The organism is Brevibacillus schisleri, from assembly GCF_055685845.1.
Genome location: NZ_JBVNDM010000001.1, coordinates 2,827,922 through 3,058,607, shown reverse-complemented (window position 1 = coordinate 3,058,607; position 230,686 = coordinate 2,827,922). Strand labels below are relative to the sequence as shown.

The 230,686-nt window shown below is 47.0% G+C and carries 196 protein-coding genes, 4 pseudogenes and 1 other annotated feature (1 of these 201 only partly in view); of the genes and pseudogenes, 50 read left to right on the top strand and 150 right to left on the bottom strand.

The genetic code is table 11. From position 1 onward, the window contains the following. The 4 genes from tycB to ACUUHJ_RS15100 all read right to left on the bottom strand — a co-directional run. Positions 1-10,463, bottom strand: the 5' portion of a protein-coding gene (gene tycB, locus ACUUHJ_RS15115; RefSeq protein ID WP_472299222.1) for a tyrocidine non-ribosomal peptide synthetase TycB. 307 nt of this gene lie to the left of the window's left edge; only the first 10,463 of its 10,770 coding nucleotides appear in the window; the start codon lies at positions 10,461-10,463; its stop codon lies beyond the left edge, outside the window. A gap of 94 nt (positions 10,464-10,557) precedes the next feature. Next, positions 10,558-13,836, bottom strand: a complete 3,279-nt coding sequence (gene tycA / locus ACUUHJ_RS15110) for a tyrocidine non-ribosomal peptide synthetase TycA (RefSeq protein WP_472299221.1) — start codon at positions 13,834-13,836, stop codon at positions 10,558-10,560. A gap of 587 nt (positions 13,837-14,423) precedes the next feature. Next, positions 14,424-15,614 carry an MFS transporter gene (locus ACUUHJ_RS15105; RefSeq protein ID WP_472299220.1) on the bottom strand — a complete coding sequence of 397 codons (1,191 nt, stop codon included), beginning with the start codon at positions 15,612-15,614 and terminating at the stop codon, positions 14,424-14,426. Positions 15,615-15,720: 106 nt separating this feature from the next. After that, positions 15,721-15,894, bottom strand: coding sequence for a hypothetical protein (locus ACUUHJ_RS15100; protein ID WP_472299219.1), 174 nt, complete (start codon positions 15,892-15,894; stop codon positions 15,721-15,723). A 37-nt stretch (positions 15,895-15,931) separates the two neighbouring features. On the opposite strand from ACUUHJ_RS15100, the gene ACUUHJ_RS15095 reads away from it, so the two are divergent. Next, a complete protein-coding gene (locus tag ACUUHJ_RS15095) occupies positions 15,932-18,046 on the top strand; it encodes a hypothetical protein (RefSeq protein WP_472299218.1) in 2,115 nt (704 codons plus the stop codon). A gap of 64 nt (positions 18,047-18,110) precedes the next feature. Here the strand turns inward: ACUUHJ_RS15095 and tyrS are convergent, their stop codons facing one another. From tyrS to ACUUHJ_RS15050, 9 genes are all read right to left on the bottom strand, one after another. Beyond that, positions 18,111-19,373: a tyrosine--tRNA ligase gene (gene tyrS / locus ACUUHJ_RS15090; RefSeq protein ID WP_041749844.1), complete on the bottom strand. Its 1,263-nt coding sequence runs from the start codon at positions 19,371-19,373 to the stop codon at positions 18,111-18,113. A gap of 63 nt (positions 19,374-19,436) precedes the next feature. After that, positions 19,437-19,666: a binding site (T-box leader), on the bottom strand. A gap of 75 nt (positions 19,667-19,741) precedes the next feature. Beyond that, positions 19,742-20,935, bottom strand: coding sequence for an ATP-binding cassette domain-containing protein (locus ACUUHJ_RS15085; RefSeq protein WP_472301197.1), 1,194 nt, complete (start codon positions 20,933-20,935; stop codon positions 19,742-19,744). Further along, entirely contained in the window at positions 20,910-21,095 is a 186-nt protein-coding gene (locus ACUUHJ_RS15080) for a hypothetical protein (RefSeq protein ID WP_289677923.1), read from the bottom strand. Before ACUUHJ_RS15080 ends, ACUUHJ_RS15085 begins: the two co-directional genes overlap by 26 nt. A gap of 313 nt (positions 21,096-21,408) precedes the next feature. After that, positions 21,409-23,073 (bottom strand): DUF6138 family protein, encoded by a 1,665-nt coding sequence (locus ACUUHJ_RS15075; RefSeq protein ID WP_472299217.1) that lies wholly within the window; start codon positions 23,071-23,073, stop codon positions 21,409-21,411. A gap of 29 nt (positions 23,074-23,102) precedes the next feature. Then, on the bottom strand, positions 23,103-24,164 hold the full coding sequence (locus tag ACUUHJ_RS15070; RefSeq protein WP_472301195.1) for a suppressor of fused domain protein: 1,062 nt from the start codon (positions 24,162-24,164) through the stop codon (positions 23,103-23,105). Between the two features lie 147 nt (positions 24,165-24,311). Further along, entirely contained in the window at positions 24,312-24,950 is a 639-nt protein-coding gene (locus tag ACUUHJ_RS15065; protein WP_289677921.1) for an RNA ligase family protein, read from the bottom strand. 14 nt (positions 24,951-24,964) lie between these two features. Then, the gene (locus tag ACUUHJ_RS15060; protein ID WP_289677920.1) at positions 24,965-25,927 is read right to left on the bottom strand and encodes an AAA family ATPase; all 963 of its coding nucleotides are present in this window, start codon (positions 25,925-25,927) and stop codon (positions 24,965-24,967) included. A gap of 110 nt (positions 25,928-26,037) precedes the next feature. Continuing rightward, positions 26,038-26,856, bottom strand: coding sequence for a hypothetical protein (locus ACUUHJ_RS15055; RefSeq protein ID WP_289677919.1), 819 nt, complete (start codon positions 26,854-26,856; stop codon positions 26,038-26,040). A 106-nt stretch (positions 26,857-26,962) separates the two neighbouring features. After that, complete coding sequence (locus ACUUHJ_RS15050) at positions 26,963-28,438, bottom strand: protein adenylyltransferase SelO (RefSeq protein ID WP_472299216.1); 1,476 nt, start codon at positions 28,436-28,438, stop codon at positions 26,963-26,965. Positions 28,439-28,683: 245 nt separating this feature from the next. On the opposite strand from ACUUHJ_RS15050, the gene ACUUHJ_RS15045 reads away from it, so the two are divergent. Both ACUUHJ_RS15045 and ACUUHJ_RS15040 read left to right on the top strand, forming a co-directional pair. Beyond that, positions 28,684-29,118, top strand: a complete 435-nt coding sequence (locus ACUUHJ_RS15045) for an SRPBCC family protein (RefSeq protein ID WP_289677917.1) — start codon at positions 28,684-28,686, stop codon at positions 29,116-29,118. Then, positions 29,119-29,490 (top strand): ArsR/SmtB family transcription factor, encoded by a 372-nt coding sequence (locus tag ACUUHJ_RS15040; RefSeq protein ID WP_251250857.1) that lies wholly within the window; start codon positions 29,119-29,121, stop codon positions 29,488-29,490. A 114-nt stretch (positions 29,491-29,604) separates the two neighbouring features. Here ACUUHJ_RS15040 and ACUUHJ_RS15035 read toward each other — a convergent pair whose 3' ends face one another. Then, positions 29,605-30,180, bottom strand: coding sequence for a hypothetical protein (locus ACUUHJ_RS15035; protein WP_472299215.1), 576 nt, complete (start codon positions 30,178-30,180; stop codon positions 29,605-29,607). A gap of 221 nt (positions 30,181-30,401) precedes the next feature. Between ACUUHJ_RS15035 and ACUUHJ_RS15030 the strand changes: the two genes are divergently transcribed. Continuing rightward, positions 30,402-31,367: a DHH family phosphoesterase gene (locus tag ACUUHJ_RS15030; RefSeq protein WP_472299214.1), complete on the top strand. Its 966-nt coding sequence runs from the start codon at positions 30,402-30,404 to the stop codon at positions 31,365-31,367. Between the two features lie 64 nt (positions 31,368-31,431). On the opposite strand, the gene ACUUHJ_RS15025 is transcribed toward ACUUHJ_RS15030, so the two are convergent. Next, positions 31,432-32,910, bottom strand: a complete 1,479-nt coding sequence (locus tag ACUUHJ_RS15025) for an Lsa family ABC-F type ribosomal protection protein (protein ID WP_289677913.1) — start codon at positions 32,908-32,910, stop codon at positions 31,432-31,434. 468 nt (positions 32,911-33,378) lie between these two features. Here ACUUHJ_RS15025 and ACUUHJ_RS15020 point away from each other — a divergent pair, with 468 nt between their 5' ends. The 4 genes from ACUUHJ_RS15020 to ACUUHJ_RS15005 all read left to right on the top strand — a co-directional run bounded on the left by ACUUHJ_RS15020 (position 33,379) and on the right by ACUUHJ_RS15005 (position 37,404). Continuing rightward, positions 33,379-34,008: a hypothetical protein gene (locus ACUUHJ_RS15020; RefSeq protein ID WP_289677912.1), complete on the top strand. Its 630-nt coding sequence runs from the start codon at positions 33,379-33,381 to the stop codon at positions 34,006-34,008. Positions 34,009-34,227: 219 nt separating this feature from the next. After that, on the top strand, positions 34,228-35,412 hold the full coding sequence (locus ACUUHJ_RS15015) for an MFS transporter (protein ID WP_472299213.1): 1,185 nt from the start codon (positions 34,228-34,230) through the stop codon (positions 35,410-35,412). 1 nt (position 35,413) lies between these two features. Next, entirely contained in the window at positions 35,414-36,805 is a 1,392-nt protein-coding gene (locus ACUUHJ_RS15010; RefSeq protein WP_289677910.1) for a M14 family zinc carboxypeptidase, read from the top strand. 134 nt (positions 36,806-36,939) lie between these two features. Then, on the top strand, positions 36,940-37,404 hold the full coding sequence (locus tag ACUUHJ_RS15005) for a GbsR/MarR family transcriptional regulator (RefSeq protein WP_289677909.1): 465 nt from the start codon (positions 36,940-36,942) through the stop codon (positions 37,402-37,404). Positions 37,405-37,496: 92 nt separating this feature from the next. Here the strand turns inward: ACUUHJ_RS15005 and ACUUHJ_RS15000 are convergent, their stop codons facing one another. Then, positions 37,497-37,991 (bottom strand): YdhK family protein, encoded by a 495-nt coding sequence (locus ACUUHJ_RS15000; RefSeq protein WP_289677908.1) that lies wholly within the window; start codon positions 37,989-37,991, stop codon positions 37,497-37,499. 159 nt (positions 37,992-38,150) lie between these two features. Between ACUUHJ_RS15000 and ACUUHJ_RS14995 the strand changes: the two genes are divergently transcribed. Next, positions 38,151-38,387, top strand: coding sequence for a hypothetical protein (locus ACUUHJ_RS14995; RefSeq protein ID WP_289677907.1), 237 nt, complete (start codon positions 38,151-38,153; stop codon positions 38,385-38,387). 222 nt (positions 38,388-38,609) lie between these two features. Here the strand turns inward: ACUUHJ_RS14995 and ACUUHJ_RS14990 are convergent, their stop codons facing one another. Beyond that, positions 38,610-38,948 (bottom strand): winged helix-turn-helix transcriptional regulator, encoded by a 339-nt coding sequence (locus tag ACUUHJ_RS14990; protein WP_289677906.1) that lies wholly within the window; start codon positions 38,946-38,948, stop codon positions 38,610-38,612. Between the two features lie 200 nt (positions 38,949-39,148). On the opposite strand from ACUUHJ_RS14990, the gene ACUUHJ_RS14985 reads away from it, so the two are divergent. Further along, positions 39,149-39,814, top strand: coding sequence for an NAD(P)H oxidoreductase (locus ACUUHJ_RS14985; protein WP_472299212.1), 666 nt, complete (start codon positions 39,149-39,151; stop codon positions 39,812-39,814). A gap of 64 nt (positions 39,815-39,878) precedes the next feature. Here ACUUHJ_RS14985 and ACUUHJ_RS14980 read toward each other — a convergent pair whose 3' ends face one another. From ACUUHJ_RS14980 to pdhA, 5 genes are all read right to left on the bottom strand, one after another. Further along, positions 39,879-40,229, bottom strand: a complete 351-nt coding sequence (locus tag ACUUHJ_RS14980) for a VOC family protein (RefSeq protein WP_015891057.1) — start codon at positions 40,227-40,229, stop codon at positions 39,879-39,881. A 131-nt stretch (positions 40,230-40,360) separates the two neighbouring features. Next, on the bottom strand, positions 40,361-41,806 hold the full coding sequence (gene lpdA, locus ACUUHJ_RS14975; RefSeq protein ID WP_472299211.1) for a dihydrolipoyl dehydrogenase: 1,446 nt from the start codon (positions 41,804-41,806) through the stop codon (positions 40,361-40,363). Beyond that, entirely contained in the window at positions 41,807-43,111 is a 1,305-nt protein-coding gene (locus ACUUHJ_RS14970; protein WP_472299210.1) for a dihydrolipoamide acetyltransferase family protein, read from the bottom strand. Positions 43,112-43,128: 17 nt separating this feature from the next. Further along, positions 43,129-44,112: an alpha-ketoacid dehydrogenase subunit beta gene (locus ACUUHJ_RS14965; protein ID WP_472299209.1), complete on the bottom strand. Its 984-nt coding sequence runs from the start codon at positions 44,110-44,112 to the stop codon at positions 43,129-43,131. Next, entirely contained in the window at positions 44,109-45,176 is a 1,068-nt protein-coding gene (gene pdhA, locus ACUUHJ_RS14960; protein ID WP_472299208.1) for a pyruvate dehydrogenase (acetyl-transferring) E1 component subunit alpha, read from the bottom strand. The genes ACUUHJ_RS14965 and pdhA overlap by 4 nt, the downstream gene beginning before the upstream one ends. 232 nt (positions 45,177-45,408) lie before the next feature. Between pdhA and ACUUHJ_RS14955 the strand changes: the two genes are divergently transcribed. After that, the gene (locus ACUUHJ_RS14955) at positions 45,409-46,818 is read left to right on the top strand and encodes a sigma-54 interaction domain-containing protein (protein ID WP_289677901.1); all 1,410 of its coding nucleotides are present in this window, start codon (positions 45,409-45,411) and stop codon (positions 46,816-46,818) included. A 78-nt stretch (positions 46,819-46,896) separates the two neighbouring features. Here the strand turns inward: ACUUHJ_RS14955 and ACUUHJ_RS14950 are convergent, their stop codons facing one another. From ACUUHJ_RS14950 to ACUUHJ_RS14920, 7 genes are all read right to left on the bottom strand, one after another. Next, positions 46,897-47,388: an SRPBCC family protein gene (locus tag ACUUHJ_RS14950; protein WP_472299207.1), complete on the bottom strand. Its 492-nt coding sequence runs from the start codon at positions 47,386-47,388 to the stop codon at positions 46,897-46,899. A 19-nt stretch (positions 47,389-47,407) separates the two neighbouring features. After that, positions 47,408-48,235 (bottom strand): carbohydrate ABC transporter permease, encoded by an 828-nt coding sequence (locus ACUUHJ_RS14945; RefSeq protein ID WP_289677899.1) that lies wholly within the window; start codon positions 48,233-48,235, stop codon positions 47,408-47,410. Positions 48,236-48,247: 12 nt separating this feature from the next. Next, positions 48,248-49,558: a carbohydrate ABC transporter permease gene (locus ACUUHJ_RS14940; protein WP_289677898.1), complete on the bottom strand. Its 1,311-nt coding sequence runs from the start codon at positions 49,556-49,558 to the stop codon at positions 48,248-48,250. A gap of 108 nt (positions 49,559-49,666) precedes the next feature. After that, positions 49,667-51,004: an ABC transporter substrate-binding protein gene (locus ACUUHJ_RS14935; RefSeq protein ID WP_472299206.1), complete on the bottom strand. Its 1,338-nt coding sequence runs from the start codon at positions 51,002-51,004 to the stop codon at positions 49,667-49,669. Between the two features lie 23 nt (positions 51,005-51,027). Further along, positions 51,028-52,086, bottom strand: a complete 1,059-nt coding sequence (locus ACUUHJ_RS14930; protein ID WP_472299205.1) for a Gfo/Idh/MocA family protein — start codon at positions 52,084-52,086, stop codon at positions 51,028-51,030. 11 nt (positions 52,087-52,097) lie between these two features. After that, positions 52,098-53,066: a sugar phosphate isomerase/epimerase family protein gene (locus ACUUHJ_RS14925; RefSeq protein WP_173625835.1), complete on the bottom strand. Its 969-nt coding sequence runs from the start codon at positions 53,064-53,066 to the stop codon at positions 52,098-52,100. A gap of 64 nt (positions 53,067-53,130) precedes the next feature. Then, positions 53,131-54,117: a substrate-binding domain-containing protein gene (locus ACUUHJ_RS14920; RefSeq protein WP_472301194.1), complete on the bottom strand. Its 987-nt coding sequence runs from the start codon at positions 54,115-54,117 to the stop codon at positions 53,131-53,133. Between the two features lie 202 nt (positions 54,118-54,319). Between ACUUHJ_RS14920 and ACUUHJ_RS14915 the strand changes: the two genes are divergently transcribed. Continuing rightward, the gene (locus tag ACUUHJ_RS14915; protein WP_289677895.1) at positions 54,320-55,216 is read left to right on the top strand and encodes an NAD-dependent epimerase/dehydratase family protein; all 897 of its coding nucleotides are present in this window, start codon (positions 54,320-54,322) and stop codon (positions 55,214-55,216) included. Positions 55,217-55,228: 12 nt separating this feature from the next. On the opposite strand, the gene ACUUHJ_RS14910 is transcribed toward ACUUHJ_RS14915, so the two are convergent. The 7 genes from ACUUHJ_RS14910 to ACUUHJ_RS14880 all read right to left on the bottom strand — a co-directional run bounded on the left by ACUUHJ_RS14910 (position 55,229) and on the right by ACUUHJ_RS14880 (position 61,714). Continuing rightward, positions 55,229-55,717, bottom strand: coding sequence for a MarR family winged helix-turn-helix transcriptional regulator (locus ACUUHJ_RS14910; protein WP_289677894.1), 489 nt, complete (start codon positions 55,715-55,717; stop codon positions 55,229-55,231). Between the two features lie 146 nt (positions 55,718-55,863). Further along, positions 55,864-57,201 (bottom strand): serine hydroxymethyltransferase, encoded by a 1,338-nt coding sequence (locus ACUUHJ_RS14905; RefSeq protein ID WP_472299204.1) that lies wholly within the window; start codon positions 57,199-57,201, stop codon positions 55,864-55,866. Between the two features lie 11 nt (positions 57,202-57,212). Then, a complete protein-coding gene (locus ACUUHJ_RS14900; RefSeq protein ID WP_289677892.1) occupies positions 57,213-57,875 on the bottom strand; it encodes a GntR family transcriptional regulator in 663 nt (220 codons plus the stop codon). Between the two features lie 129 nt (positions 57,876-58,004). Further along, the gene (locus ACUUHJ_RS14895) at positions 58,005-58,601 is read right to left on the bottom strand and encodes a TetR/AcrR family transcriptional regulator (protein ID WP_289677891.1); all 597 of its coding nucleotides are present in this window, start codon (positions 58,599-58,601) and stop codon (positions 58,005-58,007) included. 7 nt (positions 58,602-58,608) lie between these two features. Beyond that, complete coding sequence (locus ACUUHJ_RS14890) at positions 58,609-59,361, bottom strand: alpha/beta fold hydrolase (RefSeq protein WP_472299203.1); 753 nt, start codon at positions 59,359-59,361, stop codon at positions 58,609-58,611. Positions 59,362-59,517: 156 nt separating this feature from the next. After that, complete coding sequence (locus ACUUHJ_RS14885) at positions 59,518-60,450, bottom strand: response regulator (protein WP_289677889.1); 933 nt, start codon at positions 60,448-60,450, stop codon at positions 59,518-59,520. A gap of 4 nt (positions 60,451-60,454) precedes the next feature. Beyond that, on the bottom strand, positions 60,455-61,714 hold the full coding sequence (locus tag ACUUHJ_RS14880) for an ATP-binding protein (RefSeq protein WP_472301192.1): 1,260 nt from the start codon (positions 61,712-61,714) through the stop codon (positions 60,455-60,457). Between the two features lie 265 nt (positions 61,715-61,979). Here ACUUHJ_RS14880 and ACUUHJ_RS14875 point away from each other — a divergent pair, with 265 nt between their 5' ends. Both ACUUHJ_RS14875 and ACUUHJ_RS14870 read left to right on the top strand, forming a co-directional pair. Further along, the gene (locus ACUUHJ_RS14875) at positions 61,980-62,957 is read left to right on the top strand and encodes a glutaminase (RefSeq protein ID WP_289677888.1); all 978 of its coding nucleotides are present in this window, start codon (positions 61,980-61,982) and stop codon (positions 62,955-62,957) included. A 43-nt stretch (positions 62,958-63,000) separates the two neighbouring features. Continuing rightward, positions 63,001-64,413 carry an alanine/glycine:cation symporter family protein gene (locus ACUUHJ_RS14870; RefSeq protein WP_289677887.1) on the top strand — a complete coding sequence of 471 codons (1,413 nt, stop codon included), beginning with the start codon at positions 63,001-63,003 and terminating at the stop codon, positions 64,411-64,413. A gap of 54 nt (positions 64,414-64,467) precedes the next feature. Here ACUUHJ_RS14870 and ACUUHJ_RS14865 read toward each other — a convergent pair whose 3' ends face one another. Both ACUUHJ_RS14865 and ACUUHJ_RS14860 read right to left on the bottom strand, forming a co-directional pair. Further along, positions 64,468-67,053: a metallophosphoesterase gene (locus ACUUHJ_RS14865; RefSeq protein ID WP_289677886.1), complete on the bottom strand. Its 2,586-nt coding sequence runs from the start codon at positions 67,051-67,053 to the stop codon at positions 64,468-64,470. A 2-nt stretch (positions 67,054-67,055) separates the two neighbouring features. Next, positions 67,056-68,321 (bottom strand): class I SAM-dependent methyltransferase, encoded by a 1,266-nt coding sequence (locus tag ACUUHJ_RS14860; protein WP_289677885.1) that lies wholly within the window; start codon positions 68,319-68,321, stop codon positions 67,056-67,058. Between the two features lie 179 nt (positions 68,322-68,500). On the opposite strand from ACUUHJ_RS14860, the gene ACUUHJ_RS14855 reads away from it, so the two are divergent. Then, positions 68,501-69,205 carry a MerR family transcriptional regulator gene (locus ACUUHJ_RS14855; RefSeq protein ID WP_289677884.1) on the top strand — a complete coding sequence of 235 codons (705 nt, stop codon included), beginning with the start codon at positions 68,501-68,503 and terminating at the stop codon, positions 69,203-69,205. 69 nt (positions 69,206-69,274) lie between these two features. On the opposite strand, the gene gnd is transcribed toward ACUUHJ_RS14855, so the two are convergent. Then, a complete protein-coding gene (gene gnd / locus ACUUHJ_RS14850) occupies positions 69,275-70,171 on the bottom strand; it encodes a phosphogluconate dehydrogenase (NAD(+)-dependent, decarboxylating) (RefSeq protein ID WP_188068211.1) in 897 nt (298 codons plus the stop codon). 171 nt (positions 70,172-70,342) lie between these two features. Between gnd and ACUUHJ_RS14845 the strand changes: the two genes are divergently transcribed. From ACUUHJ_RS14845 to ACUUHJ_RS14835, 3 genes are all read left to right on the top strand, one after another. Continuing rightward, complete coding sequence (locus tag ACUUHJ_RS14845; RefSeq protein WP_289677882.1) at positions 70,343-71,209, top strand: MurR/RpiR family transcriptional regulator; 867 nt, start codon at positions 70,343-70,345, stop codon at positions 71,207-71,209. A gap of 195 nt (positions 71,210-71,404) precedes the next feature. Further along, positions 71,405-72,946: a gluconokinase gene (gntK, locus tag ACUUHJ_RS14840; protein WP_289677881.1), complete on the top strand. Its 1,542-nt coding sequence runs from the start codon at positions 71,405-71,407 to the stop codon at positions 72,944-72,946. Between the two features lie 25 nt (positions 72,947-72,971). Next, a complete protein-coding gene (locus ACUUHJ_RS14835) occupies positions 72,972-74,300 on the top strand; it encodes a GntP family permease (RefSeq protein ID WP_289677880.1) in 1,329 nt (442 codons plus the stop codon). A gap of 75 nt (positions 74,301-74,375) precedes the next feature. On the opposite strand, the gene ACUUHJ_RS14830 is transcribed toward ACUUHJ_RS14835, so the two are convergent. Further along, positions 74,376-74,798: a VOC family protein gene (locus ACUUHJ_RS14830; protein WP_289677879.1), complete on the bottom strand. Its 423-nt coding sequence runs from the start codon at positions 74,796-74,798 to the stop codon at positions 74,376-74,378. Between the two features lie 118 nt (positions 74,799-74,916). Between ACUUHJ_RS14830 and ACUUHJ_RS14825 the strand changes: the two genes are divergently transcribed. Beyond that, complete coding sequence (locus ACUUHJ_RS14825) at positions 74,917-75,195, top strand: glycine zipper domain-containing protein (protein ID WP_015891026.1); 279 nt, start codon at positions 74,917-74,919, stop codon at positions 75,193-75,195. A 60-nt stretch (positions 75,196-75,255) separates the two neighbouring features. Here ACUUHJ_RS14825 and ACUUHJ_RS14820 read toward each other — a convergent pair whose 3' ends face one another. The 3 genes from ACUUHJ_RS14820 to gltB form a co-directional block, all read right to left on the bottom strand. Beyond that, positions 75,256-75,732, bottom strand: a complete 477-nt coding sequence (locus ACUUHJ_RS14820) for a YfbM family protein (protein WP_472299202.1) — start codon at positions 75,730-75,732, stop codon at positions 75,256-75,258. 14 nt (positions 75,733-75,746) lie between these two features. Beyond that, on the bottom strand, positions 75,747-77,681 hold the full coding sequence (locus ACUUHJ_RS14815) for a hypothetical protein (protein WP_289677877.1): 1,935 nt from the start codon (positions 77,679-77,681) through the stop codon (positions 75,747-75,749). A gap of 135 nt (positions 77,682-77,816) precedes the next feature. After that, a complete protein-coding gene (gltB, locus tag ACUUHJ_RS14810; protein WP_472299201.1) occupies positions 77,817-82,430 on the bottom strand; it encodes a glutamate synthase large subunit in 4,614 nt (1,537 codons plus the stop codon). Positions 82,431-82,554: 124 nt separating this feature from the next. On the opposite strand from gltB, the gene ACUUHJ_RS14805 reads away from it, so the two are divergent. Then, on the top strand, positions 82,555-83,457 hold the full coding sequence (locus tag ACUUHJ_RS14805) for a LysR family transcriptional regulator (RefSeq protein WP_064199579.1): 903 nt from the start codon (positions 82,555-82,557) through the stop codon (positions 83,455-83,457). 215 nt (positions 83,458-83,672) lie between these two features. Here the strand turns inward: ACUUHJ_RS14805 and ACUUHJ_RS14800 are convergent, their stop codons facing one another. Together ACUUHJ_RS14800 and ACUUHJ_RS14795 are read right to left on the bottom strand one after the other, a co-directional pair. Next, entirely contained in the window at positions 83,673-84,464 is a 792-nt protein-coding gene (locus ACUUHJ_RS14800) for an SDR family NAD(P)-dependent oxidoreductase (protein ID WP_472299200.1), read from the bottom strand. A gap of 188 nt (positions 84,465-84,652) precedes the next feature. Then, positions 84,653-85,678: an AraC family transcriptional regulator ligand-binding domain-containing protein gene (locus ACUUHJ_RS14795; RefSeq protein WP_472299199.1), complete on the bottom strand. Its 1,026-nt coding sequence runs from the start codon at positions 85,676-85,678 to the stop codon at positions 84,653-84,655. Positions 85,679-85,858: 180 nt separating this feature from the next. Between ACUUHJ_RS14795 and ACUUHJ_RS14790 the strand changes: the two genes are divergently transcribed. Continuing rightward, on the top strand, positions 85,859-86,683 hold the full coding sequence (locus ACUUHJ_RS14790) for a hypothetical protein (protein WP_472299198.1): 825 nt from the start codon (positions 85,859-85,861) through the stop codon (positions 86,681-86,683). 39 nt (positions 86,684-86,722) lie between these two features. Here the strand turns inward: ACUUHJ_RS14790 and ybaK are convergent, their stop codons facing one another. The 14 genes from ybaK to ACUUHJ_RS14720 all read right to left on the bottom strand — a co-directional run bounded on the left by ybaK (position 86,723) and on the right by ACUUHJ_RS14720 (position 105,530). Next, on the bottom strand, positions 86,723-87,202 hold the full coding sequence (ybaK, locus tag ACUUHJ_RS14785; RefSeq protein ID WP_472299197.1) for a Cys-tRNA(Pro) deacylase: 480 nt from the start codon (positions 87,200-87,202) through the stop codon (positions 86,723-86,725). Positions 87,203-87,317: 115 nt separating this feature from the next. Beyond that, positions 87,318-88,895 carry a glutathione ABC transporter substrate-binding protein gene (locus ACUUHJ_RS14780; RefSeq protein WP_472299196.1) on the bottom strand — a complete coding sequence of 526 codons (1,578 nt, stop codon included), beginning with the start codon at positions 88,893-88,895 and terminating at the stop codon, positions 87,318-87,320. A gap of 178 nt (positions 88,896-89,073) precedes the next feature. Further along, positions 89,074-89,364 carry a hypothetical protein gene (locus tag ACUUHJ_RS14775; protein WP_472299195.1) on the bottom strand — a complete coding sequence of 97 codons (291 nt, stop codon included), beginning with the start codon at positions 89,362-89,364 and terminating at the stop codon, positions 89,074-89,076. A 24-nt stretch (positions 89,365-89,388) separates the two neighbouring features. Next, positions 89,389-91,047 carry a hypothetical protein gene (locus ACUUHJ_RS14770; protein ID WP_472299194.1) on the bottom strand — a complete coding sequence of 553 codons (1,659 nt, stop codon included), beginning with the start codon at positions 91,045-91,047 and terminating at the stop codon, positions 89,389-89,391. 2 nt (positions 91,048-91,049) lie between these two features. Further along, entirely contained in the window at positions 91,050-94,517 is a 3,468-nt protein-coding gene (locus tag ACUUHJ_RS14765) for a DUF4132 domain-containing protein (RefSeq protein ID WP_472299193.1), read from the bottom strand. 19 nt (positions 94,518-94,536) lie between these two features. After that, complete coding sequence (locus ACUUHJ_RS14760; protein ID WP_472299192.1) at positions 94,537-95,676, bottom strand: VWA domain-containing protein; 1,140 nt, start codon at positions 95,674-95,676, stop codon at positions 94,537-94,539. Continuing rightward, entirely contained in the window at positions 95,661-98,063 is a 2,403-nt protein-coding gene (locus tag ACUUHJ_RS14755; protein ID WP_472299191.1) for a DUF5682 family protein, read from the bottom strand. Before ACUUHJ_RS14755 ends, ACUUHJ_RS14760 begins: the two co-directional genes overlap by 16 nt. Beyond that, complete coding sequence (locus ACUUHJ_RS14750) at positions 98,024-99,124, bottom strand: ATP-binding protein (RefSeq protein WP_172138325.1); 1,101 nt, start codon at positions 99,122-99,124, stop codon at positions 98,024-98,026. The genes ACUUHJ_RS14755 and ACUUHJ_RS14750 overlap by 40 nt, the downstream gene beginning before the upstream one ends. A 200-nt stretch (positions 99,125-99,324) precedes the next feature. Further along, entirely contained in the window at positions 99,325-100,185 is an 861-nt protein-coding gene (gene kynA / locus ACUUHJ_RS14745) for a tryptophan 2,3-dioxygenase (protein ID WP_472299190.1), read from the bottom strand. A gap of 79 nt (positions 100,186-100,264) precedes the next feature. Continuing rightward, positions 100,265-101,260: an aliphatic sulfonate ABC transporter substrate-binding protein gene (locus ACUUHJ_RS14740; RefSeq protein ID WP_289677864.1), complete on the bottom strand. Its 996-nt coding sequence runs from the start codon at positions 101,258-101,260 to the stop codon at positions 100,265-100,267. 30 nt (positions 101,261-101,290) lie between these two features. Continuing rightward, complete coding sequence (locus tag ACUUHJ_RS14735) at positions 101,291-102,046, bottom strand: ABC transporter permease (protein ID WP_020372021.1); 756 nt, start codon at positions 102,044-102,046, stop codon at positions 101,291-101,293. Further along, positions 101,979-102,821 carry an ABC transporter ATP-binding protein gene (locus ACUUHJ_RS14730; RefSeq protein ID WP_289677862.1) on the bottom strand — a complete coding sequence of 281 codons (843 nt, stop codon included), beginning with the start codon at positions 102,819-102,821 and terminating at the stop codon, positions 101,979-101,981. Before ACUUHJ_RS14730 ends, ACUUHJ_RS14735 begins: the two co-directional genes overlap by 68 nt. Before the next feature lie 431 nt (positions 102,822-103,252). Further along, positions 103,253-104,734, bottom strand: a complete 1,482-nt coding sequence (locus ACUUHJ_RS14725; protein WP_472299189.1) for an amidohydrolase family protein — start codon at positions 104,732-104,734, stop codon at positions 103,253-103,255. Positions 104,735-104,918: 184 nt separating this feature from the next. Further along, a complete protein-coding gene (locus ACUUHJ_RS14720) occupies positions 104,919-105,530 on the bottom strand; it encodes a DedA family protein (protein ID WP_087347449.1) in 612 nt (203 codons plus the stop codon). A 213-nt stretch (positions 105,531-105,743) separates the two neighbouring features. Between ACUUHJ_RS14720 and ACUUHJ_RS14715 the strand changes: the two genes are divergently transcribed. Continuing rightward, on the top strand, positions 105,744-106,406 hold the full coding sequence (locus ACUUHJ_RS14715; RefSeq protein WP_472299188.1) for a DUF1308 domain-containing protein: 663 nt from the start codon (positions 105,744-105,746) through the stop codon (positions 106,404-106,406). 67 nt (positions 106,407-106,473) lie between these two features. Here ACUUHJ_RS14715 and ACUUHJ_RS14710 read toward each other — a convergent pair whose 3' ends face one another. After that, a complete protein-coding gene (locus tag ACUUHJ_RS14710; RefSeq protein WP_289677859.1) occupies positions 106,474-106,986 on the bottom strand; it encodes a GNAT family N-acetyltransferase in 513 nt (170 codons plus the stop codon). 189 nt (positions 106,987-107,175) lie between these two features. Here ACUUHJ_RS14710 and ACUUHJ_RS14705 point away from each other — a divergent pair, with 189 nt between their 5' ends. Next, on the top strand, positions 107,176-107,739 hold the full coding sequence (locus tag ACUUHJ_RS14705) for a GNAT family N-acetyltransferase (protein ID WP_472299187.1): 564 nt from the start codon (positions 107,176-107,178) through the stop codon (positions 107,737-107,739). 152 nt (positions 107,740-107,891) lie between these two features. On the opposite strand, the gene ACUUHJ_RS14700 is transcribed toward ACUUHJ_RS14705, so the two are convergent. The 5 genes from ACUUHJ_RS14700 to cyoE all read right to left on the bottom strand — a co-directional run bounded on the left by ACUUHJ_RS14700 (position 107,892) and on the right by cyoE (position 114,934). After that, positions 107,892-109,505, bottom strand: a complete 1,614-nt coding sequence (locus ACUUHJ_RS14700; protein WP_472299186.1) for a SagB family peptide dehydrogenase — start codon at positions 109,503-109,505, stop codon at positions 107,892-107,894. A gap of 22 nt (positions 109,506-109,527) precedes the next feature. Further along, entirely contained in the window at positions 109,528-111,468 is a 1,941-nt protein-coding gene (locus tag ACUUHJ_RS14695; RefSeq protein ID WP_472299185.1) for a TOMM precursor leader peptide-binding protein, read from the bottom strand. Further along, on the bottom strand, positions 111,458-113,407 hold the full coding sequence (locus tag ACUUHJ_RS14690) for a putative thiazole-containing bacteriocin maturation protein (protein ID WP_472299184.1): 1,950 nt from the start codon (positions 113,405-113,407) through the stop codon (positions 111,458-111,460). Before ACUUHJ_RS14690 ends, ACUUHJ_RS14695 begins: the two co-directional genes overlap by 11 nt. 150 nt (positions 113,408-113,557) lie before the next feature. Beyond that, positions 113,558-113,776 carry a heterocycloanthracin/sonorensin family bacteriocin gene (locus ACUUHJ_RS14685; RefSeq protein WP_354142442.1) on the bottom strand — a complete coding sequence of 73 codons (219 nt, stop codon included), beginning with the start codon at positions 113,774-113,776 and terminating at the stop codon, positions 113,558-113,560. Between the two features lie 240 nt (positions 113,777-114,016). Beyond that, entirely contained in the window at positions 114,017-114,934 is a 918-nt protein-coding gene (cyoE, locus tag ACUUHJ_RS14680) for a heme o synthase (protein WP_015890997.1), read from the bottom strand. Positions 114,935-115,117: 183 nt separating this feature from the next. On the opposite strand from cyoE, the gene ACUUHJ_RS14675 reads away from it, so the two are divergent. Then, on the top strand, positions 115,118-115,717 hold the full coding sequence (locus ACUUHJ_RS14675; protein WP_289677853.1) for a TetR/AcrR family transcriptional regulator: 600 nt from the start codon (positions 115,118-115,120) through the stop codon (positions 115,715-115,717). A gap of 13 nt (positions 115,718-115,730) precedes the next feature. On the opposite strand, the gene ACUUHJ_RS14670 is transcribed toward ACUUHJ_RS14675, so the two are convergent. Genes ACUUHJ_RS14670 through ACUUHJ_RS14655 form a run of 4 tightly spaced genes read right to left on the bottom strand, consistent with a single transcriptional unit; the run spans position 115,731 to position 118,226 of the window. Next, positions 115,731-116,927, bottom strand: a complete 1,197-nt coding sequence (locus ACUUHJ_RS14670) for an MFS transporter (protein WP_472299183.1) — start codon at positions 116,925-116,927, stop codon at positions 115,731-115,733. A gap of 25 nt (positions 116,928-116,952) precedes the next feature. Beyond that, the gene (locus ACUUHJ_RS14665) at positions 116,953-117,327 is read right to left on the bottom strand and encodes a hypothetical protein (RefSeq protein ID WP_472299182.1); all 375 of its coding nucleotides are present in this window, start codon (positions 117,325-117,327) and stop codon (positions 116,953-116,955) included. 5 nt (positions 117,328-117,332) lie between these two features. Further along, a complete protein-coding gene (locus ACUUHJ_RS14660) occupies positions 117,333-117,860 on the bottom strand; it encodes a DUF4274 domain-containing protein (RefSeq protein WP_472299181.1) in 528 nt (175 codons plus the stop codon). A gap of 30 nt (positions 117,861-117,890) precedes the next feature. Continuing rightward, positions 117,891-118,226: a hypothetical protein gene (locus ACUUHJ_RS14655; RefSeq protein WP_087347471.1), complete on the bottom strand. Its 336-nt coding sequence runs from the start codon at positions 118,224-118,226 to the stop codon at positions 117,891-117,893. 211 nt (positions 118,227-118,437) lie between these two features. Here ACUUHJ_RS14655 and ACUUHJ_RS14650 point away from each other — a divergent pair, with 211 nt between their 5' ends. Beyond that, a complete protein-coding gene (locus tag ACUUHJ_RS14650; protein WP_472299180.1) occupies positions 118,438-119,256 on the top strand; it encodes an alpha/beta fold hydrolase in 819 nt (272 codons plus the stop codon). A gap of 168 nt (positions 119,257-119,424) precedes the next feature. Here ACUUHJ_RS14650 and ACUUHJ_RS14645 read toward each other — a convergent pair whose 3' ends face one another. From ACUUHJ_RS14645 to ACUUHJ_RS14550, 20 genes are all read right to left on the bottom strand, one after another. Continuing rightward, positions 119,425-120,204 (bottom strand): TrmB family transcriptional regulator, encoded by a 780-nt coding sequence (locus ACUUHJ_RS14645; protein ID WP_472299179.1) that lies wholly within the window; start codon positions 120,202-120,204, stop codon positions 119,425-119,427. Positions 120,205-120,305: 101 nt separating this feature from the next. After that, entirely contained in the window at positions 120,306-121,652 is a 1,347-nt protein-coding gene (accC, locus tag ACUUHJ_RS14640) for an acetyl-CoA carboxylase biotin carboxylase subunit (RefSeq protein WP_289677844.1), read from the bottom strand. Positions 121,653-121,666: 14 nt separating this feature from the next. Further along, positions 121,667-122,122: an acetyl-CoA carboxylase biotin carboxyl carrier protein gene (locus tag ACUUHJ_RS14635; protein ID WP_472299178.1), complete on the bottom strand. Its 456-nt coding sequence runs from the start codon at positions 122,120-122,122 to the stop codon at positions 121,667-121,669. Between the two features lie 20 nt (positions 122,123-122,142). Further along, complete coding sequence (locus tag ACUUHJ_RS14630; protein WP_472299177.1) at positions 122,143-123,696, bottom strand: acyl-CoA carboxylase subunit beta; 1,554 nt, start codon at positions 123,694-123,696, stop codon at positions 122,143-122,145. Positions 123,697-123,711: 15 nt separating this feature from the next. After that, positions 123,712-124,764: a methylmalonyl Co-A mutase-associated GTPase MeaB gene (gene meaB, locus ACUUHJ_RS14625; protein WP_472299176.1), complete on the bottom strand. Its 1,053-nt coding sequence runs from the start codon at positions 124,762-124,764 to the stop codon at positions 123,712-123,714. Beyond that, positions 124,761-126,932 (bottom strand): methylmalonyl-CoA mutase, encoded by a 2,172-nt coding sequence (scpA, locus tag ACUUHJ_RS14620; protein WP_142496391.1) that lies wholly within the window; start codon positions 126,930-126,932, stop codon positions 124,761-124,763. Before scpA ends, meaB begins: the two co-directional genes overlap by 4 nt. After that, positions 126,932-129,055: a methylmalonyl-CoA mutase family protein gene (locus ACUUHJ_RS14615; protein ID WP_472299175.1), complete on the bottom strand. Its 2,124-nt coding sequence runs from the start codon at positions 129,053-129,055 to the stop codon at positions 126,932-126,934. The genes scpA and ACUUHJ_RS14615 overlap by 1 nt, the downstream gene beginning before the upstream one ends. A 31-nt stretch (positions 129,056-129,086) precedes the next feature. After that, positions 129,087-129,602, bottom strand: coding sequence for an acetyl-CoA carboxylase biotin carboxyl carrier protein (gene accB / locus ACUUHJ_RS14610; protein ID WP_289677839.1), 516 nt, complete (start codon positions 129,600-129,602; stop codon positions 129,087-129,089). A 233-nt stretch (positions 129,603-129,835) separates the two neighbouring features. Then, positions 129,836-130,480 carry a TetR/AcrR family transcriptional regulator gene (locus ACUUHJ_RS14605; RefSeq protein WP_173603779.1) on the bottom strand — a complete coding sequence of 215 codons (645 nt, stop codon included), beginning with the start codon at positions 130,478-130,480 and terminating at the stop codon, positions 129,836-129,838. 80 nt (positions 130,481-130,560) lie between these two features. Continuing rightward, positions 130,561-131,463, bottom strand: coding sequence for a M15 family metallopeptidase (locus ACUUHJ_RS14600; protein WP_472299174.1), 903 nt, complete (start codon positions 131,461-131,463; stop codon positions 130,561-130,563). A 95-nt stretch (positions 131,464-131,558) separates the two neighbouring features. Beyond that, positions 131,559-133,136, bottom strand: a complete 1,578-nt coding sequence (locus tag ACUUHJ_RS14595; RefSeq protein WP_472299173.1) for a glutathione ABC transporter substrate-binding protein — start codon at positions 133,134-133,136, stop codon at positions 131,559-131,561. A 94-nt stretch (positions 133,137-133,230) separates the two neighbouring features. Beyond that, a complete protein-coding gene (msrA, locus tag ACUUHJ_RS14590; protein WP_289677836.1) occupies positions 133,231-134,202 on the bottom strand; it encodes a peptide-methionine (S)-S-oxide reductase MsrA in 972 nt (323 codons plus the stop codon). Positions 134,203-134,352: 150 nt separating this feature from the next. After that, positions 134,353-135,732: a M20/M25/M40 family metallo-hydrolase gene (locus tag ACUUHJ_RS14585; RefSeq protein WP_472299172.1), complete on the bottom strand. Its 1,380-nt coding sequence runs from the start codon at positions 135,730-135,732 to the stop codon at positions 134,353-134,355. Between the two features lie 24 nt (positions 135,733-135,756). Next, positions 135,757-137,778: a S9 family peptidase gene (locus ACUUHJ_RS14580; RefSeq protein WP_472299171.1), complete on the bottom strand. Its 2,022-nt coding sequence runs from the start codon at positions 137,776-137,778 to the stop codon at positions 135,757-135,759. Between the two features lie 5 nt (positions 137,779-137,783). Next, on the bottom strand, positions 137,784-139,586 hold the full coding sequence (locus ACUUHJ_RS14575; RefSeq protein ID WP_472299170.1) for a S9 family peptidase: 1,803 nt from the start codon (positions 139,584-139,586) through the stop codon (positions 137,784-137,786). A gap of 81 nt (positions 139,587-139,667) precedes the next feature. After that, complete coding sequence (locus ACUUHJ_RS14570; RefSeq protein WP_472299169.1) at positions 139,668-141,296, bottom strand: peptide ABC transporter substrate-binding protein; 1,629 nt, start codon at positions 141,294-141,296, stop codon at positions 139,668-139,670. A 36-nt stretch (positions 141,297-141,332) separates the two neighbouring features. Beyond that, on the bottom strand, positions 141,333-142,280 hold the full coding sequence (locus ACUUHJ_RS14565) for an ABC transporter ATP-binding protein (RefSeq protein WP_173609347.1): 948 nt from the start codon (positions 142,278-142,280) through the stop codon (positions 141,333-141,335). Further along, positions 142,281-143,300 carry an ABC transporter ATP-binding protein gene (locus ACUUHJ_RS14560; protein ID WP_026134040.1) on the bottom strand — a complete coding sequence of 340 codons (1,020 nt, stop codon included), beginning with the start codon at positions 143,298-143,300 and terminating at the stop codon, positions 142,281-142,283. Positions 143,301-143,328: 28 nt separating this feature from the next. Continuing rightward, positions 143,329-144,273, bottom strand: coding sequence for an ABC transporter permease (locus ACUUHJ_RS14555; protein ID WP_472299168.1), 945 nt, complete (start codon positions 144,271-144,273; stop codon positions 143,329-143,331). A gap of 3 nt (positions 144,274-144,276) precedes the next feature. Beyond that, positions 144,277-145,209 (bottom strand): ABC transporter permease, encoded by a 933-nt coding sequence (locus tag ACUUHJ_RS14550; RefSeq protein WP_016740472.1) that lies wholly within the window; start codon positions 145,207-145,209, stop codon positions 144,277-144,279. Positions 145,210-145,774: 565 nt separating this feature from the next. Between ACUUHJ_RS14550 and ACUUHJ_RS14545 the strand changes: the two genes are divergently transcribed. The 3 genes from ACUUHJ_RS14545 to ACUUHJ_RS14535 all read left to right on the top strand — a co-directional run bounded on the left by ACUUHJ_RS14545 (position 145,775) and on the right by ACUUHJ_RS14535 (position 148,721). After that, on the top strand, positions 145,775-147,085 hold the full coding sequence (locus ACUUHJ_RS14545; protein ID WP_472299167.1) for a helix-turn-helix domain-containing protein: 1,311 nt from the start codon (positions 145,775-145,777) through the stop codon (positions 147,083-147,085). A gap of 115 nt (positions 147,086-147,200) precedes the next feature. Then, entirely contained in the window at positions 147,201-148,139 is a 939-nt protein-coding gene (locus tag ACUUHJ_RS14540; RefSeq protein ID WP_472299166.1) for an alpha/beta hydrolase, read from the top strand. A 54-nt stretch (positions 148,140-148,193) separates the two neighbouring features. Continuing rightward, a complete protein-coding gene (locus ACUUHJ_RS14535) occupies positions 148,194-148,721 on the top strand; it encodes a GNAT family N-acetyltransferase (RefSeq protein ID WP_472299165.1) in 528 nt (175 codons plus the stop codon). Positions 148,722-148,793: 72 nt separating this feature from the next. Here the strand turns inward: ACUUHJ_RS14535 and ACUUHJ_RS14530 are convergent, their stop codons facing one another. The 6 genes from ACUUHJ_RS14530 to ACUUHJ_RS14505 all read right to left on the bottom strand — a co-directional run bounded on the left by ACUUHJ_RS14530 (position 148,794) and on the right by ACUUHJ_RS14505 (position 156,491). Further along, positions 148,794-149,681 (bottom strand): DMT family transporter, encoded by an 888-nt coding sequence (locus ACUUHJ_RS14530; protein ID WP_472299164.1) that lies wholly within the window; start codon positions 149,679-149,681, stop codon positions 148,794-148,796. 101 nt (positions 149,682-149,782) lie between these two features. After that, positions 149,783-150,499 (bottom strand): hypothetical protein, encoded by a 717-nt coding sequence (locus tag ACUUHJ_RS14525; protein WP_472299163.1) that lies wholly within the window; start codon positions 150,497-150,499, stop codon positions 149,783-149,785. Next, positions 150,465-151,736, bottom strand: a complete 1,272-nt coding sequence (locus tag ACUUHJ_RS14520) for a tetratricopeptide repeat protein (RefSeq protein ID WP_472299162.1) — start codon at positions 151,734-151,736, stop codon at positions 150,465-150,467. Before ACUUHJ_RS14520 ends, ACUUHJ_RS14525 begins: the two co-directional genes overlap by 35 nt. A 30-nt stretch (positions 151,737-151,766) precedes the next feature. Further along, positions 151,767-153,038 (bottom strand): AAA family ATPase, encoded by a 1,272-nt coding sequence (locus ACUUHJ_RS14515; protein ID WP_472299161.1) that lies wholly within the window; start codon positions 153,036-153,038, stop codon positions 151,767-151,769. 196 nt (positions 153,039-153,234) lie between these two features. After that, the gene (locus ACUUHJ_RS14510) at positions 153,235-155,316 is read right to left on the bottom strand and encodes an acyltransferase family protein (RefSeq protein ID WP_472299160.1); all 2,082 of its coding nucleotides are present in this window, start codon (positions 155,314-155,316) and stop codon (positions 153,235-153,237) included. Between the two features lie 974 nt (positions 155,317-156,290). After that, complete coding sequence (locus tag ACUUHJ_RS14505) at positions 156,291-156,491, bottom strand: hypothetical protein (protein ID WP_016740466.1); 201 nt, start codon at positions 156,489-156,491, stop codon at positions 156,291-156,293. 190 nt (positions 156,492-156,681) lie between these two features. On the opposite strand from ACUUHJ_RS14505, the gene ACUUHJ_RS14500 reads away from it, so the two are divergent. Continuing rightward, positions 156,682-158,298, top strand: coding sequence for a multicopper oxidase family protein (locus tag ACUUHJ_RS14500; RefSeq protein ID WP_472299159.1), 1,617 nt, complete (start codon positions 156,682-156,684; stop codon positions 158,296-158,298). A gap of 43 nt (positions 158,299-158,341) precedes the next feature. Here the strand turns inward: ACUUHJ_RS14500 and ACUUHJ_RS14495 are convergent, their stop codons facing one another. Further along, positions 158,342-160,306 (bottom strand): ATP-dependent DNA helicase, encoded by a 1,965-nt coding sequence (locus ACUUHJ_RS14495; protein WP_472299158.1) that lies wholly within the window; start codon positions 160,304-160,306, stop codon positions 158,342-158,344. A 167-nt stretch (positions 160,307-160,473) separates the two neighbouring features. Here ACUUHJ_RS14495 and ACUUHJ_RS14490 point away from each other — a divergent pair, with 167 nt between their 5' ends. After that, positions 160,474-160,833, top strand: coding sequence for a Lin0512 family protein (locus tag ACUUHJ_RS14490; protein ID WP_016740463.1), 360 nt, complete (start codon positions 160,474-160,476; stop codon positions 160,831-160,833). Here ACUUHJ_RS14490 and ACUUHJ_RS14485 read toward each other — a convergent pair. Beyond that, positions 160,830-161,159 carry an MGMT family protein gene (locus tag ACUUHJ_RS14485; protein WP_041749839.1) on the bottom strand — a complete coding sequence of 110 codons (330 nt, stop codon included), beginning with the start codon at positions 161,157-161,159 and terminating at the stop codon, positions 160,830-160,832. The genes ACUUHJ_RS14490 and ACUUHJ_RS14485 overlap by 4 nt on opposite strands. Positions 161,160-161,238: 79 nt before the next feature. Further along, entirely contained in the window at positions 161,239-163,038 is a 1,800-nt protein-coding gene (pepF, locus tag ACUUHJ_RS14480) for an oligoendopeptidase F (RefSeq protein ID WP_472299157.1), read from the bottom strand. 247 nt (positions 163,039-163,285) lie between these two features. Between pepF and ACUUHJ_RS14475 the strand changes: the two genes are divergently transcribed. After that, on the top strand, positions 163,286-164,512 hold the full coding sequence (locus tag ACUUHJ_RS14475; RefSeq protein ID WP_472301190.1) for an aminopeptidase: 1,227 nt from the start codon (positions 163,286-163,288) through the stop codon (positions 164,510-164,512). Positions 164,513-164,613: 101 nt separating this feature from the next. On the opposite strand, the gene cdaS is transcribed toward ACUUHJ_RS14475, so the two are convergent. After that, positions 164,614-165,228, bottom strand: a complete 615-nt coding sequence (gene cdaS, locus ACUUHJ_RS14470; protein WP_472299156.1) for a sporulation-specific diadenylate cyclase CdaS — start codon at positions 165,226-165,228, stop codon at positions 164,614-164,616. Between the two features lie 155 nt (positions 165,229-165,383). Here cdaS and ACUUHJ_RS14465 point away from each other — a divergent pair, with 155 nt between their 5' ends. Together ACUUHJ_RS14465 and ACUUHJ_RS14460 are read left to right on the top strand one after the other, a co-directional pair. Further along, positions 165,384-165,752 (top strand): hypothetical protein, encoded by a 369-nt coding sequence (locus ACUUHJ_RS14465; RefSeq protein WP_472299155.1) that lies wholly within the window; start codon positions 165,384-165,386, stop codon positions 165,750-165,752. A 14-nt stretch (positions 165,753-165,766) separates the two neighbouring features. Continuing rightward, positions 165,767-166,180, top strand: a pseudogene (locus ACUUHJ_RS14460) (GerAB/ArcD/ProY family transporter). Positions 166,181-166,430: 250 nt separating this feature from the next. On the opposite strand, the gene ACUUHJ_RS14455 reads toward ACUUHJ_RS14460, so the two are convergent. The 8 genes and pseudogenes from ACUUHJ_RS14455 to ACUUHJ_RS14420 form a co-directional block, all read right to left on the bottom strand. Then, positions 166,431-167,195 carry a LamB/YcsF family protein gene (locus ACUUHJ_RS14455; RefSeq protein ID WP_289677817.1) on the bottom strand — a complete coding sequence of 255 codons (765 nt, stop codon included), beginning with the start codon at positions 167,193-167,195 and terminating at the stop codon, positions 166,431-166,433. Between the two features lie 3 nt (positions 167,196-167,198). Next, positions 167,199-168,206, bottom strand: a complete 1,008-nt coding sequence (locus ACUUHJ_RS14450) for a 5-oxoprolinase subunit C family protein (protein WP_472299154.1) — start codon at positions 168,204-168,206, stop codon at positions 167,199-167,201. After that, positions 168,207-168,956, bottom strand: coding sequence for a 5-oxoprolinase subunit PxpB (gene pxpB / locus ACUUHJ_RS14445; protein ID WP_472301189.1), 750 nt, complete (start codon positions 168,954-168,956; stop codon positions 168,207-168,209). Between the two features lie 31 nt (positions 168,957-168,987). Beyond that, complete coding sequence (gene pcp / locus ACUUHJ_RS14440) at positions 168,988-169,635, bottom strand: pyroglutamyl-peptidase I (RefSeq protein ID WP_472301187.1); 648 nt, start codon at positions 169,633-169,635, stop codon at positions 168,988-168,990. Between the two features lie 826 nt (positions 169,636-170,461). After that, positions 170,462-170,770: pseudogene (locus ACUUHJ_RS14435) on the bottom strand (ATP-binding cassette domain-containing protein); the annotation flags it as partial. Further along, positions 170,770-171,561, bottom strand: a complete 792-nt coding sequence (locus ACUUHJ_RS14430; protein WP_472299153.1) for an IclR family transcriptional regulator — start codon at positions 171,559-171,561, stop codon at positions 170,770-170,772. The gene ACUUHJ_RS14430 and the pseudogene ACUUHJ_RS14435, both read right to left, overlap by 1 nt. Positions 171,562-171,720: 159 nt before the next feature. Beyond that, entirely contained in the window at positions 171,721-172,605 is an 885-nt protein-coding gene (locus ACUUHJ_RS14425) for a YitT family protein (protein ID WP_289677813.1), read from the bottom strand. Positions 172,606-172,706: 101 nt separating this feature from the next. Next, positions 172,707-173,561, bottom strand: coding sequence for a DMT family transporter (locus ACUUHJ_RS14420; RefSeq protein WP_289677812.1), 855 nt, complete (start codon positions 173,559-173,561; stop codon positions 172,707-172,709). Between the two features lie 237 nt (positions 173,562-173,798). On the opposite strand from ACUUHJ_RS14420, the gene ACUUHJ_RS14415 reads away from it, so the two are divergent. Genes ACUUHJ_RS14415 through ACUUHJ_RS14405 form a run of 3 tightly spaced genes read left to right on the top strand, consistent with a single transcriptional unit; the run spans position 173,799 to position 178,403 of the window. Beyond that, entirely contained in the window at positions 173,799-175,403 is a 1,605-nt protein-coding gene (locus ACUUHJ_RS14415; RefSeq protein ID WP_472299152.1) for an SWIM zinc finger family protein, read from the top strand. Continuing rightward, complete coding sequence (locus tag ACUUHJ_RS14410; RefSeq protein ID WP_472299151.1) at positions 175,400-178,258, top strand: DEAD/DEAH box helicase; 2,859 nt, start codon at positions 175,400-175,402, stop codon at positions 178,256-178,258. Before ACUUHJ_RS14415 ends, ACUUHJ_RS14410 begins: the two co-directional genes overlap by 4 nt. A gap of 7 nt (positions 178,259-178,265) precedes the next feature. After that, entirely contained in the window at positions 178,266-178,403 is a 138-nt protein-coding gene (locus ACUUHJ_RS14405; RefSeq protein WP_472299150.1) for a hypothetical protein, read from the top strand. An 87-nt stretch (positions 178,404-178,490) separates the two neighbouring features. Here the strand turns inward: ACUUHJ_RS14405 and ACUUHJ_RS14400 are convergent, their stop codons facing one another. From ACUUHJ_RS14400 to ACUUHJ_RS14365, 8 genes and pseudogenes are all read right to left on the bottom strand, one after another. Then, positions 178,491-179,273 carry a Fe-S oxidoreductase gene (locus tag ACUUHJ_RS14400; RefSeq protein ID WP_472299149.1) on the bottom strand — a complete coding sequence of 261 codons (783 nt, stop codon included), beginning with the start codon at positions 179,271-179,273 and terminating at the stop codon, positions 178,491-178,493. A 24-nt stretch (positions 179,274-179,297) separates the two neighbouring features. Next, positions 179,298-181,043 carry an ABC transporter ATP-binding protein gene (locus ACUUHJ_RS14395; RefSeq protein ID WP_472299148.1) on the bottom strand — a complete coding sequence of 582 codons (1,746 nt, stop codon included), beginning with the start codon at positions 181,041-181,043 and terminating at the stop codon, positions 179,298-179,300. A gap of 197 nt (positions 181,044-181,240) precedes the next feature. Next, positions 181,241-181,717 (bottom strand): annotated as a pseudogene (locus ACUUHJ_RS14390) (P1 family peptidase); the annotation flags it as partial. Positions 181,718-181,926: 209 nt separating this feature from the next. After that, a complete protein-coding gene (gene istB, locus ACUUHJ_RS14385) occupies positions 181,927-182,646 on the bottom strand; it encodes an IS21-like element helper ATPase IstB (RefSeq protein WP_092272886.1) in 720 nt (239 codons plus the stop codon). Further along, positions 182,643-184,145: an IS21 family transposase gene (gene istA, locus ACUUHJ_RS14380; protein ID WP_472298126.1), complete on the bottom strand. Its 1,503-nt coding sequence runs from the start codon at positions 184,143-184,145 to the stop codon at positions 182,643-182,645. Before istA ends, istB begins: the two co-directional genes overlap by 4 nt. 236 nt (positions 184,146-184,381) lie before the next feature. Next, complete coding sequence (locus tag ACUUHJ_RS14375) at positions 184,382-184,948, bottom strand: hypothetical protein (protein ID WP_472299147.1); 567 nt, start codon at positions 184,946-184,948, stop codon at positions 184,382-184,384. Positions 184,949-184,993: 45 nt separating this feature from the next. Beyond that, positions 184,994-185,593, bottom strand: a complete 600-nt coding sequence (locus tag ACUUHJ_RS14370) for a S1 family peptidase (RefSeq protein WP_472301186.1) — start codon at positions 185,591-185,593, stop codon at positions 184,994-184,996. Positions 185,594-185,606: 13 nt separating this feature from the next. Then, positions 185,607-185,858, bottom strand: a complete 252-nt coding sequence (locus ACUUHJ_RS14365; RefSeq protein WP_472299146.1) for a hypothetical protein — start codon at positions 185,856-185,858, stop codon at positions 185,607-185,609. 197 nt (positions 185,859-186,055) lie between these two features. On the opposite strand from ACUUHJ_RS14365, the pseudogene ACUUHJ_RS14360 reads away from it, so the two are divergent. The 3 genes and pseudogenes from ACUUHJ_RS14360 to ACUUHJ_RS14350 all read left to right on the top strand — a co-directional run bounded on the left by ACUUHJ_RS14360 (position 186,056) and on the right by ACUUHJ_RS14350 (position 189,309). Next, a pseudogene (locus ACUUHJ_RS14360) lies at positions 186,056-187,459 on the top strand (SulP family inorganic anion transporter). A gap of 213 nt (positions 187,460-187,672) precedes the next feature. Further along, a complete protein-coding gene (locus tag ACUUHJ_RS14355) occupies positions 187,673-188,902 on the top strand; it encodes an MFS transporter (protein WP_472299145.1) in 1,230 nt (409 codons plus the stop codon). Between the two features lie 251 nt (positions 188,903-189,153). After that, positions 189,154-189,309, top strand: coding sequence for a hypothetical protein (locus ACUUHJ_RS14350; protein ID WP_015890926.1), 156 nt, complete (start codon positions 189,154-189,156; stop codon positions 189,307-189,309). 821 nt (positions 189,310-190,130) lie between these two features. Here ACUUHJ_RS14350 and ACUUHJ_RS14345 read toward each other — a convergent pair. The 7 genes from ACUUHJ_RS14345 to ACUUHJ_RS14315 all read right to left on the bottom strand — a co-directional run bounded on the left by ACUUHJ_RS14345 (position 190,131) and on the right by ACUUHJ_RS14315 (position 195,881). Beyond that, complete coding sequence (locus ACUUHJ_RS14345) at positions 190,131-190,670, bottom strand: GNAT family N-acetyltransferase (protein ID WP_289677802.1); 540 nt, start codon at positions 190,668-190,670, stop codon at positions 190,131-190,133. A gap of 464 nt (positions 190,671-191,134) precedes the next feature. Beyond that, positions 191,135-192,037, bottom strand: coding sequence for an NADP-dependent oxidoreductase (locus ACUUHJ_RS14340; RefSeq protein WP_472299144.1), 903 nt, complete (start codon positions 192,035-192,037; stop codon positions 191,135-191,137). A 65-nt stretch (positions 192,038-192,102) separates the two neighbouring features. Continuing rightward, entirely contained in the window at positions 192,103-192,432 is a 330-nt protein-coding gene (locus ACUUHJ_RS14335; protein WP_472299143.1) for a winged helix-turn-helix transcriptional regulator, read from the bottom strand. Between the two features lie 28 nt (positions 192,433-192,460). Further along, positions 192,461-193,435 (bottom strand): LLM class oxidoreductase, encoded by a 975-nt coding sequence (locus tag ACUUHJ_RS14330; protein WP_289677799.1) that lies wholly within the window; start codon positions 193,433-193,435, stop codon positions 192,461-192,463. A gap of 78 nt (positions 193,436-193,513) precedes the next feature. After that, positions 193,514-194,725, bottom strand: coding sequence for an MFS transporter (locus tag ACUUHJ_RS14325; RefSeq protein WP_472299142.1), 1,212 nt, complete (start codon positions 194,723-194,725; stop codon positions 193,514-193,516). A gap of 216 nt (positions 194,726-194,941) precedes the next feature. Continuing rightward, positions 194,942-195,568, bottom strand: coding sequence for a LysE family translocator (locus ACUUHJ_RS14320; RefSeq protein WP_289677797.1), 627 nt, complete (start codon positions 195,566-195,568; stop codon positions 194,942-194,944). 43 nt (positions 195,569-195,611) lie between these two features. Then, positions 195,612-195,881 (bottom strand): hypothetical protein, encoded by a 270-nt coding sequence (locus tag ACUUHJ_RS14315; RefSeq protein ID WP_289677796.1) that lies wholly within the window; start codon positions 195,879-195,881, stop codon positions 195,612-195,614. Between the two features lie 171 nt (positions 195,882-196,052). On the opposite strand from ACUUHJ_RS14315, the gene ACUUHJ_RS14310 reads away from it, so the two are divergent. The 4 genes from ACUUHJ_RS14310 to ACUUHJ_RS14295 all read left to right on the top strand — a co-directional run bounded on the left by ACUUHJ_RS14310 (position 196,053) and on the right by ACUUHJ_RS14295 (position 199,138). Then, positions 196,053-196,199, top strand: a complete 147-nt coding sequence (locus ACUUHJ_RS14310) for a hypothetical protein (RefSeq protein WP_472299141.1) — start codon at positions 196,053-196,055, stop codon at positions 196,197-196,199. 8 nt (positions 196,200-196,207) lie between these two features. Continuing rightward, positions 196,208-197,182: an ABC transporter substrate-binding protein gene (locus ACUUHJ_RS14305; protein ID WP_472299140.1), complete on the top strand. Its 975-nt coding sequence runs from the start codon at positions 196,208-196,210 to the stop codon at positions 197,180-197,182. Continuing rightward, positions 197,119-197,628 (top strand): ABC transporter substrate-binding protein, encoded by a 510-nt coding sequence (locus ACUUHJ_RS14300; protein WP_472299139.1) that lies wholly within the window; start codon positions 197,119-197,121, stop codon positions 197,626-197,628. Before ACUUHJ_RS14305 ends, ACUUHJ_RS14300 begins: the two co-directional genes overlap by 64 nt. A 127-nt stretch (positions 197,629-197,755) precedes the next feature. After that, complete coding sequence (locus ACUUHJ_RS14295; RefSeq protein ID WP_472299138.1) at positions 197,756-199,138, top strand: M14 family zinc carboxypeptidase; 1,383 nt, start codon at positions 197,756-197,758, stop codon at positions 199,136-199,138. 9 nt (positions 199,139-199,147) lie between these two features. Here ACUUHJ_RS14295 and ACUUHJ_RS14290 read toward each other — a convergent pair whose 3' ends face one another. The 12 genes from ACUUHJ_RS14290 to ACUUHJ_RS14235 all read right to left on the bottom strand — a co-directional run bounded on the left by ACUUHJ_RS14290 (position 199,148) and on the right by ACUUHJ_RS14235 (position 208,194). Beyond that, the gene (locus ACUUHJ_RS14290; protein WP_289677793.1) at positions 199,148-199,270 is read right to left on the bottom strand and encodes a hypothetical protein; all 123 of its coding nucleotides are present in this window, start codon (positions 199,268-199,270) and stop codon (positions 199,148-199,150) included. A gap of 259 nt (positions 199,271-199,529) precedes the next feature. After that, on the bottom strand, positions 199,530-200,876 hold the full coding sequence (locus ACUUHJ_RS14285) for a sensor histidine kinase (protein ID WP_472299137.1): 1,347 nt from the start codon (positions 200,874-200,876) through the stop codon (positions 199,530-199,532). Positions 200,877-200,883: 7 nt separating this feature from the next. Next, positions 200,884-201,573, bottom strand: a complete 690-nt coding sequence (locus ACUUHJ_RS14280; protein WP_472299136.1) for a response regulator transcription factor — start codon at positions 201,571-201,573, stop codon at positions 200,884-200,886. 11 nt (positions 201,574-201,584) lie between these two features. Then, the gene (locus tag ACUUHJ_RS14275) at positions 201,585-202,169 is read right to left on the bottom strand and encodes a TVP38/TMEM64 family protein (protein WP_289677791.1); all 585 of its coding nucleotides are present in this window, start codon (positions 202,167-202,169) and stop codon (positions 201,585-201,587) included. A gap of 126 nt (positions 202,170-202,295) precedes the next feature. After that, entirely contained in the window at positions 202,296-202,790 is a 495-nt protein-coding gene (locus tag ACUUHJ_RS14270; protein WP_472299135.1) for a GyrI-like domain-containing protein, read from the bottom strand. Positions 202,791-202,872: 82 nt separating this feature from the next. Then, positions 202,873-203,802 (bottom strand): helix-turn-helix transcriptional regulator, encoded by a 930-nt coding sequence (locus ACUUHJ_RS14265; protein WP_289677789.1) that lies wholly within the window; start codon positions 203,800-203,802, stop codon positions 202,873-202,875. 381 nt (positions 203,803-204,183) lie between these two features. Continuing rightward, complete coding sequence (locus ACUUHJ_RS14260; protein ID WP_015890910.1) at positions 204,184-204,393, bottom strand: hypothetical protein; 210 nt, start codon at positions 204,391-204,393, stop codon at positions 204,184-204,186. A 76-nt stretch (positions 204,394-204,469) separates the two neighbouring features. Further along, complete coding sequence (gene eutC / locus ACUUHJ_RS14255; protein WP_026134035.1) at positions 204,470-205,303, bottom strand: ethanolamine ammonia-lyase subunit EutC; 834 nt, start codon at positions 205,301-205,303, stop codon at positions 204,470-204,472. Between the two features lie 20 nt (positions 205,304-205,323). Continuing rightward, complete coding sequence (locus ACUUHJ_RS14250) at positions 205,324-206,685, bottom strand: ethanolamine ammonia-lyase subunit EutB (protein WP_142496084.1); 1,362 nt, start codon at positions 206,683-206,685, stop codon at positions 205,324-205,326. Positions 206,686-206,822: 137 nt separating this feature from the next. Beyond that, complete coding sequence (locus tag ACUUHJ_RS14245; RefSeq protein WP_012686288.1) at positions 206,823-207,197, bottom strand: response regulator; 375 nt, start codon at positions 207,195-207,197, stop codon at positions 206,823-206,825. Between the two features lie 200 nt (positions 207,198-207,397). After that, on the bottom strand, positions 207,398-207,781 hold the full coding sequence (locus ACUUHJ_RS14240; RefSeq protein WP_472299134.1) for a MaoC/PaaZ C-terminal domain-containing protein: 384 nt from the start codon (positions 207,779-207,781) through the stop codon (positions 207,398-207,400). 14 nt (positions 207,782-207,795) lie between these two features. After that, on the bottom strand, positions 207,796-208,194 hold the full coding sequence (locus tag ACUUHJ_RS14235) for an FAS1-like dehydratase domain-containing protein (RefSeq protein ID WP_289677787.1): 399 nt from the start codon (positions 208,192-208,194) through the stop codon (positions 207,796-207,798). Between the two features lie 162 nt (positions 208,195-208,356). Between ACUUHJ_RS14235 and ACUUHJ_RS14230 the strand changes: the two genes are divergently transcribed. Continuing rightward, positions 208,357-209,412 carry a bifunctional transcriptional activator/DNA repair enzyme AdaA gene (locus tag ACUUHJ_RS14230; protein WP_472299133.1) on the top strand — a complete coding sequence of 352 codons (1,056 nt, stop codon included), beginning with the start codon at positions 208,357-208,359 and terminating at the stop codon, positions 209,410-209,412. Positions 209,413-209,497: 85 nt separating this feature from the next. Here ACUUHJ_RS14230 and ACUUHJ_RS14225 read toward each other — a convergent pair whose 3' ends face one another. Further along, entirely contained in the window at positions 209,498-209,938 is a 441-nt protein-coding gene (locus tag ACUUHJ_RS14225) for an Rrf2 family transcriptional regulator (RefSeq protein ID WP_289677785.1), read from the bottom strand. Between the two features lie 153 nt (positions 209,939-210,091). Between ACUUHJ_RS14225 and ACUUHJ_RS14220 the strand changes: the two genes are divergently transcribed. Then, positions 210,092-211,270 (top strand): acyl-CoA thioesterase/bile acid-CoA:amino acid N-acyltransferase family protein, encoded by a 1,179-nt coding sequence (locus ACUUHJ_RS14220; protein ID WP_472299132.1) that lies wholly within the window; start codon positions 210,092-210,094, stop codon positions 211,268-211,270. A 73-nt stretch (positions 211,271-211,343) separates the two neighbouring features. Further along, entirely contained in the window at positions 211,344-211,682 is a 339-nt protein-coding gene (locus ACUUHJ_RS14215) for a histidine triad nucleotide-binding protein (RefSeq protein ID WP_007727375.1), read from the top strand. A 19-nt stretch (positions 211,683-211,701) separates the two neighbouring features. Here ACUUHJ_RS14215 and ACUUHJ_RS14210 read toward each other — a convergent pair whose 3' ends face one another. After that, the gene (locus tag ACUUHJ_RS14210) at positions 211,702-212,670 is read right to left on the bottom strand and encodes a YpdA family putative bacillithiol disulfide reductase (protein ID WP_472299131.1); all 969 of its coding nucleotides are present in this window, start codon (positions 212,668-212,670) and stop codon (positions 211,702-211,704) included. Positions 212,671-212,815: 145 nt separating this feature from the next. On the opposite strand from ACUUHJ_RS14210, the gene ACUUHJ_RS14205 reads away from it, so the two are divergent. Further along, on the top strand, positions 212,816-214,420 hold the full coding sequence (locus ACUUHJ_RS14205; RefSeq protein WP_472299130.1) for an S-layer homology domain-containing protein: 1,605 nt from the start codon (positions 212,816-212,818) through the stop codon (positions 214,418-214,420). Between the two features lie 75 nt (positions 214,421-214,495). Here the strand turns inward: ACUUHJ_RS14205 and ACUUHJ_RS14200 are convergent, their stop codons facing one another. Continuing rightward, complete coding sequence (locus ACUUHJ_RS14200) at positions 214,496-214,738, bottom strand: hypothetical protein (protein ID WP_472299129.1); 243 nt, start codon at positions 214,736-214,738, stop codon at positions 214,496-214,498. Positions 214,739-214,790: 52 nt separating this feature from the next. Between ACUUHJ_RS14200 and ACUUHJ_RS14195 the strand changes: the two genes are divergently transcribed. Together ACUUHJ_RS14195 and ACUUHJ_RS14190 are read left to right on the top strand one after the other, a co-directional pair. After that, entirely contained in the window at positions 214,791-215,159 is a 369-nt protein-coding gene (locus ACUUHJ_RS14195) for a hypothetical protein (RefSeq protein ID WP_012686281.1), read from the top strand. A 114-nt stretch (positions 215,160-215,273) separates the two neighbouring features. Continuing rightward, positions 215,274-215,828 (top strand): spore coat protein, encoded by a 555-nt coding sequence (locus tag ACUUHJ_RS14190; RefSeq protein WP_056493088.1) that lies wholly within the window; start codon positions 215,274-215,276, stop codon positions 215,826-215,828. Positions 215,829-216,232: 404 nt separating this feature from the next. On the opposite strand, the gene ACUUHJ_RS14185 is transcribed toward ACUUHJ_RS14190, so the two are convergent. The 3 genes from ACUUHJ_RS14185 to ACUUHJ_RS14175 form a co-directional block, all read right to left on the bottom strand. Further along, positions 216,233-217,195, bottom strand: coding sequence for an L-threonine 3-dehydrogenase (locus tag ACUUHJ_RS14185; protein ID WP_048032750.1), 963 nt, complete (start codon positions 217,193-217,195; stop codon positions 216,233-216,235). Next, positions 217,192-218,385, bottom strand: a complete 1,194-nt coding sequence (locus tag ACUUHJ_RS14180) for a glycine C-acetyltransferase (protein WP_472299128.1) — start codon at positions 218,383-218,385, stop codon at positions 217,192-217,194. Before ACUUHJ_RS14180 ends, ACUUHJ_RS14185 begins: the two co-directional genes overlap by 4 nt. Before the next feature lie 291 nt (positions 218,386-218,676). Then, a complete protein-coding gene (locus ACUUHJ_RS14175) occupies positions 218,677-219,054 on the bottom strand; it encodes a (2Fe-2S) ferredoxin domain-containing protein (RefSeq protein WP_016740414.1) in 378 nt (125 codons plus the stop codon). Positions 219,055-219,199: 145 nt separating this feature from the next. Here ACUUHJ_RS14175 and xerS point away from each other — a divergent pair, with 145 nt between their 5' ends. After that, complete coding sequence (gene xerS, locus ACUUHJ_RS14170; RefSeq protein WP_289677777.1) at positions 219,200-220,312, top strand: tyrosine recombinase XerS; 1,113 nt, start codon at positions 219,200-219,202, stop codon at positions 220,310-220,312. 121 nt (positions 220,313-220,433) lie between these two features. Here xerS and ACUUHJ_RS14165 read toward each other — a convergent pair whose 3' ends face one another. From ACUUHJ_RS14165 to ACUUHJ_RS14120, 10 genes are all read right to left on the bottom strand, one after another. Continuing rightward, positions 220,434-221,246 (bottom strand): transglycosylase domain-containing protein, encoded by an 813-nt coding sequence (locus ACUUHJ_RS14165; protein WP_472299127.1) that lies wholly within the window; start codon positions 221,244-221,246, stop codon positions 220,434-220,436. Between the two features lie 109 nt (positions 221,247-221,355). Then, the gene (locus ACUUHJ_RS14160) at positions 221,356-222,939 is read right to left on the bottom strand and encodes an acyl-CoA synthetase (protein WP_472299126.1); all 1,584 of its coding nucleotides are present in this window, start codon (positions 222,937-222,939) and stop codon (positions 221,356-221,358) included. Positions 222,940-223,075: 136 nt separating this feature from the next. Further along, the gene (locus tag ACUUHJ_RS14155; RefSeq protein WP_289677774.1) at positions 223,076-224,074 is read right to left on the bottom strand and encodes a branched-chain amino acid ABC transporter permease; all 999 of its coding nucleotides are present in this window, start codon (positions 224,072-224,074) and stop codon (positions 223,076-223,078) included. Positions 224,075-224,081: 7 nt separating this feature from the next. Then, a complete protein-coding gene (locus ACUUHJ_RS14150; RefSeq protein ID WP_289677773.1) occupies positions 224,082-224,942 on the bottom strand; it encodes a branched-chain amino acid ABC transporter permease in 861 nt (286 codons plus the stop codon). Between the two features lie 27 nt (positions 224,943-224,969). Beyond that, complete coding sequence (locus ACUUHJ_RS14145; RefSeq protein ID WP_289677772.1) at positions 224,970-225,671, bottom strand: ABC transporter ATP-binding protein; 702 nt, start codon at positions 225,669-225,671, stop codon at positions 224,970-224,972. Continuing rightward, positions 225,655-226,425, bottom strand: coding sequence for an ABC transporter ATP-binding protein (locus ACUUHJ_RS14140; RefSeq protein WP_289677771.1), 771 nt, complete (start codon positions 226,423-226,425; stop codon positions 225,655-225,657). The genes ACUUHJ_RS14145 and ACUUHJ_RS14140 overlap by 17 nt, the downstream gene beginning before the upstream one ends. Before the next feature lie 12 nt (positions 226,426-226,437). Then, positions 226,438-227,607 (bottom strand): substrate-binding domain-containing protein, encoded by a 1,170-nt coding sequence (locus ACUUHJ_RS14135; RefSeq protein WP_472301185.1) that lies wholly within the window; start codon positions 227,605-227,607, stop codon positions 226,438-226,440. Between the two features lie 70 nt (positions 227,608-227,677). Continuing rightward, the gene (locus ACUUHJ_RS14130; protein WP_472299125.1) at positions 227,678-228,721 is read right to left on the bottom strand and encodes a 3-oxoacyl-ACP synthase; all 1,044 of its coding nucleotides are present in this window, start codon (positions 228,719-228,721) and stop codon (positions 227,678-227,680) included. Beyond that, entirely contained in the window at positions 228,718-229,134 is a 417-nt protein-coding gene (locus ACUUHJ_RS14125) for a MaoC family dehydratase (protein ID WP_472299124.1), read from the bottom strand. The genes ACUUHJ_RS14130 and ACUUHJ_RS14125 overlap by 4 nt, the downstream gene beginning before the upstream one ends. Positions 229,135-229,143: 9 nt before the next feature. After that, entirely contained in the window at positions 229,144-230,670 is a 1,527-nt protein-coding gene (locus ACUUHJ_RS14120) for an o-succinylbenzoate--CoA ligase (RefSeq protein WP_472299123.1), read from the bottom strand. Positions 230,671-230,686: the final 16 nt, after the last annotated feature.

The following is a 230,686-nucleotide window of genomic DNA, read 5'->3' as shown; positions in this document are numbered from 1 at the left end:
ACATCCGAATCAAATTGCCCGAGGTAGTTAAAGCTGATTTCCGGTTGCAGGCTAAATTGCAGGGACGGACGCAGTTTATCCGCCGTCAACGTGCGTAAAATCTCGTAGCCAATTCCTTTTTTTGGAATGCGACGCAAGCTCTCTTTGATATGCTTGATTTGGTAGGACAAGTCCTTTGATTTTTCCATATCAAGCACGACAGGAAACTGGGATGTAAACCACCCAATCGTTCTGGTCACGTTCATTTCATTCTGAATATCTTCGCGACCGTGACCTTCCAGGTTGATGACAGCATAGTTGGTATTCGCCCACTCTTTCACGGTTAATCCCAACGCAGTCAGCAATAGGTCATTCATTTCGGTGTGATAAGCATGATGGACGTGACGCAACAGGTTTTCTGTCTCTTGAGCTGTCAGCTCGACCTTCGCTGTACGGGTGTGCTTTTGTTTACGATCTGCTGTAACAAAATCGGTTGGTAACTTTTCGGCCGTGGCCGTGCTCTCGAGGTTGTGCCAGTACGCCGCTTCTCGTAAAAGCTCGTCACTCTCCGCATAGTTTTGCAGTTGAGCCGACCAATCCTTGAATGAATCTGTCTTTTTCGGCAAGACGATCTCCTGATTGTGGAGAGCCTGCGAATAGGCAGAAGAAAAATCTTCAAACAAGATGCGCCATGAGACGCCATCCACGACCAGATGATGAATAGCAATCAATAAATGGTCCCCTTCCATTGTGGAGAAGCGTGCCAAGTGGACGAGTGGTCCCTGTTCCAAATCGATACTGCTTTGGATGTGATTAGACAACTCCCAAATATGAGCTGCGCTATTTGCATGATCTTTTAAGTCATACGAATGGAAGCGGAATCGCTCACCTGTCAACGCTCGATTGATTTGCGTGATTGTCTCATTCTCTTGTTTGTAGATCATGCGTAACGCATCGTGGTGCTCGACGATTTTAAAGAACGCCTGCTGAACAAGTACCGGGTCAAAGCCATCCTCTCGAAACAGCATGACAGCCTGATTCCAGTGGTGGAGGTCAGTGAAATTGCGCTCGAAGAACCACTTCTGGATGGGCGTCAAGCCAATCTCGCCTTCTACTACTCCCTGATCGCTCTCTCTGCTGTTCGGTATGACATAGGTAACAACTTGTTCAATGGTCGGATATTGGAACAGTTCCTTCATCGCCAGCGTCCAGCCTAATGCGTGCAAACGCGTAGATACCTGAATGGCTTTGATGGAATCTCCGCCCAATTCAAAGAAGTTGTCTTTCATTCCCACTTGCCCAATTCCCAATACCTCAGCCCAAGTCGTTGCAAGTAAGTGTTCCAGCTCGTTTTGTGGTGCTTCATATTCTCTGCCCGATTTCTCTTCGTGGCTTGGCTTCGGCAATGCTTTGCGGTCAATTTTGTCATTCGGTGTCAATGGCATCTTATCCAGCTGAACAAAGAAAGAGGGAACCATATAATTTGGCAATTCTTTTCCCATAAATTCTCGCAATTGAGCCGGACTTGCTTCCCCATCAGCTACATAGTATGCGCACAGGTAAGGTTGCCCCAGGTCATCTAAATGTGTAATGGCTACTGCCTCCACAATCGTCTCATACCGCAACAGAACACTCTCGACTTCGCCCAGCTCTACCCGATGACCGCGTACCTTCACTTGATGGTCGATTCTGCCGAGATACTCGATATTTCCGTCCGGAAGCCATTTCGCCAGATCTCCGGTGCGATACATCTTCTCTCCTGGCACAAACGGATTGTCGACGAATTTTTCTGCCGTCAGTTCTGGTCGATTCCAATATCCTCTGGCTAGCGCCACCCCGCTGATGCACAATTCACCTATTTGACCCACAGTCTTCAATTGCATTTGTTCATCCACAATGAACAGCTTCGTATTCTGAATCGGTTTGCCAATCGTAATGGTCTGACCAACTGGTTCATGTGGCAAGGCCTTCCAGGTCGTCGCGCAAATCGTACTCTCTGTGGGGCCGTAGGCATTAATATAGGTCACTTTCTCTTTCCATTGCTCTACCAACGCGGTAGATGCTGCCGATCCAGCAGTAATCAGGATACGCAATGACGGCATACGATCAGGCTCCAGATAAATGGCATACGTCGGCGGCAACGTGAGAATGGTAATTCCGTTTTTGTGGACGTATTCCTCAAATTTGCGGAAATCGTTGATCGTATCACGCGAGATGATATACAAGGTCGCTCCTGTCAATAGAGCCATAAACATATCCCACACCGATGCATCAAAAGAAATACTCGCAAAATGTCCTGGCCGATCTTGTGGGGTTACGCCGAAGTGATTCTTGAACATGGCTTGCAGATTGGCTGCCCCTTTGTGCTCTAGCATGACGCCCTTTGGATTGCCAGTGGTACCGGACGTGTAAATGATATAGGCAAGATCAGACGGCTTGTTGATGCAAAGTAGATTGTCTGTTTGTGCCGAATAGCTTTCCGCATCGTCCAAATCGATAATCTCTGCCTGACTGGACACCTTGTTGATCAGGTGTGAATGCGTAAGTACGAGCTTCGCCTGACTGTCCTCAATCATGTAGCGAATTCTTTCTTCGGGATAGTCGGGATCGACCGGCAAAAAGGCTCCGCCAGCTTTTAAAATGGCGAGCGTGGCAATGACCATTTCCAAGGAACGCTCCACCATCATGACAACGATTTGGGAAGGGCCTAGCCCTTTTTCCCGCAAAACTGCGGCTAGCTGGTTCGCTCTTTCATTGAGCTCTTGGTACGTCATCTGCTTCTCTTCAAATACAATGGCCGTTTGATCAGGCGTTTTTGCTACCAGTTCTTCAAAGAGCTGTTGTATGGTCTGGTCTTCTGTATACTCTCTGTCTGTATGATTGAATTCCACCAGCAACAACTGCTTTTCTTCTGCCGTCAGCATCTCAATCGCTTGAAGCTGCCTATCAGGTTCTGCTGCAACATTGCGTAGAATTTGCATGAAATGACGCGACATTCTATCTACGGTATCTCTTCTGAACAGTTTGGTGCTGTACTCCAGTCGCAGCAACAGGTCTGTTTCCCGTTCAGTCAGGTGAAAAGACAGGTCGAACTTTGAAATGGCAAGCGCGCTCGTCGGTTCATAAGGATGATAGGTTAGTTGACCCTGTGTTTTTTGGTACAATTCGTCGGTTTGCAGAATGAACATGGTATCAAAAAGTGGATTGCGTCCCGGATCACGCTGAATCCCAAGCTTTTCAACCAGACTTTCCAATGGATAATCCTGATGATCATAGGCATCCAGAGCATTCTGCTTGACTTCCATCAGAAACTCCTTGAAAGTCTTCTCTGCTATCGGCTTGTTTCTGAGTGCTAGCGTATTGACGAACATGCCGACAATCGGTTCGAGCTCAGCCCGCGTTTTGCCGGAGATTGGCGTTCCGACAACAATATCATCCTGCCCTGTATACTTCGAAAGCAGCACATTGTAGGCGGCTAGCAACACCATAAACAACGTCGTTTTCGTTTCTGCAGCCAACGCGTGTAAAGCTTCCAGCAGAGGTCTATCGGTAGCAAGTACGATTTGATCACCCTCAAAGCTTTTCACAGCTGGTCGCGGAAAATCTGTCGGGATCTCCAAGACGCTGTTGTGGCCCTCAAACGCATGGCGCCAATGCTCTTCCTGCTTCTTGAAGTCATCTGACTCGGTAAAGCGTTTTTGCCAGACAGAAAAATCTTTGTATTGGATCCGCAGCTCCGGTAATTGTCTGCCTTGGTACAATTCCGCCAGTTCATTGAAAATAAGCGGGACGGACGAGGCATCCGCAGCAATATGATGCATGTCATACAAGAGAACATGACGTTCATCCGAGATTTGCACGAGACCCATGCGCAACAGTGGCGGAACAGCCAGATCAAATGGACGGACAAACGCTTGGAAAATCTCATCGATCTGATGTTCCTCTGCACTCCGATACGTCATTTCCACTTCCACGTGGTCATGAATTTTTTGGACCAGCTGATCTCCTACCATCTCAAAGGAGGTTCTCCATATCTCATGACGATCTACCAATGCTTGCAGCGCATGCACCAGTTGATCGCGATCTAGTTGACCCTCTAGCATGATCATCCCAGGCGTATTGTAGCTGATGCCCGCTCCTTCCAACTGATGGAGTACGTACATCCGCTGCTGGGCAGAGGATACCGGGTAGTACTCTTGTCGTTCCGCTGGTTGAATCGATGCATCTGACGCATTCTCACTGTTTGCTATCAACCTGGACAAGGCCCGAACGGTAGGCTGTTCAAAGAAATGCTTCAAAGGAAGATCAATTTGAAACTCCCGATGCACATGCGCAACTACCGTCATAGCTTTCAAAGAATGTCCACCCAGCTCAAAAAAGTCATCCATCACGCCGATGCCGGAGATGCCAAGGACGTTTTCCCAAATCTTTGCTAGTGTTGCCTCTACTTCATTGGCAGGCGCGGCATACTCCACACCTGTTGTAGGCTTTCCTTCTGGCTTCGGCAGCGCTTTGCGATCGATCTTGCCATTTGGCGTGAGCGGGAAAGTGTCCAGTTGAACCAGATAAGTTGGAACCATATACGCTGGCAGTTCTTGAGATAGATGTGTTCGCAGCGCCACTTCCGAGATCTTTTCTTTACCAGTGAAATAGGCAGCCAGATACGCGTCCCCGCTTCCATCCTGATAAGCAACGACAATCGCTTCATTCGTCATTTCATAGCTGAGAAGAACCGATTCTATCTCCCCGATCTCAATCCGGTATCCTCTCACTTTTACTTGTTCATCTATGCGTCCAGCGAATTCAATCGTACCGTCCGGGAGCCATCTGCCAAGGTCACCCGTCTTGTACATGCGTTCACCAGGCGCAAATGGATTGGAAACAAACTTCTCCTCGGTAAGCTCTGGTTTGTTCCAATATCCGCGTGCCAAACCGAGTCCGCCAATGCATATTTCTCCCACTACACCGATTGGTAGCAGCTGGTGCGAATGATCCACGATGTATATGCTTGTGTTTGCAATTGGACGCCCAATGGTGATCGGAGCATCCGGGAGCGCATCGCACAGATAGGTGGCGATAACGCTACTTTCTGTCGGGCCATACGCATTGACCGTAATCATCTGCGGATTCATCTCTTTGCACATCTCAACCAGCTTTGGCGATAGCTTTTCTCCCCCGAGCATGACCATTTTCAGAGGGTTGATCTCTTCGGTGGTGCTGCATTCCAAAATCGCTTGGAACATACTTGGCACGCACACCGTGTAGCTGCAACTCCATGATGAGATCAGGTTTTTGAGCGCGATTGGATCTTTGGCTTCTTCATCCTTCGTTAAGACAACCGTTGAACCGGATATAATTAACGCAAAGAAGGTAAGGGCAAAAGCATCGAAGGCAAAGGATAGGGGCAACAAACCTCTGTCATGAACGGATAAGGCCAACTCTTGTTTGTTCCACGTCACACTATTGACAATACCTCGATGCTCCCCCATGACCCCTTTAGGCTTGCCTGTCGTACCCGATGTGTAAATGATATAAGCCAAATTGGTAGCCGTATGAATCGGGTCAAGGTTTGTGGTGATACGAGAATAGTTACTCTTATCCTCGAGATACAGGCATTCCACTCCAGCAGCAACCTTTGCACCGAGATACTCTTGGGTAAGCACCAGACGGGCCTCGCAATCTTCCAACATATAAGCAATGCGATCATTTGGATATTCTGGATCGATCGGCACGTATGCTCCGCCAGACTTGAGAATGGCAAGGATACCAATGACCATTTCCATGGAACGATTGGCCATAATCCCTACTCGTTGGTCAGCCTTTACTCCCTTTTTCCGTAATGTACGAGCAAGCTGATTGGCTTTCTTATTGAGCTCCTGATAGGTCAACTTTTTGTCCCCGCAAACCAGTGCGATTTGATCAGGGGTTTTCCCTACTTGTTCTTCAAATAGCTGGGGAAGTGTGCTTTCCAGCTGAACAGGCTTAGATGTGTCATTGAAATGGACAAGTAGTTCCTGCTTTTCTTGCTCGGTGAGCATCTCTATCTCATAGAGAGCCAAGTCCGTGTTCTGAGTGACCTCTTGCAAGATTTGCATGTAATGACGCGACATGCGTTCGATGGTCTCCTGCTTGAACAGCTTGGTGCGAAATTCGAAGCAGAATAGGAGACCTGCATGGTTTTGAGTTGCTTCGAGCGACAATTCGAATTTCGCCATTTTGCCCTCTGGCACGTAAGGCGTCACTGTCATGCCCTCGATCTTGACCGGATCGGCATCCATATTTTGCAAAATGAACAACGTGTCAAACAATGGATTGCGGCTTCGATTCCGATTAACGGCCAGCTTTTCGACGAGTTCCTCAAACGGGTACGCCCCATGCTCAAAAGCAGCCAGTGTGTTGTCCTTCACTTCTAGCAAAAATCGCTTAAAGCTTTTGGTCGCAACCGGCTGATTTCTCATTGCGAGCGTGTTAACGAACATACCCGTGATGCTTTCCGTGTCAGGGTGCGTTCTTCCAGCTGTCACGGTTCCGACTACCATGTCTTCTTGCCCGGAATATTTCGCGAGCAAAACATGGTAAGCTGCCATGAGCACCATGTAGATCGTAGTACCAGTTTCCGCCGCCACTCGTTGCAAAACATCCAACAATTGTTTTTCTGAACGAAATAGATAACGTTCGCCCTCAGAGCTTTGAACAGACGGTCGAGAGTAGTCCAAAGGCAGGTTCAAGACAGGAATTTCACCAGCGAATCGCTGAGTCCAATACGCTTCCTGCTTTCTGTACTCGTCTGTCTGTGCCAGACCTTTTTCCCAAACTGCGAAGTCTTTATATTGAATGCGCTGCTCTGGCAAGGATTTGTCTTGATAGAGCTGTGCAAGATCATTCAGGATGATTTGCGATGACAAGCCATCCGAGATGATATGGTGCATATCGATGATCATGACATGGCGCCGCTCTCCCAGTTTGACTAGGCCAACCCGACTTAATGGTGCCTCTTCCAAATCAAACGGATGCATGAAATCCGTGATGACTTGATTCAAACGCTCCTCTGTCGCTTCCATGTAGGCGATTGGTAGTTTGCATTCCGAATGGATACGTTGAACCAGCTCGCCATTGATGGTATGAAAGGAGGTTCGTAGCGATTCATGACGACTCACAAGACCCGAAATGGCATTCTCCATCTGCGGTACATTCAATTCCCCGTCGAGTACCGTTACAACGGGCAAATTGTACACCGTACTAGCCGGGTCAAGCTGGTTTAAAATCAGCATGCGTTTTTGCGCAGAGGATACGGGATAATGCTCTTGCATGGCGACCTGTGGAATAGCAAGATACGTTCCTGCCTCTACACCTTCTACATACTTGGCGATTTCTTGAATGGTTGGTCTATCAAACAAGACGCGAAGCGGAACATCTGTCTGGCAGTCTTTTTGCATCCGGGAAATGAGATGAATCGCCTTGAGCGAATGCCCGCCCAGCGCGAAAAAATTATCCTGAATACCAATCGGGGACACGCCGAGTACACTTTCCCAAATCGCCGCCATTTTCAGTTCCAGCTCGGTTGTCGGAGCGAGGTAATCCGCTCCCGTAAATGTATTCCCCTCAGGGATGGGCAAGGCTCTTCTGTCTGTTTTTCCGTTAGGTGTGACCGGAATCCGCTCCAGCTTCATAAAGAAGGAAGGGATCATATACTCCGGCAGCGTTCGTGATAAGTACGCTCGCAGCTCCTTGTTGCTGACTTCCTCTGCCAAAACGACATAGGCGCACAAATACTTTCCGCCTGTCTCATCCGTTCTATCGATGACTACGGCTTCCTTAATCAAGGCGTGGTTGAGCAGGTGCGATTCGATCTCTCCCAGCTCGATTCGATGACCCCTGATTTTTACCTGATGGTCGATTCGCCCTAAAAACTCAATATTGCCATCTGGCATCCAACGAGCGAGGTCTCCCGTCCGATACATTCTTTCTCCGGATTGATACGGATTCTCGAGAAACTTCTCCGCAGTCAGCTCCGGATTGTGCAAATACCCTCTTCCCACGTTCGCGCCAGAGATATACAACTCCCCTACAATGCCCTCAGGTTTCATCTGCAGCTTTTCATCCAGGATGTAAATGCCTGTGTTACTGATGGGTTTTCCGATTGGAGGCAGCTCTGGTATATCCATGCTAGGGTCCATCGTGTAGGTGGTTACCACATGTGTCTCCGACGGTCCGTAATGATTGTGTAAAAATACGTGATGGTTCCGCAGATATTTTTGTAGCTCATGAGTGACGACGAGCTGTTCTCCAGCTGTGATAATGTGCTTGACGCAACGCGGGAAGCTTTGTGCATAATCTTTTTCGTTAAAGATAAATTTCAAGAAGGATACTGGGAGGGACAAGATGCTGATCTGGTTTTCCTGGATAAACGCAAACAGTTTTTCTACATGACGTCTCATCTCATTCGTGATGAGATAGAGCTGTCCCCCGGAAAGCAGCGTGGAGAAAATCTCCTGGTAGCAAACATCAAAGCTGCATGTGGTATACTGCAATACTTTTTCATGAAAATCGATGTTGGTCTTGGCAAACGTAAAGTGTATCAGATTTGCCATGTTTTTATGCTCAAGCATGACGCCTTTTGGTTTCCCTGTTGTTCCTGAAGTATAGATGATATAAAATAAGTCCTCTGGTTGATTGATCATTTCTACAGACGCACTACTCTCTTCCCAGATGGCTGGTGTGCTGATATCTATTGTTTCAGTAGTGGCCGAGACCTTCTCTAATAGATGCTGCTGGGTCACTACCCATTGAATTCCACTATGCTCGAGCATGTAGGCAATTCGTTCTTCTGGCAGCTCTGGATCAATTGGTACAAATGCACCACCGGCTTTCAAAACCCCAAGAATTCCGAGTATCATCTCGATGGATCGATCCATCATCGTACCAACCAGACTGTCTGCTGCAATCCCTTTTCCTCTCAAAAACCTGGCGAGCTGATTGGACTTTTCATCTAGCTCCCGATACGTCAGATGCTGTTCTCCGAATACGACCGCAACGTGATCAGGTGTCCTTTCCACCTGTTCCATAAAGAGCTCGTGTATGGTTTTCGTTGGATAAGCTGCGGAAGTATCAAGGTTTCTAGCCAATAGCTGTTGTTTTTCAGTTTCTGTCAGCAAGGTAACCTGTTGAAGGGTGACCCTCGGATTGTTTGCCACCCAAGCCGCAATCTGCTTGAGGTGCCCAGCCATTTTTTGGATAAAGACATCGTCGAAAACAGCCGCATTATAATCAAACCGCATCGCAATCTCTTCTTTGGGCATTACCATAACGGTCATGTCATAACTGGTAGGCTCAAACATCTCGACATTGACAATGGCAAAGCCGACTTGCTGTGTCGCCGCCTTTTTCTGCAAGGCCTCAACTAATGGATAGTTTTCGATGACCATCAGGTGGTCGATCAAGTCTTGCTTCAATACGGAATCGTTTTGAATATCGTACAAAGGCACATGCTCATATGGCTGGGATTGCCGTGTTCTTTGGTGCACATCCTGTATCAAGTCGACAAAGGTTTGATCGTTCTTCGCTTGAATGCGGAATGGAATGGTATTGATAAACAACCCAACCATTTTGTCGATTCCAGCGATTTCAGTTGGTCGCCCTGATACAACAGAGCCGAAGAGCACATCATTCGTAGTGTTATAGGATTGGAGCAGAATCCCCCATAAGGTTTGAATCACGGTTGGCAAAGTCACTCGATTTTGACTTGCGATCGCAGAAAGCTGTTGCGTCACCATGCGGTCCAGCACAAAACGATATTGCGCTGGTAGAAAGGCATTGCTAGAAGACTTCCCAAATTTCGGCAAAGAAGTTTGCTGTTCAAACTGTTCCAGATAGTCTCTCCAATAAGCGAGAGCAGCCTCTTTATCTTGCTTTTCCAGCCAGCGAATAAATTGGCTGTAAGGCTGCACTGGATCAAGAGAAATCGGAGCCCCGTTTTTTAAGGATAAATAGACGGAAAGCAAGTCATCAAAAATAATGCTAAAGCACCAACCGTCCATGAGTATGTGATGAAAACTCCAGATGATTTCATATTCGCTCTCCGTCATTTGGAAAATAGCTACTCTCATCAACGAATCTTTCGCCAGATGAAAGGTTTTCTCTTGGTCATTCCTTTTGTACTGCGTGTAGCGCTGCTGTTTTTCTTGCTCGTCGTAAGCAGTTAGATCGCAAAATAGGATGGGAATGGGCCGTTCCTTCAAGACAACCTGCAAAGGCTGCTTTAATTTTTCATAGAGAAACAGCGTGCGAAATACCTCATATCTCTCTACCAGCACATGTAAGCTATTGGTATACAAACCAACATCAAGATTGCCCTCGATCGAAACGGACATTTGCACAAGATGAGAGTTATGTTCTTCGTTTAGCAAGGCGTGAAATAACATTCCCTCTTGCATGGGCGTCAATAGATACATATCTTGTACTTGTTCTTTGCTAAAAACACTCATTCCGGCACCTCGATATCGACATTATTCGTCATATTTGTAATAAAATGTAAACAAAAGGCGTATTTTACCCCATGAAATTTTAGCAAGTGCTTCTCTAGTTAAGCGTATTGGCAAGTACTTCGAAGATGTCGTCCATTTCTTCCATTTGAAGTCCTTTTAGACTAAAGTCACTGGGAGTCCGTTCGACTTCTTTTTTCCGCGAGCAATGCGTAATGATCGACCGGAGATGTTTTTGATAGCTCTTACTCAATTGATGGATGGACTCTTCTCTAAACTGCTCCTCGCTGTAAGTAAACGTGATGAGAAGCTCCCCACCTTCCATTCTTCCTGTAATATTCAAGGCAGTGTAAATCTCCGAATCCGGACTCAGATTGTTCTTCCCATCCGCACCGAGCGAGTTGCCAGCACTATAAGGAGAACGGGTGAACATATCACTGGTAAGGCCTGAGTCAAACTGACCCAAGTAGTTAAACGTTACTTCGGGTTGCAAGGAAAAGGACAAGGCACGTCGTTTTTCCGGTTCTGTCATATATTTTAAAATTTCATAGCCAATGCCTTTATTGGGGATCTTCCTTAGGTTTTCTTTCGTGCATTTGATATGGTCAGGTAAGTGATTGATTTGACTCAAATCTAGTAAAACTGGATATTGGGACGTAAACCATCCGATAGTTCTTGTCACGTTAGCGTGTTCGATCACATCCTCGCGTCCGTGCCCTTCGAGATTAATAACGATTTGGTCAATCCTGCTCCACTCTGCAACGGCCAGCCCCAACGCTGCCAGTAACAAATCATTGATCTCTGTTTGATAAGCAGAATTTGCCTGTTTCAACAATTGTTCGGTTTCCTCTGCTAGCAATCCGACCTGTATGTTGCGGATACTCTTCTGTTTGCTGCCCACCGTTTCATAGTCTTTAGGAAGGGAAGCATTCTTAGCTGTAGATTCAACATTCTCCCAATACGGGATTTCTCTCGTCAATGCATCACTATTTGCGTATTCGTTAAGCCATACTGCCCAATTTTTAAAAGAATCCGTTTTTTCTGGGAGAACGATATCTTTGCCTGCTAGTACTTGACTGTATGCAGTTGCTAGATCCTCAAACAGAATGCGCCAGGAAATTCCATCCATGACTAAATGATGGATAGCCAAAAACAAATGATCGCCTTGGAGCGTATGGAACAAGGCTGCCTTTACCAACTGCCCCTCTTGTAAATTCATGTTGCCATGCAAGCGTTTCGTCTCTTCTTCGATTGCTTGCTGGACATCCGAATGCGAGGTCAGATCATATAGAAGGAACTCGTATAATTCGCCACCCAATCCACGATTCTGTTGAACGATGCTCCCATTCTCGTTCCGATAGACCATGCGTAGCGCGTCATGATGCGAAAGGATTTTATCCAAGGCCTTTCGGATCGCTTCAGGATCAAATCCCTGCTCACGATACAACACATACGATTGGTTCCAATGGAACATATTCGTAAAGTTCTTTTCAAAGAACCACTGTTGAATGGGTGTTAAGGTAACAGGGCCTTCGATAATTCCCTGCTCGCTTCTCCTCGTCGTACTTTTGACATAGAGAGCAACCTGCGAAATTGTCGGGTAATTCAGCAAATCTTTCGTGTCTAGCTTTCGTTGATAGGCATGCAAACGAGCAGCCACCTGGATCGCTTGAATGGAATCCCCACCGAGTGCGTAAAAATTATCGCGAATTCCAATTTTCTCGATTCCCAATACCTCTTGCCATACAGTTGCGAGAATCGATTCTGTCTGATTTCTAGGAGGTTCGTACACAAGATTTGTCTCAGCAGTAACATCAGGTTCTGGCAATGCTTTTCGATCAATTTTGTCATTCGGCGTGAGCGGCATTTTATCCAGCTTCACGAAATAAGAAGGAAGCATGTACGCAGGAAGCTTTTGAGCGGCATATTCTCTCATCTGCGAAGGAGTTACTTCCCGTTGCGAAATAAAATAAGCGCACAAATAAGGTTGAGCGTGTTGGTCTTCTCTAGCGATTACCACTGCCTCTTTTATTTGTTCATGTTTCAGCAAAACGGACTCGATTTCTCCCAACTCAATCCGATGACCTCTGATTTTTACCTGATGGTCGATTCTGCCGAGAAACTCAATTTCTCCATTCGGCAGCCATTTGGCCAGGTCTCCTGTCCTGTACATCTTCTCTCCTGGTACGAACGGATTATCCACAAATTTTTCGGCGGTCAAGTCTGGGCGATTCCAGTATCCTCTGGCTAAGCCTACTCCACCTATGCATAATTCTCCTTCACTGCCAATTGGCTGCAATTGTAGCTCTTCATTGACAATATAAGCGGATGTATTTTGAATCGGTTTGCCGATTGGGATCGTTTGGTTGACGAGCACATTGGAAGGTGCCTCCCAAATCGTCGCGCAAATGCTTGTTTCCGTAGGTCCGTAAGCATTCACGTACCTGACTTTGTTTTTCCATTTATTCACTAAAGGGAAGTTGGCAGCTGAACCTGCCGTAATCATGATGCGAAGGGGAGTAATATGATCTGGGTTGAGGTGAGTCAAATAAGTGGGTGGCAACGTGATGATGGTCAATTCATTTTCATTCACATAGTTTTCAAAACGGATGAAATCATGAATCGTCTGTTTAGAAAGGATATAGAGGCTGGCACCGGTTAATAAAGCCATGAACATTTCCCATACCGATGCGTCAAATGACATGCTGGCAAACTGTCCAACCCTGTCTGCAGGTGTTACACCAAACGTATTTTGAAAGAATGATTGCAAATTCGCGATCCCTTTATGCTCCAGCATGGTTCCTTTCGGATTGCCGGTTGTGCCTGACGTATAGATGACATACGCTATGTCAGTAGGTTTGCTTGGCAAGTGAAGATTGGAATCTGAGTGAGTATCCAGTTGTTCTTCCTCGAGCACGACTACAGAACCACGGTATCCGACGTCGTAAACAAGTTGCCTGACGTTTTTCTGGGTGATGACGATCTTGGTTTGACTGTCTTGCAGGATATATTGAATCCGATCTTGGGGATATTCGATATCGATGGGAACATACGCTCCGCCTGCCTTAAGGATGGCCAAAATAGCTGTCACATTTTCAATGGATTTCTCCATCATCACACCGACAATGCTGTCTGTTGTAATCCCTTTTTCGATCAGTGCTCTCGCTAATTGGTTGGCCTTCCTGTTAAGCTCCTGGTAAGTTAAGCGCTCATTTTCATAAACGATGGCAACTCGGTGTGGCACAGCTTCTACCTGTTCCTCGAACAACTGATGGATCGACTTATCCTGTGGATACTCGGCCTTTGTATCATTAAACACGGCAACCTGTTCTTTTTTCCACTCCAAGTCAATGAGATTGGCCTGATTTGCTAACATATGTCCCCTCCGATAATTGGCAAACTTTAGTCTATCGTGTGCCAATACAATGCGATGACCAAACAAGTGAACGCAACTGAAAGGAAATGGTCTGCGAAATCTGAAGATGAAGTCTCAGTGACCAATGGCTCACACTGGAAACTCCATCATCAACACCATTTAATATAATGGCCGAATGTAATAAAGTGTCTGGGTTTTTGTGTCTATTTTGTAAATATTACCCACATTCATATTACTATCGTCATGAACCAATTTTCATCTACAAATTTTCCACCATTTTACACCGGTTCACAATGGGAAAAATTCCCTGTTTCCTCAAAGCAGTTTTCAGGACAAAAGTCACTTTCCAATTTTTATCCAAAAACAAATGTTCTGGCCTTCACACCTCCTTAGAATCCAGCAGAATAGCGTATTCATATGCACCTGCTTGAGAAACTGTTATTCATTATAACAGAGAGCGTTTTAGAAATCAGTTAAAAAATAGTAATTTTCTGTAAAATGAGCAACTTTTTACCTAAGTCAATCTTCATTTCCTCCAAAAAAAGCTCATACTTTCTGGTTTCATTCGAAAGTGTGAGCCTTTTGAGTTAGGTAACACGCATCAATTCCCTATCTCGTTTCCCGTGTAACCAGTAATAAAGCGGGATACTGAAAAGAATAAAGGCAACCATCCCGCCGAAAATCGTACGATATCCTGTATGCGGTACGATAAATCCGAGTAAATAGGGCCCGATTCCTAATCCTAGATCATACATCATGTAGTAAGTAGAGGTTGCTAGTCCAAAGCGATGCGGAACTGTCACCTTCACAGCTACGGTTTGGGCAATGGAGTTAAAGTTTCCGAAGCCTACTCCAATCAACGCAGCAGATAGCAGCAGCATCCAGGAAGTCGAGGCTTGACTGAATAGAAGCATCCCGACAGCAAAGATCACCAGGCTGGGGTATGTCACGATGTTCGCCCCTCTTGCGTCCATGAGCTTTCCTGAAAATGGTCGCGAGAGGATAATGACAATCGCATACACCAAAAAGAAATAACTCGCAGTTGAGGAGAGATTAATTTCTTCCGCATAAAACGATAGAAATGACAAGACACCCGAATAGCTGAAGCCAATTAATAAGGCAATAAATGAAATCGGTAAGGCTTTCGGCTCGATGAATTTCGAAAGCAATGAACCTGTTTCTTCCTCTTTTACATTCGCGAAAGGAAGCGGAACATTGATTTTTGCCATGGCGTAAAACATCAAACAAATCAGGGAAAACACGACATTCATCGTAAAAATCCAGGTGAAACCATTTTCAAGCCGCAATAAGATCATGCCGAGAAAAGGACCAATGGCAGTGGCTAAAATCGCACTTAAACTGTAGTAGCCTATCCCCTCACCCTTGCGAGACGCTGGCAAGATTTGAGCAATAATGGTACCTGTTGCAGTACTGGCAATACCAACAGCAATCCCTTGCAGCAAACGATTTACCAGTAAAAAGCTGATATGGACAGCAAATAAGTAAAACAACGAGGTGACAGCAAAAAATCCCAACCCAATCCATAGCGTTTTTTTCGTACCAAGATAACTAATGGCTCTTCCCGTAAGTAATCGGCCAATTAAAGCACCAATGATAAAGATACTGGAAACCAATCCGGCTAAACTGGTTGAAGCGTGAAATTCTGTTTTGGCGTACGAAGCAATCGTAACCATTAGTAAGAAATACATCAGTGTCAAAAGGAAATTAATGAAAGAAACAATGACGAACTCTTTTGTCCAAAGCCTACCCTGATTCACTGCTTACCCTCTTCTCTTTAGGTTCATGATTAGTTTTTCCAGTACTGTGGCTACTGCGTCTCTTTCTTCTTGTGAGATGCTTTCCATTACTTCTTCCAAGAATGGATCAGTCGCTTGCATAATCGTTTTGCCAATAATCGGCGACATCGCTAAAGGTAGCAGGACCGTTATCTTTGAGATAACGGATCAACGCCCATTGTGTGACCGATATATCTCTTTCCTTGCTGTTTGAGAAGATCAAAATCAAGAGCGGTTTCCGTGTGGCTTTTTCAGCGCACATTCGTCTAACCTATATCATCATACAAAAGGAGAAAATCATGCTGGAAAAAAGGGTTTTCGCCATTCACTTTCTATTATTGCTTTTCTTCGTACTTTCTTTTCCAATACCTACGCTCGCGAAGGAATCCACCATTCAAAATCCGTATTACGTATTTAGCTGGGATGAGAAAGGCAATGTCCGCATTACCGATTTGGCAAAAAACGAAATCCTCTCTTCCATTCAATACCAAGCCGAATATGGTACCATTTATAATGCGATGACTCCTTCTCTTCCGAAAGGATCCAAACAAATAACGTTGGATCAAAGTCCACCATTTCAACCGGGCGCAGCCATCGAAATTCGATCCGAATCATTTGGGGGCAGAATGAATGCTCCGCTTGTTCATCAGGCGAAAGTGACTTCCGTCCGTGGAAATGAATTGTATTTCTCTCCACCAACAACGAAAGTGATCGACCGGAACATTTTTATCAAACGGGGTAGCCACTGGGTTCGTAAATGGGATGATGTAAAGGTGGAACACCGGGAGTCTGCCACTGGTAACACAGTCATCGTCACTGGTCATACCCCGATTGCAGTGGTTTCAACCCAATATGCATTGCAAAAAAATAGCCCAGCCATCGATGTTACCGTAAAAACGACCTACAAGCGAGAAGCAAAGGTTTTTCGTGAAACGTTCGCCCTGCAATTCAAGCCAAATGTAACAGAGGTATATCGCAAGAATCGGAAAGTCGACACACAAAAATTCCAAGCTTCTTACTGGCTGGATCACCAAGGTGCGAAATTTGGTCAAGGGAAGCAAGCAGCTTTTTTGTACCATGCCCCCAACGTGTCTTCACTTGAATTGAATACAACGCAAAAACAGCTTATCGTGAATCTGGATCACATGAACGATCACAGATACGTACAGCAAACCTCCACGAATCAGGTCGGAAAAGTCCGCCACGCTTCCGAATATCGCGCAAACGATGTACGAACGAATTCCTTCTCGCTAGTAGTTGGGTATCAACCGAAGCTCATGCCGCGATTTATGAGTCAGCCTTCAGGTTTTTTGGCGACACATGTATGGACAGAGCATGCTGATGAGCAGACGCTGCAAACAAATCGGGCTGTTTATTTCGGTTCCGAGAAGATTTCATCGTCGGCTCAAGCGACAGGCGGTTTTGTCAAACACCGAATTCCGGTTACGAAAAGCGTGTTTTACTCGAATCCTTATTTTCAAGCGAAATCGCCTTTCAATGTCGCCATTGCGCAAAGTCCTGAATTTTTGCAGTTTCTGGATGATCTGAATCGGAACGGCGATGATATTGGTCTACATACCCTCTATCCTTACGAAATCAGACACTATCAAAAGACTACGGAAGATGCGTTGCAAATAATGAAAGATCACTTCCAAAGCCGCACATGGATTGACCATGGGTATTTGAAGTCTAGCTTTGCCTTTAACGCACTTGACATCCAAACTGCGAATTACTTGGCGCATCAGTGGAAAAAATACGGCACATCCTATTTTTGGCACTACAGCTCAGAAGATATCGCCAATCCCAATAATGGTCTTGATCTGTACCAATCCCAAAAAGGCGACTCCCTGCGCACTCCTCTCTATTGGTCGCATCCGACAGTGACTGGCCCGTTTTATTCATGGTCGGCAGCCACCATTCCAGAGTATTCACTAAACCTGTATCGGGAGCAAAATCTCCAGCAGCTCATTCAAAATCGTGGGGTTTTTATCAACCATACCTACTTGGCGAGATTCCCATCCAAAGAGCAAGGCGGGAAATTTATCATTCGAGATGCCCAAGGAAACTGGATCATCCATCCCGATTTTGACCGCTTGCTGAAGCGAATGGAAACGCTGCGCGATCAAGGCCAATTGCATTTGACAACCGTACGTGAGATCATGGATTATTGGCTCGCCCTCTCTCAAGTCAGAATGGACTATGCACCAAACGGCTCTATCGTTCTGCACAATCGTGGCGAGCACAAGATTTCTGGTCTTTCCATGGCGACAAAAGCTTCGGAAGTCTATGTGAACGGGATGAAGCCGTCACAAAAGAAAGCGGATGGCGATCTTATCTTTTGGTTCGATCTGGAGCCGAATACAGTTGCTATCATTGCTGCAAACAAATTGGATAGCATTGCATTCCCGAAATAAAAGGAAAACAAATACAAAAAGAAGCTTCCCTTCATTTTTCCAGGGAAGCTTCTTATTCCTTTATCTATTGAGACAATTTTACCAAGCTGTAGTTTTTCTTGCCTTTGCGGATAATAATGAAGCGGCCGCCGATAGCAAGACTTGGTGTTACTTCCAGTTCCAAATCGGTTACGCGCTCGCCATTCATGGAGATAGCACCTTTTGTAATATCCTCACGTGCTTGACGTTTGGATGGCTCAATGCCGATCTCAACGAGCCAGTCGACAATGTTCTTCGTTTCGAGGGTAGATTCGAATGTCGGCATTTCTTTGAAGCCTTGCTCGATTTCATCTGCCGACAGCGATTTAATATCTCCAGTAAACAAAGCTGCTGTAATGCGCTTCGCCTGCTCCAGCAATTCCTCGCCGTGGACAAATCTCGTCATTTCCTCAGCCAGCGCTTTTTGCGCCTCGCGTTTATGTGGCTCAGACTGTACTTTTTCCGCCAGCTCTTCAATTTGCTCTTTGGAGAGGAACGTAAAGTATTTCAAGTATTTCACAACATCGCGGTCATCGGTATTCGCCCAGAATTGGTAGAATTCAAATGGTGTTGTTTTGTTTGGATCGAGCCAGATGGCTCCTCCTGCTGTCTTCCCGAATTTCGTACCATCTGCTTTCAGCATCAGAGGAATCGTGAGACCGAATGCTTTGGCTTCTGATCCTTCTTTTTTGCGGATCAGATCGAGACCGCTTGTGATGTTGCCCCATTGGTCGGAACCGCCGATTTGAAGCTGAACATCTTCATGTTTGTACAGATGCAGGTAATCCAGCGATTGCAGAATTTGATAGGAAAACTCCGTAAACGAAATGCCGCTTTCCAGTCTGCTCGACACAACATCCTTGGCAAGCATCGTATTGATGCTAAAGTTTTTCCCGTAATCCCGCAAAAATTCAATAACATTAATTTTGTGCGTCCAGTCGTAGTTGTTTACCAAACGGATTTGGTTGTCGCCTTCTGTAATGAACAGCTTTTTCATCTGTGCGGTGAGTTTGTCGACGTTCTCCTGAATTTGTTCCAGTGTTTGCAAAGAACGCTCGGATTGACGGCCGCTCGGATCGCCAATCGTACCTGTTGCACCACCGATCAAAATGACCGGGCGATGACCAGCAAGCTGGAAGCGTTTCAGTACCATGAAAGGAATCAAGTGACCGATATGCATGCTGTCACCTGTTGGATCGACACCACAATATAACGAGACTGCTTTTTCATTCGTTAATTCTCGCAGCCCTTCTGCATCTGTTTGCTGATTGACGGCTTCGCGCCATTCGAGTTCGTCGATAATATTCACTGCTATACACTCCTTCAATCTCCTATGGTAAAAAACAAAAAATCGCCCCTTGTCTATTGTAGACATAGGGACGATTGAATAACCGTGTTACCACCCATCTTGCACCAATGGACCCAAGCGCTTGCGCAGGCCATTCATGCCACTCGTAGCGAGTTATCGTTCGCGATTCCGCTCGGCATTACCCGAGATACTCCAGAGTGTATTTCGCTCGCTTATTGTGTACCGGGTTCCATCAACCCCCGGCTTTCTAGGACAGGGAACAAGCTGCTACTGGGCTCTTTCAACGTATGTTTCATATGAAATTAAAGTCAGTATATTGAATTCAAATAGCAATGTCAACCATGTAGCAAGGATTCCGCTACGATCCCTTATTTTATTTTCGTGAGACCGTCGGAAGTCAGTTCATAAACAGTTGTGACGACTTCATGTAAATACCGCCGATCATGAGAAATACTGATAATCACCCCGTCAAAAGCCGTTAACGCGCGGCAGAGAACAGGAGTCGTCAAAGGGCTGAAGTTTCGGGTCGGTTCATCCAGTATCAAGATTTCGCACTGATCCAAAATCATTTTTAACAAGAGCAATTTCGCTTTCTGTCCCCCAGACAAGTTTTGAATGGGTTGATGCATCTCCTCTTTTGTAAATTTCATACTTCCTAAGTGTGTATACGCTTTTGTAATTGCCTCTTTCATTCCCGTTGTTTCCAAGTATTCAATCGGTGTTTTTGTTGAATCCAGCCGTTCTTCATAGTTTTGGGGCATATAACCGATCTTGAACGACGACTGCTGGACGAGCTCATCCATGATTTTTTTCAACAACGTGGTTTTTCCGACCCCATTTTCTCCAATAATCGCAACTTTTTCTGGCCCCTTGATCGATAAATGAATCTGTTTTGATAGCTGTTTGTTCGCTATTTGCAATCCTTCCAATGAAAAGTCGAGGATTTGTTTACTACCTGGCACCTGTACCTGATGCTCTGCCTTATTCCAAACGTCATGCCATTTCTCCATTTGCTTTCGATGATCAGAAGCTTGCTTTCTGGCGATCTGTTCTTGTTTGTTCAAGTGGCTCGTGCGATTCGCGATGTAATTCTCATAGGGTTCTCTTGAAAACGTATATTTGGGTACTTGTTTGCGCCTCGTCAGTTCCATATGAAGGATACCGTTTGCTGTATTCGCAATAAATGTTTCATCATGCGATACATATAGAACAGGAATAGTCGTCTGTTGAATAAATCCTTCCAGCCACTCTATCGTTTGAATATCCAAATCATTCGTGGGTTCGTCCAGCAATAGTACATCAGGCTTCTGTGCTAACAGACTTAAAAAGCGGTATTTGAAACGCTCACCCCCTGACAGAACCCCCATCCTTTTATCTGAATCCAATGCATGAATGCCGAGGTCATCCATCGCTCTCACCAATTCTTTGGTCCATTGATTTTCCGTAAAAAAGTCAGCGATGGACCTTTGTTTTTCTTCGTCTGATAGCTCCTGGGAGAGAAATCCCATGGAACATTCGTTTCTCAACACGTTACCTTCATATATGCAATACTCGGCGATCATTTGGTCCGCGTATATCAATTTTAATAAGCTGCTTTTTCCATTTCCCTCTTCCCCAAATGATGGCAATCTTTTCACCGGTTTGCAGGGTCAGATGCAAGTTTTGAATGAGAGTCCTGTCGTCTTTTTTGGTGGTAATCGTGATATTGTGCAGTTCAACCATGTGGATTCCCCATTTCGTTTTTACGTTTCTCGTCATTTACTCTTTGTTCATCTGTATCACCCCCTTTTTTTGACAACAAAAAAGATGCTCCTGTCCAATAAACAGAAGCATCTTGCTCTCGTACTAGAAATCGCTATATGAAAAATAGATCATACAGGAATTCAAACTATACATTTGCAGGTGAATTTGGCTTCTTGTTTATTTATTATGGAATTGGCTTTTCCAATAAATAAACAATGGCGCAAATGATTCACCCTCCGTTCCAATTAGTTGCCTTCAATATAGCATGGTCTTCTAAATATTGTCAATGAAGCTATTCGACCAAGTCTAGCAATTGTGCAAGCTTGTCTTTGATGGGGGAAGGTTCCTTTTTTACTGCCTGTGCGAGCTTTTTGTTCCCGCCGAAAAGACGATAAATAACGCTTTCCCGCTGGTAATCCTCCATCACTGCAAGCTCCCCTATGAGTGCATCCACCAGTTCGGCACGATTGATTGTGACATTTTTCAAAGGCTTCGCCGAGTCGCTACTGCCAAGCACCAGAGAGACGAGTACGGGGATATTCTCTACGGTTACACCATGCGCCTCCATAAAAGCTAGGGCAAAATCGTCCTGCGCAGACTGATGCTCCGTGTCGACCAGCTCCATATAGCGGCGAAAGAGTGGAAAATAATCGCTGCTAGACAACCCGAGAGCCAATACCGCATAGGTGCCAGGCATGACGGATTTCTCACTAGGCTCTACATCCCCATACCATGCGAACTCTTCCATCGCAAGCTCAGCATATTCTGCGATTTTCGGATATAAGGCAGGATAACGGGACGCATTGGCAAAAAACTGGTGGAGACCTGACTTCGCCAGCTTTTTTACGGGCAGGTAGTGCTTTTCGCTACTCTTCAGCTTGAGCTTGTACCCTTTCGGAAAACCTTCACGCAAGAGTCCGTTGATAAAATCGATGGCTTCACCGTAGGCGGCTTCTTCCTCAGTCACGATACGGATGTCGATCGCTTGTAAAACGTCATTGGCTTTTGCTTGAATCAGACTGCTTTTATACTCGTTTTCAAAGCGACCGCTGCCACGTTTTACATAGTCCGTAGCCCGCTTGGAGCCAAGCTGAACAGCGAGGTCCAAAAACTTCTTGCGGGTGTCAGGTTCCTTGTTGCCTATTGCGAGAGCGACGTATAGGAAAAAGTCCAGCTCCTCTGCTTTTGGTTCCTGACGCTCCTGCTCGGGTTTCAAAACCCAGTCCAATCCATAATGCCCGGTACGATCAAAAAATTTGACTAAAAAACGCTCATCAGCCCAGCCTTTTAAAGCTAACGTAGAGTGGTACGTCCACGAATCACTGCGTTCTTTATTAGAGCGCAGCTTTTCGCTAAGACGCTGGATAAGAGGTTCGATAAGCTCCTGCTTTTGTTCCATCAAGTCGGGATTGACGAGACAATGAGCGAAGAAGAAATCGTCTCTTTCTTTCGGACGTACAGGAAGCTCCGCTTTAATTTTTGTCTCGATAAATTGATCCAGTACTTGTTTTAGACTCTCGCGTTTTCGCTCGTTTATGAAATGGCGAGAATGGCATTGCACCGATTGTTTCCACTCGAATTCGAAGACGAGCTCGAAGCGGTAATTAAAAAAGTGATAATCATAGTCGGTGGAATGGAACAGGGATTCCATTCGATCACACAGTGCGGGAAAAAACTCTTGCATGAGCATTTCCTCTGTAAGCTCCTCGATATAAGAGCCCGCATCGTATTTGTACGAGTCGTCACTCCAGCTGAATGGTTCATGGACATCGATGTGGATTTTACCATTGGCCCAATTGAGCTTTCCTTTTCTCCACGCCACTCTCAGGTAGTCTTTGACCCCCGCCTGCAGTAGACTCCAGTCTTTGACCTCGCTGATCCGTTGGTTCTCTTTTTGGTAAATTTCTAGGATGGAAGTCCATACTTCGTTTAGAAATGCTTCTGCTGCCTGATTCATTGGCTGACTCTCCTCCTTGCCAAAACATCTTAACCGATGACTTTGACGACATTGCCCTCGCTATCGGTAATATTGGTTTTCACAATATGAATGGCAATTCCTTTCAGGGAAGGAATCTCAAAGCTGCTTTCCTTAGGAAGCAACTGCTTGGTAAGCGCAAGCGTTGTCGCATCATCGAGAACAAATCGAATGACGTCCTCTCCTGGAATACACGCAGCCTTCTCTCCTGCCTCAAATACAACGCGGACATCAGGTCCCACAAGGCTCAGGCTTTCCCCTTTTCGCATACGTCCGCGGAGAATTTTTCCGATGACTTCCGCTTGCTTAGCTCCCAGCCTCAAAGTCGAAGGCGTTTTTTTCAAGAAGCCATTTTTTCCTGGCTCCCATCCAAGCTGGCTGACGAACAAATAAGCCGTGCTGGAGCCTTCTTGTTCCATTCCTTTTTGAACAGCATCAGAAACCGTAGAATGGCGAAGGAGAGAATCCCGCTCGAGATCAGTTATGTAGAAAGGCATATACGGCAAGCCAGATTGGAGTACGCCACGAGTATTCCAAGCCATCATCGCATCGAGTTCATCACCTGTGATCCCAACCATTTGCAAGAATTGCACCCGCCCATTCGGCGTATCCATTTCGGCAAGCTGAGGGTCTGTCACAAAAGCGAGCGCAGTCAGTTGGGTATCGGCGCCCAAGCATATCGGACCGTTTGCATCCAAGTGATCACCTGCTTGAAACACATTGCCCGTGTTGAATACGTAACGCCCCATATTTTGAAGCAGATTCAGCGCCCAGGCAGGCGGTTCTTCCTCGTCGTCCTTTCGTGCTAATCGAAACGTCAATTCAAAGCCAAAACCGCTTTCCTCTTCATTCTCAGACTCTTTTTCATACAACTCGGTGAATCCATACGTGACAAAATGCCAATGCGGGTTAGGCTCGTCCGATATATAGGCGCTTATTCCATCCAATGGATCGTTTCCACCCAGCGCATACGAGATAAGTGTGCCGTAATGCTTAGGCTCCTGCTCTCCATAAATCTTTCTCATCTCCTGGTCAATAGCATCCCAGCCCGCTGACATCATTTCATCGTTCATTTCATCGTTCATTTCTTTGCTCATCCCTCTTGCCTCCCATGTCATGACTGTCTTAACAATAGCCAAAATGAAATTTGGATACTCTAGTAGACGGTCAATACCACTTAGCAAATTACATCGTTCTCATTCCCTTCCATTCAAAAATCTTTAATAGGTTTGTGCTATCCCATTCGGAACGACTGGCTTCGATAACCAGTGCTGGTCGGTTTGCACATGATTCTTGCGCACAAACTTGGCGGCAGAGTGTTTAAAATCTTCGTACGGAAACCTCTCCGTTACTCGTACCACGTACCCCTCTTGTTCCCCGCCGAAGACAGATTGCTTGGTGTAGCAACTTTTTATGGTCTCTTCCTTCCAAATCCCTCTGTACAAGACAGGTGCTGTTTCCAAACCAAGTAGTTCGGCCCATTCTACCGTTTCATCCCACGACAAGCATTCATTGTTTTCATTCCAGATCGAGAACACGTAGAAATAGCTCGTTAGATGTCCGTAATAGATGGAGTGCAGCGCATATACATTTTCCCCACAAACTCGCCAGCCTTCCGGGATATGAAACGAAATCGTCCCGTGCAGCATCTTTACCCAATGTCTAGATGCGTGATCTTTGCTATCCAGTGACCGTGCATGGATATGGTTTCGGTACAGCGTGGTATTTTCTCCATCCAGCTTTTCTGTCACGACTACTTCTTTTCCCTCGAAATGACTAACCGTTCGCAAGATTTTATCATCATCGGTTCTACTTCTTGACCAGGGTAAATGAAAGGTTCTCGGATATTTTTTCAACATCGTTATTCACCTCCTTATTTGGCATAGGCATCTCCTTCCTTGAAGAAGTACAGCTTCCACAGGTACTCTTCGCCCAACAAATGATAAATCTCGGAAATATCTTGCTGCGTTCCGTAGTTAATCTTCATGTGCATTTGAATCAAGTTGACGACTTCGAAAATAAAATCATCGTCGAATCCTAATTCTTTTAAGAAATGGCAAGCAATTTGTGCAGATACATGCTCATGTCCGAAGTAGGAGTAATGGCCTTTCATCGGCTTGTAGGTTTTGCAAAATGGTTTTCCTGTATCGTGAAACAAGGCGACCACTTGCATGAGAAATTTGTCATCTTCCGTGTAAAAGGCGTTTACATAATCGAAAACATGATAGGTATGCTTGCACAAAGGGTACTGATGATAAGGATTTTCCTGATTAAATTGATACATCTCTTTGAAGATCGGAATGGCATTCAGCCTATCGAACAGCTCTTCATAGGAGGGTTCGTTTTGAAGCAACTGAACGAACTCTTCTTTTTCAATGGCATAAGGAACTGGTTCGTGCAAGAGATGAATGTGATCCCAGCCTTCATTTTTGATGGGAAAATGGAAGTTCTTCCGCATCTTCGCCAAGATGTATTCGTCCACGGTTCTCTTTCGGGATTTATTGCGCTCTAGGCAAACGGAATAGGGAACATCGACGTAATAGCATTCCTTCAGAACATCGGGAAATTTAGCTAGGACCTTCATTCTCTTCTCTCTGTCAATATTGGTTGCGTCTAAGATGACATTCCTTCCATTCATCAGCTCCGTTGCGATTTTCGAATAAACCTCAAAAAATACTTGCGCTGACTTTTTTTGTTTCCGCTCATCACCGAATAAGTTCTGGCGTATTTCATCCGTTGACACGATGATTGCCCGTTCCTTTTTGGCAATTTCTTGCGCCCACTTGCTTTTGCCACTGCCCGCAATGCCTGACAGGACGATTAATTTCTTTTTCACTTATATCTCACCTCCTTTCAATGAAAACTAATTTTTCGACATGCTTTTCCAATATTATACACACTTCGCGTATGGATGACACCCTTCTTTGTTCCTAGATTTTCCGTTCTTTACAGCCACGGACCAAAGAAATTCTGGACAGCTTGCTCGGAATAGCTATCTTCCCCCCGCCAGTTCACGACGGCAAAAAAGTCATTCTTCCCGCCACGTCCTGGTCTGTCCTTGCTTGGAGCCAGGATCCCAGCGGATGCAAGAATTTCCATGAAGACATCCCGTTCGTTCTTGCTAGATGGAAAGACACCCTGGAGCCGCTTCTCCAGTTGACGAGCGGCATCGGTTGGTTCACTGCTGGCGATGATGGCTAGCACCTGATGGAGGATGGCTACATCTTCTTCCTGCACCGTAAGATTGTCTTCTTTGCTTAGTAGCTCCAGATCAAGCATGAGGTACGGTAGATAGTTCAGGCGAATGCCGCCCCACTTGATTCTTTCAAAATTCAGGACATTCAAATCTTCGTCGGTATATAGCTCTCGCCCAGCGATATAGTAACGGTCGCATTTATGGCAGTCCCCGTACATTGCAAAATAGGTACCGTTTTCTGGATTTGTATACTTCCCTGCATTACTTTCAAACGTATGAGCCGTCAAATGCTCCGTCAAAGCCCAGCTAGACAAGGCGCTGCGCAGATACACCTTTCGCGTCGAGAGACTGTGTAAAAAGGCTGTGGCGACTTGCTCTTTTGTCACTTTTTCATGCAAAGCAATGATTCTGTCTATGCACTCCTCGTGACTGATCGTTAGCGGGTCAAACATGAGACCTTTGCTTTTTGCGTATTCAAAATCTGCTCCCGAAAAATCGTATGGGCGACTCTTCCAGCCGTTGCTACTCCAAAATGTCTTCATCAAAATTTGCTTTGCTTTTTTATCCATAAGACGATTTCTCCTTATTCTTAGCTTTCCATATTTTAGCGCTAATCGGACGTGTAAAAAAAGAGTCCAACCCATGAAAGATCGCTGGACTCTGATTCCGTTTCTATTACGTACCGCAAAACGTTTGATAAGGACGTGCTGATTCCGCTGGTAAAGTCGTGTATTCTACCTGTTCAGGCGTGTACGCATAGGGATCAGAAAGGACTGTCAGGAGCCGTTCCATCACCGTGTAGTCGCCCTCTTTCCATGCTGCTTCCAATGCTTCTTCTACCCGATGGTTCCGCGGAATGACTGCCGGGTTGTTCTTTTTCATTCCCTGTTGTACCGCGTCGGTGTCTTCTGGCTGTCTCGTTAGTCGTGCTTTCCACTGCTCATGCCATTCCGTGAATTCGCTCGTGCCAAACAGCCCAGTCTCTTCTGGTTGATTAAGCGTGAGAGCACGGAATGTATTCGTATAATCTGCACGCTGCTCCTTCATCATGTTGAGCAAACCCTCGATCAACGCTTCGTCTTGCTCCTCTTCGTTAAACATACCGAGCTTTGCCCGCATTCCTGTGAGCCAATTGCTCTGATACAGCTTGCTAAATTCGGCAAGGGCATCTTCGGCTATTTTCACTGCCTGCGCTTCATTTTCATGCAACAACGGCAATAAGCTTTCCGCAAAACGGGAAAGATTCCACACAGCAATGTATGGCTGATTTCCGTAAGCATAGCGGCCCTGAACGTCAATAGAGCTAAATACCGTTGCAGGATCATAGGTGTCCATGAAGGCGCAAGGGCCGTAATCAATGGTTTCGCCACTGATCGCCATGTTGTCGGTATTCATGACCCCGTGGATAAAGCCCACAAGTTGCCACTTGGCAATCAACGCTGCCTGACGCTGGATGACCCCTTTTAGTAGGAGGAGATAGCGGTTTTCTTCTGCCTCGATCTCTGGAAAATGTCTTTGCAATGTGTAATCAGCTAACGCGCGGAGATCTTCTATGGAACAAAATCTTGATGCGAATTGGAACGTGCCTACTCTGATATGACTGGCTGCGATACGCGTCAAAATGGCACCAGGCAGCTCGGATTCGCGATAGATAGACTCGCCGGTTGTCACTACTGCAAGGCTCCGAGTCGTAGGAATCCCGAGTCCATGCATGGCCTCGCTAATGATGTATTCGCGCAGCATCGGGCCAAGGGCTGCTCTGCCATCGCCGCCACGTGAATAAGGTGTTCTGCCTGAACCTTTTAATTGGATATCGAAGCGCTCGCCTGTAGGCGTAATCTGCTCACCAAGCAGGAGAGCACGACCGTCGCCTAACATGGTAAAATGGCCAAACTGATGCCCCGCATATGCTTGAGCGAGAGGCATTGCGCCTTCCGGGGTTTTATTTCCCGCGAGCATAGCTATGACTTCTTCGCTTTGCAGAGCTTCGACATTCAGCCCTAGTGATTTTGCCAAACGTTCATTGAGAATGGCAAGCTTCGGCGATCGTACAGGCGGTGGATTGAGCCTAGAAAAAAACGATTTTGGCAGCGTTGTATAGCTGTTCTCGAAGTTCCATCCCGGTTCGATTGTTGGTTTTTTGTCAGTCATTGTATCTCCTTTTATCGATTGACGTTATTTGCATGGAGGTAATTGTACGCATGATACATTTTGTCAATTTATTATACCCTTTTCATGCAGGATAGGAGCACACTCGCACATTTTTAGCGTACTCCTCGCCGAATATCTTTCATGAGTTGGGGGGAAAATACCATTTACATAAAACCAAAAGGTGTTATATCATCATAAAAGCAAAAGGTGTTATATTTTTCACTACGAAACGGAGAGATTTTATCGTGGGACAGAACAATCAACAAGCCGTAGAAGATATTAAGCAAACCATCGTTTTCGACGCCCCTATTCAAAAGGTATGGGAGAAAGTATCCACTGCGGAAGCCATCTCAGCTTGGTTTATGCCAAATGATTTTCAGCCTGTAGTTGGTCATGAGTTTCATATCCAATCCCCTTTTGGCCCTTCTCCATGCAAAGTGCTGGAAGTAGAAGCACCACATCGCCTTTCTTTTGCTTGGGATACAGACGGTTGGGTTGTCTCTTTTCTTTTAAAAGACCTGGGAGATAAAACAGAGTTTACCCTCATTCATGGTGGATGGAAAGCGGCAGATGAGATCATCGAAAAAGCAAACGCGAAGAGCGCAATGATTCGTGAGAAGATGAATCAAGGTTGGGTTGGGATTGTTCATGAGCGTCTGAAAAAGGTTGTGGAAGGCTAAATGTCTGCCTCAGCAGAAAAGGTTGATGTATTTCAAGCGATCGCTGACCCTACTCGTCGAGAAGTGCTTCGCTTGCTAGCTGAAAAAGAATTGCCGATCTCAGCAATTACCTCTCATTTCCCCATAAGCCGAACGGCTGTGGTCAAGCATCTTCATATACTTGCTGACGCAGATTTGGTTACGGGACATAAGGTTGGTCGCGAGAAAATCTATCGTTTGCATCCCGGTCCCCTGACAGAAGTAAAGCAGTGGCTTTCCTTTTATGAGCAGTTTTGGAATAATAAGCTATCTATGCTTAAGCACCTTGTGGAGACCGATGGAGATACGACGTTAACTGTCGTCCAGTCGGAACCGGATCAAAAAAGGATATAGTTTGTCATGCCTTCCCTCTTGATCGTTTGAACAAAGATCAAGAGGGGTGTTCTTTGATCAGGCAGTATGGATAGCAAAAAGACTGCCGGTTGCTCGACAGTCTGGGTAGTTTGCTTACTTATTCAACAGCTCGGTCAGTTCAGTGGATTCGGTCAAATGCAGCGGTGCCGTTCCATAAGCTTTGCCATCTTCTGAATCAAACATATGGTTTTTGTTGTCTCCGCTCAATACGAAGAACAGTGTCTTCGCCTTTACTTCTGTTTTGTTATCTGTATGAACAGTCGCTGGCAAAGTGTTTGTCGTTACTTCAGCGTAGTTGAATTCAACTGCCAAAGCCTCTTTCTTGTCCTTTTCCACCGCTTGGGTGCTCTCGTCAAAACGCATTTGGTCCGCAGGTGTTTCAAAACGTTTGTTCATGAGCGCAAGAATTTCCTTGAACTTGTCATCTTCCGGCTTCAGGGATGTTTTTTCCCCTTGCTTGTACACTACGATTTCTTGTGGAGCAGCGATCACCTGTTGCTCTTCTTTTTTCGCTTCTTCAGGTTTTTGCGTAGTTGCTTCACCCGCTGGCTGTTGGGTGCCTATTGTCGATTGATTTTGATTTGTTGGTTGCTCTGTCGGCTGCGTGTTGCCGCAAGCAGTAAGGACTGCTAGCAGGAGTGCAGCTGGGATCAAGGCTGACTTTTTCATGTTGAGGACCACCTTTTACATATTCTCTCCACTGTTATACGACACGCCCGTGTGGTTGAACGAGATGTGGAGTGCTTTTGACCAAAGCATTCTATTACAATAAAATTAACCTTGCAAATAATCACCAATTGTTGTCTTCGTGCAAGCAAGCCATCCTGAATGGGAAAGATGAGAGAAGGCAGTACCATTTGGACGACGGACTCATTTTAAGGAGATACTTCATGACTCATCAAAAAATCATTCATTTCAGTGATAAGGACCTGGATGGCGTATCTTGTGCAATCCTGAGTCAAATTGCTTTTTCCAATCAAGAAGTCGATTACCGCGGAGTGACTCCTTACACTGTCAATCAAGAAGTTCAAAAATTTATCGAAGAAGAGCTTACCCCCGATATGAATGTCGTGATTACCGATGTAAGCGTCAATAACGAGGTCGGAACGCTCATTCAGAAAAAGGTCGATCAGGGACATGTATTTGTCTTGATCGATCATCACCCAACTGCCTTGCCGTTGGCTTCCACGTACGAATGGGCAAAGGTTATTACCGAAGAATCAGGGAAAAAAACTTCGGCAACGAGCCTTTATTATGATTATCTGGTAAATCAGGGATATCTGACTCCTACAGGCGTTCTCGCTGACTATGTGGAGCTGGTTCGTGCCTTTGATACGTGGGACTGGGATGCAACTGGTACAGTACAAGCCAATCAACTGAACATTTTATTCTATATGGTCGAGCGAGACAGGTTTATCCAGAATGTGCTGGGACGCTTGCGCGGTGAAGGTACTCATACGGATCAGTTCGTATTTGACGAAGTAGAATCGATCCTCATCTATACAGAAGAAAAGCGTATCGATGAATTTGAGCATAAAAAGCTGAAGCAAATGAAGCTAATTCCGGTAGAAATTGATTTAGACGAGCCAAAAACGTATCAAGTGGGCGTGGTTTTCCTCGAACAATATCACTCCACGACAGGCAATTTCTTATGTAAGAATGCAGAAATGATTGATTTCGTTGCGATGCTCGATCCCGGAAAAGGCAGAATCAGCTTTCGAACGATTCGAGAAGATGTGGACCTGTCTGTGATCGCCCAGCATTACGGTGGTGGCGGTCATCCAAAGGCTTCCGGATGTTCCTTTACAGGCGTTACGTTAAAGGCTTTCGTGTACCCTGCTTTACGAACGAATTAGAAAGGTGAGGAAACCTAAACGGTTTTCCCCACCTTCTTCTTTTTTTTAGAGACTTTTTATCCAACTACAATTCAACGATTTTTGTAGCGATGTTATTGCAAAACTCCCTGTCATGCTCCACAAAAAGAATCGTTGGCGAGTGTTCAAGGAGCAGCTCTTCAATTTGCATGCGAGAAATGACGTCAATAAAGTTTAATGGCTCATCCCAAATATGAAGATGGGCTTTCTCGCAAAGACTTTTCGCAATGAGTACTTTCTTCTTCTGCCCGCCACTAAAAGCAGAGATATCCTTCTCAAATTGCACACGGGAAAAGTCCAGCTTGCGCAAAATCGATTTAAACAGGCTTTCCTCAATCCCATTGTCTCGGGCAAAGTCAGTGAGATTGCCCTTTAGATGGGAAGTGTCTTGAGAAACATACGAGATTTTCAGTTGACTTCCCTTTCTGAATGTCCCCGTATGTTGAATGTTCTCCCCGCAAATGAGCTTGAGAATGCTTGATTTTCCTGAACCATTCTTTCCTGACAGCGCTATACGCTCTCCTTGCTCAATCGTAAAGCTGACATCTGCACAGACAAGCTTCTCTCCGTATGAAATCGAGACCTTCTCCAGTTCGACCAGTTGATTTTTATGATAAGCAAGCTGTGCAATCTTTAAGCTTTCCTGGTTTTCAATGTTTTTCAGCAGCTTCGATTTTTCATCAATAGCGGATTGCTGTCTTTGCTCCATCGATTTGGAGCGTTTCATCATTTTCGCAGCCTTGTGGCCAACATACCCTTTGTCTAATTTGGAACCGGAATTCAATGTTCCATTCTTCGTCTTTTCCACAGCGTCTGACCAGTTGCTTGTGCGTTTGGCTGCGTCTGACAAGCGTTTAATGTCTTTTTTGAGCTTCTCATTCTCAGCGAGCTCATAGTTATCCTGTCTCTGTTTATTTTCCCACCAATCGGAGAAGCTCCCTTTTTGCACCTCAATGTTCGTCTTGTTGATGGACAGGATATGGTCGACACAGTTGTCTAGAAATGCGCGGTCGTGGGACACCAGAATATAACCGCTTTTGGAATGGAGATAATCACTGACGAGCTCCCTTGCATGCATGTCGAGGTGATTGGTTGGCTCATCAATTAACAAAAAACTGTTTTCCTTTAGAAATAAGGCGGCTAACATCACTTTCGTTTGCTCCCCGTTAGACAAAGATTCAAAAGGACGATATAGAACATCGTCTGAAACCTTTAAGAGGGAGAACTCGCGCATTAATTCCCATAGCTGATAGTCCGGGACAATGTCTTGAACGATATCAAGGGTAAGATATTCTTTGTTCTCGACTTGGAAAGGAAAGTATTCAAAGCTGACTTGAGCACTAATCTTTCCACTGTATTCATACTTACCAAGCAACAGGTTGAGAAAAGTTGTCTTCCCCCTCCCGTTTCTTCCCGTAAAGCCCAATTTCCAATCCGTATCGATTTGGAAGCTCACATTTTCAAAAATGTTATCAAAACTGCCTTCATAGGCAAACGTCAAGTTATTTACACTGATTAATGACATACAATCATCCCCCTGTACGCAAAAAAAATAGAAAAGCTACAAGAAAGTTACTCTCTTGTAGCTCAAATAAATACAGCAAATCCAACTCAAAAAAATGGAGTTAGATAAGGATATATTGTTTGAGTGAAGAGATATAAGTAACTTTCTTGCACATAAAGAATAAAACACGCGAAAGATATCGCTGTTTGTTTTATTTTTTAAGCAAGAAAATTATCCATTATACTCTTCAGCTCCAGTCATTAAGTTAACAGCATCATATCATATTCATTTGTGCGGTTCAACAAGTAATCTTTCCGTTTTTTTACTGTAGCTTCTAGTGAAAACTCGTGTTCCTTGGAACAATCCTCTCCCTCGACAATTTTCGGACAAGAATTTTTTTCCGTAAAAAGAAGGAAATTTAAAATTGAATGAGAATTCCCATTATTGAAATTATTTTTACCTATTGCAATTATATGGAGGGGTTAAACTATGAAAAAAGTAGTAAGAGGCTTGGGTATTCTCGTATTGGCATCATCATTCCTGTTCGTCCCGACTCAAGCAGCAGATGCGGTAGGAAAAGGAAATGAATCTAACGCCCGTCCACAAAAATATATCTTTGATGGAAACTGGAAGTACGGTGATACGTTAGTAGTGGCATACGATACGTTCTTTCCGAATGGATGGATATCGATTGAAAAAGAGCCACATCGTGGAACACAGCTTGGATATGAAGTAGCGAAATATATTAATGGCGCGAATTATGGGCAAGTGGAAAGAAGCTTGAGCTTTAACATCCCTTCTGGTTGGGTAGAAATCGGTCGAGGTTATAACAGCAAGAGACAGGCTTATATCGATATCAGAAATGAGAATAAAAAACGGTACCAACCTCAAGAGTTGGAGAATAAATGGGTCGGTACCGGGGTGCCTGTACCATATGGCTGGGTCGTGGTAAATGTAAGTCTCTATGAAAAACAAATCGTAAATATCACCAGTATCCCTACTGAATCCAGCATTGAAGCGGTCAAACACCCCTCGCCAGCCTTTGCTTATGAAATCCCAAGAGGCTGGGAAATCACTGTAGATGGAGAGTATTCTCGAATTCTCACAAGAAAGTACTGATCATAACAGATACGATCAGTTACGAAATGTGATCATGAAACGACCTGTAGGTAGCACGATGGAAAACCATCCGCGCAACCCACAGGTCGTTTTCGTTATTCGATAGGAAAGCTATCCTGCGTTTTCCAAACAGAACTAAATTCAGTAATTTCAGTATTGACTAAAATAACTGAATTTAATTAAGATAATACACATAACATCTTTTAGGAAGTGATGCACATGAAAAAATCTGCTTTGATTAGTGCTGCGCTCTTGTTTATCACTATACTCGTAGGGGTTCTTGGCACGTACAGCATCATTATTGCACTACCACTTATTGGAGAGGAATTTCATTTGAATCCAGTGGAGCAAGGTGCGATCATGAGTGTATATTTTTTAGGCTTCGCTATTTTTACCATTCCGGGAGGGATCATTGCTGATAAACGAGGATCGAAGCAAATTATTGTAATCAGCTTGGTATTGTGGGCAATATTGACTGCGCTTACAGGAGCGGTCACAAGTTTTGCAGCCTTACTCGTTGTCCGTTTTTTGATGGGGTTTATCGATGCCCCACTAATGCCTGCTATGTTAAAAGCGATTGCCGAACGAACACCTGCAAACATCCGCACGACCACATTATCCGTCGTTTCATCAGCGGAACCAATTGGGTCTGGACTTGCCCCTTTTCTCGTAGCACCATTGATTGCGGTACTGGGATGGCAGGAAGCTACTTTTATTACAGCATCAGTTGGCCTGCTCTTGGCCCCCATTCTCTTGATATTCCTTCCCCGTCCTTTCGTAATGGAGCAATCTTCAAGCTCAGCATCAAAATCGAAACCTATCCCTTTCCTATCTCTTTTGCGTAACAGGTATTTGTGGAAACTAACAGGTATGCTCTGCGGAATTAATATCGTGATGATTGGATGCATGACATGGGTACCTACCTACTTAACAACTGAAAAACATCTTGCTATTACCGAATCGGGCTTATATGCATCGCTTCCTCTTCTCATTTCCTTGCTTGGCTATTTGGCAGGTGGATGGTTATTTGACCGTTATTTTCATCAAAAGTTTCGAACGATGGTCGTTCCGTCCATTCTGGTCTCAACGATTTTCCTCACGCTTATGATCCTATCTGACGATGTCAACCTGTTTATGCTGTTTGAGTCTCTTTCCTTGTTTTTTCTTTCCCTTACCACTCAACCTATTCTTGGACTTACCATGCGTCTCATTCCCTCAGATGCTTTGGGCACTGCTAGTGGAATTCTGTTAACCGGAGGAAAGCTGGCAAGTATTTTTACACCAATCGCGATGGGCGCATTCATTCAAGCGTATTCCTTTCAAGCCGGTTTTTCCCTGTTGCTAGTAGGTGCTGGAATCTCATTTGTTTCCTCCATTCTTATCCATCTCAAAAGGAGTGAGTAGCTTGACTGATTTCATTCAAAAAATGCTGCAAGAAATGCCCGATTTCTCATATTTTCTAACTATTGAAGAATTGGACGCCTCTTCCCGTGAATTAGCAGCTGCCTATCCACATCTTGTTACCCTCAGTACCATCGGTCACTCAACAGAAGGACACCCCATCCTTATGCTGCGAATTGGAAATGGCCAGCATCGCGCGCTGTTTGTCGGTTGTCCGCATCCAAATGAACCGATTGGAGCTCTATCGTTAGAGTATCTCAGCAAAAAGCTATGTGAGGATTCTGCCCTATTAGAGCAAATGGATTATACCTTCTATATCATCAAAGAAATCGATGTAGATGGTTGCCGACTGAATGAGGGTTGGTACCGCGGCCCATTCTCTCCAGATCGTTACATCCGCAGCTACTATCGTCCCAGTATGCTCGAGCAAGTTGAATGGACATTCCCGTATGCCTATAAAACGTTGAGCTTCAACGAGCCCATTCCTGAAACCGTAGCATTTATGCGGGCGATTGATGAAGCCAAGCCGCATTTCCTCAACAGCTTGCACAGCTCCGATCAAACGGGAACGTTTTATTATGTATCGACTCCTCTTCCCGACGCATTGTGCCAAGAGATCGTAAAACTGACCCATGATCATCAATTACCGCTGATGATCGGCGAACCAGAGGCACCATTCATGCCCCCTATCCAACCCGGTTTTTATCAGCTACCTGAGCTGTCTGCTATGTACGATTACTACCAAAGCATCCTGCCTACTGGAGAAGACCCTGCGAAAGCAATCCTCATGGGGGGCTCATCCCGCGATTATGCTGGGACACGTTACCGTACCTTTTGCCTTGTTTCGGAAATATCGTTGTTTACGGATCCAAGGATGGGAGATGAATCTGAAACCACTCATAGCTACAAGGATGCTACGCTGGACATAGCCAAACTGGAAGGTGAACAGATTGCTTTTTTATCCAAACAGTACCAAAGCGCACAGGCATTCATAACGATGCCAACCAGATTCCAGCGATCTGTAGAGGATTTTCTGATTGGTATGGAGGAAGTTCGATCCCATCATTTACAATCAGCTGAAAGTGATGCAGCTTTAGCACGCTTCGCAACAGTAGCTGAAATGTTTGACTTGAAATTACGCACTTTATGGAGTTCTCTATGCTGCTGCAGCATGCTGATCCGCATACTGGATGCCCAGCCCGACAACATCACCCTTTCAGAGATTCGAGCAGAATTAGAAAAATGGCTGGATCAAGGCTTACAAGAGCTACTCTCCTTTTTTAATTGGTCGATGCGTCCACTGCGCGAATTGTGCGGTGTCCAGCTAGGTTCTGCCTTGATGATAATGGAGCATCTTCGTCAAACCAATGATAGCACTGCTACGCCACTAAAATAAGGAATGATGTGAGCGCCTGTCAGCAGACCAGGCGCATTTTCTTTTGTTATTTTCTGAAGAAAGCAATGACTATTGATAGTATAATAGACAAAAGCATGGATATCGGGCAAAACGAGGAAAAAGGAGTCTTGAAGTTGGACAAATTAACGGCGGAAACGATGCAATTGATTGAAGAAATGGCTCTCCATCACGAAAATCAAGGATTATCCAGAATTGCTGGCCGGATTATAGGACTGTTGATGGTCTCGCAGGAACCCCTTTCATCCGAACAAATAGCCACTACATTGCAAGTCAGTCTAGGAAGTGTATCTACCAATATGCGCATTCTTTTAAAAAGTGGACTCGCGGAAAAAAAGAGTGTGACAGGCGACCGTGTGAGTTATTACATCGTGGCACCAGACGCAATTGAGGAAGAGTTTATACAGGGTTTAGAGCGAATATTATCATTAAAGAATGTCATAGAAAAAGGAATGCAAATTGAAAATTTGAAGGAAAGCGAGCTAGTTATGCAGCGATTCCATGAGATGCTGGAAGCAATTGAGCTATACAAGGAATCTCTCAATCAAATGCTCGCTAAGTGGAAGTCTCGTCGCATGTAACCTCAAACAGCTCCTATTAATGGAAAAGCAGAAAGGCAGCTTTGGCGATGAAAAAGCCACGGCTGCCTTTTTTCATAAGAGGATGGCATCGATCATTTGACTGGTGATATCTCATCTTCCGTTACCCATTTGTAGTTCTTAACTTCTCCTCCCCCTGTCGTGGGAGTGTAATCGATCATATAGACAGTCGTTGTATTTGCCGTATCAAGCTTGCCTGATGCATCGAGCATCCCTTTCACATGATCCGCCTTCAAGACGACTTCCGTTCCCGGATTATATGGTTGCTTGATATGGTTCTTGATTTCTTCTTGAATGATCCATTTATACCCCTTCACAGGAGGCTCACCGGTTGTAGGCGTATAGGTCACTGAATAGGCGGTTGTGTCGTAAGCCCCCACAATTTTCGCTTTCGCCCCTTGCATCCCCGGTTGGTGACTTGCTTTCAAGATGACTTCACTCCCTACTGTAAATGTAGGTTTCGGTACAATCTCTACTTGCTCTAGTACATCCGGTGCAGCAGCACCGCCACATCCACTTAACCCCATCGCGGTAATCAGCATGAGCAATAACAGTTTCCATTTTTTCATTCTAAACACCCCGAATTCTTTGTTGTCTGTCAAAGGTATTATGGGTACACAAGACCTTCCTTATCCACTTATATCCTGCTTGATGCTTTATTTGAATGCATCCTTGGACGGGATTGACAAATCCTTGTTTTCAATCAACTGTAAAAGCAAAGCGTAGAATTGCTTCCGCTGCTCACTTGGCAAACTCTCGAGTACACTCTCGGCAATATCAGTTTGCAGCGCCAAAAAGTGATCACGGCAACGATGAAGCTCAATCCGCTGGCAAATCCGGCAGCAGCTGTGTACAGCAACATCTTCCTCCTGCTAGCCATTCTCATCATGGGAGTTTGGATTCTGTATCGCCTGCAATTCCGTGCCAGTAAAACTCTTGTCCATACAGACGAACCATCCATGTAAAATGTTTCTGTAAATAGGAAAACCAGTTCGAAGGACCTGCTCGTGTCCTGAACTGGTTTTCGTTCTATTCCGCTGTACGAATCTTCGATATCCAAAGGCTGAAAGCGATGCTTTTTGGCAAAATCGTATGTGCTCATTCCTGTTGCTTTTTGCAGGGTCTGCAAATGGAAACAAGGGTGAATGCACGTAATTGTTCCTCCTTCGACCGATCTATATTTACGACTATTTGCCCGGTATTTCCCCCCGAAGGTAACGTTCGCCCCATTCACACATGAGATCCATGATTGGTTTGAGCGAATCTCCCAATTCACTCAATTCATACTCGACCCTTGGCGGTACTTGGCTGTACACGGTCCTGATGACAATTCCATCCTCTTCTAACTCGCGGAGCTGCTGAGTCAGGATTTTTTGGCTAATGTCCGGCATTTGTTTCTTCAATTCGCTCGTTCGTTTGGGGCCGTAGTATAACTGACATAAAATCAAGGTTTTCCATTTGCCACCTAAAACATCTAGTGTTGCTTCAGAAGGAATTTGGTATGTATGTTTGAGCTTTGGTCTCATCGATTGGCTATCCTCCCCTATTACTTACGATTTTTACAGGAACCTTTTTGTTCCTGTGTTACTTTTTGGTATCAATAGCACAAAAAAGTGCGTACTTTTCACTTTCCATTATATGGTGCATGATTCGGATATAACAGCACCTTAGAAGATGGACGCCCATCTGACATACAAATGACTACAAAGATAGAGGGTGTTTAAAAATGAAAGTACTGACAGTTGTTACTCATCCACGAACCAATTCCTTGACCTTTGCCGTTGCAGAACGTTTCGTTCAAGGCCTAAAAGATGCAGGACATGAGGTTGAAGTTTTGGATTTGCATCGCAGTGGTTTTCACCCTGTTTTATGGGAGGAAGATGAGCCAGATTGGAACAATGGAGATAAAAAATATTCCGAAGAGGTCGAGATTGAAATGGAGCGCATGAGAAAACACGACGCGTTAGCCTTTATTTTTCCGATCTGGTGGTTCAGCATGCCCGCCATGTTGAAAGGATATATTGATCGCGTCTGGAACAACGGGTTTGCCTATGGCTCACGTAAACTGCCTCATAAACATGCATTGTGGATCGGTCTCGCAGCTGCTCCTGAAGATCATTTTCAAAAAAGAAATTACGACCAAATGATGGCGCACCACCTCAATGTCGGAATCTCCAGTTACGTCGGAATCGACGATTCGAGAGTTGAGTTCCTTTACGACACCTTGGCGCAAAATCCAGCGCATATCGAGCAGTTGTTGAACCGTGCTTATCACCTGGGATTCCATTATGGGAAGAAAGGGAGCCTAAAGTATAAAATATCTCTTTCTATCGAAGCCAACGGTGGGCGTTGCAACTTTATCGCCCACCCTTCTGATTTACCGGCTGTTTAAACAAGAAAAAAGAAAGCCCCTTTTCCTATGAGAAAAAGAAGGCTTTCGACTATGTGTATACGCGTTACGCAAGTACCTCAACGGTAAATCCTCCAGGAGCTTTCACATAAAACGTCCAACCATGCGATCTTACTGGCGGTGCAACTTTGTAACCATCTTCTTTTAAGCGTTGATTGATTTCATTTACTTTCTCTTCGCTCTCTTGGATGAAGCCGATATGAAATGTCTTGGGATATTGGACTTCGGCACCCTTCATCAAGGTAAACACCAGGCCATTATCGTCAAATAGAACCCTAAAATTATCGCCACGAGCATCCTCCGACGTATCTAACTTTTTTAGGCCAAAATATTTCTCCAAGAAACCCGCAGCAGCTGGAACATCCGTAACGGTAAGATTGACGTGATTCAATTTCATAATGACCACACATCCTTTGCACGAGATTAATTCAAGCGTAGCACATTCATGCAAATGCCAATCTTGATAGGCTCCGAGGCAGATCATTGTCATGAAGACCCGTCACATATCTTTAAGGTTTCACGATCATTCTATTTATTCACCGCTACTTTTGATTTGTTTACGATATGAATAGCATGGCCTAACACCGCTTCGGCAGCCTCCAGCCATACCTCGCTTAAAGTGGGATGCGGATGCATGGTTAACGCCACATCTTCTACACGCGCAGCAAGCTCAAGTGCCAGTATACCTTCCCCGATCAGGTTCGATGCATCAGCACCTACAATGTGCATTCCCAACAATAAATGACTTTCTTGATCCACTATCACCTCAGCAAAACCTTCTCCTTCATCTATGGCGAGTGCTCTGCCATTCGCCCGATAAGGGAACGTCGCTGCCTTGACCTTGTACCCTTGAAGCTCTGCCTCATCGCGTGTCATCCCCACACCAGCTATTTGTGGCTCAGTAAAAATCACATAAGGTATAAAAGGGGAATCTACGCTGCTAGGCAGCCCTGCGATCACCTCGGCTGCCACAATCCCTTGCTTCGCCGCACGATGGGCTAACGCAGGGCCAGGTGTTACATCGCCGATGGCATAAATATGCGCCTTGTTCGTACTGCCAGTCGATGTCACGGGAATATAGCCGCGCTCGTCCATTTCTACTCCCGCCTGCGCAAGTCCGAGTTCACCGGTGTTCGGCACTCGCCCTATAGTGACGAGTGTTTTATGTGCAGTGATACTTTCGGAACCGTTCTTTTCCGAAGTGCATACGAGTGTGACTCTTCCGTTCGCTACCTTAGCCTTCTCTACTTTTGTCGCGATCTTTACCGTCATCCCGAGCTGTTTTGCCTGCTTGAGCACTTCCTGAGAAAGATGGGCAGCTGTTTGCGGCAAAATGCGCTCACTTGCTTCAATGATGGTCACCTGCGATCCAAGCTTGGCGAACGCCATCCCGAGCTCCATACCAATATAGCCTCCGCCGATTATAGACAGTGTTTCCGGTACGTCATCCAATGCCAGCATATCAGTAGAATCCAGAATATATTCTCCATCTGTTTTCAAAAACGATGGAATGAACGGACGGGATCCTGTCGCAATGATCGCTTGTTTACATTTGTACGTTTCAAAATCGCCACCCGTCTCTACGCCAATCCGATCACTCGAGAGAAATGTCGCAATCCCCTTCACGACTGTAACCCCGTTGGACTGACAGAGATAATCGACCCCTTTGTTCAATTGAGCAACGACAGAAGTCTTCCACGTCTGCCAGCTCGGCATATGGAACGTCGTTTTCCCTGTCGGAAGCTGGATTCCAAGCTTATTCAGGCTATTTAGCTTGTGGTATTCGCCTGCTGTATGAATCAAGGCTTTCGACGGGATGCATCCGCGATTCAAGCAAACCCCACCCAGTACTTCCTTTTCAATAAGAACAACCGATTTCCCCAGCTGTCCGAGACGAATAGCGGCTGCATAACCTCCTGGCCCACCACCGATGACAACCACATCTGTTTCGACTGCTACTTCGCCGACTACCATCTATACCATCTCCGCAAACAATAGATTCGGATCTTCCAGCAGCTCCTTGATCCGGTTGGTAAAACGTACTGCCGTCACACCATCGATTAGGCGATGATCAAACGAAAGTGACAGGTTCATCATCCAGCGAATAACGCCTTCATCCTCACGCACGACCCAGCGCTTCTCCATTTTGTGCAAACTGATAATCGCTACTTCCGGGTGATTAATGATTGGCGTTGCTTGCAGTCCCCCGATTGATCCTACATTGCTGATCGTGAAGGTGCCACCTGTTATGTGTTCCATAGTCAATTTGCCATCGCGAGCCAAGCGTGCCAGTTGATCGATTTCTTCCGCGAGTTGAAAAATCGATTTGTGGTCTGCATCCTTGATGACTGGTACAATCAAGCCCTCAGGCGTATCGGTTGCAATGCCGATATGGTAAAAGCGCTTGAGCAAAATTTCATTTGTACGTTCGTCAATCGATGCGTTTAGCGTCGAGAACTCCTTCAGTGCAATGACCAGCGCTTTGATAAAGAACGGGAGGAAGGTCAGCTTAATATTCCGTTTTTCCGCATGTGGCTTTAGCTTTTCGCGCAAAGTACGCAACTGATCCATCTCCAGCTCATCGACAGAAGTCACATGCGGGATGATTGTCACTGATTTCACCATATGCTCGGCTATCTTTTTTCGGATGCCTTTTAACGGTAGCCGTTCGATACCTCCCTGCGACGAGGTGACTGCACGAGTAGCGGTTCCTGTTTTCGGCTGAACAACCGGTTCCGTCTCAACCGGTACTGTACTTGCCTCCAACAGACGCTCATTGCCAGGAGCTGTCGTCGGAAACTTTGCTGGTGCTGATTTTTGCAATCGATTGGCGAATTGGCGCAAATCCTCTTCCGTCACACGTCCCGCTGCTCCTGTACCTGTGACCAACTCGATATCCAGCTTCATTTCCCGCGCCAACTGCCGAACGTACGGCGTGGCCAATGATCGGCGGTGATCAGCACGAGCTGGAGTAAAATTGACTGTCTTATCTGGGTTTACGACCTTTTCTGGATGCTTTGTCTCCGTCTTTACTTCCACTTCCGTACCTGCATCGATCACGAGAAGGGTTGTGCCGACCTCTACTGTTTCCCCTTCTGCTATGAAAATGTCACGAATGATGCCAGTCACTGGCGCAGACAACTCGGCATTCACCTTGTCTGTTTGCACCTCCAGTAGTGGCTGATCCTGTTGAACGGATTCGCCAGTGCGAACCAGTACTTTTACGATTTCTCCTTCATGCATACCTTCTCCCACATCAGGAAGCTTGAACTCAACCATATGACTCGCTCCTTCTCTTAAAACGTAGCCGTTTCCATAATTCCGTCCTTCACGCGTTCAGCCGTTGGCAAATAGTCATCCTCGATGCTAAATTGTGGGACGGGCACGTCAAATCCGGTAATCCGTTTCACGGGAGCCTTCATGTATATCAAAGCTTCATCATTGATGATGGAAATGATCTCTGCACCCAACCCAGCAGTTTTATGGGCTTCATGTACGACAACTGCGCGTCCAGTCTTTTTGACCGAGGCTATGATGGCATCCCGATCCAACGGATAAAGCGTGCGCAGATCAATGACTTCGCAGCTCAAGCCGTTTTCGCGCTCGATCTGTTTCGCCGCATCCTCTGCGACACGAAGCATCGCTCCCCAAGCAAAAATAGATACATCCGAGCCTTCCTGGACGACCTTCGCTTTTCCGATGGGCACGCGGTACATTTCTTCCGGAACCTCCTGTTTAAATGCGCGATAGAGCTTGGTCGGCTCCAAAAAAATAACCGGATCAGGATCTTCCATTGCTGCAATCAGCAAGCCTTTTGCATCATAAGGTGTGCTTGGTGCCACAACCTTTAAGCCCGGTACATGAGCAAAAAACGTTTCGACACTCTCCGAATGCAACTCCGGACCGCGAATCCCTGCCCCGTACGGCGTGCGTATGACCATCGGGACATGGTACTGTCCGCGAGTACGATAGCGCATGCGTGCAGCATGAGAAACAATTTGCTCAAAGCCTGGGTAAATAAAGGCAAGGAATTGAATCTCGACCACAGGAATTTTCCCGTTCATGGCAAGACCGATCGCTGCCCCGATGATTCCCGCCTCCGCTAGCGGCGTGTCCACTACACGATCCGGACCGTATTTGTGAACCAAATCTTCCGTCGCCCGGAACACACCACCATTCACGCCAATATCCTCGCCGAGCAGCATGATGCGTGAATCATCTGCCAATTTTTGATCCATGGCCTCCGTGATCGCTTGAATCATCGTCAGTTTGCGTTTCATGCTGGGATTCCCTCCTGCTTCGATGGCTTGACGAGCTCGTTCTCCTGTTCCGTTGCCATCCACGATGGTTCAGCGTAGACGTGCTTGAACATGTCTTCCGGTTTGGACTTCGGATAGCTCTCTGCTTCCACAAGAGCTGCATCGATTTGTTCATTCACGCGTGCCATCAGCTCATCTTCCCTCGTCTCATTCCACAACCCTTGATTCTCCAGATACACTCGCAGACGTTGGAGTGGGTCGCGGTCTTGACGCCATTCCTCGGACATATTCTCTTGATCCCGGTATTTCTTCGGATCATCTGCGGTTGTGTGTGCGCCATAGCGGAATGTCACCGCTTCGATCAACGTCGGTCCCCTCCCTTCAAACGCACGTTGCATAGCTTCTTTCATGGTCAGCCAAACAGCGAAGATATCATTGCCGTCTATCCGAACCCCTGGGATATCATAAGCGGCCGAACGCTGTGCAATCGTTTTCGATGCAGACTGCTGTGAAAACGGAACGCTGATCGCGAAGCCGTTGTTTTGGCAGAAGAAAATGGTCGGCGTCTGAAATACGCCTGCAAAATTCAATGCCTCATGGAAATCTCCCTCTGAGCTTGCTCCGTCACCAAAGTAGGCAATGCTAACATGCTGTTCGTTTTGCAGCTTGCTCGCCCAAGCAGTCCCTACTGCATGAACCATTTGAGTCGCAATCGGTACACATGGCGGCATGATGTGCAAATGTTTCGGGCTGATACTCCCTTCCATGTGGCCCATCCAATAGAGGAACACTCTTGCCATGGATTGTCCATGGACAATCGCTGCCGCATGGTCTCGGTAGGTTGGGAAAAGCCAATCTCCAGGTGTTAATGCCATCGCGCTGCCTACTTGCGAAGCTTCCTGCCCTTCAAAGGGAGCATACGTCCCCATTCTTCCTTGTCGTTGCAGGTTAATCGACTTGCGGTCAAACTGCCGAACCAGCACCATATTTTCATACATCTTGATCATCGTCGCTTCGTCTAATAGCCCCTTAAGATCGCTTACCAGCTCACCCGCTGGACTCAATACCTGATATAATGAAGACATGGAAACATCCCTCGCTTTTTCGATGAAAAACACCACGGTGTCTTTCGATCATGTGATATTGATTCGTCTTGCCTCTGCTTTCGTCCCTATAGAAGAGCAAGTAGCATGCCAAACATTTGAAAGCGATTTCACAACAACACGATTCGAAAATGATCATTTTTACATATGCAAACTTGCGCACCGATGATTATTTCTGATTATTCCGTTTACAAGCCTACTGAGGAGGACTTCAATGTATCAAACCAAGTATTTTCAGGCCAGTGACAATCATGAACTCGCAAAATTACTGACGACCATCTTCAGTACGTCCCACGACGGATTGGCGATCTGTGACCGTAACGGCTACGTCCTGCTTTACAATGAGGCGTACTTGAACATCACGGGAGTTCCCGCCGACATTTTGAATAATTTCAGCTTCATGGAGCAAAAAGAAATGCATCTGGTTCCTGACTCTTCTGCTGTACGTACGATTTTGACGAAACAAACCCATAGTGTTGTCATCGATTATGCAAACGGTCGGCAAGCGATCAATACAGCTACCCCGCTGCTCGATTCAAACAAGGAATTATTGTTTGTAGTGGGAAATGTGCGCGACGTCACTGAGCTGAATCAGCTTCAGAAGGAGCTTGCGGAAACACGTCAAATCAGTTCGGCGTATCAAAGGGCTCTCGAACATATCCAAACCGATGGTGACTTTGACGAGCAGATTATTTATCGCAGTGGGCTCATGCATCGAATTGCTTCACTTTCCAAGCGCTTCGCGACGAACGACTCTCCTATCCTTTTACTAGGCGAGTCTGGTGTCGGTAAAGATGTCATGGCGAACTACATTCACGCTCAAAGCGGGCGAACTGGCGAATTTATCAAGATTAACTGTGGGGCCATTCCCGAGCATTTGCTCGAGTCAGAATTATTTGGCTATGAGAAAGGCGCCTTTACGGGGGCAAGTCAGTCAAAGGAAGGATTGTTCGAGCTGGCGGATCGGGGAACCATTTTTCTCGATGAGATTGGAGACCTCCCATTTCCTTTACAGGTAAAGCTCTTAAATGTATTGCAGGATGGGCGGATTCGCAGACTCGGTGGGAAAACATCACGTCAGGTTAACATGCGTATCATCGCTGCTACCAACAGCGATTTGGAAGCGATGGTCGAACAAAAGCGTTTTCGGCAGGATTTGTTCTACCGGCTAAACGTACTAACCCTCACCATACCACCCTTGCGTGAACGCCGCGAGGATATTCCGGCTCTTATTTTCTACTATTTGAAAAAGCTCGAATGGAAGTACCAGCAAGAAATGCGCATCGAAACAGATGCGTTGGAGGCGCTGATGGATTATGATTGGCCAGGGAATATACGCGAGCTGAAAAATGTGGTGGAACGTTCTTTTCACATGTGTGAAAATGGGCGAATTACCTTTGATCAGTTACCGGCGTCGATTCGCAATACACAACAGACAGCCCTGCCGCTCCAACTCGCCAAAATGGATGAGCTGTTGCCGCTAAAAGAAGCGATCGAACGATTTGAACGAGCGTATATCCAACGCCTCTTGAAGGAGACAGACACCATGCAGCAGTGTGCGGATAAGCTGCAAGTGAACATCTCCACGCTCGTGCGTAAAAAACGTAGCCTCGGCATTAAATAAGGCAAAAGGAAAAGCCCGATACACGTTGGTTCGGGCTTTTTCGTTCTTTCAGAGTATGGTCTCTCAAACAACCGGGGACTATCTCACAAGCCCTTCTCTTAATGTGTTGATCCCGTGCTCCAAATACTCCTTCAAACAGCTTAAGACGTATACCCAGCCTTCTTTATTGTCGATCATTTTTTGCAGGAGCGCAGGATCATTTTCTTGAAAACCTTCTTCGTTCACTTCAATGATCGTCGTGGCTTTATCTAACTCGTTTAACGTAATCGATACGGTATTTTCTTCTCCCGCCCACTGGAAAACGATTCGTTTGTTCACTTCGATTTCGTGAACGGTAATCCCTACTTCTGCGTTGTAAATATCGTAGAATAACGTAATGCTCTTCCCTTCTTCCCACCTTGCCGAGCTGGAAGAGAACCAGAAGTTGCCGATTTTCTCAGGGTCCACGAATGCTTCGAACACTTCTTGTGCAGGTCTGTTAATCTGAAATTTTGTAAGATTATTCATGCGTCCGTCAACTCTCTTTCTGAATGCTGACTCCACCGTATCACAATCACATTTGCGAGACAAATGATCGAATGACTCCCTTTTATTCTTTTACTGCCCCGGAAGTCAATCCTGAGATAATCCGCCTCTGGAAAATCAGCACCATCACTACTAGCGGGATCGTCACAATGATGGAGGCAGCAGATATTTCTCCCCACGGGATTGTAAACATTCCTTGAAACATCACGATTCCCACAGGCACAGTCTTCATCGCTTCCTGCGTATTCAATGTCAAGGCGAACAAAAATTCATTCCACGCTGCAATAAAAACGAGGATGGCGGTCGTAAAAACCCCAGGCATGGCGAGTGGGAAAAACACTTTCGTCATCGTTTGCCAAATGCTCGCACCGTCTACTTTGGCTGCTTCGCCCAAATCACTCGGTATTTTTCGGAAAAAGATGGTCAGATTCCAGATAGCGAGCGGCAGCGCGAAGGTTGTATAAGGAATGATCAGGCCAATGTAGCTGTTCGTTAAGCCCATCGATTGCATGAACATAAAAATAGGAGAAATGGTAGCGATCTGCGGAAACATGGACACAGCCAGTACGACACCCAAAATAACCGTTTTCCCCCGAAAGGACAGCCAGGCAATTGCATATGCAGCAAAGGAAGCGATCGTTATGGAGTAGAGTGTGGTTAACGTCGCCACGACAGTTGAATTCCACAAGTAACGGGCAAACGGTCTTTCCGTGAAGACGCGGACAAAGTTGTCAAACGAAGGATTTTGGATGATAAAATGAAAGGCACTCTCTCCAAACAGCTCCGCTGGTGGCTTCAATGCTGCGAGGAGAATCCATAAAAACGGGAACATCACAAGAAAAACGAAGAGCAGTAGACCCACGTAAAACAAGGGACCCGTATGTTTACGCATCCAATCACCTCCTTATTTGCCACTGCCATCATTCAGCAGATCAGCTCCCAATATTTTCACATAGCCGATGGAGATCAACGCCACACACAAAAACACAATGACGGCGAGCGCCGAGCCTTCCCCAAAGCTCATTTGAGCAAACATCGTTTTGTACGCGTAAATGGAAATGGTCTCAGTTGAGTTCCCGGGTGCCCCACCTGTCAGCGTGTAAATCAGGTCAAATACGCGGAACGCATCTAGTGTGCGGAACAATAGCGCCACCAGAATGGTTGATTTCAGCATTGGAAGCGTAATTCGAAAAAATTGCTGGGCGCGGGTGGCACCGTCGACAGAGGCTGCTTCATACAAGCTTTGCGGGATCGTTTGCAGGCCAGCGAAAATGAGTAAGGCCATGAATGGGGTCGTCTTCCACACATCCGCCAAAATGACGGAGAACATGGCTCCAGCCTTGGTCGTAAGAAGCATCCCCATATCTGAGATCAACCCTGCCTGCTCAAAAAGGTAGGCGACGATGCCATTTTGCCCGTCGTACAAAAATTTCCATATCATCGCGGAGATGACAGTCGGAATCGCCCACGGAATTAACACGGTTGCCCGTACAAGACTCCTTCCACGAAAAGGTCGATTGATCAAAAGCGCGATCAATATGCCGAGCACCAGTTCAATTGCAACGGAAATAACGGTGAAAAACGCCGTATTGTACAGAGCTCCCCACATCCGAACGTCCATTAAAAACTTCTTGTAGTAGGCAAGGCCAACAAAGTTGGGCTCGATAATCGAAGCTTCAATGCCTTGGATCACGCCAAGAGCACCCTCTGGCTTCGAAAGCTGCTTTTGTTCACTCATTTGCAAAAGGACTTCTCTGGCTTTTGCCAAGTTGGTTTTGATAGACTCTGTTTGTTCGTTCGAGAGGCTCACATATTTGAGCTCGGTCGGGACTGGTTTAAAATCCAGCAATAGCTGGTCGATCATTTGGTATCGGCTCGCGATCTCGCCTGTTTGGTTGAGGGAAGTGTTCAATTGCTCGATTTGCGCTTGAAGCGCGTTCAATTTTTCCTTTGATGACCCTTCTGCGGAGTCCGCCTCCCTCTTTACATACCGGAGCAGATTGGGTAACGTGCTGACATAGCGCTCCATATCTAATCCGTATGAAAAGTGAATCTCTGATTTCGTCGGGTCGTTCAACCGGATGTCGTGCAGACTGATCCAAAAGGATCGCATGACAGGCCAAATCGCGATAACAAGTATAATGAGCAGTGCAGGAAAAATCAGTAAATACCCCATCTGTTTTTCTGAGAGAGTCCTTTTCGTTGATCGATTCATCCGTTCACCACCTTCCTTCCCGCTAGAAGCTTGCTTGTGCTTGCCAGATTGTTGTACAACCTCCAAGGAAGCCGGTTTGACTCCCTTGGAAGCCCCACGTGGTGCTACTTATTTTTTCATCAGATCGTTCATTTGCGTTTCCATGTTTTGCACCGCCTGCTCGGCTGTTTGCTGCCCTGCGAGCGCTTTGGACACCTCGATCTGGATAACTTCCGAAATTTTCGGATAAATCGGAGTCGTTGGACGAGATACAGCAGCGCTTACGCCATCGACGAAATCTTTGTTGGCGAACAACGGACTGGCTTTTTGAACATCGGCTTCCTCGTAGGCTGGCAGGTAGGTTGGTGCGAGCCCACCCTCTATCGCGGATATTTTCTGACCCTCTGGACCTGTCATGAATTTGAGGAATTCCCATGCTTCTTTCGGATGCTTCGAGAACTTGTTGATTCCTCCCATCCAACCGCCGAGTGCTGCTGCGGAGCCTGCATCGCCTGCTGGCAGTGGAGCGATCGCGACTTGATCGACGATTTTGGACTGGGCCTGATCCTGCGCCAACGCGAACTGATACGGCCAGTTGCGGATAAACGCTGCCTGCCCCTCAAGGAAGGCCGTATGGGATTCTGGTTCCATAAATGTGGTGATATTGGTTGGGACGAAATCAGATTTGACGACTTCGATCATTTTTTTCAATCCTTTGATCGTAGCCGGATTGTTGACTGCCACTTTTCCTTGCTCATCCAAAATTTTTCCACCGTACGATGCACTGAACTCGACAAAGTTGCAAACCAATCCTTCATATTGCTTGGCTTGCATCAAATAGCCGAACTTCGTGCCGCCCTTGCCCTTCGTTGCTTTTGCTTGGGCAATAAGGTCATCCCACGTCTTTGGTGCTTCGGATACGAGATCTTTGCGGTAGAACAAGAGTCCCGCGTCGATAAACTTAGGCATGGTCCATTGCTGGCCGCCAAAGTTCCCGGCATCCATGGCCCCTTTGATATATTTTCCGGTCTCGATTTCATCTTGCTCCATTAGGCGGTCGAGCGGCAGAAGATAACCTGCTTGGGCGAATTCAGCCGGCCAGATGACGTCCAGGTCAAACACGTCGATTTCAGACGATTGCGCGCTGAACATGGTGACGTATTGATCATGACTCTGCCCGGAATCAGCAGGCATCTCACGGATTTCTACTTCGATATTTTGATGGGCTTTTTGGAAAGCTTCTACGAGCTTTTTGGTGGAATCCGTCGCGTCTTTTCCGCGTGCGTAGACAAGCTTGATTTTTTCGGCTGTGGGCTGTGATGGCTCTGTTTTGGGTGCGGATGGTGTTGAAGGCTGTGATGGTGTTGTATCTGAAGAAGCTTGCTGAGGTGTGGAAGAACATGCTGCCAATGAGAAGGCCATTAATAAGGTAAGCCCAACGGATGTAAGTCTTTTTGCAACTTTCATCTAAGTAACCCCCTATGCTCTTGTTAGAAACGGACTGCTTCCCCTTTTTGTGCGGATGTGTAGATGGCTTCGATCAATCTGTTGATATACAAGGCCTGTTCCGGTGTGCAGAGCACCTCTGCCTTCCCTTCGATGGCGTCGATGAAATTACGGAATAAGAGTACGCGTTCTTTTTGAGGCTTTGGTGTTAATTCTGTCGAGGCAGTTACGCCGTTCCACTCGTGAAAAAGCGTGAACTGGTTCTCCAATAAACGAAGGGATGCCCCGCCCTCTTGTCCATATAGTTGAAGGAAAACGTTTTCCTCTTCGATGTGAGAAGCCCAGCTTGCATCGAGCGTAAGCGACAATCCGTTCTCAAAGGTGATCATCGCCACTGCCATATCTTCCACGTCAAACTTCCCGTTATCGTTGATTGTTCCCCACTCTGACAAGCCGCGTTTGTGAGGCCCGAATTGCGCGTACGTTTGCCCTAGGACGGATACAGGCTTTGGATGATCCAAGAGCCATAGGGTCAAATCGAGCATATGCACGCCGATATCAATCAACGGACCGCCGCCTGCCGATTCTTTTTGCGTAAACCAGCTTCCCCATCCGGGAATTCCATTTCGTCTGACCCAACCGGTTTTGGCGTGATAAATGTTCCCCAGCTTTCCTTCCTTCAGCCATGTTTTGACTTGCAGGGAATCGCTTCGGAATCGGTTGTTTTGTGCGACCATGAGGATTTTGTCTGCTTTTTTCGCGGCTTCGATCATTTCTTCTGCTTCCTGGGCATTCATCGCCATCGGTTTTTCGCACAGCAAGTGTTTGCCTGCTGCAAGCGCACGTTTGGTTGCTTCTGCATGCAAGTAATTCGGGACACAAACAATGATCGCATCTGCATCAGACTCTTGTAGCATCGTCTCGTAGTCCGTGAAAACCTGTGGAATGTCATACCGTTTCGCACGATAGGAAGCCATTTCTGCGGAAATATCGGCAATGGCAACAACCTCTGCTCGCGGTTCTTCCTTGATCGCCTCCAAGTGTGCTTCTGTAATTCCCCCTGCACCGATGATTCCGATTTTCCATTTGCGTCGATTCGTCATTTTCTCCCCTCCTACACCCACCATAAATTTTGGACTGGTTCTCGCAAAATGACTTGCTGTAGGTTTTGAACAGCGCGCTGGAATCCTTCCTCAATCGACATGATGGCATCCTCGTGCTCGATGCTCACCACGTAATCGTAACCATTCATGCGCAGTGCACTCATCATATCCGCCCACGTCTGCTGCGAATGCCCATAGCCTACGGTTCGGAAATACCACGCACGTTCATGTAGATTGGCGTAGGAATTCATATCCGTCAGCCCGTACATGTTCACTTTTTCCTGATCCATATACGTGTCTTTGGCATGGAAATGATAGATGGCTTTTTCTTTGCCCAAGATTTTGATCGCAGCTACCGGATCAATCCCTTGCCACCACATGTGACTTGGATCGAAGTTTGCCCCAATCCCTTCGCCTACCTGTTCCCGTAGCTTTAGCAATGTCCCTGGCGTGTGGACGAGAAAGCCGCCATGCAATTCCAGCGCAACCTTGACATGATGCTCAGTCGCATAAGCAGTCCATTCGCGCCAGTACGGGATGAGCTTCTCGTTCCATTGCCAATGGAGCACGTCGCGATACTCATTGGGCCAAGGAGCAACGGGCCAGCTCGGGTACTTCGCTCCTTCGTGGTCGCCTGCCGTTCCAGAAAAGCAATTGACCACTGGCACCTCCAGCAGCTCGGCTAGCTGTACCGTTTTCACAAACGTATCGTGGGATTGCTGGGCAAAGCTTTTCTCTGGTGTCAACGGGTTGCCGTGACAACTAAGCGCGCTGATTATCAAGCCCCGATCCTCTACTGCCTTTTTGTACGCTCGTCTTTTTTCCGGACTTTCCAAGAGCTCATCCAGATTGCAGTGCGCATTGCCCGGATAGCAGCCTGTGCCGATTTCCACCGCCTCTAAACCTGCTGCCTGCACATGATCCAGCATTTCCTCGAACGACTTCTCGCTAAAAAGAACGGTAAATACGCCAAGCTTCATATCTCTTCACCCCTTTTGAATGCGTAAACTCGTATGCTTCTTCTATATGGTCAGTCTTGTTGCCTCACTTAAGTAGAGCGCTTACAGTTTGGCGAACCACGAGATGGTGTGGCACGGTGCTCATTCTCTCTACTGGCTCATTGCGGATTTGTCTGAGTAGCTGCTCTGCTGCGGCTTTTCCGTACATGAACGGGTCATTGTGCACGGTTGTGAGCATGGGGCGGGAAAGGGAGGCGAGCTCCAAATTGTCGAAGCCCATGACGGAGATGTCTTCTGGTACACGAATGCCATGGTCGTACAAGTAATTGAGGACGCCAACCGCCATCAGGTCTGTTGCGACAAAAACGGCTGTCGGACGGATTTTTTCCTCACAAATACGACGCATGGCTTCGTAACCGCTCTTGGCTGTGAATTCCCCTTCCACAACGAATCCGTCATGGATGGGCAAGTCATGTGCCCGCATGGCTTTTCGGTAACCGCCCATGCGATCCAGACCGCACGGCGGGTCCCACAATGGACCAGATATACAAGCAATCTTGGTATGGCCTTGCGAGATGAGATAGGCGGTAGCATCATAGGAGGCTTGCACATTGTTGACATTGACAGTCGGAATCTGATAGCCGGGCAAATCGTGTCCGGTAACCACAAGAGGAACCTGAATCTCTTGCAATGTCTGGATATTGCCCTCCAGGAAGTGAATACTCGCGATAATGACACCATCGATTTGTTTTTCTTTGAAAAGTCGCAAGTACTTCAGCTCTTTGTCCACCACTTCATCGGATATCGCCAAAAACATGCTGTAGTCGTACTCACTAATGACGCTATCAATTCCGTAAATGAGATTGGAGTAAAAATTGTTGGAGATATCGGGAATCATTACCCCGATGATGCGGGTTTCCTTGCTGACCAAGCTCCTGGCAATCGCATTCGGCTGAAAGCCCGTCTCTTGCACGATTTTCAAAACTCTTTCCCGCAGCTCTGGACGGACTGGCTTGGAATTGTTTAGCACGCGCGAAACAGTCGCGATGGAAACGTTGGCGAGTTGTGCGATGTCTTTAATGGTTACAGTAATGGTTCTTCACTCACTTTCTATGTAACGGGTAAACGTTTTCCTAATGTGAAAATAACACTCAATTATTGTTTTGTCAATATTCGGTTAATTATAAATCTTATTGACATGACGAGGGTCTCGTTAAATAATTTATCATATAATTTAGTTACTAAATTAATTGTGCGCAAAGGAGGGTTTTGTCATGAATGTTTTCCTTACAGGAATAACAGGTTATGTCGGGTCCGTAGTCGCCGAGCATTTTCAGTCCCAAGGGTATCAGGTTACTGGACTTGTGCGATCGGAAGAAAAAGCGGAGCTGTTGCTCGCACAAGGGTTCACCCCTATTGTTGGCGATCTTGCGGATACCACCCTGTTAACAGAAAGTGTTAAAAAATTCGATGGGGTCATCCATACGGCGATCTCGCACACACCTGATATGGAAAAACTCGATGTAGCAGCGGTTACGGCAATGCTCGATGGTTTGGAAGGCACAGGGAAACCATTCATTTATACGAGTGGAACGCTGATCTATAACGATACGTACGACAATGTCGTGGATGAGAACTCCCCTCTCAACCCCTTGCCATTTCTGCAATGGAAAGCGAATCAGGAGCAGGAAGTGTTAGGAGCTGCCAAGTGCAATATTCGAACGATCGTCATACGTCCTACACTTGTGTACGGTCGTGGCGGTGGACTCGTCCAAGCAACGATTCAAAGGGCGAAACTCTCTCAGTCAGCCAATTATATCGATGACGGGCAAACGGCATGGTCTACTATCGATGTTGATGATTTGGCAAGGCTTTACGAATGCGCTTTTTTACGCGCAGAGCCAGGCTCATTATTCAATGCAACTTCCAAGGAAATGATCACGACGAAAGAGCTCATGACTTCGATTGCCAAAATAGCAGGGATAGAAAAAGTCGGATCCTGGAGCTATGAGGACGCGTCCAAAGAATTAGGACCCGCCGCTTGGGGGGCGAGCATCAACCAGAGGATATCTGGATTACGCGCGGAGCAACAGCTGCAATGGAGTCCCTCTCCAAACTCGCTCCGCAAAGAGTTGGAGCAAGGCTCTTATCAAAACAATAAAAAACCATAGTCCATCATCGAACTATGGTTGTGATTCAACACTATCCTGATAGGTATGCAGGAATCTGATTGATTTCGTTAGTATCCGTATGAGTGCCTGTGCATCATCCGTACCAAGATGCTCATGTAGCTGCTGAAAACGAGTAAACAGCTCTTGCTCTCTCGCTGCCACAAAATCAAAGCCCTCTTTCGTAGGGGCTACGAGTATGGAGCGTCGATCCTTAGGTCCCACAGTGCGGGTAATAAGCCCAAGCTGTTCGAGTGATTGAATGACATGCGTCACAGCTGCTGACGTTATTTTCAACTGCTTGCCTAGCTCGGAAACTCTGATGCCGTTCGAGCCTGGTGGACTTACGTAGGTCAAGTGAACAAGCAAATTCAGTTCGCTCTGACGGAGGTCTTTCGAAGGACTGAAAACATGTCCGATCCGCTTTAACTGACCAAATACGAGAGCCAGCTCTTTCGTTGTCTGATCAATGGTAACATCCGAGTTTGTATGGTCTGTACTCATCCGTTTAGACTCCCATTCTTTGATGGTATCAATCGATTATTTACGAAATGAAATGAGATTGTCAAGAATGAGTGTCCACTTCGCACTCGAAAAAGCACCGTACGCCAAGCTCTGAACTTTGGCATACGGTGTTTATCCTACCTTCTCTATTCTGGGAAGCAGTACTGCATCTTGCTAAACGATCTGCGCAACTCGATCACCTTCGCCTGGACAGCCTCGGGCTTTTCCCTGCCTGACAACATGCTTACAATCAGGTCGGCAATCGTGTCCATCTCTTTTTCCTTCATGCCAAACCGAGTGACTTCTGTCGTCCCGATACGCAAGCCGCTTGGAAAGTCCCAATCCTCTGGTCCGTCGCCTGGAATCAAATTTTTGTTCGTAATGATGTTCGCTTCTGCCAATCTCTTGCCTACCTCGTACCCACCGCCAAACTCTTTTACGTCCAGAATGACTTGGTGGGTACGTGTATATCCTTTGTGCGCGCAAAGCACCCGAATTCCCCGTTCATCGAATGCTTTCCCCAGTGCTTGTGCATTCGTCACAATTTGCGCCATGTATTCCTTGCCAAACGCCAAAAACTCTGCCGCCGCCGCTGCCAATGCCGCTACCCGGTTGACTTGATGTGTCGCGGCAAGGGCTGGGAAAATGGCATCTGTAATCGGTACCGAAAGTTCCGGGTCATTCCAGACGATGATGCCGCTTTGTGGGCCACTAAACGTTTTCCCAGCAGAGCCAGTCATCACACAAGCCCCTTCTCGCAACGGGTCCTGAAATTGACCGCCACCGATCAAACCCAGTTGATGTGCGCCATCAAAATAAATGCGACCGCCCCATTCTTTCACGATCTCTGCCATTTCCTTCAGCGGGAATGGAAATAATGTCATCGACGCGCCCAGGGTAACGAGCTTTGGTCTAACTTGTCGTGCGACTTTCGCGAATTCATCCAGATCAACAGTAAGCTCAACGGGGTCCATGGGCACATCGACAATTTGCAAACCGCGAATGCCAGCAGGCCCGTCCACCCGATTGCTGGAATGCCCTCCAAACGGTTGCGCGATCGTCATAATCGTATCGCCCGGTTGCGTTAATGCCGCGTAGACCGTCATGTTTCCGATCATGCTCGCTACCAATCGATGGTCAGCAAAATTGGCGTGGAATACTTTTTTCAACAGCTCCACACATAGCGCTTCGATCTCATCGATATATTTCGTGCCAGCGAACCATCTCTGTGTGCTCCCGATATGTCCTTCCGCAGCGCGAGTCCCAACCTCAGAAGCAAGCAATTGACGTACGATAGGCGTGGTAGGTGCTTCTGGTGCGAGCAAATTCAAACATTCCTCGCCTCGCCATATCGCATTGCGGTTGACAGCATTCACGATCTCTTGCTGAATCAGACGGTGGGACGGACTCTCTTCGATAATGGATCGTGCCCATTGCAAAACACGCGAATCATGTACTTCCCCCTTCATTTCAACCGTACTCATGCCATTACCCCCTATTCATCTTTGGAATGGTCCGTAAGCAATCTGCCGAGGTTGATCCAGTTTTCTTCCATCAAAGAAGAGGCAAGCTGACTGTTGTTGTCCCGAATCGCTTCGATGATTCTGCGGTGCTGTTCTACTGATTCCACCCCTTCCAAGGAACCGAACCGAGCAAATTCCAAACGCCGAATTTTCGGTACAACTCGCTCAAGTGCCAGGTAGATTTCACGATTCCCCGCAGCCTCGAGGATCACGTCGTGAAAGCCGTCATCTGCTTCAATCGCTTTGATCACATCTTGCTGTTCGAGTGCGACCCCGAGCTTTTCATTCCACTGCTCCAGACTACGGATGACCTCTAATTCAAATGGCATCGCCAGTCGTGCTGCCAACCCGTGCAAGGCCGCAACAACAGGAAAAGCGTGCTTCGCCTCCTTTTCCAATAAGGGTGTTACCCGTGTGAGAGAGCCCGGAACGGATTCAATAAGCCCTTCGTCCTCCAACCGTTTGAGCGCTTCTCTCACAGGTGTTCGACTCACGCCAAATAAAGCCGCCAGTTCGTTGTCGTTGACTCGTTGTCCTGGCTTTAGCTCCAGCATGATGATCGCTTTCTTCAAGCCTTGGTATACTTGTTCGCGTAATGTGGGGCGTTCGATTTGTTTGATTAGATTCGTGTCCATAAAACCAATATATTGGTTTTATTATTATCTGTCAATTTTAAATATTTAGATATATGAAAATAGCGGAGGCTACCCCCACCAGTATCATTTACGAATGGGATAGCCTCTTCATTATTGAACGTAACTCTATCATTCTGTCGGAGGGCTACAATACTCCCGTATCAGCTGCTCCTTCATCTCTTCAACCGGAAACCCTTCCGAATAAGTCGTCATCATCAGCATTGCGCCTTGGAGCGCCGATGAAAAATAGAGCGATCTCAATCTGGGCTGCTTTACGCCTAACTGTTTGAAAATCTGGCACTGGACTTCAAACTGCCTGCGTGACTCCTCATTTAATTGCTCTCTGTAAGAAGCAAGTACACGATCATCTTCGGGCTGCGTCTGCAAATTCAAGTAAAAACGATAGACATCCGGTCGCTGGTAGACGTTATCAAGAGCACCGTCGATAATATGGCGCAGCTGTTCGTGCGGCGTTGCAAGCTGAGTCGCAGTCTCCATCACTTCTTTTATCTCCTCGATCCGTACCTGGACCATCGCGGCGAGAAGTTCTTCTTTTCCTTTGTAATAATTGTAAAGCAGCCCCTTCGATATCTGGGCCTGTTTGGCTACATCGTCGATTGAGGTCGCGTGGTAGCCTTTTTTTATGAAGAGCGTCATCGCGGCTGCATGGATCTTATCTTTTGCAGCTTGGCGAATGCGCTCATTTTCAGCTGGGGTACGGGGCACGGCTCAGTCAATCCTCCAAAAATTCAGTGATAGCGCGAGCGATTTCTTCTGGATGCGTCAACGTTGGCTTATGATCGGCACCCGTAATCTCGATAACCCTATGCTCCGGCAAAACTTGTTGAAAATGTTCGGCGATACGGTGTAGATCAGGCGCATCTTCCTTGCCAAGGAGAAACAATGTCTTATCAGCCAAATCTCCCAGACGCTCAATCGCAGGTGGCTGCGGCCATATGGACTCCCAGGTGGCCCAATCGAACATTTTCGCAATATTATGTTTCGTCATCTCTACCATGAGGTCCTTCTGGGGACTTGCCATCACGACGCGGTACGAGCAGGAGGACAGAGAAAGCTCCAACATGCGGTCAGCATCCGGGGCTGCCGCTTGAATTGTCTGCATCCATTCTGTAAAAGGCTTGCTGAACGTATAGCCTGACAAATCCGGAGCGATCAACACGAGCTTGCTCACTCTCTGCGGATATGCCAAGGCAAACTCGGTTGCAATTCGTCCGCCTATCGAATGTCCTACGAGCGTGGCTTCATCCAGCTGGAAGTGGTCCATGACCGAAAGCAAGTCATCGACGTAGTTCGCTGTCTCTGTTGGAGACGGAGATTTCCCGCATCCGCGTCCGTCGAAAGCGATGACCTGATAATGCTTCGCCAAAATCGGCGCGACAAATGTCCAATCTCGTAAATCAGCACCGCCACTGTGCAATAGAACGACTGGTTTTCCTTCCCCTGAAACCTCATAGTACAAATCCATCGGTGATCCCTCCGTGACATGTAGATTTGGTATATGATCCCAGTTTATTATTGAATGAACGTTTAGTCAATAAAAAAACAAATGCATTCCCCTACAAAAAGAAAAAGTCCTAATCATCATGATCAGGACTTCTCTCTACAAGTCAACACAGAACAACTACGCCTCCGACTGAATGCGCTTCGCCTCTGCATACAGCACTTGAATAAACTTTTTCATATTGATCCGAATATCTGAGCCTGGCGATGCGGCATTGCTCTTTAACTCCGCCATCTTCTTCCACACATACGTAAAATCAAAAAACTGCGAAGCGTAATTCTCGAACTTCCAATTCGAGAGGTCCGCAAGCCCAAGAGACGCCAAATGATTCAGCGACTGATAAATCGCTCGGCGGACTCTCTGCTCAGAAGCTTTGACAACCTTGGCGACTTGTTGATCGTCCACCGCGACTCCGAGCCTGTCCTGTGCTACCGCCACAAAGATTTCTTTTAGGGCAGGAAATCCATTTTTAAACGTATGTGTCTGTTCGTATCCATGCAAGAAGTCCAAAATATCTAGCAAATCATTGCTACCATTGTCTCCCGCGATGCCCAACTCAGTTAAGAGAAATTGACCCGCCTCGCGAAGTGGTTTGCCCTGTGACGGACGATTTTGTCCGGAAGGCGGCTGGTCCACTTGCATGACGGCATTCAGCGATTTGTGAATGTCCCGTATCGAACGCTCGAGGCGAATTTTCTCGATCACTTTTTGGAGAATCGTTACCACTTCGATTTTGTTTACAGGCTTGATAATGTAGTATTCACTTCCAAGGGCGTAAGCTTGGGCAATCAAATCTTTCGTTTCTGCCTGAGAGATCATAACGATTTTTCCAGTGAATGTCGGCTTCACTTGGCGAATCGTTTCGATCCCATCCCGGTCGGGCATGAACAGATCGATCAGCAAAATATCTACGTTGCGTGCGGTTAAAGTATGGCCGTCTACCATCGAGCCGTCAGATGCTTCCCCCACGACTTCGCCCAGATTCTCGTCTTCTATAATTTCCGTCAGCATGAGGCGAACAGCATCGTCGTCATCTACTAAATAAAACAGCATCTTCTCACTCTTTCTTCGTTATCGGATCAATTGGTAATCGCATGAGAAAAGTTGTCCCCTTCCCATCCACTCCATCCTGTAGGGAGATTTCCCCTTGCCATTGCTCCACCAATTGTTGTACATAAGACAGTCCGATCCCTGTAGAGGGGTTGCCGGTTCGATCGTATTTCGTCGTAAAGCCTGGCTTGAACAGCAAGCCCTTTCTCCGTGGAAGTACTCCCGGTCCGTCATCGTTGATTTTGATTTCCACAAGATCGCCTATCCGATCAATTTCAATGGAAATGGCTCCTGTTTGCTGGATGGCTTCCACTGCATTTGCCACCAGATTATTGATCAGGGAAAGCATCATAAATACATGGTAGAGCGGATGTGTTCCCGTAATGGAAGCTGTGATTTGTATGTCCTTCTCCAACAAAGTTGCATACTTCATATTGCTTCGTCTGATAATGTCCACGAGCTGATGAATGTCCATGTAATCCGTGATGCTTTCATCCGATATCAGCTTGTGCAGCCCTGCAAAAATGCGTTGATTATCCTTTTTAATCTCGTGAACCTCGCCTGCGACAACCAATGCTTTCTTGGAAAAGCTTTCTACATTCGTGGTCACCTGTTCCTTATGAAGCTCCTGCAAGCCTTGGTATAACTCGAAAGACTTCATACTAATACTCTCTGCATTTTGCAGCGTTTTTTTCAGATGAATGGATTCCTCATATAAGGTGGAAATCAGCATCAGGATGTGTTCGTTCTGTTTTCTTGTCTGTTGCTCTCGCGACTGTGCTTCGTACAGCTTCATCATGTTGAGAAAACTAATCACGATAAAGCTGTGGGACAGCGCAATCACGAGCATTTCTTGCACCGCTCCCCATGTGAAGACGTTATTCAGCAGGACATGTTGCGAGAGAAACTCAATGAGGTCCGCCAATACCTCGATGACCATTCCCATTAATCCAACCAATATCGTCTTATTGTGAATATGGCGTACCCCTGTTACATAAAACAGAACACAATAAGCGAAATAAAAGAAAAAGCTAGAATAATGCGCTTGGAGAGCAGCCTCCCATGCTGTATGATTCCCGGCGATAAGGTCAATCACAATCCGGAAGCATACGACCGTAATCCCCGTCAAAAAGCCGGCGAAAACAGATGGAATTCGTTGAAACAGTAATAAAAAGAAGAAAAAGGTAGGAGCTCCAAAGCTAATTCGAAATGTCTCATTGACGGGATAAAATTTCAACTCCCCTGCCAATGGCACCGTAATAAGCATGAGAACCAATATATACCAATCTCGTTTTCCTTGTGTCTGAACACGCACGCCTTTCACTTCCCACGTTGTTTCTTGGTGCCCCTATCTATTTTTACCGAGGATCCGTTTGTAGGACAAGTAAAAAAAAATCTGAAACTCACATGAATCAATCTGTGAGTTTTTGTTTTATTTTGTAGGGTGGTTGTAAAGTGATCATTATATGTATTTTCGTGAAGCATGGAAGCGCTTTCTCTTCCACTTCGCGTAAGAGCAGTGTATTCGATTTTTGGGGGGACAGGCGTTGATTCAGCAGGTTTTACTCGTGGATGAATTAGAACAATGGGTGGAACAATATCGTTCCAAGGCATCTGAAGGAAAATGTGCCAGTTATATCCCTGCTTTGTACAGAACAGATCCGAATCAGTTAGGTATTTGTATCATCGAGCCTACTGGAAAAATGCACACCGCGGGTGACTGGGAAGCTCCTTTTACGATGCAAAGTATTTCCAAAGTAATCAGCTTTATTGCTGTTTGCTGCTACCATGGCATCCCTTACGTGTTGGAGCGGGTAGATGTAGAACCAACTGGTGATGCATTCAACTCCATTATCCGACTGGAAATGAACAAGCCAGGTAAGCCTTTTAATCCGATGATCAATGCGGGAGCGATTACGACATCCTCACTCCTCCCTGGTCAAACACCGGATCATAAGCTGCGTTACTTGAATGCATTTTTCAGTAAAATCACAGGTGTGACGCCAATGGTGAACGAGGAAGTGTTTCTTTCCGAATGGGAAAACTCTCACAGAAACAGGGCACTCGCCCATTATTTAAAGGATACGGGCTATCTGGCCTGCGAAGTAGAAGAGGCTTTGGAGGTTTATCTAACGCAATGCTCGATTGAAGTAACCACCGAGCAAATCGCTTTGATCGGTCTCCTGTTGGCACTCGACGGCTTCCATCCGCTGCGCAACGAACAAGTTCTCCCGAAAGATGTCGTCCGTTTAGCCAAAGCTCTGATGCTCACCTGCGGCATGTACGATGCATCAGGCAAATTCGCCGCGAATGTTGGCTTGCCAGCAAAAAGTGGCGTCTCAGGCGGAATCATGACGCTGGTTCCTCCTAACCGCAAACAACATTCACCGTTTCAAGATGGCTGTGGAATCGGTATTTTTGGACCTTCCATTGACGGTTGTGGAAACAGTGTAGCGGGCGTTTCTTTGTTAAAACATATTGCTCAGGAATGGGATGTAACGATTTTTTAGAGAATACTAAGGAAACATTCATAACAAAATCCGAGGTGACACAATGCAACAATTTCTACTCGACGTAACAGCTTCCATAAACGATTTTTTGTGGTCCTATATTATCATTGTCATGCTAATCGCGTTAGGCTTGTTCTTTACCTTCCGGGGCAAATTTTTGCAAGTACGCATGTTGCCGGAAATGATCCGTTCCATTAAAGAAGGAAGAGCGAAAGACGATGGTGGCATCTCCCCTTTTCAAGCTTTCGCTATTAGTATGGCCGCACGTGTCGGCACAGGGAACATTACGGGAATTGCCATTGCCATTGCATTAGGTGGTCCTGGCGCCGTATTCTGGATGTGGGTCATTGCCATTATCGGTTCTGCTTCCAGTTTTGTTGAGAGTACGCTCGCTCAGATTTATAAAATAAAGGATAAGAGCGGTTTTCGTGGCGGTCCGGCTTATTACATGGAAAAAGGGCTGAACAAACGCTGGATGGGCGCCCTGTTTGCTGTCCTCATCACTCTTTCGTTTGGTCTTGTATTTAACGCCGTGCAATCCAACACGATCACGATTGCTTTTGAAAATTCGTTTGGGACAGATCGTTTGATACTAGGTATCATCATGACGATCGCATTCGCAGCTATCATTTTCGGCGGTGTGAAACGCATTGCGAAAATGTCTGAGTACATCGTCATTGTATTGGCTGTATTGTACATCGGGATGGCACTCTTCATTGTGATCATGAACATCTCCGAGATGCCTGCAATGATCGCGTTGATTGTGAAAAACGCGTTCGGCTTCGAACAAATCGCAGGCGGTTCTCTCGGTGCAGCGCTCATGCACGGTATCAAGCGAGGATTGTTCTCGAACGAAGCTGGTATGGGTAGTGCGCCGAATGCTGCGGCAACGGCAACGACAAGCCATCCAGTAAAGCAAGGTCTGATTCAAGCATTCGGTGTTCTATTCGATACTCTCGTGATCTGTACAAGCACAGCTTTTATCATTTTGCTGTCCGGCGCGTACACGCAACAAGGACTGAGTGGCATTGAGCTGTCCCAAGCAGCACTGAGTATTCATATCGGTTCTTGGGCTTCTGGCTTCCTTGCCATTATGGTATTCCTATTCGCCTTCAGTACATTGATCGGTAACTACTATTACGGCGAGACTAACATCGAGTTTTTAAAGACAAGCAAAGCATGGCTAATGTTATATCGTTTAAGCGTACTCGCCGTGGTGTTGTTCGGATCAGTGGCAAAGGTACAGCTCGTATGGGATTTGGCCGATTTGTTCATGGGCTTGATGGTCATTGTCAACCTGATTGCGATCGCCATGTTGTCAAAAGTCGCCTTTGCTGCGCTACATGATTATTTGGAACAGAAAAAAGCAGGAAAAAATCCTGTGTTCTACAAGGACAGTATTGAAGGCGTCGATAATATCGAAGCATGGGATGCTGCTCCATCCCCCAACAAATAATTCTGCAAACCAAAAACGAGAAGCTTGCTCAGATAGCAGCTTCTCGTTTTTCATTTACAATCGCGGATCGATCTCCTTTTCCTTCGCCACTTCAAAGAGCATCGTTGCGACTACTTTTTGATACTCCGTATTTTCTGGAGAAATGTCGTCAAATGTAAAACCAAGCATCCGCTCACCCAGCCTGTGTTCCTGCATCGAAGTCTTGAGCTTTTGCGTAATGTTTTTCTGATTGAAAAGCTTGCGGTACTTGTGTGGGAATCGGTAGTCGTAGCCATAAATAATCGACAAGTACTCCGGATTGCGTACCTTCATGGCAGGAACGACCTTCTGATTGATGAACTCTGGCTTGATCACGATGCCTTCCATTTTGTTTTCCAGTGTAATCGTGGAAAAATAACGTGTCGCTTCTTCATACGCATTCAGCTCGGACAAATCGATCGTGAGGAAATGATCGTCATTGACGAAACGATACATATCGGATGTTTTCCAGTCAGGCAATTGCTCGTCCCCATTCAAATAGACGGTCTTTAGAATCGTAAAAGGCTTGTAGGCCAGCTCCCCTTCTCCTGCATAGAGCTCCAACTGTTTTTGGTAAATGTGATAGGCCTCCAAATGCTTGTCTACAGGAACGTAGCTCTCTTTGATTTCTCTTACATACTTATAGTTTTGATACAAGCTCGAACCGAATTTTTCCGTGAGCGCACTCTTGGATAGGTGGAACTGGTCTTTTTCGAATCCGCTTTCGTCATAGTTGTGAATGAGTTGGTGCAGCGCCTCTTCAAAGCCGTTTTCTTGCAAAAATGCAAATTCACTCCGCAACGCGGATTCGATCGGTTTGAACTGCTTTTCGATCAGGCCCTTCCCTATTGCACTCCACGGCAACAATTCGCCATCCAGGATGATCATCGCAATTTCATTTTGCTCCATGTATGCTCGGAACCTTGCATGCAGCTTGTCATAAATTGGTGTCAAATCAACCTGATGGATGGCATAACCGTTTCTGCTGATTGCAAAGCATTTGTCGCGATCAAGATGGAGATAGAGATTGCATCGCGAGCCCATGTATTTCGGCTGCAACACGACTTGATGAACGCCTCGATTCGCGAAATAATCCAGCCCCGCCTTCAACGACTCCAATTCCTGTGTCGCCGTATCCTTATCCGCCGGAGGCATTGTTCCGGAAATAAAATTGACCTTATTTTGCGAGCAGTAATGGAGTCGACGGAGTTCCTCCTCTTCCAAGTCTCCCATGGATACTTGTTTTTCTGCATGGAACAAGATCGGCAGCTCCTCAGTCATCACCCGATGCTCAGACTGAAACGATTTGAAAAACGGCTTGTGCGCGATCACGACTGACGTTAAAGCATTTCCGTGCACACATCCGGTATCGAGATGGAGCTTGTTTTTCAGGCGAAACGTTTTTTGTGCCGCGATATGACCAAAAATATGGTACGGATGGTTACTGACCGCTTCAACTGTCAAAAATGCGAGCTGCTCTTCCAATGATGCTGTTCGGTCTATCCGATAATTGCGTTGGCGCCGCATCGAATTCGCATCAAGCTTTCCGATATATTTCCTTTTGCAGGGAGCATGTGTGACATAATAGGACGGCCCAGTTAATGCGTTCGATCGATAAAACGGCTGAGCCTGCGTATACAGGTGATTGAACTTCTCTGTTAATTCGGCGTCGTTTTCCAAAACGTGCGTGGAATCAAAATACGTATCCAGTAGCTGTGGGTCTACCCCTTTTAGTTCCTTTCGCAGGTACTTGTAGACAAAATTTTCGTGGTTCCCGAGAACGAACAAGAAATGCTCTTGATTCGTATATAGAAACTCGATGATCTCCCTCGTTTGCGCTCCTTTGTCGATCCAGTCCCCTGCTACGATGATTTTGGTATGCTGCACCTTGTCCGTCGAGATGAGACGATTGTCCTCGAGCTTGAATCCGTAGGTTTGCAGGAGACCTTTTAATTCGTGGACGCATTCGTGAATGTCTCCAATGATGATGTATGTTTGATCTTTAGGAAGGATCGTAGCCAGATAGGCATCTTTATTTTCGATCACGACCTCATAACGAGGATTTGCCACCTTATCTACCAGTGTGTAAAAATCTTTGTGCCGTATCCGGTGAATGTTGTGGTACCCTTCTTTGGATAATGCCCGGAGTACCTCTTGCTTCAACCGGAGAATATGGTTGGTAATCAGTTTTTTCGACCGTTCGGATGCATAGTAATCTTCCCGATTGCGATAATCAAAGAGGATCACTTCCAATCGGTAATTGTTCTCTGCTGCAATGTCACGGACTTTCGAGCGGAAGTCTTCTGCTAGTCCTGTTGTATCGACAACCACGAATTCGGCGTTGATCGGAAACGAGGTCACCAAGCGAAGCTTTTCATACAGGAGCTGAAATGCCTGCTCGCTGGCCTCCAGCATCACCTGATCATACTTGTCGTAATCATAGCCTAGCAGTTCTTGGCGAATGCTGTCCGAGGAAATGTATTGGACATTTGCTTTTACGTTTTTTTGTTCATCTTCAAATGAAAGCCTCGGCATGAGTACTTCCTTGGCAAAAGTCGTTTTCCCGCATTCGGTGGGACCGACGAGCATAAAAATCGTGTGAACCTGAGTCTGTAACAGCATCGTTACGCCCCCTTTCTCTGGACAATGACGCCTTGTGTGGTGTGAATGTCGTTCACGCCGTCACCAATGGACACAAATTGCCCCTGCACCCCAGCTTCTTCCATGATCTCGGTCATCCATGCCTGGAACTCTTCTTGTCCCATTTCCCATTTATGATCGTCGTGGCGATAGCCTTCCAGCTCATAGAACTGATTAAAGTCTGAATTGGGTGTTGTAATGATAAGCTGGTCAAAATCCAATCGACTGCAGATTTGCTGGATGAGCGATCTCGCTTCCTCTTTGCTCATATGCTCAATGACCTCAGTCAAAATGACATCTACCTGCTCACCGTTGTAATCCTGTAAAAACTGATCGAGCGAGGGGAACAAAATGAGATTCGAGATTTCTTTTTCCCAGGCCCTGCGTCTAACTAATTCCAGCGATTGTTCATCGATATCGATGGCATAGTAATACTGCGGCAGCTTGGAAGCAAACGGGATCGCATAAAAGCCTTCACCACAACCGATATCTACAATGGATTTGGTAAAAGGAAGCTTACTCGCGATGTAGTTCCTTCTTTGCAAACCGGTACTGCCATACTCCAATTGAATGGGGTAGCGACTTGTCTTCTCAATCTCGGACTTGTACTTGCGATAGCGCTCTCTGGTTGTCAGGAAGTTTCGTGTGAACAGGCTACGTATGTAAAAAGGTGCGTCGATGACATGGATGCTTTTGATGTATTTATCCAGGATGTTATCGGATATATCGATGTACTCTTTTCCAAACATACTCAAGAATAGACAAAGCACACTTACGACGTGGAGAAGCTGATGCAGACTCGTTCTCGTTGTGATAGTCAAAGCGTAACTTTTATCGGCGTGATGCTTGAGCTCAAAGGTGAAGTCCTTCAGGTGCTTCTCAAAAAAAGTCAAATACAGCAGTCGTTCGATGTGAATCATGTTGATGAAAAACACATGTTCATACCCTTCTGCATCCTGCTCGTTGTGTTGCTTCATCGGTGCGGAAAAAAATTCATTGATCGCATTTAACGGGAACAAGGGTGTATTGTAGCGGGAGACATTCAAATATTCAAAATGCTCCTGTTCGGACTGTTTGTAGGAAACCTCATTTTCTGCATCTTTAAAGTAAACGTTGTATGTATCCGTATTGGAAAACCATCCGTAAGCGATGCCTTTTCGAATGGATCGTAAACTCATTCCGGAATTCGGATTTTTCTTGATCATGTACGAAAAATCCGGGTTCTCTGATCGTAGCTGAACAATGGCCATACGTTGTCTCACCTCTGGAAATGAAGAATGAATATCTACTGACAATTTTCACCTTTCCTTTCCATGCTGAACAGGGTATAAGTATTACGACCTTCCAAAAATGGTCGGAACATTTGCTTCGAATTGCTGTTCTTGGTATGGTGAAATCCGTGATAACAAACCAGCGGGAGGTGTGTCAGATGCCTTATTACAAGCCGATTGAGATCGCTCGCGAGCTACATATTAGCACGAGTGCTTTGCGTCATTATGAATCATGGGGAGTCGTTCCTGCTCCCGACCGTGCAGACAATGGTTATCGACTCTATACGGAGATCCATCTTGCCTATTTTCGTTGCCTACGCGCCATGTTCCCCGGCTTCGGAGTCGCTATCACCTGTGAAGTCCTTCGATCGATTCAAAAAGCGGATATGGATGCTGCCTTTTGGCTCGTGAATAAAGAACAGGCCAATCTCCAACAAGAGAAGGTCGCCGCAGACCAAACACTCGAACTTTTGGAAAATCTCGACGTCTCCTTGCCCTTAAACAAAAAGTGGCGAAACCGCATGACGATTGGTGAAGTCGCTGCTTACACAGGAGTCACCACGTCTGCGATTCGCCATTGGGAAAAAGAAGGCTTGCTCGTACTGCCACGAGATCCTGAGAATGGCTACCGCCAATTCACTCCCATGGATATACGGAAGATTTTGCTTATCCGCACATTGCGCAATACGGTGTATTTTTTAACGAACATGAAAGAAATCGTACAAGCCGTCGATAATCAAAGTATGGAGCAGGCCAAAAAAGTGACGGCAGATGCGATCAAAAGCATTCATGATCGCAATCGCCATCAGATGTTCGGGGTTAGGCGGTTGGTTGAATTGTGTGAAGTACTGGAGCTCGTGTGATTATCTCCTAATAAAAAGGATGACCCCGGAGCTTCAACCACCGAAGCACCATTACGGTCATCCCCTTTCTTATTTCTTTTCTACAGCATGTCCGCCAAATTCATTTCGCAAGGCTGCAACCACTTTTCCGTGGAACGTATCCTCATCCAACGAACGGTAACGCATCAGCAAGGACATCGCAATCACGGGTGTAGCTGCCTGTAAATCCAGCGCAGTTTCCAGCGTCCATTTTCCTTCCCCGGAAGAATGCATGACCCCACGGATTTCATCAAGCTTGGCGTCTTTTCGAAAAGCTCGCTCTGTCAAGTCCATCAGCCAGCCTCGAATGACGGAACCATTTGCCCACACGCGCGCGACCTCGGCAAAATCGTAGTTATACTGGCTTTTCGCAAGCACCTCAAAGCCTTCACCAATCGCCTGCATCATGCCGTATTCGATCCCGTTATGAATCATTTTCAAGAAGTGGCCGCTGCCCGCTTCCCCAGCATACAAATATCCGTTTTCGACGTTAATGTCGCGAATCATCGGCTCGATATGAGTGAATGCTTCCCGATCTCCACCAATCATCATGCATGCTCCGTGGCGTGCTCCCTCCATGCCTCCGCTCGTTCCTGCATCCATGAAGTGAATGCCTTTTTCTTTCAAGCGTGCATAGCGATCTAGCGATTGCTTGTAATGGGAGTTGCCACCGTCAATGACGATATCTCCTGCAGCAAGCAAGGTAGAGAGCTGATCGACCAATTGATCTACAATCTCTCCTGCCGGTACCATCAGCCATACTACGCGAGGTGTCGGCAGCTTCGCCACGGCATCCTCCACCGAAAATGCTGGAATCGCGCCTTCATGACTCAATTCTTCTGCACGCGTAGAATCTACATCATAGGCTACAACCTCATGCTGATGCGAGAGCAAATTAAGCGTGAGATTGTACCCCATTTTTCCTAATCCGAGGATCGCAAGCTTCATATCGTGTACGTCACTCCTTTTTGGATCATATCCGTTACCACGTATTATAAGACAAAAATTTTCATCTTTCATCAAAAATGAAGAAAATTTTTTCGAACCTATGAAAAGGAGTCTGAATTTCCTTATACTATCAGTACAGATTCACAATGGAACGTTAGGAGGTACCTATTGATGAACGCTTCCACCCCGCATGCTCCTCGTGTGCTCACGCAATTACGCGCCATCTATACACAATTAAGCGGGAAAGAACAACAGATCGCCGACTATATTTTGGAGCATGCCAGCGAAATTATTCACTTCTCGATCACGGAGCTAGCCGATCAATGCCAGTGTGCAGATGCTACCGTATTTCGTCTGTGTCGCAGGCTTGGATTTCGTGGCTACCAAGCATTCAAAATCGCCTTGGCGAGTGAAGTCACGAATCCCAAGCAAACGATTCACCAAGAAATCAATCTCGACGACGATGACGTCAGTGCGATTGCTGAAAAAATTTTCACAGCAAATATCGAGACGATTCGAGATACGCAGCAAATTATCAATAAAGATGAGCTAATGAAGATCATCTCCTGTTTGGAAAACGCAAGCCGGATCGAGTTTTATGGCTCGGGAGGCTCAGCCGTCATCGCACAGGATGCGTACCACAAATTTATGCGGACAGGCATTCCTTGTCTCTATCATTCTGATGCTCACTATCAAGTGATGTCCGCCTCGCTACTTACCAAAGGTGCTGTCGTTGTAGGCATTTCCCATTCTGGGTCCAATAAAGATATTTTGGCAGCCCTTCAGGTTGCCAAGGAAGCCGGAGCAAAAACAATCGGCATCACGAGCTATGGAAAATCTCCGCTTGTGCGCCTGGCAGACATGTGCTTGTACACGACTTCGCGCGAAACGGTATTTCGTACAGAAGCCCTATCGTCCAGGCTTGCTCAGCTCAGCTTAATTGATCTGCTCTATGTAGCCGTATCTTTACGGAGGCAGGATGATACGATCGCCAATATCCAGCACATTCGCGAAGCTATCTCACTCAAACGCCTGTAAATCAGGCGTTTTTTCTTTTGCTTGCCCACTCTTGCAACTTGGAGGAGAAAAATGCAAATCATACAAGCATCGTGTGAAATGTTTAATTATGAAATAATTTTTTTCTTTATGCTTAACAAATGAAAAAAATTTCGATATAATCGCGTTATCTCCATGACAACACGTTGAAAGCGTATTCAATTAGGGGTGACTTCTATGACGCAAACCTACTTTATCGGGCTTGATATCGGGACGACCAGTACCAAAGCAATTGTTTTCACTCCTTCCGGTGCCATCCGCGGTACGGGTAATATCGATTATCAGCTACTCGTTCCCCAGCCGTCTTGGGCCGAGCAAGAGCCGGAGACGATTTTTTCTGCTGTCATTCAGGCTTTAAAGCAAGCACTGGAGCATGCAGACATTGCCAAAAGCGAGATCGGTGGTATTGGCTTCTCTACTGCCATGCACAGTCTGATCGCTGTCGATCCAAGTGGCAATCCCCTGACGAATAGCATTATCTGGGCTGATAATCGGAGCGTGGCACAGGCAGATCGACTGAAAGCCGACGGTGTCGGTCATCAGATTTACTTAGCAACGGGCACGCCCATCCATCCCATGTCTCCACTGCCCAAAATCATGTGGCTACGAGAGAACTTGCCAGATACGTTTCGGCGGGCAGCCAAGTTTATTTCGATCAAAGAGTATGTCATTTATCGGCTGTTTGGTGAGTACATCGTCGATTACTCCATTGCTTCTGCTACGGGGCTGTTTAATCTGAGAAAGCTCGACTGGGATGGGGAGGCACTGCGAGTCGCAGGCATTTCCAAGCAACATCTCAGTGAACCTGTACCAACTACTCATATCCTGCGAGGAATGAAGATCCGTTATGCGGAAGAGATCGGGATCGATCCAGATACCCCTTTTGTTGTCGGTGCGAGCGATGGGGTTTTGGCAAACCTCGGCATCGGAGCCATTGATCACGGACAAGTAGCCATCACGATTGGCACGAGTGGCGCAGTAAGAACGGTTGTTCCAGAGCCGATCACGGATCCAAAAGGACGGACTTTCTGCTACGTGCTGACGGAAAACCATTGGGTGATAGGTGGACCCTCGAACAACGGTGGGATCATGCTTCGCTGGTTCCGTGACGAATTCAGTTGGCCTGAAGTGGAAAAAGCCAAACAGCTCGGCGTTGATCCCTACGATGTCATGATCCAAGCTGCTGAACATGTTCGAGCTGGTGCAGACGGGTTGCTCTTTCTCCCCTTTTTGTCGGGCGAACGAGCTCCGTACTGGAACGCACAAGCAAGAGGCTCCTTCTTCGGTATCGGCCTGCATCATAAGCGCGAGCATTTTATCCGAGCTGTTCTCGAAGGAATCTTGTTTAGCGTCTACAGCATCGGTATCGCCCTGCGCGATCTGGCAGGTGGAGCCAAGGAAATCCGAGCATCGGGTGGTTTCGCCCGCTCGCGGGAATGGCGGCAGATCATGTCCGATATGTTTGGGTATGAAGTGCTGATTCCAGAGAGTCATGAAAGCTCGAGCTTTGGTGCCGCTCTTCTGGCGATGCATGCATTGGGTGCGATGGATCATTTGCAAGATGTGAAAAAAATGATTCACATTTCGCATCGCCATGAGCCTGATTTGGAACGATCTAGTGTCTATTTGGAGCTTTTCTATATATACGAGCGTGTTTATTACAACCTGCTGGAAGAGTACAAGCTGATAGCCGAATTCCAAAAGCGGTTGAACAACTAGAGACAACAACTAGGGAGGGTTCATCATGCCACTCGTCATTACACTGCTGTCCATCGTCTTCCTGCTCGTTCTCATTACCCGCTTTAAACTGAACCCGTTTATCGCACTGTTATTGGCCGCAGGTTTTGTGGGAATCGCATCCGGCATGCCGCTTGTAAAAGTTGTGGACTCCATCAAGGATGGGATGGGTGGCACTCTCGGTTTTATCGCGATCGTGCTAGCCTTGGGAACTATGCTTGGCAAAATGATGGCCGAATCTGGCGGTGCCGAACGCATTGCCCGTACGCTCATCAACCGCTTCGGTGAAAAAAACGTACACTGGGCCATGATGTTCGTGGCGTTTATCGTAGGGGTTCCGGTATTTTTCCAGGTTGGTTTTGTACTCTTGATTCCGCTCGTGTTTACGATTGCTAGACAAACAGGGGTATCCCTTGTCAAAATCGGAATTCCGCTCGTAGCCGGCCTTTCTATCGTTCACGGGATTGTGCCGCCTCACCCTGCTGCTATGGCCGCTGTCGATCTGTTCCACGCAGATGTCGGTAAAACGATTCTGCTCTCCCTCATTGTCGCACTGCCTTCCGCGATCATTGCAGGACCGATCTACGGTAGCTGGATTAGCAAAAGAGTCAAGGCCAGCATCTCTCCAGAGCTCGCTTCTCAGTTGGCGGAGCCAAAATCCGAGCGTGATTTGCCTAGCTTTGGGATCACCGTCTTCACCGTCTTGCTCCCTGTGCTGTTGATGTTGTCTGCAACGGTTGCGGATGTGACTCTGCCAAAAGAACATACGATTCGCCAATGGGCAGATTTTATCGGAAGCCCGATTACGTCTTTGTTGATTGCCGTAATTGTTTCCTTCTGGACACTCGGGTTCAACCGTGGTTTTACCAAAGACGATATTCTCAAATTCACAAACGATTGCTTGGCTCCAACCGCGACAATCTTGCTCGTCATCGGCGCAGGTGGCGCATTTAACAAAGTGCTACTGAACAGCGGCGTGGGTGACTATATTGCCGCGCTTGCTACGGCATCTGCGATCTCCCCTATTTTCCTAGGCTGGCTGATCGCTGCCCTGATCCGTGTGGCAACTGGCTCTGCGACCGTCTCCATGATGACGGCAGCCGGTATCGTAGGTCCTATCGCGCTGCAAATCCCTGGAACAAGCCCAGAGCTTTTGGTACTGGCAACAGGTTCTGGCTCCCTGATCCTGTCTCACGTAAATGATTCCGGCTTCTGGCTAATCAAGGAATACTTCAATATGTCTGTGCAAGATACACTGAAAACGTGGACAGTGATGGAGACCATTCTTTCTGTTGTGGCAATTATTTTGATCATGGGACTGTCCTATATCGTGTAACACAAAATGAAAAACAGGTCTTTCCATCCATATCACTGGAGGTAAGACCTGTTTTTTCTCTGGCTGGGTAACCTGCTACTTCATTCGCTTGGCAATCGGATGGTCTACATTCAGCTGAAGCAAATCCCACAGGTTTCCATATAAATCCTGAAAGACAGCGACCATTCCATACGGCTGTTCTTTTGGCTCTCTCACAAATTGGATTCCTCTTGCAACCATCTCATGATAATCTCTCCAAAAATCGTCTGTGTTTAAAAAGAGAAAAACTCTTCCGCCAGCCTGATTCCCGATAAATGGCTCTTGCTCAGGTTTGGATGCTTTTGCAAGCAAGATCGTAGTGCCAACAGAACCAGGCGGAGATACGACAACCCACCGCTTATCCTGTTCTGGCTGATACGTATCTTCCACTAACGTAAAATGGAGCTTCTTGGTATAAAACTCAATGGCTTCATCATAGTCTTTGACCACGAGCGCGATATGGACGATGGATTGAATCATGATCTTGCGTTCCTCCTGCTTAAAGGTTTTTTTTGGAATGAAAAGATAGGTTTGGGACAAACTATGCCTTGGGGCTGCACGTTTGATATAGCAGAGCTTCCCAACACTAATCGAGGGAGTGACAATCTTGGCTACGAACAACGAACGCAATCACAACGATGCTATCGGCAACGACGAAGCGAACATGACAGGCAGTGGCGCTGGTGAAGCTGTAGGAACAGTTGGCGGTGCGGCAGTAGGTGCTGCTGTAGGTTCTATTTTAGGTCCGCTTGGTACCATTGCAGGTGCCGTTGCCGGGGGTGCAGTTGGCAACAAAATGGGGGAAAATGTGTCGGCTGACGCCAATGACACGTTTGGTGCTACGAATAATGATGCCAATAGAGACCGAACAGAATAAAGCAAGCTTCTTCTATGTTTGACAAGACGGGGTGCAGGGGCAATCCTGCACCTCGTTCCATTAGCTGATATAGAAAATAAGGCCTTTTTCTTGCTCTGCTGCTCGCTTGAAAAAGACTTGAATCGATTGAAAATGATGCAACATGTACGCGAAAAATCCTTCCGCTTCATCTCCCTCGTGAAGTGGGTACACATCATTTTCTACCAAGGTAGAAAAATGGTACTTCACTTTTAGAGCTGACTCGGACATATTGGCAATGGCCCCATACGCTGCTTTTACCTGTTCACTATGTAAATAAAATGCGCCAAACTCCCCGAATTCAACTGCTTGGTCCGTTAATAGAGGTACCACATAGCAAAATGGAGGCTCTCCATCCATTAATTCTCCACACAAAGTATAGGGAATGGCTTGCCACGTTTTATCTATATCCAGCATATCCTCTTCTTTCAGCTCTACCTCATATAAATCGATTGTCCCTGCAATCCATGAATCGATCATCTCGTCATTTGCTATCATGTAATTGCCACACATACCCATTCTTTTTCTCCCCCTTACTTCTTATTTAAATAATCTTCTACTGATTTTCGCAAATACTTGCTTGTAGCTTTTTCGGTCATCTTTTTACATTCTTCTTGTTGTTCCTTATCAGGTTTTCTTTTTTTGCGCTTATCTTCCCTTGCCTCCAATGTTCTTTTCCCATTTCTGTTCGTTTTGTTTTTACTGTCTGTTTTTTTGTCATTATGATAATATTCGATGCCAAAATCATACCCAGTTATCGAATGCACTACTTGTAAGCTACGAAATATTTTCTCTTTATATAGAGGATAGAGCTCATTTACTGTGTCCTTGTATAAATTCCTTCCGATTCGATGGTTTTTTATCCGTGTTAGGGTTAGGGTCTGTGCCTCTAGTATTTTGTTATACTGGGCCATGTTTTGTTGAGTACTCTCTATCTCATCCTCTTTCTTATTGTCTAATTCTTCCACCAACATGGCGAACTCACTTGCTATGGTATCGAAGTCCTCTTTTTCTTTCTCAAAGCTTTCCTCTTCTTCTTGTTGTACATCAAAATATGGGTAATAATCCGCCTCTATTTCCTTAAGTATCTCGTATTCATTTCGAATTTTGTTTTTATCTAATTGATAAATAAATAGACATTTTTTCTCGTCTCGTTCGTCTAACAGGGAAATGCCTTCTGGAATTAATCTCATTTTTTCTGGCTTTTCTACATCACCAATTTCTTCAATCTCATCGATAAGAATTTTGTTTCGTTTCAGTTTGGCTGGTATGATTTCCAAAACATTGGTGGACGAAGCTTGCCCCTTTTTCACCTCACCAAAATGAGCTACTGTATTCGCTTCGTCTCCCTTCCATTCTACCGGTTTTTGATTTTTCAAAAAGTCTGTTGGTAATGATTGATGCATGGAGTAGCGAATCCCTTTCACTTTCTTCGCCTCGAAGTTGTTGGAATCAATGTCATAGAGCTCCTCATTTCCGTCCTTATCGGAAAATGCGAGATTAAATCTTGCTGTGTGGCTTTTTCTCGTAAAATCCAAATTCCCTTCATCCATTGTTTGAGAAAACTGTTCGAAAGAAGATTCTCCCGCTGTTGGACTGGCAAATTTCCATTTCTCTTCATCTTTCTTGCTCATTTCCGCCTTTGCATCCCATTTAAACGGGATCCTGACTGGTAGCTGAATTTCCCATGGCTTCGTTGAATCGACCTGCTTCAAAGCACCTAGCTTAACCAATTGTTCTTGATCCACACGAAAGTTCCATTGATCGTATTTCACCTCAACAGAGTACGTATACTCCGTATATCTTGCCGCTCCACGTAGCATTTTTTCAATCGTATTATTATAAGAATGCTCGTTGTTTTTCACATCCTGCGGGGCTATATTCCACGTTTGGTTCGCTTCGATTCCTCGTACAATCTGATAACCGACCAAGTGCCCCCCATCGCATGCGGTTTTAGCTGCATCATTTTTTCCATCCCGTATCAATCGCTCTTCTGTACCCAGATTGCCAATCGCACTTACAACAGAATCGCCTTTACGATCCTTTCTCGATGTGCCTTTTTTTACGATAGCAGTAACGGAATGAGGACGATCACATGTATCTCCTAATACTTCTGTCTTGGAAAAGAAGTTTTTATTTACGTTGTCCTCCCCATATGTATCTTTCAACACGCCCCAAAAGGTAGGGAGGTCTTTATCTGCTCGAACAGCAGTAAATTGACCTTCGTTTTTTTGATTGTTATCATACTCATCTTTTGTATAATCGGTTGGTTCAATATCCTTAAATTTGCCTTGTATGACCGGTTGGTTATTTCTTTGCTTTTGATGTAATTGGATCATGGCTTTGTTTCCGATTTTTTTGGTGAGCTGTAAGACATGGGGTGCAGCGCTTTTTGGGGTTGGGGATAGCGAAGAATTTTCAGGGGTTTGCCGATAACTTGATTGCGATTCGTGATTTTGGAAAAACATCCCATCACCTGCCATACAATCATTTATAGAATCTAATCTTTTCTTATCATATCAAATTCTGTCTTTTTTCCCAATCTGTTTGAATGAAAACGAAGAAAGGCCGACGACTCACAAAATAAGTCATCGGCCTACTCCTTATTTCCCTACTGAAACAAAGGATTGCTCGGGCGCTTTCTTTTTCGGGGCTTTGGCATCGCCTTTCTTCTGGCTCATTTCAAAAGCTGCCAATATCGCCTCTTGGCGCTTCATACCGGATTTCTCCAACTCCTCCATCGTGGCAACGATTTGCTTGTAATCTTTTGGAATGACTTTGACAAACTGTTGGACGGTTCGTTCCCACTCATCGAGCAAAGCTTGTGCATGACGGCTACCGGTGTAGCTAACGTGGTTTTCCAGCAAGCGTTTGACTCGAGCGATTTCCCGTTGATCTTCCAATGTCTCCAGGAGTACCATCTCCTGATTACACATCGCAGCAAATTTCTCTTTGTCTTCAACCAGAACGTAGGCCGTACCACCTGACATGCCTGCTGCAAAGTTTTTGCCGACGGGGCCGAGAACGACGACGCGTCCTCCAGTCATGTACTCGCAGCCATGGTCGCCTACTCCCTCAACGACTGCCGTCACTCCGCTGTTGCGAACGCAGAAACGCTCACCAGCCATGCCGTTGATATACGCTTCTCCAGAGGTCGCTCCATAGAACGCAACGTTACCGATAATCATGTTGTGCTCGGGAGCGAATTTGCTGTTTTTCGATGGTGCGACCGTTATTTTGCCGCCAGATAACCCTTTTCCTACGTAGTCATTTGCATCTCCTTCGAGATGAAGCGTGATCCCTCGTGGAACAAATGCCCCGAAGCTTTGACCTGCCGAACCCGTAAAATGCAGGCGGATGGTATCCTCCGGCAGACCGTGCTCGCCAAAGCGTTTGGTTACCTCGCTGCCCAAGATCGTACCGACCACGCGATTCGTATTGGTGATGGCGAGCTTTGCCTCTACCTGCTGCTGTTTATTCAATGCTGGCTTGCACAGCTTGAGCAGTTTTTGACGATCCAGTGTTTCCTCGAGCTTATGATCTTGGTTGTGCTGATGGTAGCGGCCCACATCCTCGGAGACATCCGGTTGGAACAAGAGCGCAGACAAATCAATATGCTTCGCTTTCCAATGTTCTTTTGCCTTGTCGCCCATCTTCAGGACATGGCTCTGTCCGATCATCGACTCGATGGAATGATAGCCCAGCTCCGCCATGATCTCACGAACTTCACGGGCAACGAGACGCATGAAATTCACGGCATGCTGCGGATCGCCTTTAAACCGTTTGCGAAGCTCGGGATTTTGTGTGGCCACACCCACTGGGCATGTATCGAGGTGGCATACACGAGCCATGACACAACCAATGGAAACAAGTGGAGCTGTAGCGAAGCCAAATTCCTCCGCTCCGAGTAAAGCTGCCATGACGACATCGCGCCCCGTCATTAGTTTGCCATCGGTTTCCAGAACCACACGGTCGCGCAACCGGTTGAGCAAGAGCGTCTGATGTGTCTCAGCAAGACCGAGTTCCCATGGCAATCCTGCGTGCTTGATGCTTGATTTTGGGGATGCGCCTGTGCCTCCATCGTGTCCACTGACCACAATGACATCTGCAAGACCTTTCGCCACACCAGCCGCAATCGTTCCAACTCCCGCCTTGGATACGAGCTTCACGCTGATTCGTGCTCGCGGATTCGCATTTTTTAAGTCAAAAATCAGCTGTGCCAAATCCTCAATCGAGTAAATATCGTGATGAGGAGGCGGCGAAATGAGTCCAACTCCTGGTGTCGATCCGCGCACTTCGGCAATCCATGGATAGACCTTGCTTCCTGGCAATTGACCGCCTTCGCCCGGCTTTGCCCCCTGTGCCATCTTGATCTGGATCTCAGAAGCATTGACCAAATAATGACTGGATACGCCAAAGCGTCCGGATGCGACCTGCTTGATGGCACTGCGTCGCAAATCTCCGTTTTCATCCATGATGTAACGCGCCGAATCTTCGCCGCCTTCCCCGCTGTTGCTTTTCGCACCCAAACGGTTCATAGCAATTGCTAAGGTCTCATGTGCTTCCTTGCTGAGTGAGCCGTATGACATCGCCCCCGTTTTAAAACGATGAACAATGGAATCAACAGATTCTACCTCACTCAGCGGAATCGGCTGCCGATTGGACTTGAAATCGAGCAAATGCCGCAGGGCTACGAATTGCTGGGTTGTCGCTTGCTCTGCATAGATTTTGTACTGCTCATAGCTACCTTCCCGACAAGCTTTTTGCAGGGCATGAACCGTCTTTGGGTTGAACAAGTGAAACTCACCGTCACGGCGGAACTGAAAATCACTGCCTGCCTCCAATCCTTCCTCGGAATGCTCCGGCAAAAATGCTTTTGCATGGCGTATCAAAGTCTCTTGCGCAATTACATCCAGTCCAATCCCCGAAATCTGTGAAGGGGTACGGCTAAAATAGCGATCGATGACGGAAGAATGAATGCCCACCGCTTCAAAAATTTGTGCGCCGCGGTAGCTCTGAATGGTCGAAATGCCCATCTTGGACATGACTTTTACAACACCTTCTACGGCTGTTTGCAGGTAAACCTCGACTGCTTCGTCGCTCGTAATCTCCTTCAGCTTTGCCGATACAGCCAGATTGCTTACCGTTGAGATGGCGACGTATGGGTTGATCGCATCGGCACCGTACCCAATCAGCATGGCAAACTGGTGTACATCACGCGGTTCACCGGATTCTATGATGATGCTCGCTTTGGTACGTGTCCCTGCGCGGACGAGATGATGGTGAAGTCCACTTCCAGCCAGCAAGGCAGGAATGGCGGCCAACTCTTGATTCATTCCGCGATCAGATAAAATCAGCAAGGTGTAGCCGGCAGCAATCGCTTCATCCGCCGCAGCGGACATTTGATCAAGTGCCAGCTCTAGCCCGTGTTCGCCCCCTTGGGCTGGGAAGAGTATCGACAATGTTTTTGCCCTGAACTCTTGGTATGGGTTCGCGCGAAGCTTCGCCAGCTCTTGATTGGAGATCAACGGATTGGACAAACGAATTCTGCGGCAATTGCTCGCATCTGGTGCAAGCAGGTTTCCTTCCGCGCCAAGTACAGTATGGGTCGATGTGACGCAAGCCTCCCGCAACGCATCAATCGGCGGATTGGTGACTTGGGCGAAAGACTGTTTGAAATAGTGGTACAAGAGCTGTGCGCGATCAGAGAGTACCGCGAGTGGTGTGTCTACGCCCATCGAACCAATGGGGTCTTTCTGCTCAGCCACCATCGGGGCAAGTACCTTATCGACTTCCTCCTGTGTATAGCCAAATGCTTTTTGATGCACAAGCAAGCTGTCTCCTTGCAGCTCCTCCATGCGACCCGCTGCCGGGAAATCCTCGATAGCATGTAAGTTGTTTTTCACCCACTCCTGGTATGGCTGTTCGCTTGCGATTTTTTGCTTGATTTCCTGGTCAGAAACGATTCTGCCTTCCTCGAGATCGACCAGCAACATCCGTCCCGGACTCAGCCGGCCTTTCTGAACAATTGTTTCATCTGGTACTTCGAGAACGCCAACCTCTGATGAGAAAATGATGGTATCATCGGACGTCACATAGTATCTCGCCGGTCGCAAGCCATTTCGGTCGAGAATCGCGCCGATGATTCTGCCATCCGTAAAAGAAATAGCTGTTGGACCATCCCACGGCTCCATGAGGCAGCTGTGATACTCGTAAAAAGCTTTCTTATTTTCGTCGATTTGCTCATCCTGATCCCACGGTTCAGGAATCATCATCATTGCGACATGCGGCAAGGAGCGACCTGCCAGCGAGAAAAACTCCACGCAGTTATCCAAAATCGCCGAATCACTACCCGCCATATCAATGACTGGCACCACTTTTGCCAAATCAGCACCAAACACATCGGACTGGAACATTTTCTCACGAGCCATCATCCAGTTCATGTTTCCTTGCAAGGTGTTGATTTCCCCGTTGTGAATCAAATAACGATTCGGGTGCGCCCTCTCCCAAGTAGGGAATGTGTTCGTACTGAAACGGGAGTGAACGACTGAGAAGGTGGAAGTATAAGAATTATCTTGCAAATCAAGATAAAAAGCATCCAGTTGTCCTGGTGTGAGCAATCCTTTATAAACAATCGTACGCGAAGACATGGAAGCGGCGTAAAAATCAGCACCTGTTGCCCGTTCCACCTGCTTGCGAATGACGTACAGCTTCCGCTCAAATGCCATTTGGTCCTGTATATTCGAGCTGGCTCCGATGAATACTTGACGGACATAAGGCTGACTCGCTACAGCCGTCTTGCCAATTTTCGTCGCATCGACAGGAACGGTTCTCCAGCCGAGCAGTTTTTGTCCCTCTGCTGCAACAATCTCCTCCAGCTGCTCTTCATACTTTTGCCGTTTCGCATCGTCCATCGGAAGAAACAGCATACCTACACCGTATTTGCCTGGCGCCGGCAGCGTGATATTCAGCTCTTTACAGGTCTTTTTGAAAAAAGCGTGTGGAATTTGCGTTAAGATTCCTGCACCGTCTCCCGTTTCCGGATCACTGCCTTGACCGCCGCGGTGTTCCAGTTGGCACAGAATTTTCAGACCCTTCCGGACCATATCATGCGTCGATTTCGATTTCAAATTGGCAATAAAACCAATTCCGCAAGCGTCATGTTCGAAAATCGGATCGTACAGGCCTTGCTTAGCAGGCATTCCTTGTGTCGTCATGGATCTCCACTCTCCTTGCTCTCTCTGGTATGTACATTTTAGATTGAGTGAAACGATACAAACAATATATAATTTATGCAAAATCTATCTCAAATCGAGATAAATGGGTAAGGTGGGGGTATTCATGGAGCTACGACAGATTCAATACTTTATCGAGGTTGCCAAACGGGAGCACTTCACCGAAGCCTCCCATCATTTGCACGTCGCTCAATCTGCCCTCAGTCGGCAAATCGCCAATCTGGAGGAGGAGCTGGGTGTGTCACTGTTCCTCCGCGAAGGTCGCAATATCAAGCTGACAGCAGTCGGAAAAATCTTTTTGCAGCACGTCGAAATGGCGATGAACGAAATCGAGAAAGCGAAAGAAAAGATCGAGGAGTTCCTTGACCCGTCACGGGGCACGATTCGTGTTGGTTTTACGAGCAGCCTTGCCGCCAATCCCCTTCCGACGGTCATCTCCGGTTTTCGCGCGCGGTATCCGGACATCGGCTTTCAATTGAAGCAAGGCTCTTATCAAGGGCTGATCGACTCGGTCATCCATGGTGAAATCGACTTGGCTTTTCTTGGACCTGTTCCCACTCAGGAAAAAAATGTGCGCAGCTACATCTTCTTTGCAGAAAATATCGTCGCATTGCTGCCCGCGAAGCACCCGCTGTCCAAGCAACCAAGCCTGCGTCTCAGTCAGTTGCAGGAAGATACTTTTGTGTTGTTTCCACCCGGTTTCATCCTGCGCAATATCGCTGTCAATGCTTGCTCACAAATGGGCTTTTCTCCTAAAGTTGCTTTTGAAGGAGAAGATATCGATGCCATTAAAGGGTTGGTAGCGGCCGGCTTGGGCGTCACTTTGTTACCAGAGCTTACGTTAACGGATAACGTTCCTCGTGAGACAGTAAAAATCCCGATAAGTGAGCCATTGGTGACGCGAACAGTAGGCATTATCATCCCGAACAACCGTGAGCTTCCCCCTTCTGAAAAGCTTTTTTATCATTTTCTGAAAGAGTTTTTTGATGTGCTGAGTAAGTATAGTTAACGGAAAAAGTTCCAGAATACTGGCAGACAGTTGTTAGTAGACCTCATGGATAGCTCGCCTATGGCTACCTAGAGATTCTCGCTTCGTTCCCATCAGAGTAAGCGAAAAAAAGTCCTGATGAACAGATGCATCAGGACTTTTGTGTATCTTCATTCAGTTACAGGAAATTTCCATATGCTGGCCCTTTGGCTCCTGGTCGCGTCTATCTCGGTATTTTAAAAAATAGTTGGCACCATGCCCCCGTCCATACGGATTGGTGAGCCTTTAAATGCGGTTGCATAAGGACTGGATACAAATGCTACCAGCCTGCCAATTTCAAAAGGCTTGATAAACCGCTGTAATTCGGATTGCGGCAGGTTTGCTGCCATAAATTGATTCTCTTTTTCCGAAAATGCCAGCTCATCAGGAAACAGGCTATCAATGATTTGATAGACATTTTCGGAAAGCGTTGGTCCTGGCATGATTGTATTGGAGGTGACTTCGGTTCCTACCGTTTGTTTTGATAGACTTTTTGACAGAGATAATAGCATCGATTTCGTCATGCAATACTGAGGCATTTGCCCTGAAGGCATGATCGCTTCTTCACTTGCGATAAAGATGATTCGTCCAAAATTGTTCTTCAACATGTTAGGCAAGTAAAATTTTGATAATCCATTCGCGGCAAGGACATTGGTTCGGAAGTATTTTTCCCATACTTCATCGTCAACGTCTTCATAGGACATGATTTCATAAATCCCCATATTGTTAACGAGAATATCAACATTGGGATATTTCTCAAATAAAGCTTCTCTTTGCTGTTGATCCACAATATCGGCCGCAGCATTCTGAGGAGAAGTAGCCGGGAATTCCGCCTTTAATTCATTTACGATTCGCTCTACCTCATCATCATTCCGTCCATTTACAAGAACATTGACGCCTTCCCTGGCAAGCTCAATGGCAATTGCTTTCCCAATCCCTCTCGTCGATCCTGTTACCAAAGCAGTTTTGTTCCGTAGTCCCATATCCATAACACTTGTCTCCTTTGTAGTCATTCACGGCAAGCTGACTAGAAGTTCCTCTTGGAACATCCTTGTGCTCCGGATAGAGATTATCGTACTTTGCCTGGATCGTTCGGTAACTAGCGTACGATGCCAATTTTCTTGCTGAACCCGCCAAATATGAAAACCGGGAAAATGAGCGCCCTGCTTGGAACGGGTTAGGTTAGGAATTCTATGACGGGTGGATTAACCCGAAAGTATTCGGAACGCCAGTTTGAAGGTGTATCGCCTTCCCAAAGGCGAAAGGCCCGGTAGAATGAGTTCTGATCTTCATATCCAAGTAAAAAAGCCACTTCTTTTATATCGAGCTTGGGGTCGGCCAAGTATTCTCGTGCCTGTTCATGCCGAGCCTGTGTCAACAGTTGCTTGAACGTTGTGCATTCATCCGCAAGACGACGCTGCAAGGTACGATCGCTCATGCCCAGCTCGCTGGCAACTGCTCGAATATCTAGGCGACCTCCGGTTAGGCTTCGCTTCAAAATCCATTTGACCCTCTCAGCAATGGAATGACTGCCCTGTTCATCCAATGATCGGTCCAATACAGGTGTTAATATCTCCAACAATTCTTTGTTATACGAAAGAAAGGGTCGGTCCAGATCGCGTCGATAGAGGGTTAATCGGTTATCAGTGGCACCCATTCGTATCGGGCATCCGAAATAAGCCTCAAGTGCAGTTACATCCCCCATCGCGTGAGAAAATTCCACGGACTGAGCAGTTAAACGCTTGCCCGTGCCCCGTCGTCCAAGTTCTAGAAGAAAGGCGAGCGTGGTTCCAATCAGGACTGGTGGTCCGGGCTGCTCGCTGTACATCCATTCCAAGTCGATTGTACAGCGCTCGCCCTCCTCTGTTATTCGCAACCTTTCCGGAGGGCACAGTTGTTTGTACCGGGCCATTCGATGAAGCGCGTCGCGATAGTCACGAGCATGGTAGGTCGCTAAAACAGTCGGTGGATAAAGTGCCGTTTCAAAGCTGGTTGAAAGCTTGATGATTCCCGTAGCAATATCACCAACGAGATCGGAATACACTTGCCAGATTCTGAAATATTGAGCGGTGGTGACTACGGCTGGTTCTGTAAGAATGGTGAGCGGAAGGCACGCTTTCCGAGCTAGGTCGTGTGGGGCAATCCCTAGTCGTTGTAATCCCGCCCAAAATCCCGCCGGAAATTTTATTCGGTCTGATTTCATTACGTTGGATCTCCTTTAATTGCTTACCGATTCGTTCCGCTTATCCCTAAGTATACATGAAGGTAATCGTACCCGTTATTTGACGCCTCCACACTCTGCGATTCAAATATAGCGGAATGCGGAAAGGTTTACTATGATATGGGAATAGTGTCACATTTCAGCAAGAGAGGTGATGTTCTTATGCTAGATTTCGCAAGTCCTGTATGGGGTAAGCTACAAGGCCCTTATGGTTTTTCTGATCGCATCCCTGCGCTCATCCAGCATATTATGCACGACTATTTTTCCGAGGAAAAAGAAGAGTTGTATTGGGAGCTTCTGTATCATCAAAATACGATTTATCCATGTACATATGCTGCTGTCCCCTATTTAGTAGAGATCGCACGAAAAACAGAGAGCCCCTCTATTTTGTTAGACATCTTCATAACCTGCGGCATGTTCGAAGCCAGTAGCGAAAATGCGCCTCATGTGGATGTGCCAGCGGAGTTTTTACGCGATCAGCCACCATTATTGGATCAAGAGACCATCAGAGAAATCAATCGTGAATACCGACATGCCATTCTCTCGTTGACCGCGAAGACAGAATCCATCCTTAACCTAGCACGGATGGAAGAGCATGATGCAGAGAAGCGCTACATACTAGCTGCGGACGCTGCGTTTCGTGGGGACAAAGACATTGCCAACATGCTTCTCACCTTTTCGGCGGGAGACGAATATGTAACGGTGTGTCCGACGTGCGATCAGTCTATCTATATATGGCCAGATGAGGACGAGGATGTCTTGTACGGTTACAAAGAAGACCCCGTTTTTCATGAGAAAGCGAAACGACTTTCAATCATCACCAAAAGACCGGACACGACAAACGACAGCGGACTTCAGAGATTATACCAAAATGCGCTTGCGATTGAGGATAAAACGCTGCTTGCCCACCTTCCTTATCTTGCTGGTGAATTGAATTGCAGCTCATGCGACACCCCTATCCACGTTTGGACGGGACTTTTTCCATAAACAACAAAAGGCCCTAGCTAATGCCGTGGCCTTTTTGCTTTAGATGGCAGATACATCTGCGAAGGAACCTTTCGTTGCTTGTAACAAGCCCTCTACTGACATCTCGATCTGGACGCCAATGTTTCCCCCACTGACGATGATCGTCTCTAACGATTGTGCTCGTTGATCGATCACCGTCGGAAACAATTTCTTCATCCCAACTGGCGAACATCCACCACGAATGTAGCCAGATACTTTAGTGATTTCTTTCACGGGAATCATCTCGATCTTCTTTTCGCCGACTGCTTTCGCCGCTTTTTTGAGATCAAGCTCAGCTTCAACGGGAATGACAAACACATAATACGATTTGCTCGTCCCTTGCGAAATCAATGTTTTATAGACAACGTTCTCTTCGCGACCGATCTTTTGAGCGACAGCGATTCCGTCTATTTTTCCATCATCCGTTGCATACGTCAGCATGGTGTATGCGATTTTTTCTTTATCCAATATCCGCATTGCATTCGTTTTTCCTTGCTTCACGCCGTTCCACCTCCGCTACACGCTGGTCAACAAAATATAATCTATCTTAGGGGATGCCGTTCTACTTTTCAACTAAAAAACGCCACTGACACAAGCATGTCAGCGGCGCCTCGTCTTATTGAATCGTTACTTCGTCAATCTCGATATGGCCTGCTGGGCTAATCCATACACCCTGTACATTCTTTTGAATCGCCGCCAAGGTCTCGGAGAATCGGAACGGAATAAGCGGTGCTTCGTTCATTTCGATTTGTTGTGCTTTTTCATAGAGTTGCTTCCGTTTTTCTGCGTCTGTTTCTCTGCGTCCTTCGTCAATCAGCTTGTCTACTTCCGGATTGTTGTAGAAGGAATGGTTACCAGGTGCGCCATGTGCTTTCGAGTGATATAGGTTTGATTGGTTGTAATCGGCATCGCCCGTAGCATTTCCCCATCCACTCATGACCAGGTCTGTCTCCCCTTTGGAAGCTGCATCGATATAAGCCCCGAATTCCATCACATCCAGTTGCAGGTCAATCCCGATTGGCTTGAGCTGTTGCTGCAAAACCTCGGCAACGCTAATTCGTGCTTTGTTATCATTCAACGCGATTTTTGCTTTGAAGCCGTTTGGATATCCAGCCTCTGCGAGCAATTGCTTCGCTTTCTCGACGTCATACGGAATGTCTTTTACATTCGGGCTGTACCCAACCATCGCTGGTGTAATCGAGGAGTGAGCTGGTGTTCCCACATTGTTGTAAACACCTTCAATAATGGTTTTCTTGTCGATTGCGTGGGCAATGGCTTGGCGGACACGCACATCATCAAACGGCTTTTTCTTTGTATTCAATCCGATGTGATCGACAGAGAAACCAGGGTAACGCCCCAATTGCATGGATGGGGAGTTTTGTACGCGATCGATGTCCGTCACAGGCAGGTTTTCTGCCACTTGAACTTCTCCTGTCTCAACCATGGCAAGGCGAGTTGTGTCTTCCGGTACGGTTTTGAAAACGACTTTATCCAAATTTGGTTTACCGCCATAGTAGCTATCGTTTCTTACGAGAACCACTTCTTGACCCGGCGTCCATTTTTCAAATTTGTACGGGCCCGTCCCGGTTGGATGCTTGCTCAGTTCTTTTCCGTATTGTTCAATGGCTTTCGGGCTGATGATGCTTCCCTCTGCACTCGCCAAAACAGACAAGATCGGTGCGTACGGGTAATTCAAAATAAATTGTACCGTGTACTCATCTACTACCTTCACTTCTTTGATTGCTTCAAACATGTTAATCCGGCTGGAGCCAACGGCAGGGTCTTGAACGCGAGCGATCGTTGCTTTAACCGCTTCCGCATTGAAAGGTGCGCCATCATGGAACGTCACTCCTTGACGTAGCTTGAACTCCCACGTCAAGTCATTGAGTTGCTTCCACTCACTTGCCAGGGATGGGACGTATTTGCTTTCTTTATCCATGCGGACAAGGCCTTCGTATACTTTGTGATGAATGATTGCTGCTGAAGGGATTTGGGACAGGAAATGCGGATCGAGGTTGTTCGCATCGGACAGACGCGCGATGACGAGGGTTCCTCCTGTTTTGCCAGCTTCCGTAGTACCCCCTGCTTGTCCGGCGCTAGTCGCCGTATCCTGCCCTGACGAACACCCAGCCATAGCCGCAGATACCGCGATTGTCATGGCGATCAGCGTGTGATAAAAGCTCTTCTTTTTCATCTGTGTTCCCCCAATTCTTGTTGCAAATGTTTTAGCATTCAAACATGTTTTATTTTAGACAATATTCAGTCATTACATTTTCACTTTGTTTACCTTTATTTTCAGTTTCTTTACAACTTGATAAATAAACAAAAAAAGAGAGACTCCTCAAGAATCTCTCTTTCTTCACTGGACTCTATTACAATGATCGCGTCAAAGGCTTTTTCATCATATTGATGTACTGCACCACATACAAATACTGCTGCGTTAGCAACTCCGCATCCGCTTTTACTTCCTGCAAATAGCGATTGCCCTCCACATGCAGGTCTTCGATCAATGAGCCAAGAAAGCTCATATCGTATTCGGTCGCGAGCTCTTGCAGTTTTTTCAGCTCTTGCAAATCTTGCCTGTCAAGTTTATGGATTCCTTTGAGTAACAAGCGTTCCTGCCAATCCGTCAGCTTTTCGGTAAAGGAATATAACTCCTCCATGATTTTACGTCCACTCCCTCACCGTTATAGGTCTAACTTAAAGCTCGTCAGCGATTTGCCCTGCATGATGCTGATCGGATAAAGCCCATCTCCTAGTTCTTGCACAAGCAAATACACATCGCGCAACTCTAGCAGCCGTTTGTTTTGTTCGAGATGACGTATATTGCGGGCGAATTCCCCCTGATAAGAGATGCTCAATTGGAGAGAATGACTTTGCTCGTCTTCGATTGTCAGAATCAACTGCTGCGTCTTCTGATCAAAATCGACCTGGTTGAACCTGTTCGCTTTCAATAGAAAAACCGAGTCCAACGCAGTCTCAAACATATCGCCTGCTGCGTCCTTCCATCCATTTGACCATTCGCGAACGAGCACCTTGCCGAGATCGACCTCTTCGATATTGTCTCTGGGAACGATCGTTAGCTGCGTCTCTTCACTGGAAGACAAGCGCTGCTCCCGATTCGTCTTCGCCTGTGTCAGGATGACCTGTGAATGAGAGAGCTCCTCCATCGAGATCAACCCGCCCCAGGGTACCTTGCTTTTATAGCTGTCCTTAAAGGAAAAGGATATGCCTTCATAATACACGGGGCGCGCTTCTGTATAGGTGTAGATGCGTTGATCAGAAAGCGAGTAAAAGTAATACGTAATCCCCTTGTACCCTGACCGCGTCTCCCATGGATTTGCTCCCAAAGCATACAGACTTAACTGCGGAACCATATGGTACTTACTTTTGAAGCTGCCGAGTAGCTGCTTTTTCGCTTCGGTGTGATCGGTCTTCTCTAGAGCGAGCAAGCTGAGATACACCCGGGAAAGTCGGTCGAGCAGCGCTTCCGTCGAAAACTTGACATGGCGCTGAAAAAATAAGTTCAACTCCCCATGAATGCCGCGAATGTCCTTTTCCACACGTGGAAGATTGCCGTTATGCGCAGCGATAGCAAGCAGCTCCAGCCGTGTACAAATCGTCTGGGATAGCTTCGCCAAGCCGATGCCAAGAATCTCTGCGATCAGGGCTTTGGCTTCCGTTACGACATCCGTTTCATAGCTGACATCGGTTACAGATGCTTGTAACTGCTCACGATCCTGTAGCTGGTGCATGGCCCGATAGCGCAAAATGACCTCAAGCTTGTGCAAGCAATTGCCTTTTGCCTTGCAGGTGCACATGCTCTTCCCAATCTCCGATTCACTGTCAAAAGATACGGAAATATCTTGGGTGTGCAATGTCATCGTTAAAAAGGATGTTTCAACGACTTCCATCTCCTCGAAATAGTCGAGGCGAAACAGCACTTCTTCCAGCTGCGCTGGGGTAAAAGCCTTACTAATGTGAGACGGCTGCAATTGCAAGAGCCAGCTAAAGTCTGGCTTGTAGGTCTCCTGCTCTTCCTCGGTCTCTGCTCCTGCTTGCAAATGGTTTTGGGCATAGTAGACGATGGCAATGATGACATGCTTGCATATCTTGTCAGATGGACATGAGCAGGAAAAACGCTCAATATCTGCATGAAGTCGGCATACGCTGTCATCTGACAGCGCACACTCGACGTAATCGTCCCCGAACTCGTAGGAAACGGACATTCCTTTTTCCATTTCCTTGATGGAACGGTTGTAAATCCCTTTATTTGCGTATTTGATGAGATACTCTTCGTTGCAAAGCGCGATAAACCGATGAAATTCTGATGTGAAATCTGCCATCGTTATTTTCCTGCTGCACGCATGACATCATAGACAGTTTCGCTGAAAATGCGTGTTGGAATATCCGTGAGCTTCAGCCGATCCACTGGTTTGAAGTAAAAATGCTTGTACTCGGCATCTTTATTCGGGAAGAAAGCCAACGTCTCCAGCTTCACATCCTCCATTCCTTCCCAATACGAAATGCTCGCCCCGCTGATCTTCAACTCAGCCACCATACCGTCATACAGTTTATAGAACTCATAATAATAACCGGCATCGAGCGGCGTTCCTTTGACCCAGCCGAATTTCTCCATCATTTTCGCAAAAGCGGTTGGTGAATACGATTCAACAGGCAGACGGAGCAATTCATTCGCTTTTATTTCTTCTTCCGTAGGCAGGAACGCTTCACGACTTAACTGCTCGAACGGTTGCGTTATTTCGTAATCTTCTAGCTGCGTACGCCAGCCGTTTAACATCTCTTCGTCCAGTTCCAGTGGGTGAATCAAGCCAATGAGCTGCTCATCTGCCAACTCATACTCATCCTCGTCCACGGTGTTAAATGTCCCATCGTCCATATAGCGGAACGTATCTACGAGCTTTCCATCCTCGTATACACCCCAGATGAGACCGATTGCGAATTTTTGCATCAACACGTTTTCCACAAAGAGACGTTTCCAAGCTGCCGTTGACCAATAACGCGATTTGGACAGAGACTCCTCCAGACGAAGAGATTGTACTTTCACCATATTTTTCAGATCTTTTTTCAATTGGGCAAAAGTCAATCGCGCTTGTTCTGCCTTCTCCTGATCGTCTTTCCCGGACGGTGCAGGCAGATTTTTGACCGCTTTTCCTGTGCTGTCGTTCGTGACCTCCAGCTCTAGCTCGTTGCTGACTTTAACCGTGAAGGTGCGGTCGCCGTAGTCAAACACTTGCTTGCCGGACGCATCGAAGCCAAGCGTCGTGACCAGTCGGTCTTCCAGTTCCATCGCGGAAATGTTCTGATTCGCAGCCGCCATGGACAGCGCCTCTTCTGCTGCCGATTTGACTTGTCTGTTTTTGATCGTACGCTTAATCTGGTCGATTAGGCGCAGGGCAGTCAAATCATTTGAGAACGACAGGGCACGCACGCCATCTGCAGCCAAAGCACCGCGGGAATGATCTGTCCACTCTTTAATCCACTGACCAATCGTATCGACAATACGTCGATCTCCAAAAGCAACGCAGAGCGGCATGACCCATTTTTCTTTGGCGACCGCTCCATTATCGAGCCAAGTGCGCAAAACTTCTGTGGTAAAGTCAGCAACAGATGCCGCTTGCAGAGACGGTTTCAAGTCAAGCACCAACTGGTTTGGCGCAGTCGGGAAATCGATTGAGGCGGTTAGCATGTACTCCATTACTTCTTGCCCCAGCTCGTTTCCGTCTTGGTCGCGAAGGGCTGGCATGCGCTCCAGTGGCATCCATTTGATCCTTGTGAGTTTTCGCTTGTCGGTCAGGTTGCCCAAATGAGTCAAGCTCGCATCTGGCCCCTGCTCCTCTGCGTCGATAAATGTTTGCAGCAGCGTTTTAAATTTGCTGCTTTTTTCATTTGTCAGTAGCTCCTGGAAAATCTCCTTGTTATTGTCCAGGGAGCGAATCGCATCCAGCGCCATTTCCTTGACCTTTGCTTTTTTCTCTGTTTGGTAGACGTGCAAATAAAGCTCCTTGTCTTTGGCCTGAAGAAACGCTGCACCAGCAAGGCCGCTCACTTTCTTCGAGCTGTCACCCAATCCGAGTAGAATCACTTGGTTGCGCAAATCCTCTGACAGCGTCTCCTTTGCCGCTAATAGAGTTTGCGCCACAAACACGCGAAGCTCCGTTTCCAGCTTGTCAAATTGAGCCAGACTCATTTCCGGATTCGCTACGACCAACGAACGATACACATCTTCTTTGACGTCTGTGTAATAATAGTGCGACTCCTTGATCGACAAAATCTGATAGAACAGTGTCTGGATATCTACAGCTTCGACTTTCCGGTAATGATCGATGAAGGCGGTCAATCGATCCTGGAACGCATGAGTGAAGCACATATGACCTACTCTGCGATTGGACTTGTCTTTGTACTCGCACATGAACGGAATCAGACGTGCAATAAACGGATGGTCCACAGGCAAGAAGCTCAGGAGGATCATCTGCTGTCTTACGAGTTGTACGTCCTCCAGATGCACATGCTCGAGCACATCCTCTAGGGCAGCTTTTTCATCCAAATAGCTTGCCAGCTTTGTGGAGCCCTTCGCACGTCGCAGCGCGTCTTGAATAATCCCTTCCAAAGATGGCTGGAAATCGGAAAGATCCACGCCTTCTGCCGCCAGCGTTTTGTGTAAGAATCCCTTGACCATCGGGATCGAAGCAAGCTCAAGCGCTCGTCTTGATCTCGTTACGTCTTCCAGCACCAGTTGCTTCACTTGTTCCCAATTGGTCGGCGGGGATAGCAAATGCTCGCGCAGGCCCAGCAGTAGATCGTAAGGCTCATCCATGTGCACGAGGTCAACCAGTCTCTTATCTTGGGACAGGATATCAAGCGGGCACACGCCGAAAAGGATTTGCAAAGTATCGTGCAGCTCCCGATCGATTTCCTCTTCCTTGTTCAGGAACGCACTGATCCCGCCTTTGATGTGAATGCGGTAATACAGCAAGCTGATGACCAGCTCCATATACCGATTCAAATGCTTCTGATTCAAAAGGGAGCCTTCCTTGACCTGCTCTTCTGGATAATACTTTTCTCGCAATGCAGCTTTTTTCTCTTTGACATAGGAAGGGTACAACGACTCGTTGGTCAGTAAATTGTTGCTCGAATACTGCATGGTCACGACTTCTTTGGCAATCGTATGCAGCTCTTTTATATATTCGCGGGTATCACCTGTAATCAGGTGATAATAGATCGGCATCAGCTTTTCTTTTGCTTCTTCCAATAAGCTCGGAGAAATCGAGTACGCATACGAAATGAATAGCAAAAATTCGGCCCGATCAAATGTCGAGGAGTAATCACGGCTGATACTTGCGCGATAATCCTCCGCGGCTTTTGACAAAAATTCGGCAAACAACGTATGACCGAAATGCTCGACCGTTTTTCTCATGGCCTCCAATGCTTTCTGATCTTTTGCTCGGATATCAGCATCACTGATGTCCTTCATACCCTGAAGTTCGATCTGATCCAGGAAGCACTCATCCATCACATTTTTCTTATCATAAAAACGGTTGCTAGCCTTGTAGATCAGCACAGCTGCTCGATAGAAGGCCAGCTCCTCGCCGCGTTTTTTCAGCTTGTCGAATTCGGATCGAACCGTATAGCTGTAAAACCGCGGGTCCTCTGCGATTGCCGGGCATTCGTCTGTGTCACCTGCAACGTAATCAGCGATTTGATCGTACAAATGCTTGTTTCGATCACTTGCACTGATAAACTCCTCCACAAATTTTTTCGTAACCGGATTCAGATCTGTCTTTCGTAATACCATTCCTTACTCCTCCTTCTCTCTATTTGATCACTTTACCAATCCACTGCGCGAGTTCATCAGGCGTGATCGCGGCAACGTTTGCTCCCATATCGCTCAATACCCTGGCAGCATGCTGGTTGTACGTAGCGTTGCCATTGAAATCCAAAGCCGTCAACACTAAAAACTTGCAGCCTGCGTCGATAATCTCCTTGCTTTGGCGATACATTTCCTTGATCGGGTAGCCTTCCTCCAAATCGCTGACGAGGATAAATATCGTTTTCGATGGATTTTCGAGCAGTGTTCTTCCGTATTTAAGCGCCTGTGCAATATGAGTCCCCCCACCAAGCTGCACACTCATCAGCACATCGACCGGATCATCCAGTCTATCGCTCAAATCAACGACCTTCGTATCAAAAATAACCAAATTCGTCTTCAAGGCAGCGAGCTTGTAAAAAATACTTGCCATAACGGAGCTGTAAATCACAGAGTCCATCATACTGCCGCTCTCGTCCACGACAATGACGATGTTCCATTTGTTGTGATGCTGGATATTGCTGTGGAAATACAGCTCATCGATGATAAAACGACTTTTTTTGCGATCGTAGTTCTTCAAATTTTTGCGAATCGTTTTATGGACATCCAGATTTTTCATCGACTTCGTATAACCGCGTTTGTGGCGATTGCGCTTGCCGACGATGCTGGTCTGCACTTCATTTTCAAGCTGACGCCGTATATCGTCTACGACCTTGCGTACAATTTCCTTTGCACTTTTTACGACCTCTCCTTTCATCCTGCCTTTAAATTGGAGGATGTTTTTCAAGAGGGTCATGTTGGGCTCCATGCTTTCCAACACTTTTTTGTCAGTCAACAGCTCTGTCATGTTATAGCGTTCCAGAGCTTGCCGCTCGAGAATTTCTACTGTCTTCTTGGGAAACAGCTTGCGGATTTTGTTCAGCCAGGAGGGAACCGTCAATGCCGATTCTCCTCGGCCGCCTTCTTTTCGATAGCCTTGCTCTTCTCCGTATTCACGGTTGTATAAAAATTCAAGAATCGAGTCTAGTTCCTGATAGGAAAACTCGGATGATTGATAGGCCCCGCTGCCTTCCAATGATTCCTCGGCATGCGAGCCCAATAACAACCGCCAGCGGTTCAAGGCTTCGCGGCTCAAATCAGGTTCCATTTGGCAAACTCCTCCTTGATCGCTTGATCGAGCATGCGGGCATCACGCAAGGTACGCTCATCGATGACTGGATTCGTGACTTGTTCCACCGTCGTTTGGAAGAGAGCTGCCACTTTTTCCGAGAGCATACTAATTTCCATTGGGCTAAAATATGTAAACGCCAATCGCAGTTCAGGCACTACCTGCAAAAAGTCGTCGTAGGCCAAGGATGTAATCATCTGATGCAGATCGCTCAAGATTTCCTCTTGATGAAAGAGGTAGTCACGAGCCACGATAAAAACGCCATGTAAATACGCGGCGGTATGCAGCATTTGCTCAGGCGAGCCGAACATATAGGCACGGGCACGTCTGGAGATTTCTGCGCGGTCGATCACTTCGAGATTGCACAAGATCGCGACCACTACCCCCTCTAGCTTCGCGGGGAGCTTGTCGTTACGCAGCAATTCCCGCAGTTGGTCACTGAAAATCTCTCGGGAATCATCCGCCTGTCTCTTCTCACTCAGCATGTAGAGGAATTTGAACTGATCAGCCAACTCATCCAGTTCGTTGGGGTTCGGGTTTCCCTGCTCGACGATTTTGGTCACAGCCTGGTAATATACTTCTTCCACCAAGTTCTCCAACCGTTCTGTTTCGCTAAGACCGAACAACCGTTTTTGCTCCAAAAGAATGGTGAGTGTCTTTAACGTTTTGCATAGCGAGAGAAAATGTCCATCCTGCCTAACGGACTCTACTACAGATTCAAAGAGTCTTTCCGACAGCTCTTCCAACCCCATAACGACCGCCATCAAAAGCCATTTTGCCAGCTCATAGCTCTGATGCTGCGGCAGTTCTTTTACCATATCGGCTAGCTTATGGGCAGCTGCCTCCTTCACCGTCCCACCGTAGACCGAGCTCTCGATCAGACGGGCTTCTACGAAGGAGGAATAGCTGTAGCGCCATGTTTCTCGGACGAGATTGACATTTCGGTTGTTCATCCAGTCAGGTCCGGCTTCTTTGGTGCAAAATTCTGTGCCCAAGAACTGCATGCAGTGAAAAAACTGGCTGGCTTCGCGGTGCGACTTCTTGGCATATAGCTCTAGCACCTTTTGATTGCGCGCTGTCGTCGTGATCGCGAGCTTTAACGATTTACATCTGTCTTTGCAATCGCGAACGATGGGCACATCCAGTGAATTAGGAGCAACTTCTCCGATTCCGTCTCCGGTCAACAGCTCTCGCAATGTCTCGATCGGCTGAGAGGTTGCAATTGAGCGCTCGCCTTTTGTAAAAGCAGAGAGAACGGAATCGAGCAACTCATAGGCACCGCCCTCAGCCTTTTCCCGCATGACAGCCAAACCGTTCATGAGGCTATATGCTTCGATCGCATCCGCTGTAGACGTCGTTTCTCCCTTGTCACGCAGCCTTTTGAGCAGCTGTGGGAGGTATATCAAGGCGCTTTTCGAGAAGGGAGCACGCTCCTTCTTCTCCAGTGCCTTCCACACACTCGCGTAATAATGGACGTACGGCATCCCGCTTGCGTACCCATTCAACTGATCTGTTTCCTGGTACGTGTACACCATCGGATATATTTTTTCTTCCTGCACCTTTTGTATCTTATAGGAAGTCTTGCGTTCCTCGATGAGTCCGTATGTATGAAAGCCCCCGGTTACCACGAGAATTCTCGCATGCTTTTTCTTTGCCTCTGCAATTTTTTGACGCATGTGCGCCTCGCGAATCAAATCGCCTTCCGCTTCCAAAGTAGCGTCATCATAGCATTTTCGAGACAAGTAGCAGTAGGCAAAGACATCCTTGACGAAATCCTTCGGCTGTTTGCGAATCCCATCAATCTCAAAAACCTTTTCCCACAGCTCATCGAAGTTTCGACATTTCATCGTCTGACACAATCGCTGAATAAACTCCGAGCCTGCCAGCATGCGCTCATCGTGATAGGACAGCTTTTCATTCTTCTTTTTCAAATCATGGCCGTCTTCCAAGCTTTCGAGGCGGCTTCCGTAGCTTAGATCAATGAAAGCAGCGGGAATCTGCCGGCGTTTTGCTTCGACCAAGGCCACATACTCTGGCGAATACAGAAGAAACGGAAAGTAACAAACGTATTTTTGCTCCCCTGAGGCGTACGCATAATAAATGCTTACAGGAGGCTTCGTCCGTTCATCCGTTAAGATCGGAATGATATGATTGCTATGGTCCGGACCTTCAATCAGAATGATTTCCGGTTGATACTCTTCGATCGTTTTTTTCAAATGAAACGCGCATGCAGGACTATGATGACGAACCGGGAAATAGACGACCTGTTTGCTGAGGTTGTAGACCTCTTCTTCGACGAATGATTTTATGAAGCGGTCCTGATCCTTTATTTGATCCATTTCTTCTCGTTGTAATACGTTCCCCATAGACCCTCTTCCTTTGCCCGTTCTTTGACCACTTTGGTAAAGTAGGTTTTCAGGATATTTGCGTCCTTTTGGTTTTCCTTGACGACGGCTCCCAGCATGTTTTGTACCAGTCGATCCATGGAAATTGACCTGCCATCATAGTAATGGGACGTCATTGCACTTTGAACATAGACGGATACGGCTTCGGCTGTACTCATCACGGATTGAGGGGAATCGATTTTGAATCCTTCCTTGGTCTCGCCCATCCGCAGTTCCATGAAGGTCGTCGCCAATATCTCAACCACATCGCGATCGATTTCGATGTTTACACCACTTTGCTCCAGAATCACTTTTGCTTGGGATTCGATAATTTGGGCTTCCATTTTCACATGATTAATCGGCGCGATTGTCTCGAAGTTAAAACGTCGTTTGAGGGCGCTACTCATTTCATTAACGCCTTTGTCCCGCAGGTTCGCTGTTGCAATGATATTAAAACCGGGCTTGGCAAACAGGATTCCGTCTGACAGCTCGGGAATGTTCATCACCTTGTCGCTCAAAATACTAATCAACACGTCTTGAACCTCAAACGGGCAACGGGTAATCTCCTCAAAACGGGTAATGATTCCCTTGCTCATTCCGTTGTATAAAGGAGAAGGAACCAGCGCTTGCAGCGAAGGACCTTTGTCCAGCAGCATCGCGTAGTTCCAGGAGTATTTGATCATATCCTCTGTCGTTCCCGCGGTGCCTTGGATCGTATTCGTGCTCGTACCAGAGATAGCCGCAGACAGCAGCTCAGAGAGCATCGTTTTTGCCGTTCCAGGTTCTCCGACGAGCATTAAGCCGCGATTGCCTGCCAACGTGACGATTGCACGCTCAATAAGCACATCGTCTCCATAGAACTTCTTCGTAATCGGTATACTTTCGCCCTCATAAGAAAGGGGTTCATCCGTTCCTAAAATAAAGTCGCGCACCGCTCTCGGCGACATCAGCCAATTGGGAGGTTTTGTCCCTGTATCCTGGGATCGCAGTGCATTCAGCTGTTTCGCATATAACACTTCCATTGGTGGCTTCATTGTTTCCATCCAAATGCCCACTCCATTTCTGGTTGTACTTGAAAAATAAGGTATACTATAAAAAATGAAAACATATGTTTGTCAGGAAAAGAAGGGTATTTGTACCCATTATTAGGAAAGATATGTGAAAAGATGTGAATGGAGTACTACATGCCAAAAAGCGCCCTGGGTCCCCAAGACGCTTTTCTTGCTGTATTTTGAAGAGTTTTTTACAACTGTGTCCGCAAGCTCCAAAGCTCCGGGAAAAAACGATGATCGAGCGCTCTGCGTAAGTACATGACGCCTGATGACCCACCTGTTCCCGGCTTTTGGCCTATGATACGTTCGACTGTCGTCATATGGTTAAAGCGCCATTGCTGTTGCTGACTGGCGATATCCACCAGCTTTTCTGCCAACTCGTACAAATCCCAATACTGATTCACATTTCGATACACGGTCAGCCAGGCTTGCTCTACACTCTGATTGGGTTGATATGGTTGCGACCAATCGCGATTCAAGCATTCCGGATCAATCGGCAAGCCCCGAACAGCCATCTCCCTGATCGCCGCATCATAAATGCTAGGTTGCTGTAAGGCCACACTCATCTGGGTGTGCAGCTCTGGTTGATGCGCATACACCGCAAGGACATGCTGGTTCTTATATCCTAGCGTAAACTCGATCAGTCGGTTTTGATAGGATTGAAATCCGGACGAATGACCCAGATTGTCACGGAACTGGAGGTAGTCAGCTGGCGTCAATGTAGAAAGGACATCCCACGATTTAATCAATTGCTGCTGGATACGCGAGACTCGCGCGAACATTTTGAAAGCCGGCTCCAGATCGTGGTTGCAGATGCATTCATTTGCTGCTGACAGTTCGTGCAAAATTTGTTTCATCCATAGCTCACTCACCTGATGAATGATAATAAACAGCATTTCATCATGATGGGTTGATTGAAGACGTTGACTCGACAAGATTTGATCGAGCTGTAAATAATCGCCGTACGTCATCTCTTTTTGGAAATCAGTATGAATCTGTGTCTCCAATGAGCTGTCGCTCGGTTGATTATTTCCTTGTTCATGTGGTCTCATCGTGGTATGACCTCCTTTCCCATCTAATTCCTTTTCACCCCTCGTTCCTCCTGCTGAATATTCCTCCCTCTCACCCGATTTATTTCGCGGCTTCTAAATATTTCAAATCGATCAAGCCATCGATTTTATTACTGGAAATATATCCGGCTTCCTTGCTGATATCTGCCATTTCCTGAATGACTTTTTCATTAACCGCTGTTGTCACTTCCAAACGGGAAAAGGCTGCCTGCACTTCTTTTTTGCTCAACTCTTTACCAGTCAGATTTTTCAAATGCTTGATGATCAAGTCTTGGCTTTCTTCGGGATTTTCCTGAATGAATTTAACTGCCTTTTTATGTGCTTGCAGATAGGCAGTTGCCAATCCTTCTCGTTTCAAAAATTCATCGCTGGCTGCTACCACGGTATTGGTTGATTCTTTCCCCCAAGCGAATTGATCCCAGTCCAAAAGCAGTTTTCCTCCTGCCTGATTTTCCAGGACATATCCCCACGGCTCCTGCGTTGCTGCACCGTCAACAGATTTTTGTACGAATAAGGCTGCCGTATCTGCCGGAGCCGCCGCATATAGTTCCACGTCTCCACCATTCGTGGTTGGTTTCAGGCCAACCTCATTCAGTGCTTTTCTAAGCATGACATCCTGTGTGCTGCCGATTACCGGAATCGTGATTCTTTTGCCTTTTAAATCCTTTAGTTCGGTAATATTGGTTGAACCATTCATGACGAGTACAGCTCCGCCATTGACCGCACCTGAAATCAAACGATACCCGGGATGCTTGACATAAAAGTTCAACAACGGTCCAGGTCCGACTGTCCCAACGTCAATCGCCTTTGTTGCCATTGCTTCCATAAACAATCCACCATTGGCGACTGTTTTCGTTTGAATCTTTACATCCGCACCGAAAGCTTCCTTGAAATAGCCTTTCTCCAATGCAATGATCGTTGCGCTATGGGTCAGATTTGGGAAATATCCGATCTTGACTTCCTTCTCTGAGGATTCGGCTCCGCCTGTAGAGCACCCGCTAGCAATCCCCATTAATAATAGGGATGCGACAACGGTACTAAACACTTTTTTTAGCATGTGACGACACACTCCTTAGCCATTTTTCTTTTATGAATGGACTCCCCACTTCATCTGAACGTTGCGTTCGATCCGTGAAAAGACAACATTATCGACGATGGTTCCGATGATCGCAATAATGATCATGACAGATATCACCAAATCCATTTGTCCAAGTGAACGGCCCATCTCGAGTAATTGCCCAAGACCACCGCCACCCCCGAGCAATTCACCAGCCATGAGTGCCCGCCAGGAAAACGCCCAAGCGATTCGAAGCCCAGAGATGATCTGTGGTACGGATGCAGGTAGAATGACTGTTCGAACGAAGTGAAAACCAGTCGAACCGTAAGTCTTGGCTACCCGTTGATATAGCGGTGGGACATTTTTGAAACCGCTGGTCGCGTTTACCGTCATGGTCCAGGTCGCCCCGATCGTCACGATGAACAGAATGGAGAAGTCATTTAAACCAAACCAGATAATCGCAAGCGGGAACCAGACAATGCTTGGGATAGATTGAAGCGCAGTCACGACAAAGCCAAGCGTATCTTCTACGAGTTTGTACCTCCAAATGAAGTAACCCAATATCAGTCCGATGATAATAGCAATGAGAAAGCCCAACAGGATTCGTCCCATGCTTTTTCCAATCGCGGCGGTAATTTGTCCGCTTATCAAGCCATTTACGAGTGTTTCAAAAACCTGGGTCAGGCTGGGAAACATGAACGATGGCAGCCCCGATAATTTAGATGTGACTTCCCATATCGCCGCTATCATAGCGATGAAGATAACCCGTCTTAAAGCTGTAGTCATTGCCCATTTCCTCCTTCAGCACCTTTTCTATCTCTTCCTGGAGAATCGACAGCACCTTCTGCTCGGTGCTTACTGTCACACTGTCCGGCATGACCCCATCGCGCATGGCAGGAACCGCAATGATTTCCTTGATTTTTCCGGGGCGTGTGGCAAAAACGACGATCCTCTCCGCAAGCAAAACGGCCTCCCGGATATTATGGGTAACGAAAAAAATCGTGACCTTGGTCGTCCGCCAAATCTCAAGCAACTCCTTATGAAGAACCATCCGCGTCTGTTCATCCAGCGCCGAGAACGGTTCATCCATCAACAAAATGTCGGGTTCCATGACAAGTGCCCGAGCGATGGCTACGCGTTGCTTCATCCCGCCTGAGAGCTGATGGGGATAGGAATGAACATACTTGCTTAAATGGACCATCTTGAGCACTTCCAGCGCCTTTTCGTTGGCTTTCGCTGTAGACATTTTCTTCAACTTGAGCCCGTATGTAACATTTTCCAAAACGGTCAGCCATGGAAATAACCCTGCTTCTTGAAAAACGACAACCCTGTCAGGTCCGGGCTTATTCACTTTATTGCCAGCAACGTGGATGTTACCGCTGTCCGGTTGATCCAATCCCGCTATCAAGTAGAGCAGCGTCGATTTTCCACAGCCAGAGGGGCCGACAATGGAAACGAAGCTGCCCTTTTCCACTTCCAGATTGATATCATCCAGCACCTTTACTTTTTGTTTCTGCTCATTTGCAAAATGTTTCGTAACATTATCAATAGACAGATACATGAACGCACCTCTTTTTATTCCAACTTAGTCGATGGGGATTATTAGTAAATAATGATTAATCCTATCGTTTTTGTCAACTATAATCCGATAAAAAAAGGGAAGGCGGCGGGCACCTTCTCCTATTCAATGCAAGGGCGACACTTTAGGTGCAGCATTGCACTACGTCCATTTCATCCGATCGGTTGACCCATATGGAACCGTCTGGTTTTATAATGTTATTTTTCTTGAATGCTTCGATTTGTTCGGGAGAGGCGCCTTCCGAAAACTTATAATTGTCGTTTCTAGTTTGAAAAAATAAAAATGTGATAACAGCAATAGATGCATCACAAACCCTGGTCTATTCCTGCGTAAAACTGGAAGAAACGTTACTGAGAGTAAACCCAGTATCGCTTCTATGAATACGAGAATTAGACCTCATTCAATTACTTACCCTAGTTCGTCGGATCAAACCTTCTCTCATCCAAATAAGCTCGCGCATGCCCCCAGAAATACTTGCTCGGCTGCATGTAGACTTTCAGACCTGCCCGCTCAATTGTGCGATTCGCCTCTTCATTCGCTTCCTTGAGGATTTGCTTTTCATCCACAGTCAAAACACGGCGCTCGTCCATAATCAGCTCACCGTTGACAATGACGTGGTTCACATCTCCACCTACTGCCTGATAGACGACACGATGGACGTGCATGTTCTCTGGATTCAAGTGGGCCTGATGCATATTTACGGTAATGACGTCCGCTTTTTTACCAGCCTCAAGAGACCCCAGCTCGTCATCCCAGCCGACACAGCGCGCCGCATCAATTGTTACCATTTCCAGCAGCTTGCCCGGCGGGAGATAATAGTAATCACGCAGCGCCGCTTGTTGCAGCAGCTGCATTCTGCGCATGGCCTGAAACATGTCAAAAGGAGTCATCGGTGAAGTACCGTCTGTCGTGATCGCAACAGTCGCTCCCATCTCCAGCAATTCCGTAATCGGGGTCCGTGCGTTGATTTGACCAAAACCAGGAGAAGCGCTCACATTCGTTCCTGTTTCGGCCAAAATTTTTGCCTCATCAAACGAAATCCCCCGACAATGCTGCAAGTGTACGTCTGGACCGAGCAGCGCGTACTCTTTATCTTGGATCGCGAGGTGAATCATGCCTCCAAAAGCATCAGAATGGATGCGCGTGTCGTACCTTTTTGCAATCTCCCTGATTTTTCGCGCTTGGTACCGGTCGAAATCGGTTAAGCCAAACAATTGGTCAGCTGGTGTCGGATAGGACGGATTGACAGAGGTCACGATGACAAATGGCGTTATGTATGCTCTGGTTTTATCGTTATTCGCGTGATTCAGGGCTTCGATCACGGCTTCTGCTCCAGCGAGAACCTGCTCATAGGTGACTTCCTTCGTTACTTTTTGTCCATCGACCCAGCGGCTAAAGGGATGTGGCCACGGTGGGTTGCATGGACCTGTCGCTACGATTTCGCGGACGCCAACCTCGTTGTACGCTTTGGCGTGATTCAAGGCAAAGATCGGATCATCAGAGCGAGGCATCGAGCCTAAGACGCTAACACCTGTCGTAATCCCGGCTTTAAGCCGCTCCAGTGCTGACAGCCTTCCTTCGTAGTACCAGAAATCGTCCGTCACGTAGTGCTTGTAAGTGTTGGTCATGATTGGCATCCAGTCGTTGATATTGTCCGTTGCAATCGTTTTGAACAAAGAATGTCCGCCATGACCATGTGCGTCAATGAAGCCTGGCAGTATGCAATGATGTGTGCAGTCGACTACCTTTTGCGCGGGATACTTGTCTTTTAGAAGTAGAGTGTCGCCTACCTCCAGAATTCTTCCTTTGTCAATGGCGATTGCCCCGTCCTGTAGTACCCGACGGTCTTTGTCCATGGTAATGACTACGCCGTTTACGAGTAGCAAATCAATCAAGTTGCATCTCTCCCAGCCTCAAGAATGAGGGCGGTGCCCATGTCACCTACTCCCCCTCCCTACACCTTAGCGCAATTACGGCGCTTTGTATTTGCAAGAAAATTACGACTTTTTATAATATGTTTACCTCTTGGTTCCAAATGAAAAAACCACCTTCCCTTGAAAGAAAGATGGTTTTTCGGTTTTAGGCGTCCACTTTTCGTTTACGGAGGAACAAGATGAGAAACACGATCCCCGCAAAGGCGAGTACAACATAAACGACATTGGAATAGAGATCGAAGTAGTACAGAATGTCTTCCCATGACTCCCCCAATAAGTGACCAGCCATCACGAGGATGATGTTCCAAATAAACGTACCAAGTGTTGTAAACAACAAAAACAGCGGGAAATTCATTTTGGTCATACCAGCTGGAATAGAAATCAGGCTTCTGATTAATGGGACCATGCGGCAAAAAAAGACCGTCCAGTACCCGTATCGATCAAACCATTTATTCGCCTTATGGATATCTGCTGTTTTAATGCGCAGAAGATGTCCCCATCGCTCTACGATCTTCTCTATTTTTTTGACGTCCAGATAATAACCGATTCCATAGAGAATGATTGCCCCAATAACCGAACCGATTGTAGCTGACAAGATTACGCCAAAAACCGTTAAGGAGGATTGCGTTGTCATAAATCCACCGAACGTCAAGATCACCTCTGAAGGTATGGGTGGAAAGATGTTTTCCAGTGCCATCATCAGTAAGATACCGAAGTAACTATATTGTTCAATAATTTGGGTCATCCAGTTCTGCATGCTATCCCTCACAATAATTTACCAATGCTTATCTCTCCAGTATAGAGACACGCGTTGCATAGTTCAATGAAAAGCGATCATCTTTTCCTTCCTTTCAATACGAAAGAAGGAAGTCTGGGGTTACCTTTCCTTTGAAAATTTTCATATAAAATTTTCAGGAACAAAAAACATTGCAAGGATAGGTAATACATGGAATATTAAGAAGGTACCTCCATGCACATATACGACTCACCAATGTACCACGTAAATACAATTGTCACGAATACTTCGCGGAAACCAATCACATACACGACTGGTCAGTGCTATGGTGTAACAAATCGACTAGAAGCGTTTGCCTCTGGAGACTCTTGGGAGCTTCCCTACCCTGAAGACGAACCTGCCTGTACCCCGGACATCAAGGAAAAAAACGTAAAGCCCGAGAGAACGATTGAGCAAGATGAATATTTCCGAACAGACGAACTGCCGAGCGATCTAACGCCAGACTATTTTCAGTTAAACTCTTACGTACACATGCTCGTTGGACCTGAAGATAAAGAACGCAAAGAGGAAATCGTAAAGATGCAGACGAAATTTCTTCCAAGGCTTGCCCTCAATCCAGATGAAATTGAGCTTCAGGCTGAATCAAGTGTGCTCCCTAAATCGTATTACGAACTCAGTGTGACAGGGAAAGTCTCGAATAGAGAAATCAAACGCGCATCGCTTCAGGTGTTCAATTCGATTATTACGTTGCGAGTCGACTCGAAGTCTGGGGAGTTTTCCACAAAGAAAAAAGTAAAAGCAAAGGGCCCGTCCCTTCAATCAAGTGTACTCGAGGTAATGTATAAGGACGGTACGAAACATATCTACTACGTTCCCATAGAAAATTCTAGCAACTGATGTTCTCCATGAAAAAAAAGGACGGCCATGTGTTCGTCCTTTTTTCGTGTGAAACTCTTCTAGCGTACTATTCTTTCTGCCTAGACCAGTAAATCATCGTGTCGTCCCTCTTTATTTCTGTAAAGCCCATTTTGACTAATAATTTTGCGGAATCTATGTTATCTAGCAGGCATTTCGCCGTAATCTTTTTCACATCTGGCTGCAATAACGCCCAATTCGCTAAACCTTCTGCCGCCTCATAGGCGTAGCCTTTTTTTCGCTCGGCTTCAATAATTCCATAGCCGATGTCCACTTCTCCCTGCGCATTCGGGACTCCTTTGAATCCTACATCCCCGATGATCTTCATGCCATCTTTTGTAAGGATCATCCACGATTCAAATCCTGTCGGTCCCCCTGTGCGTTCGAGTGCTTGGATGATTTTGGGGATCGTTTCCATCGCATCCTCATCTGGCCAGCCTTTGCCTAATGTAAGCCCCATATCCAATAACTCTTCGTAATTTTCTTGCAAAATATTCGTTGCTATTCTATGTGTAAATGGAATCAATTTGAGCCGTTGTGTATGAATGCTTTTTTCATTCATGGAACAAGTACCCCTTTCTCTTTCCTATATTGTCCGTGGCGATATTTACGTTGGATTTACACTCCATATGTTTTTTAGAAAGGGTCTATTCCTACACCTCAGCTACTCTTTCCATACTCCGATAATAAGAATCACTCGGGCACGACCATTATAGCATGATTTTCCATCCAGTTGATAAGGAGTGAGAAAATGTCCACACCGCTAAACACTGAGCTTGTCCGCATTCAGCCCTGGGCGGATGACGATCTTGCTTTGCTGCGCCTTTTGAATGCACCGGTCATGATGGAGCAGCTCGGAGGCCCCGAAACCGAAGAGCTGCTCGTAGCTCGACACGAGCGATACGTCAATAAGGGTAGACAGCTAACGAGCAGGATGTTTAGCATCGTACTGCTCGCAGATCACACCCCGGTCGGAAGCATCGGCTATTGGGACCGCATTTGGCAAGGAGAAAACGTATACGAAGTAGGCTGGAGCGTCCTCCCACCGTTTCAAGGGAAAGGAATCGCCTCTGCGGCTTTAGCTTTACTGATTACACGCATCAAACAAGAACGAAGACACAAGTTTATTCATGCCTATCCTTCTGTGGACAACCCTGCCTCCAATGCCATTTGCCGTAAACTCGGTTTCACTCTGCAATCAGAATGCGTCTTTGAATACCCTCCAGGAAGTTTTATGCGCTCCAATGATTGGCGATTAGAAGTCGCACCTGTACATTTCCCCATCGAAAAAGTCCGGGAGCAATTCCCAATGTAGGCCTGTGGCTGACTGTTGCTGCTGATCGTGGAATGACCGTTCGATGGTTGAAGGTGGATAAAGAGACACTTACCTCACAACGAGATGAGCTCGATACCCTCCTTACTTCCAGGACAAGACCCGGGTCGTCGCGACTCGGGTCTTCCACTTTTTTATCCATGAAGTCCGGTCTGAAATCTGGCGCGGGGGCGATAGTGACCGACCGGAATTTGAATCAAGCAGGTTTTCTCTTCGGACGCTAGGTTGTAAAGATCATCGCAATTTTCTACGTCAAATCCGAGTAACGGGTGTCCGCCCATTCCACACGTGAACGCTGCTAAGAGCAAGTGATGCACGACAATTCCTGTCTCCATCTGTTGGATGCGATACCCTCTAAACCCTAGTTGATTGATCAGATGATCACGTTTTCCCACTACATGAAAGCAGAGCGGCACTTGATACAGATTCACGTTGTCCAGGGTCATTCCCTCTTGTAGACGTGCTCGTAAATCTCCATAGACAATTGGATAAAGAGCGTGCTCCAGTGGTTCGTAAGCGTATGCCCCATCTTTCATCCCTTCTACCTGATGAATGCTGACAAAGAGAGAAAGCCTTCTCCACGCTGTTTCTTGATTCCCCCCCAAATCATTGCCATACGATAGCGCACTCATCGTCATTTCCATGATACGCGCTACCTGATTCTGGTCTGTTTTCCTCCTGATAAAGTCCATTTCTGGTGAAAAACGCTCCCTGCAATATTCCGCCAAATCATAGCTTGGTTTCTCCAAACGCGGGAGAAGGATTCGCTCCTCGGACCGACGAGGCCGTTTGCTTTCCGCATGATCCGAATATCGTCGAAATGCATGGGTAGATGCCTGCATGACAGCTTCATTCATTTGCAGGAGTGCAGGGTATTGTCTCATTCTTTTTGAGCGTATCACTTGCACATGCTTTTGCTCAGGAAGTTCTCTGGTTAGCTCGCTTGCCAGCACCCCTTTTTCTCGTTCTATCCATTGTGCCGGTGAGTGCGAATGCCTCCCCTCTTCTGTTTGGAGTGATAAAGGGACTACCGCGTAGACACTCTCTTGATCGGCAGACAATCCTAGCAGTGTATTCATCGCTCTATCCAGGAACTGGTAGTGTACCGCAGTCGTAACACCGAGCTGGTTTGCCATTTCCTGCAATTGTCCAAGCAGTACACCAGCATCGAGGCCCTGCAATCGATAGGAAAACTCATCATACTTAAAAAAGTTCTTCCAAAAATAGATGGAGACGAACGCAACTCCAAAGCATGCATGTACTGGACAACTGCCACCAAGTGCTCGGTTAAGGACGTGATCAAAATTCCCTTCGCGCAATTGTACGAGTCTGTGATGAGCCACATCGTAGTGGTATAGACCTGGAGGAATACTCGACAGCTTCAAATACACGTACAGTTCACTTGGATAGAGCCCTCCCCCAGACGGAACCGGCCTTCGCTTCATTACAAGCGGCAAAAACGACTCAGATTCTGCATCTGCCGAAGTCGTGGTTACCAACAACGATTGGCTGATTTGTATCAGTCCGTAGCTATACCATAACCATGCACCCAATTGGGGAAGAGACATCTCTTGTGAAACCGTTTGATCTATGAGCGATAGAGACACGTCTTCAGGCAGTGAAATGACAGGTTGCCCCCTGTATAGCTTGTATGGCAATGGCGCATCCCCCCAATCCACTTCGAGATCACTTGGTCTGGCATTTTCTGTATCAAAATGAAGGCGGTACAAGAAATTCTCGAGATTCATCCGGCTCACTCCCAGATGCATGTTATGGAAACGGATGCGGAAAAGGATTTAACTCGTCTACACGCAGCGGTTGTTTCACATACCCCAGCTTCATAGGGACCTCCAATACTCGTTTCAATCCCGTTATTCGCGTAAGATGATGGCCAAAAGTCATCGGCAGCATGCCAGGAATCAATACACGCACGCAAGATAAGCCGTGGCGCCCTACCTCTGGTGTCGTTTGATCTACCACAATGACATCGAGATCTAACTTTTGGAACACACTGAGCAACTCCCGCAAATCGTCTGTTAGATCATGATTTTGGTTTCTTCTAGGAAAGCGTTCAGCGAAAGAGACCATCGGACGTGAACCATCCATGAGAAAGGATAAGCGCTCCGCTGCTTCTGGCAAGCTGTAAAGCATAGCATGATCGTCCATCTTTTTCACGAGGGACGAATCCTGAAGCATACGTAAGTATTTGTCTCGATTCGCTTCGTACTTGTCTGTCAAAGTCATGAGCATGGCTGCCGTTTCGTAAATGGAGCTTTTCACAGCGCGGATAGGGTCTGGATGCGCACCTGCTGCACAAACGAGGTGCAGGCCTTCCGCTCCGCGGTTTTTCGCAATCGTCCATACAGCGGGAATTCCATTTTCCATAGTCGCATCGAACAAGTACAAATCGTAATTGGTAACAGTCTGCATCCGATCAATGAGAAGAAGCAATTCCCGATCATTGACCGTAGCGGGATCGAGGCGCGTCAATGGCAATTGGGCATACCAGGTCAACAAGAAAGCATCTCGCTCCACCACTTCGAGGATGCCGTAGAAGATCGCCTCCTCCAAACTGCCGCCTAACGCACAGCCATTGGAGGTCTCAAATACAACACCCTCCCCGAATCCCATACTGTAGTAGGCCATGAGCTCAGGTACAAGGATGGGTCGCTCTTCTTTAAAGGAATAACCCCATACCCAGTTCATCTCTCGCTTCGGATCAAATGGCTGAAACGGAAAATTTGGCAGAGCATACTGCTCTTCTGAATGGGTCCCCGCTGTTGTCGGATCAAGGGCATACGGCGCAAGATTTGCATAGCAGTCTCGCACCATCGTCCTCTTACCACGCGGCATAAGCCCGCAATATCTTTCCATTCCTTCCAAAATCGCCGTTATCTCACTATCCGCGTATGAAACAGACCTGCCAGCCGTGCCCTCGTCATGTGAAAATAACGGCAGATTGACACTTACATCTGCGAACACCGAGACAAGATCTCGTACTTTTCCATTCAAAAACCCAGTACGGGAATCCAAATATTCGGTGGAGAGAGCTTTTTTCAAAGAGGCGATAGATTTTGTCCGGTAGCTGTCCGGACTTTGTTTTACAATAGGCTTTAAGCGTATTCTTGCCCGCTCTTCAGAATCCTCAGGCAGCCGACTGCATACCGGACATACAGGATTGGGCAAGAAGAAGTGGCGCGTGCTGATCAATGTTTGCAAATCAATAAACTGGATATGCGCAGATAATTGGGCTTGCCTCCCCTCAACTATACGTTCAACCTCCGCACTGACATGGTATGCCACTTGTAACAACCCCGAGCGAGATGACCATGGATCACGGGGTATGCCGCCTTTCTCCCTCAGCATATTTTGTACCTTCCACATCTCTTTGCGATCGCGTCCCGCCATCAATCGCCGCATATCTGCACACTGGGAGCATCCTGTTTGATCTGGATGAACCAACGGACCTACGATGGCCTCCCCGAATGAAACAAACCCACGCAGCCATGGGATATTTGTTTGGCGAAAATGTTTTTCTGCCTGTACATGCAAAGCAGGATGATACGTATCGTGCAACAGGAGAGCCAAATCTGCTCCACTTGTCGTAGACACCATGTTTTCACTGTTCCAGACGCGATAGTGGTTCTTCAAATGTTCTGAAACCAGCTCTGCCAGAATTCCTTCTCCAATGACAAGAATGTCAGCACTCATCTGAGCACCTCCTCGAGAGCAGCAAGGCAAATACACCACCAAGGTCTTCTTCCAGGAAAGGCTCTATCGCGGCATTCATGATTCGAGGAGAAAGATGATGAAGAGCCAGTACCTCGACAGCTTGTTTCCAGACCTCTTTTTCCGATTCTTCCTGAACGCTACTGCGTGCAAGTTCGATGGCTTCACCCGTCAAGCCGACAGATTGCGCAGTTAGTACATACTTGGACACTTGATTGGTTGGCGTTTGAATCTGTTGCAAGGCATACATCAGTGCTTTTCGCAATGCTTCTCGCTCTAACAAACCAATACTCCCGTACCATCCCGTGCGCGTTTCCACCCAATACACCGGAAATCCGCACACCTCATGACCTTTTGCAATTCTCAGGTTCTCACCTAATGTAGCGAAAGACCGTACATAAAACTGGGACTGTTCATCCACAATCGAGTCAACATGCACAAGTCTAGCCGTTGGTTGTCGTCCTTTCATTTCTGATACATACGTGAGTGTCAAACAATGCTGTAACGCCCGACATAAACCTTCTGCTGCCGTTTCTCCTGCTCCAATTCCGATATTGCTCTCCAGATCAGCTTGATAAGCTGAATTGTGAGCGATTAGGTGGTTCACCATTCTTCCTACATACATCTCGGCCCCAACCAATCCTGCTTCTCTACGCGCCTCGTCATGGGTATATCCTGCGCATATAACTGTTGACAATAGCTCCGCGGGACCATCTGCCACAGGGTCGACTGCTGTCACCCTACACTGTGTCAGTGGTAGCTGCGTAAGCTCTCCCTCATCCCAGCTGTGAAAAATCCCGTTATCAGGGGAGGTCCATGACGGAAACAGAGACAACAGACTTTCTTTCTGTTCTGCCTCATTCGATATCCGCAATTTAAGCTCTCTCTCATCCAATACCTCGATGCTCATCTCTTCTTTTTGCATGGGGTGAGGCATGTAGGACTGCCAGCTTCCTTCCATCGTCTCCAGATTTAACAAATAAATTTTGTTTGGTTCCTCTGCTTCATGGACACCTGAAACGTATTTGAACCATTCAAAAACAGCGATGTTCGCCAGCATAGCTGCTGCGGTCATTGAATATGAATGTTGTTCGGGGTCCGCACACAAAGCCTGCCGATGTAAACGACGCAAAGCCGATTCAAAGCAAGCCTCTGATTGTGGATGAATCAGCGGCCCTACCATTCCTTTTTGCTGGACAAATAACGCCGGAACAAACACCTTCTCCCGCTCTCTGCACGCGAACTGGATCATACTCACTTCGCCCTTGTTTACGTTTGCTGACGTGTACAAAATACCAGTGAAAGGCTCGATGGTCGCTGAGCAGTCGGCTCCCTCCCACGACGTCAGCTTGAGTTCATCCAGCTTCACGTGTGGGTCCTTCCTACGCGAATGTTCTATCATCGCCTCTAGCCGCTCACGATTGGTCGCAGTCTCATTCGTGATCGCGTAATGGAATTGAACGCATCCCGATTCCAGCAATGCATGGATGGCAGAAAGGAGAAAGGAGCCTGCCCCGATCACCAATACTTTTTCCGTTCGATATTTTTGGAACCGATACCCTCCTGATCCGCCTAACTGATCCAAATATTCAATCTGCGCTGCATACCTCGACATGACCTCTGGTGATAATTCATGTGGTTTCTCCAGGCTCACATCTTGAAGAAATCCATTTTCTAAAAGTGTACCGGCCACTTGGAAAATTTGTTGCTGATATTCTTCCGGCAAATCGTCGGTCAATTGCTCCAACGTATGCACACCATTAAACATGGGAAATAACTGATCTACCCACCGATCGATCATGTCGCCCTTCATGCGGAAAGTCCCGATGTTATTGCGAAAATACACGCTTCCATCTGAATCGGGTATATACACTGTATCCCGCTTCACTTTTATGCGCATCGAAGGATTCAGCTTCTCCATTCTCCTCCCCCTAACGTTGTGAAATAAACCAATTTGCGACAAGACATGTCACAACTATTTTATGTATCACTCTTTGTCTCACATTCCAGTTTGAAAAACAAAGCCCCTGCCACGTCACCATTTGGGGCAGGAGCTTCATTCACGTATGGATTAGAAATCGTCAATCACGATAAAGCATGGGAAGAAGCAAGTGCAACTGCAAGTGCAGGAGCAGGAGCAAGCGCAGGAGCAGGAGCAGCTACAGGAGCAAGAGCAACGACCGCAACGACCGCAACTACATCTGCTGCAACCACCACATCTGCCACATCCGCCACACCTACCTCGAACTAGCGTCGCCTCATTCATTTTTTCTTTGTCCCAACGCTGCATTCGATCTCCCTTTATTTCAGAAGCCTTCAATTTTTTTAGCTCTTTTTTGAACTCATCCATTCGTTTTCACCTCCGCCACTTCATGGAACTACTCTAGATTTATGAAGTGACGTTGGGTATTCGTGCAAAGATCATGCGCCCATTTTTGGTTGAACATGAGAAGAAACCGCTATGCGGCAAGGTTTTCTGATAAAAAAAGAAGCCGCCCTCAGAGTGAAGGCAGCTAGGATGATCACGGATTTACAGTTTGAAGATAATCCCCATCAGCGAGTAAATAATCACCGTCGAGAATAGTACCGTCATATGAATCAGCGAATAAATAAACATCGTTTTCGACCATTTCTGTGAATCCATTTTCCGGTATCCAAAAACACTCAGAACCAGCCATAAAACATTCAGGAGCAGAGCCATAAACGTAAGACCAGCGCTTAATGACCAAAATAGAAAACTGCTTGCAATTAAAATGACTAAATACACATTTGTTTGAATGTAGGTACGTCTTGCACCTTTGACCACAGGCAACATCGGAACCCCAGCCGCCTTGTACTCATCATGCTTGCGAATCGCGATCGCATAGAAGTGAGGCATTTGCCAAATGACCATGATGATAAAGAGGCCAAGGATAGCAGGATGCGTTACATCTGGGTGAATGGCGGCCCAACCGATGAGCGGCGGCATTGCACCAGAAATACTCCCTACCTCCGTATTGTAAATCGTTCTTCTTTTCGTCCACATCGTATAAGGCACGACATAAAAAAACAGTCCGAGAAAACCCATAATAGCAGCCAATGGTGATGCCAAGACGAGAGCCGCCAAGCCAAAAATCGTCATCAGAGAGGCAAGCCATAAAACCGTCTTTGTCGATATATCGCCTGTCACCGTAGGTCTGTTTTTCGTCCGCTCCATGACAGAATCGATATCGCGATCATACACGTTATTAAAAGCACCCGCTGCTGCCATGATTAAAATAGAGCCGATTGTAGCAAATAAGATTTCTGGCAACTTATCCATTAGACTGAAGTGATACGTATATAGTGCCAATGTTAATCCGGCAAACATCGGAATCAGGTTCGATTTGATAATTCCCGTCTTAACCGTTTGCGCCAAAATATTGGACATAGGCCGATTCCGCGTTGCAACGCTTTCTTCCCTCTGCATTCGTACACTGTCCCCTCTTACTAGATGATCTATATATCTATCGTACTCCAAAATAGCATGACATAGTAGACGGTTAAATCCTACAAAACTGCCATTTGTATCTTACATACCAGTAAGGATTTAAATACTATATGGAATGTTAATTCTATATGGTATGATTGTCAAGAGAAGGAGTGTGGACGAATGAACAGACGCAGATTAACCCAAGCAGAGCGTAAACAGGAAACACGGCAATTGCTCATTGACGCAGCCATTGAGACCTTTGCTCGGTTAGGCTTCCACGGGGCTTCCGTTGATAAAATCGCAGACCATGCTGGATTTACCAAAGGAGCTGTTTATGCTCATTTTCAGTCCAAAGAAGATCTCTTTCTCGCTATTTTGGAAGGTCAGATGCAATTACATGTGTCGAATATCCATCACGTAATTGATCACCAGCCATCATTATCGCATTTTAAAGAAGCCATGGACGCCTATTTTATGTCCGTTCAGCAACAAAATCGCACGTGGAACATGCTGAACCTGGAATTTTTGCTGTATGCCATGCGTGAAGAGTCTGTTCGAGTGCGATGGTCGAACATGATCATCGAGTCGGTACAGCATCTTTCCAAGGCCATACAGACCTTGATGCCAAAAGAAAGTGACGCTACTCTATCCGCGGATGAAATGGCATGGACGATTCTTGCTCTAGAGAATGGCATGTCGATCTTTTATTATATCAGCGGCGACCAGATGCCCCTGTCTTTATACGGAAAAGCTTTGCAAAACATGCTGTCGTCTAAATAGCGATTGCCACATGCTAGAACGTTTCTGATTGGGTAGCCTGTCGCTTTGTGATTCGATTGACTCTCTCAGAACCATATAGCATGAACGCAATGTAGAAGGCCGTAAAAAACGGTAAAATAGAAACGGTCGTCTGTGTAGCAAGCCACCCTAGCAACGGAGGCAAAAATGTGGCACCCGTGTACGCAACCGCCATCTGATAGCCCATCAGCTTTTTCGTTTGCTCTTTTCCAAAGCGTTCTGGGGTATCATGCAGCATACAGGGATAAATCGGAGCGAAGCCCAACCCGAGCAACAAAAAACCGATTAGCGAGCAGAAGGTCGGTAATGGAAACATCAACAGCGCTGCCCCGGCGAATGCTACGAGAAGTCCACTGCCAATCAGGACGCGGTTGCTCACTTTAAAAGTAACAAAGCCCGTGATAAATCGCCCCACAGTAATGCCACCGTAATACATGGCTACCCACATCGCCGCGACAGACGAAGGTAGCTCTTTTTCATTTACCAAAAAGCTGCTCCCCCATAATCCTACCGATGCTTCAGCCCCGCAATAGAAGAGAAAAGTGAGCAAAGTAAGCTTAACGCCTTTTGTCCGTAACGGCTGTTCGCTCTGCCCACGAGACGGCTGGACCTGTGACTCTTTTACAGCATGCTTCTGTATGTTTTCCATCCGTTTCCACAAAGGAAGTGTGAACGCTAGAAGTATGACTAACGCAAATTGTATAAGAGAAATGGTCAAGTAGCCATTCCGCCATAAATCATGATCGCGAATAAAGCCAGACATAATAATGGGGCCAAGCGTAGCACCCACACCCCAGAAGCAATGCAGCCAGCTCATATGATGGGCTTGATAATGCGTGGCGACATAATGATTCAATGCGGTATCTACACAGCCAGCTCCTAGTCCCAGCGGCAATGCCAATACCATCAACCACATCATTGATGGGGCAAAAGAAAATCCGAGCAAGGCTCCCGCCGTGATCAAACAGCTAATCAGTGTGATCTGCCCTGTCCCCAGTCGTTTTAGTAATGCACCGCTCATCAAGCTAGATACGATCGTTCCAGACGCAATCACAATGTTGATCACACCTGCCATACCAAATGCCGCCCCATATTCTGCTTGCATGACCGGCCAAGCTGCCCCCAGCACCGAATCGGGAAGACCCAAGCTGATAAACGACAAGTAAATCATGATCAAAAAGAAGGTTGCCATGTTCCACCGCCCCCTGCTTCGTTTTTTACATTCTTTTCGTGAGTCTATCCAGCAATTTCTCTCCCTCTGATTTGAACCGCTTATTCATTTCGAGAAAGTCGTTCACTTGATGTAATTCGGCTGGTCGGTAGCCAGGACCATCGCAGCCGCAGGAATGATAGGCAAACCCATGCTGATAGAGGATTTCAACCTTTTTCCACTGTTTTACATCCGTTTGCTTGGGAGCCTTGAAATCATGCCCCATCTCTTTCATTCCCTCACCACATTGCGGACAGCTATGCTTGATCTTGTTCCATTCTTCTTCGGTCAACTCATACTTAGAGGTTTGCTTGAACACTTTTCGGCACGTGAAACACGCGTATATTTGTTTGTATGGACCATACATCCCATATCGACACATGATGATCAACCCCTATCCCATTCATCTGCAAGTTTCTTTTTTAATTGCGTGGCGAGCATTCTCCAGCGTTTTCGTTCCTCCGATTCCGCGATTTCCTCCTCATCCATTTCCAGCCAATAGTCCGCATCCATCCATTCATACATATCCAAAAGAGTGATCGTTGCACAGGCAGGATTCTCAAAAGCAGCAATCATCGACCCCGGTCCGTCATCGTTCCTGGCCGCATTCCAAGCAGTGGCCAAAATGCCATGCTGAGAGTCAAGCTCGGCTCCCTTTTGTAGCAATCGTTTTACGGCTTCGACTTGCTTGAATTTGATGGCTTTTTTCAACGCTGTATCGCCCAGCTTGTCTTCCGCCTCCAGCTCTGCGCCTTTATCTAAAAGCATCTGAATCGCTTCTGGTGGCATTCGGTTTGTGATAAAAAGCATCAGCGGTGTTCGCCCGCGTTGATCCCGTTCGTTGATATCTAATTGATCCACTGCTGCTCGCACGAGCTCTAGATCCTTTGTCTTACTGACGTTTGTCCATTCCATCCGACTTCTTCTCCTCTGCTTCCGATATTGCTATGTATCCCCTTTTTTGACGAGCGTGCTTCCGATGAAGTCAAAGCTCAAAGGCGTCCCTTTTTTGTCAGGCTGCCACCCCAGCTTGATCGCCTCTTCAATGATAGCTGCGACGTCAGCTGGCTTTATCACTCTCATATCCAAATGCTGCACAAGTGGGTACTCCGCCCAAAAGTCATTCACATCTGATTTTACATACACGCGAATCAACTGTCCTATCCCTTCATTGTGCTGGATGGTCAACGCGAGCAGACCTTTCGCTGCTGGGCTGATGACCCAACGATATCGCTGTTCTCCTACCGTTATACCCCTCGTGCCTTTTTTGGGTAATGCCATAGCAACCTCCTCATTGCGAGTAAATGTTTATCAGTTCTTAAACTTGCGCTTCCAGTTGACAGTTATCATCATTTCCAGCAGTCTTTTTGATTTTGGCATGGCATAACTCTCAAATTTTTTATTATGACAATTCCTGTCACGATTAACTGTTAACGTGAAGGAGAAGTCGAGTTGGACATGATGCTGTTTATCCATTAGGAGGAATTACTGTATGCTTCAGCCAGAAGAAAAAGGAACAATGACGAGAAAATTTTTCCAATCAGGTAACATAAAACTATCTTACCTCGATTTTGGAGGGGACAGTCAAGGAGTTTTGCTCCTGCTGCATGGTCATATGAATGATGGACGGACATTTTCAAAGTTTGCTACCAGATTCACAGATTGGCGCGTGATTGGATTGGATCAACGAGGTCACGGCTGGAGTGAGCATGCCCCAGATAAGGATTACTCCCGTGAAGGCTACGTCAACGACATTCTCGCCTTTGTTCAGACCGTTTTGGATGGAGCTCCTGTTACGATCGTTGGGCATTCTTTAGGAGGTGTCAACGCTTATCAATTTGCTGCTCGTTATCCTGAGCTTGTGAACGCCGTCATCGTAGAAGATATCGGGGTAGAAATTAAGGCCGACTTATCCTTTGCAGAAAAACTCCCACACCGCTCCCCTTCTTTACACGATCTAAGGAAATCGCTCGAGGAAGTCGGCGTTCGAGCGGTCGATTATTTTTCGGAAAGCGTGTTTGAGGATGAACAAGGCTGGGGATTCCGTTCTGATTTAAAAGGCATGCCTATCTCTCAGCGATACATTAACGGGGAATGGTGGAACGATTGGCTAGCGTCTTCTTGCCCGATCTTGCTGATCCACGGCAAAAAAAGCTTTGTACTGGATGAAAATCAGGCCGAGCGCATGGTGAGCCAAAGGCCAAACACAAAGCTTGCCAGTTTTGCAGCGTGCGGGCATGATATCCATTCTACTGACCCTGATGGATATTATCAGACTGTAAGAAGCTTTCTTGACGAGTTGAAAGAATAAATAGAGGCTCCTCCATAGCAAACAGCCAACCCTCTAAGGATTGGCTGTCATTTACATGATAGCATTTTGTGTTTAATTCTCTTTTTGGTTGATAACGAGATTCGTCCTCGAACTTGAAGCCACTGTCTTCTTTTTTTGCAAAGATAGGATGAGAATAAATGTCACCCGTTATAAGTATTCCCTGTAAGGTGTGATAATGCGTACATAGTCACTCCCATATTTCTCTTCCAGCACTTGGCTGAAATCCTTCTCGATCTGACCCATGATGATGTCATGGTAGAAGGCGTTTTGCAGCAACTCAATGAGAGATGGGTGGTCCGTCTCCAGTATAGTGGGTTTGATCCCACGCCCAAAGCTGCCCAGCAATGCCGAATGTGCATCGCATAGAATAGAGAACTTTCTGGATTGCACTTGATGCCATTCCGCACTCCTTTTATGTACGACAACATTTTTTAGCTTTGCATGGCATTCACCAATTGATATTAGCGTGACAGCAACCCCTTGTTTTTCTGCTTCTACCAATGGTTCCTCTACCCAATGAACATCTTCGGACCAAATATCGACAACAATGCTTTTGTTTGCATTTGAGACGATTCGTTTTATGGCTGTTTCAATCGCTTTGTCACCCTGCCAATTATAAAAGGAAGGAGACGTTCGGGGAGTGGATTTCAACTGTTCTTGCAGGACACGGGTTGTTTGATCAAATTCCGATTGTAACAAGCGAATCAGTTGCTCGATCGGTACCGCATCATAAAGAACAGGCTCCGATTCGATCATGCGGCACATGCCCTTTTCCGTCAATGCTCGAAGGGCTGCGTATACATTCGTCCGAGAGACGGAAACTTTCTTGGCCACTTCATATCCAGATATTTTCGGTTCCTCGTGAAGCACCAAATAACATCTGGCTTCCAGGTCTGACAATCCGATTTTTCGAAGCTCATCAATCAAGGTGTTACCTCCTTTCTTTTTAGTAGTATAAATGAATACTGCTATAAATGAAAAAAGAACTGTAACAGAGAGGCATTTCTGTCACAGTTCTTTCATGCTCGTTACAAATCCAGCGTATTTTTTTCCAGAAAATTCGTAGCGAAATTCCCTGCGACAAAGTCAGGGTGCTCCAGTAGCTTCTCATGGAAGGGAACCGTCGTATGTACGCCTTCGATGACAAACTCACCTAGCGCCCGCTTCATACGAGCCAATGCTTCGTTGCGATCTGTTCCCCAAACGATCAGCTTGGCGACCATCGAATCATAGAAGGGAGAGATTTCGTAGCCAGGATAAACCGCACTGTCCACGCGCACACCGTAACCGCCTGGCGGCAAGTAATTGACGACCTTCCCTGGTGATGGCATAAAGTTTTTCGCAGGATTCTCCGCGTTGATTCGGCACTCGATTGCCCATCCGTTGATTTTCACATCTTCTTGTGAGAAGGATAACGGATTGCCTATTGCCACAGATATTTGTTCTTTGATCAAGTCAATCCCTGTAATCATCTCTGTCACGGGATGCTCTACCTGAATCCGCGTATTCATTTCCATGAAGTAAAATTGGCCGTGCTTGTCTAGCAAAAATTCAACAGTACCCGCTCCGTGGTACGAAACCGCCTTGGCTGCCGCCACCGCAGCTTGCCCCATTTGCTCGCGCAGCGTTTGGTCCAGCGCCGGAGATGGCGCTTCTTCTACCAGCTTTTGATGACGACGCTGAATGGAGCAATCCCGCTCTCCCAAGTACACAGCGTTGCCATGCTTATCCCCCATGATTTGAATCTCCACATGCCGCGGCTCTTCTACATATTTTTCCAAGTACACGCCAGCGTTGCCGAATGCCGTCTCCGCTTCTTTCTGGGCCTGACGAATCGCCTTGGACAACTCATCGGCGTCAAAAGCGACACGCATTCCTCTGCCGCCGCCGCCAGCCGTTGCTTTTACAATGACAGGATAGCCGATTTTCTCCGCCACCTGCAATGCCTCATCGATGTCATCAATCAAACCGTCTGTGCCCGGAACTAGTGGAACATTCGCTTGACTCATCGTTGCTTTTGCTACGGATTTATCCCCCATTTTGGTGATCGCTTCGGGATCGGGACCGATAAAGGTTATCGAGCAATCCTGGCAAAGCTGGGCAAACGAAGCGTTTTCCGCCAAGAAGCCATAGCCCGGATGGATAGCGTCTGCCTTTGTGTAAAGTGCGACCGTCATAATCCGTGCCATGTTCAAATAACTGTCCTTGGACGCCGTAGGTCCGATACAATACGCTTCATCCGCCAATTCTACGTGCAATGCTTCCCGATCCGCCTCAGAAAAAACAGCGACTGTACGTATCCCTAGTTCCCGACAAGCGCGGATAATGCGGACAGCGATTTCTCCACGATTGGCAATCAATACTTTTGTAAACATGTGCGCACTCCTTCCTACTGAGTTTTGACAACGAGCAAAGCTTTTCCGTAATCGACAAACTGACCATCCGCGACGAGAATTTCCGTGATGATGCCGCTAACAGGCGTCGTAATATCAGCAGATAGCTGAAGAGCATCAGCCGTGCAGCGTCCAACCTTTTCGCCAGCTTGAACGGTTTGCCCTACTGTGACTTCCGCATAGAACAGTCCTACTCCCAGAGACATGACTTGCTGTGTCACTTCCTTAGGTGCCTCAGCCTCAGCAACGACATCAACTGACTCAGCAGTAGCGGCTGCCTCCTGATAACCATGCTCCACTTCGCCCACCTGTACAGGCGCATGGACAGCCATGCCTTCGAATGGTGCACTTTTTTTGATCACGATGCGGGTCTTACCCTTCTCCCATTCCAGCTCCTCAATGGAAGACTGATTCACCAGCTTGATGAATTCACGCAGTTCATGCAGCTTCATAGCACGATCAGAGCTCCTTTCTAAAGTGGGATGTTTCCGTGCTTTTTGTACGGACGATCTTCCTGCTTGTTTCTGAGCATTTCCAAGGCTTGCGCGACCTTTTGACGGGTCTCGCGCGGGTCGATGACATCATCCACCATGCCGAGACTTGCCGCGACATATGGATTGGCGAACTTCTCTCTGTAGAGGGCAATTTTCTCTGCGCGAGTCGCAGCCGAGTCCTCACTTTGTTCGATTTCCTTTGCAAAAATGACGTTGGCTGCCCCCTCGGGGCCCATGACGGCAATCTCTGCATTCGGCCATGCATACACGACATCTGCTCCAATGGATTTGGAGTTGAGCGCCACATAAGCGCCGCCGTAAGCTTTGCGCAGAATCACGGTAATTTTGGGAACCGTTGCTTCTGAGTATGCATACAAGATTTTCGCGCCGTGACGGATAATCCCTCCATGCTCCTGATTGATCCCCGGGAAAAAGCCAGAGACATCTTCAAAGGTCAAGAGCGGAATGTTGAAGCAGTCACAAAAACGAATGAAACGTGCCAGCTTATCCGATGAATGAATGTCCAGTCCGCCTGCCATTACCTTCGGCTGGTTGGCGATAATGCCGACACTGTGTCCATCGATACGCGCCAGACCGATCACGATATTGCGGGCAAAGTTCGGCTGTACTTCCATGAAATCACCGTGATCCACGATTTTTTCGATGACCTTGCGCACATCGTATACTTTCGTGCTTTCAGCAGGTACCAGCTCCAAGAGCTCCTCTTGCCAACCATTATTTTCCTCTGCTTCTATCACTGGTGCGCGATCACGATTGTTTTGTGGAAGGAAGCTGAGCAGCCTGCGTACCCCTTCCAATACTTCCTGTTCGGTTTCTCCTGTAAAATGGGCATTGCCGCTCACCGTCGAATGGACTTTGGCTCCGCCTAGGTCCTCCGCGGATATTTTTTCACCTGTAACAGTTTCAATCACTTTTGGACCTGTGATAAACATTTGGCTCGTCTTCTCTACCATGAACACGAAATCCGTAATCGCTGGAGAGTAGACGGCTCCTCCCGCACACGGACCGAGGATGACAGAGATTTGCGGAATCACACCGGAGTAAATGGCATTGCGGTAAAAAATCGTGCCATAGCCATCCAGTGAGCTTACCCCTTCTTGAATGCGTGCGCCGCCGGAGTCGTTCAGACCGATAAAGGGAGCGCCGTTTTTCGCTGCCAAGTCCATTACCTTGGCGATTTTCATTGCGTGCATCTCTCCCAGCGCACCGCCAAACACCGTGAAATCCTGCGCGAACAAATAGACAGGCCGACCGTTGATTTTTCCGTAGCCCGTTACGACGCCTTCGCCTGGTGCCTCCATCTGGTCGAGACCAAAATGCGTAGCACGGTGCTCAACAAATGGGTTCAGCTCCATAAAGGTGTCTGGGTCAAGCAGGAGCTCGATCCGCTCACGTGCGGTCAACTTGCCGCGGTTATGCTGGGCATCGATACGAGCATCTCCACCACCAAGCTGGATTTTATATTTGCGTTCCATCAATTCATCAATTTTTTCGTACATATTGTTGCTCATAAGGGCACCATCTCTCTATTCCTTTTTCATGATCGCATTCTCATAGATCGCCACTAATTGCTGTACGGCGCTCGTCGGTGAAATCTCGCCACTCGCAACGGCTCCTTCAATCGCGGGAAGCAGCTCGGCTACTTGCTGGTTGCCGAAAAAGGTCGCGCGCAAGTAGTCCTGAGCCATACTGTGCATCCAATCGAGTAGCTGCGCTTTGCGTCTTGCCTCAAAACCGCCTGACTGGATGGTGCTTTCACGAAATTGACCGATGACCTCCCAAATATCTTCAATGCCTTCCCCTGTCAGCGAAGAACACATGTATGCTTTCGTTTCCCAGCCAGTGGTTGCCGGCTGCAAGTAATGCAGAACACGGTTGTATTCCCCTTTGGCGATCAAGGCACGCGTCCGGTTTTCCCCATCTGCTTTATTGATCAGAAGCGCATCTGCAATTTCCATAATGCCTTTTTTGATTCCTTGCAGTTCATCGCCCGCCCCTGTCAGCATCAGAAGTAAAAAGAAATCGACCATAGATCTGACTGTCGTCTCACTCTGTCCGACCCCGACGGTCTCGACCAAAATCACATCATAGCCTGCTGCTTCACAGATTAGCATCGTTTCCCGCGTTTTCCGATTGACTCCACCTAGGGTGCCGCCCGTGGCAGAGGGTCGGATGAACGCCTGTGAATTGCGTGACAAGAGCTCCATCCGCGTCTTGTCGCCGAGAATGCTCCCACGAGTAACCGTACTGCTCGGATCAACAGCCAAAACAGCGACACGATGACCTTTTTCACAAAGCATACTGCCGAATGCTTCAATGAACGTGCTCTTTCCCGCACCTGGCACACCGGATATCCCTATGCGTATGGATTGACCTGTATGAGGAAGCAGTTGTTTGATCACCTCTTGGGCCATATCCATATGAGCGGGAGCATTGCTCTCGACCAACGTGATTGCCTGCGCCAAAACCGTTCGGTTGTTTTCCAGTACGCCTGTGACGTATTGATCCACCGATAAGCGTGGGAGACGTGCTTTGGAGGAAACGTTCAAGAAATTCTTGTCTGCCCTGCCCCCGGTCATTGTCCAGCAGCCTCCAGGCGATACACGATCTCTTGCAGAACGTGCTGGGCTGCTACAGGAATGACTGTTCCTGGCCCAAAGATAGCTGCGGCACCATGCTCTCGCAAAAAGGCGTAATCCTGCGCCGGTATCACACCACCTATGACGACGACAATATCTTCGCGTCCCAGCTTTTTGAGCTCTTCCACCAGTTGTGGCAGCAATGTTTTATGACCTGCCGCAAGCGAGCTGAAGCCGATCACGTGTACGTCATTTTCAATCGCCTGCTTCGCTGTTTCCTCAGGTGTCTGGAACAACGGACCGATGTCAACATCAAAGCCCAAATCGGCAAAAGCGGTGGCAATCACCTTCGCGCCCCTATCATGTCCGTCTTGACCCATTTTCGCGATCATAATACGGGGACGTCTGCCTTCCCACTGCTCGAATTCATCTGCCATCTTACGCACGGCCGCTACCTCTTCGGCATCTGCGTATTCGGAACTGTAGACGCCGCTAATGGAGCGAATGACCGCCTTGTGTCTGCCCACGACCTTTTCATAGGCATCCGATATTTCGCCCAAAGAAGCTCTTGCTCGTGCCGCTTCAATGGCCAGCTCCAACAAATTGCCTTCGCCCGTTTTCGCGCATTCCGTGATGGCCTGTAGCGTTGCTTGCACTCTCGCCTCGTCACGGTTACTGCGCAGCTCCTGCAAACGTCTGATTTGCGCCTCTCGGACCGCTGTATTGTCGACTTCGAGAATTTCCAGCGGATCTTCTTTGTCCAGACGGTATTTGTTCACGCCAATTATGGCTTCCTTCGCCGAATCGATATGTGCCTGACGGCGTGCAGCCGCTTCCTCGATTTTCATTTTCGGCAATCCCGTCTCAATTGCTTTTGCCATACCGCCAAGCGCTTCAATCTCCTCGATGTGCGCCCACGCCTTTTCCACGAGCTGCGCCGTCAAGGACTCGACGTAATAGGAGCCTGCCCATGGATCGACGACCTTGGTTATCTCGGTTTCGTCTTGCAAAAACAACTGCGTATTCCGCGCAATCCGAGCCGAAAAATCGGTCGGTAACGCGATTGCTTCATCCAGTGCGTTCGTATGCAGAGATTGGGTATGACCCAGAGCAGCGGCCATGGCTTCGATGCACGTCCGCACTACGTTGTTATATGGGTCCTGCTCCGTCAAACTCCACCCGGACGTTTGTGAGTGTGTCCGCAGCGCCATCGACTTTTCGTTTTTCGGATGGAACTGTTTGATCAGATTGGCCCAAATCAAGCGACCTGCACGCATTTTCGCCACTTCCATGAAGTAGTTCATGCCAATCGCCCAGAAAAATGACAGCCGTGGCGCAAACGCATCGATGTCAATGCCTGCTGCAAGACCAGTACGAACATATTCCAATCCATCTGCTAGCGTATAGGCCAACTCAATATCCGCAGTCGCCCCCGCTTCTTGCAGGTGGTAGCCTGAAATACTAATGCTGTTGAATTTGGGCATGTGCTTGGAGGTGTAAGCAAAAATATCGGAAATGATCTTCATCGACGCTTCTGGCGGATAAATGTAAGTATTCCGAACCATGTATTCCTTCAAAATGTCATTTTGGATCGTTCCGGTAAGCTCCGCCTGCGATACCCCTTGCTCTTCTGCTGCCACGATATAGAACGCCATAATCGGCAAAACCGCTCCGTTCATCGTCATAGAAACGGACATTTTATCGAGGGGGATGCCGTCGAACAAGATTTTCATATCCAGAATGGAGTCAACTGCCACGCCTGCTTTCCCGACATCACCAACTACCCGGGGGTGGTCGGAGTCATAACCGCGATGCGTCGCGAGGTCGAAGGCGATCGATAGCCCTTTTTGTCCCGCAGCCAAATTCCGTCGGTAAAAAGCGTTGCTCTCTTCCGCCGTAGAAAAGCCGGCATATTGGCGAACCGTCCATGGCTGAGTCACGTACATCGTCGGATACGGGCCGCGCGTATATGGTGGCAAACCAGGCATGTAGCCGAGGTGATCCATCCCCTCCACATCTGCCATTGTGTACAGTGGTTTTACAGGGATCTGCTCTAGCGTCTGCCACATTTGCTCCATTCCTTGTGGATTCGCACCCAGTTGGGGAAACAAATCAGACACATCACGTTTGGACTGATAAGCCATTTGTGAAAAATCAGGTCGCTTCATCATGAGCCCACTCCTATCCGCTCCTGAAGTTCTCGCAGCATCTCGTAGCAATTGGAACGCATGTGGATGCAATCATCTACCCCGGCCGCCTTATAAACAGCCAGCTGCTCCGCCTCTGGCAAGCCAGCCAACAGAACCGTCATCTGAGGTACACGTTGCTTGATTGCATGAGCCAATGGTGGAACCTGCTCCGGATAACTCGCATCGTCCGAGCAAATGACCGTGACCATCGCACGCGATGCCACCGCAGCTTCAGCCGCCTCTACAGTGGTAGAGAATGCTTGCTCGCGCAAAACGTCAAAGCCGCCAACCGCAAAAAACTCTGCTGCGAAGTCTGCCCGGGCCTTATGCTTTGACACAGGACCCATCGTCGCCAAGAACACGGTCGGTCTTTTGCCTGTTGTTTTCAAGAAATCATCTGCCTGCATCCGCAAGGCTTCAAAGCGTTCGGATGCCCGGTGAATACGGAGTGGCTGGATGGTTGTCTCCACTGAATCTTCACGTTTCATGGCTTTGGCGATATCGCCCACAGTCGCTCCATGAAGCACTGCTTTTACTGCTTGTGCCACGAGCTCATCGGTATGTTTTGACAACGCATCTAGCTCTGCTGAAAGAAGAGTCGTGTCCTGTTTCTGCCGAAGGGATCGTGCTTTCTCTGCTCGCTCTTCGTAAATGCTCGGAAGACTCTCGGGCTTGAGTGGCTGCTCAGCCGTATTGGCATACATGTTGGTTCCAACCAAACGTTTTTTACGCGTATCGATGCTCGCTGCTTTTTGATCCGCGCTCTGGGCGATCAAGCCTTGTGGGAAGCCTGCTTCTAACGTGCTCAGCATACCACCCTGCGCTTCTACCTGCTGGAACAGCTCCCATGCCTTTTTCGCTAATGCGTCTGTGAGCCATTCTACGTACCAAGAACCTCCCGCAGGGTCGATCACTTTTGCCAAATGCGCTTCTTCTTGCAAAATGATTTGCGTATTTCTGGCGATCCTTCTCGAAAACTCATTGGCTGGGCGGATCGCTTCGTCAAATGCGGATACATGAAGGCTGTCTGCTCCGCCAATAACGGCTGAGAACGCTTCTGTCGTGGAACGCAGCATGTTGACATACGGATCGTAAATCGTTTTCGTCCAGGCAGAGGTTCTGGCGTGAATTGTCATCTTTTGCGCTTCCGTTGATCCGCCGTAGGTCGCCACGATGTTTGACCAGAGCATTCTTGCCGCACGCAGCTTCGCGATTTCCATGAAGACGTCTGAGCCGATCGAATACGAGAACTGCATTCGTGCTGAGACATCCTCTATGGATAGCCCTCGCTCAAGCATCGCTTGCAAATAGTCCACCCCTGTGGCCAGTGAAAAAGCCAGTTCGGATACAGCGTTTCCGCCGCCGTCCTGATAAGGATTGCTTTGAACCAAGATCGTTTTCAGAGCGGGCGAATGATCTTTTGCCCATTTCGTCATGCTTGCCATCGCGTTATAAGCTGTCTGCAAGGAACAAGGGAGCTTGCCCTCTGTGAGCAGAACCGCTACAGGGTCTTGCCCGATGCATCCGCGAAGTTCGGAAACTTGTTGTCCTGTCGCTTCAACATGTGCCAAAATGAGCGAAAGAACCGGCAAGCCAAGCGCTCCTGTGTTCACGTAAAGAGGGACTTCTGAAAGCTTCACCCCTTGAAATGCCTGCTCGATATCCTCCCGGCAAAAAACAGATACGCCTTTGTTACCAATCGTATCTGGCAATGCTTCGTCAGGGTCAAGTCCAGCCAAAGTCGCTTGATCCACTATCAGATGCAGCATCGTTTGTCCGCGCGCTAAGTCGTCTACGGCTGCCTGATTAAATGTTTTGGCACTCGTTGCGTTGATTTCCTGACAGACTTCCCATTTATGATCCTTTTGCCCGCCAGGCCGCTGATTCCCTCTATGAAATGGCGCCTCTCCTGGCAGCGCTTCCAGATGCGGCAATGTTTTGACATCTTCATACTGATAGATGGGCTGGCGAACAATTCCCTCGTGCGAATGCGTCAGTAGCTTGGCATCAAAAGATGCGCCCTTTAGCGATTTTTCTGCTGCTTCCCGCCATTGGTCGTACGTGGGCACCGAGAATTCCTTGAACCATGTATGTTTGCTCACTCTTCTAGTCCTCCCCTTAAAAGCTGCACCATTACTCTTGCTTCACCAGGAACAACGGCTGTCCATGCTCGACCAACTGACCGTTTTCCACCAAGACTTGGACAATCTCTCCTTTTACTTCTGCTTCAATCTCGTTAAACAGCTTCATGGCTTCGACAATACAGACAATCGTCGTTGGCTCTACACGATCCTTTACGGATACGTATGGTGCTGCGTCAACGGCAGGTGCAGCATAAAAGGTTCCGACCATAGGTGAAGTGATTTTGTACAAGTTTTCTGTCACTTCAGCCGATTTCTGCGATGCTTCCACAGGACTTGTTGTGACCGGGCGCTCAATCGCTTCTTTTTTAGGCAAAAGGACAGCGGGTGACGCCGTCACGATTGGCGCACTTTTGGTTAGTACGGGGGGCTGTTGCACAACTGTAACTGGATTCCCATTTCTTCGTTTGATACGCAAAGAAGAATCTTCGTCATTTACCTCAAAAGATTCTATGTCTGTCTGCTCTAATAGCTTCACAAGTTCTCGTAATTCGTAAATGGTAAGCACGACTATTCCTCCCCTATTCCGAATCTGACTGGAACAACCTCACGAACCGACTGTGATGATTGCGCAAGACCGACCAGTTGGTCTTGTCGATATTATAGCAAATGTCAGAATACTAGTACAGACCAACTAGTTGGTCTGATCGAAGGATTTTATAAGGGACCATCAAGCGACTATGCCCCTGTCTCCTGTCGAAAAGCTTGAGTGTAGCCGCATGATCCTTGTTAGCACCCCTACTATGGATGGAAGGGATTTTCTTGAGATTGCAGGAAAAAACGTTGAAAGGCCGGGTTTTCCATCGATTCTGATTTCAAAACAGAATGAAGAACCATATCTGCATAAATATCCGCAATTTGCTCGATCGAGTACGTCCCTGACTTTTGATACCATTTGTAAATCCAGTTCACCATGCCAAAAATAGCCATGGACACAATCGGCACTGGCAGCTCCGGGCGGAACTCTCCTGATTCGATCCCGTCCGAAATGACGGTGAACATGATTTGTTTATAGCGATCCCGTTTCGTTTCAATATCTGTGTAGTACTCTGGAGCTAAAAACAAGCTTTCCTGATAAAAGATCGTAACCTGCGAGCGGTATAGATCAATCATCATAACGAAGGATTTTACGATGGCTTGCAGACGTTCTGTCGGGGTATCCCACTTCTCGTAAGCTTCCTCCGCTTTTTCCAGCACATACGTAATAAATTGATCATGAATGATGTAGAGGAGTTCATCTTTTGATTTGAAGTTGTGATAAAATCCTCCCTTTGACGTGCCGCTTTCTTTCACAATTTGATCCACAGTCACTTTGTGGTAGCCATTTGCTTCAAACAAGCGCATAGATGTTTCAATAATACGTTCTCTGATTGATTTTTCGACCATTATCTTCACCCGAGAACATTATAGCATAACTACATAGCAAAAACGCCGATTCTCTTCGGTACGAGATCGGCGTTGCTTTTTTAATTCGATGGTGTGGAAACAGGTACGGCACCTGAATATTCTTCGAGCGTAATTCCTTTTTCTCTGATTTCTTGCGCGATCTCGCCACCTACATAACGCAAATGCCACGGCTCATAAATATAGCCCGTAATCGCGTCTTTTCCCTCTGGGTAGCGGATGATAAATCCGAACTTCTCGACGTTTTCATCCAGCCACTTCGCTTCCTTGGTTCCGGCAAAGCAGCTCGTTGCCGCACATTTGCCATCCTTACCAGAGACGTCAATCGCGAGTCCCGTCTCGTGCTCACTCGTACCAGGAACGGCACTGTAAGTCCGTGCTTTCTCCACGCCGTCTTTTTTTACATAGCGATTAAACAGCGCTTTCTGGTAGGCGTGGGAGCGATAGGCAGATACGCCAGCCAACTGGACACCGTCAGCCTGGGCTGCTGCAAATAACTGCTCAAGCGCACCCGCCGCTTCTTTTCGCATTTTGCGTTTCTCGCTCTTTTCCGGGAGCAAGTAAGAAACATTTGGAAACACTAAATCATTTGGCTGATAGTTCTCTGGAAGCTTGCGTTGTTTGTTCACCAGTACAGCAACACTCTCTGGCTCACCCACAACCTCGATGTCCGGAAACGACAGCTCAGGCGGCTGACCAGCTGACGGTTTTTCTGCTGGCTTCGTTTCCGTTGGCTTCGCTTTCTGGGGTGGCTCCGGTTGTTCTTGCTTTGGTGTTTCAGCAGGTGGAGGCGTGGTCTCCTCCTTTGGCTTCTCTGTTTCTTTCTTTGGAGGAGTTGGCGACTCTGTGGATGGTTGTGTTTGTGGTTCTTGTGGAGCAGCTGTACTATTACATCCAGACAACACAAATGTCAATGCCGTTACGAGTACAAGCGGATGCAAAAGTCGGTGTCGAAAACTTCTCATTGTAACGTTCCTTTCGTTTTGGAGCGGATCCAATTATGTCGGTAAAAAAGTACGTAATTATTATGACATAATTGATAGGCTTTTCGTTACATGTTTTATTGAGAAATCACGACCTGATCGAGATTCAAGTAACCCGCTGGACTGATGGAGAAGCCCTGAATATGGTTACTAATCACAGCCAAATTCTCCAGATTGCGAATCGGAACAACCAAAGCATCTTGCAGCTCTACTTCTTGTGCTTTTGCGTAGATAGCGAGTCTTTTCCCAGGATCTGTTTCGACACGGCCAGCCTCAATGAGACGATCCAGCTCGGGGTTGCTGTATTGAAAACTGTTGCCCGCCCCGCCACCTGATGTATGAAACAAATTGTACTGATTATAGTCGGCATCCCCGGTTGCATTTCCCCAGCCACTGACAAAAATCTCATGCTCCTTCGTTTGCTCAATAGTTCGGACGAAGTCATCGTAGCTGACGACTTTTAGCTCCGCGTCGACGCCGATTCCTTTTAATTGCGACCGTATCACTTGGGCAACCAAGATTCGATCCCGTCTGTTGTAGGTAATCATATGAATAGGAAAACCATCTGGATAGCCCGCCTCTGCGAGCAACCGACGCGCTTGGTTGATGTCGTACGGGTAGCTTTTCACAGTTGGGCTGTAACCGAACACTTGCGGGCCAATCGGTGAGTTCGCCTTTGTTCCCACATTGTTATACACCCCTTTAATGATCGCTCCCGTCTCGATCGCCATGCTGATGGCTTTCCTCACACGGATATCATTCAGTGGTGGACGTGCTACATTAAATCCGATAAACTCCGTCCCGAGTGCATCGCTGCGGTACACACGCATCTGGTTGGATAATTGTATTCGATCCATCTCCATGGCAGGGATGGACTCTGCAATATGTGCTTCACCATTCTCCACCATCGCGATGCGAGTCGCATCATCCGGAACAACCTTGAAGACGACATGATCAAGCGTAGCGGCTTCGCCCCAGTAGGACTGATTTTTGCTCAACGTGATTTGACTGCCATGCTCCCATGATTGAAACCGATAAGGGCCAGTACCAACCGGATGCTGCGATAATTCCCGGCCGTATTTATCGATCGCTGTAGGGCTGATGATGCTCCCCTCGTGACTGGCCAAAATAGAGAGCAAGAGTGCAAACGGCTTGTGAAGAATGAATTGCACTTTGTACGGATTGATGACCCGTACCTGCTTTATTTTGTCGAACATGGCTGCTCGAGGAGAAGCCACGGCCGGATCTAATACACGATCAAATGTTTTCTTGACCGCCTGTGCTTGAAAGGGAGTCCCATCGTGAAAAACAACGCCTTGTCGGAGAGTAAACTCCCAAGTAAGATCGTCGATTTGCTTCCAGTTCGTTGCAAGCTGTGGCTGAATGTTCATGTTCCGATCTCGTTTGACGAGCCCTTCATACACTTTTCCTTGGATAACACTCGCCTCATTGATCGTCAAAATAAAATGGGGATCGAGATTTGAGGCATCCGACATACGTACAATGATTAACGTCCCACCCTCGGCAACATTTTGGGGTGTCGGTGCGATTTGATTGTTATGTGGCGGCTCCTGACCGAAAGAACAGCCTGCTAAAACCATGATTGCTGCGAGTAACAGTCCAATTCGTCTGTGTAAGGATGTCTGTGTATACATTGGACCCTCCCTGCATGCTCGTATGTTTCCCTCGTTGTATGTGTAGCAAAAAGACCGCCCTTCTCCCAAGTTTCCCAGAGTGGCGGTCCACACTCTATTCTTTTTCGAATAATCGCTTAAACTCCCCGAATCCTTCTTCCTCCAAGCGATCCTTCGGAATGAAGCGCAATGCGGCTGAATTGATGCAGTAGCGCAATCCATTTTCTCCTGGGCCGTCCTCGAAAACATGGCCGAGATGAGAATCTGCCTCTTTGCTGCGAACCTCTGTCCGAATCATATTATGTGTCAAATCCACATGCTCAGTTACGTTTTCCTCTTGCATGGGCTTGGTAAAGGATGGCCACCCGCAGCCGGAATCGAACTTGTCCAAGGAACTGAACAAAGGCTCGTTGGAGACGATGTCTACGTAGATGCCCTCTTCCTTGTGGTCCCAGAATTCATTCGTAAACGGACGTTCTGTCCCGTTATTTTGCGTCACCTCGTACTGGAGCGGGGTCAAGATTTTTTTCAATTCTTCTTGCTTCGCACGGTCGCGCCATGCTTCCTTGGTGAATTTCGCTCTGCCTGATGCCGCCCGATAGTATTGGTAGCGGACTGGATTTTTCTTATAGTACTCCTGGTGATAATCCTCCGCCGGATAGAACGGCTTGGCTGGCAAAATTAGCGTTGCAATGGGTTTTTGGAAACGACCACTTGCATCCAGCTCTTGTTTCGATTTTTGCGCAAGCCTTTCTTGCTCTTCATTATGATAGAAGATCACTGGCGCATACGATTGACCCCGGTCACCGAATTGACCACCAGCGTCAGTCGGGTCGATTTGTCTCCAAAACATTTGCAGTAATTCCTCGTAGGAGATGAGCGACGGATCATAGGTGATTTGGACCGCTTCATAGTGTCCCGTCGTATCAGAGCATACCTCTTCATAGGTTGGGTTTTCGACATGACCGCCTGTATAGCCGGAGACGACTTTTTGAATGCCTGGCATCTTGTCAAACGGACTGACCATGCACCAAAAGCATCCGCCTGCAAAGGTTGCGATTTCGAATGGATGTGTATCGCTGTTCACGCATTTCGCCTCCTATAGATATATGTACACTTTCCTTTACGATTGTACATGGTTTACAAAAGCAAAGTCCACTCTGGAAGTGCTGCAAGGGAGGCCAAATTGAAAAGGAGACCTTTTTACACGAAAGGTCCCCTTTTCGCTATTTGGTTGCTACTTAGACAGCGCTTTGGCAAATCCAGAGAGCATGACAACCATATGGGCAATTCCTTCCTCGAAGTCTTTCAAGCGGATGGATTCATTCGGCGCATGTACTTTGCAGCCAACCCAGCCAACCCCTGTACTGACAACCGGAAGCTTCAGCTGTTCACCGAAAATAAACATCGGACCTGTGCCTGCGGCGTTTGGCGAAAGCACTGGCTCATGATCGTAAATGACGCGAGCCGTATACAGTACGTGAGCTACAAATGGATGATGAAAATCGGAGCGATACGCTTTTTGTCCGTTGATCATGGTGACGATAATATCCGTAAAACCATGCTTCTCCAAATGATGCTCGATGCAATTCATGATGTGCTGTGGATCTTGCCCTGGGACAAGGCGACAATCCAGCTTGGCCTTCGCACTTTTCGGCAGTACTGTCTTCGCGCCCTCTCCTGTATAGCCGCTATCCAGACCGCAAATGGTCATGGTCGGGTGAAAAACCATGGCTTCTCGTGGGTCCACTTGGCTTGCTACAGTAATCAATGGGCGTTTCAAACCGTATAGCGCTGCTGTCGCCTCTTCACTGAACGGCAATTCGGAAACGACTTTCTTTTCATCCGCTGTCGGTTCCTCGATCCCGTCGAAGAAGCCTTCTACCAAAATCTCGTTTTGCTGATTTTTCATCGTCGCCAATGCCTGTACGAGGCGCCAGGCTGCATTGTCTACATACGCACCGACAGAGGAGTGCATGTCGATCTCTGCTCCAACGCAGGTCAGCTCTAGGTACGCCATTCCTTTGATCCCAGCAACCATGCTGATTCGCTCATTTTCGTCTTTTCCACCAAATTCCCAAATGCAGGCATCCGCCTGAAAAAGCTCCTTGTACGCTCGAAGATATGGCTCGAGATTCGGGCTACCAATCTCTTCTTCTCCTTCGATCAGGAACTTGATGTTGCAAGGCAAACCGCCTGCCTGCTGCTGCAATATCTGAATCGCCGTCAGACGGGCAACGAGGTCACCTTTATTGTCGGCAGCGCCACGCGCATACAGCTTTCCATCGATGATGGTCGGATCGAACGGCTCCGTGTTCCACTCCTGAAACGGTTCAGGTGGTTGAACATCGTAGTGATCGTAAAAGAGGAGCGTTTTGCTGGCATCTCCCTCACTGCCTGCTGCAAAAAACGCATACACGACTGGATTGCCGCCAAGATTGTCGAGTACCTTTGTCTCACCGCCAACCTCATGAATCATTTTGACCACGTATTCAACCGTCTCTGGGATGGCCTTATGCTGTGCGGATACGGTAGGAAAACGCAAATATTGCTTCAGCTTCTCGATTGCAAGCGGCAAATTTTCTTGCACGATACCCATCACTTGTTCTTTGTTCACAATCAGGCACCTCCTATTGGCATTTCATGGCTTTTCGACTTTCTCTTTTTGGTGTGCAACCAAATAGCTGTCAAACCAATCGGTCGTATATTGCAGTCTCAACACGCGTTGCTCGGGATCACCACTGCGGGAAAGCTCATGACTGGCACCCGGGAAACGAACAAACGATACTGGAGCCTTGCCTTGATGCTTCAATGTTACATAGAGCTGCTCGGCCTGTTCGATTGGGCACCGGTAGTCATGTTCGCCATGCATGATCAGCAGAGGCGTCTCGATGTTCTCCACCAAACGAATGGGTGAATGCTGCCACATTTTTTCCGGATTCGTGAATGGATTTGCCTGAATCTCCTCCGCAGTGAAGAAATAACCGATATCACTGACACCGTAAAAGCTAACCCAGTTGCAAATACTCCGATCGGTTACGCCCGCTTTGAATCGATTGGTTTTACCGACGATCCAGTTCGTCATGAAGCCACCGTAGCTACCGCCTGCGACACCCAATCGGTCCTCATCGACAAAATCGAAATGATCGCATGCAAATTGCACGGCCGTCATCAAATCGCGGTAATCGTTCCCTCCATAGTCACCGCAGCATGCCTGAACAAAATGCTCTCCGTAGCCAAAGCTCCCTCTCGGATTCGTATAGAGTACGGCGTAGCCTTTTGCAGCGAGCAGCTGGAACTCGTGGAAAAACGTATTTCCATACATGGAGTGTGGCCCGCCATGAATTTGCAGAACCATCGGGTATTTTTTTCCTTCTTCAAAACCGACAGGCTTGAGCATCCAACCGTGCAGCTTCCAGCCATCCTTTGCGACAAACTCTATTTCTTCTGGAACTGGGAGCTCCATGCCCGCAAATAGCTCTTCGTTCAACGCTGTTAGACGTTTTTCTTCTCCGTCCTTCAAACTTACTTGATACAAGTCGCCTGGCGTTGACGGATCACTGATGGCAGCAACTACCGTTTGTTCGTTTTCATGCAGCGAAAAGCCGTAAATATTCCGATTGCCCGTTACAACAGTCGTGACTTGACCGTCCAGCGTTACGTGATAAATGCCAGAATTTCCTCGTTCGCTGGCGATGAAATACATGCCTCTTCCGTCTGCTGTCCACACAGCACCTGGATTCGGATGACCTGGCGAGCGCATGTCTCCGATGGTGGAATCGCCAACCTGAACGTCCCAATCCGCTGTGATACAAGAATAGTCGCCCTTTTCGAAATCATATACCCAGATGCGCTTCTGTGCTGCGTACAAATGCGTGTCCGATTCACTTCCGATATACGCTAGCTTCTTACCGTCATGTGACCAGGTCGGATAGGCAAAAATCCCTTTGCTGTTGGTCAGCTTTTTCCATTCTCCCCCTTCATAAGGAATGATAAAAACGTCAATACCATGCTGAAAATCAGGGTCTTCTGCCCGGTTCGCCGTTATGGCGAGCCATTTTCCATCCGGCGACCAGGAGCCAATTGTATGATTGTACGGGCCATCGCTGAGTGGAGTAACCTCGCCTGTCTCTACATGAACAATAGCCAGCTGCTTGTTTTTCTCGTAAATGAAGCCAAGATCATCGGATTTGTACTTCATTCTCCCGACATGAATGGCTTTGGCCTTTTCTCTCTCCTCGGCTCCTTCCGGGTCTGCGAATGTTTCCCCCTCATCCAGGATCGACGAGAAGACAATGTATTTGCCGTCAGGTGACCAAGTCGGATTGCTGACGCCGTTTTTGCAACGCGTGAGCTGCCTAGCCTCTCCCCCGTTTGCATCGATCAGCCAAATCTGTGGTTTTCCAGATCGATTCGAGACAAAGCTGATCTTTGAACCATCAGGCGACCAACGCGGGTAGGTATCGCGGGAGCCAGACGTCAAGGGCTGTGGATCATTTGCATCCAATTTTCGTAAATACAAGTGATTTTGATAAGCGTGGGACTCATCGATTTGATTTTCTACATAGGCAAGCGTTTTTCCGTCTGGTGATAGCTGCGGATCACTCGCGTACCGCATTTGATACAAATCTTCAGCCGTTATGCCTCTTTTTGCTTGCGTCATGCTTATCACTCCTCGATTTTATTGGTGGATGCGAGTTGCCCCAAAAAGAACTGGGAAATCTTTTGATTCAACGTGATGTGATTGTCCAGCTTTTCGGTAAAGTGACCTTCATCCTCAAAGATGTGCAAGTCGACTTCTTGTCCCCTGCCTCTCATGTCGGCTACGAGCTGTTCTGCTTCACTGACAGGAACACGCGTATCATTGCGTCCATGGAATACGAGAAGCGGAGCCGTGATCTTCTGCGAATGATTCAAAGGAGCAATTTCTTCAAAAAAGTCATTGTCTTCGCCGAGGAACCCGTACTCCATCTCACGCAATCTCCTTCTCCATTCCCCGGTGTTCTCCAAAAAGGTTTTGAAGTGGGAAATCCCCACAATATCAACACCCGCCGCCCACAGGTCAGGGTAATGCGTAAGCGCAGCCAGTGTCATGAAGCCTCCGTAACTACGGCCCATGATGCCGATCGAATTCGGGTCAACGCTTGGACGGCTGCCTAAATCTTTGACCAACCAAGCCAAATCTGCTACAGAATCCATCCGCTTGCGGCGATCATCGAGCTGGACATATTCCCGACCGTAGCCCATGCTGCCGCGAACATTCGGTGCTACCACCGTAAAGCCTTCGTTCGCCAAAAATTGAAAAACGGGATGATACTCCGGTCGAATTTGGCTCTCTGGCCCGCCATGAACGTAGACGACGACTGCTTTTTTCTCTGCAGGTTCGGATGTTTCTTTGGCATAAAGGAAATACGGCACTTCCAAGCCATCAAACGAATGAAACGTGCACAATTCCGGCTCGATGAGTTTATCCTCCAGAGCATCAGATTGACCAATGTTTGTCACACGCCTGCTGGTTTGCTCCGAAAGGGTGTACGTCCAGATGTCACCTGGAAGTGTAGGACTTTTCAACGTATAGGCGAGCTGATCATCAGTCACCCACGCCAAGGAAGAGATCACGCCACGTGGTGCTTCCTCTACCCGCTTCCAGCTTTGTTCTGTCAAGGAATAGAGGGCAAGAACGGAGTAGCCTCCTTCATTGATCGTGAAGGCAAGAAACTTCTCATCTGGGGATAATTGGGTCGCCTCCATGTCCCATTTCGGGTCGTGCACCAGTTTATCCAGCTCTCCTGTACGGAGTGAAAAGCGGCACAACGCTTTCGTATTTTCATCGCGGTCGGTTACGAGATATCCCGTTTGGCCGTCTTTAGACAGTACCAAGGAATGATAGCGCGCATGTTTGTTGCAGATGGAGAGCTTTTGTGCTTCCTTCGTTTGCAGATTCAACAAATACAGGCTATTGTCAATATTGGTCTCCTGCACGCTGAAAATGAGTCCTCTCCCGTCTGGCAGCCAGCCGATTGGATCGGTGCGCCCGTCGTAACGAAAGACTTCTTCATACGCGCCACTCTCGACATCCTGTACAAAAATATCAAAGCTGCGCGGATTGCGACGATTGCTGGACCACGCGATCTTTTGCCCACAAGGTGACCAACCACCCAAATAGTGAAAATAATCAGGAGCGTCTGTCAGCGGCTTCACAACTGCACCATTTTCCGTTAGCAAAAAGAATTGCTGCCGCTCGTCTCCCTTGTTGTCCATACCGACAATCGTTTTCGTCCCGCACGGGGAATGGTCAACTACTACTACTCGATCAGGTAAAAAGGTCACTTGCTCCGAGCGGTTGGACTCTTCATTCCAGCGCCACAACTGCGCGATACCTGTCAGCTTCGTTAAAAAGGTAATCTCTCTACGCTGCGGTACCACCTTCAATTGATACGCGGATTTCACTTGCAGATAGTCCAAAATCACGAGAAATCATCCTTTCCTGTTTTGCTTACTGTTCGTTGGATTATGTAAAGAGAAAAAAGAGGAGAAGCTCCTCTTTTTTTTCTATTTTTTCGTTGCCCAGCGAGCACTTGGGAACGCGTTGACCGGGAAAGTGAGACCCTCCAGATTCGGTTTCACCAAATAGTTTTGCTGGTAGTGGTAGACTGGCATGAACGGCATTTCATCCATCAAAACAGCTTCTGCCTGATGAAGCAATTCCATACGCTTGTTCGGGTCTTGCTCAACTTTTGCCGCCATATTCAACTGATCATACTCTTTGTTCACCCAACCCGTACGGTTGTTCGGGCTTTCACCCAAATAGTAGTCAAGGTTAAAGGAAGGATCATTGATTTGGCCTACCCAGCCCATACGGCCCATTTGATAGTTCTTTTGCTTGGTAGTATCCAGATACACTTTCCACTCTTGGTTTGTCATTTTTACTTCTACGCCCAAGTTTTTCTTGAGCATTTCTTGGATCGCTTGCGCTATTTTCTTGTGGCTTTCATCGGTGTTGTACATGAGTGTAACTTCTGGCAGCGTGGACCAGCCTTCTTCTTGCATACCTTCAGCCAGCAGCTTCTTCGCTGCTTCGTAATCCTCTTTGAAGTAGTCTCCACCCTCTTCGCGGAAGTCTTTTCCGTTTGGCTGCATCGCTCCACGCGGAACCATGGAGTAAGCTGGCGTCTCTCCACCTTGGCTTACCATTTCGGACAGCGCTTTACGGTCAAGCGACATGGCGAAAGCTTTCCGAACCTTTTTATTCGTAAACGGTTCTTTCGTTACGTTAAACATGTACATGTACGTGCCATAGTATGGAACGGATTTAAAGTCTGGGCTCGATTTTTCTTGTGCGAGGATGTCAGACGGCATTTCTTTGTTGAAGTCGAGCTCGCTACTCTTGTACATCTGATAAGCAGTCGTGGCGTCGTTCACCATTTTCCAGGTGATCTTCTCCATTTTTACGTCCGCTTTGTTCCAATAATGCTCGTTCTTTTCTACCACGAGCTCAGAGTCATGCTTCCAGGAAACGAGCTTGTAAGCGCCGTTGGAGATGTAGCTGTCCGCATTTGCTGCCCATTTTGGATTCGCCTCTGCTTGCTTCTTGTTGATTGGGTGCCAGTAACGGGTAGCGAGCATTTTGTCAAAGTACGAGGTAGGTGCGACCAGCTTGATTTCGAGCGTTTTTGCATCCACTGCCTTGATACCTACATCTTCTGCTTTTCCTGTGCCTTTGTTGTATGCCTCTGCTCCTTTAATGTAATAGAGCAGGTAAGCCGTAGTCGAAGCAGTTGCTGGATCAAGATGCTTCATATACGTGAAAGCAAAATCCTCGGCTGTCACTGGCTCGCCGTTTGTCCATTTCACATCATCGCGCAAAATGAACGTGTACGTTAGCTTGTCATCGGACAGCTTCACTTCCTTGGCTTGTCCCAAGATCGGATTGCCGTCCTTATCCTTGGTGTACAGACCTTCCCCCAAGTGATCCATGATCCAGAAGGACGTCGTATCGGTTGACGTGAGTGGGTTCAAATCTGGCGGCTCGGACTTGGCATTGAACACAACCTCTTGTTTGGCAGCAGCGCCTGGGGCAGTTGTACCTCCAGTCGATGCTGACTCGCCACTACCGCCGCAACCAGCCAGAGCCGGAATGACGAGCGAGAGCGACAGGGCAAAAGCAGCTAATTTCTTCACGTTGTTTCCCCCTATATATTAAGATAGAAAATCGAACTACTGATAGAGATGACAAGCGACCCAATGGTTTGGTGCAGCTTCCTGCCATTCAGGAACCTGTGCCGCGCATTGCTCCATGGCCTTTGGGCATCTTGTTCGGAAAACACAACCGCTTGGAGCGTTGGCAGGACTCGGCAAATCGCCCTGCAAGATGATGCGCTCCCGCTTGATTGTCGGATCAGGAATCGGAATGGAGGACAGTAACGCTTGTGTATATGGATGAAGTGGCTTTGCGTACAGCTCGAAGCTGTTTGCCATTTCTACCATTTTGCCGAGGTACATGACTCCGATTCGAGTGGAAATATGCTTCACCATGGACAGATCGTGGGCGATAAACAAGTAAGTCAGACCCCTGTCCTGCTGCAAGTCTTCCAATAGATTGACGACCTGCGCTTGAATCGACACATCAAGCGCCGAAATCGGTTCATCCGCGATGATAAATTCCGGCTCGACCGCCAGTGCTCGGGCAATCCCGATCCGCTGCCTTTGGCCTCCACTGAATTCATGAGGGAATCGATTCGCATGTTCCTTGGACAGCCCAACCAGCTCCAGCAATTCTTTGACCCGATCCGCTCTTGCACCTCGGGATAAGCCGTGAATATCCAGGCCCTCCGCAATAATGTCCATGACAGTCATGCGCGGATTCAGACTTGCTTGCGGGTCTTGAAAAATCATTTGGACGTCGCGGTGGAACTGCTCTGCCTCTTTTCCTTTTAAGCGATGTGCATTTTTGCCTTTGAACAAAACTTCTCCATCTGTATTTTCATAGAGGCGAATCATCGTTCTGCCCAACGTCGACTTGCCGCAGCCGCTCTCCCCTACTAGTCCGAGCGTCTCGCCGCGATGAATGGTGAAGGTCACGCCGTCAACTGCCTTTAGCGTAATCCCATTGCCGATCTCAAAATGCTTTTTTAGATTTTTGACTTCAACCAACGCTTGGCTCATCTACGTCTGCCTCCCTGCTGCCACCAGTTCTTCCAGCTTCGGTGCCCGTGGATCATGTAGCCAGCATGCAGCTTGGTGACCCTCGGTGAATGTGGAAGCGTCCGGCATTTGCTGCTCGCATATTTCCATCGCAAACTGACAACGTGGAGCGAACGGACACCCTTTTGGCGGGTGGAATAAATCCGGCGGCGTTCCTTCGATCGGTACCAGTCGTTCCTTTTCCACGCCATCGATCCGCGGTAGAGAGCGCATCAAGCCCCATGTGTACGGATGCTTCGGATTTGCGAAAATATCCTCTACCTTGCCTGTTTCCACCACAATTCCTGCGTACATAACCACGGCCCGGTGCGCGATTTCGGCTACGACACCCAAGTCATGTGTAATCATCACAATGGAGAGCTGCTGCTTTTCCTGTAATTCTTTGAGCAAGTCCAAGATTTGTGCTTGAATCGTTACATCCAGTGCTGTCGTCGGTTCATCTGCAATGACGAGCTTTGGATTATTGGCGAGAGCAATCGCGATGACGACACGTTGCCGCATTCCCCCGGAAAACTCATGCGGGTATTGATCCACCCGTTTTTCCGGATCCGGGATACCAACCAACCGCAGCATTTCCATTGCTTTTTTACGTGCCTCTTCTTTGCTGACCTGCTGGGTACGAACAAACCCCTCGACGATTTGGGCGCCGACCCTCATTGTCGGATTCAGTGCCGTCATCGGGTCCTGAAAGACCATCCCGATCTCAGCTCCACGAACCGATAGCAATTCCTTCTTACTCATCCCCGTGATGACTTTTCCGTCAAAACGAATTTGACCATCCACGATTCTTCCCGGCGGATTCGGGATCAAGCCCATGATCGCCTGGGCGGTTACACTCTTTCCACAACCGCTCTCTCCCACTACCGCAAGCGTCTCGCCACGATCAACATGAAAGGTAACTCCCCGTACAGCCTGTACCTCTCCACCGTACGTTTTGAAATGTACGCGGAGGTTTTCTACTTGTAGCAAATGATCCGCCATGTCTGATCCTCCTATCTTCGTGGCGAGGTTACTCGCGAATTCTTGGGTCCAATGCGTCCTGCAAGCCATCACCGAAAACGTTGAAGGCAAACATCGTCAAAGAAATCATCAAGGCCGGGAAGAAAAGTCTCCACCAATCGCCTGTCAAAATGACGCCGAGTGCATCGTTAGTCATCGTGCCCCAGCTAGCGATTGGCGCTTGCACACCCAGTCCTAGAAAGCTGAGGAAAGATTCTGCAAATATCGCCGACGGAATGGTAAACGTCAAGTTCACGATGATGACGCCGATGGTATTCGGAATCAGGTGGCGCAACAAAATGCGAGGGAATTTGGCGCCCAGCACTTGCGCTGCCATGATGAACTCCTGGTTTTTCAATTGCAGGATTTGTCCCCGAACGAGACGAGCCATCCCTACCCAACCGGTTGCGGACAATGCGATGATAATGGTAACAATTCCAGGCTCCATGACAACCATCAGCATGATCACCACAAGCAAGTATGGCAATCCGTATAAGACCTCGATCAATCGCATGATGATGGTATCGATTCGGTCTCCCTTTTTACCTCGACCGGCCATGTATCCGGCAATACCGCCGACGGTCACTCCGATGACCAAGTCAATTAACGCTGCCGATATTCCGATAATCAGTGAAATCCGCGCTCCGTACCATGTTCGTGAAAACATGTCGCGCCCCAGCTCATCTGTTCCGAACCAATGCTCGCCCGAAATTTCCTGATTCGCATTCAAGAGACTCTGATCGGAATAGCTGTACGGAACAAGATGTGGTCCAATGATCGCCATGGCTATCAGCATAACAATCAGGGTCAAACCCACCATGGCCAGCTTGTTTCTAACGAGCTTTCTCGCTACTTGTTGAAAATGAGTCAGGCTCGGTCGCATCTGGGCGATCTGTCCATCTGCTTTTTGAGCTCTAGGTCGAAACAACTCATTAACTGATTGATCTACCGCCATTGGCTACCTCCCCCTGCTCGATAGTTTGATTCGTGGATCGATGAATATATAGGCCAGATCAATCAAGAAGATAATGAGTACCAAGATGGCACTGTAGAATACTGTCGTTCCCAAAATAACAGGATAATCTCGATTGAAAATGCCATCGACGAAGTACTTGCCAATCCCTGGTACCGCAAAAATCTTTTCGACAACAAACGTTCCGGTTAACAACCCCGCAATAAGCGGTCCCATAAACGTGACGATCGGCAAAATCGCGTTGCGGATTCCGTGCTTGATCACTATCAGAAAAGTCGGAATTCCTTTCGCCTCAGCGGTCCGTATGTAATTCTGGTTCATCACGTCGATCATGCTCGTACGCATATAGCGTGTAATGATCGCTAAAGGTCCAAAAGCAAGTGCGAGTGAAGGCAGAACCGAGTGTTTCCAACTGGCAAGCGTAGCTACTGGGAATAACGGCCATTTAATTGCCAAGTAATTAATGAGTAACGGCGCCATGATAAAGCTGGGTACAGCAATTCCTAATACAGCCATGACCATTGCCGCATAATCAATCCAGGTATTTCGGTTTAATGCCGCAATTGTTCCGAATAAAAGTCCGAAAAAAAGGGCAACTGCTATCGCCTGCAAACCAATCATTGCAGATGCTCCGAAGCCATCTTTGATCATATCATTGACACCGCGTGTCTCCGACTTAATAGAAGGTCCTAAATCGAGCATGACCAAGCTTTTTAGATAAAGCAAATACTGCATCGGCAGCGGTTCATCCAAATTGTATTTGGCACGCAGATTGAGCAATATTTGCTCGGGCAACTGATCTGACTCCGACGCGAATGGATCACCAGGGATCATATGCATCAAGCTAAAAGTCAACGTTACAATAATCCACAAGGTGAGTACCATCATCAGAATTCTTTTGAGTAAATAACGCGACATCTATACGCCCCCTAGTCCAGACTTGCAAAAAGATTAAGAAAATTCAACGTACCCTCCTTTTGTTCGAGTTCAAAAAGTTGACTTTTCAGCACCGAGAAGATGGCGAGAACCGAACGAAGGAGGAGCGCAGTGTAGGCCATCTACATGAGCACCGGACTTCAGAGGTGAACGCCATATTCGATGTCGAATTCGCATTCTTGACTACCTCGTGATCAAAAGACAACTTTTTGAACAACCTCTTTAACGGAAATTGACCTAAAACATTCCTTAATTCAACAATATAGTGCCGCAATTATTTAATGTCAATTCTGATTTTTTTATTTTTTACGTCGATTCATAAAGGAATTTGCTGAAAGTTGTCAAATATAGAACAATTAATACGGAAAATTTCCCTAAAACATCCCTATTTAAAGGCTTCGTGGTCGCGACAGCTCGCATACCCATCTGATGGGTTATATCTTATCTATATAAGAAAGACTGGCATACTAAGATGCCGAAGAAAGGATGGAGCTCCTTCCTGGCGAATGATTTATCCCGTAGTTTAACTTTTTTGGAGGATATTTTGATGATAAAAGTTGGCATAGTCGGTCCAAAAGATTCAGTAGATGCAATGCTAGCTGTAGGTCGTGAGTTTTCCGATCACATCCTGCTCACCTCCTTTGTTTATCAAGGAGTGGAACAAGTACCTGCCTATGTAGCCGAAAATGATATGGAAACAGATATCTGGTTCTTCTCTGGAGTCGCCCCCTATTCGATGGCAAAAGCCCATATTGGCAAGAAAAAAGCCTTTTATCCGCAAGTCAATTCTAGTGTCCTGACCAAAGTGTTGCTCGAATTGGTATATCGCGATGGTCTTTCTTTAGATCGCGTGAGCTTCGACACCATTTCAGAAGCGCATTTTCGTGAGACTTTGGAGGAATTGGGCCTGCACTGTGAGAATCCATACCTAAAGCCGTATAAGGAATTCAGAAAGAGAGCTGAATTGGTAGCCTATCATACCCGCCTGATCCAGGAAGGCAAGGTAGACGCTTGTGTCACAGGAACGCTGTACGTCACCGAAGAATTAAAACGACAAGGAATCAGAGTATACCGAATGGGCTTCACGCGCTTTATATTTCGGGAGATTTTCAAGCAAATTCTGCAAGAGGGTGAAACGCTCCACTTCAAGCGCTCCCAAATTGCTGTTCAATTGATTGAGGTATCCGACATGGAAAAGCTCGTGAATGAACCTGCAAACGCATACGAGCTACGGCGCCTCGATTTGAAGCTGCAAGAGCTCGTACTTGATTACACAGAGTCGATTTCCGGTAGCTTCGTCGCGGTCGGCAATTCCAAGTTCATTATTTTTTCCACCCGCGGATCATATGAAGACAATCCAGATTTTCACCCCACGATCCTTTTGGAAAAAATCAAGCTGCTCACCCATTCGCACGCGAATATGGGAATCGGCTTCGGTGTCACAGCATTGTCTGCGGAGCGCAATGCACAGCTTGCTCTCGGTCACGCCAAAAACCATCAGGATGCCGTGATCCTCGTTGACCATGACGGTTCGATTGAAGGTCCGCTGCGTCAGCCGAACAGCATCAGCTACGAATATTGGACACAGGACAAAGAAATCAGCGAAAATCTGAAAAAAGCTGGTGTCAGTATTACGACGTTTAACAAAATCATTTCCGTTCAAAAAGCGCTGGGGCAAAAATATATCAGCGCTTCGATGATCGCGGAATGGATGGGAATGACACCTCGCAATGCGCGAAGAATCTTAAGTGACTTGGCAGAGCACAACATTATCGAACTCATTGGGGAAGAGACACCAACAAACCGGGGGCGACCACGGAAAATTTATCGTATACTCCCCTCGCCACAAACCACTTAATTGTTTCTCTGTGCGAAAGGCCCAAACTTGTGATTTCCAGAAAACTTCTTTTGTGGATCATTGCTGGTCATGCATGTAAGCTATCCAACTATTATGCAATTAGGGGGTCATACACATGCCCGTTCATCCACAGATTCAACAAATATTAGACGTCTTCAACCGCTCACGTCATGATGTTGACTTTAACCAATTGACACCACAGATGATGCGAATGGCGACTGATCTAAATCGAGATTCAGGCGCGGAACGTGAACAGGTAAAAAAGGTAGAGAATCTCTCGCTTCCCGTAGAAGGTCGTTCCATTCCGATTCGCATATACACACCAGAAGGAGATGCCCCCTTCCCTGCACTCGTGTACTATCATGGGGGCGGATTTGTGATTGGCAATCTCGAAACAGCAGACTCGGTATGTCGCAACTTCGCAAATAACGCAAAATGTGTGGTCATTTCTATTAATTATCGGCTCGCTCCTGAACATCCTTTTCCTGCTGGATTGGAAGATGCCTATGATTCTCTTCTTTATATTTCAGCTCATGCTGATCAGTTTGGCATTGATCCATCGCGGATAGCGGTTGGGGGAGATAGTGCCGGAGGGAATTTTGCCACAGTCGTGAGTCTCATGGCGAAAGAACGAAAGGGGCCGCCTATCGTATTTCAATTATTAATCTATCCAGCCGTAGGAATTGTGGACACCACTCCCTACCCATCCATGCAGGAAAATGCGCGTGGCTATTTGATGGATGTGGAATTGCTGAATTGGTTCCTCTCTCATTATCTACCGCCTGCCGATCTGCAAAATCCCTATCTTGATCCGATCCATGGTGCCGATCTCACTGCCCTGCCTCCTGCCATGGTGATTACAGCCGAATATGACCCGTTGCGAGATGGCGGAAAAGCGTATGCTGACAAGCTACGCGATAGCGGTGTCGATGTCGTCTATCGGAATGAACAAGGCTTGATCCATTCCTTCATCGGATTTCATACGACTATCAAGCAAGCACAAGAATCGTTGGATGAGATGTCGGCCCAATTACGAAAAGCTTTCAAAATATAGGTCGTATTGGATAAACAAAGCGTAGGCATCATCATGGTAGGAAGGATGAAATCATTGACTAGACATACAGACGACAAAGTGACCATTCGCTTCGCTCGCATCGAGGATGCGGCAGCCATTTTATCGATACAGCGTGATGTGTTTTGCGAAGGTGAATTTTTTATTGCTGTTTCCGAAGAGTTCAACAAAACCATGGAGCAGCAGCTTGCGTGGATACAAAGCATCATCGACAATGACAGGGACACCATGTTCGTAGCGGAAATAAACGGGGAATTGGCTGGCATGGTCGTGTTCGTTTCTCCGGCTCGGAAGCGTTTGTCTCATACAGGTTCGATCACGATGATGATCCAGAAAGCTCACAGAAATAAGGGCATCGGCAAGGCTTTATTGCAGGAGTTGTTAGCTTGGGCGAAGCAGAATCCGCTCATTGAAAAAGTGAGCTTGGGGGTGTTCTCCAACAATCTGAGAGCGATCGCTTTATACAAAAGCCTTGGATTTGTGGAAGAAGGACGAAAAGTGAAAGAATTCAAGTTGGCTGAGAATGAATACGCAGATGATATCCTGATGTACAAATTCGTATAGCGTCCATTCGTTTTCCTTCCATGCAAAAAAAGGACCTTCTCATCAGGTCCTTTTCTTATGAGCAAGTAAGCTCTATACCGATTTCGATGGCTGAACAGCTTGTTTCTTTTGAACACTGGCAACAATCACACCCACCACAATCAACAAGGAGCCTCCGACTTGAATCGACGTCACCTGCGAACCAAGCAGTAAAAACCCGACCAGCATCGCTACAAAGGGCTGCAAGTTAAGAAAAATAGCTGCTTTGCCCGTCCCTACCACCTTTAATTGCTGATTCCAGACGATTCCACATATTCCTTGCATGAGGATCGCGGTCAAAATGAGCATCGCCCATGCCCACACTTCATGGCTGATCTGCGCCCCAGGCTCGATTGTCAACAGCGCGGCAGGAGTCAAAAACAACGTGCCAACCGTCGTCGAGTAAACAGTGGCAATAAACGGCTGGATGGTTTGCGTTAGTTTGCGAATGATGATCATGGAAGACGAGAATGCGACCATGGCAATCACAATGAGTAAGACGCCCTTGGTAATGGAGAGTCCAGCCCCAATACCGACAACGAAGAATGTTCCCATGAGCGCCAGGCCAGACCCAATCTTCATACGCAAGGTAAACTGCTCCTTCAAAAACAAAGAGGCCAGGACTGCGGTGACGATCGGTGACAAGGAAAGAATCAACGACGCCGTTGTCGCATCTGTCGTCAAGAGCCCGTTGAAATACGCCGTTTGATTCGCCAGCGTCCCGATCAAGCCAAGCAATACAAGAAGCCCTAGCTCACGAGCTGTGATTTTCACGAATTTTTTGGCCAGCCACGCGTAAATGATGAGAAACAGAGATGTGAAAAGCAAGCGTACATCTGCCAAAAACAGCGGAGGAAACTCTTTAACCAGCATGCTTCCGAACACAAAATTACTGCCCCACAACGTCACACAAAAAAGCAATAGCAAGTACGACCGTATCATGATTGTTCCTTCTTTCACCCGATGCATTATTCTTCCGTTAGCTATCGTACAGGAGAGTGCGAAAAAAGTCCATGAGCTGATCTGCTATTGTTTGATGGAAATTATCCTTTATTCATCAATTCAGCAACTTCCTCGACATAAACCCATTCTGACATCCCTGGTTTCCAAACTTGTAACTTCACCGTGTCAACCTGCCCCATTTCAATCACCCAATGAATATCGTTATTCCGCAAAGGATACAGCGGCATCCCATTCTCGACCAACATCCATTTATCATGATACGTCCGGACGGTAGGAATTCGCCCTATGTGATTATAAGATTGATCGTAATGATACATAATTGGGTTATTTGTCACCAATAGCGAAGCCATATAAACATAAAAATCTTCCAGAACCTCTGTGAGGATATTTGACCTTCTGGATTGAAATATATGGTCAGGTCTGAACTGAATGTAGCAAACCTCATCAACTGCCGATGTAGCTTGAGCGTATTGTGACCATGTCAAATACGATGGATCGAGATTCATTTGACCTGATCGCCAATAAATCCCTTTCGAGCTAAGCAAAATCTCCTCCTTTGCCCTATTAAAAATATACCTATTGGAATAGAAAGCAAGAATAGATTCCCCGTCTGCTATGCCATAATATTTATCGATCAACTTTAGATGTTTTGAAGATAATCTTGTACTCGAAATAAAATCAAAATCCTTGCCATAGCGATTGCACAATGCTTCCATGTACGCAATATCGAGATTTACGTTCTCTTCTGATTTTTGAATTTGATTATTTTCTTCCTGTATATTGTAATGATATTTCATCTTTACCTCCTTTCAGGAAATTGCTTACTTTTAAGTAGATAAATTGAATTATCGCAGGACTATTCTTAATAACAAAGCACGGATAAATAATTAGCCAAATAATCAACTTATAAATCGGTTTTATGCCCCAGTAAAGAACATTTATAACAAAACTTCCACTTTCAGATATTCTATCTATCCAATTTTGAATATGCTCATTATCCGGAAAAATGGTATTACATCTCCGAAAATGCTCAAGGGCCTCTTTATACTCCGAATTGTCATAAAGAATCTTCCCATAGCTAAGATTCATTTCAAGATCATTCGGATTTAATTTCAAATAGGCTTTTATTTCTTTTCTAGGTTCATTTTCCCCAAAATGAAATAATATTTTGATCAGCCGAAGGTGATGAACCTGACTTTTCGGATACAACTGCACAATACGTCTGTGAAGACTTTTGATTTGAACAGCATAAATAGCACCATCTTTATCGATTTCACCTTCTTTATCCATATATTGGGCTATTTCTAATGCTGTACTATCTTCGGGATTAATAGTTAGTGCCAAATGTACCAGCTTTTTTGCTTCATCTTTTCTTCCTAAAAAATATTGCAACTTACCGTACGCTACATAATACTTCACAAATTGAGGGTTCAAAGCCAGAGTGGTTTTAAAGGCATCTTCGGCTTCCTCAAACATACACAAACGAAGGTACGTGAAACCTAACAGGCCATGCATTGACGCACTATCTGGCATGAGTTTCATCCCGGTCTGTAATAGTTCAACAATTGTGTCAAGTTCAAGCTTATATTCTTCTAAAATCGTCGGGTGTTTTATCCCCGTAAAAATAAATGAATCACCGTGTTTATCCTGAACTTTGGCATTCAAAGTAGTAGCAAGATCCAAATAATGAAACCCCTTATTTGAATTGATTTCAATTGCTTTTTTCCCATGAAAGATCGCTTCCTCAAATTGATACAGCCCTCGATATAACAGTCCCAATAAACAATGTACTTTATCGTCTTCGGGATACAAGCTAACCAGACGTTTGAGGAGTTGCGCTCCATCTTCATCTTGGCCTAAATAATAATGCGCCCAACCGGCCTGTAATGTCCCATCATAATGATCTGGCACATGACGCATTAATTGACCGTATTCTTCCAGCACATGTTCGTACTTTCGATTTTCATAAAAAAAGTCCATTCTTTTTATGATCTGTTCTACTTGATTGTCCTTTGTCAAATTCTCGGTCGACATTTATCCATCCCCCTGAATTGATGATGCAGACTATATCAACCTACCGAACTGCCTGATATAATGCTCCACATCGTTATACAACCCGCTTTGATTGGAGTATTTCACGTAATTTTTGGCCGTTTGCAACCACTCTATTGTGGTAGGCTTTACCACCTGTAGAGCATTCTCCATATCCTTCATCATGATGGGCCGCTCTACGCCTGAGTCGAGGATTTCTTCAAGAACCGCTTCCGTAGCTCGTTCGATCACATTTTCAATATCTGCTCCTGAGAAAAATTCGGTCGCTTTTGCCAGTGTATAGGTATCGATGTCCTTCGAGAAACGACCCTTTAGTTTTAACTCAAAAATTTGCTTACGCGCTTCCAGGTCAGGTGGTGCTACGAACACTAATCGGTCAAAACGGCCTGGGCGTTTCAACGCATGATCTACGTCCCATGGCATATTCGTGGCTCCGATAATAAGCACTTGATCTGTACTCGTATCAATGCCCTCCATTTCAGTTAAAAACGTATCGATAACACCCCTCATATAACTACTAGAAGACTTGGACCGACTGTAGCCGATCGTATCAATCTCATCAAAAAACATGATACTCGGTTTTTGTGCACGAGCTTTTTCAAACATCGCCTTCAGATTTTGTTCGCTTACGCCGATATATGGGTCTAACACGTCTGTGATATGTACTGGAAAGAAGTTAGCTTTGCATTCTCCAGCAGTCGCGCGAGTAATAAAAGTTTTTCCGCAACCAGGAGGCCCATAGAGAAGTACTCCTCCACCGATCTTCTTCCGAAATTTCGAGAATAGTCCTTGGTTGAAAAACGGGCTAATGATTCTGATTTGGATCGTTTTTTTCAACTCCACCAAACCCGCTACATCTGCAAAAGTTACCTTGTTCAAGCTTGTAATTTCAGTCGGTTCTGGTTTCTGACCCCCATCAATAACTTGAAAGCCTGGATTGTTTTTTATCGAATAGGTATAGGTTTCACTTCCGTCACACGTCTCATCTGAGACCACTTCTTCGTTTTGGTCATTGTTTAACGGGTCTTCTGTATAACGAATGATTGGATCTACGCTTCTTTCGCTTGTGCTTTGTTGTAATTGCTGAGTCGATGTAGTTAATTCTTGCAGAAGGTTATTTCTGAGTTCGTGATCATCGCCGCAATATGTCAGTCCTTTAGAGAATGCACTTATCGCTTCTAGCCAGCGTCTGTTACTCGCTAATTCCTTCCCTAGCCAATAAAAAGTTGTGGCATCCTCTGGTTGTCTTGCGGAAAGCTGTTGAAGCCATTCTATTTTTTCCATGATTAAACTACTCCTTTTGTAACATAAAAATAAAAGCAACCATTCTAACCAGTTATTTACACATAATCTTTTAATCGGTATTTCTGCGTTTTTATACAGGGGTAATAAGACCTAGTTCTTATTGCTTATTCAAAAGTGTAAAAAAGGACAAAAAACAGAGATCCTTTTTCGATCTCATGTCTTTTGTCCTCTTGTTTCAATTCACTATTTCCGTTGAACTAACTTCAGGCCCTTCTGCTTCCAATACTGAATTGTGTGTATCAATCTGCCCTGTCGCTTCTACTTCCGACTCTTTCGCTTTCTCTTCCTCTTTCACTTCCGGCTTCTTCTCTGGCTCCGTCGGCGCGATTGCACTCGCCACGAGTGCCGCGTATTTTTGCGAGCCTTCCTTATTCGGGTGAACACCGTCTTTGTAAAAGTAAGAGCTTTGCCCTTCACTTGCCGTATACCAATCCACTAGAACGACATGTGGTTGGGCTGCAGCCGTTTCCGCCAGCATCTTATTCACGACACTTTCCCACGGTTTAGGTACGCGAGAATTGATGAGAATAATCTGCTCGACGCCATCCAGTGATTGCAGCAGCTTGTCGAGCTGCCCTTTACTAAATGCGCCGTTCGAGCCTAATTCAATCACGACGCGATTTCCTAATTGGCCTTTTGCCTTGAGCTGGGCAATCACCTCAGGAGCTTGCGCCATTTGCCTTCCGATTTTGGCATCCACGACGATTCCTGGCAATAGTTTCTCCATGTATGGAGCCACATCAAGCATGACAGAGTCACCAATCACAGTGATCCCTTTACCAGAGCCTATCGCTTTGATCGGTTCCTGTTTTTGGTCAGGCTGTTTGGAAGCATTCGAATCTTTCTGCTTCTCGGCAGGCTTCTGCTTTTGTCCGTTGTTAGTTGGCTTCTGCTCATTTTTCGGTTTTGTTGGTGGAGTAGCTGGTTTTTGAAGTGTTTCCGGTTTCTTCTCTACGATTGGCACCTCAGGACCGTGGGGCTTGTCGGGAACCTTTGTCTCGGCGACCGTTTGAGTTGGCTGCGTCACATTGCCAGCGGTCGCATCTGACGTGAGCGAAGCGATCCCATAATACGTAACACAAAGAGCGATCGCGCAACCAGTGGCCAAAACACGGTTTAACCGTTTTGTTTTCTGCCCTGCCTTATTGGAGAGGCTCCAGATTTTACCTAATGCACCGTAGCGAATAGGCTCTTCGAGATATTTCCATGACAACGATGCCAGCAAAATGCTGGCGAGGAGCTGCAAAACCGCTCCAGGTATCGCCATCCACTCCCTTTCCGCCAAAAACGGATTGGTCCAAACAATAACAGGGTAATGCCACAAATAAATACCGTAAGATCGAACGCCAATCCAGCGTAGTGGCTTGCAGCCCATCCATTTCGCCAAGCTGCTTGCCGGATGTGCGAGTACGGCGACCAGCACGGCACTAACGACAGACAGAAGGACGAGCCCGCCTTCGTACAAATAGTCATCATATTGATTCGTGTTCCAAATGCTGTACAAAAGAATCCCTAAGCTCAAGAGACCGCTTAGATCAAGCGTCATTCGCGCTTTTTGTGAAATGTTCGTCGTAAGCAAGCGACTCGGCCACATCATGGCGAGTGCGGCACCGATCAACAATCCGAATACTCGTGTGTCCGTTCCGTAATATACACGACTCGGATCAAGACCTGGCTCATACCATACAGCCATGAGGATGGCGGATAGTGCAGCCATCACCAAAGTAATGATCATGATTGGCCCCCTGCGCTTCAGGAAGCGGAGTCCCAGCGCGAGTACCAGTGGCCAAATGACATAGAACTGTTCTTCGACCGCCAATGACCACAGATGGCCTAATGGTGAGGGCGGACCGAATTTTTCAAAATAAGATACGTCATGAAAGACCAGCCACCAGTTGCTCATGTACAGAACGGCTGCTCCTACATCTCCTCGAATGGTTTCCAACTGAGCTGGGGAAAAGATGGCTACCCCTGCCACCACCACAAACAACATGAGGAACAGCGCTGGGAGCAGTCTTCTGGCACGGCGCAACCAAAAGTTTTTCATGTCGAGTCTGCCATTTCGATTCCATTCTGCAATTAATAAGTCTGTAATTAAATATCCCGATAAAACGAAGAAAATACCGACACCCAGCAATCCCCCGGGTGCCCAGTCGTAATTCAAGTGATAAATAATGACTGCGAGTACCGCCAGCGCACGAAGCCCGTCGATCCCAGCCATGTATCGACTGCTGGAGCCTTTGATCGGTTCAGGCATGCTGGTGGCCTCCCATCGTTGCATGTTGGCGAGTGATTAATTCGTTCTGATTATTGTTTCTTTTCGTACCCATCGTCCTTTTCATATTTTTATGGTGATTCTTCGTGCTCGCCATGCAAAACATTTCATTCTCCCCTTTTACCTTCCGTTCTGTTATTGTCCTTTGTTGTTGGGGGCAGTCATTACACATCGGGAATTGCGTGCTATATGAATGCAAAAACCCCTGTTTCTGGAATCGTGCGAAAGCGGGGGTTGGTCTCGTTCATTATCTTTATGGAAAATGAATTCTTCCCATCATCGTTGCCCGTATTCAGGATGTGATGAACTACTCACTATCTTGTTGTTTTTAGTTCGCTTACTCCCTTATATATGCATCACACCTTCCTTATAGTGGATGGTCTCACAAGGAAATTACCCGGTCCTTGTCTTACGTTAGACTCTTGCTGAGTAGTTGTGCGTAACCTGATTATATGACGGTTTCGGGGGATAACTCGTTACAAACTGTTAACATTCTGACCCTATTTTTTCCCGGTAAAAACGCGGAACAAAAAAAGAAGCTGCTGGTATACTTTCCCCATCAGCTTCACGATTGTTGATCATCTCAGACCACCACTGTCAGATGCAAAATGCAACGTGTTTACTTGTCACAAAAGATTTACGGATCAACAGCCTGCATCCGTTCGTAAATTTTGCGAGTTGTATTGACATTCCTGATTGTCATTCGTTGATAAACCTTTGAGCCAATAAGTTTCTGCTTGATGTCATGTCAATTCCAAAAGCTTGTATGTATCATCTCTTCCAACTTGTACCGAATGGTTGTTTTGGAATCGGTATCCCCCGAAGGAAAGCGACATCAACCACGGTCATTCCCCTATCACTACCATTTTCGCCAATCGAAACGGGAAACACAAGACAAAAATAAAATCCCCATCGATTATCAGCACCGACGAGGATTTTCGCTTGATTATCCCAATTTAAATATGATGAGTAAACAAATAATTCAAGAATAAACCACCGCTGACAACCGCAATCACCATACATGCGATGCCACTTTTCACCCGTTCGGAGAGCAATCGCATAAATCCAAGACAGAAAAAGACTCCTGTGACCAAAAAATAAGCGACTCCAACCCAAAAAACATTCCAAGGCAAGCTCGCAAAATCTACGTTACCCACACGTGAACACCATCCCTGTCCGATTCTACTGATTACTTGTATGTACGATACTCCATTATAGCATTTGTTCACGCTTTCTTTCCCATTTTTGCACAATGCGTAACAGAAATGTCATACATCCTGTCTTCATGTTTTCTACACAATCGTTTGGTACGCTTTCTCCAACAGCGTAAAGGAGGAAAAAGTGCACATGAACAAACGAAAAATACGCCCATGGGCTTATCCACTGGTTCTAGGTGGCGTTTTGCTGTTATCGGCATGCTCAACTGCCGCTGACAATACCACGATGGATCATAATGGACACAACATGAATTCTTCACCCGAAACATCCTCACAGGCTCAACCCCAACAGATGGCCGCATCCAGCGACTCGTCGATGGAGGTACTTACAGGCACTACGTTTACCCTCACGGCAAAAGAAAATAGGCTCCACCTCGATGACAAGACCATGAAAAACGCATGGACGTACAATGGAACCGTTCCAGGTCCACAGCTTCGTGTCAAACAAGGGGAAACTATCAGCGTGACGTTGAAAAACGAATTGCCCGAGCCGGTCACCATTCACTGGCATGGCTTACCCGTCCCGAATAACATGGATGGAATCCCTGGGGTTACCCAAAATGCTGTAAAACCAAACGAAAGCTTCACCTACAAATTCAAGGTGGACGTTGCCGGGACATACTGGTACCACTCGCATCAAAACAGCGCCAAGCAGGTAGACAAAGGCTTGTACGGTTCACTTGTGGTGGAACCGGCTACGCCAGAGCCAGCTGATAAGGACTTTACCCTCGTTCTGGATGAATGGATGCAGGACGATAGCATGGCAGAAATGCACGGAAGTGGCATGAGCCACGGCACGAGTTCCCCTTCTTCCGATAGCTCGTCCTCTGGTGGTCACAACATGGCCGGTATGGAGATGCCCATGAGTGACGCTGAGATGATGCCGTTGATGTATACGATCTTTTCCGTAAACGGAAAAACAGGCCCGGCAATCCAGCCGCTACCTGTTAAAGAAGGTGAGAAGGTCAGAATCCGCCTGATCAATGCAGGATACTTGAACCACAAGCTGAACCTGCAAGGTCATGAATTTAAAATCGTAGCAACAGACGGGCAACCGATCAATAACCCGCCGCTTGTAGGCGACCAGCTCCTCAATATCGGGCCAGGAGAACGATATGATCTCGAATTTGTCGCAAACAATCCAGGCAAATGGTTACTAGAGGAGCGCAGCACAAATCCAGGCGCCAAGTCCCTTGTCGTCCCCATCGTCTACGAAGGTTCGGAATCAAAAGCAGCCAAATCCGAAGCTGGCGATATGCCGACGATAGACATTACCAAATACGGTGAGGCGGCAAAAAGCAGCTTTACACTAGAGCAGAAATATGACATCACGTATCAAATGGATCTGAACACGGAAACGGCAGATGGAAAAATGACCTTTACCATCAACGGTAAAACGTTCCCAAATGTCCCTCCGCTCAACGTCAAAAAAGGAAATCTGGTCAAAGTCACGCTGGTGAACAAGTCACCAAAAGATATCCACCCGATGCATTTGCACGGACATTTTTTCCAAGTAGTAAGCAAAAACGGTCAGCCTATCTCAGGCTCCCCTCTGGTCAAAGATACGCTGAACATTTTGCCGGGTGAATCATATGTAGTCGCCTTCGAAGCTGACAATCCAGGAGACTGGATGTTCCACTGCCACGATTTGGGCCACGCTGCGCAAGGAATGGTATCCGAAGTAAAATATGAAGGCTTCAAGCCAGATTTCGTCGTCGATCCTACTGTCGGCAACATGCCGGAATAGCCACAGAAAAAAGCAGGAGCCTTCATGGCTTCCTGCTTTTTCATTACGCCAACACACCGTCCAAAGACGTTTTCCACTCTACGCCACTTGGAAATACATCCTGTACGTGCTGTCTCAGCTTGTCATTTTGGCTTAACTGCGGACTCAAGATTGATACCAGACCGCTATCCTCTCTCGTGCGGATCAAACGCCCGATGCCTTGACGCAGTCTCAGCAGCATGTATGGCATATCTACCTCGTCGAAAGGATTCGCTGCACTTTTTCGTTTTGCTGTAAACACCGGATCATTCGGCGGGAATGGCAGTGACCAAATGATCACATTGGACAGCGAAGGCCCCGGTACATCTAGCCCTTCCCACAGGCTCACCGCACAGAGGCTGCTTTTCTCGTCGTTTTGGAACTGAGAGATCAGATGGCTGATTTCCGCATCTCCTTCGAACAAAAATCGCAGATCCGTACAGGTAGGCTCGTTTTTGATAGCGGCCTTGAATTGCTGTAATTCCTCCATGGAGGAAAACAACAACAGCGCACTACCCGCTGATTTTTGCAGCAATTGGGTAGCCTGTCTCATTTTTTCCGCAAAGGAGTCGGTCGCAGATAGTGTTGGTACGTAAACCTCCATTTGCTTGTCGTACTCGTATGGAGAAGCCACCGAGAACGACAGATATTGCTCAATGCCCAAGCTGTCCGCCACATAGTTGAATGATCCATCGACAGATAGAGTCGCCGACGAAAAGACTATCGGCATCTTTTGTGAGAAGACGCGCTCTTCCAATACTTCCTGCACCTTTTTTGGCATGACGACCAAGGTCGGCCCTGTAATCTCTTCACTCATCCAGGAAATGACGTGATCCGGGTCTTGGAAAAGTCCCAGTGCAAGCTGCATCATTTCCAGATGCTCCTCGACAATTCGCAGCTGGAACTCGTCCAACGTATACAGACCACCCTCTAGCGCCAGCTCTTCCTCAATCCAACTGACGAGACTCGTAAAACGGTGGATGGTTGCAAGGAGTTCTGGATGAAAATGGATTTCTTTGCGGTTGGAGCCCATCACAACCTTACTCTCTTCGTTCAATCGGGAGAACATCTCCTCGCTCTGGGCAATGGCTTCTTCAATGGCAATAGCGAGCTCTTCCCTAATCTCACCCTTCAAAACACGCGTAATCGTTTCTTCAAAGATGGAGTGATTCAGCTTGTACGTCAATGCTTTTTGGGCGGCAGGCTCCAACAGATGACCCTCGTCAAAAATGACTGAGCTATGCGGCGGCAGCAACGGTAGCTGACCTCCGCGCTTGCGGATCTCATAAGTCCACACATGCTCCATATAAAAGTCATGGGAGCAAATGATCAAATCGGCTGACTGACGATAATGATTTCTGGATAGGGTCTGCCCACAGCGGTGCTGTCTGTCGCACACAAAGCAATCCTGAAAAGTATCCCAGTTCATCTGCCCCCATTCTTGGTCATCCAGATCAGGATATGTGCTACGATCCCCGTACGGATAAAAGGACTGCAAGGCCTCATGTGTATGAACAAACGATGGCAGCTCTTGATAAATATGCTGGAAAGCTTCACCTGTCTCATGCTGGAATCTCGCCTCATCCAGCTTGCGCAAACAGACATATTGGTCCGGAGATTTTCCGAGTCTCGCGTCAATCGTCAGGTTGAGATGGCGAGCCAGTTTGGCAATATCGCCTTCCGGTTTTACGAGCTGCTCAATCAGCGACTCGTTCGCACAGGCAATGATGGCGGGCTTTCTGGTATATCGTGCATAGCAGATCGCATACAGCAAGTAAGCCAATGTTTTCCCCGTGCCTACTCCCGCCTCTGCAAAAATCGTTTGCTTTTCTATAAAAGCCCGTTCAAGCTGAAAGGCCATGTAGATTTGCTCATCACGCACCTCGAATCCAGCCTCAGGCAATACTTCATAAAAAACGTCCGCTACCCAATCACTCACCTGAGAGATGAACGGCTGGGACGGATCGTAGTCAAAAGGATAACGTTCCAATTGTGACCTGCCTCCAATAATGTAAAGAATCGTCAAGAATAGATGCTAACATGTTATGATGACATGTCTTGACGATAAACACAATACAGATGAGAGAAAAAACCATTCCTTTTCGTGGTAAGATAAGGATGGTAGAAAAGTAGAATAAAACAGGAGTGAACAAGCCAATGGAAAAAGTAATGTTTATTGAAATTGGAATGGGCATCGACATGCATGGTCAAAACGTCACCAAAGCCGCAGTCCGCGCTGTTCAAAATGCTATCCATCATAATTCGATGCCTGGATTGCGTTCTGTCCTGCCAGGAAACGATATCCATAACATGAAAGTACATGTGAGACTTGCCGTTCCAGCTGACAAGGACAAGCTCGACTTGGAAACGGTTCGTCAAGCACTGCCTTATGGGGAAGTTTCCTTCGAAATCGTCGATGGCGGCATGCTGACAAGCAGCGGGGTCGTGATCGCTGAAAAAGAGGACAAGAACGACCTTGCCTATATCGTCATCGCTTCGGTAGAAGTCGGCTATTAGAATATCGGCTCATCCACTACCTGTGGGTGAAACTGATAACGCTCCAACGCTATTTCTCCTGCTGCTGACACGACTACCCCTTCGCTTTCCAAGGCCATTTTTTGCAGCGTGAACGAATCCAAATCTTGCAATCCGATCTTTCCTTGGGCGTTGATGACTCGATGCCAAGGAAGCTGGTGCTTTTTGGACATGGAATGCAGGATGCGAACGATTTGTCTGGCAGCTCTCGGACTCCCGGCCAACGCTGCAATTTGCCCGTACGTCATGACATGGCCCGCTGGAATCCCGGCAATGATTTTTAATGCGCGCTGCGTAAATTCGGTCATGATGACGACTCCTTCTTGCTTGATCAAATCAAAGGCTTGTGACTCCTCGCGATCACAAGCCTTTTCTTCTTAGTTCAGGTTAAAACAGTCTTTCCAGCTCGTCAACCAGACTGCCGACGTAGGCAACCGCCTCGCGGATTGGCTGCGGATCTGACATATCCACGCCAGCTTTTTTCATCAGCTCCAGCGGCGTCAGCGTCCCTCCGGCTTTGAGCACCTCGATCCAACGATCAACGGCAGGCTGTCCCTCTTGCTTGATGCTCACTGCCATTGCGGTAGAAGCGGTCAAACCAGCTGCGTACGTGTACGGATACAGCCCCATGTAATAGTGCGGTTGGCGCATCCATGTAAGACTAGCTGCATCGTCCAGATCAACTGCATCCCCCCAGAAGTCTGCGAGCACTTGGCCTTTCCATTCGGAGAGCTGTTTAGCAGTCAATGGTACGTCATTTTGCGCTGCTTCGTACACTTTTCGTTGCATTCTCGCTTCTAGCAGATGCGTGACAAAGTTGTGGTAATACGTATTCATCAATTGCAAAATGACCCAGCGCTTCAGACGAGGATCGTCGGATTGCTCCACGATGTGCTGCGCGAGCAAGAGCTCGTTGAGAGTGGAAGGCGCTTCGATAAAGTACAGCGATGGACGAGAGTTCGTAAAGCTTTGCTCTCTTGTCGCCAGCATAAAATGTCCGCAATGCCCCAGCTCATGAGCCAGCGTGAAAGCACTGCGCATATTTCCCGACCACGTAATGAGAATGTAAGAGTGCTTGCTGTATGTCGTTGAACAGAACGCACCTGTCGATTTACCCACGTTGTCTACGTAGTCGATCCAGCGTTCATTCAGTGCTTTTTCCATAATCGCCGTGTACTCTGGCCCCATTACTTGCAAGGATGCCAAAATCTTTTTCCCAGCTTCTTCAATCGTAATCGGCGGGCTGAATTCTGGGTCAAGCGGCGTCTTCAAATCACAAAAGGCAAGTTTTTCGAGGCCAAGCTCTTTTGCTTTCAGCTTCGCATAGCGTCGCATGTGCGGAGCGAGTTCATTCCCGATGATATCCAGAATGTTGTGGTACATTTCCAGAGTAACTTGCTGTGGCTTAAGCAGCATGTCCGTTACGGTTTCATAACCACGCAGGCGAGACATGACGGTTTGTCTCTTCACCTCTGACGCGTATACCGCAGCGAAGGAGTTTTGGTAGGAAGCGAGTGTCTTCGAAAAGGATTCGTACGAAGCACGGCGCAACGTCGTATCGGAAGACATCTCATAATCGGTCTCAAACAGCGCGAAGGATACTGGACGCTCATTTCCCTCGCCATCTTGGACGGGTGCAAATGACATGTCAGACAGCTTTCCGCGCAAGTAAATGTTGTATGGTGCACCGAAAACCTCGCCCATTGCCGCAAACGCTTCCTCGGTCTCAGCCGACAATCGGTACGGCTTTGTTTCCAATAAATCTTTCAAGCTTTTGCGGAATGTTTCGAGTCCTGGTTCTTCTTCCAAGAAGCTCTCGATTTTTCCTTCAGGCAACGCCAAAATCTCGGAAGGTATAAAAGAAAGCGCAGCGTTTAGCTGGGATACGACATCCCCTACCCGTGCAGAGTTTGCTTGGTTTTGTGGGTTCGTCCCGTCTTCAGACGACCGCAGTCTGGCATACGTCGCGGCGACACTCGCCCGAACATTGATCGCCTCATTTGCCTCCAAGCATGCCAACAACGTCTCTCCACTCTTATGCAGCTGACCTTTGAATGCAGTGACGACAGGCAGACTCTGTATAATTTCTGCTAATTCTTGCTCCCACGCTTCCTGGCTCTCAAACAGATCGTTCAGGTTCCACGTATACTCGACAGCAACTTGATCACGTGTCTGTCTTGTCTTCACTCTGACTGCCTCCTTTAACTCTGCCAATAAAATATTTTTTATGTACTAAAATTACCTTTTCATTTGAATTTTCCTACAATTAACCGAAATAAACAAGTGGATAACTCGCTCGAATTAGGCGGTAATCTGTCTTTTTCTGCGCTTTCCTAGGAAATTCTTTCAAATCATAAGCAGGTGATTTCGAAGGGGAAGGTTAAATAGATAGAATGCAAGTAAGCCTTTTGTTCTAAAAAGGAGGAAATGAATGATGTCTTTTGAAACCTTGTTTGACCGTTACGCTGATCTCGCTGTAAAAGTCGGCGTTAACGTGCAGCCTATGCAAACGTTAGTAGTAACAGCTCCGCTATCTACTGCTCCCTTTGTAAGAAAGGTAGCAAAAAAAGCGTACGAAGCGGGTGCCAAGCATGTACATATTGATTGGACCGACGATGAACTCACACGGATGAAATATGATTTGGCCCCTGATGAAGCGTTTCGTGAATACCCGCAATGGAAGGTACAGGGATTAGAGGAAATGGCGGAAAATGGCGCGGCGTTTCTCTACATCTCTGCAGCGAATCCCGATTTGCTGAAGGGTGTAAATCTTGAACGCATTTCTACGGCTAACAAAACAGCTGGTCAAGCCCTCCATAAGTTCCGCAGCTATACCATGTCCGATAAAGTGAGCTGGTGCGTGCTAGCAGTTCCATCACCTGCATGGGCCGCCATGGTCTTCCCACATTTGCCACAAGAGGAACAGGAGCCAGCCCTGTGGGATGCCATCTTCCGCGCCACTCGCGCAGATATGGATGACCCTGTCCAAGCATGGCATGACCATCATGCGACATTGAACAGCAAGGTGGATCAACTCAATGCCAAACAATACCGCTATCTCCATTACGAAGCTCCCGGCACCAATTTGACGATTGAGTTGCCAGCCAACCACATTTGGATTGGTGGCGGTGGCGTAAATAAAGACGGCGTCTCCTTCATGGCCAATATGCCGACAGAAGAAGTATTCACTGCGCCGTTAAAGGAAGGCGTCAACGGAACCGTCCGTAGCACCAAGCCCTTGAGCTATCACGGGAATTTGATCGAGAACTTTACGCTGACTTTTGAAAAAGGAAGAATTGTCTCGGCAACTGCTGAAAAGGGAGAAGAGTCCCTGAAGCAATTAATTGAGACAGATGAAGGCTCGCATTATTTGGGGGAAGTGGCGTTGGTTCCTCACCTATCCCCTATCTCGCAATCAAATATCATTTTCTATAACACGCTCTTTGATGAAAATGCGTCCAACCACTTGGCGATTGGGAACGCTTATAGTGTGAATATTAAAGGTGGCGCTGACATGAGCAATGAGGAACTGGCTAGCCGCGGTATCAATATCAGCCTCACACACGTCGATTTCATGATCGGCTCCGCCGAGATGAACATTGATGGAGAAACAGCTGACGGCAAGCGTGAACCGTTATTCCGCAACGGAAATTGGGCTTAAATCTAACACGAGAATGACATAGCGAGAGGCTGGATTTCATCATCACCATGAAAAATCCAGCCTCTTTTTTCTCGCATACAACCACTTTTCGCAAAGCGCATTCATGAAGGAGAAATAATCGGGTACAAGTGTCCCTGCATGGCAAAGGACGCTTTCCCCGTTTCCTCGGAAACAACGACGATCAACGCATCGCTCTTTTCACTCAAGCCCAACGCAGCACGATGTCTGGTTCCCAGCTTTTTTTCCCCTACCACAACCTGAGATAATGGCAGCACATTGGCAGCGGACACGATATGATTTTCCCGAATCAGGACGGCCCCATCATGCAAAGGGCTGCCGGGATAAAAGATCGATTCCAGTAAGGAATGGCTCATCGTGGCCTCAATCGGTATGCCTGCTTGCAGCAGCAGATCAAGCGGGTCCTCACGCTCAACGACAATCAATGCTCCTTGTCGCCTTTTGGCCAAGTGTTGAACAGCCTTGGATAAATCCAGATATTTTCCTGTATAGGGTGAGAGATAGCATTGTAAATAAAAGGAGGCTGCTACTGTTTCGAGTCGGCTAAACTTCGTCCGTATTTGATCAAACGTCCCGAGCACACATTCATTTTCGTTTTTTAACACATGGATGCTCTCATCCAACGTAACGGATATTCCCCTCAGCTCTTGCAGCAATTCCGCCTTAAGCGATGATGTATCACAGTTAACTTCCAGCATATGAACCCCTCAATTTCCATTTCTCTTCACGCTTTGTTCTTTGTTTGATTGTTCCCCTCCCTATAGGAAATCATTCTATTTCCTAGATGATCATTCCACTGCAAACCGGACATAGTAAAACACAAATGATCAACAGCTTCTGGAGCGAAACCGACATGATAACGGAATGGAATGAGTTTCTTTCCATCGCACAAGACTCGAACGATTTTAAGCATTTCCCCCTACTGAACGAGGAAAGTCCTTTTGTCATTTCGTACTATCAAACCTTGATAAAAACAGAGCTGCTGCAAAAAAATCTCTTGCGTCCCTATCAAGAACGCATAGAAGCAAATGAATCGCACACGGAACTCCGCCATTTTTCCCGCTTCGTCCATGTGGAGGATATTATTTATACAGATGACATACAGACGGTCGTCTCCAAAATCATGACGGGCTACGCTGCTATACAGCCAAAAGACAATTTTCAGTTTTTTGCAATAGTGGTTTTCGTACGGTTACAGGCATCTACTTTTTCGGTGTGGTGATTCCGGCGCTTTTTATGCTTCCTTTGTTTTTATTCCCTTTCGAATACGCTCACCCGAATAACTTGGTCCCGATGTTTTCGCATAACTTTACCGCCTTATTTGCGTCTGCCAAAGACGCTGTGATCAATTATATGGGCTTTGAATTACTGATCATTTACTACCCGTTTATCAAGCAAGCGGCTCACTCGCAAAAATGGGCACACGCTGGCGTCCTTTTTAGCACGCTCCTGTATGTAGCCGTCGCTATTGTAACATTCCTCATGTTTAGCCATGGTGAACTGGATAAGATTATTTGGCCGACCTAGACCATGCTCAAAATCGTCGAAATTCCGATTTTGCAGCGATTGGAGTTCATTGTAATCTCTCTGTGGCTGTTCGTGATTTTGCCCAACATCTGTCTCAATCTATGGGGGGTACCCACGGAATGAAACAGATATTTGGTCTCAGTCAAATCCGCGCCCTTTTGCTTCTCTTACTATCTTTGGCAATGGGTTCCTATCTGCTCGAAGGTACGGCTCCCTTGCTCATAACGCTTGATTTTTATGGGAAAGTAAGCATTGTTTTTATTTATGGCTATATCCCGCTGCTGTTCTTGCTCTTCCTCCTCTGGGGGAAAAAGCGAGGTACCGCACGATACCAGACTCCTTGTGCGGAAACAAAAAAAAGCCCGATAGATATCTATCGAGCAAATCGTGCTGCGATTGTAATGCCAGCACCAGACAAAGCTTCACGGATGCTCTGCGCGAACGCCAACGCATGGGCACCGTCGCCGTGAATACAAATGGAATCGGCCTGAATCGGGATATCTACGCCTTGCTGGGTCAGGACACGTCCGTCGCTTACCATGCGAATGACTTGCTGGAGGGATCGCTGTTGGTCCGAAATGATCGCATTCGGCTGACTGCGCGGTGTCAGCGTACCATCCTGTTGATACGTACGGTCAGCAAAGACTTCGTGCGCCGTGATAAGACCGATTTTTTCCCCTGCACGCGTTAACTCGCTTCCGGCCAAGCCATACAACACCAGTTCCGGATTTACTTTATAGATAGCCAACGCGATAGACTCAGCAAGAGCAGGTCTTGAGGCTGCCATATTGTACAAGGCCCCATGTGGCTTCACATGATGCATGACGCCCCCTTCTGCCCGAACAAACGCTTGCAGGGCGCCGATTTGGTACACGACTAGATCGTACGCCTCTTCAGGGGAAATCTCCATGTTGCGGCGACCGAAGCCGACCAAATCAGCGAATCCGGGATGGGCACCGATTGCCACACCTGCCTCCAAAGCCATTTGCACTGTTTTTCTCATCGTCGCAGGATCGCCAGCGTGGAAACCACATGCCACATTTGCAGAGGTGATATAGGACAAAATTTCTTGATCGTTACCCAATTGATAGGCGCCAAAGCTCTCGCCCATATCACAGTTTAGATCTACTGTTTTCATCTTTTACCTCCATCCCACGGTTACTTCTATACCAAGCTTGATCGCCTTCGTCAATGAATCCCTCTCGATAAGCTCCTTTTGAGCATCGCGCAGAGAAATTTCTTGAAAGTGGATCTTTTCGCCTGGCCGCAACTGGGCGACGATCGGCAAATCTATCGTTGGCACATAGCCTATCTTCGGATAACCGCCAATGGTTTGTCTGTCTGCCATCAGGATAATAGGTTGACCGTTTGGCGGAACCTGTATCGTACCAATGGTGACCGCAGCCGAGATCAGTTCCATTGACTGCGTAAGTTCGAGCGCCGGTCCTGTTAAACGATACCCCATCCTGTCCGATTGAGGAGACACTTGATAGGGTTGTTCGAAAAAGCTTTGACGACTCTCTTCCGAAAAATCTGCGAATTGCTCGCCTTGTATCACCCGTACAACCGCTTCTCCATTTTTTACAAACGTACTTGAAGGAATAAACCAATTCGCTTGGTAGAAGGGAGCTGCTCCTGCCTTTTTTTCAAATTGGTTGGCGAGAAATTGGCTGAATGAACCTGGAGGGCTTTGAAATAGCTTATCTCCTGCCGCAAGCATTCTACCCGCAAAGCCTCCGAAGCCTCCACGGAGATTCGTACTACGACTTCCCATCACAACTGGCACATCCCATCCGCCTGCGACTGCGAGATAGGCGCGACAGCCTTCCTTGGCCAGGCCAAACTTCAAGATGCTTCCACTCCTGATCCAGACTGCTCGATTGGGCAAGACGGATCTATCATTGATCGTGACTTTGAAGTCACCACCACAAATGGCTATGAGCATGTCCTTATGAAACAATAAGCTAGGGCCTCTCATCGTCAGCTCCAGAACCGCATCCGTTTGTTGATTGCCAACTAACATGTTCGCAATCTGTACCGCTTGCTTGTCCATCCCCCCACTGACACTAACCCCAACCTGCTGAAAGCCAAATCTACCTGTATCTTGAACGGTCGTGCAAAGTCCTGGCGTAATCACCTCTATACTCACTTAGTACACCTTCTCCCCGTAATCGTATTCCCGCTCGGAGATAGGACGGAAGCGAACTTTATCACCAGCGCACAAGAGACTTGGAGAACTTTCACCTGCCTGAAATAAGCGCAGTGGTGTTCTTCCGATAATTTGCCATCCACCTGGGCTCTCTATCGAATAAATACCTGTTTGCAATCCTCCGATCCCCACACTCCCCATTGGAATAGATAGTCGTGGTGTGGAACGTCTCGGCGTAGCCAGTCGCTCATCCATTCCACCGAGATACGGAAAGCCGGGAGCAAATCCGATCATGTACACCAGGTACTCTGTTGTCGAATGGATCGAAATCACTTCCTCTATACTCAGACCGTTTTGTTTGGCGACTACCTCCAGATCTGGGCCAAAGCTCCCACCATAACAAACCGGGATTTCTACCAGTCTGTACTCTTTAGAATGAGTGTTGGAGATTTGCTGTGACATTTGCTCAAGAATAGCAACGGCACGATCGTATGGCAAAATATCATCAAGTGGATTGTAAAGAGTAATCGGATCGTAATAGACTGTAACAGTCGTAAAGCCAGGTACAGATTCGATCATCCCGGGGAAAGGATGCTCCTGTAGGTATTCAGAGAATAGGATGACCTTCTCATGGGTCTGTTGATCGATGACCTCTCCTAGTTTGACCATGACACCCGAGTCCCCAAGAGGAGAGAATTCATATATAGGCAACGTTTTTCCCTCCATTTTCAAATATCGGCACTGCCACATGAATGGAAGGGAGGAGGGCTTCTCCTCCTGCTCAGCTAATTTGTCCGCCTTCCATGACAATATCCCGATCATGAGATATGGTCGTCTCGATTGCCAACCGCAAGCCTTTTACAATTGTTTCCAACGCCATACTTGGCTGATCTGCTTGCCTTGCTGCCTGTTCAGGCAAATAAGGGATATGGATAAACCCTCCGCGTACGGATGCTTTTTTCTCCGCAAGGTAATGCATCAATCCATAAAAAAGATGGTTGCACACATAGGTACCCGCCGTCTGCGATATGGAAGCCGGAATTCCTTTTTGTTTTAACTCATGTACAATCGCTTTGATTGGCAATGTAGACCAGTAGCCAGTAGGACCGTTTTCCCTGATCGGTGTATCAATCGGCTGATTTCCTTCATTATCCGGGATTCGAGCGTCATTGACGTTAATCGCTACACGCTCAACCGCAATATCCCCTCTTCCACCTGCTTGACCGATACAAAACACGATGTCCGGTTTCGTTTCTTCTATCGCTGCGTACAGATGTTCGATAGATTTTTCAAAAACGGTAGGAATTTGGCGCAGCTCTACTTTATACAAATCAGACTCGATTTTTCCCAGTTCTTTTACCGATTCCCAAGCAGGGTTAACCATTTCTCCACCAAAAGGATCAAACCCTGTTACTAAAATGGTCTTCATCATTGTCTCCTCCGATCCGCATCGGTCTCATTCGTGAGAGTCGAATATGGTTTTGTCCATACTGTCGCGATACACGCCGTGGGCTGGATGCCACACACTCCATGACAGCACGATTGAAAATCTTATGTGTTTCGATGCAATCTCGCAACGCTCCTCCCGCGACCGTCTCATCAGCCGCTTCCGTTATTAAATCAAGCGTCACCCATTCAGGAAAACGAGAGAGTAAGGAAGGCGAGGTTCTGTTCGGCTTTGTAGGCCAACGATAAAACAAGAAATCTTGATCAGTAGGCAATGGAAAAATGGCGGGCTCCCAGTTATGTCCATACCGAATGTAGCGGTCGATAAAGCGTTTATTTTTGTTCCACAGACGCGGATGATGTCTCAGCCCTTCCTCGGCTGCCTTTTGAATCGTATCAAGAGCGACAGCATGGTGAGGATAGTCAGATCGGTCCATCTCGCGGCCAATTCCGTAAAAGAGTGAGATCGGCATCCAATAAGATACAGGGAATCTCGGCGGGCTATTGTACCCTGCGAATGGTTGTGTCCATTCATGCGAAGGAATTCCGTGATCATCAATGATCACATCCGGTAACCAGCGATAAAACAGGTGGGGAACTACCCGCGATTCGCCAAAAACACTCGGCTGAAAACGGTGATTGGTATACTCTAATCCAACGGCATTATAACGGGCAGCATGATGCTTCCAAAATGGATTATCTTTGACGAGCTCTTGATGAAGTGCGACCCCATCCGGATTGGCAAATGGAATCACGACCAGATTGAAACGGGTAAGCCAATCCCTTTTTTCGGTTATGAGCTCTGCCACCACCGGATTGAGTGAGGTCATCGGTTCTTGAAAAATCATCGCGATCTCTTTTCCCCGTACCTTCCTCATCTGATCCTTGGAAAAGGCAACCAGATTTTCACCGTTGTACAGGATCTCACCAACCGTAATTCGCGCGGTTCTCGGCAGAAGCCCCATGATGGATAGTTAGGTGACACTTTTCCCACAACCCGACTCCCCTACTACTCCAATCGTCTCACCTTTGTTGATTTGAAAACTAACGCCATCCAAAACGGTAATTTCGCCATTATCGGTTCGGAATCTCGTCTGAAGATTTTTGATTTCCAGCATCAAAGTCCCGCCTTTGCATCTGAATAGCCCAGCTTGCTCATGATTTTGTTCGCTACCGCTTTTGTCTCCTGTACCAAATATTCCAATCGATCTGGCTGAAAGCGTGATGTAGCTCCAGCCAAGCTCAAGCCAGCTATTACTTGTCCCGTAAAATCTCGAATAGGTACAGCAATTGCTGCGGAATCCGGCTCCAATTCACCGTAGCTTACTGTGTAGCCGTTTTCACGTGCATCGAGAATCCATTTCCATAGCAGATCTTTGTCTGTATTTGTGTCAGGTGAGATTTTCTTCATGTCTACCCGGTTCAACAATTCTTCGATCTCATGATCCGGCAGAAATGAGAGTAAAATGCGCGGGCATGCCCCTGCGTACAACGGTGATTTTCTACCTACCTGCGTATATACACGAACATACTGGCGGGTATCGACTTTTTCGATGTAAACCCCTTCGTCTTGATCACGAATAATCAGGTTGACTGCCTCATCCACCGTATCTCGTAGCTGCAGCATATATGGGAGCGCGATTTTCCTGATCTCCAGCCGTTGGGCAACAATGTTCCCAAACTCCAGCAGCTTCAATCCCAATTGGTATTTAGGCGGATTATGAGTGGTCGTTTTGGAAACGAAGCCGCGCATTTCGAGCGTCTGAAGAATTCGAAATACTGTACTCTTTGGCATATCTGACAACTCGACAAGCTCAGCCAGGCTTAATTCACTGTTTTGGATAAAATATTCGAGAAACTCTAGCGTTTTTAACACACTTCGGTTTGCCGTTTTTTCTGTTTTGTCCATTTTCATCACCATTCAGATGTCCCAAAATACGGAACATTATTTTGTATTTTGGCATGACACAATATTAAATAAATTCTGTTATTTCCGTCAATACATTTTTACCCCTTCGCAATCAGGTCGTTTTACCTACTGGCTCAGGGGTATTTTGTACGTAAGGTTTTAGTGAATATTCTTTTTCTTAAACCGTCCACCAGAAACATCATGAATATGACCGATTGCCAAAAATGCAGAGGAATCGATTTCCTCCACGATGGATTTTAGCTTCGCTTCTTCCAATCGGGTGATGACACAGAAGATGACTTTTTTGACGTCTCCGGAGTAGCCACCTTCCCCATTCAAATAGGTAATTCCTCGCCCCAGTCTCGCCGTTAACGCATCGCCAATTTCGGCTGGATAATCACTGATGATCCATACTGATCTGGATTGTTCGAGTCCGACCATCGTAATATCGATCATTTTATAAGCGATGTAGTACGCAATTAACGAGTACATGGCCCGGTCCCACCCAAAAATGAAGCCGGCACTGCCTAAAATAAAAATGTTAAAAAACATGACCATTTCGCCGACCGAAAACGGACTTTTCCTCGTCATCAGGATCGCAACAATTTCCGTTCCATCCAAGGACCCGCCCGCGCGAATGACAAGTCCCACACCGATTCCGATGATGATCCCACCAAAAACAGCAGAGAGAAGCAAATCGTCCGTCAAGCTAGGAACATGATGGAGGTAGCTCGTCCCCACCGACATCACGACGACACCGAATAGCGTAGAGACGGCAAAGGTCTTGCCAATTTGTTTGTAGCCAATAAGTAAAAAGGGCAGGTTCAGCAGGAATAAAAATAAGCCGAGTGGGCCTCCCGTCAGCTTTGAGACCATAATGGAAACGCCGGTAACACCACCGTCAATGATGTTGTTTGGAACCAGAAAGATTTCCAGTCCGACTGCCACCAACAAGGCTCCAATGATGATTCCGAGAGTTCTTACTGCGACCCTTCTTTTTTTCTTCCGCTTATGAGTGATCGGAGCAATTGCTTTTGCATCCATTTTGATCATCCTTAGCCGTTATTTTCTTACCCCTTCATCTTTCCCAGGTAGTAAAAAAAATAGCCAGCCAGGAATTCTCCCAACCGACTCTGTATCATCCTCTACCCCCAAAGGGCAATGGAAATAATGCCAATCGTGATCATCAGCGACATAGACAGACGCCATATGCGTTGTCGCTCCTTTAACAAGAAGACCCCGAGCAGCGTACCAAAAACCGTACTTACCTCACGAATGGGCGCAATAGCTGCCAGCGGTGCCAATGTCATGGCAAACAAAAACAATAAATACGAACCTGGCGACAGGATGGCACCGAGTACAATCGTTCGCCAGTTTTTTTGCCACTCACGGCGGATGAGTCCCTTCTTCCAAACGAAGCCCCCAGCGACAATCAGACAGGCAAAGTTCGTTATTTCCAATAAAGCGAATGGAGATAATTGTTGGACGATTTGCTTGTCGGTTAACGTGTACCCTGTAATACATAGTCCAACAGCGACAGCGTATCGCAGAGCGAGCGGATTCACTGGTTGTGCCTGACGATTTGGCCCAATCATCCCGCTTATGGCGAAGACTCCGATCACGATGCAAATGACCCCCAGCCATCCTGGTACGGATAAATACTCTTGAAAGAAAATGGTGCTAAAAAACGGAATGAGAAGCGTACCCGTTCCCCTCATGATGGGGTAAACCTGTGAGATATCCCCGTATGTATACGCCTTTGAAATCAATAAGGTATAGCATCCTTGAAAGAAAAAGGACATAGACAGAAAAAGAACCAAAGACCATGTCAGTTGTATGTTCATCAATTCCCAAAGGAGAACAGGCAAGAGGATCACGGTTGTTGGCAAGGTAATCAACCAAAGAAACGCCATTTTGTTCTCACTTTTTTTCGTGAACAGGTTCCAGATTGCGTGCGCAAGACCTGACGATAATACGAGCAGAATCGAAATCGATAGCATGTGTGCCCCTTCTCTCTCCCGTTGTATAAACACAACTAAAGACAATCAAACACATTGCGTTTAGTTGTTTTTCATTCGACGTGTACAGTATACACCCAGTCCCCGGAAAAATTAAGCATTGTTTCTGCTAATAGCCCAAACCATTTTATTGCCCCTGTGAACACACGCATCTTTTTCCATTCTCCGCATTTTGGGTTATAATGGAGGGATGACACTTCGTTCGGAGGATCTGACTACATGTTGCAAAGAGAGTTGACTCGGGAACAAGCGATACAGGTAGGCGAGCAAATCCTAATTGCCGTCGAAGGACACATTATTGAACGGGGCTATACGTACTTTTCTGATGGCGTCGTCTTCAATACACGCGTAGAACAAGGCCAATATTTGACGAGTGATGTTCAAGGTTCCGAGGTGTATCATGTTCGCCTCGATTTGGAGTCGGTTCAAAACAGTACGTGTACCTGCCCTTATTCGCGCATTTGCAAGCACATCGCTGCCACTTTTTTTCAGATGTACAGTGTGTTCGAGAATCCTCGTACATTTTTGACCCGCTCCCAACAACCAAGGCGAGCTACTTTTTCTCCTCATCTGCTGATTCCTACTTATAAATACAGCCATACCGCTCCTGCTCAGCAGGATACAGCGTCTATTTCCTCTCCGCTTACCGCGAACAGCTCCGTCAAAGAATGGTGGGCATTTTTTGAGAGCTGGACACGCAACCTGTTTGCGGCCATGGAATCGTATCGAGCTTCCTCTGAGTTATTATCGAGCTACCAAAATGTGCTGAGTGTTGCTGGCTCGTGGCCGAAGGATCGGGCACAGCTCTTTGTCATTCATGCCAATCTATTCCATCTCATGAAGCTTACACAATACGTCAAAACGTACCGCCAATCATACTGGTTCCTCGATTTGGTTCAGACTGCCGAGCGGTTATTGGATCAATTAGAAGGGACATTGTACTTCGCGGATATTCCAGCTCTCTTGACTCACCATCAGGATGCTATCGTCGATACTCTTCAACTCACAAAGGAATTGAAAGAAAACGAAGCCACCTCTCTCTACTGGATATTCGCCTATCAAATGTTATGGTGGATGCTCTTGAAGAACCCTGAGTGGGTGCAAGAGGAGATCCATGTGCTAGATCAGCTTATTAACGATGAAAACAGTTCTGCCGCCGAAAAGGAGAAAGGACTGCTGCTCCGTGCCCACTTTCATGTGATGGAAAAGGAGGACGAAGCTGCTCTGCAAATCTGGAAAAGAATGAGCCGCTTGAACCTCTCCTTCTATCTGTCCTATATGAAATCATTCGCTCGCAATGGCGAATGGCAACGATTTCTCGATTGGACTGCTTCTTTGACGTCCTTAATCGGTCAAGCCGAGGCACAGCAATACCGTCTCGTTATCGCCATTTGGCAGGAAGCGATGCAGCAAGTGGGACGATCAGCCGAGTGTGGCGCCAAGCTGAAGCAGTTCTTACCGAGTAGTTATCACGAATATGCCGCTTATTTATATGAAGAACGACAGTTTCAGCAATGGATTGATTTGCAAATGTCGTTTCAAGTGCCCATGGCAGACATCTCGATCGTGCAGGTGAAAGAAATCGAGGAAACCGAACCGACTCTGCTCTTCCCTTTTTATTTGCGTGAGGTGAACAGACTCATAGCGGAACGTAATCGAACGGCCTACAAAGAAGCGATCAAGCTCATGAAAAAAGTAAGGACGATTTACAACAGAGCCAACCAAGATGCGCGCTGGGAACGATACGTGGAACAATTATCTGCCAAACATAATCGGTTACGTGCTTTTCAAGAAGAGCTAAGGAGAGGAAATTTCAACTTATGAATACCGTCACTACATTGGTTCTAGATGGAGAGCTTTTGGCAGACGGACAATTCTTGATTACTGGCAAAGACACACAAGGAGCAGTCGTCGATCCAGAAGAATTGGCAGGAACACTGTTTGCGTGGGATGAGTCATCCTATTACGGAACCTTCCTGGACAAAAACGAGCAAGGTGTCTTGCTTAGTCCTGCTAAGGCCCTCTCCTTTTTCGTCTCCCCCCAGTGGCTTTTGCATCGGACCTATTCATCCAGCACGCCATTTGAACAATTTACGCAGATAGCGGGAATGATCCGTGATACGCTCGCACAAGGCTCCCTTGCCCCTGATTTTTCTTCCTGGAAAAAAGGACAAATCGGCTGGAGAGCCCTGCATACTCCTGTTGATTTTCCGGAGTACGGACATAGGTGGCTTTCGCTCGTCCTGGAGGAATCCTTGCAAGGCACGGGTGAGATTGGACGAAAGTGGGAGCAGCTATTGACGCATTACCCGGCTCTCTACGTCATGGGCGCCGAGCTTTCTCCACACCTTCAGGAACAGGAATGGTTGCAATCCATAGGCTGGCTGCCAGATACGACACCGTTTCGCACATGCTTGCAAATCATCGAGGCCGAGGAGCATCCCAATGACTGGCAACTCCATGTGTATTTGCAGAATCGTGAAGAGCCAGATCAGTTATTTCTCATTGAGCCACACCAGTTGACGGCTGAGGGAGTAGCTACCGCTCGCATCCCTGTTGACTGGCGTGAGCACTGGAATCGTTTTCTTACGGACCTAGCCAAATGCAAAGAGATTCTCCCTTGGCAAAAAGACACCCAGGAGAATCAAAGCCGTTTTCTCACCCGACTGACGAACGAGCAAGCATGGATCTTTTTGACATCGAGCAGTTTGCAGTTAGTGCAAGCTGGTATTCACGTCTTTTTGCCAGCATGGTGGGAACAAGTGCGTCGGGTAAAACCGAAGCTAAAAGCCAAGATTACAACCTCTGTCGGGGCTAGCAGACAGTCGTTCCTGGGTGTCTCCCAGCTCATGGATTTTGAATGGAAGCTCGCCTTGGGACCTGTAGAGCTCAGCGAACAGGAATTTGAGGAGCTCATTAAACAAAAGCAGCGCCTGTTGAAAATTCGCGGGCATTGGGTGCAATTGACTCCCGATCTATTCTTGCAGCTGCAAGAAGCGCTCAAGAAAAACCAAGCGAAAAACGGCATGTCCCTTCGCGATGTCATGAGAATGCACCTCGCCCCCACTGTAGAGGTTGAGGAGCTACCCGATGATGAGCTCGATTTCGACACTTCTCTAACGGTTGAAGTTCAGCTAAACCAGCATTTGCGAGAACTGTTGAATCAATTGCAAGAAACAAAGCGCATCCCGATCATGGAGCAGCCCTCTACTTTTCACGGAACGTTGCGCCATTATCAGCTGGAGGGCAGTTCTTGGCTGTTCTTTTTACGTCGCTTTGGGTTGGGAGCTTGTCTGGCTGATGACATGGGATTGGGAAAAACGGTTCAATTTATTACGTATTTGCTTCATGTCAAACAACATGGCCCAGCCAATGCTCCCTCTCTCTTAATCTGCCCGACCTCCGTCATAGGCAACTGGCAAAAAGAGCTGAAGCGCTTCGCTCCCTCTCTTCACGTGATGATTCATTATGGTAATGATCGCCAAAAGAAGGAGGCCTTTTTGCCAGCGATCAAGGGAGCGGATCTGGTGATTACCTCCTACGCCCTGTCCCATTTGGATGAGCAGGAGCTAGGAATGGTTACGTGGGATACGATTTGTCTCGATGAGGCGCAAAATATTAAAAACGCTTATACAAAGCAAGCATCTGCTGTGCGCGATTTGAAAGCATGGCACCGGATCGCTCTCACAGGCACTCCGATCGAAAATCGTCTGAGTGAGCTCTGGTCCATCTTTGATTTCTTGAATCCTGGCTACTTGGGAAGTCTCGGGGAATTTACCCAGCGCTTTGTCCATCCCATCGAACGCGACCAAGACCAGCAGCTCATCAATCAAGTGCAACGACTCATTCAGCCTTTCCTGCTCCGTCGCGTGAAAACCGATCCGAACATTCAGCTCGACCTGCCGGACAAGAATGAGAGCAAGGAATACGTACCGCTGACTACTGAACAAGGCGCACTTTATGAGACAGCGATTCAAGATATGTTTGATCGAATGGAAAAAGCCTCCCCTATGGAACGGCGCGGTCTGATTCTAACGACACTGACACGTCTCAAACAATTGTGTGACCATCCTGCGCTCATTTTGAATGAAATCGCAACAACAGATGAAGCCAGTCGCTCGCACAAATTGGAAAGATTGCTGGAATTGGTGGAGGATATTCGCCAAAAGAAAGAGCGTTGCCTGATTTTTACCCAATACATCCAAATGGGCAATATGCTTCAACGGGTGCTGACGCGAGAAGGCTATGGACCTGTCTACTTCCTAAATGGAGCCACGAAAAAAGAAAAACGCGATGAGATGATCGCTCGTTTTCAAGACCCGACACTTCCGGACGATGAACGCGGGGCCATCTTCATTCTTTCGTTGCGCGCGGGTGGAACTGGCTTGAACCTGACGGAAGCCAACCACGTCATTCACGTAGATCGCTGGTGGAATCCTGCGGTAGAAAATCAGGCCACTGACCGTGCTCATCGCATAGGACAGCAGCGCAATGTTCAGGTCTACAAATTCATTTCACTCGGGACAATTGAGGAACGCATCGATGAAATGATGGAGAGAAAGCTATCGTTGAGCCAGCAAATTGTTGGGACGGGCGAAAGCTGGATCACAGAGCTAACAACGGAAGAGCTGCGAGACTTGTTCACGCTTCGCCACGATTGGCTAGATACGAAAGGATAGGTGGAGAATGGAGCGAGTGAAACAAAACGAAGGCAATTCCACTTTGCGCCGCCCTACAGAAGAGCCCAAGCTGCCCGAGGCATGGCTGCGTTTTTTGGAAGCTGTTCAACAGCAATTTTCCGATAACCAAACAAAGAAAGAGTAAGTGTGAAAAACCCAAGGCCTGATCCCGTTATGGACCCTAGCCTTGGGTTTGATTTTGTTAGCAAACCCTCCGCAAAGGGAGGGTCAGCTACGCACGAATTCTCATCAGAGCGCGCTCTTCTTCTTTTATCCGCGGGCAGGTATAGCAATACTTTTGCTCCCCCGTCTTATAGTACAAGCAGCATTGATTCTTGATCCGAACTTTTTCTTGGGGATCACGCATGTCCTCAATCCAGCGTACTTTCACACGAAATGGATTTTTTTGCAATCCAAAGCTCTCGCCTTCCAGTTGATTACAGAGGACATCGTAATCAGCCTTCACTTGCTCCTTGATGCTATCCTGTTCTACCAATGCCACAAAAGCATCCATATAGTAATTAAACCTGGTTGGGAACTGTCCCCAAAGCATCGCTTCGGGGTTTCCTGTTACCTTTGCAAGCGTCGTAAGCAACGGGTGCAGGAAGTCTTGGAAATACGCACGATAGCATTCCTTCAGCCAGATTGCCCGCTCTGCTTCGCTGGTTGGCGCTTCTACGATCTCATATGCCGGGATCACAAAGGCGAATTGCGGATAGTCATCCTCATAAAACAATTCAATTGTCATATGATCCAGCGTCATGATAAGTGCACGATTCCAGACAGAGCTCATGTACGAAAGGCCGAGAGAAGGGCTCGTGAGCCAACTGCTGATGTAAGTACCAGCAGCAGTCAGCTCGTGTGCCTTGATTAGCGGAGCATAGATTTGAACAAGCTCATTCATATGTGTCGGGTCTACCAAATCTCTTGCCTTCATCGAAAATAAGGCATTGGGTCTCGATTTTGAAGTAATGTTAAACCGTTGTGCAATAAAATCGTCATCCCATTCTAGCATCACGATCTCCCTCTCTATTCATGATCAAGAAAAAACGCTGTTTGACTGGTCGAGGTACGTGCCGAACTGTGCTTGATACAGTCTGCTATAGATGCCTTCGCGAGCCAAGAGCTGATCATGACTTCCTTGCTCTGTGATGCCTTGTTCCGTTACAACGATGATGCGATCTGCATTTTTAATAGTAGCCAGTCTGTGGGCGATCACCAATGTCGTACGGCCTTTGGACAATTCCTGCAAGGACTGCTGGATCGCCGCCTCGGTTTCGGTATCGAGTGCAGAGGTAGCTTCATCCAAAATCAGGATTGGCGGGTTTTTCAAGAACATGCGCGCAATCGCCAGTCTCTGTTTTTGACCACCAGACAATTTGACTCCGCGTTCACCAATGATCGTCTCCAGACCAGCAGGCTGAGAACGGATAAACTCTTCCAGCTTAGCCAGACGTGCTGCTTCCCAGATCTCTTCCTCCGAAGCATTCAGTTTTCCATACACGATATTTTCACGAATCGTCCCTGAAAAGAGGAACACATCTTGCTGAACGATTCCGATTTGGCTGCGCAATGACGCCAACGTGATTTCGCGAATATCCATTCCATCGATGGAGATGCTGCCCCCGTCGATCTCATAAAATCTCGGCAAGAGGCTGCACAACGTGGTTTTTCCTGCTCCAGAAGGGCCTACAAACGCAATGGTCTCGCCCGCCCGGATATTTAAATCAATGTTTTGCAAAACAGAAGACTCTTGGTCATAGCTAAATGAAACATTCTTGTACGAGATATCGCCCTTCAACGACTCTACCTGGATCGCATCCGGAGCATCCGCAATATCTGGTGCTATGTCCATGATTTCGATGTAGCGCTTAAAGCCGGCAATCCCTTTTGGATAGCTCTCGATAATCGCATTAATTTTCTCCAACGGACGGAAAAATACATTCGTTAACAGCAAGAAAGCGATAAATTCACCGTAGGTCAATTCACCTTGAATCACAAACCAGCTGCCGCAAATCAGGACGAACAAATTGACTAAACGCATCAGCACGTAACTGACGGAAATATTTTGGGCCATGATTTTGTAGGACAACAGCTTCGTGATCCGAAAACGCTGGTTGTTCTCTGCGAATCTTTTGTTTTCAAATTTCTCATTGGCAAACGCTTGTACGACACGCATTCCGCCTACGTTGTCCTCAACACGTGCGTTGAAATCTGCCATGTCACCGTACAGACGGTGGAACGCTCCTGTCATTTTACGGTTGAAGTGAACAACGAAGAATATCAAGAGCGGAATCACCAAAAACGTAAGCAGCGCCATTTCTTCATTAATATTAAACATCAGGAGAAAAGCACCGATCAGCGTCATCACGGCGATAAACAAATCTTCCGGACCGTGGTGAGCCACCTCCCCGATCTCCATCAAGTCATTCGTTAGGCGAGATAGCAGATGCCCTGTCTTGGTATTATCGAAAAAGCGGAAAGAGAGCTTTTGAATATGGTCGTACAGCTTCTTGCGCATATCCGTCTCAATATTAATTCCAAGCATATGTCCCCAGTACGTGACGACATAGTTCATCCCGGCGTTCAGACCATACAAAACCAAAAGTCCAATGCACGCCCATACGATCATGTTCCAGTCCTTGCTTGGAAGTAGTTGATCGACAACCATATTCACTGCAAGTGGAAATCCCAACTCCAACAAAGCAACGAATACTGCACACGTGAAGTCGAGGATGAATAATCCACGATAAGGCCGATAGTAAGAAAAAAATCTGCGAAGCATTGAAGCAGCAACTCCTCTCTCTCAAGAACAACATCGTATCAAGCATTTGATTTTGAAAATCATTTTCATTATATATGGATTTGTCTTTTATATCGATGCTTTATTGGAATTTTTTTCTTCGCCGAGCACATTGGCACAAAAAACGGCTCGAACCTCCTTCTCCATCAAGGAATCAGAGGCTCGAACCTGAATATTACTCAGCGTAAATCTTGATAAGCGGGCACCCCACCCGCCCCTTTGGCAGAGAAGATCGCATTGACGACCGCTTCCGCCAGAACTTCTACAGTCAGCGTCCCGACGAGATTGACCGAAGCATCCACGCCCCCTGTGGCGATGGCAAAAATCGTGTCTCCATCACTCATCGTGTGAACCGGATGAATCGTTTTTGCGAGTCCATTATGCTCCATTTGCGCGACTTTATTCACCTGTACTTTATTCAAATTCGCGTTACTCGCAACCACTGCGATGGTCGTGTTCGTCCCTGCCGGAACCAGAGGAGTTGCCGCAACGATCATCCAAGACAGGCTATCGCGGATATTGCCATCCTCTCCCCTCGCTCCAGCCAAAATTTCTCCTGTCGAGGGCAACCGCACTTCTCCCACAGCGTTCACCGCTACGATTGCACCTACGACGAGACCATTTGGCAGACGGCGCGAAGCTGTTCCAAGCCCTCCTACTTTGATGCTAAGATTGTGTGCTGTAAATAGATCAACATCTTTTATACAATATTCATGATGTTTTGAACCCATTCTTTACAGTTGCTTAGACTAAGTACATCTGGTGTGCTTATTAAAGTATGTACAGCTTGGTGTATTTGGCAAGTAAAAAGTGCAGAGTTCGGCAGCCATTTTGTGCATAGCCTTGCCAGGCTAAATTTTTATTATTAACGGTGGGAAAGAGCATGCCGAAGGCGATAACTCTCTCCTGTGAAAGCTACGATGTGAGCATGATGCACAAGACGGTCAATCAAGGCAGCGGTTAAACGGTTATCTCCGAAAACCGTATTCCATTGGCTGAATTCCAAATTCGAGGTAACAATGACACTGATTCGCTCATAACATTCTGAGATTAGATGGAAAAGTAGGTCAGCACCATCCTTGTGAAACGGAACAAATCCTAACTCATCTAAGATTAGTAAATCAGCATCCATTAATTCCTTCTGAAATCTCGGTAGATTGCCAGCATGAAACTTGGTTTGCAAAATGGAAACCAACTCTGCAACCCGATAAAACCTCACATTTTTCCCCTGTTTACACGCCTCTACACCAATTGCCGTGGCCAGATGCGTCTTTCCTGTGCCTACGGCACCCAGCAAAATAACATTTTCCTTTCGTTCTACAAACGAGCCTCTCTTCAATTCCTCAATCGTTACACTCTCAGGTAGCGAAACCGACTCGAAAGAGTACCCTTCAAAAGTCTTTATTTGCGTAAATCTTGCTTTCTGTAACAATCGTCGGATTTTTCCCTGCTCACGGGAACTTCGTTCCGCTGATAGAACCGCATGAAGAAACTGAGTTGGGTGTTCAAACGGTACTTGATCATAGATATTCATGACATGTGCTAATCTCATCTGCTTGCATAGTTGACGTAATTCTTCTCTCATTTTCGTACCTCCGTCCGTTGAAGTTGATCATATCTCGAAAGATCTGGCTGATACCCAACGAAAACAGACGGTGTTCGATTGTCTTTCATAGGTGTTGGGATTATCTCTGGATGACGTAAACGGTACAGAACATGCTCCAATCGACTCACATCATCCTGCTTTTCTTGCGTAAGGCATCTTTCGATCTCCTCAATTTGGTATGTTCTTAGCATTCGAATGATCCAGCCGATTCTTGCTTTGCGACTTTTTCCTTCCACAGATTGAAGAAAAGCTTTTGTTTGGCTGGGAAGCAAAGCAAGGACAGAACTGTAATCGAGAGCCTTCGGCCTATTATAAAGTGGCTCCAACAGCGTTTGCAGATCAATTGGGATCGGCTCGTCTATATATCCCCTTGGTAGTGAAATGAGGACTTCATAGCTGTCATTTAGTACGTCTACTTTGTTCCACCAATACTTCAGCCATACTCGTTCGTGAGAACGGATAGATGGAACCTTTAACGTTTTTTGATCAACGAGAACTTCACCGTATCCATTGGCTTTTACGGATTCTAAACGGAAAGCCTCGTAAGGTACGAGAGGAAGTTCCAAAAGCTTGATTTTCTCTCGCTCCCAAAGCTCTTGCTGTAAGACTCCCTTCGCATAATGGAGTCTTTTCAAATCCTCAAAGGCTTGCTGATTGATAACATACTGTAGTTGTTCCAAATCATTGGCTACAGGTAATGGAACACACCAATTTCTTCGTGCATAACCAACTTTATTCTCAACATGTCCTTTTTCGTTTCCCTGAGCTGGATTACAAAATACAGGCTGGAAGCGATAGTGAAGAGCAAATCGTTGAAATTCGTCTGTAAGCTTTCTCTTTCCATCGGTTCCTACAGATACAACTGCCGCTGAAAGATTGTCAAACCAGATTCGATTAGGCACTCCGCCGCTCATCTCAAATAACCGCCGTAACCCTTCCAAGAAACACTCGGTGTTCTCCTTCGGAGTAACAAAAACAAATGCCGCGTTGCTGTAAGGGTAGGAGAGGATCAACATTTTCCGCTCTACCAGTTCACCGCCAATAATTGCTTGAAATGTTCCAAAGTCCGCCTGAGCTTCTCCACCTGGATGTTTTAAACGAATATAAGGTTCCGATTTTTCGATTTGCAGTTCTAACTTCCGCTTGGCAACATAGTACCGTACGGTACGATCTGATCCTGCAAAGCCAAATTCGGAAACAAGGCGATCATAGATACGTTTTGCCGTGTGCCTCTGCTTTTTGGGGCGGGTTTGATCTTCCATAAGCCAAGTATCCACTTGCTCACGATAAGCTTCCATAATAGGGAATTTTCCTCGAAGAGGACACTCTTCTTTGTTCCAGTCCGAACAATCTGCATATTTCTTTGCTGTTCTCCAGTTAACACCAGTTTGTTCTGCTATCTGGGAGATCGATTGATCTTTTACGTCCCGCAAGTATTTGATATAGTATTGTTGAGCCATTGCCAGCATTCCTTTCATCCCTCTCCTATCTGTTCCGCAAATAGAAGAGTAGGGGGTTGTTTAGTTAGCTGGCAAGGCTTTTTTCATGTTCGGAAATGGTCTGCACTTTTCGGTTGCCAAAGTGTGTACTTTTATTTTGCCAAACACAGCTTGGTTGTTTGTATTGAAAAAGTGCATCGTGCATGCTTATTTAACCTCTACACTTTTATGAGAAACTTATCACCTCCTTTTTATGGTGCAGAAGGGTACAAATTTTAAAGCTCTTTTACTTCTCCTGTTTGTGCATTGATTTGTAGAATAGTATCTGTTTTATGATCATAGTCGGTTGCTTTTATCAGCCAATGATCTTTCTGTCCACTTGCACTTTTAATAATGATTCCATCACTATGTGTGCTCTTTAAGTAATTGATTGCGTGCTGAATCGCACTTTTTTCATCCATTTGATTAATAGGATTTTTGCTTTCTTCATTAATTACAAGTTTACTGAGTTCTGCGCCACTGGGATAAGATTGTGCTGATGGTGTTGTTGACCATGTAGATACTGTGTGACCAACTTCGATTTCATCATACGAGATGTTATTCCCCTTGCTATCGAGGAATATGGCTCCTTCTATTGGGAAATACCACTCTGCTGCATAGAAGCTCTCATCGCTCGTCTTGGTTTCATCATTTTCTATAACTAAGAGACCTTTTTTTTCAAAATCTTTTTCAGTTACGTATCCTGTTAATGCCTGCTTTTCAACATCCTTGTGATTAGTTGCACATCCAGTTATAAGTAATGCTGCAATGATTAATATCAAAGCCTTTTTCAATGTGCTCATTTCCTTTCTTATTCCCCATGAAAAACCCTTCCCTCATGGGGAACTTTATTTCAACGAGTTACCAGTAAAAATTGAATCAATGTTAAAATAATCCTCTATTTCGCTAATATGTGTGTAAACTCCAGTATCTGCGCTATGAACTCCTATTGCTGTTCCACCGTAAAATATAGGCCCTCCGCTATCCCCTGGTACTTCTGAATAACTAGCCTGTCTCATGTTAGTAAAGTATTGTTTGTCTCCATTTGGGCTTTTTATATTCCCCCTCCAATTAGTTGATTTCAACGTTCCACACTTCACTCTTTTCATTTGACTTCCTGAAATGCAAACTGTATCTCCAATGGTTTCATCCCTTGTTCTCTGAGCCTCTGTAATCGTATTGTATTCTGATTTATAATTTCCAAAAACATAGTAAGTAGCATCGTCAGATCCGTTTGTTAGTTCGATGAGTGCTGCATCCACACTACCACCGAAATTAAAATCTGCGGTTTTCCCAAACCTTGCTCCTCCTTGTTCAAATCTATCCCCAACATTTTCTGTGCAGTGTCCAGCAGTTAAAACATAAAAATCGTTATCCTTTTGCACTGAAAACGCAGAAGTGCAATTTCGGTCTTCTGTAGTATTTTTTATTCTTAAGCCAGCTTGAATTGGTCTAAATTTGTCACTTGGCTGAGCCTGAGCTTTGCGCGCTTCTTCTTCCTAGTACATTCTCTTCATCTATTTCTGCCAAAAGAAGCTTTGCTGTCGTTTTTGCAGATGATTTTTCTTTTACTCCAATGTTAATTTTTTGAGTTGGCAAGTCAACATTAACAGAAACTATATCTAACCCTTTTTCCATAAGGTTTGACCTATTTTGAAAGACATTATCAGCTATTTTGTTTAGCTCATCCTCTGAGTATTCTGGATTCAACAAATCCGTGTCTCAGGTCCCCCTCTGCACTTTTGGTCGGAAAGTCGTATATCTTTTTGCCTTTTTACTATAATCAAAAACTGTGAAAAACGGCCCCGACTTTTCTGAAAGGGGAAAGTCACGATACGATACAGAAATGAGGAACAGTATTAAACCTTCAACAACGAAAAATGGAATAATTTTCCAACGTACGTACTGACATGCTAGCAGGTAGTACGGTTGCACTTGCCTTGATTCCGGAAGCCATCGCTTTTTCTATTATTGCCGGTGTCGATCCAATGGTTGGATTGTACGCTTCCTTTTGTATTGCAGTCACCATTGCCTTTGTCGGGGGAAGACCAGGCATGATTTCCGCTGCTACAGGTGCGATGGCGTTATTAATGATTACTCTGGTCAAGGAGCATGGCATCGAGTATTTATTTGCAGCGACTGTTCTGACCGGTATTTTGCAACTGGTATTGGGTGCCTGTAAAATCGGCAGGCTGATGACCTTTGTCCCCCCATACCGTCGTGCTTGGTTTCGTCAATGCGTTGGCTATTCTCATCTTTATGGCTCAGCTTCCCCATTTCATTGGGGCGTCCTCGGTTATGTATGTCATGCTGGCTGGAACGCTCACGATCATCTATTTGTTGCCGCGTCTCACCAAAGCAGTCCCTTCAGCTCTCGTCGCAATCATCGTCATGACCGTCATTTCCATCTGGGCAGGTCTTGATGTATGGACCGTTGGCGACACGGGTGAAATCACACGTCAATTGCCGATGCTCCACATTCCTAGTGTCCCGTTGAACTTGGAAACACTCATGATCATACTGCCCTACTCCTTTCCACTTTCTTTGGTTGGGATTCTGGAATCATTGATGACGGCTGCCATTCTCGATGAGATGACTGATACGCGCAGTAACAAAAATACGGAAGTGAAAGGCCAAGGGATCGCCAACATCATCACCGGTTTCTTTGGCGGAATGGCTGGTTGTGCCATGATCGGACAGTCTGTTATCAATGTGAAATCAGGTGGACGTGGCCGTCTGTCTACCTTGGTTGCAGGGATCTTTCTCTTGTTCCTGATCCTGGTCCTTGGAACGTTGTCAAACAAATCCCGATGGCTGCCCTCGTCGGTGTCATGGTCATGGTATCGATAGGGACGTTTAACTGGCAATCCATACGAGACCTGCGGAAAATTCCTGTTGGGGATGCCGTTGTCATGATAACTACAGTGATCATCGTCGTCGCTACACACGATTTGGCAAAAGGGGTCATTTCTGGTGTGATCCTAAGTGCGGTCATATTTGGCTGGAGGATGGCCCGCTTGCATGCCACCTCCTACGAGAGCGATATGGGCGAAAAGGTTTACACCGTCTCGGGTCAACTATTTTTCGGTACCATGACACACTTCGTCGACCAGTTTTCCTTTCAGGATGATCCCCAGCAGATTATCATTGACTTTTCTCGTTCCCACGTCTGGGATTTGTCAGCAGTCACGGCTATCTCGAAAGTCGTAGAGAAATACAGACAGCTGGACAAATTCGTCGTCATCACCGGACTTAATGATGAAAGCAAGCGATTGATTGATCGTGTGGGTATAAGCACACCTGCCGGACATTAACCTGCTGTTTACATGAAAATTCCCTAATGAGTACAAGAGCTTCATCTCTTGTCGTTAGGGGGTTTTCTTTTGTCCGAATGAAGTCAAGGTTTCCTCTTATTTCATTTTTGCAATAGTCCGATCATATTTCCGAATTGGTCAGCAGTAAATTGCAATGCTAGAATGATCAATAACAATATTCCTGCTTTTTAACTGCAAAGGTTGTGACAGAAGATGGAATTTTCATGGAAACGTAATTTGATCGTGTTATGGATTGGGGTATTTTTTTGCAGCACCGCCTACTCCATCTCCATCCCTTTCCTGCCCATCTTCCTCCATACTTCACTGGGGGTCAATGAGCATCTGGAAGCCTGGTCCGGCATCTCGTTTGGCATCACGTTTTTAGCAAGTGCACTCATCTCGCCATTTTGGGGCTCTCTCGCGGACAAATATGGACGAAAGCCCATGTTGATTCGCTCTGGATTTAGCCTCGCTTTGTTGTACTTTTTGACGTATTTGATTACAGACCCTTATTTGTTTCTTGTGTTACGGATCTTCCAGGGCTTGCTTGCCGGCTACGTACCTGCTGCCATTGCGCTGGTAGCGACGAATACACCAGAAAAAAGCGTCGGGTACGCACTGGGGATTATGGCGACTTCGGGAGCAACAGGAGGAATCATCGGTCCATTGGTTGGCGGTGTCGTCAGTCACGTATGGGGAAACGCGGAAGCTTTCATTTTTTCAGGATTTGTCGTGCTCGTAGCAGCGCTGATCGCTACTTTCTTCGTGAAGGAAACGAACTTGAACCGCTCCGGCAGTCGCTCGAGTGTACGAGAAGATTTGCGCGCTGCGATGGCAAACCGCCCGTTGATGGCCATACTGGGTATGAGTCTGATGGTCACGATTTCCGTTATGCTTCTTGAGCCTTTATTAACCGTGTATGTCATGCAATTGGGCGCTTCGCAGCAAGACGCATCCCTTAGCTCCGGCATCATTTTTGCGGCAGTCGGCATCGCGACGGTCATTGCTGCTCCACAATGGGGGAAGCTCGGGTCCAAGGTCGGCTATTCCAAAATCTTGTTCATCGGCTTAATGGGTGGAGCCGTCGGAAATTTACTGCAATTTTTCTTCACCAATCTGTATGGATTTGGCATTTTGCGATTCGCGTACGGACTGTTTTTTGCCGCTGTTTATCCGTCGATCAACGCCATGATTGTGAAAGTCACAGAACCAGAATTTCGCGGCAGGGCATTTAGCTTGAACCAATCCTCGACGCAGCTCGCGACCATGATGGGGCCAATCATTGGCGGCTTTCTCGGAGGACTCATCCCGATTCGCTACGTATTTATCATCAATGGTATCGCGCTGTTGATTACTGCCATCGTGATTCGATCCAAACGATCACAATTGGTCGGACAGCCGTTGAAGCAGCAAACAACGGAGCATCAGCTAGCTACGAAGTAAGCTGGGTAGCCTGATCACATGCGAAAACTCCCTCTCAAGCGTACAGGTGAGAACCTGGCGATGACAGAAGGGAGTTTTTCACGTGATCCCGCCTTTTCTTCCACGATTGTATTCGCTACAATAGTAAGTACTTTGAATGTGAACAGAAGATTCTGACAAGCAAAAAGTCAAATTACATACGCCATGGAACGACCCGCATATTCCGATTTGACGAGACCACTCATTTAGTCTGGGGAAAGGGGAACACTTACATGTCGGGGAAAACGGTGATCTTGCTTATTTTGATCATCATTGGGCTGATCTGTGTCAATCTGTTTGTCTCCAACGGTTTCATTCGCCTGCTTGCCATCGTAGGAATCTTAGGAATTACTTTTGTTCTGCAGGGGGCCGTGGTTCGAAAGAGGTGAAGCTGGCGGTTACCAGCGAAGGCGATCTACCGTCACGCTGGCTTTTTCATGAAAACAGCAGCGGGCTCGGTTGAAAAATCGAATCCTAGCCCGCCGCTGTTACATTCCCAACTTACTCGCTCTTTTCCTGTGAGTTATCACAACAACTGTCCTAAAACAATTTACACTGATCCCTTTCTTTTCCCCCTCGACTTTTACTGAGCATCATTACTCTACAAACGGTGAAATAAAATCAACCGCCAACTGTGACGGTTGATTTTATCTAGTAGTTATACATTATAATGCTTACAGTCCATTATGATGGGTAAGATCATAGGTCTGCGCTTTGTTTTCGAAATAGAAATTGGCCAATAGACTCCTTTAGTCCTTGCTTTAGACGACTCCATTGGTTTGCATTTTCTTCCAATAAGATACCTTTCTCTAAAATAATTGTGCGTGATACCTTAGCGGTAATAACTAGGTACTATTCTATGGAAACTATTCTTAAAAATTGCGGGTTTATCTATATGACAATACTTCTATCCGAGAGCCCACTCTGTGCATCACGTACAATACCGATAACCCCTTCCGGCGAAGGGGCAAGACTACTAATAATTTTGATCCGGAATGACGGAATCCTGGCGTGTTCTATTGATAAGCAATTGGATGCGAAATTCGATAACATTTCTTCTCCCACTAAGGCCTTAACATTTTTTATGCGTGGCTACTCCTGTTTTACTGGCGCACCCAGAATAGGCTTTCAAAAAATAAGTATTCCCCTGGTTGATCGAATACCAACACCCCTTCTTTTACAGGGATGTTGGACTAACTTGAAGGCGTCATTAGTGTTTCCAATGCAACACTTCATCCGGATTGGCAACATTTCGTCCGTAGTATTGGTGGGCGCGGAAGTTGTGGATCTCCTGACAGGCCTTGGTCATATTCCCGAGTACGACTTCCTGTGGTAGATCATCGTGCGGACTCCAGTAATAGATTTTCATTTCATATGTCTCGCCATTTTCTTCTTCCCAGCTGTATTGAATGCGGTCCGCTTTCACAAACCCGTTCTTTTGATAAAAATGGACTCTCTTGATGGAATCTTCATCATTTCGATCGATAGGTTCTACCTCCAGAATGATGTCTTTCCCTCTCTTTTTTAGTGTCTGGATAACCTTGGTACCGATACCTTGTCCACGCGTGGCAGGATTGATTAGGAGGTAATCGATGAAGATAAACGTCGGAAACTCCGCGTACAGCAAAAGAAATTTGTCCGTATCGACTTTGTGGTAAATGTCTGTTTCCCTGATAAGCGCCTGAATTTGTCCTTCCTTTTTCATTTCATATTCTGGAAAGTATTCATTTAATCGGTCATACCAATCCATGAGCCATTCCCCCACTTGATCACTCGTAATGATCTCTTTAGCTTATACAGAAATGCCCAAAACCACTCAGGCTCAATTACCGGAAGAATGTCTGGACCTTAATATTCTAAAGCAAGAATCTACTGAAGGTTATATATTATATCTACAAGGGTTACACGTATATGACTTGAAAACTGTCGGGCGACACGAACGTACTACCATTCTGCGACAAAAACGGGTTCAACAAGCAAGTTTTTAGAATCACATTTTTCTACAATCTAATACTCATGTTTGTGTCACTCGAAACCCATTGTCCCCATAATCAATTGACATCGCTTTCCCCCCTAAAAATTCAAAAAAAAACTGTTATGACAACGGTTTGTCATAAACAGGTTGGTTTCAGATGTTATTTGTCACTTTTCCTTATAATCAGCTGACATACTTAATATAAGCAGTGACAACATCAATTATAAATACATTTCCCTTCATGAATGGACGAGTACAATCTTACCACGCACTCTACCCGTTTGACTAAAGAGATGCGCCTCTTGTACCCCTTCCATGGTCAAGGGATATATCTTTGTCAAGAAAGGCTTTACTTGTTTGGCTTCCACTAGCTCCCGGACATGATTCAAGTTTGCCCCATCTGGACGCGTAAACACAAAAGTAACATCCAACTCTCGTTCTTTCTCCAACGCATCAGCGAACGAAGGTTTCTTGGCATCACGCTCGCTGATAATGGTTGCCACTCTTCCTTGCCGCTTCATAAATTTTAAAGCTTCACCGTATGCTTCTCCACCCAGCGTGTCCAGCATAAATGTAAATTGTGTAGAGGTATGAAGTGGTCCTTGATCATATACGATGACTTCATCTGCTCCCAGTTCACGGACATAATCGCTGTTTTTGGAGCTGGTTATTGTCGCCACATAGGCACCTAGCGCTTTTGCCAGCTGGATCGCCATGGAACCGATCCCGCCGCTTCCCCCCAACACCAGGACTTTTTCTCCCGCTTGCACCTTCCCTACCTCTACCAATGCCTGCCAAACCGTTAGTCCGACCAGTGGTAGCGAAGCCGCTTCCGCATACGACAAACCATGTGGCATCGGGGCTACGATGTTCGCCGGAACGACAATTTCATCTGCGTATGTCCCTTCCTTTTCCAGCTCTGGACGGAAGAAGACATCGTCTCCGATTTGAAAATCCTGCACATTCGTACCGACAGCCGTTACCGTGCCCGCTGCATCCCACCCTAAAATAAGTGGCAGTTCAAAAGGAAAATCTGCTTGCAACAGTCCTTCCCGCACCTTCCAATCCACGGGATTTACCCCGCTCGCTTTTATGGAAATGAGCACATCGTCTGGCCCGATTGGTTTTGTTGGCCATTCCATTTCAGTTAATTGCTAGATACCACCGTATTGCTTAATGCCAATTCCTCTCATCGAACTTCCCCTTTTCATTCGACTATTTTTCGCAATTGGTTTTCGATGTGACTCTCTCCCCATTCACACATGACATCCAGAACCTTCGACAGTGTCTTGCCGTACTCCGTCAATTCATACTCGACGCGCGGGGGAACCTGCTGATACACATTGCGGGTAATGATATTGTCCGCTTCCAATTCTCGCAGTTGCTGCGTTAACATTTTTTGCGTGATGGCAGGCATTGCGCGTTTCAATTCGCTTGTCCGCTTTGCCCCTTTTGCCAACAAGCAGAGGATCACTACTTTCCATTTTCCTCCAATAACTTCTAATGTTGCCTCTACAGGGATATTGTATCGTCCCATATTCTCCCCTCCTCATACGGAGATGTTGTCAAACCCGCTCCGGTGCGTCAATATGAGCCGGGAAATAAGGCAATACTTCTTGTCCAAGCTCATCGATGACCTCGTCAATAGGACGCTGGCTAGGGAACAGGGCGAAGAACAAATGATTGACGCCGACCTCTTGATACATGGCCAGCAGTTCTAAAAGCATTTTTCTGCCGACTCGGTACCCTAATCGAATCGGTGTGACCGACTCATCCGGATCTTCCGCTAGATCCAAGTGAAGAGGCTGAATAAACGGCTTGAATACACCTGGATGATATTTCTGGACAAGTTCTCTCCATTCTTGGATGGCATGTGCTTGATTGAATGGATCGCGTGGGTAATAAATCCAACCATCTCCGTTTTGCGCAAACCAGTCCATCGTTTGTTGACTGTACCCCGTGATAAAAGTAGGAATGGGCGAAGTCGATTTTGGCACAAGATTCGCTCCATTAATCATACCGTATGGAGAGTTGATTTTCGGGAAATCCTCTGCCATAACCTTCTGCAAGTAGTCGTAGCCATCGCGAAACAGCTCCGCACGCTGTTCATGCGGCACATTCAACCCATGAAAATCAGCCCGTCTGTCCCCAGAAGAAATCCCCATCATCAAACGTTGGGGAAACAAATTTTCGATAGTCGCTGTCTCTTTTGCCACTCGCAACGGATGCCGCAGTGGAAGCACGATGCTCGAGGTACCAAAAGCGATTTTTTTGGTTTGCGCAGCCAAATAGGTTAAATAAATCATCATGTCATAAATTTGCCCGGTTGCAGGGTCACCAAAAGCAGGGTCCTGCAAAATCACATCCCGCAGCCAGATTCCGGTAAAGCCATAGTCTTCTGCCGCTTGAACGAGTTCAACCTGGCGCTCCATTGTCGGTGCTTCCCATTCGTACGCCTCCAGCGGAATGTGAAATCCCAAGGTCATCTTTCCTTCTTGGAACATTCGCTGAAAACCATAATGACCGTCGAATTTGCTCATCGATGCTCTCTCCTTACTTGATGGATTTGGAAACCAACGGCGGACACATGCTTTCATCCATCCGCCGTCTTTGTACAATTAACGACGAGCTTTTTCCAGCTTGCTACTGATCACCGTGAGTAATGCTGCACCTAACACCATCACTCCGCCGACCCATGGTGTATGAATCAGCCCAATCGTATCGACGATGATTCCTCCCACGAAGGCTCCAATCGCAATGCCGAGATTGAATGCCGCAATGTTAATGGCAGAAGCTACATCAACAGCACTTGGCACGTATTTTTCAGCCAACTGCACGACATACACTTGTAAGCCCGGTACGTTCATAAAGGCCAAGAGGCCCATTAGCATAATCGTAAGGGTTCCCACCCATTTGAATGGAGCGGTAAATGTTAAGATGATCAGAATGATCGCTTGGACGATGAACATCCAACGCAGTGCTTTTATCGGATTCTTGTCGGCTGCTTTTCCTCCGACCGTATTTCCAATCGCTACCGCAATCCCATAGACCAGTAGAATCAAACTGACGGCGCTAGCCTGATAGCCTGTGATTTCTTCCAGAATCGGACCTAAGAACGTAAAGGTTACAAAGGTACCGCCGTAGCCAAGAGCCGTAATGGCAAAGACAAGCAACAGTGGCAAGTTTGTAATAATTTTTACTTGGTCTTTAATGGAAGCTGGCTTGGCATTTTTTAAATTGCTTGGTACCAGAATCGCTGTCGAGATAAGTGCAATCACGCCAAGAATGGCCACTCCCCAAAAAGTCGCTCTCCATCCAAACATTTGACCAATATACGTTCCCAAAGGTACGCCTGTAACGGTTGCAACAGTCAGACCTGTAAACATCGTCGCAATCGCACTGGCACGCTTGTTTTCTGGCACCAGATCGGCTGCAATCGTCGAACCGATGGAGAAAAATACACCATGAGAAAATGCGGTAAAGAAACGGGCAATGATTAATATCGCAAAGCTACTCGACAAGGCAGCCGCACTGTTTCCGACAACAAAGACAATCATCAAAAGCATGAGTAGCGCTTTGCGTGGAATTCGACTTGTGAGTGCTGTAATAATCGGTGCACCGATGGCTACCCCTAATGCATATCCAGAAATAAGAAGTCCTGCTAAGGTGATTGTTACTTTCAAATCCTGTGCGACAGTAGACAACAAACCGACGATAACGAATTCAGTAGTCCCGATACCAAATGCACTGATTGCGAGAGCAAGTAAAGCAAGAGTCGATTTTTTCGCACCAGTTGCTTGCTGCTTCACATTGGATGTAATTGTGCTCATCTAAGTTGTATCCTCCCTTTATTTTTCTTGCCGTTCACAAAGCAGGGCCCTTACTTATCATGATTGGCGAATATGTTGGTTCTGAATGCTATTATGTCTCATGCCTCACTTGATAGGAAGTACGTACTTTCAAGTATCATAGGCACCAAAAAGTACCTTACACCAATAATCAAGCAATAAAAAAAGCCGGGAAGACTGTCTCCCCGACTCATTCCTTTATCTTTCTTGCAGCGCTACTTTTATTCCCAATAAGATGTAAACAGAACCTACGATCTTGCCGCTCCATCGGCCCAGCCAGGAAATTCGCTTTACCAGATGCCCCAGTGGTCTAATGCTAATCGCAATCAACGCGGTGTAAAAGAACCCCAAGATGGCGAAAATCAATCCCAGGACAAGGAATTGGTAAATGACTCCCCCACGCTCCGGATGTACGAATTGTGGCAGAAACGCCAGAAAAAACAACGCGGTCTTCGGATTCAGAACTTCTGCGAGGATGGCTTGCCCATACGATTGCAGCGGTGGCAACGGTGTTACTTTTGGCAGCTCTGGGTCAACCGGTTTTTCAAGCATGGCCCGAACCCCTAAATAGACCAAGTAAGCCGCTCCCACAAATTTTACGAGATGGAATGCCCATGCAGATGTCATCAAAATCGCGGATAAACCGACCGCAGCAAAAATCGTATGAATAAAGTCTCCTGTAGCAATGCCAAGCCCTGCCATGATCCCCGCTCTACGTCCCCCTTGAACGGTACGCGTCGCAGTTAACAGGACAGCGGGTCCCGGAATTAAAAAGAGGCCGATCACAACAGCTAAAAATGCTCCCATGGTAGTCCAATCAAACATGTGCCTCTCCCTCTTTGTATCAAATATTCAAATTCCCTTCTTATCATAAACGATGTGCAGCGAGAGCGATACGGTTTAGACTTACTTTTCGCCCGCTAGCGATCTCCCCGATAAAAACGCTCAAACACGTACGGGAGTTCCTTTTGATCATGCCCGTGCCGCTGTCCTTCACTTGCAACCGAACCATCATACTCGGTTTGTCCACGATTTGCGCCAGTCGCTTCCTGTACTCTGTGACTTCTTGGACAACCTCACGCAGCTCCACTTCTTCACTGCGCGATAATGAAATGAGACTGAGCTGGAATTTCAGCATGCGCAGGGAGCTTCTTAAACAAGCTCCCTATTCTTTTGAAGAAACATATTGTCGAAAACTAACGATTGAATCTCCTCTTGCTGGAGGTTTTATAATCGGGACCAAGGGAGCTGTAACATGGTAAAGAAGAAAAAACAGAGATTTCATGGCATTATTTTAGGATTACTAATTATGATATGTACGTCGTTGGTGGTTGCATGCAGCACACAATCAACCACACCTGAACCAAATCAACAGCTAGAGGCTGACAAACCAAAGACAGGCGGAACCATCACTGTGGCTTACGCAAGTGAAGCAGATACCCTCAAAAGTCAGTAGGCAACGATATGGGTGTTACTTGGAATATGGGTGGATCGCTGGTCTACAAGGATCCTGTTACAAAAGAATTCAAACCTAATCTCGCAAGTGAATTCAAGATTTCAGAGGATGGAAAAACGTACACCTTTACCATTCGTTCTGATGTTACGTTTCACGATGGAACACCTCTGACTGCCAAGAGTTTTAAGGATACCTTTGAACGCATTAAGAATCCGAAAACAAAAGCAAAACTGGCGGGAATAGTTATGATGCCGGTGAAGAGCGTCAGTGCCCCTGATGATAAAACCCTCATCCTTGAATTACATGAACCCAATGTGTCGATTCTTGAAGATTTAGGCACTGGTGTAACTCAACCGCTATCCATGAAGGCCATTGAAAAATATGGTGAGGAATATGGACGAAATCCTGTGGGAATGGGTCCATGGAAGTTTGAGAGCTGGAAGGCTGGCGAGGGGGTTACATTGGTTCGCAATGAAGCCTTTAAGTGGGCCATGCCGCTCGATGAAAATCAAGGACCGCCAAGAGCTGATAAACTGGTGATCAAAACAATTCCAGATAAAAGTGTTATGTTGGCCGCTTTGGAAAACGGTACCATCGATGTTGCATTCGATGTACCCGTAAAAGATATCAAAAAGTATCGAAATAATCCAAAATATCAGGTTTTGGAGCTCTTACGGGCTGGGATACCTCTTAGTTTATATATGAACTTGACAAAACCGGAGTTCCAGGTTATCCAAGTCCGAAAAGCATTCCATATGCTGGTTAATAAACAAGCGATGGTCCAGGCGGTTTTGATGGGTGAAGGAGAAGTTGCCCAATCATTTTTATCCCCTTCAACATTGGGGTATGATAAGTCATTGGAAAAATACGGGTACCCATACAATGTGGAAGAAGCAAAGAAGCTCCTTGACGCTGCTGGATGGAAGATAAACGGAGAAGGCCTGAGAGAAAAGAATGGAAAATATTTACCCTTTCCTTTTTGAGTTCGGCTAGGTTTGAGCTGCAAGCTCAGTTGTTGCAAGCTATGCTGGGCGAGGTGGGTATCAAAGCTACCATTCAAAATTTAGAAGAGTCAGCGTTTAGTGATGGACAAATGAAAGGAAATTTTGATGTGACAATGGTTACTTATAGTTACGATGACCCTGATGCTTTATACCAAAGTTTCCACTCTAGCCAAATTGGTGCTGGCTTTAACATAAGTGGTCTAAGAGACGGCAAGCTGGATGCCTTATTAACAAAAGGACGTGCAACCGCTGAAACGGAAGCCAGAAAACAGGTATATGTAGATGCCCAAAAACATCTCCTTGAGCATGCATATGTTGTTCCCATCTATAGTGACAAACTCTTTGTGGTAGTAAGCTCGCGAGTAAAAGGCGTGAAATGGACGTCTTATTCTCCTAATTTCCAAGATAGCTGGGTAGAAAAATAAATGGAGTCTTTACGTCTACGTCAAGAACCTAATCGATACGTTACAGGAAGTATCTTTTTTAGAATGACTTGGAAGATTGCAATCGAGACAAGATTAAAATATTGCATCAGACGAGGGGGAATAATCGATGAATTTTCAACATGTGATTGATAAGGTGCCAGACTACAAGGTTTTTCTAACAGTAGATGAAATGGATGAAAGCACCAGAAAGCTGGCCGAAGAGTTTCCGGATGCTGTAACCGTATTTGAGGCGGGAAAGTCCCGCGATGGACACCCCATTCAATGTATCAAAATCGGTGACGGGCCCAAAAATGCGTTATGCTTTGCCTGCCCGCATCCTAACGAGCCGATTGGCGCGATGACGATGGAATATCTCTCCCGCGCATTAGCAGAGGACAAGGCTCTGCGCGACGAGCTGGGCTTCACGTGGTACATCATCAAATGTGCTGACCCTGATGGTACGCGACTAAATGAAAATTGGTTTAAAGGACCATACACTATTTTTAACTACATAAGAAATTACTATAGACCTGTCGGCTACGAGCAGGTGGAATGGACTTTTCCTTTTGAATATAAAGAATATCGCTTTGACAAACCATTGCCTGAAACGCAAGTGCTCATGAAAATCATAGACGAGACTAGACCTGAGTTTATGTATTCTCTACACAATGGGGGGTTATGCGGTTCTTATTGGTATATTTCGCACGATTTTCCAGATTTATACGAGGGATTTCACAATTCAGCAAGGAAGGAAGACGTGCCTTTAGATCTAGGAGAACCAGAGACGCCATTTGCGACAGAGTTTGCTCCGGCCATCTTCAGTTTAAACGGGCAAGACGAATACTATGATTATATGGAGAAACATACAGGAAAACCCCCGACACTTGATGTGGGGGCAGACAGCCACACATACGCCTCTTCGAAAGCGGATTGTGTAACATTAATCACCGAGCTGCCCTATTTTTTCGATCCACGAATAGAGGATCAGAGTGACTCAAATATCTCCCGCAGAGAGGCACTTCTGACCGAAGCAGATCAAAGTGAGGCTTTTTTTGAAATGCTGGAGGGACTTTTGGGTGGCATACGGTCCTATATTTCACAGGATAACCCGTTTTTCAAGTTGATGGACCCCTCTTCCCCGGCACGTAAAGAAAGGAACGAAGCACAGAGAAAATGGGCAATGAGCGATCCTGAATTTGAAAAGCCGGCAAAGGGTTCCCAAGTTTTCAGCAGTTTCGTCGTATCGAAGTTTTATCGAGGATTGAGCTTAGGACTAGCGGTCCGCACTTGCGAATTTGAGCTAGAGCGGCTAGCAAAAGAAGGCTCAAACGACCAAGAGGCAATTACAAAACTGAAAGCAGTGCTGCAAGAAGGGCTTCGCCAATTGCGACAGTATACGGATGAGCTGGAACGAGAACTAAACTATACAGTTATTCCTATTCAGAAATTGGTACGTATTCAGTTGGAATACGGTTTACTAGTCTCCAATCACATCAGCAAGAATCGGTAGTCTTGCTGATTAATTCGCCAGCACTTCTATAACGATAATCACCACAATAACAAACACTGGATTGTAATAAAAAGTCCCCAGCTTCCAAAACTTGTCGTTGTCGGTAACAACATGCCCGTCGGCCGTTTTCACTCCACTCCTGCAACCTCCTGCTCATTTTACAGGAGGTTGCTTCTATGAATGGAAATTAATTCTGATGCCCCGCCTTATAAAGTTCATATGGTTGCGGCGTAAATTGAGATAAGGTCCCGGAATTAAAAAGAGGCCGATCACAACAGCTAAAAAGCTCCCAGGGTAGTCCAATCAAACATGTGCTCTCCCTCTTTGTATCGAATAGTCAAATTCTCTGCCTATCATCAACGATGGGCAGCGAGAGCGATACCGTTTAGGCTTACGTTTCGCCTTTATAAGCTCGTGGCGGAAACAAAATCGTGATGGTCGTCCCCTTTCCAACACTGCTGTCCAACGAGATGATTCCCTTGTGTGCCTCCACGATCCCTTTCACAATCGTCAACCCCAATCCTGCTCCACCACGTTCCCTTGCTCGCGAGCGATCTCCCCGATAAAAACGCTCAAATACGTACGGGAGGTCCTTTTGGTCGATGCCCGTGCCGCTGTCCTTCACTTGCAACCGAACCATCGTACTCGGTTTATCCACTGTAACTACAATTTCTCCACCCTCTGGTGTATGCTTGCAGGCATTCGTCAACAAATTCGCCACGATTTGCGCCAGTCGCTGCCTGTCCCCTTTGATCCAGACAGCATGATCCCCTTTGAAGTGAAAATTCACTTGCGCTCGCGCAAACGTAGCACTCATCGACTCTGTGACTTCTTGGACAACCTCACGCAGCTCCACTTCTTCACTGCGCATTTGCAAGGAGCCCGACTCCACCTGGATCACCTGATCTAAATCGCGGACGAGACGGCTCAAACGCAGTACCTCAGACCTTGTGCTTTCGAGATTTTTGGGTGTTACTTCCCATATGCCGTCGATCATCCCCTCTACCTGCGTCAGCAAGGTGTTGAGCGGTGTTCGCAATTCATGGGCAATATCGGAGGTCAGTCGCTTGCGCAGCTCCTCCTGATGCTCAAGACTTTGGACCAGGTTGTTAAAAGCTGTGACCAATGACGTAACCTCATCCTTGCCACGAGGCTCCGGTACACGTATGGACAGATTGCCTCGTGCGACTCGTTGCGCTGCGGTGCTCACTTGTACGACTGGACGCACCATGGTCCGAGCGAGTGGGATGCTGATGATAATGACCAGGATGAGCAGCACAGCCATCGTCCACAACGTCGTGTTTTTATGGGCCCATTGGAAATGACTTTCCAAGGTCATATAGGCACTCCGATCATCGTGGCTAATCACTAGTTGCCCAATCATGATACCCTTACTAACAAGGGGAATCCTGTCTACACTGTAATTGCTCGTATGGACTGGCCGCTTACCCCACTCGTTTTTCACTTGTTGTTGTTGATCCAGAAGTGTGATATGCAATCCCAAGACCTCGGAAACCGCTTCCAGCTTATGATAGGCTTCCGCTCCCCAGCCTTGATTGTCCTGATACGCCTCGAGTGCGACACGTGAAATTTCTTGGTTATGCTGATTTCTTACCTCATCGGCATACATGGAAAAATGAACATCCATTTCCTTTACGGACAACAACGAGGAAAAAAGAACGGCGCATGCGCCGACAGTCATAATCACAAAGGCGAGCTTTACCCAAATATGCTTCATCGTGGCCTCACTTCTTTATGGGATCGTCAAAGCGATAGCCCAATCCATACACCGTCTTGATATACTCCGGTTGCTTTGGGTCTGCCTCTATCTTTTGGCGAAGATTTTTGATATGCGTATCAATAGTTCTATCGTATCCCTCGAAATCAAACCCCATGACCTCACGCACGAGCTCCTCCCTGCCCCACGTTCTTCCCGGATAACGGACAAGCGTTGTGAGCAAGCGGTATTCATTCGGCGTAACCTCCAAAGCCACTCCATTTTTCGTGACTCTCTTCTCATTCATCGATATGGTCAAATCGCCCACTTCAACAAAATCGGAGAGTGTAGAATAATCACCCGCACGACGCATGACGGCTCGAACACGCGCAACAAGTTCTCTCGGGCTAAAAGGCTTGATCAAATAATCATCAGCGCCAATCGTAAGCCCGCGAATCCGATCCGCCTCTCCACTTTTCGCCGTTAGCATCAAAATCGGAACACGCGACTCTTTGCGTATTTGGACGCAGACTTCTTCCCCGCTCAAATCAGGAAGCATCAGATCCAAAATGATACAGGTCAATGAAATCGTCGTGGCCATTTCCACTGCTTCCTTGCCTGTTTGGGCGGTCAGAACATGATAGCCTTCCTTTTGCAGATAGGAGGACAATATTTCTAAAATTTGCGGCTCATCATCGACTAGCAAAATGGTAGACATAAGAATCCTCCCTACTCTTCTTGTGTTTGAGCCCTTCCTTTTTTCCAGAAAAGGGAAAAGACGAGAGCGCCTGCTAGCAAGGCAACGAGCAAACGAAACTTGTTTTCACCAAAAGTAATCAGATCATGACCGACGAATGTTTCAAAAACCATCGACGGCACTTTTCCTAGCAAGGTCGCCACCAAAAATTGCCCGAAGGTAATATTCGTCATAGCCGCGCCTAAATTGATTACACCCGAAGGCATCAGCGGATTGATCCGGAGCAAAACGATGGCAAGGCATTTGCGAAAACTCGTCGTTCCATTGATGGTATGTACCCATTTAAATGATTTCAGCTTTTCGCTTCGATCTGCTTTTTTGATCGTGTAGCGGTAAAGAAAGAAGGCTATGCAAGCACCAACCACCTCACCCGTTAAGGAAATCAAGAACCCTCCGTACAAGCCAAATACGACCGCGTTCGCACCCGATAGAAAAATGGACGGCAATACACCCGCCACACTGATCACGATGTTCAATAAAATACTACCGACAATCCCCAGCATCCCCAAAGAGCGAATCCACTCTGCCAGAGCTTCTATATTGGTTATCCAATCCATTCGTCTGTATGACTCCCCTCTGCCACTCTCCCTCTAGAGTAAACGAAACTTGTGAAGAAATCATGGAAAAAAGCAAAACAGTCGTAGCCTGATCGACTACGACTGCTTTTATAGTTGAATGCCTCTTTATTCTTCAGCGATCGCGATGTACAAATCTACTTGCGCGTTGTTAGGATCTGCGCAGCGCACTCCGTCATATCGTTCGAAATCTCCGGTAAATGTCCGCTTGTTCCCCGGTTGATGGGACCACTCCCACACCTTCGCCCACGCTTCCATCACAACTTCTACCATCGGGCCGACACGAGTCGTAAATACAGCGTAAGTAGAAGCCGGCAGGGTCTTGACTGTGAGCTCAGCAGGAAGCTCACCGTTTTTTTCTACAACGGTTCCCACTAACAAGGAGTACTCGCCTGTCTCGTCACTGTCGTAATCGGAATATACCCCCAGAACTACACCCGGTTCTTTTTGAAGGGGAGTTTTAATGGGATGCTCTTCTTGATAATAGCGCTGCCACAGTCCCCCAATTTTCCCGTCCGGTCCGCCTTCCGCCTCATTGGTTGTCCGAATATGCAAGCCCGCTACACGCATTTCATCCAGTTTGACAATCGTTGGGTTCATCATTAACCACGCTCCTGTAAGAGTTTGTTTACATGACTTAGTATAACGACCATACCCTGACAACTATCTGTCAACGTTCCAATGTTTATTCATAAAGTTTCGTCATTCTTTTTACCGTATCCCCCATTCGCTGTCTTACATGGGAAGGCTCATGTACACACAAGGCATCGCCAAAGCTAAGCAGCATACCGTTTAACCATTCATCGTCTGTCATCTTCGTTCGTACCAGCAATGAGCCATCGCGCATGGTCTCTATCGTTTCTGGCGCAAACATATCCCGTACCCTTACATGTACACGCTGCGCAAATTCGAGGACAAGAGAAATACGCTCTGCCGTGTCCCATTCTTCGAGCCATTCCAGTTTATCTATTTGATTGGGGCGAGGGGAAAACTCCTCTGTCAGCACGGACATGTCTGCAATCCGCGACAAGCGAAACAGACGATCCTCCTGGCGTTGTAAACAATAGCCATAAATGTACCACACATAGCCTTTGATAATCAGTGTGACAGGCTCAATGGTGCGCTCTGTCGCATCGCCCTGTATTTTCGTATAAATGATCCGCACACGAAGTCTTTTCTCGATGGCTTCCCGCAGCTTGTTTACTTTTTCCGCGATCGCCGGTGTACTGCCCCACGGATTAAAGTCGTACACAACAGGATGTGCACTTCCTTGAAGAGAGGATGGTGCAGTGGTGAGCAACGCTTTTATTTTTTCCAGAAGCTGTCCGATTTGCTTGTCGTCTGTGGAGGAATGAACCCCTTTTAGCGCAGCAATAACCGCAACTAGCTCGTCCAAGGATAAGTATTGTCGATCGATCGTAAAATTCTCCATGATCTCGTATCCGCCGCTAGCCCCAGGGTACGCTACGATTGGAATTCCGGCTGCGTTGATGGTTTCCAAATCCCGATAGACCGTACGCAAGGATACTTCGAAGTGGTCGGATAGTTCACGGGCGCTCACACGGCGCTTATTCAACAGCATGATGACAATAGCGAGTAGCCGTTCTACCTTCATGATTGGCCCCCTTTTCTTTTGAGTCAACATAGTGGTGGAGAAGAAAAAGCACAGGTCTCTTCGACTCTGACACGCCAGCATGGGGGGATTCACTGGACGTCTCCGTTTCAAAAAGGGGACCGTCGAGCCAAAGCCACCCTACGGGCGGACGTTTCTCAGAGGAGAAGTGTTCGACAAGCGGGTCCCCTTTTTGAAGTTCCGACTGGGTAGGCGTTGTCAAGGTCTACGAGCCCTGTGCTTTTTCTTCTCACTAGCTTAGTTGGTTCATCGATAGCTTTAAAAAATTTGAAGTGAAGATCAATCCGTTTAAATGATCATACAAAAAAGGAATCTGCAGCCTAAAGTTGCTGCACATTCCTTTTTGCCTTGCTTCATTCGAAGCTATACGCCCATACGTCTGCGTTGATTGTTTGGTTTTTTGGTGAGCTGGCTTTTCATGGATTGATTTTGCGCCTTTTGATTCATTGGGTTATTAGCCTGTGCTTGCGCTTGTTTCTTTTCTGCCATTTTGCGCTTCATTGCCTCTTGCAGGCTGATTTTCCCAGGCTTTTGTTCGGTGGTATTTTTTTCGTTTTGGTTTGGCTCCGTCATGCGTAGCAACTCCTCATAGAAATTGGTTATCTTCTATGTATTCTAGTGCAAGACAGGAGGAAGCGCCAGTGGGAATCTACCCGTTAATCGCCCGAAGCTGTGATAATTTAACACCACTCGCCTGGTACTTCAAAATTTCCTCCAAAAGTTCTGCAAGGTAAGCACCCGCTTCAATCGGTAGCGTGCCACCCTTATGAATATTAGAAATAACCGTACGATCTGATTCTACCGTATTGGCATCCGGTTTGTAAATCATGTAAGCACTGAGACTTTCTGCCGTCGCAAGTCCCGGTCTTTCTCCGATTAAGGAAATGACGACCTTGCAATTGACGATGGATGCGACCTGATCCTGAATCCAAACGCGACCTTTGTTAATGAACACTGGCTTTCCTACACTGACGTTTCTCATGGAAAGACCTTGGATTAACGCAGGCAGCAAGTCAGGGATCGTCGCCTCACACGCTGAGGTGCTGAGTCCATCCGAGATGACAATTTGCACGTCTTTGTTTTTATCCCCATGCTGCTCCAGCCAACGCGCGGACTCATCCGATAGCATCCGTCCGGAGTCGAGGTTCATTAAATACTCCTCCATGCTCGTCGCTCTTGAATGGAGGACAGGCAGTTGCAGACTCTCGATCAGCTCTGGACTGATCGTTTTCATGACCGCATCGCGTGCTGCTGCCTGATCAATCCGAAATTGGAGGTAGCTTCCCGTCTTCATCCGGGTACCCGCCCGCCCGATTCCGATGCGAGCCGGCGTTCGTTTCATCGCCTGCTCCAATGCTTCTGGATTGTTTGGGTTCTTGACTCCGCATTGCTTTTGCTCAGGAAAATGAATCACTCCTTGGCCTTTTTTGGACAGCTCATCGATTACGCGCTGGACCAAGTCTTCCATATTGATCTGTTTCATCTTGCTTCCCTCCCCGCTCGTTAGTCAAAAATGGTTAAATCGCCTGCGCGCTCTGTCAAACGACCATTTTCCATAAGGCCCATTTTTTCCATCCATTTCTCAAATTCCCGGAGAGGTCGCAGTCCCAAGAGCTCGCGGTAGCTGGCGTCATCGTGGTAGCTCGTGTCTTGGTAACTGAGCATGACATCGTCCCCACCTGGTACGCCCATATAAAAATTCGCCCCTGCCAAGGTCGTCAGCATCCCTGCAATCTCCTGGTCATTCTGATCCGCATACATGTGGTTCGTATAAGTCGGAGCGATTCCCATCGGCAAACCATGCAGCTTGCCCATGAACAAATCCTCCAGATCGGCACGAATCATCTGCCTGCCATCATAAAGTGTTTCTGGTCCGATAAAGCCAGAGACGTTATTGACCATGAAAGGCTTCCAGTGACGGCAAAAACCGTACGTACGCGCTTCCAGCGTCTGCATATCGACGCCTTCATGAGAGTCCAGCGACACTTCGGAGCCTTGCCCTGTCTCAAAATACATGACGTTTGGTCCCGACGCTGTGCCTTTTCGGAGCATCAATTCCATTGCCTCATCCAAAATCTCTTTATTTACGCCAAACGCATCATTCGCACGTTGTGAACCTGCCAGACTTTGGAACATCAGGGAAATGGGCGCTCCGCCGCGAAGAGCCTGCATCTGTGTCGTGATGTGGGCCAGTACGCAGTTTTGCGTAGGGATTTCCCACTTTTGCATGAAATCATGTGTCATTTTCAAGAGCTTGGTAACGCTTTCAACGGAGTCGTTATTCGGGTTAATTCCAATGACAGCGTCGCCTGATCCATAGGACAAGCCTTCCTTCATCGAAGCCAAAATACCATCGGGATCATCGATTGGATGATTCGGCTGGCAGCGGAACGCCAGTCTTCCCGGCTCGCCAATTAGTGTATTGCAGTAGGCTTGATGCTTCATTTTTTGGGAAGCCATGACTAGGTCAATACTGGACATCAGCTTGGCCGTAGCGGAAATCATCTCGCTGGTCAACCCACGACTAATTCGTGTCAGCTCAGGCATTCCTGTGGAAAACGACAAGATGTACTCCCGTAGCTCCCCTACTGTCCAATTTTTAATCTCATCGTAAATAGAGAGATTGATATCATCATAAATGATCCGTGTCACTTCGTCCTTTTCGTACGGTATGACTGGATTTTCATATAGATCACGAAGTTGCATTTCACTTAATACGACTTTGGCCGCCATCCGCTCCAGTGCGGAATTAGCTGCTAGTTTACTCATGTGATCGCCAGACTTTTCTTCACTTGCTTTTGCCAATACATCCCGAACCGAAGTAAACTGGTAATGCTGTTTACGTACAACGCAAGCCAATTTCATCTCTAGCTTCACTCACTTTCTTTTCAGCTTTCCGTAAACTCTATTTCATGGAACGAAAAAAGCGCTTCGAAACAAAAGACGAAATGCTCGCCTTGGTCCAAGCGCCGTTGCTCTTCCTATCGATTCACTTTTTGCGTTCATTGTTTGCTTGTAAGCACGAACTCCACTGCCGGTAGTAGTTCTTCTTCCATGACGGGTTTGACCAGATAGGCACATATCCCTTTCGCTTTGGCTTGCATGACCATGTCCTTTTGACTGTAAGCAGTCAAGAGAAGGATAGCTGCGTCCGAATGCTCTCGGATAATCCCAGTCGCTGTCAAACCGTCCATAATTGGCATTTTCACATCCATAATAATGAGATGCGGGTTCCACATTTGCGTCAATCGAACGGCCTCTTTGCCGTTTTTTCCTTCAGCTACGACGTTATATCCCTGCTCTTGCAACATCTCGACCAGGTCCATACGCGTTATGGGGTCGTCGTCTATGATGATGACTCGATAATGCTGACGCAATACTCCACCTCCCGATCACCAGTGAACGGACGTGCCAACTGCTCATCATTTCCATACGCAACCGACGCCGTTGTCGGTTTATCGCATATTTCTGAATACGTTTATTATATCTATATTTTCTGGCTAATTCCAGCTTAAATCCAGCTTAAATCCAGCCCACGACCCTTACCTGCCTTTTTATTAGGTGGATGAACGTAGCCTTATACCTTTCTAACATCAAAGGTAGCACTGACTTTTATCTCGCCTGTTTCATTCACTGCTACCGCTTGACACTTCCACGTACCATCCGTTTCTCCTACAACTGAGCCTCTCACTGTAATCTTTTCGCCAGGACGTGTCATCGCCTTAAATCGGGCGGAAAAACGAAGCAATTGATCTGGTAGAAACCACATACCGATCGCCTGGCCAATAAACCCCATGAGCATCATGCCATGAGCGATGACACCGCCGAGTCCAACCTTATCCGCAAAAGGCACCACTGTATGGATCGGGTTAAAATCCCCTGAAGCTCCCGCATAACGAACCAATTGCGTGTGAGTAATCTCTTTTTTTTCAACGGGCGGTAATTCATATCCTACTTCCACGGTACATCCCCCTTTTAATGCCTCTCAATAATGTTTGAACGACTGATTAATACTAGATCCCCATGTTGGTTATAGTACATTTTTTTCAGTACATAAAAATTCATTCCTGCCTTCGTATACGCATTCTCCACTTCGCCTTCAGTGGTAATGACATCTCCTGGCTTGATTTTTCCTACATACTCGAAATCCTGTCCACCATGTAAAACTTTCTCCATGTTTAATTCCAGCAATTCACCAAGTGAATCCCCACCACTCCAAAAATCGATTACCGTGGCAAACGTTGGCGGAAGGCTATCGCCTGTTTCGTAGGCAGGGTTAGAATCGCCCAGCGCCAATGCAAATTCCTTGACCTTTCCTAGTTCGATGGTAAAAGTCGACGTCACTGTCTTTATACCGATTTTATTTTTGATCATATTTGCCCCCTAACGTGTAGTCAAACTATGTTTTGAAATTAGAATACAATATCCTCGTTACTTTATAGTGAAGGAACGAGCAAAAAATCAATGTACGATTTTCGGCTGCAGCTATTTTGGGTGAGCGATAAAATGAAAACATAACGATGGAGGGGGAACCGAATGATAACGGCCGAGATGAAGTCCGAGTATTATCAGGCGTTACTGGATAAAAATTCAGAATATGAAGGTGTCTTTTTTGTTGGAGTCAAAACAACTGGCGTATTTTGTCGCCCGACGTGTCCAGCAAGAAAACCTAAGTTTATAAATTGTGAGTTTTTTGATCATGCCAAACAAGCTCTTTTGGCCTCATTCCGGCCCTGCCAGCGCTGCCGTCCACTTTCACATCCCAATCATGTTTCAGAGCTCGTGCGTTTGCTAGTAAACGCTGTAGAGGAAAACCCCGAGCAGCGCTGGACCGAAAATGACTTTCAAAGATTATCCGTGGATTCTGCAACAGCTCGACGCCAATTCAAAAAGCGTTTTGGCATGACGTTCGTCGAATATGCAAGGGCGCGACGTATGGGGATTGCACTGAAAGAAATCAGAGAAGGAAAGGCCATCATCGATGCCCAGCTATCCACCGGCTACGAGTCTAGTAGTGGTTTTCGAGACGCATTTTCACGAATTATGGGGGCAGCACCTACTCTTCTTGGCGATCACCATGTCTTAAAGGCATCGTGGCTGGATACGCGACTCGGTCCCATGATAGCCATTGCGGATGAAGAAGCTCTCTATCTCCTTGAATTCATTGACCGCCGTGGCTTAGAACGAGAAGTTGAACGTCTTAGACAAAGAACGAAGTCAGCGATTATCCCTGGTTTTACAGCACCTATCCGTTCGATTGAACGTGAGTTAGAGGAGTATTTTGACGGAGGGCGAACACAATTTGCAACGCCTTTGTTTTTGTGCGGATCGCCTTTTCAAAGAATGGTCTGGGAGCATTTGCAAACGATTCCTCCGGGGCATACTTCATCCTATTCCGATGTTGCAGCAGCTATTGGGAAACCAAGCGCCTTTCGTGCAGTCGCGCAAGCAAATGGTACGAATCAGTTAGCGATTGTCATTCCTTGCCACCGGGTCATCAACTCCAATGGTGATTTGGGAGGTTACGGAGGAGGGCTTTCGCGCAAACGCTGGCTGCTTCATCATGAAAAAGAAACATCCAACTCCCTTTGACCCAAATTCGTGAAACATCTTGAAAATGGATGCGAGCACTCCTTCCTCGCAAAAATGCCCTCGCTTATGCAAGGGCATTTTGTTCTTACAGCGCTTTTTCGGTTATTTTTTGACGAAGGTTATCTACGAGCTCGGACATTTTCACTCCGCCCAAAATCTCCTCCATGGCATGCTGCGCACGGGTCAAAATCAACTCCAGCACAAACTGTATATTCGCTCCCACTGGACAATCGGGATTCGGTTGCTCATGGATGTGAAAAAGCTGCCCTTCTTCCACGACATCGACTGCACGGTAAATCTCCAGAAGCGTGATTTGATCCAATTCCTTGGCGAGAGAAGCGCCGCCAGCTCCAGCACGTACGTTCACGAGCCCAGCCTTCTTCAACAGCCCCAGTACACGTCGGATCACGACTGGATTTGTATTCACACTACCTGCGATCCATTCGGAAGTGCAATGCGAATTAGAATCAATGGAAAGCAGTGATAAAATGTGAACCGCAATGGAGAAACGGCTGCTGATTTTCATACGTTGTCACCCTTTCGTTGTAATGATTATAGTTACACCGAATACAAGAAGTCAAGTTAACCATACCGTCACATTTCGTCCCGTCAAACTTTTTTCATTCTACTATAATGACTGTGTCAAGTGTTCCCGTAATCTGGAAGGAGTGTTGACAAAATGATGCTTCCACAAATTGAAGTTACCCCTGCAACAGCCTTCATCGATGTTCCCGTCCATATTACACTCAGCGGGTTTGTCCCGAATCAATTAATCACCCTTCATGCTACTCTCAAAAACGGGTTGCCTGGAGGAGATTTGACTGCATCCTCACATGCTATATTCCAAGCAGACGAAAATGGCTCGGTAGATTTGGTTTCCCAAGCTCCCTTATTCGGTACGTATGAGGGAATTGATCCGATGGGGCTTTTCTGGTCTATGAATGTCCAGACCATGCGTTTTTATCATGCCTATTCCCTGGACGACTTTCAGTTCACCCCGCGCTCCACTGAGATTGAATTGACGGCAGAAGTAAACGATAAACCCGTAGCGAAAGCAGTCGTGAAACGTATTTTTGTCTCTCGTGATGTATGGATACAGAAAGTGACAGACCATGGGCTAGTCGGTCTGTATTTTTCTAAACCTCACCCGGAGCAAAGACCCGCCATTGTCGTACTTGGTGGGAGTGAAGGTGGAATTGGTTCTTGCTCACAATTCGCTGCTTTGTTCGCCTCTCACGGCTATCCGGCACTAGCACTCGCTTACTTCCAATGCAATGATCTTCCTGACGATATTCGCCAGATCCCGATTGAATATGTTCAACGCGCCATTCATTGGCTACAGCAGCAGCCCTCCGTGCATCCTGATAAAATTACGTTATTCGGACGTTCCAAAGGAGCAGAATTGGCATTAGTCACAGCATCAATTGATCAAGACGTACATGCTGTTATTGCTTCGAGTCCCAGCTCTGCGGTTTCTATCGGGACAGATAAGGCATTCGCTGGATCAGACACGTTCTCCCCGCAATCCTCTTGGTCGTTTCAGGGTGAGCCTCTTCCATTCGTTGAAATCCCGGTAGAAAAAATCAATGGCCCGATCCTCTTCCTCTCCTCGGATGACGATCACTGGTGGCCAGCAGCAGAGCATTGCGAGCAAATGGTCGAGCGGTTAAAGAATCATCAGTTTGCTCATTCGGTGGTGCATTTGCGTTACCCGGATACAGGACATGGAATCCGCTTTCCTTACATCCCTACTACCCGCACACAGCTCAATGGTGGTACGCCCAAAAACAACGCCTACGCATCCGAGCACTCTTGGCGTGAGGTTCTTCAGTTTTTGGAACGGACTTTTCCGGAGTAAAAAACAGGGAAAGCCTACTTGCATGACGAAGTAGGCTTTACGATCTATCATTATAGAAAGGATGTATGGCCCTATGGACTGCTTATTTTGCAAAATTGTAAACGGAGACATTCCTTCTAAAAAAGTGTATGAGGACGAGCATGTATTGGCCTTTCACGACATTAATCCTGTGGCCCCTGTTCACGTCCTGATGATTCCGAAAAAGCATATTCAATCCGTTCTGGCTATCGAGCCTGAGGACAAGGAGCTGATCGGTCACCTCCATCTGTCGCTACAAAAAGTGGCAGAAACAATGGGCGTGAACGAGGATGGCTTCCGTATCGTAACCAACATTGGCAAGCATGGGCAACAAACTGTCTTCCATCTGCACTACCACCTCATTGGAGGCCGACAATTGGAGTGGCAGTTCTAATCAATAGCGGCTACTTCTCTTAGTGAGAGGCTATGTGGCGGGCGATACTTTCACCATGAAACCTTCCATTTTCGATAAAAATGGCGTTCGCATGACGGCCCGCCGCAATGACTCCCGCGATATAGAGTCCTGGGATATTCGTCTCCATTGTCTCAGGTTGATGCACGGGGATTCCCGTTTCCTCGTCAATCATAACTCCTAACGAATGAAGGAAGGTACGATCCGGACGATATCCAATCAAAGAAAACACATGGTCATTGGCAAGCGTAATGCCTTCCTCGCCCATCCTCACCCTGATGGAACGTTCCTCAATGCTCTCGACGGTTGCACCAAACAGCATGTGGATGCGTCCTTTTTTGATCAGACTCTCAAAAACAGGTCTTGTCCATGCCTTGACCTTGTCAGATAGCTCCGTTCGGCGGCAAATCACCGTTACCTCTGCACCTGCCCGTTCCAGCTCCATCGCTGCGTCTACGGCAGAGTTGTTCCCCCCTACTACCGCTACTTTCATCCCTGTATACGGATGTGCTTCCTTATAAAAGGACGAAACCTTTGGCAACTCCTCGCCTGGGACCTGCAACCGATTTGGATTGTCAAAGTATCCTGTGGCGATCACCAAGTTTTTCGCCTCATACGTATGGGTTTTGGCGAAACGGTCCATAGTCGTAACCTGGAAGCCTTCTGGTGTTTTCTTCGCTTCCGTCACCGTTTCATATACGTTCACGCGCAATTTTTCTCGCGCTGCTACCAGTCGATAGTAATTGAGTGCCTCTTGTCGGGTCGGTTTGTCGTTCGCCGTTGCAAAAGGGACACCCCCGATTTCCAGTAAATCTGGTGTGCTATGAAAAATCATGTAGGTCGGGTAGCGATAAATCGAATGGACAAGCGATCCTTTTTCAATAATGATGGGATCAAGTCCAGCTCGCTTGCAGGCAATTGCCGCCGCCAATCCACAAGGTCCACCGCCTACAATCAGTACGTCATCCATTTCTCTCCGCCTCGCTTCATTCTCTCTATTCTTATTCCTCCATCATATCATATCGCATTCCCAGAAAAAGAGTTCGGGCACCCCGCTAGGTTTCTACCAAAATCTGACCAATGAAAGAATGGTTCTCCCTCCTTATACTGGATGTATGATGAAAAAACAAAAGATACATATCTGGTTAGTCTCCTTGGCTTTTCTGGTGTACGGTCTCTCTTTTGCCATAGGAGTCCCTGCATCCACAGCCTCGACGAAAAATTTAAAAGATATCGCAAACAGCTATGCGATAGAGCAAATCCGTTCGCTACAGGCGGCAGGTGTCATCTCCGGCGATGAAAACGGGTACTTTCACCCAACTCGCCCGGTGACGCGTGCTGAGTTTGTCGCGATGCTCACACGAACGCTCGGTATGAAACCAGTGGTCAGCAACGTCGCAGCCTACACGGATGTTCCGAAAACCTCTTGGGCATACGGGTATGTACAAGCTGCTGCTGGACTTCGCATCGCGAATGGCATCGGTCCTACTTCTTTTGCTCCGAACCAGACGATCTCTCGCGAAGAGGCCGCTGCATTTCTCGTACGCGCACTGGAACAGAGCATTTCGTCTTCTTACCAGTTGTTCGTGAAGGATGCCAATGCGATTTCGAGCTGGGCACGCCCCTCAGTCAGCCACGCCATGCAGAAAAATTGGTTGGTTGGCTACAATGGCTACTTCCGCCCGACTCAAGCACTATCGAGAGAAGAAACCGCTGTTATTTTGTATCGAATTCAGGAGAATCTGAAGAAGCAAAACGTTACAGCAAAGTCGCTTGTCTCTCTCGGATGGCAATACCAATCCACGACAGAGGAGTTCATCACACAAGTCAAGAAAAGCGGAGTCAATACACTATCTCCACGTTGGTACTTCCTGCAAAAAGACGGAACGATTAGCGACTCTACGGATCCTTCCCTTGTCCAATGGGCACATGCAAATGGCAAGCAGGTGTGGCCGCTTTTCGGGAATAAATTTGATCCTGATGCTACTCACGCCATGCTGTCCGATCCCAATAAACGAAAAGCAGCCGTGCAAAAGCTTTCTTCGTTCATTGATCAATACCACCTAAACGGGATTAACATCGATTTTGAAGGGTTCTCCCCTGCGGATCGCAACAACTTCACCTTGTTTATTCAGGAGCTCGCGTCTGCTCTTCACGCAAAAGGCACTGTCCTATCTGTAGATATTCCGCCTGATGGTAATTCAGACTGGAGCGATCCTTTCGATTTTGCCAAATTAGCAAAGTACGCGGATTATTTGGTAGTCATGGCCTATGAAGAGCATTGGGTAGGTGGGTCAGAAGCAGGCTCCGTAGCATCCTTGCCTTGGTTTTCGAAAGTCATTACCGATCTGCTCGACGAGGTTCCGACCCAAAAGCTCATCGTCGGAATGCCTCTTTACACACGCGACTGGTACCAATCGAATGGAGCATTGCAGTCAACAGATATTAGCATCCCTGAGTCTTACCAGTTGCTCTCGCAATACAGAGCAAAAACAGTGTGGGACGATAAAGTTGGACAATACCGTTCGACGTATCAAAAGCAAGGCGTCACACACACAATTTGGCTGGAAGAAAGCCGTTCGATTGGGCTGAAGGCTCAGGCTAGTCTGCAATGGCAAGTCGGTGGCCTGGCGTATTGGTACGTTGGCTCTGAATCAACGGATATGTGGACGGCCATTGCCAATTCGATCACCCTTAAAACTGCACGTGAAAAACTGTAAGAATCATAAAAAGAAGCGCCCTCGTCCGGCTATAGCCGTGGCAGAGGCGCTTCTTTTTGTTGTGTTAGGCAATTCTCAATAAGTCCCGGATGAGCCCGCTCCGCCAGGATGCTTGGGCGCCTCGACGACTTCGTCCTTCGACGCTTTTCGGGTCTCAAATAAATCGACGCTTCCTGCTGCGTGCGTCCCAAGTACTTTCAGTTCTTTATTTTCTACTTCCTGATTGCTTTGTTCGGTCAATGTGATCCCTCCCGAGTGCGAGTTAGCAGTAGTTTGTCTCCTTTTAACGATTATTAGACAATCATTGGTGTTTTGCATGGGAATGCCCTCCTTTCTTCATACTGAAAAGGAGCAGAAGGAGGAAAGGTTCTTGCCGGATATTTTAATGAGCCCTGAATTAAAAAGAAAAACAGAGGAAGCTATCCAAGGTCTCACTTTCACGAAAAATTTCCGTTCTGCAACAGCCGAGGAATGGTATCTGTTTTTGCCAGGATATCGAGATCCGCAGACAGAAGGGGCTTGCGGGAAAGTATTCATTCATTACGACCTGTTTGGAAATCGGGATGTGTTCATCAACACCACGGTGATTTTCGATGACCCAAAACTGCATGACCCTACTCTACATCCGCTCGTCTACGCAGTCGTCGATGAGACCGTCAATCGTTTGGTTGGCTATGCAAATACGTTACTTTCGGTACATGCAGGCTTCAATTCATACTCAGCGGAATACGTGAGTTAGCACCCTTTCGCCTAATTGTCCAATCGTTTCCCCATTTTTTCCTGAATATCCATTGATTCTATACAAACACTATCAAAGGTTGACAGTAACCCAATTCGATTACAGGAGGCTATTATGCAACGATTTGCTGCTCATGAGTTTTTGGAAACACAAGAAGCACTCCGCTCCAAGCATGCCGCGATTGAAATGCACGGAGTACTTGCCGAGATGGCACAAGACCCGCAATTAACAGGTATCATTAACAGACATCAGCAAATGATCATGAACGCCTACCAGCAAGGGATTAGCCTCTTGCAGGGAAAAGGCTTCAACATTGCACCAGCTCCTATTCAATTGCGTGTAGCACAACCTACAGCAGTAGGTCTTAATAACCCGCAGATGGCTGCACCCAACCCACACCCAACCCGCTTGTCAGATATGACAATTGCTACTCTGATGCTGAACTGGCATAAAGCGGGTTCCGCAATTGGTATGCTTTGGGCCGCTGAGTGCGTAGACCCAGGTATCCGCCAATATCATGTAAATGGCGCTAATGCATGCCAGCAAATGGCTTATGAAACCTGGCAATACATGAATGCCAAAGGCTACTACCAAGCTCCACAGCTTGCCGATCACACAATGAACACGATGATTAACGCCTATCAGCCTCAACAACAAATGCTCCTGTAAGCCACAATAACCGTCCTTGTTTGGACGGTTTTCCCTTTGTGTGTACGAGAAAAACCTCCCGGATTCCGGAAGGTTTTGTTTGTTACATGGTGTCAGCTCTCTCGAACCCTCTCGGTATTATTCGACCAGCCCCAGCTTTCTATTGGTCGTTCCTCATTACTACTGTCTTTCGTGTCCTGTATATTTGGGATGACTTGTCCTTCTTCGTCGTGCTTCGAATGGTTGCCCTGCAAGTTTTTTGATAAATCCATGATTTTCCCCCTCTCTTTTCATAATGTGCCCGGAGAACAGGAAAGGCATTCAAAAGTCTTATAACGTGCATGTGAACGGACAAACAAAAAATGGCCACCTCTCTCGCATCACGGCACAAGAAGAAGTGGCACATTTTCCTTTTCTCTATTCGTTTATCCGACTTGCTGGAGCAACTTTCCCCGCAGTTTTGCGAGCATGTCCTCGGTCATTTTGTCCAAGTCGTACTCGGCTTTGAAGCCCCACTCTTGCATGGCAGCCGTAGCATCAATGGAGTTCGGCCAGCTATCGGCAATCGCCTGACGCACAGGGTCGACTTCATAAGAGAGCGTAAACTCAGGGATGTGTTTACGGATCGCTGCTGCTACATCTTCTGGCTCAATGCTCATCGCAGTCACGTTGAACGCGTTGCGGTGGATGAGCTTGGAGGCATCTGCTTCCATCAGGGAAACAATCGCATTTAACGCATCAGGCATATACATCATATCCATGTACGTTCCTTTGCCGATGTAGGACGTATACGCTCCATGCTGGATCGCCTTATAGTAAATGTCTACTGCGTAGTCAGTCGTACCACCACCCGGAGGCGCTACATACGAGATCAGACCTGGGAAACGAACGCCGCGCGTGTCTACCCCAAATTTTTGATAATAGTAATCGCAGAGCAACTCACCGGAAACTTTATTGACACCATACATGGTCGTAGGGCGTTGAATCGTGTCCTGCGGTGTGTTGTCCTTCGGTGTAGTCGGACCAAATGCCCCAATCGAGCTCGGTGTAAAGAACTGGCAGTTCAACTCACGTGCTGCTTCCAACGCGTTTACCAGCCCGCCCATGTTCAGGTTCCATGCCAAGAGTGGCTTTGCTTCTGCGGTTGCAGACAACAGCGCAGCCAAATGCATGATCGTATCCACGCCATGTTTCTTCGCCAGCTCAAACATCCGGTTTCCGTCTGTGACATCAAGAACTTCGAATGGACCCGATTGCACCACAGGATCGTCTTCGTTTTTCCGGATATCTGTAGCGATGACTTGATCCGCTCCGTAAATATCGCGTAGTTTCATGATGAGCTCGGAACCAATTTGTCCTAACGCCCCGGTTACCAGAATTTTTTTCATTTCAGGATCCCCATTTCTTTCCCAACTTTTTCGTAGATGCTAAGGGCACGATCCAGCATTTCCTTGCTATGCGCCGCTGTTGGCATATTCCGTACACGGCCGGTTCCTTTTGGTACAGTCGGGAACACGATCGCTTTCGCGTACACGCCCTCTTCATACAGTCGCTTGCTGAATTCTTGAGTCTGCTGTTCGTCTCCGATAATGCAAGGAGTGATAGGCGTTTCGCTCTCCCCGATATTGAAGCCGAGTTCTTTCAAGCCTTTTTTCAGATAATGTCCGTTATCCCACAGCTTGTCTTGCAGCTCAGTGCTGTTCATCAAAATATCGATAGCTGCAATGGAAGCAGCCACATCCGCTGGCGTCAGCGAAGTCGAGAACAGGAAAGGTCTGCTGCGTACTTTGAGCCAGTCGATGAGCTCTTGGCGTCCCGCTACATAACCACCGACTACCCCGATTGCTTTGGAAAGCGTGCCGATTTGGAAGTCGATTTTATCAGACAGGCCAAAATGTTTAACCGTTCCTGCCCCTTTACCGAGAACACCAGAGCCGTGGGCATCGTCTACATACGTAATCAAGTCAAATTCTTCGGCTACCTCGACGATTTCCGGCAATTTAGCAACATCGCCATCCATTGAAAATACGCCGTCAGTAATGACCATCAGCTTTTTATATTTACCGGATTCTTTTGCTTCCTTCGCTTTCGCACGCAGGTCATCGATATCGGAGTGGTTCACCCGGATAATTTGTGCACGTGACAGGCGGCATCCATCAATAATGGAAGCGTGGTTCAATTCGTCAGAAAGAATCGCATCGTCCTTGTCCATGACAGCAGAGATCGCAGCCATGTTGCAGTTAAAGCCAGATTGGTAAGCGATTGCAGCTTCCGTATGCTTGAAGGCAGCGAGCTTTTCTTCCAGCTTCACATGCAGGTCCAAGGTTCCATTAATCGTACGAACAGCCCCTGCTCCTACGCCATATTTGCTTGCTGCTGCAATCGCAGCATCCACAAGGCGTTGATCAGTAGCCAAGCCCAGATAGTTATTGGAGGAGAGATTGATCAGTTCTTTTCCTGCAATCGTAATGACAGGACCATTTGCGCTTTGCAGTGGATCAATGACGTTGTACAGTCCCTTGCTCTTCAAATCTGCCAGATTTTCATGTAAAAAATGTTCAAGTGTTTTGCTCGCCAACGAGAATCCCTCCATTATTCAGCCATCGAATAGTAACTTCCACAAAAACAATTGTTCACACTGTATGGACATATCATTTTGATAAAATTCGCATAAAATCAACTTAATCTACAGACATATTACCACCATTTACTTAAAACGTCCACATCACAAAGACATATTGTTAACGTTTTCAATCATTTTCCTTTCGATATTGCCATCTCTCCTACTTTCTCCTTTTGTCGTAAATCGTAGACTCCTGAAAATGAAAAAACCACTCTCTTGCTTCATGAGCAGATCGTGGCCTTTTCCTCATTTTTTTGCCTTTTGTGATTTTAAGATACCGGGCTTGGTGTCTATCGTACGCACAAAACCGTTCGTTTCGAAGCGATGCGTCATCAAGGACTCTACTGGTCTGCCGTTTTGAAAATGCTCTTCCACCAACTGCTGTGCATCTTCTGGTGTCACGTTTTCATACCAGATTCCCTCGGGGTACACGATCATTACGCACGCGTCCTCACAGCGTCCGTTGCAACGCGTGCGGGTTGTATGTACATAGTCATCCAAACCTGCTTCGGTAATCGCTTCGCGTATCGCTACCGTAACCTCTTCGCCCCCCTTGCGCATACAGCTTCCACCGTTACAAATCAGCACATGATGTCTCGTCTGAGATAAGTCCCATGTTGCCACTATGAATCCACTCCGTTCTTATCCAACATCGATCCACACTCCCCATCATGACGTTTTCTTGTTCAATTTGCAATTCCCAGAACGTTTGGTTTTTGATAGAATATATGTTCGTATACGATTACAAATAGATGTTGGTGGTGAAAGCATGTCCGTTACCAAACAGCGCGATGCCTTGCAGCTTTTGCAAACAGTTGGCTCCTACCCGTGGTATGTCGAAAAGTTTATTGAGCATAAAAAATCCAAAAAGAACTCACCCTCCACCTTGCTTGGATACCTACGCGATTTCTCCTTTTTCTTTCGCTGGATGATGACAGAAGGATTGAGTACTGCGACGGATATGAAGGACATTCCATTAAGCGATTTGAATGATTTGAAGAAGGAAACGGTAGAAAGCTACATATTATACTTGCAGGAGTCGCATCTGTATGAGCGATCCGCCTTACTCTCGAACCCTACCAAAAGCGCTAAGAAAGAGTACAGTGACCGCACCATCAGCAGAAAAATATCGAGCCTGAAATCACTTTTTCATTACTTGTCCGCCCTCGCTGAGGATGAGAATGGGGAATCGTATTTGACGCGGAATGTACTCGCCAAAATCGAGCTGGAGATCACGGAGCTGACTCCCCTCGCACGCGCCCACGCCATTCGGGCAAAAATCCTGATAGACGACGAAATCTATCAGTTCGTTGATTTTGTCTACAACGGATATTTGGCTCATTGTGATACGGAAAAAAAGAAACAGTATCACATGCAAAACCGCGACCGGGATACTGCCTTGATCGCGATGATTCTCTCTGGTGGCTTCCGTGTGTCAGAGATCGTCAGTCTCGATCTATCCGACATTATTATGGAAAAAAACCAGTTGAAATTGATTCGCAAAGGAAAGAAAGAGGACGCTCCCTTTTTCAGTGACTGGGGCAAAGAGTACTTGACCAAATACTTGCAGCTGCGTAACAAATACAATCCCGAACCGCAAGAGGACGCTGTTTTTCTCGCTGTTTCCCCTGCCAATCCGAATGGGCATCGCATTGAAGTGCGTTCTGTCCAAAAGCTGGTCAAAAAGTACGCCAAGGCATTCGGCATTCCCGATTTGTCAGTCCATAAGCTTCGTCACAGCTTTGCTACCCAGTTTCTCCGGTTGAATCCTGACCCCCATCAGCTCCAAGCGCAACTGGGGCACTCCAAAATCGAAACGACCATGCAGTATGCCCATGTATTGGAAGATGCTTTGGGCAAGGCTGTGAACCGAACGACATAAGAAGCGCTCTGCATCCCCGCCGCTGTTCCACCATCAGGCAACCGGCCATATGAAATGCATGTTTCTTCTGTTCCATAGCAAAAATCCCCTGCCATCCAGACAGGGGATTCATCATATTCGTTTATTTCGCTGCGCGTTTGGAAGTAGGAACAACGGATATATGCTCGTTCTTAGCCAATGTACTTTCGCTTTGATCGATCACGGCCAATTCGTTCATCCGATTCAGTACAACCTCCTGCCGTTCTTTGGCTCTGTCCCAGTTCTTTATCGGTGAGTAACGCTCTGGTCCTTTCGGCAAAGAAGCCAGCATGGCCGCTTCTCCTAATGTTACTGCTCGATTTCCTGTTTCATTTGCTTTTTTTCCGAAGTAAAAGGGAACAGCCTCGCCAATTCCGTATTTTCCGTGCCCGAAATAAATGACGTTGAGGTACATTTCGAGCAGTTCTTTTTTGCTGTATCGCTGCTCTAATTGTAAAGCGATCGCGACTTCCTTTACTTTTCTAGTCATGGTTTTGTCGTTTGTCAGAAACAGGTTCCGCGCCAACTGCATGGTGATTGTACTTCCGCCCTGCACGTAGGCACCTTCCTTGACATCGACCCAGATCGCTCGGCTCAATCCAATCGGATCCACTCCTGGATGCTGCATAAACCGATGATCCTCTATTGCAACGAATGCCTTCCACACATAATCAGGCATTTCGTCCAGCTTTACATAAGTGTTGGATTGCTGTACAGCAGCCAGCTTTTTTTCATCTATCCATATATTCCCTGTCCAGGCAAGCACGAGCGGCGCCAGAATAGCTGCCATCATGATCACGAGAAAACTGATACGCAGTCGTTTTTTCCAACGAACACCGAGTTTCTTAAGCTTGGGCATGCTCGCCGCCTCATGCAAGTCGGTGTTTCTTCCTAATGGGATTGGAAGGTGGTTCATGCTGCATTCCCCCTTGCCTTGCTTCTACTCATATTGTAGGGGATGCACGCATTTCGTCCCATCGAATCCACTTACAGCAATATTACATTTTCGTAAGACAAACGATTCCCTATAAATGCTGATTTTGCTGTGCCTCCTGCTGCCGCAGTTCGATCCGTCTGATTTTACCGGAGGTCGTTTTCGGCAGTTCTTGTACAAATTCGATTTTGCGCGGGTATTTATACGGAGCAGTTAATTGCTTGACATGGTTTTGCAATTCCACGATCATCTCTTCGGATGGCTCATTCCCTTTTTTCAGGATGACAAAGGCTTTTACCACATGACCACGCTCTGGATCAGGACTGGCAACCGCCGCACATTCCGCTACCGCCGCATGCTTCACCAGCGCATCCTCGACCTCAAACGGACCAATCGTATATCCGCCTGAGATGATAATGTCATCGGAACGTCCTTCGAACCAGATGTAGCCATCTTCGTCCATGCGGCCTTGATCACCCGTCACGTACCAGTCACCGCGAAACGCTCTGGCAGTGCGCCCGGGATCATCCAGATAGCCTTTGAACAGCGCCACCATATGGCGATCAATGGCAATATCGCCCACTTTGCCTACTGGCAGCTCCGCTCCTTCTTCGTCAATAATGGCGATTCTTACAACTGGCGATGGTTTGCCCATTGAACCTGGTCTTGGCTCCATGCCGACAAAGGTACCCACCAGCAAAGTGTTCTCTGTCTGTCCGTATCCGTCTCGCACGGTCAACTGGAAGACGCGGCGGAATGTGTCGATCACTTCCCGATTGAGCGGTTCACCAGCCGAACATGCGGAGCGCAGGGCGGACAGCTTGTATTGTTCTAAATCCGTTACCTTTGCCATGATTCTGTACTCGGTTGGCGTCGCACACAAAACAGATACCGGGTATTTTTGCAGAATCGTCAAATAATTTTCCGCAGAAAACTTTCCTTTATAGACAAACGCGGTCGCTCCCAGCCCTAATGTAGAGACAAACGGACTCCAGATCCACTTGGCCCAACCAGGCCCAGCCGTTGCCCAAACCACATCACCTTCGCGAACGTCCAGCCACTGTGTAGCCGCCACAGCCAAATGCGCAAACGGCCAACCGTGAACATGCATGACCCCTTTTGGTCCCCCAGTCGTCCCTGAAGTATAAGACAGGAAGGCTAGCTCATCCGACTTCGTGTTTACTACCTCAAATTCTGTGTCCTGCCCCTGGAGCAACCCCTCAAGCGAAATCCACCCTTCTTTCTCTTTGCCCGTCGTGATGTAGTGTTGCAGGGTAGAACAGTTGCCTCTCGTCAGATCAACCTCACACATTGCTCCCGCGAAGCTGATCACTGCCTTTACTTTTGCATGATTGATCCGGTACTCGATATCTTTGGAACGCAGCATCTCAGACCCTGGCAAAATCACTGCCCCTAGCTTCAGCAGTGCCAAATAGAGACCGTAAGCCAATGTTCCTCGGGAAACCAGAACGAGTACCCGATCTCCATGCCCGATTCCAATGGACCCTAGTCCATTCGCAATTTTATTTGAATATTGGCGCAAATCTTCGTACGTAAGGATATGCTCCTGGCCTTGCTCATCTAACTCCCAAACCGCACGTCTCTCTGGTTGTTTTTTCGACCATTCGTCCACCTGGGCTGCGAAATTATAGTTCACTGGCATCTTTAATTCCATAGCACATCTCCACCTTTTCTAAGATTAATGAATGATAATTCGACATCACTATAATTCTCACCTTTTTCTTTCGACAAAAATGGGACAAAAAAAGGCCAACCTTTTCCAGCGGTTGACCTCCCTTCTTTCATCCCTATCACTCTACTGGCTCCATGATCGTCGCAGCCTGCACGGAACGCTGTTTTCTTTTTTCTCTCCACTCTTGAAAGCTGCCGACAATTCCACTCGGAAAGCAAAGAACGACCAAAATATAGAGCAAGCCAAGGAATATGACCCATCTCTCGAATATCGGGTGGAGCTTCGCCAGCTCAGTCAGTCCGTGATGCGCCAGCTCTACGATTCCCGACCCCAAAATAGAGCCAAATAGCGTTCCCAGCCCACCGATCATGCTCATCAAGAGTGCATCCAGTGTCGTTTCAATTGAAAACACTTGGGTGTTTACGAAGCGCAGCATGACCGCGTACAAGCCTCCACTAATCGCTGCAACCACTCCAGCGACAATGCTGACGATTACCTTATAATGAAGAATTTGATAGCCTAATGCTTCCGCGCGTTGTTCATTTTGACCGATGGCTTTCAGTACCTTGCCGAGTGGAGAGCGCGTAAACGCCCGCAAGATGACGAACAGCATGACCATTAGGAGCAGGCATACATAGTAAAAGGACAAACGATCCCGAAACAGCTCAGGAACCGGGAAGGTGAAGCCATCTCCCCCCATCGTCAGCGAGCGCCATTTCTCTGCCAATACGAATAGCAGCTGGGAAATCGCCAAGGTCAGCATCGCATAAAAATGACTTTTCAAGCGCAAGGATAGCATCCCGATCACATAGCTGAGAATCCCAGATAGCACGATGGCAACGAGTACGCCAAGTAAGAAATAGCCGATCGTCGCCTCAAAGCTTTTCAGGAATAAAGACACAGAGTACGCACCTATTCCGAAAAACATACAGTGTCCGAATGAGACGATCCCCGTATAGCCGAGCAACAAATCAAAGCTCATCGCAAAAATCGCAAAGATAAAGATTTGGGTGAACAAGATGTACAGGCTTCGCGAGTCTGAAAGAAACGGCAAAACCGCCAAAGACAAAAACACAAAGAGGATAAAACGATGGTTCAACAATCCGGATGTAGTCAACGCATGATCACCCCTTCACTCCAAACAGGCCGGATGGTTTGATAAGCAGCACTGCCAGCATCAGCAGCATGTTCACTGCCAGTGAAAGCTCTGGAACGAAGTAAGCCATAAACGAGCCAAGCACCCCTACTAAAAGCGCCGCAATCATAGAGCCTTGAACGCTTCCCATCCCACCGACAATGACGACGATGAATGCCAGAATCGCATACTGCATACCCATTTCCGCAAAAATAACCCCCGAATACGGGGCTAGCAGACTTCCTCCCAGCGCAGCCATGCCTGCCCCCAGCAAAAAGACGAAAGTAAACACTTGTTTAATATTGATGCCGAGTGCCTGCACCATTTCCTTATCGATGACGCCCGCTCGGACGATCAAGCCTAGTCTCGTTCTCGTCAATAGCAGATGCAACCCGACGTACACAGCTATTCCCACAGCGATGACAAACAAGCGATACGTAATTAGTATGATGTCGCCAAGCTCGATGCTTCCTTGCAAATAATCTGGTAATCCTGCCCGAATGGGATTGGGACTCCAAAATACCTTGAGCAATTCACTGATCACGAGCATCCCGCCCAATGTCACGAGCAGTTGCTGAATATGATCACCGTACACGGGACGGATCAGTACGCGCTCTAGCACGAAACCGAGCAGCATCCCGATAACGGCAGCACCTACGATGGCCAGAAAAAAGCTATCCGTCACTCCGAAAAGCCATACACCAGCAAAGGCTCCCCAGGCAAACAATCCACCGTGTGCAAAGTTCAACACACTCATTAAGCCAAAGATCAACGTGAGCCCGGAAGCGAGCAAGAAAATGAGTGTGCCTGTCGCCAGTCCATTTACAAGCAAATTAATCGCGACATCCATTTCATCCTCCCCCTCCCTGTTAGACGCTCAAGCAATACCCAAATATTTTTGTCGTGTATCTGCATCATCCTTCAACTCCTGCATCGCGCCACTGCGGACCATTTTCCCTTCATCCATCAAGTAGTACTGCTCGCCAATCATGCTCGCCATCATAAAGTTTTGTTCAACTAATAGCACGGTCGTTTTCTCTTTCATCGATTCGATGTGGAGCATGAGCTTTTCAACCATGATGGGTGCAAGCCCCTTGCTCGGCTCGTCTATTAACAAGAGTCCGTTGCTGTTCACATAAGCTCGTGCTATCGCAAGCATTTGTTTTTGACCACCGCTTAAGTGCCCACTTTTCTTTTTCCAGTAGTGATGCAGGTCAGGAAAAAGATCGAGCATCCACGCGAGCTTTTCTTTTTGTTCGTCGTCATTTTTTTGCATGGCGAGCCGGAACGTCTCTTCTACCGTAAAATCATGAAAAATCCCTTGATTCTCGGGCACATAGCCAATCCCTTTACGTGCGATGGAATAGGTCGGCAAATGTCCGATTTCTTCTCCTCGATAGCGAATTTGACCATGACGGATCGGGGCAAGCCCCATGATGGAACGAAGCGTCGTTGTTTTGCCAGCGCCGTTTCGTCCAAACAGGACAGTAATACTACCTGCTTGCACGGAGAGCGAGACACCCTGCAAGATGTGAAACTGGTCAAGGTACGTTTCAATCTGATCAAGTTGCAGCATCATGCTTATACAACCCTCCCAAGTAGGCAGATTGCACCTGTTCATTTTGCATCATGTCAGTCGGTGTCCCCTCAGCCAATAGCTCTCCATGAAACAGAACGACCATGTGATCGGAGAGTGATTTGACCATGTCCATCTTGTGTTCGATGAGGATGATCGTGCACGAATTGCTTTCCTTTATGGATTCGATTACCCTCAATACAGCTGGGACTTCCTCCAGCGAAATACCCGCCGTCGGTTCGTCGAGTAAAAGAACATCCGGACGCAGTCCAAGTAGCATTGCCAGCTCCAGCTTTCGTTTTTCCCCATGCGCCAGTAGGCTTGCCAGCACATCTGCCTTTTTCTCCAGCAATACCAGATGCAGCAATCGTTCAACTTCCTCAGCCTGTCGCATCTGATCTGCTTGGGAAATCCACAGACGAAACCGAACGCCCTGTGCGGCTTGCACTGCCAGTCGAATATTTTCCCGTACTGTTAGCTTGGGAAATAAGTTTGTCAATTGAAACGATCGGCCAATACCCAATCTCGCTCGTGCTGCTGGGGGCAAGTGTGTAATCTCTTGCCCCTTGTACTTGATTATTCCTTGCGAAGGAGTAAGCTGTCCGCTTAACAAGTTAAACAGCGTCGTCTTTCCAGCTCCATTCGGTCCGATGATCGAAGTAAATCGCTGCTTCGGTATGCGTAGCGATACCTTGTTTATGACTGTTTGCTCCCCGAATGCTACGCTTGCGTCAACCGTTTCCAACAAGTAACTCATCACACACCTCCTCTACTTCTGGTTCCTGACAGGCGGTGCTGTCTCTTCCATCGTCATCTCCCGAACGAGCACAGGGACCGGATGATCGACTCCTTCTTTTTTCTCTAGCTTGATCGCGTACAATGTTTGCAGTGCCTGATGGTCCTCCACCCGGAACTGCATCTGGCCCTTCGGTGAATCAAAGGTCATGCCTTCCATCGCAGCAATCAACTTCTCCGAATCTATATCGGCGCTCGTCTTTTTCAGCGCTTCCACAATCGCTACAGCTGCCGTCATCCCGCCTGCCGTAAATAAATCTGGAATCTCGCCCTGAAAACGCTTCTTGTGCTCATCGATGAGCCAGTCGTTCATTTTCGTTTTGGGGAGCGAATGGTAATACACTGAGAAGCCTTTCATCCCGATCATTGCCTCCATCGTTTTCAATGCAGCGATATCAGGAGCTCCCGTAGACACCTTGATGCCTTTTTGCTGAACCTGCATATCTTGCAGCTGTTTCCACGGGGAGTTCGAGCCTGCCCACGTGATGAACACATATTCGGGTTTGGCGCTAATGATTTTTTGGATGTTGGCTGTAAAATCAGTCGTGCTCGTGTCCACGTATTGCTCTTCGATGATGACAGCCCCTAATTTTTCAGCGGCGGTCTTAAAGGCTTCGATCCCTTCTCGACCGTAGGCGCTGTCCTGAGCCATTGTCGCGATCTTTGTTCCTTTGGAAGCAATGGCCGCAGCGCCAGCAACTGCGTCCTGCGAAGAATTTCGACCTGTGCGAAAAATGTATTTGTTCCAATTTTTCCCTGTGATGCTATCTGCTACTGCTGGCTCTACGACCATGATTTTTTTGTACTCCTCTGCCAGAGGAAGGACAGCTAGCGTATCGCCTGAACTCGAGGAGCCTACGAGAAAATCTACCTTGTCAGTTTCCAGGAGCTTCGTTGCTTTTTGAACGGCGACATCCGGCTTCGTCTCCGTATCCTCCACGACAAACTCGATCTTTTTGCCACCGATCTCTCGCTTGCCTTCTGTTGCATAATCGAGCCCGAGCTCAAAACCTCTTGCCGTCTGCTTGCCGTAGCTTTCCAATGGGCCTGTGAGCGAAGCAAGTACACCTACCTTGATCGTGTTGCCGCCACCAGATGAAGCGCTTTCATTTTGGCTGCAGCCAACAACAAGCACGACAGACATCGCTAGCGGGAGCAACATGTTCCATCCTCTTTTTTTCACGCCCGTTCCTCCTCGAGTGTCATAATGTTCATTACGATTCGGCTAACCATTCCAGTACGGTTGCAGCCCACGTATATCCAGTCCCAGCACTGACAGCTACGACAATATCCCCTGGGGCAAGACGTCCCTCTTGCTGTGCGACATGCAGTCCAATACACGGATCGAGTGCAGACAAATGCCCGTAATGATCGAGATAGACGGCCTGCTCCTCGCTCAGTTGCAAACGCTCCAACAGCTCCAAGAACATCGAACGCTTTGTGTGCAAAGGAAGCAGCAGCTTCAAATCACGAAGGGAATGATTGCTTTTTGCCAATGCTTGCTCTACCACATGAACAAAGTTTGGTATTGAGATGGGATCAAGTCGTTCTTTCATATCGCTCGGATTCGGCACATCGATGTAATGGAGTCTGTCTTCAACCGTTTCATGACTAGGTTGGTGCTTCGAGCCGCCAGCGGGTACCCTTACATCATCGTGAAAAGAACCATCGGTAATGACACAGCTGTGGAGAATTCTGCTCTTAGTAGCTCCACGTTTTATGAGAGCCGCTGTCCCCCCATCTGCAAAATTAAACATGAAGCGTGAGCGAGGATTGTCGTAATCGACGATTTGTGATTCTTTACAGCCAGCAACCAGCAAGATGTTTTCAATGGATGCATCTGCCGTTAGCATATCTTTGGCAACCTTCAAGGCGATTGGAAAACAAGAGCTGACGTTCATCATCTCGAAACCGTATGCGTTTGTCGCTTTTAGTTCGTATGTAATCTTCGGTGCGCTAGACCATACATAGTAATCTTTGTGCGGGCTACCAAAGTAAATAATCACGTCAATCTCAGATGGATCGATCACCGAGCCGGTCAGCTGTTGGGCAGCGAGCACAGCGAGGTCTGATGCATGAAGGGTGTCATCTGCGACATGCTTTTGATAAAGACCGAATTTTTCGATAATAACTCGTGTGGGGATTCCTGTCTTTTCAGCCAAACATTCAGCTGTTTCTACACCTTCAGGAAAAAATACGGACGTCGCTTCCACTCCAATGGTCTGCTCTTGGATCGTATTCACTTCAAGATGATTCATACTTTCGCTCCTTCCCTCGGTACGAGCATCGTCGCTGTTCCAGTCAGAACTAGTTTTCCATGCTGATTCGTGCATTCTGTAAGCAATCGGATGATGCCCCGCTCTTCTTGATACTCCAGCACAGTGGCGGTCGCGGTGATCGTGTCTCCGATCAATACCGGAGCCGTAAACGAAATGGTCTGGTCTTTGTAAATGGAACCGATGCCGGGCAGCTGCATCCCGAGCAATCTGGACAACATGCTCGCCGTCAACAGTCCATGTGAGATACGCTGACCAAATCGCGTATCTTTTGCGTATTGTTGGTCAATGTGCACCGGATTATAATCCCCACTCATTCCTGCAAATAGAACGATATCTGTTTCCGTAATCGTTCTGCTAAAAGATGCTTGCTCCCCTATTGCAAATCTCGCCATGAAATCACCTCATTGTGTAATGGAATCTGTCTTCAATCTGGTCAATGCTTGCTTGACAATTTTCCCTGTCGCATTGCGTGGCAGCTCGGTTAAAAACACGAATGACTTCGGGATTTTATACTTCGCCAGTCTTTGCTCACAGTGTTCTTTGATGTGTGCTTCCGTGATGACTACACCTGATTTGGGCACGATAAACGCCTTCGCGACCTCTCCCCATTTTTCATCAGGTACACCGACGACTGCGGCTTCTAGAACACCATCCAGCTCGCCGATGACCTGTTCCAGCTCCAGCGGATAAATGTTCTCCCCGCCTGAGATAATCATGTCTTTGCGCCTTCCTACGATAAAGGCGAACCCTTCTTCATCAAAACGTGCCAAATCCCCTGTGTACAGCCACCCATCGCGGATGGTCTTGGCTGTTTCTTCTGGTCTGTTCCAGTATTCCTTCATCACATTCGGGCCTTTGACAAGCAATTCTCCGATTTCGCCCTGACCCACGTCTTTTCCATCATCCGAGATCAGGCGGACTTCACAAAACATGACGGGCTTACCGATTGAGCCGGCTTTTCTTCTCGCATCTTCCTTGGCAATCATAAACACGGTGGGGGATGTTTCTGTTAGGCCGTATCCTTGTCCAAAAGGGAGGCCTCGCTCCTGAAAATGCTGGATGAGTTCCATGGGGCATGGAGCGCCGCCGTTGTAAAACCAACGGACGGAATCGAATGATGTGGTTGCAAATAAAGGGCTTTGACGAATGGCTTCATAGATGGCGGGCACACCCATCACAATGGTGACTCGGTGGGTTTCGATTAGTTGAATCGCTTTATCAGGGTCGAACTTCCCGGCAACAACGACGCGTCCGCCTGCAAGCCATGTAGGGAAGGCAAACAGTCCGATTCCCCCGATATGAAAGAGTGGCAATAAGACAATCGAGCAGTCTTCTGAGGTGAGATCAAGCGCGGCTACGTTGTGTACGGAGTTCCAAAACATATTTTCTTGGGTGAGCACTGCTCCCTTAGGCTTTCCTGTCGTTCCTGATGTATAGCAAATGATGTATGGATCATCTCCACTTCCGTCATCTGCATTGGTCCTACTGTGCTGGGATGACTCACTCGGGCCATCCTGGCTCCAAGGAAGTTCTCCCGGTTCCAGCCATATCATGTGCGCAACACTGGCCTTCGCCTTGATCAACTCGATGGTAGCAGCGAACTCTGGCTGGGCACATAACACGCGAATACCACTATCCTCAAACTGATAATCTAATTCTGCTGGGGTCAAGCGGATATTAAAGGGGACGGCTATCGCACCGAGTTTGGCGATGGCAAACAGCAGAAGCACATACTCCAAACTGTTTTGGGACAAAATGCCGATCCGATCCCCCTTTTTGACCTGTCGCTCATGTCGTAAATAGTTGGCAACACGTTGGATCTGTTCATTCATTTGCTGATACGTGAGTGATTGCTCGTTGGCAATCACTGCGAACCGCGTCGGAGTGATTCGGGCTCGCTTTTCAATCCAATAAGCAATTCCGTGCATGAACTCTACTCCTTTG

Coding starts and splice junctions, on each gene's coding strand:
- ACUUHJ_RS14830 (WP_289677879.1), bottom strand. CDS start 74,798: ATGATTCAATCCATCGTCCATATCGCGCTCGTGGTCAAAGACTATGAT.
- ACUUHJ_RS14700 (WP_472299186.1), bottom strand. CDS start 109,505: ATGAATCTCGAGAATTTCTTGTACCGCCTTCATTTTGATACAGAAAAT.
- lpdA (WP_472299211.1), bottom strand. CDS start 41,806: ATGGTAGTCGGCGAAGTAGCAGTCGAAACAGATGTGGTTGTCATCGGT.
- ACUUHJ_RS14970 (WP_472299210.1), bottom strand. CDS start 43,111: ATGGTTGAGTTCAAGCTTCCTGATGTGGGAGAAGGTATGCATGAAGGA.
- ACUUHJ_RS14775 (WP_472299195.1), bottom strand. CDS start 89,364: ATGGAGGAGTTATATTCCTTTACCGAAAAGCTGACGGATTGGCAGGAA.
- gnd (WP_188068211.1), bottom strand. CDS start 70,171: ATGAAGCTTGCGATCCTCGGATTAGGAAAAATGGGGTACAATCTCACG.
- ACUUHJ_RS14475 (WP_472301190.1), top strand. CDS start 163,286: ATGTCTTTTGAAACCTTGTTTGACCGTTACGCTGATCTCGCTGTAAAA.
- ACUUHJ_RS14655 (WP_087347471.1), bottom strand. CDS start 118,226: ATGGCATTACCCAAAAAAGGCACGAGGGGTATAACGGTAGGAGAACAG.
- ACUUHJ_RS14580 (WP_472299171.1), bottom strand. CDS start 137,778: ATGACGCAAGCAAAAAGAGGCATAACGGCTGAAGATTTGTATCAAATG.
- ACUUHJ_RS14525 (WP_472299163.1), bottom strand. CDS start 150,499: ATGAAATATCATTACAATATACAGGAAGAAAATAATCAAATTCAAAAA.
- ACUUHJ_RS14135 (WP_472301185.1), bottom strand. CDS start 227,607: ATGTCTGTCGTGCTTGTTGTTGGCTGCAGCCAAAATGAAAGCGCTTCA.
- ACUUHJ_RS14690 (WP_472299184.1), bottom strand. CDS start 113,407: ATGGAGAAGCTGAATCCTTCGATGCGCATAAAAGTGAAGCGGGATACA.
- ACUUHJ_RS14200 (WP_472299129.1), bottom strand. CDS start 214,738: ATGCAAAACACCAATGATTGTCTAATAATCGTTAAAAGGAGACAAACT.
- ACUUHJ_RS14905 (WP_472299204.1), bottom strand. CDS start 57,201: ATGAGTACGGTTGAAATGAAGGGGGAAGTACATGATTCGCGTGTTTTG.
- ACUUHJ_RS14130 (WP_472299125.1), bottom strand. CDS start 228,721: ATGAATCATCTTGAAGTGAATACGATCCAAGAGCAGACCATTGGAGTG.
- ACUUHJ_RS15100 (WP_472299219.1), bottom strand. CDS start 15,894: ATGTGCGCTGAAAAAGCCACACGGAAACCGCTCTTGATTTTGATCTTC.
- ACUUHJ_RS14350 (WP_015890926.1), top strand. CDS start 189,154: ATGTCGGGGAAAACGGTGATCTTGCTTATTTTGATCATCATTGGGCTG.
- ACUUHJ_RS14800 (WP_472299200.1), bottom strand. CDS start 84,464: ATGGATATGGGACTACGGAACAAAACTGCTTTGGTAACAGGATCGACG.
- ACUUHJ_RS14215 (WP_007727375.1), top strand. CDS start 211,344: ATGGACTGCTTATTTTGCAAAATTGTAAACGGAGACATTCCTTCTAAA.
- istA (WP_472298126.1), bottom strand. CDS start 184,145: ATGAAAGGAATGCTGGCAATGGCTCAACAATACTATATCAAATACTTG.
- gltB (WP_472299201.1), bottom strand. CDS start 82,430: ATGACGACACAAGGAATGCCTGCTAAGCAAGGCCTGTACGATCCGATT.
- ACUUHJ_RS14695 (WP_472299185.1), bottom strand. CDS start 111,468: ATGAGTGCTGACATTCTTGTCATTGGAGAAGGAATTCTGGCAGAGCTG.
- ACUUHJ_RS15015 (WP_472299213.1), top strand. CDS start 34,228: ATGAAAAAATCTGCTTTGATTAGTGCTGCGCTCTTGTTTATCACTATA.
- ACUUHJ_RS15080 (WP_289677923.1), bottom strand. CDS start 21,095: ATGGTTGAACTGCACAATATCACGATTACCACCAAAAAAGACGACAGG.
- ACUUHJ_RS14420 (WP_289677812.1), bottom strand. CDS start 173,561: ATGCTATCGATTTCGATTCTGCTCGTATTATCGTCAGGTCTTGCGCAC.
- ACUUHJ_RS14605 (WP_173603779.1), bottom strand. CDS start 130,480: ATGGTCGAAAAATCAATCAGAGAACGTATTATTGAAACATCTATGCGC.
- ACUUHJ_RS14410 (WP_472299151.1), top strand. CDS start 175,400: ATGAATACCGTCACTACATTGGTTCTAGATGGAGAGCTTTTGGCAGAC.
- istB (WP_092272886.1), bottom strand. CDS start 182,646: ATGAGAGAAGAATTACGTCAACTATGCAAGCAGATGAGATTAGCACAT.
- ACUUHJ_RS14660 (WP_472299181.1), bottom strand. CDS start 117,860: ATGGAATGGACAAACGTCAGTAAGACAAAGGATCTAGAGCTCGTGCGA.
- ACUUHJ_RS14210 (WP_472299131.1), bottom strand. CDS start 212,670: ATGGATGACGTACTGATTGTAGGCGGTGGACCTTGTGGATTGGCGGCG.
- ACUUHJ_RS14520 (WP_472299162.1), bottom strand. CDS start 151,736: ATGTCGACCGAGAATTTGACAAAGGACAATCAAGTAGAACAGATCATA.
- ACUUHJ_RS14270 (WP_472299135.1), bottom strand. CDS start 202,790: ATGATGAACCCAACGATTGTCAAACTGGATGAAATGCGTGTAGCGGGC.
- ACUUHJ_RS14355 (WP_472299145.1), top strand. CDS start 187,673: ATGGAATTTTCATGGAAACGTAATTTGATCGTGTTATGGATTGGGGTA.
- ACUUHJ_RS14650 (WP_472299180.1), top strand. CDS start 118,438: ATGCTTCAGCCAGAAGAAAAAGGAACAATGACGAGAAAATTTTTCCAA.
- ACUUHJ_RS14250 (WP_142496084.1), bottom strand. CDS start 206,685: ATGAAATTGGCTTGCGTTGTACGTAAACAGCATTACCAGTTTACTTCG.
- ACUUHJ_RS14300 (WP_472299139.1), top strand. CDS start 197,119: ATGGAAGATAAACGGAGAAGGCCTGAGAGAAAAGAATGGAAAATATTT.
- ACUUHJ_RS14980 (WP_015891057.1), bottom strand. CDS start 40,229: ATGAAATTGAATCACGTCAATCTTACCGTTACGGATGTTCCAGCTGCT.
- ACUUHJ_RS14765 (WP_472299193.1), bottom strand. CDS start 94,517: ATGGTATTACGAAAGACAGATCTGAATCCGGTTACGAAAAAATTTGTG.
- ACUUHJ_RS14780 (WP_472299196.1), bottom strand. CDS start 88,895: ATGAAAAAGAAGAGCTTTTATCACACGCTGATCGCCATGACAATCGCG.
- ACUUHJ_RS14945 (WP_289677899.1), bottom strand. CDS start 48,235: ATGCGTAAACATACGGGTCCCTTGTTTTACGTGGGTCTACTGCTCTTC.
- ACUUHJ_RS14310 (WP_472299141.1), top strand. CDS start 196,053: ATGATATGTACGTCGTTGGTGGTTGCATGCAGCACACAATCAACCACA.
- kynA (WP_472299190.1), bottom strand. CDS start 100,185: ATGAGACCACATGAACAAGGAAATAATCAACCGAGCGACAGCTCATTG.
- ACUUHJ_RS14160 (WP_472299126.1), bottom strand. CDS start 222,939: ATGGAATTAAAGATGCCAGTGAACTATAATTTCGCAGCCCAGGTGGAC.
- ACUUHJ_RS14205 (WP_472299130.1), top strand. CDS start 212,816: ATGATGAAAAAACAAAAGATACATATCTGGTTAGTCTCCTTGGCTTTT.
- ACUUHJ_RS14915 (WP_289677895.1), top strand. CDS start 54,320: ATGAATGTTTTCCTTACAGGAATAACAGGTTATGTCGGGTCCGTAGTC.
- ACUUHJ_RS14530 (WP_472299164.1), bottom strand. CDS start 149,681: ATGATACGGTCGTACTTGCTATTGCTTTTTTGTGTGACGTTGTGGGGC.
- ACUUHJ_RS14900 (WP_289677892.1), bottom strand. CDS start 57,875: ATGGACACGAATCTAATCAAACAAATCGAACGCCCCACATTACGCGAA.
- cyoE (WP_015890997.1), bottom strand. CDS start 114,934: ATGCAGAGGGAAGAAAGCGTTGCAACGCGGAATCGGCCTATGTCCAAT.
- ACUUHJ_RS14755 (WP_472299191.1), bottom strand. CDS start 98,063: ATGGGGAACGTATTACAACGAGAAGAAATGGATCAAATAAAGGATCAG.
- ACUUHJ_RS14455 (WP_289677817.1), bottom strand. CDS start 167,195: ATGAAAACAGTAGATCTAAACTGTGATATGGGCGAGAGCTTTGGCGCC.
- ACUUHJ_RS14705 (WP_472299187.1), top strand. CDS start 107,176: ATGTCCACACCGCTAAACACTGAGCTTGTCCGCATTCAGCCCTGGGCG.
- ACUUHJ_RS14540 (WP_472299166.1), top strand. CDS start 147,201: ATGCCCGTTCATCCACAGATTCAACAAATATTAGACGTCTTCAACCGC.
- meaB (WP_472299176.1), bottom strand. CDS start 124,764: ATGACCGGGGGCAGGGCAGACAAGAATTTCTTGAACGTTTCCTCCAAA.
- ACUUHJ_RS14885 (WP_289677889.1), bottom strand. CDS start 60,450: ATGCTGTTTTATTTAGTAGATGACGACGATGCTGTTCGCCTCATGCTG.
- ACUUHJ_RS14965 (WP_472299209.1), bottom strand. CDS start 44,112: ATGAAACGCAAACTGACGATGATTCAAGCGATCACGGAGGCCATGGAT.
- ACUUHJ_RS14790 (WP_472299198.1), top strand. CDS start 85,859: ATGCTAGATTTCGCAAGTCCTGTATGGGGTAAGCTACAAGGCCCTTAT.
- ACUUHJ_RS14230 (WP_472299133.1), top strand. CDS start 208,357: ATGATAACGGCCGAGATGAAGTCCGAGTATTATCAGGCGTTACTGGAT.
- ACUUHJ_RS14910 (WP_289677894.1), bottom strand. CDS start 55,717: ATGAGTACAGACCATACAAACTCGGATGTTACCATTGATCAGACAACG.
- ACUUHJ_RS14330 (WP_289677799.1), bottom strand. CDS start 193,435: ATGAGCAAATTCGACGGTCATTATGGTTTTCAGCGAATGTTCCAAGAA.
- ACUUHJ_RS15020 (WP_289677912.1), top strand. CDS start 33,379: ATGAAAAAAGTAGTAAGAGGCTTGGGTATTCTCGTATTGGCATCATCA.
- ACUUHJ_RS14400 (WP_472299149.1), bottom strand. CDS start 179,273: ATGCTAGAATGGGATGACGATTTTATTGCACAACGGTTTAACATTACT.
- ACUUHJ_RS15000 (WP_289677908.1), bottom strand. CDS start 37,991: ATGAAAAAATGGAAACTGTTATTGCTCATGCTGATTACCGCGATGGGG.
- ACUUHJ_RS14870 (WP_289677887.1), top strand. CDS start 63,001: ATGCAACAATTTCTACTCGACGTAACAGCTTCCATAAACGATTTTTTG.
- ACUUHJ_RS15040 (WP_251250857.1), top strand. CDS start 29,119: ATGTCTGCCTCAGCAGAAAAGGTTGATGTATTTCAAGCGATCGCTGAC.
- ACUUHJ_RS14375 (WP_472299147.1), bottom strand. CDS start 184,948: ATGAGCACATTGAAAAAGGCTTTGATATTAATCATTGCAGCATTACTT.
- pcp (WP_472301187.1), bottom strand. CDS start 169,635: ATGAAGACCATTTTAGTAACAGGGTTTGATCCTTTTGGTGGAGAAATG.
- ACUUHJ_RS14465 (WP_472299155.1), top strand. CDS start 165,384: ATGATAACGGAATGGAATGAGTTTCTTTCCATCGCACAAGACTCGAAC.
- ACUUHJ_RS14595 (WP_472299173.1), bottom strand. CDS start 133,136: ATGTATACACAGACATCCTTACACAGACGAATTGGACTGTTACTCGCA.
- ACUUHJ_RS14560 (WP_026134040.1), bottom strand. CDS start 143,300: ATGGCGGATCATTTGCTACAAGTAGAAAACCTCCGCGTACATTTCAAA.
- gntK (WP_289677881.1), top strand. CDS start 71,405: ATGACGCAAACCTACTTTATCGGGCTTGATATCGGGACGACCAGTACC.
- ACUUHJ_RS14740 (WP_289677864.1), bottom strand. CDS start 101,260: ATGCTAAAAAAAGTGTTTAGTACCGTTGTCGCATCCCTATTATTAATG.
- ACUUHJ_RS14145 (WP_289677772.1), bottom strand. CDS start 225,671: ATGATGCTGCAACTTGATCAGATTGAAACGTACCTTGACCAGTTTCAC.
- ACUUHJ_RS14345 (WP_289677802.1), bottom strand. CDS start 190,670: ATGGATTGGTATGACCGATTAAATGAATACTTTCCAGAATATGAAATG.
- ACUUHJ_RS14710 (WP_289677859.1), bottom strand. CDS start 106,986: ATGAATGAAAAAAGCATTCATACACAACGGCTCAAATTGATTCCATTT.
- ACUUHJ_RS14120 (WP_472299123.1), bottom strand. CDS start 230,670: ATGCACGGAATTGCTTATTGGATTGAAAAGCGAGCCCGAATCACTCCG.
- ACUUHJ_RS14720 (WP_087347449.1), bottom strand. CDS start 105,530: ATGCAGAACTGGATGACCCAAATTATTGAACAATATAGTTACTTCGGT.
- ACUUHJ_RS14515 (WP_472299161.1), bottom strand. CDS start 153,038: ATGGAAAAAATAGAATGGCTTCAACAGCTTTCCGCAAGACAACCAGAG.
- ACUUHJ_RS15050 (WP_472299216.1), bottom strand. CDS start 28,438: ATGACTGACAAAAAACCAACAATCGAACCGGGATGGAACTTCGAGAAC.
- ACUUHJ_RS14395 (WP_472299148.1), bottom strand. CDS start 181,043: ATGCTTCGCAGATTTTTTTCTTACTATCGGCCTTATCGTGGATTATTC.
- ACUUHJ_RS14685 (WP_354142442.1), bottom strand. CDS start 113,776: ATGCAGCGTTGGGACAAAGAAAAAATGAATGAGGCGACGCTAGTTCGA.
- ACUUHJ_RS14510 (WP_472299160.1), bottom strand. CDS start 155,316: ATGCCTGAACCGATCAAAGGCTCCAGCAGTCGATACATGGCTGGGATC.
- eutC (WP_026134035.1), bottom strand. CDS start 205,303: ATGAAACAGATCAATATGGAAGACTTGGTCCAGCGCGTAATCGATGAG.
- ACUUHJ_RS14405 (WP_472299150.1), top strand. CDS start 178,266: ATGGAGCGAGTGAAACAAAACGAAGGCAATTCCACTTTGCGCCGCCCT.
- ACUUHJ_RS14190 (WP_056493088.1), top strand. CDS start 215,274: ATGCAACGATTTGCTGCTCATGAGTTTTTGGAAACACAAGAAGCACTC.
- ACUUHJ_RS14415 (WP_472299152.1), top strand. CDS start 173,799: ATGTTGCAAAGAGAGTTGACTCGGGAACAAGCGATACAGGTAGGCGAG.
- ACUUHJ_RS14235 (WP_289677787.1), bottom strand. CDS start 208,194: ATGATCAAAAATAAAATCGGTATAAAGACAGTGACGTCGACTTTTACC.
- scpA (WP_142496391.1), bottom strand. CDS start 126,932: ATGAAGCGACCTGATTTTTCACAAATGGCTTATCAGTCCAAACGTGAT.
- ACUUHJ_RS14565 (WP_173609347.1), bottom strand. CDS start 142,280: ATGAGCCAAGCGTTGGTTGAAGTCAAAAATCTAAAAAAGCATTTTGAG.
- tycA (WP_472299221.1), bottom strand. CDS start 13,836: ATGTTAGCAAATCAGGCCAATCTCATTGACTTGGAGTGGAAAAAAGAA.
- ACUUHJ_RS14735 (WP_020372021.1), bottom strand. CDS start 102,046: ATGACTACAGCTTTAAGACGGGTTATCTTCATCGCTATGATAGCGGCG.
- ACUUHJ_RS15055 (WP_289677919.1), bottom strand. CDS start 26,856: ATGGATAAAAAAGCAAAGCAAATTTTGATGAAGACATTTTGGAGTAGC.
- ACUUHJ_RS14485 (WP_041749839.1), bottom strand. CDS start 161,159: ATGACCGAATTTACGCAGCGCGCATTAAAAATCATTGCCGGGATTCCA.
- ACUUHJ_RS14340 (WP_472299144.1), bottom strand. CDS start 192,037: ATGGAATGGCCAACAAAACCAATCGGGCCAGACGATGTGCTCATTTCC.
- ACUUHJ_RS14285 (WP_472299137.1), bottom strand. CDS start 200,876: ATGAAGCATATTTGGGTAAAGCTCGCCTTTGTGATTATGACTGTCGGC.
- ACUUHJ_RS14935 (WP_472299206.1), bottom strand. CDS start 51,004: ATGAAAGTTGCAAAAAGACTTACATCCGTTGGGCTTACCTTATTAATG.
- ACUUHJ_RS14555 (WP_472299168.1), bottom strand. CDS start 144,273: ATGGCGGTAGATCAATCAGTTAATGAGTTGTTTCGACCTAGAGCTCAA.
- ACUUHJ_RS14225 (WP_289677785.1), bottom strand. CDS start 209,938: ATGAAAATCAGCAGCCGTTTCTCCATTGCGGTTCACATTTTATCACTG.
- ACUUHJ_RS14600 (WP_472299174.1), bottom strand. CDS start 131,463: ATGAGAAGTTTTCGACACCGACTTTTGCATCCGCTTGTACTCGTAACG.
- ACUUHJ_RS14165 (WP_472299127.1), bottom strand. CDS start 221,246: ATGAACCACCTTCCAATCCCATTAGGAAGAAACACCGACTTGCATGAG.
- ACUUHJ_RS14125 (WP_472299124.1), bottom strand. CDS start 229,134: ATGGCGAGATTTGCAATAGGGGAGCAAGCATCTTTTAGCAGAACGATT.
- ACUUHJ_RS14320 (WP_289677797.1), bottom strand. CDS start 195,568: ATGTTTGATTGGACTACCATGGGAGCATTTTTAGCTGTTGTGATCGGC.
- ACUUHJ_RS14545 (WP_472299167.1), top strand. CDS start 145,775: ATGATAAAAGTTGGCATAGTCGGTCCAAAAGATTCAGTAGATGCAATG.
- ACUUHJ_RS14715 (WP_472299188.1), top strand. CDS start 105,744: ATGCACATATACGACTCACCAATGTACCACGTAAATACAATTGTCACG.
- ACUUHJ_RS14990 (WP_289677906.1), bottom strand. CDS start 38,948: ATGAGACCAAAGCTCAAACATACATACCAAATTCCTTCTGAAGCAACA.
- ACUUHJ_RS14315 (WP_289677796.1), bottom strand. CDS start 195,881: ATGCTGAAATTCCAGCTCAGTCTCATTTCATTATCGCGCAGTGAAGAA.
- ACUUHJ_RS15095 (WP_472299218.1), top strand. CDS start 15,932: ATGCTGGAAAAAAGGGTTTTCGCCATTCACTTTCTATTATTGCTTTTC.
- ACUUHJ_RS14185 (WP_048032750.1), bottom strand. CDS start 217,195: ATGAAAAAAATTCTGGTAACCGGGGCGTTAGGACAAATTGGTTCCGAG.
- ACUUHJ_RS15065 (WP_289677921.1), bottom strand. CDS start 24,950: ATGTTGAAAAAATATCCGAGAACCTTTCATTTACCCTGGTCAAGAAGT.
- ACUUHJ_RS14880 (WP_472301192.1), bottom strand. CDS start 61,714: ATGCTTATTACGGTGCCATTGGCAGGGGAGTTGAAATTTTATCCCGTC.
- cdaS (WP_472299156.1), bottom strand. CDS start 165,228: ATGCTGGAAGTTAACTGTGATACATCATCGCTTAAGGCGGAATTGCTG.
- ACUUHJ_RS14835 (WP_289677880.1), top strand. CDS start 72,972: ATGCCACTCGTCATTACACTGCTGTCCATCGTCTTCCTGCTCGTTCTC.
- ACUUHJ_RS14325 (WP_472299142.1), bottom strand. CDS start 194,725: ATGAGCACAATTACATCCAATGTGAAGCAGCAAGCAACTGGTGCGAAA.
- ACUUHJ_RS14220 (WP_472299132.1), top strand. CDS start 210,092: ATGATGCTTCCACAAATTGAAGTTACCCCTGCAACAGCCTTCATCGAT.
- ACUUHJ_RS15030 (WP_472299214.1), top strand. CDS start 30,402: ATGACTCATCAAAAAATCATTCATTTCAGTGATAAGGACCTGGATGGC.
- ACUUHJ_RS14665 (WP_472299182.1), bottom strand. CDS start 117,327: ATGTGTCGATATGGGATGTATGGTCCATACAAACAAATATACGCGTGT.
- ACUUHJ_RS14865 (WP_289677886.1), bottom strand. CDS start 67,053: ATGCTGTTACAGACTCAGGTTCACACGATTTTTATGCTCGTCGGTCCC.
- ACUUHJ_RS15025 (WP_289677913.1), bottom strand. CDS start 32,910: ATGTCATTAATCAGTGTAAATAACTTGACGTTTGCCTATGAAGGCAGT.
- ACUUHJ_RS14670 (WP_472299183.1), bottom strand. CDS start 116,927: ATGGCAACCTTCTTTTTGATCATGATTTACTTGTCGTTTATCAGCTTG.
- ACUUHJ_RS14770 (WP_472299194.1), bottom strand. CDS start 91,047: ATGGCAGATTTCACATCAGAATTTCATCGGTTTATCGCGCTTTGCAAC.
- ACUUHJ_RS14730 (WP_289677862.1), bottom strand. CDS start 102,821: ATGTATCTGTCTATTGATAATGTTACGAAACATTTTGCAAATGAGCAG.
- ACUUHJ_RS14750 (WP_172138325.1), bottom strand. CDS start 99,124: ATGGAAACAATGAAGCCACCAATGGAAGTGTTATATGCGAAACAGCTG.
- ACUUHJ_RS14855 (WP_289677884.1), top strand. CDS start 68,501: ATGCCTTATTACAAGCCGATTGAGATCGCTCGCGAGCTACATATTAGC.
- accC (WP_289677844.1), bottom strand. CDS start 121,652: ATGTTTACAAAAGTATTGATTGCCAATCGTGGAGAAATCGCTGTCCGC.
- pdhA (WP_472299208.1), bottom strand. CDS start 45,176: ATGTCTTCATTATATCAGGTATTGAGTCCAGCGGGTGAGCTGGTAAGC.
- ACUUHJ_RS14490 (WP_016740463.1), top strand. CDS start 160,474: ATGGAAAAAGTAATGTTTATTGAAATTGGAATGGGCATCGACATGCAT.
- ACUUHJ_RS14675 (WP_289677853.1), top strand. CDS start 115,118: ATGAACAGACGCAGATTAACCCAAGCAGAGCGTAAACAGGAAACACGG.
- ACUUHJ_RS14985 (WP_472299212.1), top strand. CDS start 39,149: ATGAAAGTACTGACAGTTGTTACTCATCCACGAACCAATTCCTTGACC.
- xerS (WP_289677777.1), top strand. CDS start 219,200: ATGTCCGTTACCAAACAGCGCGATGCCTTGCAGCTTTTGCAAACAGTT.
- ACUUHJ_RS15070 (WP_472301195.1), bottom strand. CDS start 24,164: ATGAACGATGAAATGATGTCAGCGGGCTGGGATGCTATTGACCAGGAG.
- ACUUHJ_RS15085 (WP_472301197.1), bottom strand. CDS start 20,935: ATGATCGCCGAGTATTGCATATATGAAGGTAACGTGTTGAGAAACGAA.
- ACUUHJ_RS14425 (WP_289677813.1), bottom strand. CDS start 172,605: ATGGATGCAAAAGCAATTGCTCCGATCACTCATAAGCGGAAGAAAAAA.
- ACUUHJ_RS14820 (WP_472299202.1), bottom strand. CDS start 75,732: ATGGGTATGTGTGGCAATTACATGATAGCAAATGACGAGATGATCGAT.
- ACUUHJ_RS14925 (WP_173625835.1), bottom strand. CDS start 53,066: ATGAAGCTTGGCGTATTTACCGTTCTTTTTAGCGAGAAGTCGTTCGAG.
- ACUUHJ_RS14150 (WP_289677773.1), bottom strand. CDS start 224,942: ATGGATGTCGCGATTAATTTGCTTGTAAATGGACTGGCGACAGGCACA.
- ACUUHJ_RS14635 (WP_472299178.1), bottom strand. CDS start 122,122: ATGAAGCTGCATGAACTGCGTGAATTCATCAAGCTGGTGAATCAGTCT.
- ACUUHJ_RS14795 (WP_472299199.1), bottom strand. CDS start 85,678: ATGAAATCAGACCGAATAAAATTTCCGGCGGGATTTTGGGCGGGATTA.
- ACUUHJ_RS14140 (WP_289677771.1), bottom strand. CDS start 226,425: ATGAGTTACTTGTTGGAAACGGTTGACGCAAGCGTAGCATTCGGGGAG.
- ACUUHJ_RS14940 (WP_289677898.1), bottom strand. CDS start 49,558: ATGAATCGATCAACGAAAAGGACTCTCTCAGAAAAACAGATGGGGTAT.
- ACUUHJ_RS14805 (WP_064199579.1), top strand. CDS start 82,555: ATGGAGCTACGACAGATTCAATACTTTATCGAGGTTGCCAAACGGGAG.
- ACUUHJ_RS14430 (WP_472299153.1), bottom strand. CDS start 171,561: ATGGACAAAACAGAAAAAACGGCAAACCGAAGTGTGTTAAAAACGCTA.
- ACUUHJ_RS14500 (WP_472299159.1), top strand. CDS start 156,682: ATGAACAAACGAAAAATACGCCCATGGGCTTATCCACTGGTTCTAGGT.
- ACUUHJ_RS14295 (WP_472299138.1), top strand. CDS start 197,756: ATGAATTTTCAACATGTGATTGATAAGGTGCCAGACTACAAGGTTTTT.
- ACUUHJ_RS14305 (WP_472299140.1), top strand. CDS start 196,208: ATGGGTGTTACTTGGAATATGGGTGGATCGCTGGTCTACAAGGATCCT.
- ACUUHJ_RS14930 (WP_472299205.1), bottom strand. CDS start 52,086: ATGACGAATCGACGCAAATGGAAAATCGGAATCATCGGTGCAGGGGGA.
- ACUUHJ_RS15075 (WP_472299217.1), bottom strand. CDS start 23,073: ATGAATCAGGCAGCAGAAGCATTTCTAAACGAAGTATGGACTTCCATC.
- ACUUHJ_RS14845 (WP_289677882.1), top strand. CDS start 70,343: ATGAACGCTTCCACCCCGCATGCTCCTCGTGTGCTCACGCAATTACGC.
- ACUUHJ_RS14955 (WP_289677901.1), top strand. CDS start 45,409: ATGTATCAAACCAAGTATTTTCAGGCCAGTGACAATCATGAACTCGCA.
- ACUUHJ_RS14275 (WP_289677791.1), bottom strand. CDS start 202,169: ATGGATTGGATAACCAATATAGAAGCTCTGGCAGAGTGGATTCGCTCT.
- ACUUHJ_RS14815 (WP_289677877.1), bottom strand. CDS start 77,681: ATGTTTTTCCAAAATCACGAATCGCAATCAAGTTATCGGCAAACCCCT.
- ACUUHJ_RS14630 (WP_472299177.1), bottom strand. CDS start 123,696: ATGAGCAACAATATGTACGAAAAAATTGATGAATTGATGGAACGCAAA.
- ACUUHJ_RS14890 (WP_472299203.1), bottom strand. CDS start 59,361: ATGGATTTGTACTATGAGGTTTCAGGGGAAGGAAAACCAGTCGTTCTA.
- ACUUHJ_RS14860 (WP_289677885.1), bottom strand. CDS start 68,321: ATGGCCATTGTTCAGCTACGATCAGAGAACCCGGATTTTTCGTACATG.
- ACUUHJ_RS14265 (WP_289677789.1), bottom strand. CDS start 203,802: ATGAAGGTAGAACGGCTACTCGCTATTGTCATCATGCTGTTGAATAAG.
- ACUUHJ_RS14280 (WP_472299136.1), bottom strand. CDS start 201,573: ATGTCTACCATTTTGCTAGTCGATGATGAGCCGCAAATTTTAGAAATA.
- ACUUHJ_RS14760 (WP_472299192.1), bottom strand. CDS start 95,676: ATGGAACCTGATTTGAGCCGCGAAGCCTTGAACCGCTGGCGGTTGTTA.
- ACUUHJ_RS14260 (WP_015890910.1), bottom strand. CDS start 204,393: ATGACGGAGCCAAACCAAAACGAAAAAAATACCACCGAACAAAAGCCT.
- ACUUHJ_RS15035 (WP_472299215.1), bottom strand. CDS start 30,180: ATGAAAAAGTCAGCCTTGATCCCAGCTGCACTCCTGCTAGCAGTCCTT.
- ACUUHJ_RS14335 (WP_472299143.1), bottom strand. CDS start 192,432: ATGGGACGATACAATATCCCTGTAGAGGCAACATTAGAAGTTATTGGA.
- ACUUHJ_RS14550 (WP_016740472.1), bottom strand. CDS start 145,209: ATGTCGCGTTATTTACTCAAAAGAATTCTGATGATGGTACTCACCTTG.
- pxpB (WP_472301189.1), bottom strand. CDS start 168,956: ATGTGGCAGTGCCGATATTTGAAAATGGAGGGAAAAACGTTGCCTATA.